This window comes from Bacteroides oleiciplenus YIT 12058, from assembly GCF_000315485.1.
Lineage (GTDB): Bacteria > Bacteroidota > Bacteroidia > Bacteroidales > Bacteroidaceae > Bacteroides > Bacteroides oleiciplenus.
Genome location: NZ_JH992940.1, coordinates 1,152,164 through 1,353,338, shown reverse-complemented (window position 1 = coordinate 1,353,338; position 201,175 = coordinate 1,152,164). Strand labels below are relative to the sequence as shown.

General features: G+C 42.8%; 182 protein-coding genes, 3 tRNA genes and 5 pseudogenes. 74 read left to right on the top strand and 116 right to left on the bottom strand.

All coding sequences use genetic code 11. The annotated features are described in order from the left end of the window. Positions 1 to 316 precede the first annotated feature (316 nt). Entirely contained in the window at positions 317 to 1,999 is a 1,683-nt protein-coding gene (locus tag HMPREF9447_RS05910; RefSeq protein WP_394330284.1) for a hypothetical protein, read from the top strand. A gap of 9 nt (positions 2,000 to 2,008) precedes the next feature. Next, positions 2,009 to 2,425 (top strand): DUF5675 family protein, encoded by a 417-nt coding sequence (locus HMPREF9447_RS05905; RefSeq protein WP_009128787.1) that lies wholly within the window; start codon positions 2,009 to 2,011, stop codon positions 2,423 to 2,425. Between the two features lie 100 nt (positions 2,426 to 2,525). On the opposite strand, the gene HMPREF9447_RS05900 is transcribed toward HMPREF9447_RS05905, so the two are convergent. Both HMPREF9447_RS05900 and mnmE read right to left on the bottom strand, forming a co-directional pair. After that, positions 2,526 to 3,335 (bottom strand): hypothetical protein, encoded by an 810-nt coding sequence (locus tag HMPREF9447_RS05900; protein ID WP_009128786.1) that lies wholly within the window; start codon positions 3,333 to 3,335, stop codon positions 2,526 to 2,528. A gap of 56 nt (positions 3,336 to 3,391) precedes the next feature. Continuing rightward, on the bottom strand, positions 3,392 to 4,777 hold the full coding sequence (mnmE, locus tag HMPREF9447_RS05895; protein WP_009128785.1) for a tRNA uridine-5-carboxymethylaminomethyl(34) synthesis GTPase MnmE: 1,386 nt from the start codon (positions 4,775 to 4,777) through the stop codon (positions 3,392 to 3,394). Positions 4,778 to 4,910: 133 nt separating this feature from the next. Here mnmE and HMPREF9447_RS05890 point away from each other — a divergent pair, with 133 nt between their 5' ends. Next, positions 4,911 to 6,854, top strand: a complete 1,944-nt coding sequence (locus HMPREF9447_RS05890; RefSeq protein ID WP_009128784.1) for a PAS domain-containing hybrid sensor histidine kinase/response regulator — start codon at positions 4,911 to 4,913, stop codon at positions 6,852 to 6,854. Positions 6,855 to 6,936: 82 nt separating this feature from the next. Here HMPREF9447_RS05890 and HMPREF9447_RS05885 read toward each other — a convergent pair whose 3' ends face one another. From HMPREF9447_RS05885 to HMPREF9447_RS05870, 4 genes are read right to left on the bottom strand one after another with little or no spacing between them, the layout of a single operon-like run. Then, positions 6,937 to 7,815, bottom strand: coding sequence for a nucleoside phosphorylase (locus HMPREF9447_RS05885; RefSeq protein ID WP_009128783.1), 879 nt, complete (start codon positions 7,813 to 7,815; stop codon positions 6,937 to 6,939). Between the two features lie 12 nt (positions 7,816 to 7,827). Then, positions 7,828 to 8,829 (bottom strand): flotillin-like protein FloA, encoded by a 1,002-nt coding sequence (gene floA / locus HMPREF9447_RS05880; protein ID WP_009128782.1) that lies wholly within the window; start codon positions 8,827 to 8,829, stop codon positions 7,828 to 7,830. 26 nt (positions 8,830 to 8,855) lie between these two features. After that, entirely contained in the window at positions 8,856 to 9,326 is a 471-nt protein-coding gene (locus HMPREF9447_RS05875) for an NfeD family protein (protein ID WP_009128781.1), read from the bottom strand. A gap of 2 nt (positions 9,327 to 9,328) precedes the next feature. Continuing rightward, positions 9,329 to 10,765, bottom strand: coding sequence for a tetratricopeptide repeat protein (locus tag HMPREF9447_RS05870; protein WP_009128780.1), 1,437 nt, complete (start codon positions 10,763 to 10,765; stop codon positions 9,329 to 9,331). 143 nt (positions 10,766 to 10,908) lie between these two features. On the opposite strand from HMPREF9447_RS05870, the gene HMPREF9447_RS05865 reads away from it, so the two are divergent. Then, a complete protein-coding gene (locus tag HMPREF9447_RS05865; protein WP_009128779.1) occupies positions 10,909 to 11,664 on the top strand; it encodes an ATP-binding protein in 756 nt (251 codons plus the stop codon). A gap of 29 nt (positions 11,665 to 11,693) precedes the next feature. After that, the gene (locus HMPREF9447_RS05860) at positions 11,694 to 12,062 is read left to right on the top strand and encodes a DMT family protein (protein WP_009128778.1); all 369 of its coding nucleotides are present in this window, start codon (positions 11,694 to 11,696) and stop codon (positions 12,060 to 12,062) included. A 120-nt stretch (positions 12,063 to 12,182) separates the two neighbouring features. On the opposite strand, the gene HMPREF9447_RS05855 is transcribed toward HMPREF9447_RS05860, so the two are convergent. From HMPREF9447_RS05855 to HMPREF9447_RS05830, 6 genes are all read right to left on the bottom strand, one after another. Continuing rightward, positions 12,183 to 13,199: an FAD:protein FMN transferase gene (locus HMPREF9447_RS05855; protein WP_009128777.1), complete on the bottom strand. Its 1,017-nt coding sequence runs from the start codon at positions 13,197 to 13,199 to the stop codon at positions 12,183 to 12,185. Positions 13,200 to 13,208: 9 nt separating this feature from the next. Beyond that, positions 13,209 to 13,790: a manganese efflux pump MntP gene (locus HMPREF9447_RS05850; RefSeq protein ID WP_009128776.1), complete on the bottom strand. Its 582-nt coding sequence runs from the start codon at positions 13,788 to 13,790 to the stop codon at positions 13,209 to 13,211. A 4-nt stretch (positions 13,791 to 13,794) separates the two neighbouring features. Further along, on the bottom strand, positions 13,795 to 14,559 hold the full coding sequence (locus HMPREF9447_RS05845; RefSeq protein WP_009128775.1) for a DUF6048 family protein: 765 nt from the start codon (positions 14,557 to 14,559) through the stop codon (positions 13,795 to 13,797). Continuing rightward, positions 14,522 to 15,025 (bottom strand): DUF6452 family protein, encoded by a 504-nt coding sequence (locus HMPREF9447_RS05840; RefSeq protein WP_009128774.1) that lies wholly within the window; start codon positions 15,023 to 15,025, stop codon positions 14,522 to 14,524. Before HMPREF9447_RS05840 ends, HMPREF9447_RS05845 begins: the two co-directional genes overlap by 38 nt. Positions 15,026 to 15,030: 5 nt before the next feature. After that, a complete protein-coding gene (locus HMPREF9447_RS05835; protein WP_009128773.1) occupies positions 15,031 to 15,984 on the bottom strand; it encodes a glycosyltransferase family 2 protein in 954 nt (317 codons plus the stop codon). A 63-nt stretch (positions 15,985 to 16,047) separates the two neighbouring features. Beyond that, positions 16,048 to 16,596, bottom strand: a complete 549-nt coding sequence (locus tag HMPREF9447_RS05830) for a DUF4199 domain-containing protein (protein ID WP_009128772.1) — start codon at positions 16,594 to 16,596, stop codon at positions 16,048 to 16,050. Between the two features lie 240 nt (positions 16,597 to 16,836). Here HMPREF9447_RS05830 and HMPREF9447_RS05825 point away from each other — a divergent pair. Both HMPREF9447_RS05825 and HMPREF9447_RS05820 read left to right on the top strand, forming a co-directional pair. After that, positions 16,837 to 16,910, top strand: a tRNA-Thr gene (locus HMPREF9447_RS05825). A 95-nt stretch (positions 16,911 to 17,005) separates the two neighbouring features. Continuing rightward, the gene (locus HMPREF9447_RS05820) at positions 17,006 to 19,906 is read left to right on the top strand and encodes a triple tyrosine motif-containing protein (RefSeq protein WP_009128771.1); all 2,901 of its coding nucleotides are present in this window, start codon (positions 17,006 to 17,008) and stop codon (positions 19,904 to 19,906) included. A gap of 162 nt (positions 19,907 to 20,068) precedes the next feature. Here HMPREF9447_RS05820 and HMPREF9447_RS05815 read toward each other — a convergent pair whose 3' ends face one another. After that, the gene (locus HMPREF9447_RS05815) at positions 20,069 to 20,527 is read right to left on the bottom strand and encodes a thioredoxin family protein (RefSeq protein WP_367998049.1); all 459 of its coding nucleotides are present in this window, start codon (positions 20,525 to 20,527) and stop codon (positions 20,069 to 20,071) included. Here HMPREF9447_RS05815 and HMPREF9447_RS05810 point away from each other — a divergent pair. After that, on the top strand, positions 20,521 to 22,791 hold the full coding sequence (locus tag HMPREF9447_RS05810; protein ID WP_009128769.1) for a cation:proton antiporter: 2,271 nt from the start codon (positions 20,521 to 20,523) through the stop codon (positions 22,789 to 22,791). The genes HMPREF9447_RS05815 and HMPREF9447_RS05810 overlap by 7 nt on opposite strands. A gap of 53 nt (positions 22,792 to 22,844) precedes the next feature. Next, on the top strand, positions 22,845 to 23,270 hold the full coding sequence (locus tag HMPREF9447_RS05805) for an HIT family protein (RefSeq protein ID WP_009128768.1): 426 nt from the start codon (positions 22,845 to 22,847) through the stop codon (positions 23,268 to 23,270). Between the two features lie 94 nt (positions 23,271 to 23,364). On the opposite strand, the gene HMPREF9447_RS05800 is transcribed toward HMPREF9447_RS05805, so the two are convergent. From HMPREF9447_RS05800 to HMPREF9447_RS05780, 5 genes are all read right to left on the bottom strand, one after another. Further along, positions 23,365 to 24,351 (bottom strand): Gfo/Idh/MocA family protein, encoded by a 987-nt coding sequence (locus HMPREF9447_RS05800; RefSeq protein WP_009128767.1) that lies wholly within the window; start codon positions 24,349 to 24,351, stop codon positions 23,365 to 23,367. 69 nt (positions 24,352 to 24,420) lie between these two features. Continuing rightward, positions 24,421 to 24,840 (bottom strand): RNA-binding S4 domain-containing protein, encoded by a 420-nt coding sequence (locus HMPREF9447_RS05795; protein WP_009128766.1) that lies wholly within the window; start codon positions 24,838 to 24,840, stop codon positions 24,421 to 24,423. A gap of 17 nt (positions 24,841 to 24,857) precedes the next feature. Further along, the gene (pth, locus tag HMPREF9447_RS05790; RefSeq protein ID WP_009128765.1) at positions 24,858 to 25,421 is read right to left on the bottom strand and encodes an aminoacyl-tRNA hydrolase; all 564 of its coding nucleotides are present in this window, start codon (positions 25,419 to 25,421) and stop codon (positions 24,858 to 24,860) included. A 141-nt stretch (positions 25,422 to 25,562) separates the two neighbouring features. Continuing rightward, on the bottom strand, positions 25,563 to 26,153 hold the full coding sequence (locus tag HMPREF9447_RS05785; RefSeq protein WP_009128764.1) for a 50S ribosomal protein L25/general stress protein Ctc: 591 nt from the start codon (positions 26,151 to 26,153) through the stop codon (positions 25,563 to 25,565). A 125-nt stretch (positions 26,154 to 26,278) separates the two neighbouring features. Further along, positions 26,279 to 26,701: a PUR family DNA/RNA-binding protein gene (locus tag HMPREF9447_RS05780; RefSeq protein WP_009128763.1), complete on the bottom strand. Its 423-nt coding sequence runs from the start codon at positions 26,699 to 26,701 to the stop codon at positions 26,279 to 26,281. Between the two features lie 173 nt (positions 26,702 to 26,874). On the opposite strand from HMPREF9447_RS05780, the gene nusB reads away from it, so the two are divergent. From nusB to HMPREF9447_RS05750, 6 genes are all read left to right on the top strand, one after another. Continuing rightward, positions 26,875 to 27,801: a transcription antitermination factor NusB gene (gene nusB / locus HMPREF9447_RS05775; RefSeq protein ID WP_009128761.1), complete on the top strand. Its 927-nt coding sequence runs from the start codon at positions 26,875 to 26,877 to the stop codon at positions 27,799 to 27,801. 39 nt (positions 27,802 to 27,840) lie between these two features. Beyond that, positions 27,841 to 28,170 carry a preprotein translocase subunit YajC gene (gene yajC, locus HMPREF9447_RS05770; RefSeq protein ID WP_007213184.1) on the top strand — a complete coding sequence of 110 codons (330 nt, stop codon included), beginning with the start codon at positions 27,841 to 27,843 and terminating at the stop codon, positions 28,168 to 28,170. An 18-nt stretch (positions 28,171 to 28,188) separates the two neighbouring features. Next, positions 28,189 to 29,208 carry a CdaR family protein gene (locus tag HMPREF9447_RS05765; protein WP_009128760.1) on the top strand — a complete coding sequence of 340 codons (1,020 nt, stop codon included), beginning with the start codon at positions 28,189 to 28,191 and terminating at the stop codon, positions 29,206 to 29,208. Continuing rightward, complete coding sequence (gene coaE / locus HMPREF9447_RS05760) at positions 29,198 to 29,812, top strand: dephospho-CoA kinase (protein WP_009128759.1); 615 nt, start codon at positions 29,198 to 29,200, stop codon at positions 29,810 to 29,812. The genes HMPREF9447_RS05765 and coaE overlap by 11 nt, the downstream gene beginning before the upstream one ends. A gap of 29 nt (positions 29,813 to 29,841) precedes the next feature. Continuing rightward, positions 29,842 to 30,276: a DUF5606 family protein gene (locus HMPREF9447_RS05755; protein WP_009128758.1), complete on the top strand. Its 435-nt coding sequence runs from the start codon at positions 29,842 to 29,844 to the stop codon at positions 30,274 to 30,276. Positions 30,277 to 30,701: 425 nt separating this feature from the next. Then, positions 30,702 to 30,938: a hypothetical protein gene (locus tag HMPREF9447_RS05750; protein ID WP_009128757.1), complete on the top strand. Its 237-nt coding sequence runs from the start codon at positions 30,702 to 30,704 to the stop codon at positions 30,936 to 30,938. Between the two features lie 66 nt (positions 30,939 to 31,004). On the opposite strand, the gene clpB is transcribed toward HMPREF9447_RS05750, so the two are convergent. After that, entirely contained in the window at positions 31,005 to 33,593 is a 2,589-nt protein-coding gene (clpB, locus tag HMPREF9447_RS05745; RefSeq protein WP_009128756.1) for an ATP-dependent chaperone ClpB, read from the bottom strand. 277 nt (positions 33,594 to 33,870) lie between these two features. Here clpB and HMPREF9447_RS05740 point away from each other — a divergent pair, with 277 nt between their 5' ends. The 6 genes from HMPREF9447_RS05740 (at position 33,871) to HMPREF9447_RS05715 (ending at position 38,533) form a co-directional block, all read left to right on the top strand. Further along, complete coding sequence (locus HMPREF9447_RS05740) at positions 33,871 to 34,473, top strand: DUF6621 family protein (protein ID WP_009128755.1); 603 nt, start codon at positions 33,871 to 33,873, stop codon at positions 34,471 to 34,473. Between the two features lie 44 nt (positions 34,474 to 34,517). Further along, positions 34,518 to 35,414, top strand: coding sequence for a LysR family transcriptional regulator (locus tag HMPREF9447_RS05735; RefSeq protein WP_009128754.1), 897 nt, complete (start codon positions 34,518 to 34,520; stop codon positions 35,412 to 35,414). A 155-nt stretch (positions 35,415 to 35,569) separates the two neighbouring features. Then, positions 35,570 to 36,592 carry a YeiH family protein gene (locus HMPREF9447_RS05730; RefSeq protein ID WP_009128753.1) on the top strand — a complete coding sequence of 341 codons (1,023 nt, stop codon included), beginning with the start codon at positions 35,570 to 35,572 and terminating at the stop codon, positions 36,590 to 36,592. Between the two features lie 158 nt (positions 36,593 to 36,750). Continuing rightward, positions 36,751 to 37,266 (top strand): RNA polymerase sigma factor, encoded by a 516-nt coding sequence (locus HMPREF9447_RS05725; protein WP_009128752.1) that lies wholly within the window; start codon positions 36,751 to 36,753, stop codon positions 37,264 to 37,266. Then, on the top strand, positions 37,247 to 37,774 hold the full coding sequence (locus HMPREF9447_RS05720; protein ID WP_009128751.1) for a hypothetical protein: 528 nt from the start codon (positions 37,247 to 37,249) through the stop codon (positions 37,772 to 37,774). The genes HMPREF9447_RS05725 and HMPREF9447_RS05720 overlap by 20 nt, the downstream gene beginning before the upstream one ends. 6 nt (positions 37,775 to 37,780) lie before the next feature. Then, complete coding sequence (locus HMPREF9447_RS05715) at positions 37,781 to 38,533, top strand: DUF4252 domain-containing protein (RefSeq protein WP_009128750.1); 753 nt, start codon at positions 37,781 to 37,783, stop codon at positions 38,531 to 38,533. Between the two features lie 74 nt (positions 38,534 to 38,607). On the opposite strand, the gene recA is transcribed toward HMPREF9447_RS05715, so the two are convergent. The 3 genes from recA to HMPREF9447_RS05700 are packed head-to-tail and all read right to left on the bottom strand — an operon-like array spanning position 38,608 to position 41,343. Continuing rightward, positions 38,608 to 39,651 carry a recombinase RecA gene (recA, locus tag HMPREF9447_RS05710; protein ID WP_009128749.1) on the bottom strand — a complete coding sequence of 348 codons (1,044 nt, stop codon included), beginning with the start codon at positions 39,649 to 39,651 and terminating at the stop codon, positions 38,608 to 38,610. 25 nt (positions 39,652 to 39,676) lie between these two features. After that, positions 39,677 to 40,123, bottom strand: a complete 447-nt coding sequence (gene bcp / locus HMPREF9447_RS05705; RefSeq protein ID WP_009128748.1) for a thioredoxin-dependent thiol peroxidase — start codon at positions 40,121 to 40,123, stop codon at positions 39,677 to 39,679. A 26-nt stretch (positions 40,124 to 40,149) separates the two neighbouring features. Then, on the bottom strand, positions 40,150 to 41,343 hold the full coding sequence (locus HMPREF9447_RS05700; RefSeq protein WP_009128747.1) for a saccharopine dehydrogenase family protein: 1,194 nt from the start codon (positions 41,341 to 41,343) through the stop codon (positions 40,150 to 40,152). 335 nt (positions 41,344 to 41,678) lie between these two features. Between HMPREF9447_RS05700 and HMPREF9447_RS05695 the strand changes: the two genes are divergently transcribed. Further along, on the top strand, positions 41,679 to 42,470 hold the full coding sequence (locus tag HMPREF9447_RS05695) for an META domain-containing protein (protein WP_009128746.1): 792 nt from the start codon (positions 41,679 to 41,681) through the stop codon (positions 42,468 to 42,470). Between the two features lie 62 nt (positions 42,471 to 42,532). Here HMPREF9447_RS05695 and HMPREF9447_RS05690 read toward each other — a convergent pair whose 3' ends face one another. The 4 genes from HMPREF9447_RS05690 to HMPREF9447_RS05675 form a co-directional block, all read right to left on the bottom strand. Then, the gene (locus HMPREF9447_RS05690) at positions 42,533 to 42,859 is read right to left on the bottom strand and encodes a DMT family transporter (protein WP_009128745.1); all 327 of its coding nucleotides are present in this window, start codon (positions 42,857 to 42,859) and stop codon (positions 42,533 to 42,535) included. A gap of 71 nt (positions 42,860 to 42,930) precedes the next feature. Further along, complete coding sequence (locus HMPREF9447_RS05685; RefSeq protein ID WP_009128744.1) at positions 42,931 to 43,494, bottom strand: Crp/Fnr family transcriptional regulator; 564 nt, start codon at positions 43,492 to 43,494, stop codon at positions 42,931 to 42,933. 197 nt (positions 43,495 to 43,691) lie between these two features. Beyond that, positions 43,692 to 44,267 carry a Crp/Fnr family transcriptional regulator gene (locus HMPREF9447_RS05680; RefSeq protein WP_009128743.1) on the bottom strand — a complete coding sequence of 192 codons (576 nt, stop codon included), beginning with the start codon at positions 44,265 to 44,267 and terminating at the stop codon, positions 43,692 to 43,694. Beyond that, the gene (locus HMPREF9447_RS05675; RefSeq protein ID WP_044137779.1) at positions 44,206 to 45,639 is read right to left on the bottom strand and encodes an MATE family efflux transporter; all 1,434 of its coding nucleotides are present in this window, start codon (positions 45,637 to 45,639) and stop codon (positions 44,206 to 44,208) included. The genes HMPREF9447_RS05680 and HMPREF9447_RS05675 overlap by 62 nt, the downstream gene beginning before the upstream one ends. Before the next feature lie 292 nt (positions 45,640 to 45,931). On the opposite strand from HMPREF9447_RS05675, the gene dnaK reads away from it, so the two are divergent. Together dnaK and HMPREF9447_RS05665 are read left to right on the top strand one after the other, a co-directional pair. Next, on the top strand, positions 45,932 to 47,854 hold the full coding sequence (gene dnaK, locus HMPREF9447_RS05670) for a molecular chaperone DnaK (protein ID WP_009128741.1): 1,923 nt from the start codon (positions 45,932 to 45,934) through the stop codon (positions 47,852 to 47,854). Positions 47,855 to 48,053: 199 nt separating this feature from the next. Beyond that, positions 48,054 to 51,908, top strand: a complete 3,855-nt coding sequence (locus HMPREF9447_RS05665) for a TIM-barrel domain-containing protein (RefSeq protein ID WP_009128739.1) — start codon at positions 48,054 to 48,056, stop codon at positions 51,906 to 51,908. An 88-nt stretch (positions 51,909 to 51,996) separates the two neighbouring features. On the opposite strand, the gene HMPREF9447_RS05660 is transcribed toward HMPREF9447_RS05665, so the two are convergent. After that, positions 51,997 to 52,461 carry an N-acetylmuramoyl-L-alanine amidase gene (locus HMPREF9447_RS05660; protein ID WP_009128738.1) on the bottom strand — a complete coding sequence of 155 codons (465 nt, stop codon included), beginning with the start codon at positions 52,459 to 52,461 and terminating at the stop codon, positions 51,997 to 51,999. 265 nt (positions 52,462 to 52,726) lie between these two features. On the opposite strand from HMPREF9447_RS05660, the gene HMPREF9447_RS05655 reads away from it, so the two are divergent. Genes HMPREF9447_RS05655 through HMPREF9447_RS05635 form a run of 5 tightly spaced genes read left to right on the top strand, consistent with a single transcriptional unit; the run spans position 52,727 to position 57,251 of the window. Beyond that, positions 52,727 to 53,989 carry a carboxypeptidase-like regulatory domain-containing protein gene (locus tag HMPREF9447_RS05655; RefSeq protein WP_009128737.1) on the top strand — a complete coding sequence of 421 codons (1,263 nt, stop codon included), beginning with the start codon at positions 52,727 to 52,729 and terminating at the stop codon, positions 53,987 to 53,989. A gap of 49 nt (positions 53,990 to 54,038) precedes the next feature. Next, positions 54,039 to 54,590: an RNA polymerase sigma-70 factor gene (locus HMPREF9447_RS05650; protein WP_009128736.1), complete on the top strand. Its 552-nt coding sequence runs from the start codon at positions 54,039 to 54,041 to the stop codon at positions 54,588 to 54,590. Next, a complete protein-coding gene (locus tag HMPREF9447_RS05645) occupies positions 54,587 to 55,444 on the top strand; it encodes a FecR family protein (protein ID WP_009128735.1) in 858 nt (285 codons plus the stop codon). Before HMPREF9447_RS05650 ends, HMPREF9447_RS05645 begins: the two co-directional genes overlap by 4 nt. 21 nt (positions 55,445 to 55,465) lie before the next feature. Next, the gene (locus tag HMPREF9447_RS05640; protein WP_009128734.1) at positions 55,466 to 57,019 is read left to right on the top strand and encodes a carboxypeptidase-like regulatory domain-containing protein; all 1,554 of its coding nucleotides are present in this window, start codon (positions 55,466 to 55,468) and stop codon (positions 57,017 to 57,019) included. Between the two features lie 55 nt (positions 57,020 to 57,074). Continuing rightward, positions 57,075 to 57,251 (top strand): DUF4250 domain-containing protein, encoded by a 177-nt coding sequence (locus HMPREF9447_RS05635; protein WP_007213229.1) that lies wholly within the window; start codon positions 57,075 to 57,077, stop codon positions 57,249 to 57,251. 10 nt (positions 57,252 to 57,261) lie between these two features. On the opposite strand, the gene HMPREF9447_RS05630 is transcribed toward HMPREF9447_RS05635, so the two are convergent. The 5 genes and pseudogenes from HMPREF9447_RS05630 to HMPREF9447_RS05610 all read right to left on the bottom strand — a co-directional run bounded on the left by HMPREF9447_RS05630 (position 57,262) and on the right by HMPREF9447_RS05610 (position 60,837). Next, positions 57,262 to 58,353, bottom strand: coding sequence for a DUF4421 domain-containing protein (locus HMPREF9447_RS05630; RefSeq protein WP_009128733.1), 1,092 nt, complete (start codon positions 58,351 to 58,353; stop codon positions 57,262 to 57,264). 833 nt (positions 58,354 to 59,186) lie between these two features. Continuing rightward, complete coding sequence (locus tag HMPREF9447_RS05625) at positions 59,187 to 59,498, bottom strand: helix-turn-helix domain-containing protein (RefSeq protein ID WP_004295270.1); 312 nt, start codon at positions 59,496 to 59,498, stop codon at positions 59,187 to 59,189. 8 nt (positions 59,499 to 59,506) lie between these two features. Continuing rightward, on the bottom strand, positions 59,507 to 59,971 hold the full coding sequence (locus HMPREF9447_RS29405; RefSeq protein ID WP_005650024.1) for an IS5 family transposase: 465 nt from the start codon (positions 59,969 to 59,971) through the stop codon (positions 59,507 to 59,509). After that, on the bottom strand, positions 59,925 to 60,296 hold the full coding sequence (locus HMPREF9447_RS05615) for a helix-turn-helix domain-containing protein (protein WP_005641938.1): 372 nt from the start codon (positions 60,294 to 60,296) through the stop codon (positions 59,925 to 59,927). Before HMPREF9447_RS05615 ends, HMPREF9447_RS29405 begins: the two co-directional genes overlap by 47 nt. Positions 60,297 to 60,520: 224 nt before the next feature. Further along, positions 60,521 to 60,837 (bottom strand): annotated as a pseudogene (locus HMPREF9447_RS05610) (helix-turn-helix domain-containing protein). 73 nt (positions 60,838 to 60,910) lie between these two features. Here HMPREF9447_RS05610 and HMPREF9447_RS28755 point away from each other — a divergent pair. Next, positions 60,911 to 61,087 (top strand): annotated as a pseudogene (locus HMPREF9447_RS28755) (Ppx/GppA family phosphatase); the annotation flags it as partial. A gap of 128 nt (positions 61,088 to 61,215) precedes the next feature. Continuing rightward, positions 61,216 to 61,344, top strand: a pseudogene (locus HMPREF9447_RS27680) (transposase); the annotation flags it as partial. Between the two features lie 210 nt (positions 61,345 to 61,554). Here the strand turns inward: HMPREF9447_RS27680 and HMPREF9447_RS05605 are convergent. The 14 genes and pseudogenes from HMPREF9447_RS05605 to HMPREF9447_RS29315 all read right to left on the bottom strand — a co-directional run bounded on the left by HMPREF9447_RS05605 (position 61,555) and on the right by HMPREF9447_RS29315 (position 73,845). Beyond that, on the bottom strand, positions 61,555 to 62,091 hold the full coding sequence (locus HMPREF9447_RS05605; protein ID WP_004295275.1) for a methylglyoxal synthase: 537 nt from the start codon (positions 62,089 to 62,091) through the stop codon (positions 61,555 to 61,557). Positions 62,092 to 62,145: 54 nt separating this feature from the next. Then, entirely contained in the window at positions 62,146 to 62,955 is an 810-nt protein-coding gene (locus HMPREF9447_RS05600) for an arginase family protein (RefSeq protein ID WP_004295276.1), read from the bottom strand. Between the two features lie 16 nt (positions 62,956 to 62,971). Then, entirely contained in the window at positions 62,972 to 65,530 is a 2,559-nt protein-coding gene (gene glgP, locus HMPREF9447_RS05595) for an alpha-glucan family phosphorylase (protein ID WP_004295277.1), read from the bottom strand. A gap of 21 nt (positions 65,531 to 65,551) precedes the next feature. Further along, entirely contained in the window at positions 65,552 to 67,798 is a 2,247-nt protein-coding gene (locus HMPREF9447_RS05590; RefSeq protein ID WP_004295278.1) for a cation:proton antiporter domain-containing protein, read from the bottom strand. Positions 67,799 to 67,811: 13 nt separating this feature from the next. After that, complete coding sequence (gene pfkA, locus HMPREF9447_RS05585) at positions 67,812 to 68,795, bottom strand: 6-phosphofructokinase (RefSeq protein ID WP_004295279.1); 984 nt, start codon at positions 68,793 to 68,795, stop codon at positions 67,812 to 67,814. 25 nt (positions 68,796 to 68,820) lie between these two features. Then, positions 68,821 to 68,895 (bottom strand): annotated as a pseudogene (locus tag HMPREF9447_RS29015) (RNA polymerase sigma factor); the annotation flags it as partial. After that, complete coding sequence (locus HMPREF9447_RS05580) at positions 68,861 to 69,316, bottom strand: RNA polymerase sigma factor (protein WP_005641942.1); 456 nt, start codon at positions 69,314 to 69,316, stop codon at positions 68,861 to 68,863. The pseudogene HMPREF9447_RS29015 and the gene HMPREF9447_RS05580, both read right to left, overlap by 35 nt. Positions 69,317 to 69,401: 85 nt before the next feature. Beyond that, the gene (locus HMPREF9447_RS05575; RefSeq protein ID WP_004295281.1) at positions 69,402 to 69,830 is read right to left on the bottom strand and encodes an Hsp20/alpha crystallin family protein; all 429 of its coding nucleotides are present in this window, start codon (positions 69,828 to 69,830) and stop codon (positions 69,402 to 69,404) included. Positions 69,831 to 69,897: 67 nt separating this feature from the next. Beyond that, a complete protein-coding gene (gpmA, locus tag HMPREF9447_RS05570) occupies positions 69,898 to 70,647 on the bottom strand; it encodes a 2,3-diphosphoglycerate-dependent phosphoglycerate mutase (protein WP_004295282.1) in 750 nt (249 codons plus the stop codon). A 13-nt stretch (positions 70,648 to 70,660) separates the two neighbouring features. After that, a complete protein-coding gene (locus tag HMPREF9447_RS05565) occupies positions 70,661 to 71,710 on the bottom strand; it encodes a class I fructose-bisphosphate aldolase (RefSeq protein WP_004295283.1) in 1,050 nt (349 codons plus the stop codon). A gap of 28 nt (positions 71,711 to 71,738) precedes the next feature. Beyond that, positions 71,739 to 72,221, bottom strand: a complete 483-nt coding sequence (locus HMPREF9447_RS05560) for a ferritin (RefSeq protein ID WP_004295284.1) — start codon at positions 72,219 to 72,221, stop codon at positions 71,739 to 71,741. Between the two features lie 50 nt (positions 72,222 to 72,271). Continuing rightward, entirely contained in the window at positions 72,272 to 72,919 is a 648-nt protein-coding gene (locus HMPREF9447_RS05555; RefSeq protein WP_005650034.1) for a MarC family protein, read from the bottom strand. A 102-nt stretch (positions 72,920 to 73,021) separates the two neighbouring features. Beyond that, positions 73,022 to 73,474: a ferritin-like domain-containing protein gene (locus HMPREF9447_RS05550; RefSeq protein WP_005641945.1), complete on the bottom strand. Its 453-nt coding sequence runs from the start codon at positions 73,472 to 73,474 to the stop codon at positions 73,022 to 73,024. Between the two features lie 161 nt (positions 73,475 to 73,635). After that, positions 73,636 to 73,845, bottom strand: a complete 210-nt coding sequence (locus HMPREF9447_RS29315; RefSeq protein ID WP_004295287.1) for a hypothetical protein — start codon at positions 73,843 to 73,845, stop codon at positions 73,636 to 73,638. Between the two features lie 1,379 nt (positions 73,846 to 75,224). Between HMPREF9447_RS29315 and HMPREF9447_RS28750 the strand changes: the two are divergent. Continuing rightward, positions 75,225 to 76,247 (top strand): annotated as a pseudogene (locus tag HMPREF9447_RS28750) (site-specific integrase); the annotation flags it as partial. 68 nt (positions 76,248 to 76,315) lie between these two features. On the opposite strand, the gene HMPREF9447_RS05530 reads toward HMPREF9447_RS28750, so the two are convergent. From HMPREF9447_RS05530 to HMPREF9447_RS05490, 9 genes are all read right to left on the bottom strand, one after another. After that, a complete protein-coding gene (locus HMPREF9447_RS05530; RefSeq protein WP_004295290.1) occupies positions 76,316 to 76,855 on the bottom strand; it encodes a flavodoxin in 540 nt (179 codons plus the stop codon). A 42-nt stretch (positions 76,856 to 76,897) separates the two neighbouring features. Next, complete coding sequence (locus HMPREF9447_RS05525; protein ID WP_005641952.1) at positions 76,898 to 77,929, bottom strand: alpha/beta hydrolase; 1,032 nt, start codon at positions 77,927 to 77,929, stop codon at positions 76,898 to 76,900. A gap of 7 nt (positions 77,930 to 77,936) precedes the next feature. Beyond that, positions 77,937 to 79,109: an aldo/keto reductase gene (locus HMPREF9447_RS05520; RefSeq protein ID WP_004295292.1), complete on the bottom strand. Its 1,173-nt coding sequence runs from the start codon at positions 79,107 to 79,109 to the stop codon at positions 77,937 to 77,939. 126 nt (positions 79,110 to 79,235) lie between these two features. Beyond that, entirely contained in the window at positions 79,236 to 79,793 is a 558-nt protein-coding gene (locus HMPREF9447_RS05515) for a PPC domain-containing DNA-binding protein (RefSeq protein WP_005641953.1), read from the bottom strand. Positions 79,794 to 80,135: 342 nt separating this feature from the next. Then, the gene (locus HMPREF9447_RS05510) at positions 80,136 to 80,738 is read right to left on the bottom strand and encodes a Crp/Fnr family transcriptional regulator (RefSeq protein ID WP_004295295.1); all 603 of its coding nucleotides are present in this window, start codon (positions 80,736 to 80,738) and stop codon (positions 80,136 to 80,138) included. Positions 80,739 to 80,747: 9 nt separating this feature from the next. Beyond that, on the bottom strand, positions 80,748 to 82,364 hold the full coding sequence (locus HMPREF9447_RS05505; RefSeq protein ID WP_005641955.1) for a RagB/SusD family nutrient uptake outer membrane protein: 1,617 nt from the start codon (positions 82,362 to 82,364) through the stop codon (positions 80,748 to 80,750). 12 nt (positions 82,365 to 82,376) lie between these two features. Beyond that, positions 82,377 to 85,073 (bottom strand): SusC/RagA family TonB-linked outer membrane protein, encoded by a 2,697-nt coding sequence (locus tag HMPREF9447_RS05500; RefSeq protein ID WP_005641956.1) that lies wholly within the window; start codon positions 85,071 to 85,073, stop codon positions 82,377 to 82,379. A 1,218-nt stretch (positions 85,074 to 86,291) separates the two neighbouring features. Next, entirely contained in the window at positions 86,292 to 87,851 is a 1,560-nt protein-coding gene (locus HMPREF9447_RS05495; RefSeq protein ID WP_004295299.1) for a carboxymuconolactone decarboxylase family protein, read from the bottom strand. Positions 87,852 to 87,875: 24 nt separating this feature from the next. Beyond that, positions 87,876 to 89,030 (bottom strand): lactonase family protein, encoded by a 1,155-nt coding sequence (locus HMPREF9447_RS05490; protein WP_004295300.1) that lies wholly within the window; start codon positions 89,028 to 89,030, stop codon positions 87,876 to 87,878. Positions 89,031 to 89,309: 279 nt separating this feature from the next. On the opposite strand from HMPREF9447_RS05490, the gene HMPREF9447_RS05485 reads away from it, so the two are divergent. After that, the gene (locus tag HMPREF9447_RS05485; RefSeq protein ID WP_004295301.1) at positions 89,310 to 90,230 is read left to right on the top strand and encodes a helix-turn-helix domain-containing protein; all 921 of its coding nucleotides are present in this window, start codon (positions 89,310 to 89,312) and stop codon (positions 90,228 to 90,230) included. A 68-nt stretch (positions 90,231 to 90,298) separates the two neighbouring features. Here HMPREF9447_RS05485 and HMPREF9447_RS05480 read toward each other — a convergent pair whose 3' ends face one another. From HMPREF9447_RS05480 to HMPREF9447_RS05460, 5 genes are all read right to left on the bottom strand, one after another. Beyond that, positions 90,299 to 91,225 carry a site-specific integrase gene (locus HMPREF9447_RS05480; protein ID WP_005641960.1) on the bottom strand — a complete coding sequence of 309 codons (927 nt, stop codon included), beginning with the start codon at positions 91,223 to 91,225 and terminating at the stop codon, positions 90,299 to 90,301. A gap of 7 nt (positions 91,226 to 91,232) precedes the next feature. Beyond that, positions 91,233 to 91,994, bottom strand: coding sequence for a hypothetical protein (locus HMPREF9447_RS05475; RefSeq protein WP_004295303.1), 762 nt, complete (start codon positions 91,992 to 91,994; stop codon positions 91,233 to 91,235). Between the two features lie 29 nt (positions 91,995 to 92,023). Beyond that, on the bottom strand, positions 92,024 to 92,944 hold the full coding sequence (locus tag HMPREF9447_RS05470) for a relaxase/mobilization nuclease domain-containing protein (RefSeq protein ID WP_004295304.1): 921 nt from the start codon (positions 92,942 to 92,944) through the stop codon (positions 92,024 to 92,026). Positions 92,945 to 92,948: 4 nt separating this feature from the next. Beyond that, complete coding sequence (locus tag HMPREF9447_RS05465; protein ID WP_005650044.1) at positions 92,949 to 93,320, bottom strand: plasmid mobilization protein; 372 nt, start codon at positions 93,318 to 93,320, stop codon at positions 92,949 to 92,951. 227 nt (positions 93,321 to 93,547) lie between these two features. Beyond that, positions 93,548 to 94,042: a DUF3408 domain-containing protein gene (locus HMPREF9447_RS05460; protein ID WP_004295306.1), complete on the bottom strand. Its 495-nt coding sequence runs from the start codon at positions 94,040 to 94,042 to the stop codon at positions 93,548 to 93,550. A 477-nt stretch (positions 94,043 to 94,519) separates the two neighbouring features. On the opposite strand from HMPREF9447_RS05460, the gene HMPREF9447_RS05455 reads away from it, so the two are divergent. Together HMPREF9447_RS05455 and HMPREF9447_RS05450 are read left to right on the top strand one after the other, a co-directional pair. Next, a complete protein-coding gene (locus tag HMPREF9447_RS05455) occupies positions 94,520 to 94,831 on the top strand; it encodes a helix-turn-helix domain-containing protein (RefSeq protein WP_004295307.1) in 312 nt (103 codons plus the stop codon). Between the two features lie 43 nt (positions 94,832 to 94,874). Next, positions 94,875 to 95,198 carry a helix-turn-helix domain-containing protein gene (locus HMPREF9447_RS05450; protein ID WP_004295308.1) on the top strand — a complete coding sequence of 108 codons (324 nt, stop codon included), beginning with the start codon at positions 94,875 to 94,877 and terminating at the stop codon, positions 95,196 to 95,198. A gap of 340 nt (positions 95,199 to 95,538) precedes the next feature. Here the strand turns inward: HMPREF9447_RS05450 and HMPREF9447_RS28745 are convergent, their stop codons facing one another. The 3 genes from HMPREF9447_RS28745 to HMPREF9447_RS05435 are packed head-to-tail and all read right to left on the bottom strand — an operon-like array spanning position 95,539 to position 96,707. After that, complete coding sequence (locus HMPREF9447_RS28745) at positions 95,539 to 95,718, bottom strand: hypothetical protein (protein ID WP_004295309.1); 180 nt, start codon at positions 95,716 to 95,718, stop codon at positions 95,539 to 95,541. Between the two features lie 4 nt (positions 95,719 to 95,722). Then, positions 95,723 to 96,115, bottom strand: a complete 393-nt coding sequence (locus HMPREF9447_RS28740; RefSeq protein ID WP_004295310.1) for a hypothetical protein — start codon at positions 96,113 to 96,115, stop codon at positions 95,723 to 95,725. 31 nt (positions 96,116 to 96,146) lie between these two features. Further along, positions 96,147 to 96,707: an RNA polymerase sigma factor gene (locus tag HMPREF9447_RS05435; RefSeq protein ID WP_004295311.1), complete on the bottom strand. Its 561-nt coding sequence runs from the start codon at positions 96,705 to 96,707 to the stop codon at positions 96,147 to 96,149. 323 nt (positions 96,708 to 97,030) lie between these two features. Between HMPREF9447_RS05435 and HMPREF9447_RS28735 the strand changes: the two genes are divergently transcribed. Then, positions 97,031 to 97,282: a hypothetical protein gene (locus HMPREF9447_RS28735; protein WP_224205373.1), complete on the top strand. Its 252-nt coding sequence runs from the start codon at positions 97,031 to 97,033 to the stop codon at positions 97,280 to 97,282. Positions 97,283 to 97,652: 370 nt separating this feature from the next. On the opposite strand, the gene HMPREF9447_RS05425 is transcribed toward HMPREF9447_RS28735, so the two are convergent. Genes HMPREF9447_RS05425 through HMPREF9447_RS05415 form a run of 4 tightly spaced genes read right to left on the bottom strand, consistent with a single transcriptional unit; the run spans position 97,653 to position 100,178 of the window. Beyond that, positions 97,653 to 98,252, bottom strand: a complete 600-nt coding sequence (locus HMPREF9447_RS05425) for a GNAT family N-acetyltransferase (protein WP_004295313.1) — start codon at positions 98,250 to 98,252, stop codon at positions 97,653 to 97,655. A 5-nt stretch (positions 98,253 to 98,257) separates the two neighbouring features. Then, complete coding sequence (locus HMPREF9447_RS28730) at positions 98,258 to 98,425, bottom strand: hypothetical protein (RefSeq protein ID WP_004295314.1); 168 nt, start codon at positions 98,423 to 98,425, stop codon at positions 98,258 to 98,260. Positions 98,426 to 98,458: 33 nt separating this feature from the next. Further along, entirely contained in the window at positions 98,459 to 98,926 is a 468-nt protein-coding gene (locus tag HMPREF9447_RS28390; protein WP_004295315.1) for a hypothetical protein, read from the bottom strand. A gap of 4 nt (positions 98,927 to 98,930) precedes the next feature. Next, positions 98,931 to 100,178, bottom strand: coding sequence for a site-specific integrase (locus HMPREF9447_RS05415; protein ID WP_005637871.1), 1,248 nt, complete (start codon positions 100,176 to 100,178; stop codon positions 98,931 to 98,933). Positions 100,179 to 100,787: 609 nt separating this feature from the next. Between HMPREF9447_RS05415 and HMPREF9447_RS05410 the strand changes: the two genes are divergently transcribed. After that, positions 100,788 to 101,381: a type 1 glutamine amidotransferase family protein gene (locus HMPREF9447_RS05410; protein WP_009128730.1), complete on the top strand. Its 594-nt coding sequence runs from the start codon at positions 100,788 to 100,790 to the stop codon at positions 101,379 to 101,381. Between the two features lie 452 nt (positions 101,382 to 101,833). After that, positions 101,834 to 102,256 (top strand): hypothetical protein, encoded by a 423-nt coding sequence (locus tag HMPREF9447_RS05405; RefSeq protein WP_009128729.1) that lies wholly within the window; start codon positions 101,834 to 101,836, stop codon positions 102,254 to 102,256. Positions 102,257 to 102,363: 107 nt separating this feature from the next. Here HMPREF9447_RS05405 and HMPREF9447_RS05400 read toward each other — a convergent pair whose 3' ends face one another. Then, on the bottom strand, positions 102,364 to 102,864 hold the full coding sequence (locus HMPREF9447_RS05400) for a hypothetical protein (protein ID WP_009128728.1): 501 nt from the start codon (positions 102,862 to 102,864) through the stop codon (positions 102,364 to 102,366). Positions 102,865 to 103,012: 148 nt separating this feature from the next. On the opposite strand from HMPREF9447_RS05400, the gene HMPREF9447_RS05395 reads away from it, so the two are divergent. From HMPREF9447_RS05395 to HMPREF9447_RS05315, 16 genes are all read left to right on the top strand, one after another. Beyond that, positions 103,013 to 104,560 (top strand): right-handed parallel beta-helix repeat-containing protein, encoded by a 1,548-nt coding sequence (locus HMPREF9447_RS05395; RefSeq protein WP_009128726.1) that lies wholly within the window; start codon positions 103,013 to 103,015, stop codon positions 104,558 to 104,560. Positions 104,561 to 104,804: 244 nt separating this feature from the next. Then, positions 104,805 to 105,416: an HU family DNA-binding protein gene (locus HMPREF9447_RS05390; RefSeq protein WP_009128725.1), complete on the top strand. Its 612-nt coding sequence runs from the start codon at positions 104,805 to 104,807 to the stop codon at positions 105,414 to 105,416. A 59-nt stretch (positions 105,417 to 105,475) separates the two neighbouring features. Further along, positions 105,476 to 107,092 carry a hypothetical protein gene (locus HMPREF9447_RS05385; RefSeq protein ID WP_009128724.1) on the top strand — a complete coding sequence of 539 codons (1,617 nt, stop codon included), beginning with the start codon at positions 105,476 to 105,478 and terminating at the stop codon, positions 107,090 to 107,092. Positions 107,093 to 107,236: 144 nt separating this feature from the next. Then, on the top strand, positions 107,237 to 107,599 hold the full coding sequence (locus HMPREF9447_RS05380; protein ID WP_009128723.1) for a hypothetical protein: 363 nt from the start codon (positions 107,237 to 107,239) through the stop codon (positions 107,597 to 107,599). 56 nt (positions 107,600 to 107,655) lie between these two features. Beyond that, positions 107,656 to 108,813: a T9SS type A sorting domain-containing protein gene (locus HMPREF9447_RS05375; RefSeq protein WP_009128722.1), complete on the top strand. Its 1,158-nt coding sequence runs from the start codon at positions 107,656 to 107,658 to the stop codon at positions 108,811 to 108,813. A 35-nt stretch (positions 108,814 to 108,848) separates the two neighbouring features. Next, positions 108,849 to 111,794, top strand: coding sequence for a hypothetical protein (locus tag HMPREF9447_RS05370; RefSeq protein WP_009128721.1), 2,946 nt, complete (start codon positions 108,849 to 108,851; stop codon positions 111,792 to 111,794). Positions 111,795 to 111,871: 77 nt separating this feature from the next. Further along, positions 111,872 to 115,147 (top strand): DUF6443 domain-containing protein, encoded by a 3,276-nt coding sequence (locus tag HMPREF9447_RS05365; RefSeq protein ID WP_009128720.1) that lies wholly within the window; start codon positions 111,872 to 111,874, stop codon positions 115,145 to 115,147. A 627-nt stretch (positions 115,148 to 115,774) separates the two neighbouring features. Beyond that, on the top strand, positions 115,775 to 116,239 hold the full coding sequence (locus HMPREF9447_RS05355) for an HU family DNA-binding protein (RefSeq protein WP_009128718.1): 465 nt from the start codon (positions 115,775 to 115,777) through the stop codon (positions 116,237 to 116,239). An 84-nt stretch (positions 116,240 to 116,323) separates the two neighbouring features. Then, on the top strand, positions 116,324 to 116,551 hold the full coding sequence (locus tag HMPREF9447_RS05350) for a DUF4248 domain-containing protein (protein ID WP_009128717.1): 228 nt from the start codon (positions 116,324 to 116,326) through the stop codon (positions 116,549 to 116,551). Positions 116,552 to 116,665: 114 nt separating this feature from the next. Continuing rightward, the gene (locus HMPREF9447_RS05345) at positions 116,666 to 117,778 is read left to right on the top strand and encodes a metallophosphoesterase (protein WP_009128716.1); all 1,113 of its coding nucleotides are present in this window, start codon (positions 116,666 to 116,668) and stop codon (positions 117,776 to 117,778) included. Positions 117,779 to 118,011: 233 nt separating this feature from the next. Beyond that, positions 118,012 to 119,928, top strand: a complete 1,917-nt coding sequence (locus HMPREF9447_RS05340) for an endonuclease MutS2 (RefSeq protein WP_009128715.1) — start codon at positions 118,012 to 118,014, stop codon at positions 119,926 to 119,928. A gap of 231 nt (positions 119,929 to 120,159) precedes the next feature. After that, positions 120,160 to 120,711 (top strand): DUF4738 domain-containing protein, encoded by a 552-nt coding sequence (locus HMPREF9447_RS05335; RefSeq protein ID WP_009128714.1) that lies wholly within the window; start codon positions 120,160 to 120,162, stop codon positions 120,709 to 120,711. 55 nt (positions 120,712 to 120,766) lie between these two features. After that, complete coding sequence (locus HMPREF9447_RS05330; protein WP_009128713.1) at positions 120,767 to 121,444, top strand: response regulator transcription factor; 678 nt, start codon at positions 120,767 to 120,769, stop codon at positions 121,442 to 121,444. Beyond that, positions 121,441 to 122,730, top strand: a complete 1,290-nt coding sequence (locus tag HMPREF9447_RS05325; protein WP_009128712.1) for a sensor histidine kinase — start codon at positions 121,441 to 121,443, stop codon at positions 122,728 to 122,730. Before HMPREF9447_RS05330 ends, HMPREF9447_RS05325 begins: the two co-directional genes overlap by 4 nt. A gap of 96 nt (positions 122,731 to 122,826) precedes the next feature. After that, positions 122,827 to 123,264, top strand: coding sequence for a PepSY-like domain-containing protein (locus tag HMPREF9447_RS05320; RefSeq protein WP_009128711.1), 438 nt, complete (start codon positions 122,827 to 122,829; stop codon positions 123,262 to 123,264). A gap of 11 nt (positions 123,265 to 123,275) precedes the next feature. Then, positions 123,276 to 123,779, top strand: a complete 504-nt coding sequence (locus HMPREF9447_RS05315) for a PepSY-like domain-containing protein (protein WP_009128710.1) — start codon at positions 123,276 to 123,278, stop codon at positions 123,777 to 123,779. 89 nt (positions 123,780 to 123,868) lie between these two features. Here HMPREF9447_RS05315 and HMPREF9447_RS05310 read toward each other — a convergent pair whose 3' ends face one another. Together HMPREF9447_RS05310 and HMPREF9447_RS05305 are read right to left on the bottom strand one after the other, a co-directional pair. Beyond that, positions 123,869 to 125,086: an L-serine ammonia-lyase gene (locus tag HMPREF9447_RS05310; protein ID WP_009128709.1), complete on the bottom strand. Its 1,218-nt coding sequence runs from the start codon at positions 125,084 to 125,086 to the stop codon at positions 123,869 to 123,871. 10 nt (positions 125,087 to 125,096) lie between these two features. Further along, positions 125,097 to 127,622, bottom strand: a complete 2,526-nt coding sequence (locus HMPREF9447_RS05305; protein WP_009128708.1) for an endonuclease MutS2 — start codon at positions 127,620 to 127,622, stop codon at positions 125,097 to 125,099. A 114-nt stretch (positions 127,623 to 127,736) separates the two neighbouring features. On the opposite strand from HMPREF9447_RS05305, the gene HMPREF9447_RS05300 reads away from it, so the two are divergent. Further along, positions 127,737 to 127,821: transfer RNA gene (locus HMPREF9447_RS05300), tRNA-Ser, on the top strand. Between the two features lie 145 nt (positions 127,822 to 127,966). Here the strand turns inward: HMPREF9447_RS05300 and HMPREF9447_RS05295 are convergent. The 10 genes from HMPREF9447_RS05295 to HMPREF9447_RS05250 all read right to left on the bottom strand — a co-directional run bounded on the left by HMPREF9447_RS05295 (position 127,967) and on the right by HMPREF9447_RS05250 (position 140,211). Beyond that, positions 127,967 to 130,585 carry a UvrD-helicase domain-containing protein gene (locus tag HMPREF9447_RS05295; RefSeq protein WP_009128707.1) on the bottom strand — a complete coding sequence of 873 codons (2,619 nt, stop codon included), beginning with the start codon at positions 130,583 to 130,585 and terminating at the stop codon, positions 127,967 to 127,969. Positions 130,586 to 130,600: 15 nt separating this feature from the next. Next, complete coding sequence (locus HMPREF9447_RS05290) at positions 130,601 to 131,260, bottom strand: hypothetical protein (RefSeq protein ID WP_009128706.1); 660 nt, start codon at positions 131,258 to 131,260, stop codon at positions 130,601 to 130,603. A 31-nt stretch (positions 131,261 to 131,291) separates the two neighbouring features. Beyond that, complete coding sequence (locus HMPREF9447_RS05285) at positions 131,292 to 131,789, bottom strand: hypothetical protein (RefSeq protein WP_009128705.1); 498 nt, start codon at positions 131,787 to 131,789, stop codon at positions 131,292 to 131,294. A gap of 302 nt (positions 131,790 to 132,091) precedes the next feature. After that, positions 132,092 to 133,495 carry a hypothetical protein gene (locus tag HMPREF9447_RS05280; protein ID WP_009128704.1) on the bottom strand — a complete coding sequence of 468 codons (1,404 nt, stop codon included), beginning with the start codon at positions 133,493 to 133,495 and terminating at the stop codon, positions 132,092 to 132,094. Positions 133,496 to 133,712: 217 nt separating this feature from the next. Further along, on the bottom strand, positions 133,713 to 134,669 hold the full coding sequence (locus HMPREF9447_RS05275; RefSeq protein ID WP_008155696.1) for a toprim domain-containing protein: 957 nt from the start codon (positions 134,667 to 134,669) through the stop codon (positions 133,713 to 133,715). 224 nt (positions 134,670 to 134,893) lie between these two features. After that, positions 134,894 to 135,970 (bottom strand): AAA family ATPase, encoded by a 1,077-nt coding sequence (locus HMPREF9447_RS05270; RefSeq protein ID WP_009128703.1) that lies wholly within the window; start codon positions 135,968 to 135,970, stop codon positions 134,894 to 134,896. Between the two features lie 14 nt (positions 135,971 to 135,984). Beyond that, positions 135,985 to 136,293 carry a DUF3853 family protein gene (locus HMPREF9447_RS05265; RefSeq protein WP_080704548.1) on the bottom strand — a complete coding sequence of 103 codons (309 nt, stop codon included), beginning with the start codon at positions 136,291 to 136,293 and terminating at the stop codon, positions 135,985 to 135,987. A 223-nt stretch (positions 136,294 to 136,516) separates the two neighbouring features. Then, complete coding sequence (locus HMPREF9447_RS05260) at positions 136,517 to 137,554, bottom strand: hypothetical protein (RefSeq protein WP_008155691.1); 1,038 nt, start codon at positions 137,552 to 137,554, stop codon at positions 136,517 to 136,519. Positions 137,555 to 137,559: 5 nt separating this feature from the next. Next, entirely contained in the window at positions 137,560 to 138,858 is a 1,299-nt protein-coding gene (locus tag HMPREF9447_RS05255; RefSeq protein WP_008155689.1) for a PDDEXK nuclease domain-containing protein, read from the bottom strand. Between the two features lie 69 nt (positions 138,859 to 138,927). Then, the gene (locus HMPREF9447_RS05250; protein ID WP_032945093.1) at positions 138,928 to 140,211 is read right to left on the bottom strand and encodes a site-specific integrase; all 1,284 of its coding nucleotides are present in this window, start codon (positions 140,209 to 140,211) and stop codon (positions 138,928 to 138,930) included. A gap of 319 nt (positions 140,212 to 140,530) precedes the next feature. Between HMPREF9447_RS05250 and HMPREF9447_RS05245 the strand changes: the two genes are divergently transcribed. Next, positions 140,531 to 141,211: an MIP family channel protein gene (locus tag HMPREF9447_RS05245; RefSeq protein ID WP_044137771.1), complete on the top strand. Its 681-nt coding sequence runs from the start codon at positions 140,531 to 140,533 to the stop codon at positions 141,209 to 141,211. An 84-nt stretch (positions 141,212 to 141,295) separates the two neighbouring features. On the opposite strand, the gene HMPREF9447_RS05240 is transcribed toward HMPREF9447_RS05245, so the two are convergent. Continuing rightward, on the bottom strand, positions 141,296 to 142,000 hold the full coding sequence (locus HMPREF9447_RS05240; protein WP_009128701.1) for a NigD1/NigD2 family lipoprotein: 705 nt from the start codon (positions 141,998 to 142,000) through the stop codon (positions 141,296 to 141,298). Between the two features lie 177 nt (positions 142,001 to 142,177). On the opposite strand from HMPREF9447_RS05240, the gene HMPREF9447_RS05235 reads away from it, so the two are divergent. Then, positions 142,178 to 142,726: an RNA polymerase sigma factor gene (locus HMPREF9447_RS05235; RefSeq protein WP_009128700.1), complete on the top strand. Its 549-nt coding sequence runs from the start codon at positions 142,178 to 142,180 to the stop codon at positions 142,724 to 142,726. 13 nt (positions 142,727 to 142,739) lie between these two features. Beyond that, complete coding sequence (locus tag HMPREF9447_RS05230; protein ID WP_009128699.1) at positions 142,740 to 144,056, top strand: porin family protein; 1,317 nt, start codon at positions 142,740 to 142,742, stop codon at positions 144,054 to 144,056. Positions 144,057 to 144,135: 79 nt separating this feature from the next. Here the strand turns inward: HMPREF9447_RS05230 and pflA are convergent, their stop codons facing one another. Further along, a complete protein-coding gene (gene pflA / locus HMPREF9447_RS05225) occupies positions 144,136 to 144,861 on the bottom strand; it encodes a pyruvate formate-lyase-activating protein (RefSeq protein ID WP_009128698.1) in 726 nt (241 codons plus the stop codon). Between the two features lie 2 nt (positions 144,862 to 144,863). Beyond that, complete coding sequence (pflB, locus tag HMPREF9447_RS05220; RefSeq protein WP_009128697.1) at positions 144,864 to 147,092, bottom strand: formate C-acetyltransferase; 2,229 nt, start codon at positions 147,090 to 147,092, stop codon at positions 144,864 to 144,866. Between the two features lie 421 nt (positions 147,093 to 147,513). On the opposite strand from pflB, the gene HMPREF9447_RS05215 reads away from it, so the two are divergent. The 5 genes from HMPREF9447_RS05215 to HMPREF9447_RS28725 all read left to right on the top strand — a co-directional run bounded on the left by HMPREF9447_RS05215 (position 147,514) and on the right by HMPREF9447_RS28725 (position 150,728). Beyond that, on the top strand, positions 147,514 to 147,951 hold the full coding sequence (locus HMPREF9447_RS05215; RefSeq protein WP_009128696.1) for a DUF6078 family protein: 438 nt from the start codon (positions 147,514 to 147,516) through the stop codon (positions 147,949 to 147,951). A gap of 459 nt (positions 147,952 to 148,410) precedes the next feature. After that, a tRNA-Ser gene (locus HMPREF9447_RS05210) sits at positions 148,411 to 148,495 on the top strand. 327 nt (positions 148,496 to 148,822) lie between these two features. Continuing rightward, positions 148,823 to 150,028 (top strand): macrolide efflux MFS transporter Mef(En2), encoded by a 1,206-nt coding sequence (mef(En2), locus tag HMPREF9447_RS05205; protein ID WP_005786079.1) that lies wholly within the window; start codon positions 148,823 to 148,825, stop codon positions 150,026 to 150,028. A gap of 24 nt (positions 150,029 to 150,052) precedes the next feature. After that, positions 150,053 to 150,565, top strand: a complete 513-nt coding sequence (gene lnu(AN2) / locus HMPREF9447_RS05200; RefSeq protein ID WP_004308783.1) for a lincosamide nucleotidyltransferase Lnu(AN2) — start codon at positions 150,053 to 150,055, stop codon at positions 150,563 to 150,565. A gap of 10 nt (positions 150,566 to 150,575) precedes the next feature. Further along, complete coding sequence (locus HMPREF9447_RS28725) at positions 150,576 to 150,728, top strand: hypothetical protein (protein ID WP_005786088.1); 153 nt, start codon at positions 150,576 to 150,578, stop codon at positions 150,726 to 150,728. Positions 150,729 to 151,012: 284 nt separating this feature from the next. On the opposite strand, the gene HMPREF9447_RS05195 is transcribed toward HMPREF9447_RS28725, so the two are convergent. The 16 genes from HMPREF9447_RS05195 to HMPREF9447_RS05120 all read right to left on the bottom strand — a co-directional run bounded on the left by HMPREF9447_RS05195 (position 151,013) and on the right by HMPREF9447_RS05120 (position 165,565). Next, positions 151,013 to 151,366, bottom strand: a complete 354-nt coding sequence (locus tag HMPREF9447_RS05195; protein WP_004308780.1) for a nuclear transport factor 2 family protein — start codon at positions 151,364 to 151,366, stop codon at positions 151,013 to 151,015. A gap of 88 nt (positions 151,367 to 151,454) precedes the next feature. Further along, positions 151,455 to 152,858 carry a hypothetical protein gene (locus HMPREF9447_RS05190; RefSeq protein ID WP_004308779.1) on the bottom strand — a complete coding sequence of 468 codons (1,404 nt, stop codon included), beginning with the start codon at positions 152,856 to 152,858 and terminating at the stop codon, positions 151,455 to 151,457. A 211-nt stretch (positions 152,859 to 153,069) separates the two neighbouring features. Further along, complete coding sequence (locus tag HMPREF9447_RS05185; protein ID WP_005795604.1) at positions 153,070 to 154,029, bottom strand: toprim domain-containing protein; 960 nt, start codon at positions 154,027 to 154,029, stop codon at positions 153,070 to 153,072. Positions 154,030 to 154,245: 216 nt separating this feature from the next. Further along, complete coding sequence (locus tag HMPREF9447_RS05180; protein ID WP_009319341.1) at positions 154,246 to 155,322, bottom strand: AAA family ATPase; 1,077 nt, start codon at positions 155,320 to 155,322, stop codon at positions 154,246 to 154,248. 14 nt (positions 155,323 to 155,336) lie between these two features. Beyond that, the gene (locus HMPREF9447_RS05175; protein WP_007842330.1) at positions 155,337 to 155,645 is read right to left on the bottom strand and encodes a DUF3853 family protein; all 309 of its coding nucleotides are present in this window, start codon (positions 155,643 to 155,645) and stop codon (positions 155,337 to 155,339) included. A 223-nt stretch (positions 155,646 to 155,868) separates the two neighbouring features. Then, on the bottom strand, positions 155,869 to 156,888 hold the full coding sequence (locus HMPREF9447_RS05170) for a hypothetical protein (RefSeq protein WP_009128695.1): 1,020 nt from the start codon (positions 156,886 to 156,888) through the stop codon (positions 155,869 to 155,871). Between the two features lie 10 nt (positions 156,889 to 156,898). After that, positions 156,899 to 158,191 (bottom strand): PDDEXK nuclease domain-containing protein, encoded by a 1,293-nt coding sequence (locus HMPREF9447_RS05165; RefSeq protein ID WP_005795596.1) that lies wholly within the window; start codon positions 158,189 to 158,191, stop codon positions 156,899 to 156,901. Between the two features lie 66 nt (positions 158,192 to 158,257). Then, positions 158,258 to 159,538: a site-specific integrase gene (locus HMPREF9447_RS05160; RefSeq protein WP_005795594.1), complete on the bottom strand. Its 1,281-nt coding sequence runs from the start codon at positions 159,536 to 159,538 to the stop codon at positions 158,258 to 158,260. A 403-nt stretch (positions 159,539 to 159,941) separates the two neighbouring features. Beyond that, entirely contained in the window at positions 159,942 to 160,988 is a 1,047-nt protein-coding gene (arsB, locus tag HMPREF9447_RS05155) for an ACR3 family arsenite efflux transporter (RefSeq protein WP_009128693.1), read from the bottom strand. A gap of 9 nt (positions 160,989 to 160,997) precedes the next feature. Then, positions 160,998 to 162,707 carry an arsenical pump-driving ATPase gene (gene arsA / locus HMPREF9447_RS05150; RefSeq protein ID WP_009128692.1) on the bottom strand — a complete coding sequence of 570 codons (1,710 nt, stop codon included), beginning with the start codon at positions 162,705 to 162,707 and terminating at the stop codon, positions 160,998 to 161,000. A gap of 25 nt (positions 162,708 to 162,732) precedes the next feature. Continuing rightward, entirely contained in the window at positions 162,733 to 163,059 is a 327-nt protein-coding gene (arsD, locus tag HMPREF9447_RS05145) for an arsenite efflux transporter metallochaperone ArsD (RefSeq protein WP_009128691.1), read from the bottom strand. A gap of 34 nt (positions 163,060 to 163,093) precedes the next feature. Then, positions 163,094 to 163,801 (bottom strand): aromatic aminobenezylarsenical efflux permease ArsG family transporter, encoded by a 708-nt coding sequence (locus HMPREF9447_RS05140; RefSeq protein WP_009128690.1) that lies wholly within the window; start codon positions 163,799 to 163,801, stop codon positions 163,094 to 163,096. A 1-nt stretch (position 163,802) separates the two neighbouring features. Next, positions 163,803 to 164,246 (bottom strand): nitrophenyl compound nitroreductase subunit ArsF family protein, encoded by a 444-nt coding sequence (locus tag HMPREF9447_RS05135; RefSeq protein WP_009128689.1) that lies wholly within the window; start codon positions 164,244 to 164,246, stop codon positions 163,803 to 163,805. A 9-nt stretch (positions 164,247 to 164,255) separates the two neighbouring features. After that, positions 164,256 to 164,489 (bottom strand): thioredoxin family protein, encoded by a 234-nt coding sequence (locus HMPREF9447_RS05130; protein ID WP_009128688.1) that lies wholly within the window; start codon positions 164,487 to 164,489, stop codon positions 164,256 to 164,258. Positions 164,490 to 164,566: 77 nt separating this feature from the next. Then, the gene (locus HMPREF9447_RS05125) at positions 164,567 to 164,893 is read right to left on the bottom strand and encodes an ArsR/SmtB family transcription factor (protein ID WP_009128687.1); all 327 of its coding nucleotides are present in this window, start codon (positions 164,891 to 164,893) and stop codon (positions 164,567 to 164,569) included. Between the two features lie 192 nt (positions 164,894 to 165,085). Continuing rightward, positions 165,086 to 165,565 carry a GNAT family N-acetyltransferase gene (locus HMPREF9447_RS05120; protein WP_009128686.1) on the bottom strand — a complete coding sequence of 160 codons (480 nt, stop codon included), beginning with the start codon at positions 165,563 to 165,565 and terminating at the stop codon, positions 165,086 to 165,088. Between the two features lie 287 nt (positions 165,566 to 165,852). On the opposite strand from HMPREF9447_RS05120, the gene HMPREF9447_RS29235 reads away from it, so the two are divergent. The 6 genes from HMPREF9447_RS29235 to HMPREF9447_RS05100 all read left to right on the top strand — a co-directional run bounded on the left by HMPREF9447_RS29235 (position 165,853) and on the right by HMPREF9447_RS05100 (position 171,606). Then, the gene (locus tag HMPREF9447_RS29235; RefSeq protein ID WP_009128685.1) at positions 165,853 to 165,984 is read left to right on the top strand and encodes a hypothetical protein; all 132 of its coding nucleotides are present in this window, start codon (positions 165,853 to 165,855) and stop codon (positions 165,982 to 165,984) included. Next, complete coding sequence (locus HMPREF9447_RS05115; protein ID WP_009128684.1) at positions 165,984 to 167,015, top strand: glycoside hydrolase family 130 protein; 1,032 nt, start codon at positions 165,984 to 165,986, stop codon at positions 167,013 to 167,015. Before HMPREF9447_RS29235 ends, HMPREF9447_RS05115 begins: the two co-directional genes overlap by 1 nt. Continuing rightward, a complete protein-coding gene (locus HMPREF9447_RS05110) occupies positions 167,012 to 169,240 on the top strand; it encodes a glycosyltransferase (RefSeq protein WP_009128683.1) in 2,229 nt (742 codons plus the stop codon). Before HMPREF9447_RS05115 ends, HMPREF9447_RS05110 begins: the two co-directional genes overlap by 4 nt. A gap of 63 nt (positions 169,241 to 169,303) precedes the next feature. Further along, the gene (locus HMPREF9447_RS05105; RefSeq protein ID WP_009128682.1) at positions 169,304 to 170,356 is read left to right on the top strand and encodes a class I fructose-bisphosphate aldolase; all 1,053 of its coding nucleotides are present in this window, start codon (positions 169,304 to 169,306) and stop codon (positions 170,354 to 170,356) included. A 71-nt stretch (positions 170,357 to 170,427) separates the two neighbouring features. After that, positions 170,428 to 170,583, top strand: a complete 156-nt coding sequence (locus HMPREF9447_RS28385; RefSeq protein WP_009128681.1) for a hypothetical protein — start codon at positions 170,428 to 170,430, stop codon at positions 170,581 to 170,583. Between the two features lie 411 nt (positions 170,584 to 170,994). Beyond that, complete coding sequence (locus HMPREF9447_RS05100) at positions 170,995 to 171,606, top strand: hypothetical protein (protein ID WP_044137770.1); 612 nt, start codon at positions 170,995 to 170,997, stop codon at positions 171,604 to 171,606. On the opposite strand, the gene HMPREF9447_RS05095 is transcribed toward HMPREF9447_RS05100, so the two are convergent. Further along, a complete protein-coding gene (locus tag HMPREF9447_RS05095) occupies positions 171,597 to 172,223 on the bottom strand; it encodes a CatB-related O-acetyltransferase (protein WP_044137768.1) in 627 nt (208 codons plus the stop codon). The two genes, HMPREF9447_RS05100 and HMPREF9447_RS05095, sit on opposite strands and share 10 nt — an antisense overlap. 187 nt (positions 172,224 to 172,410) lie before the next feature. Here HMPREF9447_RS05095 and HMPREF9447_RS05090 point away from each other — a divergent pair, with 187 nt between their 5' ends. Continuing rightward, the gene (locus tag HMPREF9447_RS05090) at positions 172,411 to 173,058 is read left to right on the top strand and encodes a flavin reductase family protein (protein WP_081589750.1); all 648 of its coding nucleotides are present in this window, start codon (positions 172,411 to 172,413) and stop codon (positions 173,056 to 173,058) included. A 162-nt stretch (positions 173,059 to 173,220) separates the two neighbouring features. Beyond that, complete coding sequence (locus HMPREF9447_RS05085; RefSeq protein WP_009128677.1) at positions 173,221 to 174,264, top strand: beta-ketoacyl-ACP synthase III; 1,044 nt, start codon at positions 173,221 to 173,223, stop codon at positions 174,262 to 174,264. On the opposite strand, the gene HMPREF9447_RS27620 is transcribed toward HMPREF9447_RS05085, so the two are convergent. Continuing rightward, a complete protein-coding gene (locus HMPREF9447_RS27620; protein ID WP_009128676.1) occupies positions 174,194 to 174,472 on the bottom strand; it encodes a DUF202 domain-containing protein in 279 nt (92 codons plus the stop codon). The two genes, HMPREF9447_RS05085 and HMPREF9447_RS27620, sit on opposite strands and share 71 nt — an antisense overlap. Before the next feature lie 147 nt (positions 174,473 to 174,619). On the opposite strand from HMPREF9447_RS27620, the gene HMPREF9447_RS05080 reads away from it, so the two are divergent. Continuing rightward, positions 174,620 to 176,122: a glutamine synthetase family protein gene (locus HMPREF9447_RS05080; RefSeq protein ID WP_009128674.1), complete on the top strand. Its 1,503-nt coding sequence runs from the start codon at positions 174,620 to 174,622 to the stop codon at positions 176,120 to 176,122. Between the two features lie 76 nt (positions 176,123 to 176,198). Here the strand turns inward: HMPREF9447_RS05080 and HMPREF9447_RS05075 are convergent, their stop codons facing one another. Continuing rightward, entirely contained in the window at positions 176,199 to 177,812 is a 1,614-nt protein-coding gene (locus tag HMPREF9447_RS05075) for a serine hydrolase (protein WP_009128673.1), read from the bottom strand. 610 nt (positions 177,813 to 178,422) lie between these two features. Between HMPREF9447_RS05075 and HMPREF9447_RS05070 the strand changes: the two genes are divergently transcribed. Together HMPREF9447_RS05070 and HMPREF9447_RS05065 are read left to right on the top strand one after the other, a co-directional pair. Beyond that, positions 178,423 to 179,118 (top strand): isochorismatase family protein, encoded by a 696-nt coding sequence (locus HMPREF9447_RS05070; protein WP_052315177.1) that lies wholly within the window; start codon positions 178,423 to 178,425, stop codon positions 179,116 to 179,118. A 207-nt stretch (positions 179,119 to 179,325) separates the two neighbouring features. Beyond that, positions 179,326 to 180,837, top strand: coding sequence for a MutS-related protein (locus tag HMPREF9447_RS05065; RefSeq protein ID WP_009128671.1), 1,512 nt, complete (start codon positions 179,326 to 179,328; stop codon positions 180,835 to 180,837). 33 nt (positions 180,838 to 180,870) lie between these two features. Here HMPREF9447_RS05065 and HMPREF9447_RS27420 read toward each other — a convergent pair whose 3' ends face one another. The 14 genes from HMPREF9447_RS27420 to HMPREF9447_RS04995 form a co-directional block, all read right to left on the bottom strand. Beyond that, positions 180,871 to 184,251 (bottom strand): family 43 glycosylhydrolase, encoded by a 3,381-nt coding sequence (locus tag HMPREF9447_RS27420; RefSeq protein ID WP_009128670.1) that lies wholly within the window; start codon positions 184,249 to 184,251, stop codon positions 180,871 to 180,873. Positions 184,252 to 184,369: 118 nt separating this feature from the next. Then, positions 184,370 to 187,300: a two-component regulator propeller domain-containing protein gene (locus HMPREF9447_RS05055; RefSeq protein WP_009128669.1), complete on the bottom strand. Its 2,931-nt coding sequence runs from the start codon at positions 187,298 to 187,300 to the stop codon at positions 184,370 to 184,372. Between the two features lie 216 nt (positions 187,301 to 187,516). After that, a complete protein-coding gene (locus HMPREF9447_RS05050; RefSeq protein ID WP_009128668.1) occupies positions 187,517 to 187,813 on the bottom strand; it encodes a YtxH domain-containing protein in 297 nt (98 codons plus the stop codon). Between the two features lie 140 nt (positions 187,814 to 187,953). Next, positions 187,954 to 189,030 (bottom strand): hypothetical protein, encoded by a 1,077-nt coding sequence (locus HMPREF9447_RS05045; RefSeq protein WP_009128667.1) that lies wholly within the window; start codon positions 189,028 to 189,030, stop codon positions 187,954 to 187,956. 12 nt (positions 189,031 to 189,042) lie between these two features. After that, positions 189,043 to 191,694 carry a magnesium-translocating P-type ATPase gene (gene mgtA, locus HMPREF9447_RS05040; RefSeq protein WP_009128666.1) on the bottom strand — a complete coding sequence of 884 codons (2,652 nt, stop codon included), beginning with the start codon at positions 191,692 to 191,694 and terminating at the stop codon, positions 189,043 to 189,045. Positions 191,695 to 191,816: 122 nt separating this feature from the next. Next, on the bottom strand, positions 191,817 to 193,184 hold the full coding sequence (locus tag HMPREF9447_RS05035; protein ID WP_009128665.1) for a HAMP domain-containing sensor histidine kinase: 1,368 nt from the start codon (positions 193,182 to 193,184) through the stop codon (positions 191,817 to 191,819). After that, complete coding sequence (locus HMPREF9447_RS05030; protein WP_009128664.1) at positions 193,181 to 193,870, bottom strand: response regulator transcription factor; 690 nt, start codon at positions 193,868 to 193,870, stop codon at positions 193,181 to 193,183. Before HMPREF9447_RS05030 ends, HMPREF9447_RS05035 begins: the two co-directional genes overlap by 4 nt. 80 nt (positions 193,871 to 193,950) lie before the next feature. Next, positions 193,951 to 194,853 (bottom strand): arginase family protein, encoded by a 903-nt coding sequence (locus HMPREF9447_RS05025; protein WP_044137457.1) that lies wholly within the window; start codon positions 194,851 to 194,853, stop codon positions 193,951 to 193,953. Between the two features lie 172 nt (positions 194,854 to 195,025). Beyond that, positions 195,026 to 195,607 carry a DapH/DapD/GlmU-related protein gene (locus HMPREF9447_RS05020; RefSeq protein ID WP_009128662.1) on the bottom strand — a complete coding sequence of 194 codons (582 nt, stop codon included), beginning with the start codon at positions 195,605 to 195,607 and terminating at the stop codon, positions 195,026 to 195,028. Between the two features lie 502 nt (positions 195,608 to 196,109). Continuing rightward, the gene (locus tag HMPREF9447_RS05015; protein ID WP_009128661.1) at positions 196,110 to 196,928 is read right to left on the bottom strand and encodes a helix-turn-helix domain-containing protein; all 819 of its coding nucleotides are present in this window, start codon (positions 196,926 to 196,928) and stop codon (positions 196,110 to 196,112) included. 195 nt (positions 196,929 to 197,123) lie between these two features. Next, a complete protein-coding gene (locus tag HMPREF9447_RS05010; RefSeq protein ID WP_009128660.1) occupies positions 197,124 to 197,750 on the bottom strand; it encodes an NUDIX hydrolase N-terminal domain-containing protein in 627 nt (208 codons plus the stop codon). Then, a complete protein-coding gene (gene bla / locus HMPREF9447_RS05005) occupies positions 197,747 to 198,655 on the bottom strand; it encodes a class A beta-lactamase, subclass A2 (RefSeq protein ID WP_009128659.1) in 909 nt (302 codons plus the stop codon). The genes HMPREF9447_RS05010 and bla overlap by 4 nt, the downstream gene beginning before the upstream one ends. 133 nt (positions 198,656 to 198,788) lie before the next feature. After that, positions 198,789 to 200,039 carry a phosphatase PAP2 family protein gene (locus HMPREF9447_RS05000; RefSeq protein ID WP_044137454.1) on the bottom strand — a complete coding sequence of 417 codons (1,251 nt, stop codon included), beginning with the start codon at positions 200,037 to 200,039 and terminating at the stop codon, positions 198,789 to 198,791. Positions 200,040 to 200,107: 68 nt separating this feature from the next. Beyond that, on the bottom strand, positions 200,108 to 200,977 hold the full coding sequence (locus HMPREF9447_RS04995) for a sensor histidine kinase (protein ID WP_009128656.1): 870 nt from the start codon (positions 200,975 to 200,977) through the stop codon (positions 200,108 to 200,110). Between the last annotated feature and the right edge of the window lie 198 nt (positions 200,978 to 201,175).

Here is a 201,175-nt window from a genome sequence, read left to right as displayed (position 1 = left end):
GATAAACTGATCGACAAAAACATCAATCAGACGAACAGGGTTCTCACAAGAGATATAAGAATCTAAAGACTCGGGAAGAGTCAGTTGATTGCGATCAAAAGGTTGAATATAGCCCATAAAATTAATCCTATTGTTATCAAAGCAAAGATATAAAATCCTTTTTATACAATATGTCAAAGAACACTTGATTCTTACTTTTTACACAACCTCCCCGGAGGAGGAGAATCGAGTTACTACTACAAAATGTACTCCGAAAGTCGCGGAGACTCCGAAAAAAATAGGGGAGGCTACGAAGACGACAGATGAAAACTTGAAGGTGGCAGATGAAGCCTTGAAGACGACAGATGAAGACTTGAAGATGGCGGATATTTTAAACGCCGACTCCGGGCAGACGAATTCCGGACTGAACTTCAAGGGGATTCCTTATGCGGACATCATTTCCGAGTGGTTCCGCCTCTCGGGTGGCGAACCGGTGCAGGGTGAGCGTAACGATAAACTCCACCGTCTGGCGTCTCATCTGCGTTACATTGCCGACAATGACGAAGTGCTGATGCTCAGCACGATGCCCCGCTACGGGCTATCGGAAGAAGAGATGCGGGGACTGATTCATTCCGCCTGCACCGCCAAGTTCTACTCCATGCCGAAGGTGATGCAAGAGGCGGTGAAGAGGGCGTTACAAGCTATGAGCTACAAGCTACAAGCCATGAGTGGGGCAGCTTCCCTCCCTCCGGCTCTCCCCAAGCGCCTGCCCGCCCTCGTCAAACTCCTCCTGAGCCGCACCCCCGACCTCTATCGCCCTGCCGTGGCGCACGCCGTCTTTCCCGCGCTTGCCGCCCATCTGTGGAGGGTACGCTTCCGCTACATCGACAATGTGGAGCACGAAGCCACCTTGATGAACGTGCTCATGGCAGGCACCGGCGCGGGCAAGGATTGCATCTCCGAACCCATCAACCGCATCATGGCCGACGTGCGCCGCCGCGACGAAGACAACCTGCAACGCGAGCGCGAGTGGAAGAACGAGGTGAACTCGAAAGGTGCCAACAAGGATAAGCGTGCGCGTCCCGAAGGGCTGGTCATCCAAGAGATTGACGCCGACATGACCAACCCCGCTTTCGTGATGCGCACCGCCGAGGCGGACGGCCACTTCCTCTACACAAAGCTGAACGAAATAGACCAGTTCGATGCTTTGCGCGGTTCGGGCCACGGCGGACAACAATTTCAAATCATGTGCCTTGCCTTCGACCCCGGAAACCGCTATGGACAAACCCGTGTAGGGGCGATGAGCGTGACGGAGAAAGTAACCATCCGCTTCAACTGGAACGCCGCCACCACCATCCAGAAGGGGAAGCGCTACTTCTCTCGCGTGCTGACCGACGGCCCTATCTCGCGCATCAACTTCTGCACCATCCCCGAACGTGAGATTGGAGCCGAGATGCCCGTCTATGGTTCGTATGATGCCAATTTCAACGAGGAACTTCGTCCCTACATCGAGAACCTGACGCGTGCCACGGGGCTGGTGGATTGTCCGCAAGCCTATAAATTGGCGGTGAAGTTGAAGGAAGAGAATGCGGAGTTTGCCCGTCTCTCGCAAAACCGGGTGTACGAAAATCTGAGTTTCCGTGCCAACGTCATCGCTTACCTCAAGGCGTGCGTGCTCTACGTGGCGAATGGTTACCGGTGGGACAAGACGATGGAGGAATTCGTTCGCTGGAGTCTCCAGTACGACCTATGGTGTAAGATGGAATTCTTCGGCTCGGCCATCAAGGAGGCGCAGACGATGGGGGCGGAGGTGGGGCGTCGCACGCCGGGACGCCGGAGTTTGTTGGAATTGCTTCCTGAGGAGTTCACCCTGGCCGATGCCGTGCGCGTGCGCCAAGCCGAGGGCATGGATGCGGAAGGCACGGGGGCGATGCTACGCCAATGGGTGCACCGCCGTTACGTGACAATTGTGACAAATGACAAATACAGGAACGTGAAGAAATTGAAAATTAAAAATTAAAAACAACTTATGGAGCTGACATTGACACGCATAGCCAAGCGTAAGACTTATACAATAGGTCATTTGGCCATAGATGATAAACCTTTTTGTGACACTCTGGAACCTACGTGGCGCGACATTGGGTGGGGGCGGAAAGGCCGGAAGGTGGCCGGTCGCACCGCCATCCCCGAAGGGCGTTATCCGGTAGTTGTCACGTTTTCGCCGAAATTCCAGAAGTGGCTTCCGCTACTCATTCACGTGCCCCTGTTCACGGGCATTCGCATCCATGCGGGCAACACGGCGAACGATACCGAAGGGTGTATCCTCGTGGGGCAGAATCTCAAACCGGGTATGGTGCTCAACTCAAATATCTGGACGCACCGGCTCGTGAAGGCCATCACGGAGGCACGAGGAAGGGATGAGGCGATATGGATAAACGTGAGGTGATAAAACTTCTTTCAACCTATCATATAATAAACAAAGTGTATTCTTTTGCATATTATATGATAGGTTGCTACACTACAATTAATATTTTCTTTTTTCGTCCTTATTTAGCTCTTCGTGTATATTCATTCTTGATAGCGGTGAATTTTTCTTTTACCTGATTATATTCGGCTTCTTGCTTCTCTTCCAATTCAAGATCTAATGCATATATTTCGCTTGTTATTTTATTGTCTAATTTTGTCTTTTCGGCTTGGGTCAATACATTGTTGAATCGGGAAAACAATTTCACTTTCAGATCTAATAGTCTTTTTTCGAACCGTTCAAGGTCATATTTTAGGTTGTAATCAAGATAGGTATTGGAAATATGTTTCTTTTCACCTTCTTCATCATACTCAATTACTTTTTCCTTTTTCTTCACCGCATTGAAAAGGGATGAAACGGACTCATCAAAATCCTGAAGGATAAAATCCGTCCATTTGTTATATATATTAATTTTGAAGCGCGATACATTGACATTCTCAGGCAAAGGATAGAATAATAATATGAAATTCATCTGCGTTTGAGGTAAAAGTTGCTGTCCTTTACCTGCGTAGTTTACGGGTAGATTCTCGTAGCACATAAACTCGCCCTCATGGATAAAACCTTCTCCATCCACCAATAAAACTTCATTAGAGGCGAATGTCCAATTCTCATGTCCTCCGATGTTTTTTATGTTTAGGACCAATTTATCAGCAGTAAATTGGGGTTTAGTTTTGCCATTTCCCGTCGTTAACTGGTCTGGACAATCTTGATAGTATTTTCTTTCTTTAATATAACGACAGTTCTTGTTACATTTTATCTCGACGTTTCTCTCGAATGAGAGGATGGTGTAGATAAAACCTTCATTTTCTTTTGGAATATTAATCTCGCTCATAAATAATATATTTTTAGTGTTCTAATTTGTGAATTATTGGTGATTAGCTGGCATGTCTATTTCCCGATGCAAAAATGTTCAAATATGTTTTGTAATACCATGTCATTAGTCACCTCTCCCGCAATATCGCTTAAATGGAAAATGCACTCCCTGATGTCCTGAGACACGAAATCCCCGGATAGATTGCTTGCTAACCCTTCTTGTACACGTTTTATCGCTTTCAAGGCATGCGTAAGAGCCTCGTAATGACGAACATTTGTAACGATTACGTCGTTCTGTGTCACCGATGGAAGATTAGCCGCACTTATCAATATTTGTTGTAATTCATCGATGTTTGTCCTCCGTTTGGCTGATAGAGAAATAGATTGCACATTGTCAGGAAAACCGGCAGGGACGACGCTTGAAGCATCGGTCACTAAATCTGCCTTATTGAATACAAGAATCAAGTGTTTCCCTTCGCAACGCGGAAGTATTTGCTTGGACAATTGGTTGATTTGCGAAGCGGCATCCGTTGCATCTACCATCCAGAGCACAATTTCGGCCTGTTCCAACTTCTGGAACGTGCGTTCTATGCCCAGACTTTCAATGGTGTCATTCGTCTCCCGGATGCCCGCCGTGTCAATAAAACGAAACGTGACTCCACCCATGTTTACGGTGTCCTCAATGACATCTCGCGTGGTGCCGTGAATGTCGCTCACAATGGCCTTGTCTTCGTTCAACAACGCATTGAGCAGGGTAGATTTCCCGGCATTTGTCTCACCGATAATGGCTACGGGAACTCCATTCTTTATTACATTTCCTACGCTGAACGAGTGTACAAGGCGGGAGATGACCGCCTCAATGTTATCCGCCAATTGGCAAAGCTCGGTCCTGTCGGCAAACTCCAACTCTTCATGGTCGCTAAAGTCCAGTTCCAACTCAATAAGCGATGTGAAGTGGAGCAACTGGTTGCGCAAGTCCGCCAACTCTTTGCTGAACCCTCCACGCATCTGGCTCATGGCAAGGCGGTGGGTGGCGACGGATGACGAGGCTATCAAATCCGCCACGGCTTCCGCTTGGCTCAGGTCCATTTTCCCGTTCAGGAAAGCGCGCTGGGTGTATTCGCCGGGCTGGGCCATGCGGCAACCCTGATGGATGAGTAGTTGCATCACCCGTTGCAAGATATAGCTGGAACCGTGGCAAGTGATTTCCGTGCAATCTTCTCCCGTATAAGAGTGCGGGGCGCGAAAGAGGCTGACAAGTACTTCGTCAATAACTTCCTCGCCGTCATATATCCGTCCGAAAGTCAGTGTGTAAGGTTTGCTTTCGGTTAGGGTCTTACCCGATTTTGCCGGAGTAAAGATGCGGCTGGTTATGCTGATGGCATCCGGTCCTGAGACACGTATGCTCCCGATTGCTCCCCCTTGAGCCGTGGCTATGGCACAGATAGTATCTTGGTTCATCATATATTTTCGTTATTTGGATTGCAAAGATAGACTTTTCGGGTAAAAAAATGAGCACGTTTGTATATAACTTACTCTTTTTTATTACATTTGCTCAATTTTATGTGGCCTTCATATAATACATATCGTTAGTATGGCGCAAGACAAAATAAAAATGCATGAATCGCTCTCTGCAACCGTTGGAGAGAACGAAAGTTTAGAACAAATAAAAGAGAATTTCCTGAAAGTCAAATCTGTTTTGGCCGCTCATCAGATTGCTCTTTGGGAGATTAATATCGTAACCCTGGAGTGTACTTTCACCGAAGAGTATTTTGCGAGTTTAGGTCTGGACAAGGTGGGCATCCATTACCGGAATCTGGAAGAGTTTTTCAATTTTGTACATCCTGACGATAAGCATCTGGTGTCATTGGACGGTTTTCAAAAGAAGTTGGATGGCTTTGGAGGAACAACCCTCCTACGAATCAGGTGCGTAGGCGCTCACGGTGAAATAGTCTGGCTGGAGGACCGCCTCTTATCCGTGGAGAAGGACGGCGACGGAAAGCCGGAGCGATTGTTGTGCTATACCGTAAACGTTACTGGGCAATGCGAGAGGGAGGCCCACATCTTGCGCATAGAAGAGCGGAACCGGAAGATTATCGAGGCATTGCCCGAATTCATATTCATCCTTGACGATAATTTCTTCATAACCGATGTGCTGATGTCTTCCGATACGGTTTTGCTTCATCCGGTGAACCAGTTGAAGGGAGCCGACGGGCGTTCCATCTACTCTCCCGAAGTCAGCGATTTGTTTTTGCGCAACATCCACCAATGCCTTGAAGACGGCCAGTTGAAAGAAATAGAGTATCCGCTGGACGTGGATAATTGCGAAAGGCATTACTTCCAAGCGCGCATATCCCCGTTTGAAGACAACAAGGTGATGGCTCTGATACATGACATTGGCGACCGGGTTCAGCGTTCCAATGAATTGATTGAAGCGAAGCAACGGGCGGAAGAGGCGGACCGGATGAAGTCGGTGTTCCTGGCAAACATGAGCCACGAAATCCGTACCCCGTTGAATGCCATTGTCGGTTTTTCGGAAATCATTGCTCTGACGGAAGATGAGAAGGAGAAAGCGGAGTATCTGAATATCATTCAGAAGAATAGCAACTTGTTGTTGCAACTCATCAACGACATCCTCGACCTCTCTCGCATCGAGTCCGGAAAGTCGGAAATGAACATCCAGTTGACCGAGATGACGGGACTGATTGACGAGGTGGAGAAGGTGCACCGCTTGAAGATGAAAACGGGTATCCGCTTTGAGGTGGTGCGTCCGGATGAGGAGGTCTGGATTATGGTGGACCGGAACAGGATTACGCAAGTGTTGTTTAATTTCCTTTCCAATGCCATTAAAAACACGTGTGAGGGTTCCATTACGTTGGGCTTGGCGACGGAAGGGGAGTGGCTGAAGGTGTATGTGACCGACACCGGGTGCGGAATACCCCGAGAGAAATTGCCTTTGATTTTTAACCGTTTTGAGAAGTTGAATGATTTTGTTCAGGGAACGGGATTGGGACTTCCCATTTGCCAGAGCATCGTTGAAAGGTTGGGCGGAAAGATTTCCGTAGAGTCTGAGGCGGGAGTGGGTAGCACGTTTGTGATGACGCTTCCTTATCAGCAATCCTTATTTAACCCGGATGGTGTAACCGTTGGGGCTAACGTGGCCGACATGGGGCTTAGGGTGGATGGCAGGAAGAAAATCCTGATAGCCGAAGATACGGAGTCGAACTTCATGCAGATAAATATCTTGTTGAAAAAAGATTATACCATTTCGTGGGTTACAAATGGGGAGGAAGCCATCAATAGTTTCTTGCGCGAACGTCCCGACCTGATATTGATGGATATCCGAATGCCGGTGATGAACGGTATTCAGGCCACGGAGAAGATACGTGCCATTACGCTCGATTTGCCAATTGTGGCCGTGACGGCTAATGCGTTCCTGATTGAGCAACAACAGGCGTTGGCCGCCGGATGCAATGATATTATTGCGAAACCTTATACTTACGAAAAGTTGAAGGAGACTATCATCAAGTATATTTAGATTTATCGTATAAACGAAAGAAGAGGTTGTGTAATTTTATTTTTTTACGCAACCTCTTCTTTACATTGTGGGGATGTTTCTATCAGATTCTATCCAGTACCGTTTTTATAAGTACATCAATGGTATTCTTATAACCCGTGTTGGCCTCTTTAATCAAGCGGTTGGCAATCACCATGCATACCGTGGTTGCTTTGTGTCCCATCAGGCGGCTCAACCCCGCCAGTGCGGAGCTTTCCATCTCGAAATTGGTGATGCGATAGCCGTTATACTCGAAGTTCTCGATTTTCTCATTCTGTTTCGGGTCGGCCAGCGGAATGCGCAACTCGCGCCCTTGCGGACCAAAGAAACCACCGGCGGCAATGGTTACGCCACGCACCATGTCATCGGCGGCAATGCGTTCAATCAATTCGGCATTGGCATCAATCACGTAAGGAGCGGGGGCACACATGTTTCCCGACCATCCCATGTGGTTGAGGAAGGCGCGTTCAAATTGCAGGTCGCACACTTCATTGCGTCCCGAATAGAAGTTCAGCAAGCCATCAAAGCCGATGGACTTTTGCGAGCAAATGAATGTACCTACGGGGGTATTGGGTTGAAGGCCGCCACAAGTACCTATGCGCACCAGCTCCAGTTGACGGAGTTGGGGCTTCTCTTCCCGCGTGTTGAAATCAATGTTTGCCAGAGCGTCCAACTCATTCATCACGATGTCGATGTTATCGCAACCGATACCCGTGGAAACCACCGTGATGCGCTTACCTTTATAGGTACCGGTAATGGTTTTGAACTCGCGGCTTTCTACTTCACACTCTCTGTTCTCAAGGTGCGAGCCTACTAATGCCACCCGTCCCGGGTCGCCCACCAGGATTACTTTGTCTGCCAGCCATTCCGGCTTTACGTGTAGGTGGAATACGGAACCGTCATCATTGATGATGAGTTCGGAAGATGCAAAATACTTTTTCATATTTTTACCGGGTTATTTACTCAATGGCTGGTTTGAGTTATTACCTGTAGGTTTGGCAATGGTTTCACGCATGGAAGTATCGGCTTCGATGTTCTTCATTCGGTAATAATCCATGATACCCAAATTGCCGCTACGGAATGCTTCTGCCATAGCCTTAGGCACTTCTGCTTCTGCCTCAATCACCTTTGCGCGGGCTTCCTGAGCTTTCGCCTTCATTTCCTGCTCGCTGGCTACGGCCATTGCGCGACGTTCCTCGGCCTTGGCTTGGGCAATGTTCTTATCCGCATTTGCCTGGTCAATCTGCAATGCCGCACCGATGTTCTTACCTATGTCGATATCAGCAATATCAATGGACAGGATTTCGAATGCCGTACCGGCATCCAACCCCTTGCGGAGCACCAATTTAGAGATTGAATCCGGGTTTTCCAATACCGACTTATGATTCTCGGACGAACCGATGGAAGATACGATACCTTCGCCCACACGTGCCAGGATAGTGTCTTCACCGGCACCACCCACCAGCTGGCGGATATTGGCGCGCACCGTCACACGAGCCTTTGCTATCAACTGGATACCATCCTTAGCCACGGCCGTCACGGGAGGAGTGTCAATCACCTTCGGGTTTACCGACATCTGAACCGCTTCGAATACGTCACGTCCGGCAAGGTCGATGGCGGTGGCCATCTGGAAGGACAATTCGATGTTCGCTTTGGAGGCGGACACCAATGCATGAACCACTCTTTCCACGTGTCCGCCGGCAAGGTAGTGAGCCTCCAGCTCGTCGCGGGTGATGTTGCTCAGTCCGGCTTTGTGCGCTTCAATCATGCCCGGCACGATGATGTAGGGGGGCACGTTACGGATACGCATTAGAAACAATTGCACCAATGAAATCCTGACTCCCGAAACTTTGGCGGACAACCATAGGAAGAAAGGAACATAGTGGAAGAACAGTACGATGAAGATAATGCCTCCTATCACAAGAAAGGCAGTTAAGTACATAGAGTCTACGTTCATGATTTATACGATATTAAGTGTGAATACTAATCTTTTTTCTTCTCTACCATAATCACGCCGTCTGTAATGCGGCTTACGATGATAGGGGTTTTTTCGTTCAGAAAACCGTCCATGGACTTCACTTCCACGATGTTCCCGTCAAAATCAGCATTTCCTATCAAGGCCAGACGTGTGAAAGCTACTCCCGTATCACCGACTTTCACTTTGTCTTCGGCCGTACGGTCTACTTTCGACGTGATATTCTTTTTCAGTGCCACCTTGTCCAGCGTTTTGGAACGCATGAATAGTATCAGCGAACCTATGCAAGCTATTGCTGAGATGCCAAGCGTAATGAATCCGCCCATAGTGCCCAGATAGGTGAAGGCATAGTAATTAGCGAAGATGATGCAACCACCCGCCAAAAGTCCGGCTATGCTGATGCCCGGGATAACGAACAGTTCTACCAGGAAGAGGATAACCGCCGCAATGATGAGTACGATGATGATAAGTATGTCCATAGTTATTTGGGTTTTAAAGTTTGTTTTTCGGTATTGCGCACTTCAATGGCGGCGCGTTTCACTTCGTCCGACAATGACCGTACCCGCTTTTCCAGATCAAGTATGGCGGGTGTCAGTTTGGCTTTATCATTTTCATTGGCACGGGAGTACAACGAACGTTGCTCTTCCAATTTATCCAGTTGTTGTCTGAAGTCTTTTTCTTGTTGACGGTATTTGCTGAACAACTCTTTGGCTTGGGGAGATTTAAAATCACTCCATTGATGATAGGTAGTATGGTCATCGATGACAAACTCAAAGTCATATGTCTGTTCTACTTGTGGCTTCTCGTTTATCGCGGTCTGTAAGCGTTGTTGTGCTTCGGATACGGCATTCTGGTCTACCCAAGTATCTTTCAGGGAATGAATCTGGGCAAGCCGGATGGCTTTTTGCTTATCCATTGCTTCATAATTGTACACTCGCTTAGAAGGGTTGGGAATGAATACATAGATGCAGACCTTTCCTTCCGGTTGGTAACGGTCGGAAGCAAACCATCCGAGGTTATTAAATTCATCGATAACGAACATGTAGTCGTTATAGGGAGAGTTGAAAGGCATTCCCATATTTTCCGGCGTCAGATAAGTATTGGTATTCGTGTTATAACGAGTAACGAATATGTCATATCCGCCTATTGAATTTTCGCCATCGGCGGCATAATAGATAGTCACGCCATCCGTCAATACATACGGATAGTTGGCATTGACGGAGTCGTTGATGCTACCGGGCAACAAGCTGCCCTTTCCCCATTCACCCTGCATTTTATTGCGGGAGAGAATACTGAGCTTGCCATCGGGCTGGCGTTCGCCATAATAAATTTTGTTGCTGAGTTCCGTTTCGTATACGGTGGCCTCTACTTCCTCCTTATCTTGGAAAAAGTCATTGTACATGAATAGCTTGCCGGATTCGGGGCTGATTTTATAAACTTCCAGAAAACGCCCCTTATCTACTACGATGCTATCGATGATGCAAACTTCTTCAATACCTTTCAGCATGCGAAAATTACTTTTGCTCTTTTCCAGAAGTTTTTCGGCTTCTTCGGTCGGCTTTTTTCTTTTGCTAAGGTCGCTGATATAGTCTTCGTAGCACTTGATGGCTTCTTCAAAACGGTACAAATCATTATAAGTTCGTGCCAGATGCAACTGGCCGCTGGGTATGCGTCTTTTGACGGCGGTTTCCAGATATTTCAGCGCTACATCGGGTTCTCCTGTCTCCAGGCAACACACACCATACCATAAGTTATAATTTCCGTTTGCCGGTTGTGTCTTAACGAATTTCTGAAAAATGGGTTTGGCTTGCTCGTATTGCCCTTTGTTGTAGAAAGCTTTAGCCTGCTCCAACGTCTGTGCTGATGCACCGACTAATATAAAACAAAATAGAAGGAGTAAAATATATCTCTTTTTCATGCTACTTATCCAACTTACAAATTCCAATGTTCAAAAATACAAATTAATCGGGAATAATGCCGGATTCCGCTATTCTATTTTGTTAATTCTTCTATAAATCATTCTTTTCTCTTACTTTTGCAACGCAAAAAAGCTAAATCATTATGGCGCAATTTACCGAAGAAGAGAAAACCATCCGCCGCATTGAAAAGCGGTTCAGTAGGGGATTGGTGGAATATGGTCTGATAGAGGATGGGGATAAGATACTTATCGGACTTTCGGGTGGCAAAGACTCTTTGGCACTGGTAGAGTTGTTGGCAAAGCGTGCCCGCATCTTTAAGCCTAAGTTTTCGGTGGTTGCCGTTCATGTGGTTATGAAGAATATTCCCTATCAGAGCGATTGGACGTATCTTCGTGAGTATGTGGAGTCGTGGGAGGTGCCCTTTGTGTTGTATGAGACAGAGTTCGATGCAAGTACGGATACTCGCAAGTCCCCTTGTTTCCTTTGTTCATGGAACCGTCGGAAGGCATTGTTTACGGTTGCCAAGGAGCACGGTTGTAATAAGATAGCATTGGGCCACCACATGGATGATATATTGGAAACCCTGTTGATGAATATCACTTTTCAGGGAGCGTTCAGTTCCATGCCGCCACGTTTGGTAATGAAGAAGTTCGACATGACGATTATTCGTCCGATGTGTTTGGTGCACGAGGCCGATTTATTGGAGTTGGCACAAATCAGGGGATATCGCAAACAGGTGAAGAATTGCCCTTATGAGGCGCAATCCCACCGTAGTAACATGAAAGGTATTCTGCATCAGTTGGAAGAGATGAATCCGGAAGCTCGCTATAGCCTTTGGGGAAGTATGACGAATATACAGGAAGAACTTCTGCCTAAGAAATTTGATAATTTAGACTAATATTCACCCTTAAAATATCCATCATTGAAATGAAAGGTCTTTATACTATTTTACTTTTAATAGTCTCTAATATCTTTATGACTTTTGCATGGTATGGCCATCTGAAGTTGCAAGATATGAAAGTGATTACGAACTGGCCGCTTTATGCCATCATTTTATTTTCGTGGAGTATCGCTCTTGCGGAGTATTTTTGTTTGGTTCCCGCCAATCGCATTGGCTTTATTGGTAATGGCGGGCCTTTCTCTTTGATACAACTAAAGATTATTCAAGAGGTGATTACGCTTATCATTTTCACCGTGTTCACTACTGTTCTTTTTAAGGGTGAAGCGTTGCATTGGAATCATTTTGCGGCATTTGTCTGCTTGGTGCTGGCGGTGTATTTCGTGTTCTATAAGTAGTTAGTAGCAAGTAGTAAAGTAGTAAGTAGGAGATAGTCCGGATTATAACCGTTTTTATAAACAGGACTATTCTACTAGCTACTAACTACTAACTACTAGCTACTAACTACTAGCTACTAATTACTCTATAAACCTCTCCATCCCCTTCGTATAATAAATTTGGAGTTCCCCTTTCTCATCCGTATAGATGAAGCAAGCATCAATGTCCGGGTGTGCATTTGCGAAGCGTTCCGCCTCTTCCAGTCCCATTACCATGAATGCGGTGGCATAAGCGTCGGCACTCATGCAATCTTTGGCTACTACGGTGGCGGATAAGATGTTGTGTTGCACAGGATACCCCGTTCTCGGGTCTATGGTATGTGCATATTTCTTTCCGTCCTTGTAATAGAAGTTACGATAATTGCCCGAAGTGGCAATGCCTACATCGCTCACGTTCAGCACCGTTTGCAATTCCTGGTTGATGGACAATGAATCATCTACGGGCTTGTTGATACCGATTCTCCACGAGCTTTTCTTCGGGTTCTCTCCACGTGCCACAATCTCTCCACCTATATCTACCATGAAGTTCTTGATACCTTTTTTTGCAAGGAATTGTGCGATGACATCCACCGCATAGCCTTTGGCAACGGCACTACACGAAAGCATCATGCGTGCATCTTGTTTCATCACTTTCCCTTCTTCGGATAGAGCTACTTTGGTATATCCGGTGATTTCCAACAGGCTATCTATCATGGCCGAGTCGGGGAATGCCCCTTTCTTGAAACCGAAGCCCCAGGCATTTGCCAACGGAGCAACCGTAATATCGAATGCGCCATCCGTCTCTTTGGAAATCTCCATACTACGATTGAATACATTGGTGAAGAAAGTGTCCGGCACTATATCTTCGTTGCGATTAATCCGGGTAATGGTGGCCGTGTCATTGAAAGGTGACAATGAGCCGTCAAAACGCTTCAACTCGTCGTCTATTTCGGCTTTCAGGTCGCCGTCATATTGATAGGTGATTTTATAAACCGTACCGAATATCAGTCCGTTCACGGTGGTGTAGGGCTCTGTGCGGTTGTGGCGCGCAAGTATCCAGATTGTTCCCAGTACGAGCAGGGCAATCCATAAGAAATTTCTCTGTACCTTCTTTTCCATAATTGGGGTTTAACTGAAAAACAAATGTTCTACTAATATTTTGGTTCCGATGATAATCAGGATGATACCTCCCCAGAGTTCTGCCCGTAACCTTCGTGCAATGCCGCAACCGAATCGGATGCCGAACAGGAGTCCTATAAGAGACATGGCGAACGAAACGAAGCCGATGATAGAAACCGGCGGAAGTATTTCCGAAAAGTCCCGTACACCCAGAAATGCGAATGATACCCCGATGGCTAGTGCATCAATGCTGGTTGCTATGGCCAATGCCAACACCACTTTCAGGCTTTTCGGGTCATATTCTTTTTTGCAATCCTCGTCTTTGAAAGACTCCCTGACCATGCGTCCGCCCAGAAAGGCGAGGATGGCAAAAGCAATCCAGTGGTCCAGACTCTCTATCAGATGGCTGAATGTACTGGCGCCTATCCACCCAAGTAGTGGCATGATGGCCTGAAATAATCCAAAGAAAAACGCCATGGTCAGCATAGGCCGCCATAGCGTACGTTTTAGAAGGATACCACTGGCAATAGAAATAGCGAAGCAATCCATCGCGAGTCCCACGGCAAGAAGCCAAATCTCTAATCCGGTCATAAGTTTAGAATGGTAGTTTATAAGTGATTGTATAAGTTACACCCATTGTGTTTGAGCCATATTTACCGAATCCGGGCACATACCACGGATCGCCATACTCTCCCGTAGATGAACTGGTGCGGAATTTGAAACGCAATCCCCACCCCATGTAGAGTTGTTTCCAAATATGTGCACGGATACCTACGCAGAATTCAAACCATTGCATTGATCCTTTCATTCCTTTATGATTGAAAGGTACGCTACCACCCCAGATGTCATCCATCTGGTTGGGATTTCCAATGCCTCCGCCATAAACAGGGTCGTCTATGGAAAGGGCTTCTATGTCGTATTTGAAACTACTCATGGCGTAGCGTAAGCCGACAAACAGGAAATTATCGAATTTCTTCTTATAAAGGGCATTATAATTGATGCCGACACGAAAATAAGGCGCATTGCTTTTGTAGTGTGTACCATTGTCGTTCCATGTATCGGTGCTGCCATATCCGAGCTCCACTATCGGAAAGAAACGGTTCTTAAGGTTGACGTCGACGGCCACTTCCGAACTAAGGAAATCACCCCCAAGCATTTTGCTACCGATGCCCCACAAGTCCACACTCACGGTCACGCCATTGTATAGCGGGAAAAACACCTCGTCTGCCTCTTTTTTTTCTTCCTTTGGCGGATTGGAAGCAGGAGGGCGGTTGTTGTTCTGCGCTCGTACCGGAAGTCCGGCCAGCAAGCAAAACGCCAGACTAATTACGATAAAAGAGTTTAAGATTTTCCGTTCCATTGCTGATTACTTCTGCTTTTTGAATGTATATGGAATCAAGATTGTGGCGACTATAAGCTCTGCCTGTGATACTTTGTTTCATCTGATAGCCGCAATCCATAGAGAGGAAATAGGGGGTGTTCTTCTGGCGGATGACAATTGTATCTTTTTTAATCTTGGGGTCTTTGCTATAATGGAATACCAGTACGGTGGAGTCGGCCGTATAGCGTAATGGCAACGACAATCCATGCACTCGTTTTTGGTTGTTGAGGATGATGGAGTCCGTACCAAAAGCGGTAATGGTCAACGAATCGAGTGTGTCTTTCAGCACCGTATTATTATTTTCCCTGTCTATCGTGTAGAGGAAGCATTCCATCATCGGACGTGCGTTCATGGAGCAATCTTCATCTTCCGAGCAAGAAGAGACGATGGCGGCAATGGGGTAAGCAATCAGACAAAGCAATACTAGTTTTACTAATTTTCTCATAGCCTTTATATTGTTTTTTCGATTTGATATTTGTTTCGTTCGGGGGCGTTACGCGAAATCAGTTCGCCGAGGAAGCCTGCAAGGAACAACTGGGTTCCGATAATCATGGCGGTTAGCGACAAGTAGAAGTAAGGGGAGTCCGTCACCAGGCGATAAGGCATTCCGTAGTGCATGTGATACAACTTCATGACTCCCACAATGACTACCGAGATAAAACCGAAGATGAACATCAGCGAACCCAGAAGCCCGAAGAAGTGCATCGGTTTCACTCCGAAGGCCGACAAGAACCAGAGTGAAATTAAATCCAGGTATCCGTTGAAGAAACGGTTCAGTCCGCCGAACTTTGTTTTTCCGAATTTACGTGCCTGATGTTGAACCACCTTTTCTCCGATTTTATTGAAACCTGCGTTCTTGGCAAGGTAGGGGATATAGCGATGCATTTCGCCGTATACTTCGATGTTCTTTATCACATCTTTCTTATAGGCTTTCAGTCCGCAATTAAAGTCATGCAGGTTCTTGATACCGGATACCTTCCGGGCGGTTGCATTGAACAATTTTGTAGGAATGGTCTTCGAAATCGGGTCATAGCGTTTCATCTTCCAGCCGGACACCAGGTCGTAACCGTCTTCTGTAATCATCCGGTACAATTCGGGTATCTCATCAGGACTATCCTGCAAGTCTGCATCCATTGTGATTACCACATCTCCTTGTGCCTTCTCGAAACCGCAGAACAACGCCGGTGACTTGCCATAGTTGCGGCGGAACTTAATGCCATGCACGGCATCCGATTTCCGGCTCAGTTCTTCGATAATCTGCCAAGAGCGGTCGGTACTTCCGTCATTCACGAAAATCACTTCATATGAAAAGCCGTTGGCCTTCATTACCCGCTCAATCCATGCGTACAGTTCCGGAAGAGACTCTTCTTCATTATACAAAGGAACGACAACTGAAATATCCATCTTTCTTATTTACAATTTAACGATTTACGATTGAAAAATTACTTTTATCACCACTCTATCACTCTATCTTCCCCCTATATGGTCCACCGGTGGCCGTTTCATGACGAACAGAGCAGTAGGAATGGCAAGCAATGATCCATAGAATACATTCTGAGACATCAATTGCATGGTGATTTCTATTGGAGACAATGAACGCATCACGCTCAAAGCATCTTTCAACTGGTCGATATATACATCCATTCCCGGCAATATGTTTGCCTCGAAGTTATTCAGCAAACTTTCATAAGTGTCCAGTACGAAGCCTTGATCGATGAAGCGGAAATAGATATAATGTGCCACGGCCGTAAGCAAAGCGGCGAACATATACATAAATACGGTGAAAATCCATGCATGAAGGAAACTGATGGTGCCGCCACATACATGATTACGGTACATGCGTACATAATAGTATGCCATGAAAGGCACGCATAAAGTCAGTCCCCCGAAAAGGAAAAGTAAGAATGGTACAGTTAACCCCAGAGGGAATAGAATGAACTTCAAAATCCAAAATCCCCCCAGGTAAGTGCCGAATAGCATGGCATATCGTTGTAAGTAACCTCTATTTTCTGTCATCTTTCATTAGGAATATGGCCGCAAAGGTATAAATAATATTGTTTGTAACCTTTGTATTCTTGTTAAAGTTGAAAAAAGTTTGGGCAAAGTATTGCAAGTTTAATAAAAATGTCTACCTTTGCACCCGCAAACAAAAATACGGGTAAGTCCTATACGGCCAGCTCCCTTCGAATCCTCCAGGGCTTGATCGCAGCAAAGGTAGTTGGTTGTAGCGGCGCGATATAGTAAGCTTACCCACCCGCCTCTTTAGCTCAGCTGGCCAGAGCACGTGATTTGTAATCTCGGGGTCGTTGGTTCGAATCCGACAAGAGGCTCAAGAAAAGAGATATGTTCTACTTAAGAATGTATCTCTTTTTTTATTTGTTTTTCGCGAAAAAAGTAATAGCTTTGTTCCGCAAAATCTAATATTATGATACGGATACAACCTCATTCCTCATATCTGACTCTTATACTTCTCCTTCTGATGCCTTTTGGCAGAGCTTTTGCCGGCTGGAATAATTTCATTGTCAACTTTGATAAAAACCTTTATGGGAAAGGTACACAAACTTGGCAGATAGCCCCTTATGATGACCATTGGGTGTACTTTGCCAATAAAAATGGCATGGTGCAATTTGATGGAAATGTCTGGAAGGTATTTCCGATGAATAACTTTTCAGATGTGCGCTCTGTGCTGGCATCCACTATCCAAAAGAGAATATATGCAGGTGGTATCAATGAATTCGGTTACTATGAACCGGCGGCAGATGGAGAATTGGTTTATCATTGCATGTCCGATACACTTGGTGCTGATTCCCGTTTTTTGGGCAATGTATGGGGGATTCATGAAGCGGACAATATCTTGTATGTGCAAGGTGATGACCGTGTGGTGAAATACCTGAATGGAAAATATACCACTATTGAAATGGATGCTAAAATAGATTGTTCTAATATGGTGAATGGCATCCTTTATATAGGTACCGACCGTGGCGTGTGGGTGCTGGTTGGAAACACTTTCTTTCCTTTACAAGGAGCGGAGTCTCTGGCTTCCAACCGTATCCGTGGCATCATTCCCCATAAAGGCGGAGGCGTCATTATTGTTACGGCGTATGACGGGCTGTTTTATAGCAATGGACGCACTACCGTACCTTTCATTACCGGCGCCGAAGACTTCATGCGTGAAAATGAGGTGTTTTGCGTGGCTTCCCAGGATGATAAAATAGCTTTGGGAACCATTCATAAAGGTGTGTTGCTGATAGATTGTGCCACGATGAATGTGAAATACTTCAATGAGAATAACGGATTGCGCAACAATACCGTGCTTTCGGTTGCTTTCGATAGTCAGGGCAATCTGTGGGCGGGATTAGATAGTGGGGTTGACTACATTTCCCTTAGTTCCTCTTTTACTAACCTGTATTCATATCCCTATTCTTATGGTACGGGCTATACGGCCGCCGTAGAAGATGGGTATCTCTATCTGGGCACTAATCGCGGGCTTTATTATACCTCTTATCCGGTAAAGTTGAATGGCGATTTGCCTGATATTCATCCCATTCCTCAATCCAGTGGTCAGGTTTGGAACCTTTGTAAGATTGGCGACGATCTCTTTTGCCTTCACGATCGTGGCATTTTTCAGATAAAAGGCACCAGTGTGCGCCGCATAACGGATATAACGGGTGCCTGGTATTGTCAGGAGGTTGTAGGGCAACCTGACCGGATGTTTGTCGGGGTTTATAACGGCATTTATCTTTTGGAGAAGAAAGCGGGAGAGTGGAGTGTACTTTGCAAAGTCGATGGATTTATGGATTCGTGCCGTTTGTTCGAGCAGGAATCTGCCAGGGTTTTATGGGTTTATAATTCCGGTACTCTTATGCGTATTGAGTTGAGTGAAGATTTAACCCGGCAAATTAATATGAAGTTTTATGGCGTGGCAGAAGGGCTTCCGGTGGAGCGTGATATACATGTTGCCAAGATAGAAGGGCGTGTTTATTTCGCTACTCCGCAAGGGATCTATAAATATAATATTCATAAGGATATGATGGAACCTTGTAGCGACTTGAATAATCTGTTGAATGGAGCCGTACCTTATACCCGCTTGTTGGAATATCATGATCGTCTCATTAGTCTGAGCCCTCATGAAATCTGTATAGCTAATCTGGGGACTTATAAACGAGGGGCCAATACCAGTATAAATCCCATCCGCCAGTCTTTGCTGGAGCTTGTGCCGCCTTATGAAGCGCTCATTCCTTTGTCGGACTCACTTATAGTGATTCCGAGCGAAGAAGGCTTTGCTTTATTTACCATTCCGGCGGTGAAGCATCGGCAAGATCTGACTCATTCCGTATATATCCGGAACATGCATCTCACTTATCCCAAAGATTCACTGGTATTTACGGCCAATTTTCTCGGGAAGAAGCCATCTCTCACTATTGATTATACGTCCAATTCTGTCCGCTTTGATTATAGTCTTTCCTTTATTGCTTTGGGGAGCGATGATGTCCGTTTTCAGTATCGCCTGAATGGAGGGGACTGGTCGGATTATACTACCGTGCGAACCAAGGAATATAGTAATCTTTCTGAGGGCGACTATACTTTCGAGGTAAAAGTGATTTATCCGGATGGAACAACTTCGGCGGATGATATTTCTTTCCGTGTTCTTCCGCCCTGGTATCGTAGTGCTCCTGCTTATGTCTGCTACTTTATTCTGGCGCTATTGGGTTTCTGGTATGTATATCGCTGGGATGATATTCGCGTGAAACGAAAGAAACAACAGGCTGTTGTGGAGAAAGATAAAGAATTGCATGAAATGGAAAAAGAGTTCGAAGCCGAAAAAGCCCTCCGTGAGAAACAGATCATGCAACTTGAAAAAGAAAAGCTGGAATATGATCTTCAGCATAAGAGCCAGGAGATGGCAAACCTCATGATAAACTTCGTTCGCAAAAACGAGATGCTTACAGAAATTAAATCGGAAATTTTCAAAGTGGCTTCCTCCCTGAAAGGTGAAGGCGCCCGCGAAGGCAAGCAGCTTCTTGTGGTGATAAACAGTAAAATAGACTCCAATATCCAGAGCGATGAGGTGTTGAAGCGAATCGAAGATCAGTTCGATTTGATTCACAATAACTTCATGAAGCGTCTTCATGCCCGGCATCCCGACCTCTCCAATAATGAGCGTATGATGTGTGCTTATCTCAAGATGAATCTTTCCACCAAAGAAATTGCACCTCTGTTGAACATTTCTGTTCGTGGGGTAGAGACCATTCGTTATCGCTTGCGCAAGAAGTTTGGGCTGGAACGTGAAGATAGCCTGACGGATTATCTGAGTAATAAATTGTAGGTATATCCGATATTTAGACCATTTTCGGGTCTTCTACCTACCCGGTCCGTACCTGGCTCGTACCTGCTTCGTACCTACTCCCTCCCTAAGGACACGGAGAAAATACGGAGCAGGTACGGTTTTGGTACGGTTTGAATATGAAGAAGAGGAAAAACAGACCAATCAAGACTTAAATTCTTTCACCGCCTTTTCCAGTCTTTCCAGAGGCAACTCTCCCGATTGCCTCCAAAGCTGTTCGCCTTTCCTTAATAATATAAATGTAGGATACATTTCGATGGTATAAAAATCAGCAAGTGCACTTTCCTGGTCAATATCCACTTGTACCACTTCGAGAGTTCCTTCCATTGATTTCTTGAATTCTTCTACAATAGGCTGCATGCGCTTGCAATGAGGACACCAAGTTGCATAAAACTCTGCCATGATCCAATCGGCATTAGCCAACTTTTCTCTGTTCCGTTCTTCACGCGCTTCTTTCTTTTCTTCCATAATAATATGTTTTAAATGATTGATTGTCATCTCAACAATATCGGAAGGAAAAAAGTTTGTGAGATTGTGATTCTTTGTGCTGTAAAAATTACTATTTTTGTCAGCAAAAACACGAAAGGACCAATAATATGTCACATTTGGCTACTTTGATAAACGATTTGGCTCTGATACTGATTTGCGCTGGAGTCATGACACTATTGTTCAAGAAACTAAAACAACCGTTAGTGTTGGGATATGTTGTGGCAGGTTTTCTGGCCAGCCCGCACATGCCATACACGCCCTCCGTGATGGATACGGCAAATATACAGACATGGGCGGACATCGGCGTGATTTTCCTCTTGTTTGCATTAGGGCTAGAATTTAGTTTCAAGAAGATAGTTAAAGTAGGTGGGGCAGCTATCATCGCCGCCTGCACCATCATATTCTGTATGATTCTTCTGGGAATTGCCGTCGGTACAGGTTTCGGCTGGCAACGCATGGATAGTATCTTTTTGGGTGGTATGATTGCTATGTCTTCCACTACCATTATTTATAAGGCATTCGATGATTTGGGAATGCGCAAGAAGCAGTTTACCGGATTGGTTCTCAGTGTGCTGATACTGGAAGACATTCTCGCCATTGTTTTGATGGTGATGTTGTCTACTATGGCAGTGAGGCATAATTTTGAAGGGACGGAAATGCTTGAGAGCATTGGTAAACTACTCTTTTTTCTGATACTTTGGTTTGTGGTCGGCATTTATCTGATACCTGAATTGTTGAAGCGTTGCCGCAAGTTGATGAGCGAGGAAACTTTGCTCATAGTTTCGCTTGGCTTATGTTTCGGTATGGTTGTTATGGCAGCTCGTACAGGCTTTTCCGCGGCTTTTGGTGCGTTTATCATGGGGTCCATTCTTGCCGAAACGGTGGAGGCGGAGAGTATTGAGCGGCTGGTGAAGCCGGTAAAGGATTTGTTTGGTGCTGTATTCTTTGTGTCGGTTGGTATGATGGTGGATCCTTCTATGATTGTGGAGTATGCACTCCCGATTATCGTGATTACGTTGGCGGTCATTCTGGGGCAATCTTTATTCGGTACGCTGGGGGTGTTGTTGTCGGGGCAGCCTTTGAAGACGGCTATGCAATGTGGTTTTAGTTTGACGCAGATTGGCGAGTTTGCTTTTATCATTGCATCGCTGGGTGTATCCCTCCATGTGACGAGCGATTTCCTGTATCCTATTGTGGTGGCGGTTTCGGTTATTACCACTTTCCTTACTCCTTATATGATTCGTTTGGCTGAGCCGGCTTCCGGTTTTGTAGATAAACATCTGCCAGCCCGGTGGGTGGATTTCCTGACACGATATGCTTCTGGTTCGCAGACCATGAATCATGAAAGCTTATGGAAGAAGTTTATCTTTGCTCTGACAAGGATTACGATTGTCTACTCCATCGTTAGTATAGCGGTCATTGCATTGTCTTTCCGCTTTCTGGTTCCTCTATTTCTGGAAAATTTGCCCGGTATTTGGGGAAAGTTGCTGGCCGCATTAGTTATCATCTTATTTATAGCTCCTTTCTTGCGGGCCATCATGATTAAAAAGAATCATTCAGTGGAATTCGTAACTCTGTGGAATGATAGTCGTGGCAATCGTGCACCATTGGTTGCGACTATCGTCATACGCATATTGATAGCAGTTTCATTCGTAATGTTTGTGATAGCGGGCTTGTTCGAAATATCTGTTGGACTATTGCTCGGGGTGGCAGTTTTGCTGGTTACAATGATGATTTTGTCGCGTCAACTGAAGAAACAATCTATCATGATAGAGCGGAAATTTTTTCAGAATCTGCGCTATCGTGATATGCGTGCCGAATATATGGGTGAAAAGAAACCGGAATATGCCGGGCGTTTGTTGTCCCGTGATTTACACTTAACAGATTTTGTAGTACCCGGTGAGTCGGTATGGGCGGGGCAGACGCTTGCAGAACTTAATCTGGGTAAACAATATGGTGTGCACGTCGTGTCTATTCTTCGGGGTAGGAAGAGGATTAATATACCGGGTGCTTCTGTGCGGCTTTTCCCGGAAGATAAGATACAAGTCATAGCCACGGATGAAGAACTGAACCTGTTTGGTGCAGAGATGGAAAAGGCTGCCGCTTTAGAAACAGATGTAGTTGAAAAAAGTGAGATGATTTTGCGTCAATTCCGTGTAGATTCCCATTCTGCATTTTTGGGGAAGACGATACGCGAGTCCGGCATCCGCGAACAATATCATTGCCTGATTGTAGGTGTGGAGAGAGGAGAAGAAGCTTTGCATGCACCCGATTCGCACGAGCCGTTTATGGAAGATGATGTTGTCTGGGTAGTAGGAGAAAATGCTGATGTGTATAAATTAGTCGGACAAAAGAATGAGAATGTCGACATGGAATAAGGATAGAAAGTTTATCTTTGCTCCGTAAACATAAATAATAAACCAAGAATATCATGAAAAGTGATCCGAAAGAATGTCTGTACTGTCAGAATAATGAGACGCTGCACAATCTGATGATTGAGTTTGCAGAGCTGAGTGTATCTCGCGTGTTTTTATTCAAAGAACAAACGTACAGAGGACGTTGTCTTGTAGCTTACAAAGACCACGCCAATGATTTGAATGAATTGAGTGATGAAGACCGCAATGCTTTTATGGAAGATGTTACCCGCGTGACTCGTGCCATGCAGAAAGCGTTTAATCCCGAAAAAATCAATTATGGTGCATACTCCGATAAATTGTCGCACTTGCATTTCCATCTTGCTCCGAAGTATGTAGATGGTCCTGACTACGGTGGTACGTTCCAGATGAACCCGGGAAAGGTGTACCTGACGGATGCTGAATATCAGGAATTGATTGAGGCGGTGAAGAAGGAACTTTGATAGTTATTAGTTGTTAGTTCTTAGTTATTTGCTTGTCATGGGATTGTGCTATCACAACGTGGAAATCACAAGCAAATAACTAATAACTAATAACTTATAATTTATTAAGTATTTTGTCCATCGCCCAGTTTGTCAGCGTTGCGCTTGCTCCGTCACAGGTGCAGATGGACTTACCTAAAAGATGGTCGACAACGGCTTGAATGAGCGGTTGTTGTACATGTTCAGGGTTTGCTACTGGAATTTCTTCTCTTCCTTTTTCTGTATGCAATGCGATGGGATCGTAAGTAAATACAGAGAAACAGATCATCCCCTTATCCCCGATAACTTCAATGCGGTCTTCGCGAGCAGAATCGTGTGCAACGAAGCACCAGGAACCACTACCTACCAATCCGCTATCGAATTGGAAACATGCACTTAGGGTGTCTTCGGCTTGATAGAGTCCGCCGCGATTACTCTTGTATCCACTGGCTTCAAGAATACAGCCGAACATATCTTGTAATAAATCAATTTGGTGAGGGGCTAAATCATAGAAATAGCCACCACCGGCAATATCCGGTTGCACGCGCCACGGAAGATTTTCCTTATTATAATCCAGATTTCGGGGAGGCTGGGCAAAGCGGATTTGCACATTGATAACATTACCAATCATTCCGCTCTCTATCAGTTCTTTTACTTTCAGGAAATAGGGTAGATAGCGGCGGTAATAAGCCACAAAACACGGAATCCCTGTTTCATTTGAAATGCGGTTGATACGGCAACACTCTTCATAAGTTACCGCCATAGGCTTTTCTATATAAACAGGCTTACCGGCTTTCATAGCCATAATAGCATAAGTGGCGTGCGAAGAAGGCGGTGTGGCGATATAGATAGCATTTACTTCTTCATCGTCAACCAGTTCCTGGGCATCGTCATACCATTTCGGGATACCTCTCTCTTCAGCGTAAGCTTTGGCTTTGGCACCGTCACGACTCATGACAGCAATCACTTCCGAACCTTCCACTTTTTGAAAGGCAGGACCACTTTTATACTTGGTTACTTCTCCGCAACCAATGAATCCCCATTTTATCTTCTTTTCGCTCATAATAGTATAATGTGATAATGTATAAGGCGGTAATATAATTAAGGTGTTAGATCACTTTGTCACTCCTTTTTATTCTTCTTCAAAATCGAATTCAAAATCAAAGTCATCCATGAATTCGGGAGTTGTAAACTCTTCTAAAGTTCGTCGGTCCTTCTTGGTGGGACGACCGGCACCTTTGGCGCGGTCTACGAAACCGCTGATACGGCTCATTTCCAACAATTCATATTGGTCGGGAGTTGTTACATTCTCCATCATTTCCGAAACAAGCTTTGCACCAACACGCTTTTCAATGGCCTGCAGTACCTTGAAAGAGTAGGTGACAGGCGGTTTACGCACTTGTATCACGTCTCCCGGCTTCACTGTGCGGGCAGCTTTTGCTAAGGCCCCGTTTATACTGATACGGCTTTTTTTGCATGCTTCGGCAGCGATGGTACGCGTTTTGAAAATACGTACGGCCCACATCCATTTATCTATTCTTGCTTCACTCATATTGTTTTAAGTAGCTGCTATTTCTTATTAAATTGGTTCATGGTAATATCAATGCCTGCCAGGCAGAAGCTCCTGATGATTTCTCCTGCTGTTTTCAGACGTTCGTCCATGGTCTTCCAGTCCTCTTCGGTGAAGTGTCCCAACACATAGTCTATCTGTCCGCCTCGTGGAAATTCGTTACCAATGCCGAAACGGAGTCGCGCATAGTTCTGTGTACCCAGAATGGCGGCAATATGTTTCAGTCCATTATGCCCGGCGTCGCTACCTTTACTTTTCAGGCGCAGAGTGCCGAATGGTAGAGCAAGGTCGTCTACTATTATTAACACATTTTCCAAGGGAATGTTCTCTTTTTGCATCCAGTAACGCACAGCATTTCCGCTGAGGTTCATGAATGTAGAAGGTTTTAATAGTAGTAGTTGGCGCCCTTTGACGGATAGTGTAGTGGTAAAGCCGTAACGTCCGTCGGTAAAGGTGGCACCTGCTTCTTTTGCCAATGCATCCACCACCATGAAACCTATATTATGGCGGGTTTCGTGATATTCAGGACCTATGTTTCCTAATCCAACAATTAAATATTTCATTTCTTTGAGAAATTGTATCTTTTAACCCTATTATTATAAAGAAGAACGCGGATTATCGCAGTTTTCCGCGGATTAGTGAAATCTGCGTCATCTGCGTTAATCCGCGTTCCGGAATATACTGTTTTCTTACGAAAAGACTGATTAGTTGCCAGCAGTAGCAGCAGCACCTCTTGCAGCACGAGTCAGCTTAACGGCGCATACAACAGCTTCTTTAGCATTCATCAATTCCAGACCCTCATAGCTCAATTCGCCAACCTTAACAGTTTTACCCAGTCCCAGATGAGCAACGTTTACAATTAGTTTTTCCGGAATAACGTTATATAAAGCTTTCACTTTCAGCTTACGTGTCTGCAATACCAGCTTACCACCGGCTTTCACACCTTCTGCCAAACCTTCCATCTGTACCGGAACTTCCATAACGATAGGTTTAGCCTCATCGATCTGGTAGAAGTCAACGTGCAGGATGGTATCCTTTACCGGGTGGAATTGAATATCTTTCATGATAGCATTTACTTTCTTGCCATCAATAATCAGGTCAACTACATAGATGTGCGGAGTGTAAACCAAGTTACGCAGACCGTCAGCGGGTACAGTGAAGTGAACGTTTTCACCTGCTCCGTAGAGTACGCAGGGTACGCCATTGTCTTTACGAATAGCTTTCAAAGCTCTTGCTTGTTCCGAAGAACGCTCTGCAATAGTTCTTGCAGTACCTTTTACTTCAATTGATTTCATTTTTTGATTTTTTTGTGTTACTCTAAATTAAGTTACTTGTTGCTTAATTCACCATCGCACGATGTGGGGTTAGCCACACAATGTTGCAAAAAAGCGGTGCAAAAGTACAGCTTCTTTTTGAATTATCAAAGAGTTGGCTCTTCAAAATCAATATCAATCTTGATTTCCCCTTCCAAATCCATTCCTTTTTCATTTATTTCGGCTATCGCATTGAGTTCGGTTTCTCTATTTGCTTTTGCGTTCATATCACTTATGACTTCCAGCATTTCTTTCTGATTAATGAAATTGATAGCTTCATTCAGACCGTTCATAAACTTGTCAAAATCTTCTCTATACAAGAAAATCTTATGTTTCTCAAAACTCACCTGCGCATCTTCACCCTCACCGGTCACCACTTTCTTACTTTCGGTGATAGCGAGAAACATTTCATCCTTCCTATTCTTTTTTACATCCAGATAGTAGATTCGCTTACCTGCTTTAATGGATTTGGAGAATACAATCTCCTTATCGTTCATGTCCGCTCCGTTTTTCTTCTTTAAGTCTTCCATATTATAGGTCTCTTGTTATTAGTGGCTCCAAAATTGACGATTTTTTTTAAACTGTCAAAAGAAAATGCCCGGATAATGAACTTCTGCATTAAAAAATGTGATTTATTTGCGTAAACTCATTAAAAATGTCTACTTTTGCATCTCGTTAAAACAGTATTGATTTAAATAGACTTATGATTAACAGAGTTCTTATTCGTCTTAAGATTATACAGATTGTATATGCTTATTATCAGAATGGCAGTAAAAATTTAGACTCAGCGGAGAAAGAATTATTCTTTAGTCTTTCAAAAGCGTATGACCTTTATAATTATCTGCTAATGCTGATGGTAGCTCTGACGACTTACGCACAAAAACGCATTGATGTGGCAAAGGCCAAGTTAGCTCCGACTGCAGAGGAGTTGTATCCCAACATGAAATTTGTAGAAAACAAGTTCGTTTCGCAATTGGAAGTGAATAAGCAGTTGATGGACTTTGCCGCCAACCAGAAGCGTTCGTGGGCAAATGACGAAGACTTTGTAAAGGGGTTGTATGACAAGATTATAGTTTCCGATATATATAAGGAATATATGGCTTCGTCTGATAAATCTTATGAAGCTGACCGCGAACTGTGGAGAAAGCTCTATAAAGCTTTCATTTTCAATAATGAGGAGTTGGATATTTTGTTGGAAGATCAGAGTCTTTATTGGAATGACGACAAGGAAATAGTAGATACCTTCGTTTTGAAGACAATTAAACGTTTTGAAGAAAAGAATGGTGCTAATCAAACTTTGTTGCCTGAGTTCAAGGATGAGGAAGACCAGGAATTTGCCCGTCGTCTGTTCCGCCGCGCTATATTGAATTGTGACTACTACCGTCACCTTATCAGTGAGAATACGCGTAACTGGGATTTGGAACGTGTAGCCTTTATGGATGTAGTGATAATGCAATGTGCATTGGCAGAAATTCTGAGTTTCCCGAACATTCCGGTAAGTGTTTCGTTAAATGAGTATGTTGAAATAGCTAAGGTCTACAGTACGATAAAGAGCGGAAGTTTCGTGAACGGTACTTTGGATGGAATAGTTAATCAATTAAAAAAAGAAGGTAAGTTAGCGAAAAACTGATACCTTTGTTGAGTATTAAAAACTAAAAACGAATAATTTATGAATTTAATGACCGTATTCTTGCAAGCTCCTGCCGCAGCACCTGGTGGTGGTAGCATGATGTGGATTCTTCTGATTGCCATGTTTGCTATCATGTATTTCTTCATGATTCGCCCACAAAACAAAAAGCAGAAAGAAATTGCAAACTTTCGTAAATCACTTCAAGTGAACCAGAAGGTGATTACTGCCGGTGGTATTCATGGCGTTATCAAAGAAATTAATGATAATGATATCGTGCTTGAAATCGCTTCTAATGTTAAAATTAGAATTGATAAGAATTCTATATTCGCCGCAGCTGCTGATGCTAACAGCAATCAGGCTGCTAAATAATTTTGAATAAGTGAGCCTATGATTAATCGTAGGAACATAAAACGCATATATCTGATAACAGCGAGGAAAGTTAAGGACTTTCTGCTCAGTGATAAGAGCAGAGAGTTCTTAATTTTTTTATTCTTCTTTCTTATTGCCAGTGGATTCTGGCTACTTCAGACGTTGAATAACGATTATGAAACGGAATTCTCCATTCCTGTGCGTTTGAAAGGGGTACCGAACAATGTTGTGATAACTTCCGAACCATCTTCCGAACTGCATATCCGGGTAAAGGATAAAGGTACGGTGTTGCTTAACTACATGCTTGGGAAGAGTTTTTTTCCTATTACTCTGGATTTTTCTGATTATAAAGGAAATGACGATAATCACGTACGTATTTATTCTTCACAGTTTGAAAAGCGATTACTCAGTCAGTTGAATGTATCTACAAAGTTGCTTTCCATGAAACCCGATACATTGGAGTATATCTATTCTACAGGCGCCTCTAAATTAGTTCCGGTAAAGTTCCAGGGAACAGTGAGCGCAGGCCGTCAATATTATATCTCAGATACAATCTGCAAACCGGACTCGGTGTTGGCTTACGCACCAGAGGGAGTATTGGATACCATAACTGCCGCTTATACGCAAAAAGTGAAGTTTGAGGATGTTTCCGATACATTGAAGCGGCAAATTCCTCTGCTCGGCCGGAAAGGAGTTAAGTTTGTGCCGGCTTCAGTAGAGATGATCTTCCCGGTGGATATCTATACCGAGAAGACGGTGGAGGTTCCTTTGCGAGGTGTTAACTTCCCGGCTGGTAAAGTGTTGCGTGCATTCCCATCCAAAGTAAATGTTACTTTTCAGGTTGGTTTGAGCCATTTTCGGCAGATAACAGAGAGCGATTTTCATATCAATGTCTCTTATGAAGAGCTCCTGAGACTTGGTTCGGATAAGTATACCGTGAAACTTAAGTCGGTGCCGAAAGGTGTGAATCAGGTGCGCATCAATCCCGAACAAGTAGACTTCCTTATTGAGCAGGTAACTCCCGAATATGACAATTAAAATAGGTATAACCGGCGGTATCGGTAGTGGGAAAAGTGTAGTTTCCCGTCTGTTAGAAGCGATGGGTGTTCCCGTTTATATCTCGGACATCGAATCAAAGCGGCTGACGGCTTCAGATACTCTGATTCGCCGGGAGTTGATCGCTTTGTTGGGAGAAGAAGTTTACGCTGGTGGTGAATTGAATAAATCTTTGCTCGCTTCCTATATATTTAGTAATCCCGAACATATTCGTACAGTGAACGGTATCATTCATCCGCGGGTGCGGGATGATTTCCGTCAGTGGGTGGAGTGTCATGCCATTTATCCGATAGTGGGGATGGAGTCTGCAATTCTGATTGAAGCAGGTTTTGCAGGTGAAGTAGACACTGTGGTGATGGTTTATGCACCCGAGGAAGTCCGCATAGCACGTGCCATGCAACGCGATGCTGCTCCGCGGGAACTGGTAGAACGCCGTGTCCGTAGCCAGATGAGTGATGAGGAGAAGCGCACCAAGGCTAATTTTGTAATTGTAAACGACGGTGAAACTCCGTTAATTCCGCAGGTTTTAGAAGTTATAACTTCTCTATCTAAAAATATTGCTTACCTTTGCCCACCGAAAAAATAAAATATTACTAATAAAAAATAGAACATACTATGTTGAAGACTATTTTGTCTATCTCCGGTAAACCGGGATTGTATAAACTCATTTCACAAGGTAGAAATATGTTGATTGTAGAGTCCCTCACGGACAAGAAACGTTTCCCCGCTTATGGTAACGAAAAAATAATCTCTCTGGGTGATATCGCCATGTATACAGATACGGACGATGTACCTTTGAAAGAAGTATTGGCTGCAATGAAAGAAAAGGAAAACGGTGCTTCTGTCGTAATGGATTTGAAGAAAGCTAGCGCTGACGAACTTCGTGCTTATTTGGGCGAAGTTTTACCGGCTTTTGATCGTGACCGTGTATACCTGGCGGATATCAAGAAACTTATTTCCTGGTATAATCTGTTAGTTTCTTGTGGAATGACCGATTTTGAGGATGCTACTGAGGCTGAAGAAGTAATAGAGGAAAAGGCGGAAGAATAAATTTTAAATAAACAGTTCTTTTGATAGAATATGCGGATAATTCTGGGCAGTCCCGGATTATCCGCATTTTTTTTATGCGGTAGTTTCAGTTTTGACTACTTTTTTCTTACCTTTGTTGCCATCCTGAAATGCAGAGTGGGTAGTGACCTCTCTCACAAAGATTGAAGGATAATCATGGATAAAAGCGTTTAATATTATCTTGTACTTGAAATCTGGACAATTTCACGCTATTCAAGGATAATAGACAACAAACGCTCATGCTCTGTTGTATATGCATATTCAAATGTATAGTACGGAGCGTGGGCTGTTGTATATTATTTGAATAGTGGCAGTCCAGAGCCCCAGGTACAATAATAACAGCAGTTCCCACGCTTTATATATGAATTTACTGCCTTTAGGGGGACTTGAGGCTGCGTATTAATAAGATGGAAGAGCATAAGAGCGTAACAGTGAAGGTGGATAAAGCCGCCGGAAAGATATATGTGGACGGAGTGTTGCCGAATGCTACACTTTGTTTGTACCATATTCGGGGAAAGGTGGTTGAGGTGAAGCAGACGCAAGAGGAGAGTGCCTCGTTTGATTTGCCATGTGCAGGAGAATATGTGTTGGTTGTGACACATGCCCTGTCTGCACCAGTTGTTAAGCAGCTCGTTATAGAATAATGAAAAGGCTGTCTTGCTCCATTAATATGGCAAGACAGCCTTTTTTAAACTCATTAATTTTTCAGCTTAATTTCTGAATATTAGCCCTTCGCCACTGGCATCTACTATAATAGGCCTGCTGCGGTCTACTTCCTGCGCCAATAACTTCTTCGACAAATCATTCAGTAAGTAGTGTTGGATAGCCCGTTTCACAGGACGAGCACCGAATTCCGGATCATACCCAACTTTTGTAAGGAACTCGATAGCTCCCTCCGTCAGTACCAGTTCCACCCCATTTTGAGCCAACATTTTTTGTACACCTTTTATCTGGAGTACTACAATCTGCTTAATCTCGCTTTCGTTCAGCGGCAGGAACATGATGGTTTCATCAATACGGTTTAAAAATTCCGGACGAATCGTTTTCTTCAACATATTCATCACTTCTTTCTTTGTTTCCTCTATCACGTGCTCTTTGTTGGCACTGTTCAGTTTCTCCATCTGACTCTGGATGTAGGCACTGCCCATATTTGAGGTCATGATGATGATGGTATTCTTAAAGTTTACCACACGTCCTTTGTTGTCCGTCAATCGTCCGTCGTCCAATACTTGCAGTAGGATATTGAATACATCCGGGTGTGCTTTCTCTATTTCGTCGAATAATACCACAGAGTACGGTTTGCGCCGGATGGCTTCGGTCAATTGACCACCTTCATCATAACCCACGTATCCCGGAGGTGCTCCAACCAGACGTGATACACTATGCTTCTCTTGATATTCACTCATATCGATACGCGTCATCATGGTCTCGTCATCAAAGAGAAACTCCGCAAGTGCTTTGGCAAGTTCTGTCTTACCTACACCGGTAGTACCGAGGAAGATGAACGAACCAATCGGACGCTTGGGATCCTGTAAACCGGCACGGCTACGGCGCACGGCGTCAGCAACTGCCTGGATAGCTTCATCTTGTCCGATGACGCGTTGGTGAAGCTCGTCTTCCAGATGCAGCAGTTTATCCTTTTCGCTTTGCAGCATCTTGCTCACGGGGATACCCGTCCAACGGGATACTACGTCTGCAATGTCCTCAGCGTCTACTTCTTCCTTAATCATGGCTTTGTCGCCCTGCATGGCATGAAGCTCTTTTTGAGTATCTTCGATTTCCTGATTTAAAGCCTGTAACTTGCCATAGCGGATTTCGGCTACTTTGCCGTAGTCACCTTCGCGTTCCGCTTTGTCAGCTTCAAACTTCAGATTCTCGATTTCAACTTTGTTCTGCTGTATCCTGTTGACCAGCGTTTTCTCACTTTGCCATTTCGCCTTGTATGATTTTTCTTGTTCTTTCAACTCGGCAAGTTCTTTGCCGATATGTTCCAGTTTCGGTTTGTCATTCTCACGCTTGATAGCTTCGCGTTCAATCTCCAATTGTTTGATTTTTCGTGAAATCTCATCCAGCTCTTCCGGAACGGAATCTACCTCCATACGCAATTTGGCGGCAGCTTCATCCATCAGGTCGATAGCCTTGTCCGGCAAGAAACGATCCGTGATGTATCGGTTGCTCAACTCTACGGCGGCAATGATGGCGTCATCTTTAATTCGTACGTGGTGATGGTTTTCGTAACGTTCCTTCAGTCCACGCAGGATGGAGATGGTGCTTAGCGTATCGGGTTCGTTTACATATACAATCTGGAAACGACGTTCCAATGCTTTGTCTTTTTCGAAATATTTCTGATACTCGTCGAGAGTAGTGGCACCGATACTTCTCAGTTCGCCACGCGCCAGCGCAGGTTTTAGGATGTTGGCAGCATCCATGGCTCCTTCGCCCTTCCCGGCACCAACCAATGTGTGAATTTCATCAATGAAGAGGATAATGTCTCCTTCCGATTTCTTCACCTCGTTGATAACAGCTTTCAGACGTTCCTCGAATTCACCTTTGTATTTTGCACCGGCCACCAGTGCACCCATGTCCAGTGAGTACACTTGCTTGTTTTTCAGGTTTTCCGGTACGTCACCACGCAGGATACGGTGGGCAAGTCCTTCCACAATGGCAGTCTTACCGGTACCCGGTTCACCTATTAATATAGGATTATTTTTGGTACGGCGGCTTAGGATTTGCAGTACGCGGCGTATCTCCTCGTCACGACCGATAACCGGGTCGAGCTTACCGCTTCGGGCAGCTTCGTTCAGGTTAATGGCGTACTTTTCCAGTGACTGATAAGTATCTTCACTGGATTGTGAGGTCACCTTTTCGCCTTTGCGCAGTTCGGTGATGGCATTGCGAAGCTCATGTTCCGTCATTCCCGCATCTTTCAGGATGGTGGAGACGGTGCTTTTTACGGTCAGCAATGCCAGCAACAGATGTTCCAGTGAAACGAACTCGTCACCCATTTCTTTGGAATATTGGGTGGCTTTCTGAAAGACATCGTTCGTTTCACGGCTCAAGTAGGGTTCTCCACCCGAAACTTTGGGCAAGGAATCTGTTTGTTTGTCGAGCACGAGTGCAACCTGTTGGCCGTTCATGCCCAGCTTCTGGAAGATGAAGTTGGTGACGTTTTCGCCCACTTTCATCACTCCTTGCATCACATGAACCGGCTCGATGGCTTGCTGTCCACGGCTCTTGGCCAGATTCAGTGCTTCTTGCACCGCCTCTTGCGATTTAATGGTAAAATTGTTAAAGTTCATATCTTATATCTCCTTTCTATTTTTCATTTTCAATAACAACTAATGGGGCGCAAAAGATTTGCCAATGACTTATTTATGACAAAATAACAGTTGTTGTGTGGCGATTTGTGACAAAATGTCTTTATTTGTGGTTGCAATGTTTGTGTGGAATTAGTTATTGTATTTGTATAACTTCCCTTCATTAATATATAGTAATGTGTAAATTCTGTTTAAATCATGTGTGTAGCTAAAAGGATTATTGTATCTTTATCCCTTAAAATATAGAATATAGTATATTATGGCGGAAAATGTAAAGTTCGCAGAGAATGTGATATTGGTGGATGTAGCATACTTCAATGACGTGGTTAAGGATTTGAAGAGATACTTTGAATTGCAGTTAGGACGTTCCTTACAGAATATTTATGTAGAGGAGTGGGCTTCTTATCTGGCGCTTGATTCCGGTGTTCGTGATAAGAACAATAATATAGGAGTGCTTTTTGTGCATGATGGGCAGACAAATGAACTGCTTCACTGCGACCCTGCTAACTTGACTGAAGAATTGAATGGGGTGGGATACACTAATCAGTTGGGAGAACTTACGTTCACTTCGGTATCTTCCGAGGGACTTGTTCCGAGGGCGAATCTCTATCTTGACTTGTTGAATATAGCTTTGGATTCTGCTGATGTAAAGCGCCTCATGCTGGTTCCGTTTCTTGAAGACTATGGTGTCAAACTTATGGAAGTTCTGGATGGACATTTGAAAGATGCTGACCCGGAAAAATCAAAAGAAGTTTTTCTTTTTAATATGGATGAGCCTGCGCGTCCTCTTGCTTGCAAATGGGATTTGTTGGGTTACTCCATGATGCGTGCTTTAGGCATTAAAGCCGAAGAATTGCAATAAGCCTGTTGTTAACCATTTATCACTAACCCTTAATCACTAATTACGTGTCTGATTTTCGTTTAAAAGTTTTCCGATCCGTGGCAAAGAACCTGAGTTTCACAAAGGCTTCTCAAGAGTTGTTTGTCAGCCAGCCTGCCATTACAAAGCATATACAGGAACTGGAGAGTACTTATCAGGCACGTTTGTTTGACAGGCAGGGTAGTAAAATAAGCTTGACGGAAGCTGGGAAGCTATTGTTGGAACACTGTGATCGGATTCTGGAGGATTATAAGCAACTGGAATATGAGATGCATCTGTTGCATAATGAATATACAGGAGAGTTGAAACTTGGCGCCAGTACTACAATTGCGCAATATGTGCTGCCTCCCTTGTTGGGCAGTTTTATCCGTAAATTCTCTCAAGTCAACCTTTCTCTGCTGAACGGAAACTCCCGTGGCATAGAGACAGCCTTGCAGGAGCATCGCATAGATTTAGGTTTGGTTGAAGGTATTTACCGTCTGCCTAATTTGAAGTATACCACTTTTCTGGAAGACGAACTGGTGGCTGTGGTACATACTAAAAGCAAATTATCGCTTCCCGAAGAAATTACCCCTGAAGATTTACAGAAAATTCCTCTTGTACTCCGCGAACGCGGTTCTGGCACGCTTGATGTAATAGAACGTTCTTTGTCGGGACATAATATAAAACTTTCCAATCTCAATGTCTTGATGTACCTCGGCAGTACCGAGAGCATCAAACTCTTTCTTGAAAATGCTGATTGCATGGGCATTGTCTCCATCCGTTCCATTTTTAAGGAACTGACTGCAGGAACTTTCCGGGTGGTAGAAATCAAAGATATGTCCATGCTTCGTGAGCTTTGCTTTGTCCAACTGCAAGGGCAGGAGGGAGGCCTGTCGCAAGCTTTTATGCAGTTTGCCATGCACTATGACAGAAAGTTGTAGTTCTCTATCGTTAAACCCATATCTTTCTGGAAAGTAAATTAGTGAATAACCAAAAGTTATAATACATAAGTATAAACAATTAGTCTGTTTGAAAAAAGGAGCCTACCTTTGCACCCGAAAAATAAAGGATGTATAAATTGTAAAACAATAAAAGTATGGCTTCAAATCAAGTGTTGGCGAAGAGTATCAGTATGGCATCTCTTCAACGTAACAACAAAACTATTTACGTTTCTCTTCTCATTATTCTTTCCTTTTTCTTATTCTTAGACTATGTTCCCGGTATGCAAGCCTATTCTGCATGGGTCACTCCGCCGGTAGCTTTGTTTCTGGGGTTGGCATTCGCTTTGTCGTGCGGACAAGCACACCCGAAGTTTAATAAGAAAACATCTAAATATCTTTTGCAATATTCAGTAGTAGGTCTGGGATTTGGCATGAACTTGCAGGCATCTCTGGCTTCTGGTAAAGAAGGTATGGAATTTACGATTATTTCTGTAGTGGGTACACTGCTCATTGGCTGGCTCATCGGTCGTAAGTTCTTGAAAGTAGACCGCGATACATCCTATCTTATCAGCTCCGGTACGGCAATTTGTGGTGGTAGTGCTATTGCAGCAGTAGGCCCCGTACTGAAAGCTAAGGATAGTGAAATGTCTGTGGCTCTGGGCACTATCTTTATTCTGAATGCTATTGCGCTGTTTATCTTTCCGGCTATTGGCCATGCGCTCAATATGAGCCAGCAAGAGTTTGGTACATGGGCTGCCATTGCCATCCATGATACAAGTTCCGTGGTAGGTGCAGGTGCGGCTTATGGCGAAGAAGCCCTGAAGATAGCCACTACTATCAAGCTGACGCGCGCTCTTTGGATTATTCCTTTGGCATTTGTCACCTCTTTCATCTTTAAAAGCAAGGGGCAGAAAATCAGTATCCCCTGGTTCATCTTCTTCTTTGTATTGGCCATGGTCTTCAATACTTATGTGCTGGATACTACAGAAACAGGAGCTCTTATCGGAGCCGGTATCAATTCCTTTGCCCGTAAGACTTTAACCATTACACTGTTTTTTATCGGCGCTTCCCTTTCGCGCGATGTATTGAAAGCAGTAGGTATTAAGCCTCTCATTCAGGGAGTGTTGTTATGGGTTGTAATTAGCATAAGCACATTAGTATATATATATTGGTTCTGAAAAGAATCGCTCCCTAAGAAAAGAATGCGGCAGAAGAGATTTCTCTATTGCCGCATTTTCTTTTTCAAAAAAATAAGTTTCTTTGTAACAATATTCCGTCCCCTTACGTCTAACCGATAGATACAACAAGTAAACAGGATTGAGATACATGAAAGCCCATGGATGCTGAGAGTTTTAAAAATGAGTTTCTGCCCTATCACCGCAAACTGTACTGCGTAGCCTATCGGCTACTGGAGAATGCGGCCGATGCGGAAGACTTGGTGCAGGAAGCTTATCTGAAGCTATGGGATAAGCGGGAAGGACTGACGGTTATCAGCAATCCGGAAGCGTTCAGTGTCACTTTGGTAAAGAATATGTGTTTTGATTTGCTTCGTTCAGGAAAGTACGTCTTGTCTAAACAATCGGTAGAACTGACTGCGGTGCAGGACGTCTCTCAGACAGATAATCTGGAGATACGTGATGAAGTGCGACAAGTGAAAGATATCATTGCCCACTTGCCCGAACAGCAACAACGGATTGTGAATTTGCGCGACGTCAAAGGCTGTTCTTACGAAGAGATAGAACAAGTGACCGGATTGAACTCTACGAACGTCCGTGTACTGCTGTCCCGGGCAAGGAAAAAGATACGAGAGGAATTTAATAAATGGAATAACTATGAAAGTCGAGGAAATTGAAAGGCTGCTCGCCGAGTTTTATGAGGGGAACACTACCGAGAGCCAGGAAGAGGCGTTGAGAGATTATTTCAGAACAACGGAAGTACCTGAACATCTGTTGAAGGATAAAGAGTTTTTTCTCAGCCTTTATCAAGCTGCGGATAGAGATGTGGAAGTTCCTGCGGGCCTGGGGGATAAACTAAGTCTGCTGATTGATGAAAAGGCCGAAGAAGAACAACGATTCTTCCGCCCTAACAAGTCTAAGCGCAACTGGCGTTGGATTGGAAGTATTGCTGCTACTGTATTGCTGCTGATAGGCATCGGATATGGTGTTGATAAGTTGGGAAATGATGTATGTCCGCCTACGCCACAGGACACATTCTCCGATCCGGAAGAAGCCTATCGTGTGTTGCAGGCAACATTATTAGAAGTTTCCACTAATCTGAATCAAGGCATTGCTCAGGTAAAGGAGACGCAGGTAGACATGAAAAAAGTGAATCAGGAAGTAAAAAAAGAAATACAAAGATAAACGATTATGAAACTCAGTAAGATTTTATTAGCAGGTGCGTTGCTGCTGTTACCCCTGCTCTGCCAGGCGCAGAAAAATATATTCAATACTTATAATGATATGAAAGGGGTATCTTCGGTCTATATTTCGAAGGCAATGATTGAGATGAACCCTAATCTTTTCACGAAAGATGTCTATATCGGAAAGGTATCCGGTAAGTTGGATTGCGTGCAGATTCTCTCTACGATGGACAGTAATATCAAGAAAGATATGCGCAAAGACCTGCGTTCGTTGGTGCAGTCATCCAAGTATGAATTGCTGATGAAACAGAAAGGAACCGTATCCAGTTCTGAGTTCTATATTAACAGGAAGGGAGATAAGGTAAAGGAGTTGATTATGATAATTGACGGTGCTGCTACCTTGAAGTTCGTCTATCTGGAAGGAGAGATGACTCTGAAAGATATTCAGAATATCATGATGTATCAGAATACCGGTATGAACGAAGGAGGCAATGTTTATCGTATTGATGGTAATATTGATTTGGCGAATGCTGATATTTGGGATAGCTTGAAAGGGCTGGAGGGCTTGCAAGGGTTAGAAGGACTGAAGAGTCTGGAAAATTTGAAGAACTTGGAAAGCCTGAAAGGATTGAAAAGTCTGAAAGATTTAGGAAAACTAAAGGATAGTGAATTTCTGAAGAAACAGATGGATGCCGATACCTGGAAACGTTTTGAAAAGAGCATGGAGATGCTGGAAGAACGTTTAGAAAACCTGGAATAAGGCCATCCTGCTGATAGGTGTAAATAGTTTGTTGAAAAAGGGGAACCGATTCCGGTTCCCCTTTATTGTAGAGACTACTTGTCTTTCTTTAATGCTTCAAAAATCAATCCTTCCAGTTCCTCTGCCAATTCCGGATTATCAAGGATGACCTGTTTAGCTGCATCACGTCCCTGGGCAATCTTAGTGTCGTTGTAGCTGAACCAAGAGCCGCTTTTTTTGATGATACCCAAGTCTGCACCCAAATCGATGATTTCACCGGCACGTGAGATGCCTTCACCGAACATGATGTCGAATTCAGCACGACGGAAAGGAGGAGCCACTTTATTCTTTACAACCTTTACTTTAGTTTGCTTGCCAAGAACTTCCTCACCATTTTTTATGGCTTGGCTTCCGCGAATATCGATACGTACGGATGCATAGAATTTCAGTGCATTACCACCGGTCGTTGTTTCGGGATTGCCGAACATGACACCAATCTTTTCACGCAATTGGTTGATGAAGATGCAAGTGGTGCGTGTCTTGCTGACAGTACCGGTCAGTTTACGCAACGCCTGTGACATAAGCCGGGCTTGCAGACCTACCTTGTTCTCGCCCATATCGCCTTCTATTTCTGCTTTTGGAGTTAAGGCGGCTACGGAGTCGATGACGATGATGTCGATAGCTGAGGAGCGAATTAACTGTTCTGCAATTTCCAATGCTTGTTCACCATTGTCCGGCTGGGAAATGAAGAGATTATCTACATCTACACCCAGTTTGGCAGCGTAGAAACGGTCGAAAGCATGTTCTGCATCAATGAATGCAGCTATACCACCAGCCTTTTGTGCTTCAGCAATGGCGTGGATGGCCAGAGTCGTTTTACCAGATGACTCCGGACCGTAAATCTCGATGATACGTCCACGCGGATAACCGCCAACACCAAGTGCTACGTTCAGTCCGATAGAGCCAGTGGGGATTACTTCTACTTGTTCGACGATGCCGTCGCCCATTTTCATGATAGAACCCTTGCCAAAGCTCTTTTCTATCTTGTCCATGGCAGCTTGCAGGGCTTTCAACTTCTCGCTGGATGCCATCTTGCTGCCATTTTCGTTTTCAAAAATAAGTTCGTCTTTCTTTGCCATATTGCTTTTTACTATTTAGAGTTTTCTATAATATTTGTGCGGCGTGATCCTTGGTTTTCACTTCCTTGGGCGTAATGATACGCTCTATCACCCCTTCTTCATTAATAATGAAGGTAGTGCGGAAAGTTCCCATATACTTGCGTCCGTACATGCTTTTCTCTCCCCATACTCCGAATTGTTCCACGAGCTTCTTATCCGTGTCTGCAATGAGAGTGAAGGGTAGTTCGTTTTTCTCTATAAACTTCTGATGCGACTTTTCGTTATCCACGCTTACACCGACAACTTCGTAACCGGCTTTGCGCAGTTCCGAATAGTTATCGCGTAGGTTGCAGGCTTGCGCCGTGCAGCCTGAAGTCATATCTTTGGGATAGAAATAAAGAACTATCTTTTTCCCTTTATAGTCACTGAGGCGGATTTCTTTGCCTTTTTCGTTGATGCCCAATACTTCGGGCGCTTTATCTCCGACTTGCATAATCTATTAAATTAAGAATGAAGAATTTATACTTCCAGTTCTCCGTCAAACACTTCATGCCAAGGCAATCCCTGTTTGTTCAATTGTTCCATGAACGGGTCCGGATTAAACTCTTCCACATTCCATACGCCCGGTTTCTTCCACAAGCCTTTCATGAACATCATGGCGCCTATCATGGCAGGAACGCCTGTTGTGTAGCTTACGCCCTGCATGCCTGTTTCTTTATAAGCTTCCTGATGACTACAATTATTGTAAACGTAGTAAGTACGTTCTTTTCCATCTTTCAGACCACGGATGCGGCAACCGATGGAAGTTTCTCCTTCGTAGTTCTCGCCCAAGTCTTGCGGATTAGGCAACACGGCTTTCAGGAATTGCAGCGGAACAATCTTCACTCCGTTATAATCCACTTCATCGATACGTGCCATGCCTATATTTTGGATTACGCGTAAGTGAGTCAGATATTCCTGACCAAACGTCATCCAGAAACGTGCACGCTTAATGGTGGGGAAGTTTTTCACCAAAGATTCCAGTTCTTCGTGATATAACAAATAAGAATCGCGCGGTCCGATGTTCGGATACGTCAGATCTTTGTGAATTTCCAGTGGTTTGGTAGTTACCCATTCGCCATTCTCATAGAAACGACCGTTCTGGGTAATTTCGCGGATGTTGATTTCCGGATTAAAGTTAGTGGCAAATGCTTTGTGATGATTACCGGCATTACAGTCTACGATGTCCAGATATTGCATTTCGTCGAAATAATGTTTGGCGGCGTAGGCGGTATAGATACCACTTACACCCGGATCGAAACCACAACCGAGGATGGCTGTCAGTCCGGCATCTTCGAAACGTTTCTTGTATGCCCACTGCCAACTGTACTCAAAATGAGCCACATCTTTCGGCTCATAGTTGGCTGTATCCAGATAGTTGACTCCACTTTTCAGACAAGCTTCCATGATGGTGAGGTCTTGATAGGGGAGTGCTACGTTTATGACGATTTCGGGCTTGAAGGTATTAAAAAGAGCTACCAGTTCGTCCACATTGTCGGCATCCACCTGTGCGGTCCGGATGTTTGGGTTACCGATTGCTTTAACGATAGCGTCGCATTTGGACTTTGTGCGGCTGGCAATCATGATATCAGTGAATACATCAGGATTTTGAGCCACTTTGTGCGCAACAACGGTACCTACACCGCCTGCACCGATAATAAGAACTTTACCCATTTCTTTTGATTACAAATTTACGAGTTACAAATTATAAACTAAAGGATGGCATTATGCCGTCTCCATAATATACTAAGTGGGTTTCCGCTTAGGATAACCTCTTTTTTATTGGTGAGCAAATATAGGATTTAATTCGCAGATAAACATTAAAATCCTGCTAAATACTTTTTAGAAATAGCATCTATTTTCAAACAAACTGCTTGCATTTGGGTTATTTTACATATATAGGCTTTGCGAATATAGGCTGCACCTCAGCATAATACAAATAAATTTGCTTATGCGCTCGTTTTGTACTATATTTGTCCCGCGAAAATTAACTTAAACAACGAATAACAATGAAGAAAGTATTTGTTTCTCTCTGTATGGCAGGGGCTTTGGTAGCTTTGTCATCTTGTCGCTCGTCCAAAGATGCTGCGACGCTGTCTTCCATCAGTGGCGAATGGAATATCATAGAAATCAACGGCACTGCCGTAGTTCCCGCTCCTAATCAGGAATTTCCCTTTATAGGCTTTGACACATCTACCGGAAAAGTATTCGGTAACAGTGGTTGTAATCGTATGATGGGTTCATTCGACGTGAATGCTAAACCCGGTACGATTGACCTTGGAGCCATGGCAAGCACACGTATGGCTTGTCCGGACATGACGTTGGAACAAAACGTTTTGTCTGCTTTAGGACAGGTGAAGAAGTATAAAAAATTGGGCAAAGAGAACATGGCTTTGTGCGGTTCATCCAATCGTCCTATTATTGTATTACAAAAGAAAGCTCCTACAGTGAAACTATCAGATTTAAGTGGTAAGTGGATGATTTCCGAAGCTGGCGGTCAGGCTATTCCCGAAGGAATGGAAAAGCAACCGTTTATAGAATTCAACCTTGCTGAAAAAAGAGTACATGGCAATGCCGGTTGTAATCTTATCAATGGCGGATTTGTTGCAGATAATGAAAATTCATCTGCCATCTCTTTTCCGCAACTTGTAAGCACTATGATGGCCTGCCCGGATATGGAAGTGGAAGGCCGTGTGATGAAAGCGCTGAATGAAGTGAAGTCTTTTGGCAAACTGGCAGGCGGAGGCATCGGACTTTACGATGCAAGCAATACGCTGGTGATGGTGCTGGTGAAGAAGTGATTCAGATAATCAGAAGATAAAAAAACAGGGTGTCAATGTTCGATTGGCACCCTGTTTTTGTTTTAATGTGATACAACTTTCAGTCCGATAATCGAGCCGATCAGTGTTACAATAAAAAACATTCTCCATACAGTGGCAGGCTCTTTGGATATCAATATACCCGCCAATACGGTTCCCACTGCGCCTATTCCCGTCCATACTGCGTAAGCCGTACCGATAGGTAGGATTTGCGTTGCTTTTATCAACAAATACATGCTGATACTCATAGAAATCAGGAAACCGGTCAGCCACCAGTACATCTCGCTCCCGGTTGTTTCTTTCACTTTGCCTATGCACGATGTAAATGCCACTTCAAACAGTCCGGCAATAACTAAATATATCCAACTCATAATTTTTGTATTTGAGTACAAAGGTTATGAATTGCTTTGACTTCCCGTTTAACAAATGATAAAAAGTGATTTTACCGGAACTTCGCCCGGATGCGGCTCAGGCTGACCTGAGTGATGCCCAGATATGAAGCAATATATCCTAACTGTACTCTTTGTAGCAGATCAGGGTTGTTATTCATCAGTTCCCTGTAACGTTCCGTGGATGTTTTGAATTGCCTGCTGATGAACCGCTCTTCGGTTTTGAGCAATTCTTGTTCTGCAAATTCCCTTCCCCAGTTGGCTATGTGTATGTCTTTGCGGAAGAGTTCGTGCAAGGCTTGTTTCTTCACCTCATACAATTCGCATTCTTCCAGAAGTTCTATATTCTCATAACCTTTCCGGCCGTTCACATAGCTTTTCATCGAAACTACTGTATCTCCTTCACGTCCGAACCAAAATGTGATTTCGTTATCCTCCATCTCAGTGTAAGCACGCACAATCCCCCGCTTGATGAAATATACTTTTGTCTCTACTTTATCCGCTCTGAACAGTATATGTCCCTTGGGGTAAGTAGCCTCAGTAATAATCTCCTTCAACGCATTTCTCGATGATTCCGGGAGGATGCCTATGTTATCGATAATCTGGTTTATATCCATATGGGTGCAATTTAATGTCTTTTTTTAAGATATCCGGTTCGTACCCGGATCGTATCTGAGTCTTACTTGCTCCGTACATTCTCCACTTAGAAGTACCTCTACACGGAGCAAGTAAGGAGAATGTACGGAGCAAGTAAGGACCGGGTATAGTCAGGAAGGGGTAAAGAGACTATTAATCCTATAAAAGTTCTGCAGAATTATTTCCTTCTTTTCAGACCTGCCCGTATTCTGCTCAAAGATTGTGGTGTGATATATAGGTACGATGCAAGATGCTTCAGCGGAACATCTTGCAATAGTTCCGGGTTCTCTTCCATTAAAGTCAGATAGCGTTCCTTGGCACTGGGGGTGCCGTATGCCACTGTGTAACCATCAATGAGCAGGACTTCCTGTTCAAAAACCTTTCTGCCGAAATTGGCTAATTTAATGGATTGATTGAAGAGTTCCTCCAGAGCGGATTTAGCGATGCAGTAGGCAGTGCTCTCATTCACAGATTCAATATTGACCAAAGAAATTTCATTGTTGACGTATCCCCAGGAGCAAAAGGCTATCTCGCCTGTTCCGGCAAACCAGAGGGAACTTTCGGTTCCATCCATCATATAATAAGAACGCCAGATACCTTTCTTTAAAATGTAGAAATTAGTATTGCGTTCCCCTTCTTTTACGATTGTTTCCCCTTTGCCGAAATGATATTCTGTCATGTGTGACAAAAGTTCACGCAGGCTTTCTTCCGGGAGTCTGTATCTTTGGCAGAATTTCTTTATCATCGTTTCCATGTGGCAAAGATACTATATTTTTTTTGCGCTTCCTTTTCGCTCTTATATAAATAATGAGTATGAAGAGGGTGGTAAGTAACTCTGCTAACGGGGTTGCCAGCCAGATGCCCGGATTGCCAAGGAGCAGGGGAAGACCGAAAAAACAGGTTGTCAACAGGACAAAGCCACGCAGTAGGGTGATGACAGTGGCATATCGTGCACGTTCCACACTTTGGAAATATCCGATGGAAACAATGTTGACGGCGAAGAATACAAAGCCGGTAGCATAAAAAGGAAGTCCTTTACTGGCTATTTCGTAAGCCGGATAACTGCGGTCTATGAACATGGAGACAATCTCCGGGCTGAATAATGCTGTTATCAGCGCAAAGGCTGCACCGCAACTGATGGCTGTTTTTAGTGCCAACAGGTAGGCTCGGCGGACGCGGGTTTCTTCGTGAAGTCCGTGGTTGTAACTGATGATGGGTTGTGCCGACTGGGCAATGGCATTGTACACCATAAATATAATAGGGAAGAAGTAGCAGGCAATGCTGAATGCTGCCACACCTTCTTCTTTCAGATAGTGTATGAATACGATATTGCCAACAAACATCATACAGGCAATAGCGACTTCGCACAGGAATGCGGAGGAACCTAAACGGCACATGTAGCCTATGTTGCGGCGGGTCAGTTGCATACTTTTGCGGCTTAGTTTCACCGGGTAGAAGCGTAAGGCACATTGGCGACGGGAGAGGTAGACGATTATCATCAGTGCGCCAACCGTAGTACCGATGGCACTGGCAATGGCCGCACCAAACATTCCCCAGCCAAAATGGAAGATGAACAGGTAATCAAGAATGATGTTCAGGACGGCAGCCACTACGTTGCATATCATAGCAAAGTTGGGCGAACCATTCAGGCGCAGGAAGAACATGCCAGAGTTGAGCAGGGCGGTAAACGCCGAAAACGGGACAAACCACACCATATATTCTATTGCTAATGGAGCCAGCCGTTCCGAACCGCCCAATAGCTGCACTACCTGCGGAGCAAAGCAGCAGAATAGGGTAGAGGTTGTTAGTAATAATAGTGAAGATACGACTATAGACTGTGTGATATTGATGCGGGCGGCTTTCACCTTTCCATGAGATAGGTGGATGGATGCCACAACAGAGGCTCCTACACCAAACATCAACCCGACACCGGTGGAGAATAACCATAATGGTGACACAATGTTTACTGCTGCAAGTGCGTCACTGCCAATGCCTTTTCCTACGAATATCCCGTCTGTAATTACAAATAAGGCGGAAAATATCATGCCCAGTACAGTAGGGAGTAATAATTTGCGGAACAATGCCGCAATGTTCATGTTTTTAAAATCAATGTTATCTCTTTCCATAATTAAATTACAAGTTGTTTCGCTGTGTTTACGGACGAAAATATCCATCGTTGGTAGCTCATCTTGTTTTCAGTCTGCAAAAGTAGCGCATTTATATAGGACAACGATTAACAAATGGTAATTTTCGACAGAAAAGTGAAGAGAAATTCTGCCAAACTGACAGCATTCCTGCCAAGCGATAAAATTACAATCCCTCTGAACATTTTGGCACGACGTTTGTCTTTCTATTGGCGTCTGCTGCTGAGGCAGGCGAGATGAAACTTGAATAATAACAAATAAAATAGTAACGATCATGGGAAAAATTATTGGTATTGACTTAGGAACTACAAACTCTTGCGTTTCTGTATTTGAAGGAAACGAGCCTGTAGTAATTGCAAACAGTGAAGGAAAACGCACTACTCCGTCTATCGTAGCATTCGTAGATGGTGGCGAGCGTAAAGTGGGTGACCCTGCAAAACGTCAGGCTATCACGAACCCGACGAGAACCGTGTTCTCAATCAAACGTTTCATGGGTGAATCATGGGACCAGGTACAAAAAGAAATAGCCCGCATGCCTTACAAGGTGGTGAAGGGTGACAACAATATGCCGCGTGTAGATATAGATGGTCGTCTGTATACTCCGCAGGAAATTTCAGCCATGATTCTTCAGAAAATGAAGAAGACTGCTGAGGACTATTTGGGACAAGAAGTGACGGAAGCTGTTATTACCGTTCCGGCTTACTTCTCCGATTCTCAGCGTCAGGCTACCAAAGAAGCCGGTCAGATTGCCGGTCTGGAAGTGAAGCGTATCGTGAACGAACCGACAGCTGCTGCCTTGGCTTACGGTATCGATAAAGCGAACAAAGATATGAAGGTTGCCGTATTCGACCTTGGTGGTGGTACATTTGATATCTCTGTCCTTGAATTCGGTGGCGGTGTGTTTGAAGTTTTGTCAACGAATGGTGATACTCACCTTGGGGGGGATGACTTTGACCATGTAATCATCAATTGGTTGGTAGAAGAATTCAAGAACGACGAAGGTGCTGACCTGACTCAGGACCCGATGGCTATGCAACGTTTGAAAGAGGCTGCTGAAAAGGCTAAGATTGAATTGTCTTCTTCTACAAGCACCGAAATCAACTTGCCGTATATCATGCCGGTAGGTGGTGTGCCCAAGCACTTGGTTAAGACTTTGACCCGTGCTAAGTTTGAAGCTCTGGCTCACAATTTGATTCAGGCTTGTTTGGAACCCTGTAAGAAGGCTATGTCTGACGCTGGTTTGAACAATGCTGATATTGACGAAGTAATCCTTGTAGGTGGTTCTTCTCGTATTCCGGCTGTACAGAAGTTGGTTGAAGACTTCTTCGGAAAGGCTCCTTCCAAAGGTGTGAACCCAGATGAAGTAGTAGCTGTGGGTGCTGCTGTGCAGGGTGCTGTATTGACGGATGAGATTAAAGGTGTGGTATTGCTGGATGTTACTCCGCTGTCTATGGGTATCGAAACTCTGGGTGGTGTAATGACGAAGCTGATTGATGCTAATACCACTATTCCGTGTAAGAAGAGCGAAACCTTCTCTACGGCTGCCGACAACCAGACGGAAGTTACCATCCATGTATTGCAGGGTGAACGTCCGATGGCTGCACAAAACAAATCTATCGGTCAGTTCAACCTGACAGGTATTGCTCCGGCACGTCGTGGTGTTCCTCAGATTGAGGTAACGTTCGATATCGATGCTAACGGTATCTTGAAGGTATCTGCCAAAGATAAGGCTACCGGTAAGGAACAAGCTATCCGTATCGAGGCTTCCAGTGGTTTGAGCAAGGAAGAAATTGAAAAGATGAAAGCTGAGGCAGAAGCTAACGCAGAAGCTGACAAGAAAGAACGTGAAAAGATTGACAAGCTGAATCAGGCTGACTCAATGATTTTCACTACTGAAAATCAGTTGAAAGAGCTGGGTGATAAATTACCGGCTGATAAGAAAGCTCCGATTGAAGCTGCTTTGCAGAAACTGAAAGATGCTCACAAGGCACAGGATTTAGCTGCAGTGGATACCGCCATGGCAGAATTGAATACTGCATTTCAGGCTGCAAGCGCTGAGATGTATGCACAGAGCGGTGCCCAAGGTGGTGCTCAGGCTGGTCCGGATATGAATGGCGGACAACAAGCTGGCGGTGCTCAGGATAATAGTAAGCACGGTGACAATGTGCAGGATGCGGACTTCGAAGAGGTGAAGTAAGATTAGTTAGATAAACTAAGTATATTAAAGGGAAAAGCTGTAAATCTATGATTTATGGCTTTTCCCTTTTTTTGATACCTTTTTCCTTTTGCAAAAAGAAATCTATTATTTTTATATCTGATATTTTGCCTTACATGATAATTTATTTACCTTTGATTGAAGAAGACATTCATAACCTTAATATATTAAAGAAAAAGACATGAACAAATCAATTAACTACTGTAGGAAATTCAAGGCATTATCGTTTACTTTTCTACTCTCTTGTACGCTATCCTGCCTGCCTGCGTATGCGGTAGAAGAAAGTAATATCGGAACAACGCAACAAGAAACTAAAATTGTCAATGTAGTAAAAATCAACCCGGCTGCGGTTGACATCTTATTTTCTAACCATCAACGCATGACACTCGATTTCTACGGAGAGAATATTTTCAGAATGTTTCAGGATAATTCGGGCGGAATGCTTAGGGATCCGGAAGCAAAGCCGGAAGCTAAAATTCTCGTAAGCCAACCACGTAGAGATGTGTCGCAATTGGATCTTAAAAACAATGCCGATTCCATCTCCATCATTACTGGAAAGATTAAAGTAGAGTTCGATAAAAACACTACATTGATGAAAGTCACTAACCTTGAAACAGGAACTACTGTGCTGGAACAGGCTGAACCCGTTCTTTTTGACAAAGAAAGGGTCACCCTGAAACTGAAAGAAACCTCGCAGGAATATTTCTATGGTGGTGGTGTGCAGAATGGACGTTTCTCGCACAAGGGCAAAGCGATCTCTATTGAAAATCAAAATAGCTGGACGGATGGTGGCGTAGCATCGCCTAATCCATTTTATTGGTCGACAGGTGGTTACGGTTTGATGTGGTATACTTTCAAAAGAGGAGTCTACGACTTCGGAAGAGAAGAGAAGGGCATTGTGAAGCTGTTTCACCAAACGACCTATCTTGACCTCTTTATCATGGTCAATGATGGTGCTACTTCTTTGTTAAACGACTATTACCAACTGACTGGACATCCTGTACTGATACCGAAGTTCGGTTTCTACCAAGGACATCTGAATGCTTACAACCGTGACTACTGGAAAGAAGACGAAAATGGCATCTTGTTTGAAGACGGGAAACGCTACAAAGAAAGCCAGAAAGATAATGGCGGTATCAAAGAATCATTGAATGGGGAAAAGGATAATTACCAATTCTCGGCACGCGCTGTGATAGATCGTTACAAGAACCATGACATGCCACTGGGTTGGCTGTTACCTAATGATGGCTACGGAGCTGGTTACGGTCAGACGGAAACATTGGACGGTAATATTCGGAACTTGAAGAATTTGACAGGTTATGCCCGTAAGAATGGTGTGGAAATAGGTCTGTGGACACAGTCCGACCTCCATCCTAAAGAGGGTATCAGCGCTTTGTTGCAACGTGATATTGTAAAAGAGGTGCGTGATGCAGGTGTACGTGTACTGAAAACCGACGTTGCCTGGGTAGGTGCCGGATATTCCTTTGGACTGAACGGCATCACGGACGTAGCACAGATTATGTCTTACTATGGCAATGATGCCCGTCCCTTCATTATCTCCCTCGATGGTTGGGCCGGTACACAACGCTATGCCGGTATCTGGTCGGGCGACCAGACCGGAGGTGTTTGGGAGTACATCCGCTTCCACATCCCGACTTATATCGGTTCGGGGCTGTCGGGTAACCCCAATATCTGTTCTGATATGGACGGTATTTTCGGTGGAAAGAATCCGGTAATCAACACCAGGGATTTTCAGTGGAAAACCTTCACACCGATGCAGTTGAATATGGACGGATGGGGAGCCAATGAAAAGTATCCTCATGCTTTGGGCGAACCAGCCACTTCTATCAATCGCTGGTATCTGAAACTGAAATCGGAAATCATGCCTTATGCTTACAGCATTGCCAGAGAATCAGTGGACGGTCTGCCTATGATACGGGCTATGTTTCTGGAATATCCCAATGCTTACACACTGGGTAGAGCCACTCAATATCAGTTCCTCTATGGTCCGTATTTTCTGGTAGCGCCTGTTTACCAGGCTACCAAGGCAGATGGGCAAGGTAACGACATCCGCAACGGTATTTATCTTCCCGAAGGTGAATGGGTCGATTATTTTTCCGGTGAAGTATATCAGGGCGGACGCATCATCAATAACTATGCTGCACCACTCTGGAAATTACCCGTATTCGTGAAGAAAGGAGCCATTATTCCTATGACATCCCCCCATAACAATGTTAACGAAATAGACAAAAAACTGCGGATATACGAACTCTATCCTTGCGGACAGAGCACATTTACCGAGTATGATGATGATGGAACGACCGAAGAATACCGTTCAGGTAAGGGCGTAAGTACAGTGATTGAATCCGACGTCAACGCTAAAGGGAATGTTACAGTTACTATTCATCCGGCTCAGGGTGATTTTGACGGTTTCGTAAAAGAGAAAGCTACCGAGTTTAGAATTAATGTAACTGAAAAGCCTAAGAAGATTTCGGCAACTATCGGCAAGAATAAGATTAAACTTACAGAAGCAGGCAGCATGGACGAATTCCTTCGGAAAGAGGATGTTTACTTCTACGCTGCCCAGCCAAACCTGAATAAATTTGCCACCAAAGGCAGTGAGTTCGAAAAAGAGGTTATTACCAAGAACCCTCAACTTCTTGTCCGATTGGCTGTTGCCGATATTACGGCAGCCCCGACAGTATTGAAGATAGACGGATTTATATTTGCTCCGGCGGACAATTATCTGGTAGCCTCGGGCTCACTGGTTGCCCCTCAGGCGCAGGTGACCGAAGAAAATGCTGCAGCCTATACTCTGAAACCGACTTGGAACAAGGTGGACAATGCAGATTATTATGAAATCGAATTTGATGGCATGATTTATAGCACCATAAAAGATACAGAATTATTGTTTGATGGTCTGAGCGTGGAGACAAATTATTGTTTCAAAATACGTTCTGTAAACAAAGACGGACAGTCTGACTGGTCATCTTTCAGCGCCACTACCAAGAAAGATCCGCTGGAATTTGCCATACATGGTATTGTGGGGGAAACTACTGCTGCTAATCAGGGCCGTTCGCTTCGCCGTCTGTTCGATTTTGAAGAAGGCGAATTGTGGCACACCAAGTATAATGAAAAAGCTGTTCCCTTCGATTTGATTATGGACTTGAAGTCCATCAACCAGGTTGAGAAGTTCCACTACCTGCCCCGTGAGAATGCCGGAAACGGAACGCTGCTGAAAGGTAATGTGTACTACAGTATGGATAAAGAAAACTGGACCGATGTGGGATCTTTCGACTGGAAGCGCGATAATGAAGTGAAGATATTCACCTTTGCCCAAGCTCCTACCGCCCGTTATATTAAGATGAGTATCACTGAGGCTGTGGGTAATTATGGTTCGGGACAGGAGATCTACGTCTTTCGGGTGCCTGAAACGGAAAGTTATCTGCCGGGTGACATCAACAACGACAAGTTGGTTGACGAAAATGATCTGACCTCCTATATCAATTACACAGGACTGAGACGTGGTGATGCCGACTTTGAAGGATACATCAGTAACGGCGATTTGAACCGTAACGGTTTGATAGATGCCTACGACATCTCTGTGGTTGCCACGCAACTGGATGGCGGTGCCGATGCCGTAAGAGGTGAGAAGGTGGAAGGAAGCCTCAGCATCAGCACGCCCAAACAAGCTTATGCCAAAGATGAAATCGTTGAAGTACTTGTGAAGGGAACCGATCTGCATTTTGTGAATGCCCTCAGCTTTGCGTTACCTTACGATCCTGCTGATTATGAATTTGTAGGTATACAGTCGCTGGGTATGAAGGAGATGGAGAACCTGACCAATGACAGGCTCCATACCAATGGTACCAAGTCATTGTATCCTACGTTCGTAAACATAGGAGAGCGCGATACGCTTGAGGGAGACGGTGACCTCTTCATCATCAAGCTCAAAGCCAAGCGGAAAATAACCTTCAACTTGAAGGCGATAGACGGATACTTGGTAGACAAACTATTGAATGTGCATACGTTCTAAAAAGAAACGAGATTTTATTATAGAAAAAGGTGCATCAGAAACCAATCTGACGCACCTTCTTCTGTTTTAAGCGCTACTTTCGGAAGATTTAGAATCGGCCTTCCTGCAAATAACCATATTCTCTGGCTGTGTCAAAACAGGGACATTCTTCCAGCCATGATTCCGGCTCTACCTGTAAGTTGTCATCTGCCATTTGAGGTAAATCACGATGTCCGCAGATGTGGCATTTGGGGAAATCGATGAGAAGTGTTTTGAGCAGGACTATCATAGAATGTTTTTGCCATTCGGTACGTGTATCTTTGGGTACTCCGTGGCGGTTGAGGCCACCTTCATAGCATATAGCAATGCTACTAATATTATGTCCTCTGGCATGCGCTCCCGGCTTTCGGATAGGACGTGTGTTCTTTATATCTCCGTTCTTCCGGATATAATAATGGTAGCCGGTACCATTTAACCCACGTTGCCGGTGCGATTTTTCTAACTCCATTTCCGTTAATGTATCATTTTCCTTTGTTGCGGAACAATGAATGACTATCAGATGAATTGTTCTCATAGGTGTTAAATGTTTTGTAAGGTGAATACTTTGTCTATTCATCGCAAGAGAACAATAAGTTTAAATCAATGTTCACATTTGCAAAGGCTTATTTGCTGTTTTTACATTCTTTTGCTTATTAGGTGTCTGAGTGATGATTGTTGGAAATATTTCCTATAGGAAACTTTTTCCTTGTTTTTTTCTTCGCAAATCGATAGGGTTTTTCTGTTCTGAACGATCTTATAAGTAGAAAACAAGAATTGTTCACCTTTAAAATCATATGAAGATGAAAAAGTTAGTTGGAATTACAGTCGGGTGGTTGATGGCATTTTTGCTGTTGGGCGTTTCACCTCTATGGGCACAGGACGAAGTTGAAAGCTATTTCACTATCACAGGGGTAGTGAAGAATAAGGATAACAAGCGGAAGCTGGAAAACGTGAATGTGTCTGTTCCCGGTACGAATATCGGAACCGTTACAAATGCTGACGGTGTGTTCTCTCTGAAGATTAAGGATGCGGAAGTTGTTCATGGATTGGAAGTTTCCCATATCGGATATCTTAATACTCAAATCTCCCTGAAGGAAAATAAAGATGTATCCAACCTGACAATCTGGATGCTGCCTGCCCCTAATCTGCTGAGTGAAATTGTCATTTTCGGCAATAATGGCCGGGCTCTTGTGGAAGAGGCTATTAAGAAAATCCCGGTGAACTATGCTGCAGATAAAAACCTGCTGACTGCATTCTATCGGGAAACTGTGCAGAAGAGGCGCCGTTACATCAGTGTGTCGGAAGCTGTTATAGATGTGTCTAAAACAGCCTACAGTGACCGTGACCCGGCGGGTGACAAAGTGCAGTTGCAGAGGGGGCGCCGCCTGTTGAGCCAAAAGACGAGCGATACGCTGGCGGTCAAGGTAGTGGGAGGCCCTAATCTGTCCATCTATCTGGATATTGTGAAGAACGGGGATGCATTGCTGAGTATGGAAAATCTGAATTACTATGATTTTCACATCGAGGAACCTGTGAACCTGGACAACCGTATGCAGTATGTGGTAAGTTTCCGTCCCAGAGTCAGCCTGATGTATGCGTTGTTCTACGGAAAGCTTTATATCGACTTCGAGAAACTGGCATTTACCCGTGCGGAATTCTCACTGGACATGCAGAACAGGGTGAAAGCTGTGGAAGCTATTCTCCACAAGAAGCCTCTCGGACTGCGCTTCAGACCGCAGGAAGTTTCCTATCTGGTGACGTATAAAGAAAAGAATGGAAAGACGTACCTGAACTATATCCGGAATGAAATCCGCTTCAAATGCGACTGGAAAAAGCGTTTGTTCTCTTCAAGCTACACGGCATTTTCTGAAATGGTGGTGACGGACAGAAAGGAGAATAACTTCGCGGCTATTCCCAGCAAGAAGGCTTTTAAGGAAAAACAAGTGTTCTATGATATGGTAGATGTATATTGGAATGAAGACTTCTGGAATGCATACAATATTATTGAACCTACAGAGTCTCTGGAGCATGCAGTGAGCAAATTGAAAAAGCAATCGCGTTAGATTTCAGATAGTTTTGCTTATATTTGGAGACCAACAATAATTCCGGGATATGCTGAATGAACTGTTCATACTGACTAAAATAAAAGAGGGCGATATAAAGGCGTTTGAGGAAATCTTCCGTCGTTACTATTCCCCTCTTTGCTGGTATGCCGCAGGTATTACGGGAGAGATGGAGGTTGCCGAGGAAATAGTGGAAGAATTGTTCTACGTCTTTTGGAAAGACCGGGAACACTTGCAGATTTTCCAGTCTGTAAAGAGCTATCTATACAAATCAGTGCGTAATGAGGCTCTCCAATATTGCCAGCACAAAGAGGTCAAAGAACGGTATCGTGAGTATGTATTGGCAGGCAATGCCACGGAACCGGTTTCCGATCCTCATCGGCAAATGGAGTACGAAGAGTTGCAGGGGCTGATTCGCCACACGCTTGATAAACTGCCCGGGCGCAGGCTCCGGATTTTTGAAATGCATCGCATGGAAGGAAAGAAATATGCGGAGATTGCCTCGCAACTCTCTCTGTCCGTTAAGACGGTAGAGGCTGAGATGACGAAAGCACTCCGAACCTTACGAAATGAAATTGATAATTATATTCTTACGAAATGATTGAAGTGAATAAAAATAGGACAAAGACGGATGAGGCATGGGAACGTTTGTATGCCCGTTTGGATGAAGACCACCTGCTGACAGAAGCAGGGAGGGGACGGGCAGTGCGCCGCAAACTTCTTCTGCAATGGGGAACGCTGGCGGCTGCCGTGATTGCGGGCTTTGTCTGGCTGGCGTCCACCCTGTGGTTGGTGCCGGGAAGTGAAAACATAGACCTTAACCTGGTGACACAAGAGAACAAGGAAGCATCTACACTGGTCACTACCCTTGAAGATGGTTCTGTAGTTTATCTGGCACAAGAAAGCACTTTGCAGTATCCCGAACATTTTGCTACGGATAAAAGAATGGTGAACCTACAGGGAGAAGCCTTCTTCGACGTGGCGAAAAAGCAAGAACAAACCTTCCTGATTGAGACGGAAAAGGTGCGGATAGAGGTGCTGGGCACGGCTTTCAATGTCCGCAGCCATGAAGATGGTCTTTTCAAACTGTCTGTAAGGCGGGGCAAGGTAAGGGTATCTATGAAGCAAGGCGGGCAAAGCGTGCTTGTGAACGCAGGAGAAACCGTTACGCTGCAGGCGCAACAGTTGCAACTGAGCGAGACGACGGATTTCGACGCATTCGGACGCTACACTAGGAATATACGTTTCAAGGACGAGTGTCTGGAAGACGTCTTGCGGGTAGTGAATGCGGAAGCCTCTGACTTGCAGATAAAGACCGGTTCATCCGTTTTAGGCAAACGGAAGCTGACTATTGAGTTTGAAGACAGTTCGCCCGAAGCGATGGCTGAACTGATTTGCTGGGCACTCGCTTTGAAGTGTTCCCGCGAAGGGGATAAGTTGATTCTGTCCGAATGATAACCTCAAATATATAAAGTAATGAAGCCGCATCGTTTCCTCATCATCCTTTTAGGACTGCTCCTCGTTATCGGTAGCATGAAAGCGGAGGGGGGAGATGTGCTGGACCGTATCATCAGGTTGCCCCGGGCGAAGGGGACGGTATATGCGTTGTTGGGGAAAGTCTCGGAGCAATCCGGATACCTTTTTGTTTATGACAGTAAGGTAGTGGACAATGATGCGGTAGTGAAGACGAAAGGGAAAAAGTGCACTGTCCGGCAGGCTATTTACGAAATAATAGGTAATAAGAGATTAGAACTTAAAGTTATAGGGCAGCATATCCTGATTCTGCCTCCTGTGGAAAAGATTGTAAGAACAGAAAAGGTGGCAAAAATACCTCAATCGGTTTTCTTTACTATCACCGGCACTTTGAGGGATAAGGAAACGGGCGAACCCGTATCCAATGCATCCGTCATAGTTCAAGGAACTTCAATAGGTAATATTTCAAATAAAGATGGGGAGTTCCGGCTTCACTTGCCGGACTCCCTGAAAAACAGCACTCTCTCGTTTTCGCATTTAGGCTATATGGCACAGACTATTGAAGCGGCTACGTTGGTTGGTCGTGACAATGTGCTGAATCTGGAACCTAAAGTAGTCCCTTTGCAGGAAGTATTGATAAGGCTGGTGGAACCAAAGAAATTACTACGGGAAATGCTTGAACGCCGGGAGGAAAACTATTCATTGGAACCCATCTATCTGACTACATTCTATCGTGAGGGGGTTCAGTTGAAGAATAAATTCCAAAGCCTGACGGAAGCTGTCTTCAAGGTATATAAGACTTCTTTGAAAGAAAAGAATGCGTTCGACCAAGTGAAGCTGTTAAAGATGAGCCGGATTGACAACCGGGAAAGTACCGACAGCCTGGTGGCTAAGATAAGAGCCGGCATCCAGGCCTGCCTGCAACTGGACATAATGAAAGACCTGCCGGATTTTTTCTCTGTTGATGAATTGAATAATCCGTATGTATATACCTCCGGCGACATCACATTCATAGACGACCGTTGTGTTAATGTGGTCTATTTTGAGCAAAGGCACGATGTTAAGGAACCGCTTTATTGTGGAGCACTGTATATTGACTCGGAAAACGGGGCTTTGGTGCAGGCCCGTATTGAGATGCAGCCCAAATACATCAAGAAAGCCACGCGGATTTTTGTAGTCCGGCAGGCGCCGAAAGTGAATCTGACAGCCCAGAAAATAGTATATACCATCTCCTATAAGCCCTGGAACGGGACTTATTATATTCATCATATTCGTGGCGACCAGTATTTCAGGATGAAGCGGAAACGTGCTTTCTCAAGCAATCCCATTCTGCACACATGGTTTGAGATGGTGACATGCAGGGTAGACAATGAGAATGTAACTCGTTTCCCACGTGCCGAAAGGCTGCCGACACGTACAGTTCTTGCCGAGGAAGACTTCAAGTATGACAAAAACTTCTGGGAGGATTTCAATGTCATTCCACTGGAAGAGGAACTCAGTAAGATTATAGAGAAAGTAGCGTTAAAGATAGAAAAAATAGGTCCGCAGGAAGAATAAGATTATCCGGATAGTTGTAATTTTGCAGCCGGAATCAATAAGTATTAGTATAAAAATGGAATTGCCTAAAGATCCGATGATGCTTTTCAGCTTCATCAATACAAAATTGCGTGATTGTTATTCTTCACTGGATGAGCTCTGCGATGATATGAATGTGAACAAAGAAACGATTGTAGGGCTGTTGCAGTCTGCCGGATTTGAGTATAGTGCAGAGCATAACAAGTTCTGGTGATTCGCATTGATTATTTCTTCTTCCGGTGTTCCTTCTTCAGGTAGAAGTTGAATCCGGCATATATTTGCAGCGTACCAAATCCGTTGTTCAGGGAAAAATTATCCCGGTAGTAATCGTACGTTCTGCCCAGGAATGAGGTGCCTACAAAGTATTTACTGTTATTATATACTACGCCTGCCCGCAATATAAAGTCTATATTGAAGTTTTTATACCATTCACTTGGCTCTTCCGCCGCCTTTTCAATCCGCGAAGTCTTATAAGCAACTGCCGGGCAGAGCGACAGACAGGCAAGGCAGTTACGTGCAAACACCCAGTTGTAGGCATAGCCGAAGTTGAGGCTGATGTTTGTGTATTTTATGTGCCTTACTTTCATGCCGGGGTTCATCGTTTCCTGAATCACTTCGGGCAGTTTTGTATAATCGAACTTCAGATTGTGTGTAGACACGGAAAGCCCGGCTATGAGCGAACCTGCATTTCGGCGCTGGTTGGTGGACTGGCTGAAAGCTGCCGGATAAGAAAAGTGCCGGTTATTGAAGATGTAGTATAGGTTCAACCCTTTCATGTTCACTTTCAAACCGTTGAAGTCCTCGGAGTAATTAGAAGGAATGCGGTCTGAGAAACCTGTCACATTGTGTATCTTATAATCGTTTCCTGTGCGGCGATAGAATATATCCACACCTAACTTTGAACTATAAAGGCTGAGGTCAAATTCTGTTCCCCTGTTTTTTCCGCTTTTCTTTCCGATGAGTCCGTCTGTATCCACAGACCACCCTAAGAATATCCAGCGCCAACCAAAATAAGCGCCTATCTTATTATGAGGGTTGGGGGTGAAGCGCAGCCGTTGGGGTTCGGGGGCAGAAGTACCTACGGAGTAATACTCGTAATTTGTGAAATGATCCAGCATTAAGGCGTAGTTGTAGCGATTGGGACTTATGTAGGTGGTATCAAAGTCATTGAAGTTGAGGAACTTCTTTATTACTTTCATGAAGCCTCCCTGTTGTTTTTTGATGCTGTCGTATACAATAGAGTCGTTCCCTCTGTTTTGAGCAAACAAAGCGAGCGGCAATAACATACATAACCAGACGACAAAGCCTTTCAACATCAACCTTATTTTAAATTCTTATCAATTTGATGGATTAATTTGAAAGACAAACGCTTATGGAAGTTCTGAAAAGTCTAAGGTAACGATTTGGAGATTGTGCTAATTTCAGTACTTTACAGTCTCATACTTATGAACAACTTTTATAGGACAAAGATACTATTTTTTTTGAATAAGAGAATAATTTCACAGGAAAAATAGAAATTTTATGGGGAAGTGTTCTGATAGCATGTCGTTGTAGATTGTAGGGAGGGGATGTAAAACGGCAGGCACATAGAATTTCCGATATTCAGAAAGCCGTATTCCCAAAATAGAGATTATTTTTGAAAGAATCACATAATCCGCTAAGAATAAAAGTTTATGCGGATCATCAAAAAACGAGGTAACGAGTTGGCAACCGTTCTGGTTTCTACATACTTGCATCAATTGCGTTGATGTGCAACTCACTTTATGTAAAGGTACGATTTTTTACGGAACATGCAAAACACCTTTGATTTTTCTTTTTTAGCAACCGTCAAAAACAATCTTTCGGTTTCATATCCCGGTCACAAAGGCGGTACAGTCTCTTTATGAAAAGTAAACAAAGGTCAGGCAGGATTGAAACAGACTGTTACGAGAACAGTCAGAAAAGGATTGCATACAGGAATTACAGTCTGATACCGGGCAGGGGACGACTTTGTGCCAAAGTCCAAAAAGAGGTTCTTTTTCCAGACGGCAAACTCCCTCACCTCTAAAAAACAGTCTGTGGCTGGCGCACGCAAACGTCCAGCCTTTATGCGGACAGTCTTAATGCCCGCAGCCTGTACAAGTGCGTAAAAAACAGGTAAATGGAATCTTCATCCGCTTCCCCGCGCCTTGCCGACACTCCTATATTCCCGTTCCAACACCTGCTCGATCTCGCTCCTCTTGTACAAGACCTTGCCACCAAGTACATAGTAAGGCAGCGTGCCGTTGCTCCGATACTCGCCCAATGTCCTGCGGCTGACTTTCAGCATACACGCCACCTCACTGTCGCACAGGTACACGTCTTCTTTTGGCGGAACCGCGCCATCTCCGAAAATGCCGTCAATCATCGCCGACAGCCGGTCGATACGCTCGTGGATGGACTGCATCCACGCATCGTCTTTCGTTTTCAATTCATTAAACATTATATAGATTAATTTGTTATATGACTCATTTTGTGACTGATTCTGAAGTTGTGTAATCCACAAGCAATAAGAATCACCATATCTTCGAAACCGAATTTATGGCATCTGAATCGTTCTTTGACAATACGGCATTTTTTCATACCACCTATGGCATGCTCCACTTTAATCCTAACTCCGGAAATCCGCTTGTTCTCTTGTTTTTCAACACAAGTAAGCTCTTTCCCTTTAGGTTTCTTTTTGGGCATGCATATTTCAACTCCATCCGGTTTGTGTCCGATGAAACCTGTATCCTGCCAGAGCCTAATACCTTTGGGAAGTAGAAGAGGTTCTTCATCACAAATCTTTTTGTCATGGACATGACCTTTGTATGTGGAGCTCAACCATACAATCCGAAGATTGTTAGTACATAACAGGTTATTCTTTATGCTATGAGTTTTTTTTACCACTATAGCATGCAGACTGCCAGTCTTCATCCAAAGGACGCTGAATAGGTCGCTCGGTTCCGTCCAACAAGACTTCTTCGCACCCTTGAAGAATGTGTATCAGACGTTTGGAGTTACGGTCAGGCAATTCACCAAGCGTTTTCAATGTACGCCGGAGAATCTCAGAAAGAAGGTGAATCCATCTATTGGCCTGGGGCTGGGTCATCTCAAACTGAATAGCATGGAGTTCCTGAAGGGGATTGGTCTTCAGATATACCAATATGAAGAACATTTTGTCCTGAATCAGAGACAACACTGTTGTAAGATATACGTTGGCGCACTTTACCTTCCAAGGTAAAATGGCTGTAATATTCATCCCAATGGTACTTGAAAGTTATTAGCAAAGCGTCAAACTCTGCAGGAGTTAATCCTGTCGCAGCAAGCACTTGGCTATGACGGTGGCGAATCTTGTCGTAATACATCAATTGAACTTTTTAGATCACAAAGATAAATCAAAGAACGCTTTAATCAATTATTCGATATAAACTCTATTATACATACTGCTCATTTGTCTTTTGTTGATACTTCAGTTCAATTCCTTCAAATGGTGTGCCCCCTGTAGCGTGCATCCTTGCGTCTGTCCTCCACTTTCGTGACGATACGCTCCACGTCTTCCGGCAGGTAATAGGTACGGTTGCCTATCTTGGTATAGGCGAGCGTGCCGTTATCCCGCAAGGTCTGCAAGGTGCGCTTGCTGATTTTCAGCTTCAGGCAGACATCCTGGTGGTCGAGCCAGCCAGCCGTCCTCTTCACGCCTTTCAAATCCAGATGGGGATTCCCTCCACCCTATGTATGAACCGTTCGATTTTCATGGCAAATTCCTCGAACGCCTTCCTTTCAAAACATACGGTTTCCATAACAATCCGATTTTATGTTGATACTTCAAATTCATACCATCCGGAGAAACGGTCACTCGTGGTGCCGGTATAACAGCGCATGGAAGAATTTAATCTGAAAACTGACCGTGCAGATGTTATTGTTCCCGCCGCTGAGATATTTCTGATAATTGCAGGTATTGTCAAAGCTGAGTATATCCATGTTCCGGTCATTGGCTTAGCAGATGGTATTATTGACAATTTGTATGCCATATACCTGAAAACGGAATAAAAGGAATTGTGCATAGCTGTTTTAACTAGGGGATATTCAGTAAATCCTATAAAATTAGCCAACTAATTCATACTAAAAGTATTGCGAATTAGTTGGCTTTTTGTATCTTTAGGTATTTCCCCTAAAATTTTGAAGAACGATTGACAAATGCTTCAGCGGAGTCGTTCAATGCTAAAATCAAAGCTCTTCGAAGCCAGTTTAGAGGGGTGGCTGATCTGAAATTCTTCATGTTCAGACTGGCTAGGCTATACGCTTAAAGGAAAGCTTGCCAACCGGAAAAATCCGCTGCCCCTGGAAAAAGCAGCATAGCCAAAAGAAAATATAGCAGAACTGTAAAATATAAAAGAGTTTGTGCCAACGTTTTGACACAAACTTAGCAGATTACTATTCAGCTGATACCTATTCTGAAAGATGTAAACAACTTGTTTCTTAGATAGCCTTATAAATATTCTACTACTTATTACAGTTCATTTAGAAATGTTATTCTCACTTTTATTCCTCCGCTTTTTCACTTGCTCCACTGCTTCAGATATGATTCCCTTGTTTTCAAAACGCTGCGTGTAATTGGTGTAATCCGGGTGAATACGTTCGTAAGTTGGGTCAGTGAATAAGGGACTCGTAATAATGTGGTCCGCAGTCGAACGGTTACAGCAGAAAACAATATTTTCAACTCCAGCCAGTCTGGTCAATGCTTTCACATCCGTATCATGCGGCTGTAGTGTCATCGGATCTGTAAAAAAGAACAGATAGTCTATTTCTCCTTCTACGATCCGCGAACCAATTTGCTGGTCACCTCCTAAAGGACCAGATTTCAGGATTGTGATATCCCATTTGATTTCAGGATGTTTTTCTTCAAGGGCTTTTTTAATTAGTGTACCGGTTGTACCCGTACAATAGAATTTATGTCCTATCAGACGTTCCGAGTTCCAGAGAACCCACTCTATCATGTCTTTTTTCATTGCATCGTGTGCAACAAGTCCAATTCTACGAACAATTGTTTCCATAAAGCTAAATTATTTTATTTTTATATGATAATTATAATAACAAAAAAACTAATTCTATTGAAGGCCGGAGGATGACCGGATAAATCTGAGCAATTCTTTGTTTGCCTGGCTATCCATGACGGTTTCCCGTTTTTCTTCAAAAAGATTGAGTGTTGTGGAGCATTCCCCACAGATGTCAATGCCTACTACCTGTTCTTTCTGAAGAATAACAGCCAGCAGTTTCTCCAATTCCCATAAGCTGAGAGAACCTTGATCCCAGTTTGTTGCTGCCGAAGCCGGATTCAAGACATCCTTGTCTATGGAAATGTAAACCGGTCCGTTGATATGTCCGGAAGAAAAGTTCTGCCAACCCTCTTCGTGCATGAGCGTAGTTTCACTGTAAAACCGAACTTGTCTTTCATATCCTTTCGGCACAGCCTGTATCAGTTTGTCTGAAGAACCTACGATAATTACTTTCTTGCAGTTGTTGTTATGGTCCAATATATCCTTTACCCAACTTCCGCAAGAAAGTATGTTGTCAAACAACGGTGGCTGCATATCGGGATGGTGGTCGAACACAATCAGCGAAAACGGAGTTTCAAGTTTGTCTGTCCAGAATTTAGTCAAATAATGATAATTGCCTGAATCGATGAAATGGACTCCCTCCGCCGGATAATCAGCAATCATCCCCTTCAAAGCCAAAGCCCCCTCCCTGTCACAGTAGCCATCTGTACCATAAAGATGACGACAATCCAGCCATATAAATTTATTGTTCCGGGCAAACGCCTCGTAGTCATACACTCCCGTGAAGTTCATGATGATGATCGGCCATGCTATCCGTTTATCTGTTTTTTGATTTTGCCCGCTCATACGTTGTTTTTGCATATCCTTTTACTGTTCATTAAAACCATCGTACATAACAGAAATCTTGTCGGTGAGGTAACAAAGCATTCTTGGGATACATACGGAAGGCCTGCTTGAAGCTTCCAGCGTTGAAAATGCCGGATGTCGCCTTAAAGGTATATAAATTCCCATTCTTGGAAACCGGCAAAAGGGGAATAACCTCATATATGTGATCCTGACCGTCTTCACGCCTGATAATGACCGATTCTATTCCGATTGCGTCATCCAGGCCTTTCTCATCAACGACAACCGTCACCTCATATTCCTTTCCGGCTTCAACCGTGGCATTCAGCCCATTCCCTGCCTCTATGGATTTGATTTCTATGGCATCCCATCTGCTTCGGACGTTTGCTTTCCAGTCAGCCATCATTTTCGCCTTCGCAAAGTTGTCGGCTGCCAGAATGTGGAAATGCTCTGACAGTTTGTTATAGAACCTGTCATAGTAGTCGTCCAACTGTCTTTTCATGGTAAAATGGGGAGCGATTTGTGCGATTGAGTTCTTGATATACTTGACCCAGTCTTCCGAATAGTTCTTCCCCCCATGCTCGTAATACAGTGGCAGGATGTCATGCTCCAACAAATAATAGATGGCTTCGGCATCCAGCTGGTTTTGGTACTGTTCATTCTGATAAGTCCTTTTATCAGTCAGTGCCCATCCAGCATCCTTACGGTATCCTTCATACCACCAACCGTCCAGCACGGAGAAATTAAGCACACCGTTCATCAATGCCTTCTCGCCCGACGTACCCGAAGCTTCTGCCAACCGCGTAGGGGTGTTCATCCAAATATCCACCCCCGAGATAAGATGGCGTGCCAGGTCCATGTCGTAATTCTCCAAGAATATGATTTTACCTAAAAATTCCGGACGCCGGGATATTTCCACGATTTGCTTGATCAGCCCCTGCCCGGCACCGTCATTGGGATGGGCTTTGCCTGCAAAGATGAACTGTACCGGATATTTCGGATTATTCACAATCCTGGCAAGTCGGTCTATATCCGTGAACAGAAGATGAGCCCTCTTATATGTAGCAAAACGGCGTCCGAAGCCTATTAGAAGAGCATCGGGATTGAATCTCTCAAAAATGGAAACGCTCAATGCCGGATCAATCTGACTCCTGAGCCAGTCCTTGCTGCATTTGCTTTTGATATAGTCCAGCAATTTTGCTTTCTGTTTTAACCGGGTATTCCATATCTCTTCATCCGGGATGCCATAGACGGCCTCCCAGATTTTCTGATTGGACTGGTCGCAGAAAAAATTCTCATCAAAATTGTCCTTGAAAAGCTTTTTCCATTCTGCCGCACACCAGGTAGGCAGATGTACCCCGTTGGTTACATAACCCACATGGTTCTCTTCCGGGAAGTATCCCTTCCAGATCGGCGCAAACATTTGCTGGGATACCGATTTATGCAACTTGCTGACACCGTTTACCTCCTGGCAGGTCTTGCAGGCGAAGACAGACATGCAGAAACGTTCCTCCTTGTCTCCCGGATTGTGACGCCCGAGATCCATCAGGTTATCCCAGGTTATACCCAACTTGCCAGGATATCCCTTCATATATTTATTGAAAAGCCCTTCGTCAAAATAATCATGACCAGCGGGTACGGGAGTATGTACGGTATAAAGTGAGGAAGCACGTACCAGCTCCATGGCCTGCCCGAAATTCAAGCCGCCATTTATGTAATCACAAAGCCGCTGGATATTGATCAGTGCGGCATGCCCCTCATTACAGTGATATACATCTTTCGTTATACCTAAAGCTCTCAGCGTTATCATCCCGCCTATGCCAAGCAGTATTTCCTGTTTTAGCCGATTCTCCCAGTCGCCTCCATACAGATGGTGAGTGATAGGGCGGTCAAACTCGCTGTTGAGTTCATTGTCCGTATCCAGCAGATAAAGGGGAATACGCCCCACACTGGCTTTCCAGACATTGGCATGTACCACAAAACTGTCGGCATAGGGGACGTGGATTACCAGTTGTTTCCCATCCGGTTGCATTACCTTTTCAATCGGGAGCTGCCCGAAATTCTGCGCTTTATAATTGACTGTCTGCTGGCCGTCCATGGAAAGCGACTGGTCAAAATAACCGTAACGGTACAAAAGTCCTATGGCACAAAGGTCCACATTGCTGTCCGACGCCTCTTTCAGGTAATCCCCCGCCAACATTCCCAAACCGCCGGAATATATCTTAAGGACTTCATCCAAGCCGTATTCCATGCTGAAATAAGCTATTGACGGGCGCTGGTGATCCGGTTCCACATCTACGTATTTTTTGAAGGCGGAATAGACGGCATCCATTTTATAGACAAAGTTCTCATCATGTGCCAGCGCTACAAGCTTCTCATAATTTATCCGCTCCAGAAACAATACCGGATTCTGTTCCACCTCTTTCCAAAGTTCCGAATCCAAATCACAATACAGTTTCTTTGCGTCATCATTCCATGTCCACCAGAGATTATGTGCGATTTCTGCAAGTTTTCGCAGTTCTGCAGGAAGATGTGAACCTACTGTAATCTCCCTCCACTGAGGGGTATTTACATTATAACTTGAATATTCCATGACATTTTAATTAAATAAGTCCTAATCTTTATTCAGTCCTTTTATTATTTTTCGTTTACCGACAATCCATACCGTATCATTCTCCTTGAAAATTGTATCAGGGTCTGGATTCATAATATTCACGGTACTCCTCTCTATTCCGATAATGATGCTATCCGATATGTCTGCCTCCCGGATCGTCTTTCCGATCAATGGTGAACCTCCTTCGACAGGAAATTGCCCTATTTCCATCTCATCCTGCGAGGATGTTCCGTTCCCGTTCCTTTCTACCTTCTTTTGCTCCATGGATGTCCGGAAGCTTTCCAACTGTCGGTCCGTACCTACGACCGTAACCTTGTCATATGGATAGAGATGTTCTTCCCCTTGTGGTATATCTAGGCGTTTTTCTCCACGGGTGATTGAAATCACATTTATCTGAAACAAGGTGCGCAAGCTGCTTTCTTTTAATGTTCTGCCCACATATATGGAATCAGGGGATACTGTGAAATCCGCCAAATGTAATTCCTTGAACGGGATATTGCTGCCAAGGGTGGAGCCTGTATCACTTTCTGTAGAAAGTCCATTCCCGTCCGTCCCCTGAAAGTTTGCCATAAATTGTCTCTCTATAGTCAGCGACCGTTTCTTGATCCGCTTGGAAAAATAAATGACGGCAATGATAATGGAAGAGACTACCAACCCGGCTCCCAAGGCAACATTGAAAAGATGGGTAATGATACTCATCATGATAATCGTGCAGATCAGTATTTTGACAAGTACTATTGATACCAAAGGCCCTCTGTTGAACTTGTTGTCCGTCCAGAGTTTACGGAACTCGGTTGAATTGTTCCTTTTCATGATGATGGCCCATAGAAACGGGGATATGACAAGAAAGATGATGATGAAGCCCAACAAGTTCCCTTCCATTCCCGGCAGACTTTTCCTAATCAAAGGATGCACATAGGAAAAATATAAAGTGATGAAAAAAACGCATACGACCAGATAGAGTGTGACAGACACCAGCATAGACCGGATCAGTTTATGCCAAGTACCCTGGTGTTTTACAGTCATTGCCCCGGACGTATAGTGTACGAGATAATCTTTCAGGGATTCAGGCATGTGGATGTCTATAAACCGGTATGCTGGTTCCGAAAGCCGTATCATATAGGGGGTAAGAAAAGTCGTTATGACAGATACTGCCACTATGACCGGATAGAGATACTTGTCCGTAACATTCAGACTGACGCCTAAAGATGCGATGATGAATGCGAATTCACCGACCTGTGTCAGTGAAAAGCCGGACTGTATGGCAATTTTCAACGGCTGGCCGGAAAGCAAGACACCAAAGCTCCCGAACAGTACCTGACCGGACAGTACCAGCAATGTCAGGATGAGAATAGGGACGGCATATTCCCACATCATGGCAGGATCGATCATCATTCCTACCGACACGAAAAATATGGAAGCGAACAGGTCTTTTACCGGCTGTACGATATGTACGATTTTTTCCGCTTCAACGGTCTCTGCCAGCAGGGACCCCATGACAAAGGCTCCCAATGCGGCAGAAAATCCCGCTTTTGTCGCAATCATCACCATTCCCAGGCAAAGTCCCAGAGAGGTTATCAATAAAATCTCGTTGCTGGTGAAACGGCGTATCTTCTTCAGCAGGGTAGGTATCAGATAGATACCCAATGCCGACCAGAAAATCAGGAAAGCGGCCAGCTTCAATATACTTTCCAGCATCTCCTTCCCTTCAAAATGTTTGCCTACCGCCAACGTGGAAAGAACAACCATCATCACTACAGCCACCAGATCTTCGATAACAAGAATCCCCAAGACAATGCCAGTGAATTTCTGTTGGAGAAGTCCCATGTCATTGAAGGCCTTGAATACGATGGCCGTGGACGACATGGACAACATTCCACCCAGAAAAATACTGCTCATGTGGGAGAACCCCATTGCATTCCCCGCTGTATAACCTATGAACATCATGCCACATACAATAGTGACAGTGGCAACGATAGCCGTAATGCCCACATTTATCAATTTCTTGAACGAAAAGTCCAGTCCCATCGCGAACAGCAGAAAAATGACACCGATGTCCGCCCATATTTTGATATTGGCAGGATCGGAAACAGTCGGGACCAAAGAAACGGAAGGACCCGCCATAATACCGGCTACAATGTAGCCCAATATGACCGGTTGCTTCAGCCACTTGAAAATGACGGTTACAATACCGGCAATAATCAGAATTATGGCAAGATCCGATATTAAGGGAGCAACTTCTGACATATTAACGGTTATTTTAGATCGATAATTCGTTAAGGACCCGGATCAGGCTTTTGTCAATAGGCTTGTCCTTTTTGATTGCCTGGACAAAAGGAACATAAACAATCTCGTTGTTCCGTATGCCTATCATAACATTTCGCTGGCCTTCCATTAAGGCCTGGATTGCGGCTTCACCCAGCCGGCTTGCCAGTATACGGTCATTGGCACTCGGAGCACCACCCCGTTGCAGATGGCCCAGGATAGAAACCCTGACATCATACCCGGGATATTCCTTCTTTACCCGGTCGGCGTAATATATGGCACCTCCATTCTTGTTTTCAGGACTTTCGGTCACAATTACGATGCTGCTGTTTTTCGTCTTTCTGAATCCGCGCCCGATGAATGTTTCCAACTGGTCCACGTCCGTCCTGTCCTCCGGGATGATGGCCGCTTCAGCACCGGAAGCTATTGCGCTGTTTTGTGCCAGGAAGCCCGCATCACGCCCCATCACTTCGACAAAGAAGATACGGTCATGGGAGGTTGCCGTGTCCCTGATTTTATCCACGCATTCCACAATGGTGTTCAATGCCGTATCATATCCTATGGTAAAATCGGTACCATATAGGTCATTGTCAATGGTGCCGGGCAATCCTATGCACGTCACATCATACTCCTCCGCAAAGATACGGGCTCCCGTCAGGGAACCGTCTCCACCGATAATTATCAAAGCATTGATGTTCTCTTTCTGTATGACCTTATAAGCTTTCTTGCGTCCTTCGGGAGTGGTGAAAGTCTCGGAGCGAGCTGTTTTCAGTATGGTGCCTCCCCTCTGGATAATGCTACTTACATCTTCCGTCGTGAGTTCTTTCACTTCACCGGCAATCAGCCCCTCGTAACCTCTATAAATTCCTTTCACTTTAAATCCGTTAAAAATGGCGGCGCGGGTCACGGCACGGATAGCCGCGTTCATTCCTGAAGCATCCCCTCCGGAAGTCAGAATTCCAATATACTTGTTATCCATAATTTGTTTTTTATATTTTAATTAATCAGGCAAAATTAGAAAGCAACTGTTTTAGCCTTTTTCTGCTATAAAAGATACGGCTTTTTATCGTACTCAGTGACACTCCTATCTTTGCGGCTATTTCCCGATATTTGACTCCGGTACAACATAAAAACGACATAATGTGCTTTAGGCAATGTTTTAAGGGCTTCCCTTATCTCTTTTGCATCATGCCCGTTATCCACGAAAATGAAAGAGTCATCCCTTAACAGGAAATGATATTCAGGTTCTGATAATACATATAAATTCCCTCGTATTTTCTTTGTCCGGCAATTATTGATAAATGCATTGCGCATGATGGTATACATCCAGCCTTTAAAATTCGTACCGGAATCAAACTTATCCTTATTATCCAACGTCCTCAACATTGTTTCCTGCAACAAGTTTTCTGCTTCATCCTTGTCAGCAGTCAGTTTATATGCAAAACAATGCAGTTCATTCTGAAGGGCTACCAGCGCTTTATCGAAATCAAATCCTCTCATTATATTTATTTTGGAATTCAAATATCCGGGTGAAGGCATTCCCTGATAATAAGAAATGCCTTCTGTAGAGTCTCATCAAGATATCTTATTTGACATCAATAGTTTTGGTGGTTTCCTGAACCTTCTTATCTACGACTTTGGGAATATCGATAAACAGGACCCCGTGTTCCACTTTGGCCGAAATTTTATCTTTTTCCACATTATCCGGCAGCAGGATACTCTGCTGGAATCGGGAATAGGAGAATTCACGGCGCAAGTATTTTCCGTCTTTCTTCTCCTCCTTTTTCTCGTCCTTTTTTTCCATGCAGATTACCAGATTGTTGCTTTCATCCACACTTACCTTAAAATCATTCTTGGTCATTCCCGGAGCTGCCAGTTCTACCTTGTAGTCCTTTTCATTCTCAATCACATTGATGGCTGGAGCCGTAGCGTTTGCTCTTGCCATCCATTCATTGTCAAAGAAATCGTTAAAAATACTCGGTAACCAATTCTGGTTTGTTTTTACAGGTACCATTTTTACCTCCTCTTTAAAAGTTAATAATTAAAACTTAAAAAAAAGCATCTGCTTGATAGACAGATTTTTATTTTTTAGCCATCCCTTGTTTGGCCACAGCTTCTGCCCGTTTCCGTATCTCTTCCGGGTTTCCAAGGTAGTAGTCCTTGACAAGAACCAGCCTGTCGTCAAATTCAAAGACATAAGGAACTGCCGTAGGCAGGTTCAGGTTGGAAATATCCGTATCGGAAATTCCTTTGAGATGCTTGATGATTCCGCGCAGGCTGTTACCATGGGCGACTACCAGCAGGCTGTCCTTATACATCAATGCGGGAAAGATGATGCATTTCCAGTAAGGCATGACACGCCCAATAGTATCTTTCAGGGATTCCGTACGGGGAAGTTCGCTATCTGGTACACCGGCATAGCGGATATCCATGCCCGGATTACGGGGATCATCTTTGCCTACCGGAGCGGGAGCCACGTCATAGCTTCTTCGCCAGATGTGTACTTGTTCTTCACCATATTGGACCGCTGTTTCACTCTTATTCAGTCCCTGAAGCATGCCGTAATGCTTCTCGTTCAGCCGCCAGGTCTTTTCAACCGGAATCCAGTCTTTATCCAGCCGGTCCAAGACACAGTTCAACGTTTTTACGGCACGTTTCAAGTAAGAAGTGTAAGCTGCCTCAAAAGAAAATCCAGCCTCCCGTAATGCATCGCCTGCCTTGCAGGCTTCTTCAACTCCTTTCTCGCTTAAATCCACGTCCGTCCATCCAGTAAAACGGTTTTCTTTGTTCCATAGACTTTCGCCATGACGTAATAACACTATTCTTTTCATGGATACTTCTTCTTTATGCAATGGTTATTGAAGAATCCAGATATACGTCCTGAATGGTGTTCAGAAGTTGAATTCCGTCTTTCATCGGTTTCTGGAAAGCCTTACGACCGCTGATCAGCCCCATACCACCTGCACGCTTATTTACTACTGCCGTTACGACAGCATCATGCAGGTCGGATTCCCCATGGGATTCACCGCCCGAGTTAATCAATCCGACACGTCCCATATAGCCATTCGCCACCTGATAACGGCAAAGGTCTATCGGATGGTCAGTGGTCAGTTCCGAATACATACACTCGTTTGTCTTTCCGAATCCGATAGCCTTGAAACCGCCGTTATTGGATGGGAGCTTCTGCTTCACGATATCGGCTTTAATGGTAACCCCGATATGGTTGGCTTGTCCTGTCAAGTCGGCAGCGGCATGATAGTCGGTACCATCCTTTTTGAAGCTGCTGTTTCTCAAATAGCACCACAGAATAGTAGCCATTCCCAGTTCGTGGGCATATTCAAAAGCCTGTGACACTTCCACTATCTGGCGGCGGCTTTGTTCCGAACCGAAATAAATGGTAGCACCGACAGCTACGGCTCCCATGTTCCATGCCTCTTTCACCGTACCGAACATTACCTGGTCGTAGCTGTTCGGATAAGTCAGCAACTCATTATGGTTCAGCTTGACGATAAAAGGTATCTTGTGTGCATATTTGCGTGCCACGGCGCCCAACACACCGAATGTGGATGCCACGGCATTACACCCTCCTTCAATGGCCAGCTTTATGATGTTTTCGGGATCGAAATAAAGCGGATTGGGGGCGAAAGACGCTCCTGCAGAATGTTCTATGCCCTGGTCTACAGGCAGAATGGATACATAGCCCGTATTGGCCAGACGTCCATGTCCGTATAAAGCCTGCAAACTTTCCAATGTACGGATATTCCTGTCGGAATTCATCCATACCTTATCTATCATATCCGGTCCCGGAATATGGATAAGTTGTTTGTCTATCGTCTTACATGTATGGTTCAGGTAGTACTCAGCCTTTCCTCCCAATAAATCTACTATTTTCATTTTATTTATTTTTATTGATTATTCTGGTTTATGACTCCCGTTCACCCAGTTTTGCATCCATAAAAAGGATAGCACAGTCTCCGGCTTTCCTCAGATGACTAACAATATTGAGTACATTCGCTTCATCTTCTACTTGCTCACGAACAAATTGCCACAAGAAGTCCTGAGTGGCATTGTCTTTCTCTTCGGATGCTACCTGTACCAACTCATCAATCAGTTTGGAAACATGTTTTTCATGCTCCAAAGCATGCTCGAATACTTCAACAGGGTTACCCCAACCTTGTGGAACCACATCGACCTTGTCTACTTTCGGGGTTGCCTCACGCTTAATCATGTACCCGGCAATGGCATATGCATGCCCGGTCTCTTCTGCAGACTGTTTCTGCATCCAGCGAGCCATTCCGGAAAAGCCCTCTCTTTCCAGATAAAAAGACATTGATAAATACAGGTTGGCAGACCATAATTCTGCTGTGATTTGCTCATTCAGAGCATTTTGCAATTTTTCAGTCATGATGAATCAAACTTTTAATGTTAATAATAAATCCAAATTATCTCTCTTCTTTAAGAACAAGCATGGGCTTGTTTCAAGATTTCAATTAATACCGGACGTATCCCGCTGATAAAACATTCCACGGCGATCACCATTAGAATAAGTCCCATCAGTCTCATCATCACATTGTTTCCCGTCTCTCCCAAGATTTTTAAAAGCTGGGTGGACGCGCACAGAATAAAGAAGGAAAGAATGCAGACCAAAGCGATTACGCCAAGCAATACTATTTTGAAAGTATATTCCGAAGCATCTTCCATCAATGTTATTCCACTGGAAATCGCTCCCGGACCGCATAACATCGGAATGGCAAGAGGTGTGATGGTTATATCTTTGGAATATTCTTTTCGTTCAGTTTCATTCAGTTTCACATGGGTAAAATGTGCCTGCAACATATCATATCCGATTTTAAAGATGATGATACCTCCCACAATCCGGAATCCGTTTGTTGAGATGCCGAAAAAATGAAACAGAAACCTGCCCGATAATGTAAAAAGGACTAATATGATAAATGCAATGGTACATGCTTTCAAGGCGATATATCTGCGTTCTTTCGTATCCATTCCATCAGTCATTTGCAGGAATACCGGCATTACTCCAAGAGGGTCCATCAAGGTGAATAGCGAAGTGAAACACAATGTTAAATATACAAATATATCCATGATGACATATAGTTTATTATCGATTATTATATCGCAAAAAACATACCAGATAGCATTCTGCAATATTAAATTTTGCATAACATCAATCTTAAATCCATACCGTCAAAAATAAGGTAGTTTCCGTTCGTTTTCCTTGGCGAGGATACGTAACAATTCCATAAATGCCGTACTTACATATATACGGTCTGCATACAGCCCGCTGATGAAAGAATGGAAGGACATGCTTACATTCCAGCATAATATGAGAAATGTGTTTACCTGACGTGATATGTACTGCTCATGTTCAAGCAATTCATTCAAGGCATTCAATGGCGTTGTCCATTCATGTGTATCCCGTTTCATTTCATTGATTACAACACATCCTCCATCATGGCATATCCGATTCATCATCTGATAAACCTTGTTCATATTGTCCTGTGCTTGGGAGTTCAGCCAGGAGCTAAGTATTGGAAGCCGTTCATCTTCAAAATAAACCTGCAATGACAGGTATAAACCGGTTGACCATATTTCTGTATTGATCAACTCATTCATGGCGTTTTCTATTCGTTTATCCATTATCACTCTGAATATTGAAAATCCATTACTAATATCATGTGTTATTCTCAGTATATAAAAATTCCATTCGATTGTGGGTAACCCATAAAACGGAATTCTTAAACGAGGCTTAAATAATAGGATAACTTATCGGCGTAGACAAATTGTCATAAAAAATAGCACTATGATGTCTTTTTGTCTTGCCTCCCTTGCAGAATATCCAATAAGACATCCAGTTCTCTTTCTATTCCTTCAATCTTATCGGAAATACAGTCCAAAGTATTATGGTGCAGACTAGCTTTACACTCCTGCAACTCTCTTGACAGAGAAAGTATCTGTAACCAAAGTTCTTCCTCTATGTGATAGGGGGAGTTACTATTATCTAGTACCATAGCAGGAGAAGGCAGAAAAGTGCTTTGGCATGTAATTTGTATGATAATGAACGGTATGTTCCGAAAGAGACAGGAATGGAAATGAAAGGATAGAATATTCCACAAAAGACAGTAACAAACAAAGGGGGAAAGTCGTTGGAGACAGTTGTCTCGCTTTTAAAACAAGTTGCTTTCATAATGTTTATTATAAGCCAACCCTGTTCCCTGGAGTTGTGTTTATATAAAGTTAAGCGTGGGAACTTTGGTATTACCGTTCAGAAGTATCCCCATACTCAACAACATATAATACACAAAGCCCCACGCCTATATATAACAAAAATCTATATAGATAGAACGTGGAGCGTCCAATGTATTATCCAATTGTTGTTTCGAAATTGGGGATTTCCTGAACTTGGATAATGCCTTAACGCTTTACTATAAATCTTCTATTTTCAAAAGACTAATACAAATGTAATAAAAGAAATGAATTCTTTGAAAGGAAATATCTCTTTTTTTTAAGGGGTGGCTTAATTTTTCTTTATTTAAAGTCTTAGAATTACTGCCCACCAAAGCCCGTCACGAATGTTTTGAAATCCTCAAGCTGTACATTAAGCTCTATATAGTATAGCAGAATAGCAGAAAAACAGATCATGATACCGCAGGTATATAGGTCATAACCCACTCTTCCGTAAGTATCTTATCTATTTGACAATAATAAAAATGTAAAGGAGGATAATGACATGGACAATATTCGTATCCCAATACATATAGGTTAACATATAAGGGAGAATGGTCACGGAGTCCACAAACCATAGAATGAAAAAATATATTTCCATCGTGTACGGTTTATGTCTCTATCCGGATATTTGACCGGTGCCGCAAATGCGCAATGCATACTCCACAAAAAAACACCAGGGAGGAAAAATAAGTCATACTGAATAACGCCTGTCTGTAATGGGCCATGGATACAAATGAACTACAGATAATAGCTGCAATAGATATAACGATACAAGCACAAAATAATGTACGAACGTGTCCATCAGTTGCATTTGGATGAAACAGTACCACTTTATGCAATGTTTGGTTAGATTGAGTCTGAACATAGGACCTTAAAAATTAGACGGATATAAATTTACTAAAAATCTGTGGAAAAGAGGAATAGAAAGGCGGAAATGTTTTTAAAACGGCTATGAATAAAGCGTTTGTGAGGACAAATGAGGACAAAGGCATAAAACGAGGTAACGCAAAAAAAAGTAAATTTATGAAGTAGAAAGGTTGCTAAATCATTACCCCGTGAAAGGTGGTTTTTGATACTCCGTGCTGAATTTTTCTCCGTATGGCTTCGGTTGGTTTACAAGGCATAACTCATTGATACTTAATTTTAAACTTAAAAAACGAGTATGGCAAGAAGTACATTCAAAGTGCTGTTCTACGTGAACGGCAACAAGGAGAAAAACGATATTGTCCGCATCATAGGACGGGTAACGATTAACGGGATTGTGACGCAGTTCAGCTATAAGTAGAGTATCCCGAAAACGCTTTGGGACGTGAAAGGGAACAGGGCGAAAGGCAAGAGTGCGGAAGTACGTGATATCAACCTTGCCCTTGACAACATCAAGGCTCAAATCATCAAGCACTACCTGCGTATATTCGACCGTGAAGCGTTCGTGACGGCTGAAATGGTGAGCAATGCTTATCAGGGTATCGGCAGTGAGTATGAGACACTGCTCAAAGCGTCCGGACGTGAGAACGAAGTATTCAAGAAGCGTGTCGGAAAAGACAGGGTAATGGCAACCACCGTTCACGGGTGGTGGCAAGAAACCATGTGGCAGCGTTCATCAAGTCTTTTTACAGACGGACGGATATGTTCATGCTGGAGATTAAGCCCGACTTCATCAAGGGGTTTGCAGCCTACCTATCAACGAAAGCGGGACTTCACAACGGGACGATATGGGAAAAATGCATGTGGCTGAAAGGCGTTGTCATGTGTGTGCACTTTAACGGACTAATACCGAAAAAAACGTTTGCCCAATTCCACATCAGCCCTAATGTGACGGAACGTGAGTTCCTGACGGAAGATGAACTGAAAACGTTGATGACGCACGAGTTGGGGATGTCCAACTGTTCTATATTCGTGACATTTTTGTTTTCGCCAGCTTCACTGCCCTCTCTTTCGTGGACATCAAGGAACTAACCAATAGCAACATCGTAGAAGTGAATGGTGAGAAGTGGATATTGTCCAAACGGTACAAGACAAAAGTGCCGTTCCAAGTGAAACTGTTGGATACTCCTTTGCAGATTATCGAGCGTTACCGACCCTGTCAGGAAGACAATCTCATATTCCCTAATCTCAACTACTGGTCTATCTGCAAATCTCTGAAAAAGGGGATGAAAGAGTGCGGATAACAAAGGATATTTCATTTCAGTATTAAAACTATTGAACGGGCGTAATTTAATTCGACAGAAAATCCGGCTTCTGACAGCCATTTTTTCACTTCATTCCGAGAGTTTGCAGTTTGACTGCCATAAACAGCAATATTTCAGCATGGGGACATAGTTTGCGGATATTATCCACACTTTGTGCTGTTCCGCTTCCTCCATGTGTACAGAATGGGAGTATCTTTTTCCCGGACAAATCATAACCGGACAGGAAACTTTTTACAGGAGAAGACAGAAGACCACCCCAAATAGGACTACCGATAATCAATGTATCATAATCATCCATATTCTCTACTTTTGTACGCAGAGCTGGAAGAATATGATTGTCTCTTTCATTTTTGAAACGGTCAACCACTTCATTATATTCATCAGAATAGGGTTCTTCCGGTTCAATCTCCACCATGTCGCATCCAATAAGTTCATGGATAATGTTGGCTACAGTTTGCGTATGTCCGCTCCATGAGAAATAGACTATCAATGTTTTCCCCGGCTCTGAGTGAGGCAACGAATCTATCTTATCTTCAACAGCCGGAGTGTTGCTGCACGAAAGGAAGGTTAAGAGCAGCATTGCCAATAAGCACTTCAGTTTCATAACTATTTTTATTTAGGTTTTGGGGTTATCCTCTGTTAATTTCTATCTGTCCAGCTGTTTCTCATACAGCCACTTCGACAGCAGGTCAGCTACTTCCACATTGTTCAAATCCGACATCGGGAAGTGCGTATTCCCATGCAGACCGACATCGGGCAGATGAATGACCGTCACGTCACCGCCCAGCTTATTGAGCATTTCGGCCCACTTGCGCATGAGATGCAGACGGCGTGTCCATTCGTAAAGTTCCGGATGTTCGTCTGTTTCGGGCAGGTTATCCCCATAGTAAATGATGATGGGAATTTCCATGTATCTCTTGAAAACTGCCATAGGGACTTCTATTCCTTCTGTTTTTTTAGACCGTGTCAAGACTTTGCCTTCTTCGGGAACTTGACCGGTTGGGAAGGGTACACTTCCACCGGGTTCGTATGCTACAATGGCTTTGATGTTCTTCGTTTTGAGCAAAGTAAACCAACCCACCGGACCGCCTTGTGAATGAGTGACAAATATGGCCGGACCGATTTTGTCAAAAAGAGCAGCATAGGCATCGGAATAGACATCGAAGTCCAAAGGTCCGATGGTCGGCGTCATCTGCCGGAAGTACTGGTTTAAGGCTTCCCGGTCGCGACTGAACTGTACACCCTCGAAATAATCAGGATAGATTCCCACACGGAAACGGTTGAACCATTCTTCTTCATCGAATACCGGTTCCAGTGTGACAGCTTCCGTACTCCGTCCGGCATTTCCCCGGCGAGGCTGGTCGACAAGATAGGTGGAGAAACCTTTGCGAAGAAATATATTCTGAAACCCTTCGCGTCCGTCAGGAGTGGTCTCCCATGTTTTGGAAAACTGGCCGACACCATGTGCAAAAACAAGCGGATATTTCCGTGCATCAACCGGTTTCTGATAAAATACATAAGCATGGTCGCCGTGGTATTTGTGTCCCAATGAATCGGTCAGTACGGTGCCACCTACGGCAAAACTGCCTTGTTCCTCTATTTGCAGAATATTCCCTTTGTAACAATTACAGCCCGACAGTAAAGCGATGAACGTCATGTAAAATATCTGTTTCTTCATACACGGATTATTTTGGGATTTTAGACTCCTGCAAGGCATCGTAGCGGCTACCCACCACAGGAATGGCAGCTACGGCTGTTTCCAGTTCTTCTATCTCTTCTGCCGTGAAACGGATGTCGCAGGCACGAAGGTTCTCTTCCAGATGAGAGAGTTTGGTGGTGCCCGGAATAGGCACGATAAAAGGCTTCTTGTTCATCAGCCAGGCCAAAGCTATCTGTGCCGGGGTAATGCCTCTTGTACGGCCGAAAGCGTTAAGAACTTCCACAATACGATAGTTGGCGCGTATGGCTTCGGGCTGGAAGCGTGGCAAGGTCTGCCGGTTGTCGTTGGTAACATCAAACTTGGTATATTCATTGATCATACCGCCCAAAAAACCACGGTTCAGCGGACTGTATGGAACGAAACCGATGCCCAAATCCTCGCACAGCTCCAACACTCCGTTCGTCTCTACCATGCGGTGCATCAAGTGATATTCGCTTTGGATTGCCGTAACCGGACATATCTTGTGCGCACGGCGGATGGTATCAACGTTTACTTCACACATGCCCCAATGCAGGATTTTACCTTCCTTGATGAGTTTGCTGCATGTTTCAGCCACCGCTTCAATCGGTGTGTTCGGGTCTATGCGGTGCTGGTAGAACATGCCCAATGTTTCAACTCCGAGATTGCGCAACGAGTTTTCACAAACCCGGCGGATGTTGGCCGGAGTGCTGTCCTCTTCGGTTTTAATCTGCACACCGTTTACAAACTTATGTCCGAACTTCGATGACACAAATACCCGGTCGGTATATCCTTTCAAGGCTTCGCCGACCAATTTTTCATTGATGTGGTAGCCGTAGCTTTCGGCTGTATCGAAAAGGGTCACCCCACGTTCAACAGCTTCATGCACCAGGGCGATTTCTTTTTCCCTGCTCGGGTACTGGCTGCGGTTATGGTTCAAGCCCATACAGCCATATCCCATTGCAGAAACAGTGAATGCCGTATTTCCGTGTCCCAATGTTCGCCGAGTGCGCACCGCCGCCATGCCTGCAGGGATGTTGTTTGCAACTTGTTGTTTCCCCATCCATACCCGTTCTGCTGCCGTTACCTTGTTCAAGGTAGGCCCGACACACATGGCAGCTCCTGTCAATGCCGCCATTTTAAGGAATCTCCGGCGGCTCATATCCTTGTCTTTATCCATATTTGATAGTCTTTAAATTATTTCTGTTGCAAAGTTAACGTGACAGAATTGATAAACTTTTTTTGATATATATCATCTAAGCTGAATGATGTATTATCCTGTATTCCAAGCGATATTTATAGGCAACTATCTTTCAAAATCGTATATATTCAGTCCTAAATCCGGATTATATGTGCGACTTATCCGCTCGCTATAATCTTCCACCACGAACTCCCCTGCACCATTCTGTATTGCGGAAAGTAGATGTCCGGCTAAAGCGGAATAGTCGCTCCTGCCGACGGTTATATGCAAATGAAGATATACCTGCTCATTCATAGATGATATATTCCCTGTAAGGTTGGATATTTCCATTTGCTCCCGGAATGTCTTATCATCATATGCTTTTGTCTTGGGATTGAAGAAACGGAGGGTCAGCTCTCCGATAGCACCAATCCCGTTGATAGAACCCGACAGAATTCCTTTCTCCTTGCAGAAAGCATTCAGGGCTTTCACAATTTCAGTATGATTGTTAATGCTGACAATATACTTGTTGCCAATTTTCTTGTACGAATACATATTCTTTTCGTTTTGTGCGTTTGCCGGAGCAATCAGTACCCCGACAAACAGCAAGATAAACAATAATTTCTTTATAAAATGCCCCATCAGTACACTTATGACTGTCTCTGTTTTGATTAATCTTACCATAATAGATAAAATTATCCCACATCAGTGCTTTCCACTTTTGTTTTTAATCTGCACACCGTTTACGAACGTTACCTTGTTCAAAGTTGGCTCTTCCTTCTTATTTTCCATATTCTAACAATAAAAAGAACTATCATTTTGATTTAACAGGAGCTTTTAGTAACATTATTGAAGAAAGTGAAGCAATAGAATATGATGATGACGACGATGAGGATGAATTCGATGATGATGACGATGACTAACATCTCATTAATCCATAGCTTTTAAGTTTATTAAAGAAACAGGTCAGGACGCTATATCCTGACCTGTTTTTGATGTTAGTTAAGTCCTAATAGTTAGTTTGCTTTATTTGCTCTCAGCATTAGCTATTGATACACGTACTCTGCTTAATGTTTCCAATGTCATCTGAAGATATGAAGCAATCATTGTCAAAGGTGCTCTTCTAGTTATTTCAGGAAAATGTTGCTGTAATCTAGCGTATCTGTCATTTGCTGATTCGAAACGTAAAATGTCAGCCTTTAATTGTGATAACATTAAGGAATTTTCAAAAAAACTCCGATATAGATAAGCTATATCACCATTAGCATCAGAAAGTTCTTCCATTATATCACGCGGAATTTCCCATAAAACACTGTTTTCTACAGCATCCATCATAAGATGTGTTGGCTCTCGGTTAAAATAGCTGTCAATACACCAGACAACATCTTTTTCACATGCTAAATGTTCTATCACATCCTTATCATGCTTTAGGTAGTGCTGTCTAATAAATCCCTTTTCTATATAAAATAGGCAATTACAGATATCACCTTCATTTAGAATTATATCACCTTTTTGATATTTCTTAGGCTGAATAATATCTGCAAAAAGGCGAATATTCTCCAACTTAAGTTTGCGATTAGGGCATGTTTCAGCTATAATCTGTTTTGCAATGTCAAATTGAATACTCATAGGCTAAAGTTATTTATATCCAACATTTTGTTTCAATTTTGGGTTCAAGTCTATACTTTTTTGTGGAATAGGAAAAACTGTGGTATACCCATTTTTCTCATCAGCCAGTTGGACTCGCTGATCGTATGATTTGTGATAAACTCCAAAACGCACCATATCTTGTCGTCGCCAGCCTTCCCATACTAACTCCAACAAACGCTCTTTCAATATGTTCTCAAGCGTAGCTTCTCGATATGGCATACCAACACGACCTCGGACTTCGTTCAACTCCAACGAGCCATCCTCACCATTACGTACCTTTGCCTCGGACTTCATCAGGAGAGCATCGGCATAGCGGAATAGCACGATGTCGTTATCCGGTTGTCTACCGTCGGAATGTGAGGTCCTATCAACCTCATATTTTGCCATACGAGCACCAGCTGTCTTGACATAGGAGCTTCCCGTAAGATTCAACTTTAGCTCCAATGGGAAATACTCCAACTGCTGTCCATTGTCCATCATTACAGGCTTTCCATCAACCTCTACGATGCCGGCATAGAAGTTCTTTTCAAAGCGAGCATCTACATCATCTGTGCCGTATCCGTTGGCTAAGACTGTTGAGATATTGGCACTGGTACCATTTTCCGATGAGCCACCCAACGCACCGCCATGGTTGTAGTGTCGTGATCGGAAGAGATACCAGAACTGCGCAGCATAGAGGTTCTTATCCAACGGAATGGTGAATATGTTTTCGTTGGAGTTCTCGTTATGCACAGAGAAATTATAGCTATAATCGTCCTCCAACCGATAACCTACCTCGGCAAGTTTATTGCAATATTTGATACAGGTCTGCCAAGCGTTGAGTTTCTCACCATCGACGGTGAAAAATATCTCTTTACCGTTCCGTGGAACGCCATCAGTCCAATTATCATCACAATATATCTCGGCATTAAGAGCCAACTTAGCCAAAAGGAAATTAGCTACAGGTGTTGTTATACGACCATAGTAGTTACCCATCTTATTACTACGCTCATTTGGCAACAACTCGGCAACCTCCTGCAACTCATTCACGATAAAACGGAAAACCTCGCTACGCTCGCTCTGCACAACTTCATCCTGCGGTTGTTCATAGGATGTTACGATGGGCACTCTGCCATACATATCCATAATGTAGTAGTAGAAAAGTGCTCTCAGAGCTCGCACCTCAGCTTCGTAGGCCACTCTCTGCTCCTCAGATAGGTTATGGCTATACTTATCGATGATATGCAGAGATTTGTTCGATAACACAACAACCTTGTAGAGGTATTTCCAAGTATTGTAGAGTGGTAAATCATTAGGACTCCACTTATGCTGATACATATTCGTCCACAAACCTCCATCGTACCAGTCGCCACCACGAATAGGTATCATGGCTTCGTCTGTAGTAAGTGTGTTATAGTCATAAATCCCACGACAGGTCCCCTGTAAACCCTCACTGTCTGCACTGCCACCAATGTAATTGTAGAGCACAGCCACTGCATTAATATATATGTTGTTGGCATTGTTGTAAATGTCTTCTTCATAAAGTTGATCTCTAGGGTCTTCAGTAAGACAAGAGGTCATCATCGTTGCCAAAGCAACCATCAATATGTTTATATATCTTTTCATAACTGTAAGCGGTTAGAATTGAATACTAAGACCTAACGAATAGGTACGATATAAAGGATAGGTGCGTTTGTCGTCAATGCCCAAAGTGTTGCTTACTACATAACTGTTTATCATTGGAGTAAGACCGCTATAGCCTGTGATTGTTGCAAGGTTGCTAATGCCTGCCGAAAGACGCAATGACTTCACAGCCTTGGATTTCATTGGAATATTGTAGCCTATGGTAATATGTTCAATATTTACATAGTCACCTTTTTCCAACCAATAGTCTGAAACATTCTGATCAATAATATTTTTTTCAGGAGCACCCTTCAATACATTGTAGTCAGGGAATATAGACATATTGGTATAAGCCAAGCCCGTGCCATTGAATATCTTATGACCGAAAGCACCATTTATCTGCATGGCAATATCAAAGGACTTGTAACGGAAACTGATGTTTGATCCAATAGTTACCTTGGGGGTTGCCTGACCTGCTATATACCTGTCTCCGCCATCGCTAAAATCAATCTCGCCATCATCATTCAAATCTTCAATATCGTAACTGTAGCCACCAAGTTCATTTTCTTTAAGCCCTTTGCAGTGAGGTAGATAGAATACCCCCAATGGCTGACCTACAATCTGATATACTACATTATTGTCTCCACCGTTCTGACCTGCACCATAAAGCGAGCCAATCGGAGTAATATCTGAAGCTGTCATATGCATACCATTATACTCTCCACTAAGCGAAAGTAACTTATTCTTCTGGTAGGACATATTGAAGTTGATATTCATCTCCATATCCTTTCGTTGAATGGGAACTACCGAGATTCCTAGTTCGACACCCTGGTTAGACATCGAGCCGATATTTGCCATCAGTTTATCGAACGCAAAGGTCGGAACGGGAACATCATACTCATAGAGCATATCAGTTGTCTTTGAGTAATATAATTCCGAGGTAAGCATCAACCGATTATCCCATATACCTAAGTCAAAACCGATATTAAATGTTGAACGAGTCTCCCACTTAAGGTCCGGATTCGTGTTGCGTATACTTCCCATTGTTACGGTAGGTGCACCGTTGATGGATACGATACCATTCTCCTTTACGGTATTAAGTGTTGTATAGGATGTTATACCTCCAAGATTTCCTGACCGACCATATCCGGTTCTTAGTTTCAACATTGTTATAAAGTCAGTATCAGAGAGGAAGCCTTCTTTTTTTACATCCCAACCCAGTGATACTGATGGGAAGAATCCGAAAGTATTGTTATCGCTTACCATTGAAGAGCCATCTCCACGGAGTGCTGCCGCAATAGAATATCTATCCTTGTAACTATATGTGACACTACCCATTATTGAAGCAAGTGACGGGTCTTCATAGCTACTGCTCGTACCACCGAAAGGACGCGATGATGTTGCTCCGATGTTATTATAGGAGAAATCATTTGTTGTTATTCCTTTTGCCTGCACCCATAAACCAGTCCTTACCTGTTTAAGATATTCTGCGCCAACAACAGCATCAAGGTGTGAGTCTCCCCAAGCATTGTTATATGAGAGGGACACATTTGTAAAGTAGTCTTCACCCTTGAACTCTCCACGATAAACATTGCCTTGCGCCCACACCCATGTAGGACAAAATTGAGCATTTCCCGTAGATGAATATGAATAAGAGCCGAAAGCCGACAATATCAAATTGTCAAGGATATTAAATTTCAGCCCCAAATGTGTATTGAAATTCCGTTCTTCGGAGTCATTTTTCTCATAGAGGAGTGCTCCGGGGTGGTTGATGTGTGATGCAGCCGAGTTCTTCACCCAGTTGCCATTAACATCAGTTCCTGCTGGATATGTAGGATTCTGTGCAGCTGTCGAGTAAAACAGCATTCGTGTATCGAAAATGTCGTGTATCTTTGAAGAGTAGCCATATACACCAAAATCGCCAACTAAGCGACCATCGAAAGCCTTTTGTGTAGCATCAAGTTTTACCACTAAATTTCGGTAATCGTTAACTTTGACAATTGTATTATGATCCATAAAACCGAACGATGCTCGATAGTTTGAGTTTTCCGAACCACCGCTAAAAGCCAAGTGATGCTGATGTATCAAGCCCGTACGAGTAATTACATCGTGAAAATTGGTGTTGTAGCCACCATTATTGTAATCTAATCCAAGTGCCTCTGCTGTAGCTATATACTCCGGGCCGTTGAGCATTTGCAGATGTTTATACATTGACTCGAATCCGTAGTTGCCATCATATGATATTTCGAAACCTCGCCCCGTTCCTTTCTTGGTCTTAATCTCAATTACACCTGAAGCACCACGGGAACCGTACATTGCCGTTTCGGTAGCATTCTTCAAAATAGTGAAACTCTCGATGTCTGCGGGATATATGGTAGATAGCGTAGCGATGTCAGATGTCACTCCGTCAATAATTACTAACGGGTCATTGCCACCCATAATGGATGTGGTACCACGCACACGGATACTATTCAGCATAGCGAGCCTGTCAGTCCCATTAGTGGTGACGTTCACACCGGCAGACTGACCACTCAATACATCCAAAGCATTATTCAATGGTCCCTTCTTGATATTCTCGGGCCTGATATGCTCTAATGATTTAGTCGCCGAAATGGTATCTTGTTTCTCTCTGATATTCTGTACTTGTGCATCAATTTTTTGAGCACTACAGATGAAGAACATTATGACAAGACAAAGACTGACTCTTCCCATCTTGATTCGTTAAATCTCTGTAGATTCCCCAGACCAGACAGTTAATAAATCTTATACGCAATGTATTATAAAGAGGGGGATTGGGAATCTGTACTATTTCCCTGCCTGTCCGTCCGCTTAGCCATTGTATATTTTTTTTTGTTATTTCATATCAGTGATGCTGATAATCCAAGCAAGAACAGAGTAAACATCTACCTCTTTTATACATAAATCCTTTCCAAGGACTTTATAAGCGCAACCATTAACTACATTACATTACAAAGGTAACAATAATTTGTCATTTGAAGAAATTTAGAAAAAAGAAAAAGTCATTATGCGTGATATTTTTTATTTAATTACGACATTTATCAAATACAAAAAATCATAGAAGGACAAAAATCTTTAAATGATTTGATTATAAACAAACTTTAAATAGTTAAATTGCAATAATACTATACCATGGTTGTTCTTTACCTTAATGTAATACTACTGTTATATATCTGGTCATTTATCTCCTTTTGTCGGATGCAAAGGTTGCCAAACCTCTTTTAGAAAACGAAAAGTTCAAGCGGTAAACCATTTGGAGCAGTTTCGTCCTCCGTTGGAGAGTAAACAGCTCCAAAACCTTTTCTTATTCATCGGCTTGGCTGAAAACTGCATCCGGCAACGGAGATAAACGACTGACGAAATAATAGCATAAAACAGCATAGCCCCCCCTTAATAAGGCAATTTTATCAATGCTGTTTTCATTCTTTTCAGAGGACTATTATTTTCGACAGAGAGAAATTTGGCAAGCGGCAGATTTCACTCCCTCAAAAATAATAGATTTGAATTGCTGTCCTCTTGCCTTTATTGGAAATTGTAGTACCTTTGTAGTGGCTTGTGCGAACGAGCCAAGCAATGTGGAAAGATGGGAACATCGAACCATCAATAAAGTACCGAAAAGAGGGAAAATACCCTCTACCACCGCTCTTTGAGTGTTAAGAAATAATAAAAAGGTTAAATCTTCACCTTTTAGAATGTACCCCTAAAGGTTATGCCCATATTTCTGACTTATAACTCACAAAATATTGAGTAATAACTGGTTGCAAATACTATAATCTTTAAATTGTTTCTGTTGCAAAGTTACCCTCCTGCGTATTCGCTTTGCTGTATCATAATCACGGATAGCATTACCATTTTCATCTGAATTACCGCAAAGCATACCAGAAGAATTCCGAAATTTTTTCGAACGGTATCTTATCCATCCGGGTCATACAAGTCTACATGATTGGCTCCGGGAACGATATACAGTTCTTTCGGTTCGCTGGCTTCTTGATAGGCATCCTCACTGAAATAGCGCGAATGTGCATGCTCGCCTGCAATGAATAGCACGGGGCGTGGTGAAATCTCTTTAATCATGGCAAACGGATAGAAGTTCATCAATGCCGCCTGACTGGTAAAGCGTATACCTTGATAGCGCGGATGATAGCCACGCAAGGGGTTGCGATAGTAATCGAAAAACTCCTTCTGCACGGCATTGGCATTTCCCAGCAGTTTCTCCGGTGTGCCAAAGCGGATACGTGCTTCTCCCGTTTCTGCTTCCTTCCAACGTTGTTCGGCAACTTCATCCAACAGTTTGCGTCTTTGTTCATCCGTCATCGAATCCCCCAAACCGTTACGGGTGGCACGCCCCATATCATACATGCTCACGGTTGCCAATGCCTTGATGCGGGGGTCGAGAGAAGCCGCACAGACAGAGAACCCGCCGCTTCCGCAGATGCCAATCACACCGATACGGTTGCGGTCAATAAACGGTTGTAGTCCGAGCCAGTCTACAGAAGCACTGAAGTCTTCCACCAATGCGTCGGGCGATACCGTGTGACGCGGTTCTCCTCCACTTTCGCCTTGATAGGAAGCATCAAAAGCCAGAGTCACGTAGCCTCGCCGTGCCATTTCCTGTGCATAGAGTCCGCTACACTGTTCTTTCACAGCCCCGAACGGGTGTCCGATGATGAGGGCTGCATAGTGTTGCGCTTCATTGAAATCCTTCGGGAGGTACATTTCGGCGCAAAGCATGATATCATACCTGTTTTTATAAAAGACCTTACGGACAGTAATTGTCGGATCTGTTTGAAAAGTCTTTGCCGGTTCATCGGATTCAGAAAGCACCATTCCGTTCCGACAGCGTGCCGCCATGATAAGTACTTCGTCTATCTGAGCCTGTGTCACGCCGTTGTGCTTGGCATGGGCAATGTGAGTATTCAACTCATTCTTCACGCCGTCCAACACCGACAAGGCAGCCACAGTAGACAGTTCACGGGTACGCCAGTCGAGATTGTCACGGCTGAATATGTCACCGAACAGATGAGCTTTCAGAAATTGGTCCAATGCCGGAGCAAATGTCAGCACTTCTCCTAGTGCCGGACGACCGAACAGTTTCAGCTGGTTTTGTCCACCGACAACAAACATATCCGAACTCTTTACCGGAGAAGGCTCCCGTCCGGCTTCATCCTTTATGCCTTGTGCTGCACGCTCTTTGGTGAGATTCATCAGCGTAACCAATGCACCCATGCTGCGTGGAAAGCCGCAATAGGCATAGAGCTGGGTAAGTACTTCTTTTTCTTCGCTCACGGTCAGCCCACAGTCAAGTCCTCTGGCAAGGATCACTTTGAGGCTGTCCTGATTGCCACGTGCGGCATACATACTGATGGCGGCAATACTTTGTTCTTTCTTGCTTAACATATTGTCCTTGTTTTGTGCCTGCGTATAAACGATACAGCATATCAGGCAGGCGATGGTTGTAATTAACTTGTTCATATTGCTTTCTGTTTAGTGATGAATTTATAAGAACTTGACAAACGCCGGTCTTTCCAGTCGGATATTTTTTCCCGTATTCTTCAGTAACCCCGTATTTCGGTTTCTTTCGAATATCTGTATGCAGTTGGCATCCCTGCAAACCACTGCCAAATAGCAACCATCCGGAGAGATGGCAAAACTTCGCGGATAAAGACCTGTTGGCTGAAATCCTATTTGAACCAATGTTCCTTTTTGGGAATCAATGGAATAAACAATTATGCCATCTTCTTTCAAGTGCTTGGAAGCATAGAGGAATTTGCCATCGGATGAAACATGGATATCTGCATTTCCCTCTGCAACGAAAGGGTCGCAGACAATTGTTTGTAAACGTTCCAACTTGCCTTCATTATAGGAGAATACAGTTATTTTACCCGAGAGTTCACTGATGAGATAAGCAAATCTGCCATTCGGGTGAAAACATATATGTCGAGGTCCTGAGCCGGAATCCATCTGTATGCGGACTACTCTTGATTCATCCAACAGAGAATGAGCCTTACCTGCTTCCGGTCGTTTGCCTATCGGAAACAGATAGATACAATCTGTTCCCAAATCGGTAGCAAGAAGGAATTTGCCATCAGGTGTAAAGGTCACGCAATGCAGATGCGATTGTTCCTGCCTTTTTTTATTCGGCCCATTTCCAGCAAAACGAATTATTTTTGTATCACGTTGCAACTTTCCTTTCTTATCCTGTGAGAATACCGTGATGCTGCCACCCTTATAATTTGCTGTCAGAACAAAGTATTCCTTTGGACTGAGAGTAATATAAATAGGAAGTTCACCGTCTGTAGATTGCGAGTTAAGCAGAGACAGCAGACCACTTTCCTTATCAAAAAGCAAAGCATTGGCAGTCGAACTTTTCCCTTCATCATCGCCTATGGCATAAATTCGATTACCAGTGCTATCAGATGTAAGGAAAGCAGGATTTGAAATCCCTCTCAGCCCACACGGATAGTCGACATCGGCAGTTTGTCCGTCAAACCGGTACATTCTGACACCTTCTTCGTCTGGCTTCATATAACATCCTACCAACAGAAATTTTGCATAAGTTCCCTTATCCGGGACATCTTCGGTTGACCGCGCTTGAATCGTAGTGAAGCTAAGCCATAAGATTAACATGACAAATAAAGCTTTTGGTTTCATCTTATTTACCTTTTTGGTTTCACTTGCAAAATTACAGCATTCACATACTGAAGATTAGACCTCAATCACTGATAAAATTACCACTTTCATCGGGCTTGGACCGGGTTAAATGTTATCTGTGAAAATGGTAAGACAGTCTGTGATTAGGGTTATATGTTCGTTGATTGAATGAACTAACTTTGTCGTCATGGAATAAAATAAATAAGGGATAGAAAAGAAACAGCTGTTCCTCAGACAGCAATGTCAATATAAATACTTATTTTTGTAAAAAACAAAAGGATGGTTATGGGAGATATAACAAGAATAGATACAGTTCAGCAGTACTGCGACCTTTTCGAAGTCGAAGCTCTGCACCCGTTGGTCAGCGTTGTGAATTGTTACGAGGTGCAGCCCATCAGACACTCAAAGAAACTGTACAACATTTATGCTGTGTTGCTGAAAGATACTGACTGCGGTACGATGAATTATGGACGGAGCCTCTATGACTATGAAAAAGGCTCCATGCTGTTTATCGCTCCGGGGCAGGTAATGGGTTCTGACGATGATGGCAGTCTGCACCAGCCGGCCGGATGGGCCCTGATGTTCCATCCCGAACTATTGCGCGGTACTTCCCTTGCACATATAATAAAAGAGTATTCTTATTTCTCATATAATGCCAACGAAGCACTGCACCTGTCAGAACAGGAGCGCAAAGTAGTCATTGAATGTATAAACAATGTAGCAGAAGAATTGAGGCATCCTATTGACAAGCACAGCCGTTCTTTGATTATTGATACCATGAAGCTTCTCCTTGACCGCTGCATCCGCTTTTATGACCGCCAGTTCATTACAAGGGAAAATGCCAACAACGATTTGTTGGCGCGTTTTGAATTGTTGCTCAATAATTACTATCATTCTGCCTTGCCAACGAGTAAAGGTATTCCGACGGTACAGTATTGCGCTGACCAACTGTGTCTTTCCACCAATTATTTCAGTGACCTGGTAAAAAAGGAAACCGGTATGTCAGCAATCAAGCATATCCAGCAAAAAATTATGGATATAGCCAAAGAGCGCATCATGAACACGCAAAAAAGTATCAGTCAAATCTCAGATGAAATGGGTTTCCAATACCCGCAACATTTCACACGTTGGTTCAAGAAGATGGAAGGTTGCACACCGAACGAATATCGCAATGAAATTATAAAACAAGCGATAAACTAACTGGTCTTATCATCATTTATTCGTAGAGTCTCTTACAAATAATACTCTGGATATAACCAACAAAGCAATTAATGAACAACTTTGAAATCTTGAACCGATAAACAAAAAAGTTTGATGATCTCCTGCATACACTTTTCCCATCGGATGAACAGCTGTTGTCCGGTCTTTTTCCTGCGGTAAGTCAGGATTCCGTTCGCAATGTCTCCCTTTTTCAGATAAGCCATGTCCACAAAGGACATCCCCCGTGTGTAAAAGCAGAACAGGAACATGTCACGTGCGAAATCAAGGTGGGGTTTCAGGGACAAGTCCAGTCTTTTGATACGCCTGATATCATTTAAATGAATGGCCCGTTTCAAGGTCTTTTCCACACCTGTATAAACAGACTTGAACAGGTTCCGCTGTCCGGTCAGTCCGTTCTCCACCGCACGGTTGTAGACCGCTTTCAGAATGCGCATGTAGAACGAGATTGTATTGGGTGAGTTCCCCCTGTTTTTCAGATAAGCCTCGTATTCCATGAGCAAGTCAGAGCTAAGTTCGCCAAACAGTATATCGCTACCTTTCATAAAACTGCTGAAACTTTTGAGCGCGGCTGTATAGGTTTCAGAGGTCCGTATCTTTCCCAAACGTTTCAGCCTTACTATCTGTTGCCGGATATAGTCGTTAAACGAAGGTTCTTGTCCGCTGTCATGGAAACGTATGACGATATCATCCGCTGTAAACGGACCGGATTGGCTTAATGTCCTGATAGCCTTTTCCAGTCGGATTTTGTCCCGTCTTATCCGTTCCCCTACCGATAGAAGATAATTGTCCCGTTCCATCCCTGCAGGGTGTTGACAGGGAATGACCGCTTCGGAACGTTGGTCCCATTCCGAAGCGAAAAGTTTGTATCCGGTACTGATCTGCCTGACCACACGGTTATGAATCACCTGATAATACAGTGCGCCCTCCCTGCCTTCCGCGGACGAGGACCTGAATTTGGTTCTGATTGTTGCCATAGTGCAGTCATTTTGAATTGGGATTGTCCAGTTGCTTCCTGATTTCCTGTGCCTCCCTGAACAGCCGGTGCGCCAGACTGTCCTTGTAGGCTGCCATTTCATGGTTACGGATGCGGTTCCTGACCGAGTCCTCAAAAGCGGTCACCAGCCTTTCCACACGCCGGATCTTTTCCTCGTCCCGCTTGATGGTGAAATGCTTCTCAAGGAAGGCGATGTCGGGATCATCCCCCGGCAGGCAGATCCTGATGGCTCGGTATTTCAAATCGGCATCTTTCAAAAGCCGGTTCGTGCGGTACTGGTTGCAGTTGGTCCAGACGGAAATGATCAGTGCCAGGATCAGTGCTGAAGCTGTCGTTACCACTGCCTTGGATGCGCTTTCCAGACGGTAGGTCACCAGTCTGCGCTCCGGTTCCTTTTTCAGCAGGACCATTCTCTCATCCAGCCGTCTCACTGTCTCCTTTACAGCTTGGCAGTCTTGACTCAGGCAGTATCTAATCTTTTCCATCTCCCCGGCAAACGTTTCGGCAGACAACGGCCAGCCTTCCGACAACCGGACGGTATGGTTACGTACCGCTGCTATTTCCAAGCCGTTTTTCTCCACCGCGGATTGCAGGCGTTCCAGACGGATTTTCAGTTCCGCAATCCCTTCCGGGGAACTGGTCCGGTTTCCAACTGCGGGGCTTGTGCCTTCCACGGGCAGCGTCTCCACTTTCTTCTCGATCCTTTCAAGGCATCCGTAGATGCCTTCCAGATAATTTTCCTCTTTCATCTTTCAAAGTTTTTTGTTATACATATGGTTCACAAACTCCTTCCTTTCCTGCGCTTCTTCTTTCTCCGCAGGCGTTCCGCCTCTTTCTCGTCCTCCGTCGGTGCCACCGACGGCATGAACACGCCACCCGTACCGGTGACTTCGACCAGGTTATCAATAACAGAACCATGACTTTGTTCATGGTACGGTTGCTTTTGGGAAACGTCATTTTCCAGGGACGTGACATGGTTATGGTCCAATGCCGCATCCAGCCTTGACCAGCTGAAACTGCGGTCAATCCCACTTCCCTTGAATGACAGACCGTTCTTTATAAAGCGGATGCCCTGCACTTCATTAGTGTTTCCCTTGTACTTGAATTCCATTTCCACGCCCATTTTTAAGAGCTTATTTTGAAATTCTTTCCATGTATCTGCACTCCTCAAAGCTTCCTTGACCGCACGGTATATTTCGTATTTCACCTTTTCGGAAGCATGCAGCTTTTCCGTTTTAACGGACTGTTTGCCTTCGGAATAGGTGAGCGAATACTTGTCCTTAAGCATTTTTGTCACTTTCTCGTTGCGCCTGAAATCGTTGCTGTCGGAAATCACCTTCCCGTCGAAGTCCACCCGGTTGAAGACGATGTGGCAGTGCGGGTTGTCCGTCCCGTGATGCCTCACCACGATGAACTGCGTGTTCCGTATCCCCATCAGTTCCAGGTATTCCCCCGCCAGCCTTGCCATAAACGCGTCGGTCAGCCTCGGTGCGTCCTCCGGCTTGAAGCTGAGCGCGATGTGTCCCACCGGTTTCGCCACGTCCGGATTCAGCAGGCATTGCCACCGGAAACTTCGCGCCATCTCTTCTGCCGTTCCCAGCAGCACGCCTTCCGAGGCGATGATTTCCGCGTCGTCCTTCTGCGTCACGTAGCGTATGCAGCCGCCGAACGAGCGGCCTTTCCTGATCTTCCCTATCATGAGGCTATCCTCCTTTCGGTCTGTAATCATCCATGATCCGCTTCAGCTTTCCCAGCAGCCCCTCTATCAGCAGCCTTGTCCTGTAAAAGCCGGTCTGGTGCGAGAGCTTTGTCAGCTGGTTCAGGTTGTTAGCCATTCCCGCCAGGCTGCGCAACAGTGCGTTCTCCTCCGGTGTATGCCTTGCCGTAACGGTGGCCGCCAGTGCTGCCTCCCTGATATAGACCGCCAGACTCCGGCCGGACTTCCCTGCCCTGAACCTGAGAGCCTCGTAGCTGACGGGGGAGAACTTCACCGTCACGCCTCTGGTCAATTTACGCGTCCTGCCCAGTGCCGGACGGCCACATTTTTTCTTCATCCCATTCACATCGTTTGTCATATGTTTTTTCTTTTTCGTCCGTACTTCTTTCATTCCAAAATCTGCGACCGGCGGGAGCGGATTTGCCCTCCCAGCAACCGCCGGGCGCGGGGAGCAAGGGTTTTCGGGAATCCGGAAACATACCCTTGCTCCCCCCACAGAAAAATCCCCCCGCATTTTCCACATTGAAGCGGGTACACAGGGGACTGTGCATACATCGGGTATACTCCACGCCCGGTAACAGGCTGTCAGATTTTTCTCCACTGCTCGATGTCCTCACGGTAGGCGGCAAGATGCTCCCTGGCAAGGTTCTCCAGCAGTCCGGAAACGCTCATGCCACGCCCACCGAGCCTGCGGACGATGGCGTCCAGTTCGTCCCTCACATCCTCACTGACGAACACCGTCTTGCGCTTCCTAATCTTCGGGACGGTGAGGTATGTTTCTCGGTACTCCTCCAGCGAGGCCCTACGCTGCCTGCCGCTCGTCCTTCTTCTCACGGGGTCTTCCGGTTCCGGCGGGGTGTCCTTTCTTCCCGCTTCCCCGGACACCTCTTCCGCAACGGCCCCGGATGGAATCACCGGTTCCGCATCCGTACCGGCGGATTCTCCCGAACCGGGTTCCATCATGAGTCTTTCCCACCACTCGTCGTGGCCGGCTCCGGGACTACGGCCGTTCTTTCTGTCTGCGGTTTCGGATACCGCCATTTTCTTCCCTTTCGTTTTTTCAGTCGGTTCACTTTTCATTGTACATGGATTTTAGATGGTTGATACTGTGGGCACAGTCTACCCGTTTGCCCGATTGTCGGAAGCAAATAAAACGATAATAACAAGTGCTGTGAAACGGACGGGTCCGATTGGCGGGGTTTGCCGTGTTATTCATATTGTTGGATCAGTCTGACGGTGATGACTTCACAAATATACGCACCGGAAATTTCCCACTCTTCGGGAACGGATCTGAACGTCTGTTTACTAAAAGCAAATGAATATTAAAATCCGATTTCCATGACATCTGATGACATATAATGACATCTGATGAAGGGGCGGAACCATATCCGGGAACAATCATTTACTTTGCAGATGAAACAAGTACGCATATGGTGTCAAAGGTAGTCATCCTGTCTTGAAATTCAGGACGTTCCGCCGGGATTCACTAAATTGCGGAACGGAATCCGGATCCGAAAAGAGAATGAAACAGATGTCAAACCTGAAATTACAGTGATTATGGAAATAGTGAACATTGAGGCAAGGACCTTCGAGGCGATGCTCTCGGCCTTCCGGACGTTTGCGGACCGGCTGGACACCCTCTGCCGGCTGTACGGCGACATGGAGGAGAAGAAATGGCTGGACAACCAGGAGGTGTGCCTGCTGCTGAAGGTCAGCCCGAGAACCCTGCAGACCCTCCGTGACAACGGCACGCTGGCATACACACAGATCTGCCACAAGACATATTACAAGCCCGGGGACGTGGAAAGTATCATCCGGATAGTGGAGGAGCGCCGCAAGCGGGCTGAAAGTATGGGAAGGTCGATCTGAAAGGCCATGAAAAACGAATGTCGAACAAAAAAAAGATCAAGTCATGATGAATACCGATAACCGTCTGCTCACCCGTGAGAGCAGCGAGCATATAAGAGAGTTCTTCTCCACCGTCGAACGTCTCTCCGTTTCCATGGAGCGTCTCTTTGCCGGCAGGTCACCGGCGATGGCGGGCGAGAACTTCTATACGGACCGCGAACTGGCTGAAAAGCTGAAAGTGAGCCGCCGCAGCCTGCAACAGTACCGTGACAGCGGTCTGCTTGCCTTCACCCGGCTGGGCGGCAAGATACTGTACCGTTCTTCCGACATCGAGAAGCTGCTTGACGGCTGCTACCGGGAGGCGAGAACCAGGCCGGAGGAACTTTAGAAAAGTTCCGTACGGGATCGTGAATGAAGGGGCGGTCGGTTGTCATACCGGTCGCTCCTTCATTTTCTTTCCACCGGATGAACGACTTTAATTTGCTCGTAAAATACTTATACACAGAGTGTTTTTTTCTTTATGAATTATGATCCGGTGACAACATTGGCATAACATGGCGGGACATGGAAACATTTTTCCGATATGGCAATAAGATACGGGGATTCCATTATAAAAAAAGACTCTTATTTTATTATGTCATTATGTTATTCTGAAATTGGGGCGGGCCGTTCGTGTACCGGTGGGACGATCCGTTTCCGTAATGGCGGCACATTCCGTACTGGTATCATTATCCTCCGGCAATGCCGTTTCCCGGTCTTTTCGGAGTGACCTTATGCCGGCCGGTGACAACCGCATGTCCGTGTGTAAACATGGCGGCGCATAAAAACAGGCACATCCTCCGGGCTCCTGTCCCGTCGGATGCACCTGTCTCCGTCATGTCATATACAGCCGGACTCCTCCGGCCCATGCCTCTATCTGAGTATCGGATTCGAGAGCAGTATCTTGTAATAGGCCACTCCGCCAATCTCTACCGGCATCCTCGCCATCATGAACTGCACGCTCTTCCTCTCCACCTTCGCCTGCCGCATGAGTCTCTGCACGATAAACCCCGCCGAGAACCTTGCGCATCTTTTATCCTTCCAGACAATGAACCCCTCGCTATCATCGGCCCGGCAGATGTACCAGTCATCCGTCTCGTCGTCGTGGGCGAAGTTCACCCGTCCGCCACCGAGGATTCCCAATTCGATTGACATCGTCTTTGACAGATAGACGGTCCCCCTGCTGTCAAGGTTGATGGTCCGCTTTCCCTTGTATGTGACTTCCTGCGGACGGGAGTTTTCCCTGTTGTATACTATCAGTGCCATAACTTTCTTACTTTTCCGTTAAACAATTTTTTCAATACATGAAGCTTTCCACCGCCAGCATCTGACTTCTCCATGCGAAACCGCTGTGGGTACGTACCGCGTCCACTATCCTGCATACTTTCTGCGATATGGCCGATGCCGAGATACCCATGCATTCCGCCAGTGCCTTGAACGAGAACTGCGCCTCATAGAACCTGAGCATGAACATCCGGTACTCCTCGTAGGAGAACTTCTGCCTTACGAAACGCAGTATGTCTCTTACCAGCCGCTCGCACCCGTTCAGGTCGTCCTCGGAAAGGAATTTTGCCTCTTCGCCACATCGGAGGAAGAAATCATCTTCAGGGTGTGCATACCGATTCTCCCTTTTAATCTTTACCAGGGCCGCCTTTTTGTAGCATCCGATGAAATACGCGTCATAGTCCGTTATGTCCTTTCCGGGAACCAGCACCTGCCTTCTTACAAAAAGGTAGGTGTCATGGAAATTGTCCTCGTCCAGCATTCCGTACCGGCGTAACGTCCCTCTCAACCTGTCATAGGATGCAGTGAACCACTCGTTGAACAGTCTTTCCTTTTCTGCGCTCTTGTCTGCCATAGCTTTATATTTTTTTGAGTTATACATGGCCTACACGGGTAGGCATTCTTATTTCTTGTGCTTCCTCCAGTTTGTTTTTCGGCGGTCTCCGGCAAGGCTTGCCGTGAAAAAATACGCTCACGCGAAGCGTGAGGAAGATTTTTTCACGTGCAACCAGCCCGAAGGGCCGCCTTGCGGGACCGGCCTGAAAAACAACTATTTTTGCCGCAAGAAATGAGGATGATGGATTCCTTCCTTCTATCTATTGTCTGTCCGGTGAGAATTTAGATTCCATGCAGCTTTTCTGTCTTTGGTATGTTTGGAGAAATATTCAAGGATATGAAATGAGAACGGCAATACGTGATGTTGCGGAAGGAGCAGATATGGGATTGGAAACAGGAAGCGTGCCCGGGCTTTCATGCAGTTTATACGGCGGTGTTGATTTTGGGGAGGATTACAGGGAAGTGACAGGAAAGTCGGCCGTTCCGGAGAAATTGTATGTGTACGTTGTTCCTTCCGAAATACGGAGTCTTTTAAAATCATGGAAGACCTCATTCGGGAGTGTGTCTCGATATTTGCCTGAGACAAAATTATAAGTCGCCTATTCATGGATAAGTATTTGGAATATATCAACGACATGCTACGATGCAATAAAGAGAATCGGAACGGCAGACTGAAACTCGCAATCTGCTGATAATGCGGACTATTCTAAAACAAGTGTGGAAAACTTGAAGACATCCGACGGAAAACCTTGGAAAAAGAAGAACCGGACAAAGTCTCCGCCTTCAAAATAATGCTCTATTATGCCACAGGTGCGGCATTACTTGTCATTCCGGATTGGCTTCCCATGAAATCCACCGCCCGCCATCAAGAAAACGGCCGGTGCCATATGGCAGGTAATCGTAGCGACAGCCTGTCTTTGGAACCCGTTGTCACCCTAAAGGATTTTACTGATATATTATTATGTCAGTCCTTTTTCAAATCAAAATACAGCAAACGGGTTTTCAAAGGTTCATCTTGCGGAATATCATAATATTGCTTTTCTATCACGTCTGTTTTATAGAGTGGAACGAAACCGTTTCTTTCATAATACCTGAGAATCTTTTCCTCATTGTATGCATCCACCACGATAAAACGGCATCCTGTCTTGTTGTCCTCATGACGGAACCAGTCTTTTATGAAAGCCATCAGTTGCCGTCCTACGTGGCTTGATGTACCCTGATATTCCAGGTTGACCCCCAGTCTTCCTATCAGCACGGCCGGATAGCTGCGTCCACGTTTAGGATTTACAATATTGCGTTGCAGCCTGTTTTTATCATTGGGGGATATTAATCTGGTCTTGATACTGTCATTGGACAAGGTAAACAAGGCCACAATACGATGCGGGATTTCAGTCGTCACCCAACAATATGTTTTCCCAAGGAGTTCATCCGCATACAGATCGGCATCATTGAGAAAAAAATCATCAAGGTCATTCTCGCCACAAGTGAAAGGAAGGCAATTCCTCCGTACTTCCTTGTTATAGGCAAGCATGACACAATCATCATATAAAGAAATACCGTCCATTGCTGTTAATTGAACCGGAATGAACGGGATTTCTCCAATACTTTTCGCAACCGTTTCTTTGCCTCCACTGATAACCGGGGTGTTACCTTTGCGGCGTTCTTGTCTGCACTGCGTACGAAATCTTCCGCCGTAACGCCCTCCAAAACCGGAATGTTCTTGATAGTTATAGCCATAATATTATTTTTTGCAAAAATACAACTTTGTTGTTATACAGCCAAATAATAGCCCGTCTTCCACTCTTTTTTCCGGAATGTTCCTCCATATCCGGAAAAGTCTGTGTCACGCCACCCGTTGCGGTAAGCCGTTTTTCTCAAGGAAAGGGCAGGCAATACCGGCGGACGTGGATATGGGCAAAACAACCCGCATATGCAATGCAGAGGGAGCAGGAGAGCCTTCACCACAGCCGGAGAGAAAAGTGGTTTCATGCCGGGGTACGGCATGAAAAGGGGCTCCCGGACAGTTCTTTTCCTTGTCGCACATGCACTACGTCGGTCGCAGTTTTCGCCTTCTGAATCCCTCTTACGTCCGTCCCTGCGCTTTCGGAGCGTTTTTCCGGCAGAAAATTTCGCCGTACGGAAATTTTCTGCCGGAAACCGAAGGGAAAACGCGGAGTCCCGCAGGGACGGACGAACTTTGATGAGGAAGGGGAAAATCATCCGTTTCATAAATACCATTTCCTCAGATGGCATCGCATATTTCCTTCTCCATCTTTTCCAGCTTATGGGACAGGATTTCCATGTCGCTGCTGATCTTCTGGTTGGTTATCCGGGCATATATCTGGGTGGTTTTCAAATCCGTATGCCCCAAAAGACGGCTTACGGTCTCGATGGGTACACCGTGCGAGAGCAGCACGGTGGTGGCGTTCGTATGCCGGGCCACATGATAGGTCAGCCGTATCTTGAAACCGCACTGCCTGCCAAGTTCCTTCAATATGGTGTTGCATCTGCCGTTGCTCGGTACCGGAAATACATGACCGTCCTTGGACAGTCCCTTATACTTCTCTATGATGCGCTTGGGCACGTCCAGCAGGCGGATGTTGGACTCGGTGTTTGTCTTGCGACGGCGGGTGATGATCCAGAGGTTGCCGTCGAAGAAGGTCTGGAGCCGGTCGGTCGTCAGTGCCTTCACGTCCGCGTATGCCAGTCCGGTGAACACAGAGAAGATGAAGAGGTCGCGTACCAGTTCGCAGGTCCCGCTTTTCACCGGGGTCTCCATCAACGTCTGTATCTCACACTCCGTCAGGTAGCCTCGGTCAACGCTCTCGGGGGAATTGATGTACCCGGCGAAGGGGTTGAAGGGAAGCGCACCGCTGTTGCGGGCGATGGAGATGACGTGCTTGAGCCCGATCATGTAACCCCATACGGTATTGGTGCGGCATTTCTTCTCCGTACGCAGGAAATACTCGAAGTTGTTGATGAAGGTCAGGTTGAGTTCCTTCAGGGGGATGTCGTCACGGCGGTATACTTTCGGGACGAACTCGCAAAGGTGCCTGTATATGGTACGGTAGCGGTTGTATGTTCCCTGCACGCGGCTGTGTCCCACTTTCTTGATGAACTCCTCGTTGTGCTGCTCGAAGAGCTTCAGCAGCGTCTCGCGTTTCACGCCCAGCCCGAGGCAGGCGTCCCTCAGCCTGGCGGCGGTGACATAGCCGTCGGACTGCATCAGTTCCTGGTAACGGCGGTTCACGTCCACGCGTATCCGGTCAACCGCCGCATTGATTTTCTGCGCCTCGGCGCTCTTGCCCGTGGCACGTGCCGTTTTCACGTCCCAAAGTTTCGGGGGCACGTCCAGCTTGCAGCTGAACTGCTTGATTTCGCCGTCTACCGTAAGACGGCACATCAGGGGGAGATAGCCGTTGGCTCTCTCGCTGCCCTTCTTCACGTAGAAGAGGATTTTGAAGGTCGATCTGCTCATACTCGTTTTCATACTTTTTTGATCGTTACAAAGTTAATATCAAGCGAGTTGTCCTCAGGTATGAAAAACTGTGCAAATTACTGAAATAGAATCTGTTGTGCCGTTTCTTGTTCCTGTTATATCAGTAACGATATGGGAACTGAAGTCTTTCGCAGCTTTTATCGGACCTCCTTTTTCAGCTTATGCAGTATTATGAGTTAAACACCTAACCACTTAATAGACTGCATTTTTGCTGTATTATCATCAACCTTGCTTTTTCTTTCTGCGTTTATTTTAAATTAATACTTCATACTCCTATGCTATAAACAAAGTAAAAGAGAAAAAGTGCAATCATTCTATTTGCGAATTTAACGGTTCTTTTGCATATATCCAATAATCTCGCAAGTTTGTTTCATTCTAGTTTTTGCTGTGTTAATTTTTAACACAAGGTGCTTGGGTAGTTAACAAGATTGTCATGTCTATTAAACCATGTTATAAAAGTGCCTGTTCGGGCCTGAAAATTTGGAGTTATCCCCAAAGTCCGTATCTTTGCAATGTGTTTTTCATAGTATTAGATTTAAGGTTAACAAAAAGATTGGCTGTCTGGGATAGATAGCCTTTTTTTATTTAAAACAAAAAACAATGAAACAAGAAGTCTTATTCCTTCTACTGAATGGTTATGCCGACTGGGAAGGCGCATTCCTCTCTATCTCTTTAAATGCCGGAGTAATACCGGGTAGTGAAGTGAAATATATCCCCAAAACAGTGGCTCCAACACTGAACGAAGTGCGCTCCATAGGTGGTTTCCGTACTTTACCCGATTATAGCTTTCAAACCATTCCTGCTGATTATGCTGCATTGATATTGATAGGTGGCATGCAATGGCAATCTCCCGAAGCGGAGCAGGTTGTCCCCATTGTGCAAGAGGCTTTGCAGCGTGGAAAAATTGTCGGAGCTATTTGTAATGCTTCTGCATTTATGGGCGCACACGGCTTTCTGAACAATGTGAAACATACCAGCAACACGCTTCCATATCTGAAACAATTTGCGGGTGAGCAATACACCAACGAAGCTGGGTATCAGGAAGTGCAAGCCGTCAGCGATCAGAATATTGTGACTGCCAACGGCACGGGACACTTGGAATTTACCCGAGAATTACTGCTTCTTTTAGAGGCCGATAGTCCAGAAAATATTGAAGCTTCTTACAACTTTTATAAAAATGGCTTTGTGAGGTAACTTGTAAAGTTATACTTTTTATAATAACATGACTACACTTTTTGAGATAAAATGTGCAGTTCAATGATGAGAATAAAGAGGGGCTTATTTTAATGAGAAAAATAGTGCAATATTCAGATTCTTAATTAATAAATGCAATGTTGCATTCATTAATAGATTTACAATGAATGTTTTTTAATTATTCATTAATTATGCATATTGTGCCATGATAATTATTATATTTGCAAATATAATTAAATACGAATTCTTTTTCAGCTTTGAAAAATAAATATGGTTATATAACAGCTAAATTAGCTGATTATAATTATGATAAAGTTAGAAATGAAGTACTGAATGCTAAAAGCTCTGTTATATTATCAGATGAATCTAAAGGATTTCTTTCATCCAACAGGGAATGAACATTCGTACAATTATAAAACCAAAATGATCACCTCATTAATACCTACATTGTAATGAAAAAAAATATAATACTTATTTTGTTGTGTGCACTAATATTTACAGCTTGTGAAAAAAGTGTTTCAAAATACTACTCGTTAAATGTTTATGCTGCATTAGTTGATAAGGATGGAAATAATCTTTTGCAAGATTTAAATACTAAAGTATACGAAGTAGATTTGTATTATGACAGCAATAGAGAAAAACTTTTTCGTCATCTGGAGGTGTCTGATGGTTTGATAGATATCGGACCAATGGTTAAAGATGTGAATGATAATAAAACTGAAGCATATTTATTTTGGTCTGAAAAATTGATAGCTCATATAGATTGGATCGTGGAGGAAAAGTTAGGTGGTATTATTTGTACTAAAATTCGCATTAATGAACAAGAATTTTCTATAAAAGATAATTCAGAAATTATCTTGATAACAGTAGAATAAATATCAAAGAAAAAGATGAATTTATATTTTAGTCTAATAATCAATACCATTTCGTTATTGTTTGAACTAAGCAATTGTTTTTTGTAAAAGCAGTGATACCAGCACTCTTAGGATTCTAAAAGTACTTTAAACCAGTAGTCATACAGCGATTTGTCACGTACCATCCCTCGCTGTATGACATTGTGTACTGTAGGAATATTAATGTCTACAGAACCATCACTGTATAATTCGTCTTCGTAAATGGTGAGTCTTACTTCCGTCTCTCCTGTCGGACACTCAATCAGCAGGAAACTTAAATGCCGATTGTATCTTCTGTATTTTTCAATTCCTATAAATTCAGCTGTGATGACTCCTGATGCTTTATCGCTGCTTGAAATATAACATCCTTTCGCTTGCAGGCGTTCCAAAAGGTAGGGATAAAGTGTGTTGAAGTGATCTGAGTAGACACGTTTTGTCAAAAGTGCAATTTCTTCTTCTGACAGTGGTTCTGTGTTTTTTTTAGAAGAAGTTACGGATGCAGCGGTAACGCCTCCTATCATAGCGGCGCCGCAAGATGAGAAAACACATAGTGCAATGACGGCACCTGCTAATAATGTTTTAGTTTTCATGTAGTTGCTGTTTTAAAAGTTTCTGGTCTTATGCTACAAATATATAAATATTTTCTGTCTTTTCCTGTTTTCGAATCATTGATTTTTTAGTATTTTTGGAACGAAATAGAAATAGCATGTAGGCATACATTATCCAAAATATAAATTTATGAATAGACAAATTGTTTTTCTTTTTATCGTTGTTGCAACATTCTTGTTGTGTGGTTGTGGCAATTCGCAAACTCTAAAAGAGGGCGTGAATTATTACTTTGATTCGGAGAATGGGAATGATGCTAATAATGGATTGTCAGAGGGACAAGCCTGGAAAAACATAGATAAAATAAAGAATATCAGGTTGGCAGCAGGTGATAGTTTATTATTTTGCCGTGGTTCTGTTTTTTTCGGCATTCTTGAGATAAGTGTACAAGGTCGTTCTGATTGCAGAATTGTTATCGATGCTTACGGCACGGGCAAGAAACCTTGCATCACCGCTCCCGACAGTTCGTTGTACGCAGTCTGCATTAAGAATTCAGACTATGTGACGTTGCAGAACCTTGAAATCATCAATAAAGGGACTGAACGGCTGGCTCATCGTACGGGAGTAAAAGTGGTATGTGAGAATTATGGAACATCGCATAATGTGATTCTTAATGCCCTGGATATTCATGATGTGAACGGAAGCCTGGTTAAGAATGAAGGTGGAGGCTCGGGCATTCTGATTCATAATAAATGGAATAAGGATAGCATTGTTTCTGTCTTTGATAGTCTGACTATTGAAAATTGTGCCATACGTCGATGTGAGCGCAACGCTATTATCTGGAGTGCTCCCTGGAGTCGGAAGAACTGGCATCTGAGTACGAATACCGTTGTGCGGAAGAATCTTATAGAAGAAGTCCCCGGTGATGGAATCGTTCCTATCGGCTGCGATGGAGTTTTAGTGGAATATAATCTGATGCGCAATTGCACAGACCTTTTGCCTGCTGACCAAGCGGCAGCCGGCATATGGCCGTGGAGTTGTGATAATACGGTAATCCAGTTCAATGAAGTGAGCGACCATAAAGCGCCTTGGGATGCACAAGGGTTCGACTCGGACTATAATTGTACGAACACTACTATCCAGTACAATTACAGCCACCATAATGAAGGGGGCTTCATCCTGATTTGTAATGCCGGAAAAGGAGAAACTGATCCTGAGGATAACATAGGAAATAAAGGGACTATAGTTCGATATAACATAAGCATAAACGATGCTGTGCGTACACGTAAGACGCGTGTAGGAATTTTCTCACCTACTATACATATCGCCGGTCCCTGTGAAATCACCCGCATTCATAATAATATTTTGCACGCCAATGTAAAGCCTGCCAGTCACATTGACCGGAAAATGGTTACAGCCGATTCATGGGGCGGTTATGCTGACAATACTACTTTTACGGAGAATGTTTTTTATGCTCCCGAAACTTCGGCATTTAATCTTACGAAATCGACCCGTAACACTTTTAATGGAAATTATTATCTGGGTTCTTTTGCCGGAAAGCCAGAAGATAATCAGGGACATGATGCATCAGTTTATTATAGTTCACTTCTTGAGAAAGATCCGGAAGGCTTCGGTGCTCTTTCCCATTTGTTTGAAGAGGTGGAAGTGGGAGATGGAGCAGCGAGCATTAAAGCTGTTAAGAAAGCGGCTGTTCATGAATTCTTTGAAAAGATGCAGTGATTTTATTAGGCATGGTTTCGTAGGACAATAGAAGAATTTAGTACCTTTGTCTGCGAATACTAATGCGTTCCACCATAGGGAACATTTCGTCCCTCCACAAGGTACTTTTCGTCCCTCCATAAGGGAACGCAAAGTTCCTTATGAAGGGACGAATAAGCTTTCGTTATCTTCGTCTTTAGTCCTTACGAAAAAGCGCCTTAGCCTTCACAGGTAACTTGATTAATCAATTAAAGAAAAGAAGACTATGAGCGCTTATTACGACCTTTTTGAAAGTCCCGACGTACAACACACCGGCGAACCTCAACCTTTGTATGCCCGTTTTGTCCCTAAAGGCACTATGGGGCAGGAAGAATTTATCGACCGTGTCCATCGTTTCACGGGCATTAGTCATAGTTTGCTTCAAGGAGCAATGAAAGCTTTTACGGACGAACTTCGTGATTCCCTCGCCAATGGCTGGACTGTGGAGTTTGGCGAACTCGGATATTTCACTCCCTCTCTGAATAGTCGCCGGGTGATGGATAAGAAAGAACTTCGCTCGACATCTGTATCTCTGCGTGGATTGAACTTCCGTCTTAGCAAGCAGTTCTTTCGGGAACTGAACGGAAAGATTTCTTTTGAACGCCGACCTGCTCAGGAAGCATCTTCTAATGCTTCCCGCGTTTTGTCCAAAGCAGAATGTTTGAGACTCTTACAGGAATATTTGCAGAAGTATCCCTGCATTAATCGTGCGCAATATTCACAGTTGACCGGACGCAGTCGCAAACAGGCGATTGTGGAACTGAATGATTTCATTCTGGAAGGAGTGCTGGCGAAGCATGGGATGGGGAAGACGGTGGTATATGTAATTTGCAGGTAATAGTTGTAATTTATAAGACGAACACTACTATTTAATTTTTATTTTCTAGCCTTTTTAATATGTCAAACCGTTTGTTTTTTATTCTTTGTCTCTTCGTAGGTTTCTTGATATTTACTTCTTGCAGTAGAGGAGAACAGGTAAATCAACGATTACTTCGTGCTAAAACTCTGATGAATTCCTTCCCGGATAGTAGTTATTCTGTTTTGCAAGAAGTGCCTTTAAATCAGTTGTCTAAAGCTGAACAAATGTATTATGGATTGCTTCTGGCTGAGGCATCAGATAAAAATAATTTTTCTCTCCTGCCTTGCGATTCTTTAATCAATGAAGCTGTTAATTATTATGATAGTGAGATAAATCATGCAAAAGCATTAATGTATAAAGAACGTATCCAACGTCAGATGGGTATGAGTAAAGAAGCTATTGGTTGTTGTTGTGCAGCATTAAAAGAGTTGGGTAATACTAATAAGGAAGAATTACTGATAAAGGGTATGATTTATGAGGATTTGGGGAATCTTTATGTCTCACAATTATTTATAGAAAAGGCAATGAAAATGTTTGTGCAAGCAAAGGAATGCTTTACACATTGCGGTTATAAAGCTGGAATATCTTCTGTAATAAGTAATATGGGTTGGAACTATTTACTTGAAGGTGATACATTATGTGCCCGTGATTATATGAAACAAGATTTAAAGTATGTATCAGCACAGCAAGATTCTGTAGCGATATCTGCGGCATATCATAATTTGAGCTGTACTTATGAGGAAACAGATTCCATTCTTTTTTATGCCAAACTTTCTTTGGCTTATGATGATAGATTATCATTGAAAGCAGCGATTATGGTGGGATATTCATTTATAAATAAGGAGAAGTTAGACTCTGCTCTATATTATTTTCAATGGGCACTGGCTGATACAACAATAGAGACTAAGGCCTTGGCTCTTTATGGCTTAAAAGATGTAATGGAGGAAAGCGGGCAATTTCAAAAAGCAACAGAGTATTGGAACGACTATTCTGTTATAATGGATTCTATCTATTTTCTGAAAACAGATTCGGAAGTAAAACAGAAAGTTTATGAGTATGAAGCGGAAATGAAGGTTTATAAGGAAAGGATAAGAATGGAGATATGGCATTGTTCTCTTATAGTTTGTTGCGTGCTGGTTGTACTCTTTGCTGTATTGGGAATTTTGTGGATGAAGCGTCGAAAAGATATGCTTCAATTAGGGTATGAGCGTGATATGGCAACGCTTCAATACCACATAGCTTCGTTGCGGAGTGAACAGGAAAAAGGTAGAGAAACGCTTTCCAAAAAAGAATGTGAAATTAGAAAAATGGCTGATGAAAAAGCCAAGCTATGTAATCTTATTTTTGAAAAATCGACTATTTATAAAAAAATAGCTGAACTCAGTCTTCAAAAGAAAGGCAGAAAGAAGCAAGAAATACGCGTTTTGGTTGAAGAAGAACAAAATATTCTTCGTACTACCATTGCAAATATTTATAGGGACTATATAATATATTTGAAAGAGGTTTATCCTAAATACACGGAAGATGACTGCTTATTTTCCTGTTTGTCACTATGTGGCTGGGATGACTTTACAATTGCCTTATGTTTTGGAAATTCGGATAAAAGAATTGTGATTCAAAGACGCTATAGAATGAAAATGAAGTCTTCCGATTAAAATTTATAGTAGATTGTTACTGGGTAATATGTAATTGATTGATAATTAGTACTGTATATAAATGTGTTGTTACCGTTTTTATTATGTTTTTTGCTTTCATGTTGCTAACTTTGAGACATTGTTAATCTTTAAATACATGAAAATATGAAAACTCTATTCTTTATTTTATTGGGCAGTTTGTTTTTATTACATCCTACCTTTATGTACGCTTCGGCTACTGCGAACAAAAGTAAGAGTATCGCTGAAACTAGTAATAAAAAGCCTAGAAAGCCAGCCAGTATTCATTTGTTAAAAAGAGATCGTGTAACTCGTTCTGTTTTAATGGTTCCTGGTTATATTGAAGATAATAAACTTTATGTTTGTTTTGATAAACCTGTGGAAAGCGAATATGTAGTTGTGACAGATATTGAGTCTGGTAAACAGGTTTATTCTGGAACTTTTACGGGAAGTGTTCTGGTTATATCTTTAATTGAATTGAGCGAATCTTACGTAGTAGAGATTGTGTAGGAAGGCTTTTGTCTATTTGTTATATAAGTATAGTTAATCTAACGATACATGAAGATATGAGAATTTTATTGTTTTTGTTAGGGAGTTTATTCTCTCTGACAGGCTATGCACAATCTCTAAATTCAACTTGCAGCCAACCCCGAGGTGGAGACTGGCTTGTAAAACGAATGATTGCAGCCTGCGAGCCAGGAAAAAGTGGTGTTGGACAAGTATGGGATTTCAGTGATTTGGAATTTCAGGAGGTTAAGTATGAATTAAAATACATGGCACAAGGTGTTGATACGGTGATTGGTACTGAACATCGTACCATGTATTACTATCGTACTTCCGGCGACTCTCTTTTTTGTTTGGGTTATGAAAATCCTACTACTTTCATTACTTATCAGAAACCGGAATTACTTTTAACTTTTCCAGTTTTTCAGGGGCGTGCAGTGACTGATTATTTTGATGGAAAGGGGCGTTATTGTGAGAAATTGGATGTTCATTTACGAGGTAAAAGTATGATTACAGCTGACGCCTCCGGGATGCTGATCTTGCCGGAAGGTGATACTTTGCGTAAAGTTCTACGTGTTTATACGCATAGATTCATTCATCAGAGAATGACTCCAATATTGACTACAGTGGACACTTTGCAATTAGATTCTCTTGCTTTCATTTTGAATCATGATAGTATTGAATATCTATTATCCAATGATTCCACTCATTTGGAAACAGAAACTTGGCGGTGGTATGCGGACGGTTACCGTTATCCGGTATTTGAAACGGTAAAAAGTACTACCTATAGATTTGGAAATGCTCACAAGTATTTCACGACCTCTTTTGTTTATCTGCCTGAAGAACAATATTATGATTTATCATATGATACGGATAATCAAAAACGGCGTGATGAGGTAAGTAATGAGAAAAGAGAACGAGAATGGTGGAATACTGACGAAGGTGGTGTAAATGGAAGGAGGAACGATGTTGTTAGTTATTCCTTCGGTATCGGCGATGATGGTAATCTACAAATTAACTATACGTTGAAACAGTCAGGGGATGTTTCATTGATAATTTTTGATTTACAAGGTAGACAATTATCAAATATCTCAAAGAGGTCGGAAGGTTTAGGTAAATGCCGGGAGATAATCTCACTAAGTGGTTATTCGAAAGGAGAATATATATTGCAAATAGTTGCTGGTGAGAAAGTGTATGGGGAGAAATTCTTCAAACCATGAGACTCTTAAAATATGAATACTAAAAAACACATTCTATGAGACGATTCATTTTTTTATTTTTTGTTATAAGTTCATCCGTATATTCTCAAGAAAGTTTAAAGAGGGAAGACGGGCAGAAAAGTAATGCTGATTCTATTATGGCTCTTTCTGCTAGTTATCCTGAATATCCTCGTATTATACCTCCTTCTCCGGAAGTGGCTTCTATTTTTAAGTTCGTTGATTATGCAGTGAATCATTCTACGGGATTAACTCAAATCAGCATTCCTTTATATACAGTAACATGCGGTGATTTAACTTTGCCCATAAGTATTGATTATCATGCCAGCGGGCGCAGATACAATGACGTTACGGGACCTGTCGGTTTAGGCTGGATTTTGAATGCCGGTGGAACAATAGCGAGAACCGTTTATGGTTTTCCGGATGAAATAAAGCCAGTTTCACCTTTATTGAAAGAGGCAGGAGAATTATCTATTAAAAAAGACTTTAGGTATTTGGCAGGGATTTATTACGATCGTAATGAGTCTTTAGGCCAAGGTCTGGATGGAGAATATGATTTGTATTCTTATTCTTTACCTGGACTTTCCGGTAATTTTGTTTTCTATGATGGTTATCCAAGGTCATTATCTTTAAATGTTGTTAGTATAATAAAATTAGCAGGTTCATATTATACGGATTTTGGTTTTAGCATAACTGCAGAAAATGGGACGGAATATATTTTTGGAGATGGTGGGAGTACTAGCGTATTTTCTCCTTATGGTAATACCAGTAGTTCAGCTAATACTTCCTGGTATTTAAAAGAAATCCGGTCAGCTGATGGAAAGCATACTATACGGTTGACATATACAAATGTAGATCTTGTTCCCGGTGGCACTATTACGCATACAATAGTAAATGAAAACATGATAGTGAATGATATGATAACTCAAAGTTATCAAGGTCAAGTTAGTGGTGCACCTGATTATAAGACTTCTTCAATGGGGATGACCTTCAGACCGAAAAGATTGAAAGAGATAGATTTTGGTACAGGGAAGGTCACTTTTGATATAGAGCAGACTGGGGGTAAGATAAATAAGATAGAAATAAAGGATATGGATGGATCAGTAGTGAAAACATTTGTTTTTTTATATTCCTTGCTTGACCGGACGATGGTTGATAACTATAAATTGGAGCAAGTGAGTTGTGTGTCTGGGGCAAATAAATCTGATGTTTATCGTTTTGAGTATTACCCGACATCGGTTTCTTTAAGTTCCAAGCAATGTGATTATTGGGGGTATGTCAATAGTAATTCTTCTTCGTTTTTTATTCCTGGATTTCAGGCTAATGTTAATCAACATCTGACAACCATAGGACATTCGGATGTCAATAGAGAACCTGATGAGACTAAAAAAAAGAGTGGAGTATTAAAAAAAATAATTTATCCAACCGGGAATAGTACCGAATATATTTATGAAACCAACAAATATTATTCGGGTAATACTGCTAAAGCAGGTCCTGGGTTGCGGATTAAACAGATAAAGACAACAGACGATTTTGGAAAAAAACAACTTCGTACTTTTGAGTATGGTAATAATGGAGTTGGTAGTTTAGTGATGCCGCCTGCAATACAATATTGGGGGTTTGAAAGTATTTATCTGGATGTAGCAGGAAGTATTTCCAACCCAAGTGCCAGTAGCTATTATGGCCATTATCGCCAACGCATATACTCTTCCGAAGCACCTCAGGATGCTGCTTATTATGCAGGACAACCGATCTTTTATTCAACCGTAACAGAATATAGGGGAGATCAAAATAGTAATACGGGTAAAACGGTTTATAATTATATGGATCCCAATACAGATTCTTACGTTTATAATATTCCAAGGGCAACTTATCCTAGTTTGTATCCCGCTTACTATCCTCCTACGATGCCGAAAACATTCAACTTTGATAGCTCTTCCGATTACTATCGATATACGTATCAGTTTGGTAGCCTCTGGAAAGAACGGAACTTGACATCTCAAATAGAATATGAAAATGTTAATGGAAGCTATGATATGATTAAATCGGTTAACTATCAATATGAAAAGAGGACCGCATCAGCATTGCATGGCTTGAAAGTATTCAAATATCTTCAGGTTAGGAACGATTATGATCACCAAACGGAAGAATTTATTGCCGCAGACTTTGGACTTCCGGTTTTTTTGTTTGCCACTTATTACATTACACGGGGGAGAGAGTTGCTAACGTCAGTAACAGAAAATGAAATTAGGCAAGGTCATACAGTCTCTACCACTCGGTCATTGACCTATGATTCTAATTGTATGCTTAAAAATAATACTATAAAGAATAGCTCAGGAATCAATCAAGTTGAGGAAATATACTATCCCACGTTTGATGAATATAAAGATTTGGATATATGTAAAAAAATGATTTCGTTAAAAATGCGGAATCTTCCATTGAAGAGAAGTATAATCCAAAATGGCAAGAGTAACAGTGTATTGACTACTTATAAAGACTTTGGTGCTAATTTTATCAAGCCTTCGCAATTTTTGATCCAAAAGGATGACAATACGCCAACGGTACAAATGACATTTCATCGCTATGATAGTTATGGAAATCCAGTGTATGTAACCATGGACAATATGATGAATACAGTGTATTTATGGGGATATAAAGGGATGTATCCTGTTGCGAAAATAGAGAATGCTACCGCTGATCAAGTAGAAGCTGTTTTGGGCACTTCTCTGGAGTCATTATCGTCATCGTCAACATACGATACTCGCATAGATAATCTATGCACGGATATTCGTTTGGTAAATGCGCATGTTACTGTGTATAAGTACAAACCATTGGTTGGTATTTCATCCATTACTTCTCCTACCAGATTGGTGACAATTTATATGTATGATTCATTCAATCGTTTGCGGCAGATCTCAATTAAATATCCGGATGGTACCGAAAAAGTTATTGAGACCTACAATTATAATTATAGATCTAATTAATGCTTCGGCATAAAGAAGAAAGATGCTGAATTTAATATTTGAGTCAGATGTGTAATTACCGTTTAAATTAGTTAGATATGAAATATTTATATTTATTGATAGCACTTAGTCTTTCGAGTATAGTAATAGCGCAAGTGGGTAATCAAAATTATATTTGCACTCGCACTATGCTGAATACATCAGGTAAATCATATATTGAGCAGATTGTCTACTATGATGGTTTGGGACGTCCATTTCAAACTGTACATAAACCGGTTGAAAATGATAAGGTACCGGCAAATAGCATTTTGGTAACTTTACAGGAATATGACGATGTGGGACGGGCGGATAAAACCTGGTTGCCTATAGTTGCCAGCTCTGATTACCTTGCGCCTTCTTCGTTTAAAAGTGCTGCACCGGGTAATCATGATAATGATTCTCGTCCTTATAGCCAGCCCATTTATGAGCCCTCCCCTTTGAACCGTATTGTACAGCAGTATGATCCCGGTGCGGCTTGGTATAGCGGGCATCCGGTAGCTGTGGAATATTTGACAAATACTTCCACTCCTCCGCTCCATTGTATTAACTATTCAGTGAATACTTCAGGGACGTTGGTTGATAACGGGAACTATGCTGCTACCCAGCTCAAGGTGACTAAAACAACAGATGAAGATGGCAATGTGAGCTATTCTTTCGCCGATAAACTGGATCGTGTCATACTGATCCGTCGGATGGAAGGGAATCTGACGAATGATACCTATTATGTTTTTGATGATTACGGCAATCAATGTTTTGTTCTTCAGCCCATGTATCAGGAAAACGCAAATTTGGCTTTATATGCTTTCCAATACAAGTACGATGGACGTAATCGGTGTATCGAAAAGAAACTACCCAGCGTACAGGCCATCACGTATGTTTATGACATGGCAGACAACCTTATATTCTCCCAGGATGGCAACCAGCGAACGACTAAGCAATGGACATTCTATTTGTATGATAAATTTCGTCGTTTGGTGGTGCAGGGCGTGTGTGAAAATACCAATACTGATTCAGCATCTTCGGAGGTTGTTAGTTGTATACGATTAAGTACTAATTCAGGATTGGGGAATAGTGGATATTCTTCCAGTTTTACATTGACGTCTGCCACTCTGCATATGGTAAATTACTATGATGGATATGATTTTTTAGCATTGACAGGTTTCGTTGGTGATAACCATTTTCCTGCTGTAAATGCCAGTGTCAGCGCTACTAGTAAAGGTTTTCTCACTGGCAGTGTTATTACTTTGATTGAAAATGGTGCAAAACTCTATTCGGCAAATTATTATGATAATGAAGGACGTGTAGTAAAGTCGGTTTCCAGTAATCATATGGGCGGGTATGAGACGGTTAGCACGACCTATACTTTTACAGGAAAACCCCTGACTGTACAACATGTTCATTCTGCGGCAGGCAAGGATACTCAAACAGAAGTTTATACCTATGGTTATGACCATGCGGAACGTGTGATCAAGGTACAGTACAGCCTAAACAACAAGACGGTTACAATGGCTGACAATACGTATGATAACTTTGGACGTTTACATACAAAGTCACTACATGGTTCTGGGCATATGCTTACTTATACTTATAATATCCGCGATTGGCTCATAAAAATAGATGGTTTAAAGTTTACTCAAAACCTTTATTATAATACGGGTACCAGCACTGCTTACTATAACGGAAATATCAGTAGTATGACTTGGGTAAGTGGAGATGAGGATGTAACTCGTGGCTATAAATTTACTTACGACAATTTAAATCGTATGAAGAATGCTGCATACGGTGAAAGTTCTACTATATCTGCCAATGCTGGGCGTTTTTCCGAGAATGTTACAGGTTATGATAAGAATGGAAATATCAGATATCTTCAACGTTATGGCAAAACGAGTAGTACTATTTATGGTATGATTGATAATTTAACTATTGTTTATGATGGGAATCAACTGAAATATGCCAATGATGCTGCTACTGACCCTCTTTATAGTGGTGCCTTTAACTTTGTAGATGGTTCAAATAGTACGGGGATAGAGTATAAATATGATGCTAATGGAAATTTAGAACAAGATTACGATAAGAAAATATCGAAGGTTCAATATAATAGTTTAAATTTGCCAAGTACATTGCAATTTACGAATGGCAACTGTGCCGATTATTTTTACGGTGCTGATGGCGTGAAGCGGCGGGTTGTCCATAAGACGGCAATAGCTAATGTTTCTGTTCCAATGGGGCAGATAGTAGATTTAGCTGATAATCAGGTTTCTCATACTGATAAAACTGATTATTGCGGTAATGTGATCTATGAAAATGAAAGCCTTAGCAAGATTCTTACTGAAGAAGGTTATGTGACGGTTAGTGGTGGTGTCCATACTTACCATTATTACCTGAAAGATCATCAGGAAAATAATCGTGTTGTCATAAATCAAACGGGTACGGTTGAGCAGATTAATCATTATTATCCTTTTGGTGGTCTATTTGAAGTTAATACTGCTACCTCGGGTATTCAATCTTATAAGTATAATGGAAAGGAATTGGATAGAATGCATGGACTGGATTGGTATGATTATGGGGCGAGGATGTATGATGCGACGCTGGGGAGATGGCATGTTGTGGATCCAATGGGCGAAAAGTATTACTCTACAAGCCCGTATACTTATTGCTTGAATAGTCCAGTTAATGCAGTGGATAAACAGGGAAAACTTGTACTTTTTATAAATGGATTTCACAATGGAAGTGGAGGTACTAGTAAATATTGGGGGGGCTTTGATATCATGGCTATGAAAATACTAAATGATGATAAATTTTTGTATAAAGATGGAGCTTTAGGAGGTTTTAAAGCGTTAAAGGAAGATAATAAAATATTGAATGCCAACTATAGAAAAGATTATGGGTATAAAGAAGGTAAGATGGATGCTATGAAAATAGTAAATATGATTAGTGACGAAAGGGGCAATATAAAGGAAACTATTAAAATTTTAACTCATAGTATGGGTGCAGCATATGCCAAGGGATATATTCAAGCATTGAAAGAATACTTTGTAGAAAATAATATTCCATTAAATTCTATTGCCTTTGAAATGGATTTTGCTCCTTTTCAACCTACAAAGCAGACTGCTGTTGAAGGTGTAGCTACGTATCAAGTGACTAATACAAACGATATGATAGCGAATAATCGTTTGTTGGGTAGCCCTAGCGGTTCCATCAAGGGGGCAACAGTTTATTTTAATAACGATGAACATAAGGGACATAGCATAACGGATTTTATAGATCAATTATGGAGACTTCCTACCGGTACGTATCGAGTTGATGAAAAAGGTAATATAATAAGAGAAAAATAATATGGATATACTGTCTGTTTTATTGATTTTATTTCCTGCCCTAATATTGATGGGTATAGACCTTAAAAAGAATTTTGGAGATATAAACCCTTTATTTCTTTTTATAGGAGCTTTTGTCGTATTTATTGTCTTTTTTGTTGTTGTATGGTTTGTTGTCGATTGTATATATGGAGAACAAATATCGTGGATAATATATGCTTATTCTCTTATTAGCTTGTCTCCATTTATTGTTATATTACTTTTTCGCTGTTTAAGGCTAAAAGTTCTGTGGACAAAGAAAAATTGGTATTGGATTTTAAGCATTGCCATTCTGATAGAAATATATTGTCTAAGGTTTATTTATAATATGTATCATTAGCTGTCCTTTAATTGCTTTGTTAAGCTAAAAGCGTGTTAAAGCTGTCGAAAAATAGGAATAATTGATATTGTACAAAATGATATACTTTTTTTATAGTATTCTTATACTGTTATATTTCAGAGACTTACTAGCTATAATATATCCAGCTTTTTTCTACTAATATATACCTAAGTCACCGTTAAAGCACCACCCCGCTTTCACGGCATAGTATCTTTGCAACGTGATCACAAACAAAGAACAATTTATTAACCATTTAAACTTTAAGAATTATGTCTTTACGTTATGTTGTAAGAAAAAGAGTGTTTGGCTTTGACAAAACAAAAGCTGAAAAGTTTGTAGCTGAATCGCGTACACTTGGGTTGATTGACTTTAAAGAACTGTGTGAGGAGGTGACAAAAGTCGGTCTGGTGCCGAGTGGTGCTGTGAAATTCGTGTTGGATGCACTGATTGATACTTTGAAGTTGAATATTAACAAAGGCTTTTCCGTACAATTGGGAGATTTCGGCTGTTTCCGCCCCGGTATTAATGCGAAGAGCCAGGATAAACTGGAAGATGTGACAACAAGTACGATTCGTCGTAGAAAAATCATTTTCAGCCCGGGAACCGTTTTTCAGGATATGCTGCGGAATGCCAGCCTGACGCGTATGGTTGGAGAGGTAGCGGTTTCTGGTGGCACAACTCCTGATCCTGATGAAGGTGGTGAGGGAGATCTTGGTGACAATCCATTGGGATAAACAAAATCAATTTATTCCCTCTGAAAACTTGATTTCGCCTTTTGAATGTTGTATCTTTACAAAATAAATCTAAGCTTTATAATCATGGAAGATGAACCTGTGTTTCGCATCCGGACATATAGAAAAAAGGAATTAGCTCATCTGTATTGTCCTGACATAACTGAGCGTTGTGCTATTCGTACACTTACTCACTGGATAAAATTGAATAAAGAACTTTATGCAGCTTTGCTTCACACAGGCTATACGCCCAGAGCGCGAACCTTTGTTCCTAAGCAAGTCTCGATAATTGTTCGTTATCTGGATGAACCCTAAACTTTATAGTTAGGTATGTTATTAATTCATAATTAAGAATAAAGCCAACTGAGTCAATGGAACTTAGTTGGCTTTTTGACGATATTTTTGAGCCTATTTAAATTGATAACGATTATGAGAATATTTTTCTTGGTATTTATACTTGGCTATATAGGTGGTAACGTGTACATCTTTATTCGTGCTTTGCAGATGCTTTCCGGAGTATCGTTGCCTTTGAGGATTCTGTTGTCTGTCTTTTTCTGGTTGGCGGCATTTTCGTTGGTAATCGCTCTATTGACCCGCCACATAGAGATACCTGTCTCCTTGTCGAAAACAATGTTTTGTGTCGGCTCGGTATGGTTGGTATTTACGCTGTATATGATATTGTCTCTGTTGCTGACGGATGTGGTGAGGCTGTTTGTGCCGACAATGAAGTATGGCTTTTGCTACGCTTTAAGTTTTACCTGCTGCCTGCTCCTGTACGGTTACTATAATTATCTCCATCCGCAGATAAAAAATATAAATATTCCTATCGACAAACCCATAGAAGGTGAAGGAGTGAAGATTGTTGCCGTAAGCGACCTCCATTTAGGCAATGGAACGGGAAAAGCTATGCTGAAGCGGTATGTGGATATGATAAATGCCCAGACTCCCGATTTAATACTTATCGGTGGTGATTTGATAGACAATAGCCTCATCCCGTTGTACCATGAAAATATGGCGGAAGAATTGGCGGAACTGAAAGCTCCGATGGGTATTTACATGGTTCCGGGCAATCATGAATATATCAGTGGCATTGATGAATGTGTCCGCTTCTTGAAAACGACCCCCATAAAACTATTGCGTGATTCCGTGGTGACACTACCTAATGGTATGCAGATAATAGGGCGTGACGACCGTTCCAACCGTTCGCGCCACTCCTTGCCTGAGTTGTTAAAGCGAACAGACAATAGTAAACCTACGGTTGTTTTGGATCATCAACCTTATAATTTGAAGAAAACAGATTCTTTAGGAATAGATTTGCAGTTCAGTGGGCACACACACCACGGACAGGTATGGCCTATCAGCTGGTTGACCGACAGACTGTATGAACAAAGTCATGGTTACCGCAAGTGGAATAAATCACACATCTATGTGTCCAGTGGATTGTCTCTTTGGGGGCCTCCTTTCCGAATCGGAACAAATAGTGATATGGCGGTGTTGTATCTTTCAAATATAATGCCTACCTTCGCGTCCGATAATCATTAAAATTCACGATTTTATGTGTTGTGCATCCGTGTAAATACCATATTGCGAGTTCTTATCTCTAACCTGTGAGATATCAATGGTACTAAATAGGCAGCTCTTGTCTATCAGAAGTTTAGTGCATTGTCGGAATATGGGAAATCTCAGTTTTATTTAGTTATACTATTTATCAACTGTATATTGGGCTATCGGTTTACTGATGGCTGGTAGCTGATATCGTAATAATATTTGAGATTATGATTTACCCGGATAATTTTGAACAAAGAATAGGAATCGACACAGTTCGTCAATACATTATAGAAAAATGTTTGTGTCAGCTCGGAGAAGAAAAAGTGGCAGATATGAGTTTCTCGGCAGACTTTGCTACCCTCGAAAAATGGTTGGAACAAACAGGTGAGTTTGCACAAATTGTGCAAAACAAAGAAGATTTTCCCTCTGATAATTTTTTAGATGTTCGTGATTCTCTGCGGAAAGTGGAGAAAGATATCACTGCATGGCTCTCAGAAGAAGAGATTTTCAGCTTAATGAACTCACTTCAGACAATCAGCAACATAGTAGACTTTCTGCATGCCGCAAAAACTAATACGGGAGGCATTAAATATCCTGCTTTGACTTCAATGGCAGATGAAATAAAAGTGTTCCCTAAAATAATCGAAAAGGCTAATTCCATATTGGATAAATCGTTGTGCCAGCTCAAAGATAATGCTTCACGTCGTCTTGCAGATATCCGTAGGGATAAAGTGGAAGTTGCTAAAGCTGTTACACGTAATATGCAGAGTGCCATACGTGATGCACAGAAGGCGGGGCTGATAGGAAAAGATGCGAATATTAGTATGCGTGATGGACATATGGTAATTCCTGTTGATGCTGCTAATAAACGGAAAATCAAAGGGCGTGTACATGACGGTTCTGGAAGTGGAAAAACAGTTTTTATTGAACCGGAAGCTGTTGCAGAAGCAAATAACCGCCTTAAGGAGCTGGAAGCTGATGAACGCCGTGAAGTCGTGAAGATTCTTGTTGAATTTACAGGGCAGGTTCGTTTATGTTTGCCGGACATTTTCCATTCGTATAACTTTATGGGAGAAATGGACTTTATTCGTGCAAAAGCATCATTTGGAGTGCGAATAAATGGACTAAAACCTGTGTTTGAGAATAAACAACAAATTGAATGGGTGCAAGCCGTACATCCGCTTCTGCACATTCAATTGCTCCGGCAGAATAAACAGGCATATCCTCTGGATATTGTTCTTAATCAGGAAAATAGATTGCTAATTGTTTCAGGCGCAAACGCAGGAGGAAAATCTCTTTGTCTGAAAACAGTGGCATTACTGCAATATATGTTACAATGCGGCTTACTTATTCCTGTAAGTGAAAACTCACGGACCGGAATATTTGAACATATTTTTGTAGATATTGGTGACGGCCAAAGTATTGAAAATAGCCTGAGTACTTATACTTCACATCTTACAAATATGAAGTATTTCATAGAGCATTGCAATCGTAAAGCGCTTATTTTGATTGACGAGTTCGGAAGCGGAACAGAGCCCCAGATAGGGGGCGCTATTGCCGAAACTTTACTCGACAGATTTAATCAAAAGGGTAGCTTTGGGATAATTACAACACACTTCCAGAATCTGAAGCACTTCGCTTATGAAACAGATGGAATTGTTAACGGTGCAATGCTTTATGATGTCGAACGTATGCAACCGCTTTATCGGCTTTCAATCGGTAATCCGGGTAGTTCTTTTGCTATTGAAGTTGCAACCCGGATTGGGCTTCCAAAGGATATTATTGTTGAGTCATCTGCAAAATTGGGAGAGGATTTTATCAATATGGATAACTTGTTGCAGTCTATCGCCCGTGATAAAATCTTTTGGGAAGATAAGCGAAAAGAAATAGTAGAGAATTCGGCTGTTATCAATGAAGCATCTCAATCTGTGAAAGCCAAAGTGAATAAAGCTATTGAAGGAAAATCTCTCCAAAATGGCATAATAGAAAAAGGCGATAGCGTTAGACTGAACGGACAAATTACTATCGGGAATGTTTTGGAAATACAGGGTAAGCAGGCTGCGGTTGCTTTTGGAATGATTAGAAGTACCGTTGCTTTAAATAGATTGGAATTAGTCAGTAAAAAAAACATAAGTAAACGATGATTTTGTTTTTAAATCTTGTTTTATGTTAAAGTGAAGAGCTTAATTAAACTTTTCTCTTTTCCTATTGTCTTATAAGCATTGTAATTCAATAGGTATGATAAAAGATATGCAGGTATTAGTTTAGAGCGGGCGGATGATGATTCGCCCGTTTTTTATTTATTTTGGCTTTCCCTTGTATTTTTGCCTCTCTTTTTGTTCCTTTGTTCCCGTTAATTGTAAACAAATGGTAGAATGAAAAACGTATTTTACTTCTGGATATGTATAGCGATATGGTTATTGTCCGCTTGTTCTTCACAGAAAAAAGGGGATGGGGCAGACATACACGTACTGATGAAAGACAGTGTGGATGCCAGCGGTTTGCAGCGTATGCAGGTGTCTGATACAAAGACGACTTTTACTTATAAAGGTAAGGATTATCAGTCGAATGTGGTTCGCAGACCCGATGACGGCTTGCCTGTCGTGATAAATGAACAGGGAGAGAAGTTCGTAGATAACAGAATCACATTGCGTATTACTTCTGGTGGTAAGTCTGTTGTAGACAAGGCGTTCACGAAGGAGAGTTTTGCTTCATTGGTGGATGCAAGATTTCTGAAACACTCCATTCTTGAAGGGTTGGTGTATGATAAGACCACACCGAAAGGTATTGTATATGCGGCAAGCATTTGTTATCCGCAGACTGATCTCTATATTCCGTTGTCTCTGACAGTTACGCCGGACGGAAAAATATCTATGGCGAAAGAAGAATTGCTGGAAGATTTGTACGAAACAGACAGCATTAATTAAGTTGCGAGTGAAGAATTCCAGAATGTTTCCTAATTTATGAGTTTCCTTTGTCGGTATGAAAATCTTGATTGTAGAAGACGAACCGGATTTGCGGGAAACTATCCGTATCTCCCTTTTGAAAGAGAACTTTGTAGTGGAAGCTGCCGCTGACTATTTTTCGGCGCTGGAGAAAGTGAATGACTACGATTATGACTGTATCTTGCTGGATATTATGTTACCCGGCGGAAGTGGTCTGGATTTGTTGCGCGAACTCAAGCGTCTGCATCGCAGCGACAGCGTACTAATCATTTCAGCCAAAGATTCTCTTGACGATAAAGTGGAGGGATTGGAACTGGGAGCTGATGACTATCTTACGAAACCTTTCCATTTGGCGGAACTCAATGCGCGTGTTAAATCCGTAATCCGTCGCCGACAGGCAAAAGGAGATGTCTCTATTACAGTGGGTAATTTACTGCTGTATCCTGATAAGCGACAGGTGGAAGTTGGGGGAATCCCCTTGCAACTGAATCGGAAAGAGTTTGATTTACTCTATTACTTTGTGGTCAATCCTAATCGTGTCATCAATAAGATGAGTCTTGCAGAATCTGTGTGGGGTGATAATATCGATCAGGCAGATTCATTAGATTTCATTTACTCACAAGTGAAAAATCTCCGCCGGAAACTGAAACAGGCCGAAGCTACCGTAGAGCTAAAAGCAGTGTATGGCTTTGGATATAAACTCTCTGAGGTATGAAACTACTTCACTATACTTACGGAAAGCTTTCGTTGCTGCTATTTTTGCTAATGGCGGCATGGGGGGTATTGTTTTATTATGCCATCGTTGATGAGGTGGTGGATGAAACGGATGATACACTTGAAAACTATGGTAAAATATTGATTAGTAATGCCCTGATGGACCCTTCCATCCTTGATACAGAAGGAACGCTGATGTCTTTTTACAAATTCCGTCCTATATCCGAGGAAGAAGCGGAAGATTATGATGAAGTATATTATGACTCCACTGTCTATATAGAGAGTGAGGATGAGGATGAGCCGGTGCGGGTTATGAAAACAGCTTTTTGTATGCCGGACGGGCAATATTACGAACTGGAACTGATGATTTCCATTCTGGAACGTGATGACATGGTAGAAGCTATTCTGTGGTACTTGGGAGCGTTGTTCCTGCTGTTCTTGATTTGTACATCTATTGGAACGCGACTGATATTGCAAAGTGTGTTCCGTCCGTTACATCGTCTGCTGGACTGGCTGAAGCTGATTCAACCGGGAAAAGAAATTCCGGCGTTAGATAATCCTACAAAGATCCGGGAGTTTCGTCAGTTGGGGGAGGCAGCTGTTGATATGGGAAACCGTAGTTACAAGGCATACGAAGAACAGAAACAGTTTATTGAGAATGCTTCACATGAGTTGCAGACACCACTTGCCATTGTGCGCGGTAAGGTGGAGTTACTTGCCGAAAATGAGTCGATGACGGAAGAACAGTTGAAAGAACTGGATGAGATATATGCTACGTTGGGTAGGGCGGTGAGGCTGAATAAGTCTTTGTTGTTACTGTCCCGTATTGAGAACGGACAATATACCGAGACAGAAGATGTATCTGTAGATGATGTGTTGGATGAACTGTTGCCTGACCTGATGGACATATATGAGGGGAAACATATCCAATTGATACGTACAAAAGGAGAGATGCCTTTTATAATTCGTTGTAACCTTTCTCTGGCGCAGATTCTAGTTTCCAATCTGGTGAAGAACTCTCTGCTACACAACCGTGCAGGTGGTGAATTGCATATTGTAACTACTCCTTCCTCACTGAGTATAAAGAATAGTGGTGACCAGCCTTTGGATGGAGAAAAACTCTTCCGGCGCTTCTATCGTGGCATTGACGGGAAGAAAGATTCCACCGGGTTAGGGCTTGCGATTGCTCGTTCCATTGCCACATCTGCATCTCTCCACCTGACTTATAAGTGGGAGGAAGGAATGCATGTATTCTTGCTTGTTAAAGAACTTAAAAAGAAAAGCTAAAGGCGGATATTCCCAAATCTTTCCCAGTTCTATGTCGTTATTTGCAGTGTGAATAAAAACAGGAAATAATTAGTAACACTTTAAAAAATAACGATTATGAAAAAGATTTTATCTATTCTCGTATTGGCTATCGTAGCCGTTCAATTCGCTTTTGCAGGTGATGTCATCACTAAGGATGCGAAGGAACTTCCATTGACTGCGCGTAACTTTATTAATCAGTATTTCAGTAAACCGCAGATTTCGTATATCAAGATAGACAGTGATTTATTATCTAAAAAGTATGAAGTGCTTCTGACTGACCGCACGGAAATCGAGTTCGATAAAAAAGGTAACTGGACAGAAATAGACTGCAAGAAGAATGCCGTACCTGCTGCCTTAATCCCCGTTTCTATTAAGGATTATGTAAAGGCTAATTTTCCTAATGAGATTATCACTAAGATAGAGCGTAAAGGTGTGGGTATAGAAGTGGAACTTGCGAATGATTTCTCTTTGAAGTTTAACAAGAAGGGACAATTTGTCAGCATGGATGATTAATGGAGGAAGAAATGATGAAAACAAGATTTTTGATGTTAGCGATGATGATGTGCATAGCTGCTATGACATTCAGTGCGTGTAGTGATGATGACGATGATGATAAAGGCATTAATGTGCCGGCATCTGTGGAACAGGCTCTGAAACAGAGGTATCCGAGTGCAACAGGTGTAGAATGGAAACAGAAAAAGTCGTATTACGTTGCCGACTGCTGGCTGGATGGAAAGGAATCGAATATATGGTTTGATACTAATGCTAATTGGCTGATGACGGAATCAGAATTATATTGGAATGATGTTCCAGCTGCTGTACAGACAGCATTTAGTAATGGTACCTATGCCAACTGGGTACAAGATGATTATTATTTTTTGTTCTATCCATTACAGCCTATGCAGTATGTTATTGAAGTAGAACAAGGAAAACTGAAATATCAGTTGTTCTATTCTGAAGATGGAGGACTGATGAATACGGTAGATATATCGGGTAAGGATGATACGATTTATCCGCCGGTAAATTAGTTGATTAGTGATTAGTGATTAGTGATTAGTGGACTGCGCTGTGATGCCGCAGGTACTAATCACTAATCACTAACCCTTAACCACTATCTTCACTCTCCCATTGGGCGATAATCTTTTGCAAGTCCGCCTTCGCTGGTTTCTTTGTAGAGCGACGGCAGGTCATTTCCGGTTTCTTTCATCACTTCTACCACTTTATCAAAAGATACACGGTGCATACCATCAGTGAAAGAAGAATAGAGATTGGCATCTAATGCGCGGGCAGCAGCATATGCATTTCGTTCGATACAAGGAATTTGTACCAATCCGCATACTGGGTCGCACGTCATACCCAGATGATGTTCCAATCCCATTTCAGCAGCATATTCTATCTGGGCCGGACTACCTCCGAATAGCTGGTTGGCGGCGGCTGAGGCCATAGCACAAGCTACACCTACTTCTCCCTGGCATCCAACTTCCGCTCCTGAAATAGAAGCATTGGTCTTCACGATATTTCCTACAAGTCCTGCTGTGGCAAGAGCACGGAGAATACGGATTTCACTGAAGTCACGGCTTTTGGCAAGATGATACAGTACAGCCGGCATCACACCGCAGGAACCGCAGGTAGGTGCAGTAACTATCGTTCCGCCCGAAGCATTTTCTTCGCTTACGGCAAGGGCATAGGCAAATACCAATCCACGTGATTGCAGAGACTGTTTGTATCCGCTGGCACGTATATAATAGGTGGAGGCTTTACGGCGCAGGTTCAGTGGTCCGGGCAATACACCTTCTTGTTCCAGTCCACGACGAACGGCTGCCTGCATGGTTTTCCATACCTCACTCAGATAATCCCAAATATCTTCTTCTTCGCATTCCTTGACGTATTCCCAATAACTTCTTCCGGTTTTCTCGCACCATTGTAGAATTTCGGTCATGTGGTTCATGGTGTAGATGTCTGAAGTGTTGACAGAAGATGCACCATCATTTTCTTCGGCCAGAGCGCCGCCGCCAACACTGAATACCGTCCATGAATCCGTCTCTTTTCCTGTTGCATCCAAAGATACGAACTTCATTCCATTAGGGTGGAAGGGGAGGAATATTTTCGGTTCCCAGATAATTTCTACCGGAGCAGCAGGTTGCAGCGTATCGGTAATGGCTATATTGGTCATATGTCCTTTACCCGTAGCGGCAAGGCTACCGTATAAAGTCACTTTAAAAGAAGAAGCTTCCGGATGTTTTTCCAGAAAAAGTTCGGCAGCCTTGCGTGGTCCCATTGTATGGCTGCTTGAGGGACCTGTACCGATACGGTAGAGTTCTTTGATTGATTTCATGGTATATTGTTTATAGGTCAACGACTGTGATTCCAGAACCGCCAAACTGTACATGTTCGTCAGCAAACTGCCTTATGCCGGGAACTGTTTGCAGGTATTGACGGATAAGTGTACGCAAAATACCCGTACCTGTTCCATGAAGGATACGTACACGGGCCATACCCACGAGGATGGCATCATCAATAAAGTAAGTCACTGCCTGCAAGGCTTCGTCGCCACGCATACCGCGTACGTCGATGTCTTGTTTGAAGTGCAGCTTCTTCTCATACATGCTGTCCTGCGTTTGGTTGCTGACGAATGTGCTCTTGGTAGAACTGTCCACTTTTTGCGGGGTAATGTTCGTGCGTTCCAGGCGCTCCACTTTTACGGTGGTTTTGATACTTCCGAAAGCAATGATGGCATTTTTACCGTTCACTTCCATTACTTCGCCCACTGCACTCTGGCCTTTAATTTTCACCATAGCGCCGGGAACAATACTTGCCAAACGTTCTGCTTCCTGTTTAGCTTTTTGTGCCGCTTGCTCTTGTGCCGAAAGACCGCTTCCAAGCTCTTTTGCTTTCTTGCCTTTTTTTCGATTTTGCTTTTCCTGCAATTTCTGCATCTTAAGAGCTATCTTCTCTTCTTGTTCTTTGGAGGCAAGGGTTTCCATTGATTCGCGGAATTCTGTCAGTTCCTGACGTGCCTGGCGGGTCTTTTCTTTTTCCGCCTGCGCTTCCTTGATGGTACGTATGGTATTCTCAATTCGTGCATTAGCTTCCTGCATCAACTGCTCTGCTTCCTCCTTAGCTTTCCGGATGATTTCTTTTCGGGACTTCTGCAAGTCCTCCATTTCCGTCTGGTAGCGGGAGATGGTTTCTTCCATGTGTTTTTCGCGCTGGCGGATGGTCTGGCGTTTTCCTTCCCAATATCGCTTATCGCGTACAATGTCTTGGAGGTACTTATCGGCGTTAATGTACTCACTGCCTACAATTTCAGATGCATCAGCAATGACATCTTCCGGAAGACCAATCTTCCGGGCAATCTCTACGGCAAACGAACTTCCGGGATTACCTATCTGAAGTTGAAAGAGCGCTTGCATCAAGTGGCGATCGTACAACATAGCTCCGTTCACTACTCCTTCATGATCTTCGGCAAAATGCTTCAGATTCTGGTAGTGTGTAGTGATAACACCGAACGTCAGCTTTTGGTTGAAGCGCTTCAGTACGGCTTCGGCTATGGCGCCGCCAATCTGCGGTTCTGTGCCACCACCGAATTCATCGATGAGGATGAGGCTGCGTTCATTGCAACTCTTCATCATTATTTTCATATTGGTCAGATGTGAAGAATAGGTGCTCAAGTCATCCTCGATGGATTGTTCGTCACCTATATCTATAAAGATACTGCTGAAAATCCCCGCATGGCTACGTTCGTGCATGGGGATGAGCATGCCACATTGCAACATATACTGCAATAAACCTACTGTTTTGAGACAAACGGATTTACCACCGGCATTCGGACCTGAGATTATAAGGATGCGTTGCTGTCTGTTCAACTCAATATCGAGAGGAACTACCTTCTTGCCATGTTTGGCAAGAGAGAGTTGCAATAACGGATGCACAGCCATCGTCCAGTCTAATAGCTGCGTATTCTCTAGTGCAGGCTTTATGCCTGATATTTGCAGGGAAAACAAACTCTTGGCGCGAATAAAATCTATCTCGGCAAGAAATTCGTAAGACTGTAGCACATCGGGGATGGAAGGACGCAATAAGTTGGAGAATTCTACCAGGATACGGATAATTTCTCTGCGTTCTTCGCCTTCGAGTTCACGGATGCGGTTGTTGGCTTCCACCACTTCGGCCGGTTCAATGAATACGGTTTTTCCACTTGCCGATTCGTCATGTACGATTCCCTTTATCTTCCGTTTCAGCCCTGGTGCAACAGGAATTACCAGACGACCATCACGCATGGTGGGAGTGACATCTTTATCAACCACACCTTCCGATTGGGCATTGCGTAGGATGCTATTCAGCGAACGAGAAATGCCACTCATTGTGCTTGCCAGTTCACGGCGGATGCGTGCTAATTCGGAAGAGGCATTATCTTTGATCTTTCCATAGGGTGAAAGAATGTTGTTTATCTTCTGGATAAGCTGCGGAAATGCCAATATATCTTTGGCAAGATGCCGGAGGCAAGGGTAGGGGGAGTCTTCTTCCTCTGTATCTTCTTTTTCAAGAAAGCGTACGATATCACGTATCGTTTCCAGTGAACGACGCAGGTCGAATAGCTCCTGTTCGTCCAGGTACATTCCTTCTACGCGTATTCGTTTTAGTGACGGGCGTACGTCGAAAAAGTATTGGGCAGGGAAATTATCTTCCTCTTCTATAATACGGATAAATTCGGTGACGAGGTTCAGACGCTCTTCCACTTCCTCAAAGTGGTCGGAGAATGCCATGTCAGTCACTCGCTCTACTCCTAATGTGCTAAGGCATTTTTCGCTTAGCAGCTGGCGTATCTGGTCGAAACCTATCTTATGTTCAAAGTTCTGTGGATATATCATGGTGCAAAAGTAGTATTTATTCGCGAAAAAAATGGCAGGAAGTTTGTAGAATTAAAAATGATTTGTACCTTTGCACCGCTTTAGGAGAAAAGCACTTCTTGAAAGAGAAGTTTTGGAGAGGTGGCAGAGTGGTCGATTGCGGCGGTCTTGAAAACCGTTGTACTGCGAGGTACCCGGGGTTCGAATCCCTGTCTCTCCGCAATAAACGCTGAAAATCAGCAGATTGTAAAACAAGCACCCAATTTTACACCCAAGAGTGTAAAATTGGGTGCTTTTGTATTATTTAAGATTTATACTTGAAAATAGGGACACAACCAATGTTATTGGGTAAAAATAGAGCATTATTATTGATTAAGTTTATTCAATCGCATAACAATTGACGTTTGACTTCTGCCCATTTTGTTTGCAATATATTTGACGCTCTTACCCTCATTATGCAGTTTCAATAGAAATTGGTCTGCACTTCTTGTCCATCTTTTATTGGCATTGGGGTGCTTCACATAACTCTCTTCTGAAACCTTTTCAGGATGCAAAAATTCATCCACAAATACAGAGGGGAAACGCTTGTCATATAGCACAAGAGTTTTCATCTTTGCCCTTGTTATTGCTACATAAAACAATCTACGTTCTTCTCCATATGGGAATTGGTCGCTTTTAGTTAGTACATAGTTAAGCACAGGGTCGTCACTCACAAGAGATGGGAAGCCATAAGTGTCTTTATTGCATTGCAAGAGTATTACGTAATCTGCTTCAAGACCTTTCGATTTATGTACAGTCAAAAACTCGATTTTTCGTCCTCCTATCACATAAAAGAACCTATTGCCCTCTTTGATGGATTGGTACATAAAAGAGAGATAATAATCATCAAAGGAATAACGTCCCAACAAAAATATTGATTTGTCTGATGGAATAGAAGCTACAAGTTGCCCTATCGTATTGCAATAATCACGTCTGTCATAAGAATAAAACTCCAATTCTGTTTTCATTTCAGAACTGAACGAGTGTATATCTTTCTGAATTTGTGATTTATTGCGTTGTATGAAATGAGAGGACAACGAAACCAAAGGTTCTCCAAATCTGTATGTGGTTTCAATCTTATTTATTTCTGTTGCTCCAAAGTATTCGGAGAATTGATTGAAAAGAGCCATATCACTTCCCGAAAAACGATATATGGACTGCCAGTCATCGCCTACGCAATACAACTTTGCTGGTGGATTTCCCTCACGCAACACTTTTAAAAAGTTATAACGGTCAACAGATATGTCTTGAAACTCGTCCACGATGATATAATCATACTCAACAGGACGTGAAACACGACATATTTCTGTGGCTTGAAGAATCGCATCAGTAAAATCAATTTGGTTATTATCTCTTAATGCGCTTATATAGCGTTCATATACAGGCTGGAATATATTCTTGATAATAAAAACACTCCGTTCATCCTCTGCATACTTCGCTCGTTTAAGAACGTCCTTAACTGATTTACAGCTTGATTTCACTAATGTCACAAAAGTAACAACAAGTCGTATAAATGCCTTTTCCTGCTTACTTCCTTTGGGTAAAACTAAATCATATAACTCTTCATCCGTTTTCTCTTGAATTGGTACACCTGCATCATCTAATAGTTTACGGAGTTTATCCCTAATATCAGAATAATGGAAATCAGCACTTGATGTTACTAAAAGTTGAGTGCCAAATTTCTCATGAGCTGCTTTCTTCCAAGTTATACCATCATTATATTTTTGATTGGCTTCTTCGTATGTTATATTTTTATCCTTTGCAAACCAAGCTGGAACAAGACCATGTTCATCAACCCCGAAATGCTCCAGATAGATTCGTTTGGTTACTCCATTTTGCTCGAAATATATGGAAAAATCGGGGCGATATTGAGAGTGCATTTCATCTGCCAATTGATGTTCGTATGCCTCTTCATATCTGAATCTTACTCCAAGTGAAGACAAGACAAAGCATATCTTTTGCTCTTGCTCACTTCTCACATATATGGCTCGACCATCCATATCGGGACACATTGCTTTTAACTGAACATTTTTTTGTTCCGATAACTTTTCTCGCCTTTCATTCTTGCGTTGCTCCCAATCCGCTTCATTGGATTGATAATCAATAAAATATTCTACTATACTATTCTTAAAATCCTTATTCCCTAATAAAGTGTGATAAATATCTACGAATAAAGAATCAGTATTATCGCAAATAGATGGTTTTGTGCCTGTTGCTCTTCCAATAATATCAATGGCTAATTTATGAAAAGTATAACCTTTCAAGCCGTTAGTAGCCATTCTTTCCGTAAGTTCGGCTGCTGCTTTGTTCGTGTAACTAATGAGTAAGATTCTATGAGGTACAATGCCTTTTATTTCTGTTAGATACTTGACTTTTCCAACAATAGAAGAGGTCTTTCCACTACCTGCGCTACTAACAACCAAGCAATTATCTTCTTCTGAAACGATTGAGCGTCTTTGCTGCTTGTCCAATGGATATTTCAAACAATGGTCGAAAAATTCTTTATGTGTATCAAGTAAAGAATTTATAACCGCATCATTATGTTGCTTGACAATCTTATTGATATTCCCAAAGTCACGAATTAGGTTTGAGATTGCTACAGATGGAGTGATATTGAAGGCTTCAAGTCTCTTGACTAATGAATGCGCCTCTTGAAAATATGGTATATAATGATTTGTGAAATCCTTTTCTTGCGTTGCAGAGATTATCTTACATGAAAAAACATTATTAAGGTCGGTCGGAATATCAATAAATGCTTCGTTGTTTAATGCCGACAATCTCTCTTTTGCTTGCTCATAATTGGATTTATTGCTATAAGAAGATATGTGGTTTAACTTTTCTGAAAGTTCCTTGGACTTGTTTTTTAGGCGTATTCGTATTGTGGCTACTGCAATAACAGAAATAGCAACAAGAGAAACCACAACTATAAGTAAAACCAACTGCATATCAGAGGATGATGACTATTTAAATTTTTCAATCCACCTATAATCATCCCCCTTGGTACTCCATTGGAATTTCCACATGTCACCTGTCCTATCATTTATAAGATAGTATTGATACATGCTTGTCAATGGTTGAATAGAGAATATACATTTTTCGTTATCGGATCCTAATTCGTCTTTGTTTATAGGTATGCAAAATAGATTATCTAAATCTTGTGTGCTATATTGGACTTGCCATAGTCGTCCATTATACGAATCTAATAATATGAAAGTCCACATGTTTTGGGTGGCAAACATCTGAAACCTATTAGTCCAATTTGAAGTTGCTTCGGGATATGCAAGAGAGAAGATGTTGATTGGGGCAGCAAACATATAATCTTCACCTTTTACACTAAATTGAACTTGCCAATTTTTCCCTGTATATGTATCAAGCATTATGAAAGTCCACATGTTTTGTGTTTCATAAAGGCAAAACCTACTTTCCTTATCTCCAGATATTTCTCTTGCACTACAAATAATCCAAGACTGACCATCATCTTGTATTTGCTGCACTTCACCTGTCATCGTATTTAAACGAAGCTGGTTATGATAGTTTCGCGTACTATACATTTTATAAACTTGGGCATACGATGCCAACGTAATAACCATCAATGCAAATGATACAATAAGCTTCTTCATAATTTATTATATTATTGGCTATTAATTGATTTTATTTTTCAGGGAATAAACTTGACAATGCTCGTCTAATGGCTTGGCGAATATCATCAGCTTCTGTTTCTCCTTGCCCCTCTGCCGTACAAGAGCATATCATTTCATTGGTTTTTGCAGAACTAAATTGTATGGTTACTTCTATTGTATAGCCTAAACCTCTGTTACGCCTACCACTCTCGCCATAATTGACAATTAAGGTTTCATTCGCTAATTCGGATTTGAGTTCAGGCAATATAATATACCCCTGTTTTATCAATATTCCTGCTATCACATCACTCGGATTAACACTTTTGGTAGTTGAAGAGCCATAGATACCATATTGACCTCCATATGTACCTCCTGTGCTTGATGTCAATTCCTTTGTCGGAGAAATGTATGCGTATTTATACATTTCAATAGGAGCATTCCTTACTATTACAGGTGTTCGAAGTGGTGCACACCCATTTGCTAATAGAATGGTGCAAAAAACTAATAGCCAATTTTTAATTGCGTTCATACACTACACATTTATCCTCCAGCTTCCACAAAGGATGGGTTAAATCACGAAGCGTGGAACTGTATGCCACACTCTTACTTGAAGGTCGTAGGAAACCTTGGATACGGATGTAACAATAGCAGCCCACGCTATAGCGTGAGAACCACTATGCTATCCTTGTATCCAATTTGAAAATTTCCTACGTTTTCAAGTACAAGATAAGCATAACGCTTCTTCTTTTTTCTTATGTCTTGGAAAGAGTTGCCTCAATCCGCTTACAAAGATATTTAATTTTATTGAGATACAATCAAATACTATCAAAATTACATTCTGAACCCTCTACTTTTTCTTGGCTCTTCCGCAGACTGTCGCAAACCTTGCCTTAATTTCTTCCATTGTTCCTTGAACCATTCACCTATCGGTTGTCGGTTTATGGTCAGCACCAATTTGTTATCATCGACCGGACTTTTCTCCACTTTGAAAACATCATTCTTGATTTCAAATCTTCGTCTATGCTCTTCGGAATAAATTTTACCATTACACCTGATAGATTCTTTTTTGGTCAAAAGACTGTTTACCATGTCTTTGGTAAATCCGATAGCATAACATAGTTTTTCCATTCTCAACATCTCTTTGAGCAATGGGAACCAGTTGAATGCTTTTTCAAGAATGGTGTTCAATCGTGATATTTCCTTGTCTTTGGTTTCAAGCTCTTGATTATGTATTCCTTGCAGGTTACGAATCTGCTTGCCGTGCTGTTCCTGCATTTGTTGCATCTTGGCTTTTAATTCATCAATACCCTTGTCACGTTTGGCTATTTCATGACGTAAATTCTCGTTAGATTGTTCCAAATCTTTCAATTTACCGCTGCCGAAAAGAGAACCGACACCACTTGCTATGGCGGTGGCTGCATCAGTGGCTACACTTTTGAGCTTGTCGGTGCGTATCTCCGATTTTACCTGTTTCAGCTCCTGTTCGGCAAAGCTTATTTGTTGCTCCTTGTGTCGTTTGGTTTCCTCTATACGTTGCAGTTCAGCTTTCTGTTTTTCAATGATAAAGTCGTTTCGCTCTAAATGCTCTTTGCCAGTGACGGCCTTTGACTGCCCACGTTCCATTATTAGAATGTCGGATGCCAAGCTCTGCATTTCGGTCATATCTTCATCATTAAGTTTTCGGCTTTTTCCGGTTTCGTGGTTCATCCAGTCGAAAACGATATGGGCATGATAATTCGGTTTGAACCATCTTTCGCCTATTTGGAAACTCTCCCTATCTTCGGCTTCGGGGTGTCCGCTCAGCCAATGCCCCTCGTCCTTGTGCAGGAAGATTTGAAGCGGTGTGATGCCCCAACGCCTTTGGCACTCCTCGCCGAATTTACGCACGTCAGCCAGTGTGGTGTCCGGTCTGACGAGTAACACTCCCTCACGGATGGGGGAACATCCCGCCACCTTGATAGTCTTTCCATTCTTTCCCTTGCGTTCCCTTTCTTTTTCCTGCATGGCACGTCCGGTCTTTTCCTTGACCATTCGTTTGACGTTGTCATAGTGCGTCCGCAGTTCGGGAGTGCCGAAGTCGGGATTTATCCACTGTTCGTTATCGGTGGAAAGTTCGGGAACGACATAGATTCTGGACTCCCCGATATTACGCATATACTCGGCAGCCCTTCGGTTGTGCGCCTCGCTCGATGCGATGTTGCAAGGCTTGATATGTATGCTTGATTTTGTTGCCATAACTATTCTGTTTTTATTGTTTACAATTGATTGCTTTGCTCGCTTCCGCAGAGGGGTTCTTAGGGGGTGTAACCCATAAGCGGAGATTGCAAAGAGAGGGTCACTCTTTGCTCGGGGTTCTCAGGGGTGAAACGCCCTGAGTGGGTCATTAGGGCAAAGCCCTAATCCCCTCGGGAGAGCCCACAACTACGAAAGCGGAGCGTGTAGTTATAGTGGGCTATAACTGAAAGCCGTTCTTCTTTTTCGGTGACTGGCTGCGCGTCTCTTTGACAGACCGGACTTGCCTTTTTCTTTCAACCTGTTTCTGCAAGTATTCATTCAAGTCCTTGCATCCGTTGTAAGTCTGTGAAGCGTCACGGATGTACAGGTCTCTGCCGTATTCCTTGCGGATTTGTCGGAGAGCTTCCATGCCTGCATGGTCGTTGTCAAAAAAGCAGTGGATGCGTTCGTAGCTGCCCAACGGATAGAGAGCCTTGTTTACATTCGATACGGAGTTCAATACAATGTAGTCCTGTCCGTCCAACTCCGGATAATTCGGGCAGCTCTCCTGTCTCAATGTCAGAAAGGAGAGGTAGTCCATGAATCCCTCGAACACATAACAGGTATTCCTTGCTTTCCCCGACTGCCTGATGTGGGAGATTTCCTTGGGTGCGATGCAACCCTTGAAATAGCGGTTGCGAACCTCAAATCCACCCGAACCATTGGGAAAGGCGATGGCAAAGTACCGTTTGCCATTGTGGGTGAAACGGGCTTCACTACATTCTCTTTTTGCCAGTTCCATATTTATTCCTCTTCCCTGCAAGTAGGCAAGCAGGGCAGGGGACGATAACGGAACAATCTCCAACTGTTGGAAACTCGGTTCGGAAGAGTTTTGCTTGCCAAAAGAGAAAGATACCGGGCGCACATGCGGTGTCTGTTCCGCTATCCGTTTTAAAATGTAAGGTACATGGTCGGTAGCATACAGGTGTGCAGCCAGTTCAATGATACCGCCACCTTTGCCCAAACCGAAGTCATACCATTGGTTACGTTCGGTATTTATCTTGAACGAAGCTTCTGCTTCTTCCCTTAACGGTGATTTATACCACAGGTTGATACCTTGTTGCTTGACGGGAGAATATCCCAAACTGTGCAGAAAATCTGCTATCCTGATTTGCTTGGCTGTCTGTATATCCATAAAATGATTGTTTTAGTAGTTGGTAAATTGGTTGCTAAATTGATTCGTTTTTCTTTTCGCCCGTACCATTTTAAGAAGTACGGTCTGTATAACCACTTCACTTTATTTTCGTATATATAGGATACGGTAGTAAAGTGAAGTGGTTTTGTACTTCCTGCAACCGCTTCGCTTTATTCCTAATATATAGACCCACAGAATAAAGTGAAGCGATTACAAACAACAGGCTAATAGTGGAAGTCGGGCATGAACGTGTATTTCCTGCCGTTCTCCTGCACTATCATCCGTTTGTTGCGAAGCATGGTGATGAGCGGTACCGCCTTTTGATGGTTCAGCTTTACACCTATTGACGTATAGCTTTTGATTAAGGCATTTTCCAGCTCCTTGTAGCCATATTCCTCTTTCAGTCCGAAAACCGCTTCCAGTGCGATGCGGTGCTGTTGTTCGGTGATGTGCCTGTAAGGGTCAAACTTTTCCTCTTCCGGCCTTCCCGGTTTCTTGGCTTCGGGCTTGTAACCCTCCATGAGTTCGGGCAGGGCATTGTCGTTGATACGGAATGCGAAAGGCTCGAAGTCCATTGCCCTTATGTGCATGGCTGATACTTTACTTATATCCCCGTTGTTCTTGTCCTTTTCCACAAGGAGTACGGTTTCTGCCTTGTTGTTCAGTTCAGTACCGATATGCCCTCTCGCATTTTCATCCCCTTTGTTCTGATGCAGTATCGTATGGATATGTATCTGCCTGTCGTCCGTCCACTGCATCAGTTTGGATATGATGCGTGTGGATTCGCCGGGGCTGTTGATGTCATATACCATATCACGAATACCGTCTATGATTACAAGGGCTATGTTGGAGGTATTGTAGATAGCCTGCTCTGCAATCCTGATACGCTGTTCGGGCGTGTATTTCCTCAAAGCAAGAAATTCAAGATTTTCATTGTCCCTGTCATCGGGAAGCCCGGCCATCCGCAAAATACGTTTCATGACTTTCAGGCAATGATAAGGGCTTTGTTCCGTGTCCACATAAAGGATTTTCCGTTTGTCTTCCGGAAGTTCAGCCACATATCGCAGCACTGTGCCGTTCTTCAATGCGGCGGCTACGATAGCCGACACATTGAACGTCTTTTTGCTCTTGGCTTTGCCGATGGATGCACTGAAATTCCCCAATGTCCCTATGACGGAACCATGTACTTTGAGAATCTCCGGTGCTTTTTCATAACTTTTCGACAGGCTCAAACGTGAGGCTTGCCAAAGGATTACGGCTTCTTCTGCCGATATTTCCTTGTTGTCTTTCATATAATCCATAAGTACACCTCCCGTTATTTTCGTCCTCCGGTTTTCTTTCCGGCCAGTTCAAGGGCAAGTTCCGCATCAACGATAATCTTGCGCCCTATTTGCGTAATGGCTTTGTCAATCTTTCCGCTTTTCTTTATACGGTTGGCGGTGGGCAGGCTGCACCCGAACAGTTTGGCAATGCCCGGTATTCCGTACACATACTTCCTTTCCATGTCCGTGATGGGCTGCGGTTGCGCTTCCGTTTGGTTGGAAGCGTGCTTGCTTAGGAATATGAACTCTTCGCCTGTCATCTGCCAGACGGGTTTTAATAATAACTCTTGAAGATTTGTCATCGTCCAATCTATTTAGTCGTTAAACAATCAGCCCTGCGCACTGGCTGTTATCTATGTTCTCGAACGATGCAAAATTAGGTAGGGTTATAAGTGGTAAGGATGTGGTTAATGTAAATGGAATGTCTTATTATTCATCTGAATATCAGAGAATAAAAATACCACTCAAAAATTAATTTGAGTGGTAAAAGTGGTAATTTCATGGAATGTCAGGATGTATCACGAATTATCTGAATATGCTTTCCATTTCTTTGGCGAATTTCTGGTTGCTATCACTTGGAAAATCGGAAACGGGTTCTTTGTACTTCGATCTGTAATAGCTCTCGTCAATATCCAGTAGTTTCAATATCTTGTCTCGCCATTCGTCCCTGTATTGCTTGGATAGTTTTTCACTCATCAGGAATATCAGGTAACACACCCGTATCTTTTCCCTTGCCTTGATTTTTAATCTGTTCTTGCAGGGGTACAGATTTATATTGGCATAGAAGTCCGCTATGGTAATGGCTTCGAACTGTTCCCCGACACAGGTTTCATAAATAGGCGAAAGCGGCTTCATGTCAAAATATTCATGCTGTTCCTCCGGTGTATTCTGTACTTCTTCTTGCGCATTTTGCTCGACTGATTCCTCCGGTCGTTTTTCTTCCACATCATCAGGAAGGTATTTTTTCAGGACTTCCATGAAAAGAAGGCTTAGGCGGTAAACATCACTGGAAAGGTTTTCGATATATTGAAAAGCCTCTTTCTGGTCTTGCTTTTGCAGTTCATAGAGTTTATCCAATTCCTTCTTTTCCTTGTCGTATTCAGCCTTGCAGCGTTCATATTCCTTTTCTGCCTGTATTTCTTCTTCGTCCGTATGCTCCCGAAAACCAATGAAATCATATCTGTGGTATGCGTCATTCAAAGGCTCGTGCAACTTGGTGGTAATCTCCAACTGGTCTCTAATTGCAGAATTACGTCTGTCTGCGTAGTGAAAACACACACGCTTTATGATGTCATCATTCAGCGGTTTTGTTTCATAAGCCCGTATATTCTTTTCTATTTCGATTTTTAAACTATTGAGAATCAATGTGTATTGTTCTTTATGCTTGTCAAGTACCAGTTCAAGGATAGCGGATTCAAAAGCCTTTGTATCATTGTGCTGCCTGTAAAAATCGGTGATGAATTTTTGCTTGTCAAAAGAAAAAGCATAATTGGTCACCCAATCATTATATATCCTGTTGAGTTCTCCGTATAGGGGAATCAGTTTGTTAATCTCTCCTGCCATAGACCTCAATTTTGGGGATTATTGTCCTTGTCAAGGAAAGATGCCAGTTCTTCTTCCACCTCTTCCACACTTGGCAAAGCTGATTTCAAATTTTCGGGTATAGCCTTGCTCAACTGGTAATCACTGATACCTATCGGCTGGTCGTAGCCTGTCAAAGCGTATTGTGCCACAACTTCATCTTTTCCCTTGCACAGCAACAGCCCGATAGTCTTGTTGTCATTTTCTCCCCTCAGTTTGTCATCCACCACATTGATGTAGAAGTTCAGTTGTCCTGCATACTCCGGCTTGAATGGAGTAGCCTTTAATTCCACTACAATGTATGCGTGTAGCGGAATGGAATATAGAATCAAGTCGGCAAAGAAATCGCTGTTGCCAATTTGAAAATGCTTCTGCCGGGCGACAAAGGCAAAACCGTTGCCCATTTCCAACAAATAACGGGTAACGTGTTTTACCAGTTGTTCCTCTATGTCCCTTTCGTCTGCCTTTTCTTTCGCTCCTGCCAAATCGAAGATATACGGGTCTTTCAACAGGTAATTGGCAAGGTCGCTTTGTGGTGCTGGAAGTGTGGCTGTAAAATTGTTTACCTTGTTGTTACTGATTTGTCTGTTATATAGGTTGGTTTCAATTTGTATTTTAAGAACATTGCTGCTCCAACCCATTTCTACCGATTGTTTCATGTACCAATATTTTACACCTAATGGAAGCGAATTATTGAGCATAATTACATGACTTGCCCAATTTATTCTGGCAACAGGGGATGCCAAAAATAATTTTTCTATATCCTCAATCGTTATCCGGTAAATGGCAGATACAGTTTTGGCAACATTCTGAATTTGCGCAAGAGGTTCTTGCGTAAATTCTAACAACTGACTATCAGTGGATTGTATTTGCGCAGTAAGTTCTTGCGTAAATTGTCCGTTGTTTAGTTTCAAGACTTCATCTGCGACCTTCTGTATGCTTGGAACAGATAGCCTTGCATCCGTATCAATGAAACTTCGTAGCACGTTCAGCGGATATGACCGTGCGAATTGGCACATATAAGTAAGGTTACGTTCCGAATAGCCTTTCTTTTCAGGGTAATTGAGCCGGATAGCCTTTGCCAGTTGCTTGATGATTTTGCTTCCCCAGCCTTGTAAGTTCTGATGATACAGGATATAGTTTCCTATTTTCCAATAATGGAACAGCATTTGCGCATTGGCTGCGGTAATCAGCCTGACTTGCGCCTGTTCTATTTCCGAACCGACAGCATGAACAAATGCGTCAAAGTTCGTTCTTTCTATATGATGTTCTTTGTTGTTTTCCATGTTCCAATGTCTATTGTTGTCGCAAATATAATTCAAATAGCGGATAATCCATGAAACTGATTGATACTTTTATAGTTGGTTAAACTTGTTCATGGCATTTGCCTTAATATCATCCGCTATGTCAATGTAGGGTTTCATGGCTTTATAGTCACTGTGTCCCGTCCATTTCATTACGACCTGTGCCGGAATACCGAGAGCCAGCGCATTGCAAATGAATGTTCTTCTTCCTGCATGGGTGCTTAGCAATGCGTATTTTGGGGTGACTTCATCTATACGCTCATTCCCTTTGTAGTAGGTTTCCCTTACAGGCTCGTTGATTTCAGCGAGTTCCCCCAACTCTTTCAAATAATCGTTCATCTTTTGGTTGCTGATGACAGGCAATGCCATGTGGTTTTCAAAATGGACTTCCTTGTATTTTTCAAGTATGGCTTTACTGTATTTGTTCAGTTCAATATTCAGACTGTCTGCCGTTTTGACTGTGGTAACTTCAATGTGGTCGGGTTTCACATCGCTTCTTTTCAGATTACGAACATCCGAGTATCGCAGACTTGTGAAGCAACAGAATAGAAAGACATCCCTGACACGTTCCAAATATTGCTTGTCTTTCGGTATCTGGTAATCTTTCAGTCTGTTCAATTCGTCCCAAGTCAGGAATATTACCTTTTTAGAGGTGGTTTTTAATTTGGGTTTGAATGTATCGTATGCAATGTTCTGATGATGTCCTTTTTTGAAACTCCAGCGCAGGAACCATTTGAGAAATCCCATTTGTTTGCCGATGGTGCTGTTCCTCATGTCTTTCTTATCACGCAAGAAATTGACATATTCGTTTAACCCGAACTCGTTGAAGTATTCAAAGGTTACATCTTCCTTGAACTCTTTGAGGTGGTTTCTCACTGCTGCAAATTTCTCATAGGTGGATGCCGTCCAATTATTCTGGTTGCCACACTCTTTTACAAACTCATCGAACACTTCCCAAAAACTTATCTGCGCTTCTTCCTGCTGTTCTTCACTGTTGTCTTTCATCCGCAGATTGAACGCATCCTTTAGCTGTTGGGTGGTCGGCATGGTTTCCTGTACCTCAAACTCCTTAAACACGTTTTGAATCTCGGCATAGTATTTCAGCAAGTCCGCATTGATTTCGGATGCGCTTTGTTTCAGCTTGTTGGTGCATCCGTTCTTTACCCGTTGTTTGTCGGCATCCCATTTGGCTACGTCAATCCGGTAGCCTGTTGTAAATTCGATGCGTTGGCTTGCGTATATGACACGCATACGGATAGGTACGTTCTCTACGATTGGTACACCGTTCTTCTTCCGGCTCTCCAATGCAAAAATGATGTTGCGTTTGATATTCATAATTGGGTGCGTTTGAAATTCTACACCCAAATATACACCCAAAAATTGAAATAACAAAAGGCATTTAGAAAGATTTAGATTTACTCTGCATTGTATATAATATGTGATTATCAATGATTTGCAATTTTATGATATTTTCTGAAAGCGTAGGTTCGGGAGCCCGTCTCTCCGCAATAATAAGAAAGTCTCACAAATCATTGAATTTGTGAGACTTTTATGTTTTTTTGTCTTTCCAATACCTTTCTTTTTTTGGTTACTTTTTGTTTATTTATAATAGATAATCAATATTGTTTAATTTAGAAAAAATCAATTGATGCTTATGAAAAAGTATATTGCAGAAATGGTAGGAACAATGGTTCTGGTTTTGATGGGCTGCGGTAGTGCAGTGTTTGCCGGAAGTGCTGCAGGAGTTGTGAGCGCCGGCGTAGGAACGCTTGGTGTTGCGTTTGCGTTTGGTTTGTCTGTTGTGGCTATGGCCTACACCATAGGAGGCATCTCGGGATGCCACATTAATCCTGCCATTACGTTGGGAGTGTTTATGTCGGGGCGCATGAGTGGAAAAGATGCTGCCTTGTATATGATATTTCAGGTAATTGGTGCAATTATCGGTTCTGCCATACTCTTCGCATTGGTTTCTACCGGAGGGCATGATGGTCCTACGGCAACCGGTTCCAATGGTTTCGGTGACGGAGAAATGTTGCAAGCCTTTATTGCGGAAGTGGTATTTACATTTATTTTTGTATTGGTCGTATTAGGTACTACCGACTCAAAGAAAGGTGCAGGCAATTTTGCCGGTTTGGCCATCGGTTTGTCTTTGGTATTGGTACATATTGTATGTATCCCTATCACGGGCACTTCAGTGAATCCTGCCAGAAGCATCGGCCCGGCTTTGTTCGAAGGTGGTGCGGCTCTTAGCCAGTTGTGGCTTTTCATTGTGGCTCCGTTTATAGGTGCTGTGGGTAGTGCTATTGTATGGAAAATAATTGGTAGCAACAAATAGCAAGTTAAATTTCCATGAAAAGTAAAAGAGGATGCATTCGTTTGAGCGATATGCACCCTCTTTTTTCAATCGGTCAGTTTAGGTTTATTTCTTCTTGTTTAATTCTACTGTATAAGTACGTTTTCCATCATAAATGCTATTGACGAGTATTTTCAATCCCTTTTTTCCTTCCAGTTGGTCGGCTATTTCATCCAGTCTGAATGATGCTACTCCCCAGCTAGGTTCACGTTGCTCGTCGTTAAAGGCATTATGGCGGAACTCCAGGTTAATGTAATCATCTTCCGGAGCCGGTGCTTCGGAAGTTTTGTTAATCACCAGATTCAACATATGTTTCTTATCCGGATTATTGCTGTGATAGAATTGGTGTTCGATGTTCAGGAATTTTCCTGCAATCCATAAATTACCAACATTAATACGGTCATTGCCAATACTATCGACGGTTTCTTCAGTGAGTGGAATGATGTCTTTCGTCAGTATATTCTGAAGCTGTATAAGTTTTACATTATACTCATATCCCGGTTTGTCTTCTTCCAACGGAAGAAACTGAACAAAGACACGCTGTCCGTCCACCAGTTCGTAATTATGGATATAGGTTGTGTCACTTGGATACATCTTATCACCGTCATCCAGATTAAAAAAGTATTCCCTGCCTTCAATTATCTCCAGAGTGCCGATAGCGAGAAGGGAATCGGGATAACTGCTGTCACTACTATCCAAGCAAGACTGTAATATTGGCATCGTTAAAAACGCAAGCATAAATGCTACCAAATAAAATCTCAACTTCTTCATCAATTGTGGGGTTTTGGTGTTAATCTTAAAAATTTCCATGTATTGAGAAAATGCTAGAGTCCGGGAAATACTGCATAAATGACTGTTAAAGAAACAAAAGAACTATTTTCTTGCCCGCTCCGCGCAGTATTTTTATCTTTGCTGCATTTATAGGGTAAACGCGTGTCAAAAGAAAGAATGGAAGAACAGGAACTGGCAGGACGGTGCAGGCAAGGAGACAATCTTGCCAGAAAGGAGCTGTACGAGCGCTATGCGGGGCGGATGCTTAGCGTATGCCTCCGTTATACGGGCGACCGTGAAACGGCAGAAGACCTGATGCATGATGGTTTCCTGAAACTCTTCGATTCTTTTGATAAATTCACTTGGCGGGGTGATGGTTCCTTGCGGGCGTGGATGGAGCGTGTTATGGTGAATACGGCGTTGCAATACTTGCGCAAGAATGATGTAATAAACCAGTCGGAGGCGCTGGACAACATACCTGAGACGTATGAAGAGCCTGATGCTTCGACAGTGGAAACTATTCCTCAGAAGGTGCTGATGCAGTTTATCAGTGAATTGCCTGTCGGTTATCGCACCGTATTCAATTTATATATATTTGAAGAAAAATCTCATAAGGAGATTGCCCAGATGCTGGGCATTAATGAGAAGTCATCAGCTTCACAGCTGACACGTGCCAAGGCTACTTTGGCTACGAAAGTGAGGGAGTGGATGAGAAACAATGCTTAAAGGAAAGGAACGTATGATGAAAGATGATGAATTGTGGTTGAAAAAGATAAAGGAACGGTTGGATGATTATTCCGAACCGTTGCCCGATACCGGCTGGGAACGGCTGGAGAAGGCTTTGCCGACTTCTCCGCCCATGTCGGTTGGAACGAAGAAGAATATTTTGTTCCGCCGTTGGGCGATGACGGCTGCGGCGGTCGCGTTGGTGGCGGTGTCATCGGTTAGCTTGTGGTTGATGCAGAGTCCGGTGATGGATGATGTGCGTCGTTCGGCTGAACCGGCTTTGGCAGTAATACCTGATGCTTTGCCGGAACAAGCAAAGCCGGCTATTCAGGGGGAACAACCGGAACCTGTAATCAGACGGGTGGTAGAACAAGAAGAGGCTTCTCATCATCAACCTCTTGTAGCACAACATCTGGAGACGGAAAGAAACAAAACGGGTGAAGACATAGGGACACGCATAGCGGATACAAACGAGGAACTTCCTGTTTCAGATGGGGCAGAGAAAGTGGCAGAAGTAACTGTGGCTTCCGATCAGGTAGTGGAGAGTGCTCCTTCGACTCAGGAAAAGGATAACCGGAGAATCTCTCGTCCTTCCGGAAAAGATAAATTGCATTTACCAACTGAAAAGAAATCTTCAAAAGGAGAGAAAGGTTGGGCAGTGGGATTGTCTGTTGGAAACACAGGCGGACTTGTTTCACTGGATAATGCGGGAGGTGGTGATATGCAACAAAGTGCGGGTCCGATGTTCAGTGATAAACTGGACATGACGAATGTTTCCAATGGGGTGCTGAGTATTCCTGAGGGGCAGGAACTGGTATTTGCCGGTGGAGTACCTTATCTGCGGAAGAGTACACGTGCAGTTCGGGATATCAAGCATAAGCAACCTATTAGTTTTGGTGTTTCTGTGAGAAAATCATTACCTAAGAACTTTTCAGTGGAAACCGGAGTGACTTATACGATGTTGGCATCGGAAATAACGTATGAAGGAAATGCGGAGAAGGTAGACCAAAAATTGCATTATATCGGTATTCCGGTACGTGCAAACTGGAACTTCGTCAATAACAAGAACTTTACAATGTATGTATCTGCCGGTGGAGCAATAGAGAAATGTGTTTATGGCAAGATAGCAAGCGAAAAGGAAACTGTGAAGCCCGTGCAACTTTCGGTGATGGGAGCGGTAGGTGCTCAGTATAATATAAGTAATAGAGTAGGTATATACGTGGAACCGGGTGTTTCTTATTTCTTCGATGATGGTTCTGCTATAGAGACGATACGCAAGGAAAATCCTACGAACTTTACGTTGCAGGCAGGTATTCGTTTGACATACTAGGAGAAATTGAGAATTAAAAATTGAAAAATACTATGCAGCACGGTAGAGCAATCATTTTTCAATTTTTAATTCTCAATTCTTAATTTATTATGACAGTCTCAAAGTATTGTTTGAACAGTTTTTCAGCACATTCCAGTTGTTCGGGGGTATTCTCCTTTACTTCTTTCAGTTTGTATTTCCATCCCATAGCTTCGTACTTATGCACGCCCAGTCGATGATAGGGAAGTATTTCTACCCGCTGTATACCTTTATATTTGCCGAGATGTTCACCTAGGCTGCGGATGTCTTCTTCAAAGTCGCTGTATCCCGGCACTAACACATAGCGCAACCAGAAAGGGCGTTCGTGTTCTTCCAGCCAGGCGGCTGTCTGCAAGGTTCTGATATTGTTGCATCCGGTCAGCTTCTTGTGGCGTTCAGGGTTGAATTCTTTGATATCCAGTAATACTAAATCCGTCAGTCCCAAGAGTTCTTCCACTTTTTCATTCCAAATGCCCCCGTTGGTATCCAGGCATATATGGATGTCGTTAGCTTTCAATTCCTTGAACAGAGGAATAAGTGCTTCTGCCTGCAACGTTGGTTCACCGCCGGAAAAAGTGATGCCTCCTTTTTTCCCGAAGAATGCTTTCTGACTGATTGCCATTTGCAGGATTTCTTCCGGTGGAGTGGGAGTGCCGCCTTTCACGTCTATGGTATCCGGGTTGGCACAATACAGACAGCGGAACGGACAACCTTGCAGGAATACGACGAGCCGCAAACCGGGCCCGTCGAAAGTTCCCATAGATTCATAAGAGTGAACGTTAATCATTATTACATTCTCTCGTGGAAGCTGCGATTAATAACCTCTAACTGGTGTTCGCGACTCAACTTCACAAAATTCACAGCATAGCCGGAAACACGAATCGTCAGTTGCGGATACTTCTCCGGGTGCTCCATGGCATCTTCCAGCATTTCACGGTTCAATACATTCACGTTCAGGTGGTGTGCACCTTTGGTGAAGTAACCGTCCATCATTGTCACCAGATTTTCCACACGATCTTCTGCAGTGGGACCGAGAGATTTCGGAACAATGGAGAATGTGTTACTGATGCCATCCTGTGAATCACGGTATCGTAACTTGGCTACAGAACTCAGTGATGCGATTGCACCATTCTTGTCGCGTCCGTGCATCGGGTTCGCACCCGGAGCGAAAGCCACACCTTTAGCACGTCCGTCAGGAGTAGCTCCTGTTTTCTTACCATACATCACATTAGAGGTGATGGTCAGCAATGAAAGGGTGGGACGGGCGTTCTTGTAAACGGGCAATTTCTTCAGTTCTTCGCTGAAGTAGTACACCAGGTCCACACCGAGGTGGTCCACGCGGTCGTCATTATTACCAAAGCAAGGGAATGTTCCTTCAATATCGAAGCCTTCCGTCAGGCCGATTTCGTTGCGGCGGGCAGTAACCTTTGTATTCTTGATGGCGGACAGTGAGTCGATGGCAATAGAAAGACCTGCCACGCCATAAGCCAGATTAATGCGCGGATTCGTATCGATAAACGCCATCTGCGCTTTTTCGTAATAATACTTATCGTGCATGTAGTGGATGATGTTCATCGCTTCGTTGTAAACGCGGGCAATTTCCGTCAGCACTTTCTTATAGTTCGCCATCACTTCTTCGAACTTCAACACATCGCTTGTCAGCACAGGGATGCCCTTTACCATGACAGTACCTGTGTTTTCACAACGTCCGCCGTTGATGGCAAGCAACAAGGCTTTTGCCAGGTTGGCACGTGCGCCGAAGAATTGAATTTGCTTGCCGATAGCCTGATAAGATACGCAGCACGCAATGCCGTAATCATCGCAGTTGCGCACTTCGCGCATCAGATTATCGTTTTCATATTGGATAGAGCTGGTATCTACAGATACTTTAGCACAGAATTCTTTGAAACCTTCGGGCAATTCCGGTCCCCACAATATCGTCAGGTTCGGTTCGGGAGAAGGGCCGAGGTTATAGAGCGTTTGCAGGAAGCGGAAAGAAGTCTTTGTCACTTTCACGCGTCCATCGTTGAAACGTCCGCCTATAGCTTCCGTCACCCAGGTCGGGTCGCCTGCAAAGATGTCGTTGTACGACTGCATACGCAGGTGGCGTACCATACGGAGTTTGATAACGAACTGGTCAATCAGCTCCTGGGCAAATGTTTCGTTGATGTTTCCGTGTGCCAGATCATATTCAATGAAGATGTCGAGGAACGAGGAAACATTACCCAGTGACATGGCAGCACCGTCTTGTTCTTTCACGGCAGCCAGATAGGCCATGTACACCCATTGCACGGCTTCCTGTGCCGAAGTTGCCGGGCGGCTGAGGTCGAGACCGTAGTATTCGCCCATTATCTTGATGTCCTTCAAAGCCTTGATTTGCTCTGCCACTTCTTCGCGCAGGCGGATGCGGTCGTCAGTCATCGGACCGGTCAGGTTGTGCAAATCTTCTTGTTTCGCTTCGATGAGGCGGTCGATGCCGTAGAGGGCCAGACGGCGATAGTCGCCAATGATGCGTCCGCGGGCATAATTATCGGGCAGTCCGGTGAGGAAACCCAGTGAACGGAATGAGCGAATTTCTTCGGTATATACGTCGAACACACCATCGTTGTGCGTCTTGCGGTAATGGGTAAAGATTTCTTTTACTTTATCATCTATTTCTATGCCGTTTTCGCGGCAAGCCTTCATCACTACGTTGATGCCGCCAAAGGGTTTGATGGCGCGTTTCAGCAATTCATCCGTCTGCAAGCCGACGATAAGTTCGTTTTCCTTATCTATATAGCCTGCCTGGTGTGAAGTGATGGTAGATACGGTATGGGGGTCGAGAGAACGGACACCGTTGTTGGCTCTTTCTTCTTCAAGTGCTTTCAGGCAAAGTTCCCAGATTTTCTTTGTACGTTCAGTGGGTCCTTGCAGGAAGGATGCGTCGCCGGTATAGGGCGCGATGTTTTTACTAACGAAATCACTGACATTGATTTCTTTGCTCCAAAGCCCGTCAATAAAGGTTTTGTTCAATTCCATAATATTCATTTTGTTAGTGGGTAAATGTAATGTTATCCTTTTGGGGCTGCAAAATTACGGAAATATTTCCGTAATAGTATGGATATATATGCCTTTTTTATGTTGAACAGCATAAAATAACCATTATTAGGTATGCATGCCACTGCTATTATCTCTGTGAAGTTTGTTTTTATCGTGATTGTCGTCACTTTTATGCTATCTTACTGGTAGATAGTATGTTATTAGTGCTGACAAGATGTTTTATCGTCACTCTTGTCTCGTATCTATTTGATTATTAGCTGTATCGTTAGTGTTGACAAAAGTGACGGTAAATTGCTTGTCGTCACTTTCGGCTTTTTCTCTTCTTAAACTTTCTCAATCTTTTTCTCTTCTTTCCGACTTATTCTGTTTACCTTTGCCGTCAATTATTAATAAACACGATATGGAAACATTTGATTATTCGCAGGTGCCTTATGGCTTTGGTTTATGTGCATCTGCCGATTGCTCTAAAACTTCGACCTGTCTGCGCCACATAGCTTTGGAACATGCTCCCGTAAAATATCCGTTTCTACCTACCTTGACTCCCCAAAAGCTGCAAGCCATGAAGGGTAAATGCGAATATTATCGTCCGAACAAGACGATGCGTTATGCTAAAGGATTCACACAACTACTGAATTCACTGACAGTTAGCGTCTCCGATACCTTCAGGTGGCAGCTTATTTCACACTTCGGACGCAAAAACTATTATCTCGCCCGTAAAGGTGACTGGCTGATAAAGCCTGCCGACCAGCAGTATATCATTCGTTTGGCTAAGGAGTGCGGACTCCAGTTGGACGACTACTTTGATGATTACGTGGATGGCTATAATTGGGGAGATTAAAAAGTGTATTTCTGACTTCGTATAAGCTTTTGTATCTTATTGAAATATAATGTGCTGGAGTTTCCTATAGGTAGGAAACTCCAGTTTCTTCACTTGGGAACTCTCGTTTCCTTAGCTTGGGAACTCCAGTTTCTCCTAATGGGAACTGTCGTTTCCCTTAATGGGAACGCTCGTTTCTCTTAATGGGAACGCTCGTTTCTCTTTGTGGAAACGCGTGTGTCCTTTCATAGAAATGGCGACAACTAAATGGATGGCTGATTTTTAATGTTATTTCTGATTTGCTTTACAGTGACTTTGTTTACTTATATAGTATGGGGCTTGCTATATGGCTAATCTTCCTGTATATGTACTAATTTTGTTCTGGAAGATCTTTTTTGTGCAGAAATGTTTGTGATATCAAAAAAGAATAGTAAATTTGCACCGCTTTAGGAGAAAAGCACTTCTTGAAAGAGAAGTTTTGGAGAGGTGGCAGAGTGGTCGATTGCGGCGGTCTTGAAAACCGTTGTACTGCGAGGTACCCGGGGTTCGAATCCCTGTCTCTCCGCAACAAACGCTGAAAATCAGCAGATTGCAAAACAAACACCCAGTTTTGCACCCAAGAATGTAAAGTCGGGTGTTTTTGTTTTATTTAAGATAATACAACCACTACATAATAAAAGAGTAGCGATATTAAAAGAATCCGATGAGAAAAGACTAATATTTATCTATCCATTCACTTTGATTTTTCAGGACTTTACATCGTCCTGAAAGTATTTGTTATTGTATTCCAACGTCAGGAGTGGATTATAATACAAGTTTTTTGTGTGGATAGAATTTCGTTTTGCTTAATGTACGAAAGTACTTATCTATAAACGCATGAAATATTAGCACAATGAATCATTGGAAATCAACTTTGGCCGTGATAGGAATAGGCCAACTCATATCTATTTTAACAAGTACGATTGTTGGCTTCTCCATTATTTTTTGGATTAGCAACGAATTTAAATCCCCGACAGCTTTATCTCTGGCTATTTTAGCTGGATTTTTACCACAATTTGTATTAGGCTTGTTTGCCGGGGTCTATGTTGACAGATGGAATCGAAAGAAAACGATGTTTTATTCGGACTTGTTCATCGCGTTCTGTACCCTATGTCTTTTTATTGTGATAACCAAGGGTTATAAAGACCTTTCTTTTTTTTATCTATTGACTGCTTGTCGTTCAATAGGCAGTACGTTTCATGCACCTGCTTTACAGGCAAGCATCCCTCTACTGGTTCCCAAGCACCATCTTGTCAGGGTATCAGGTTTGTACCATTCCATTCAATCCTTCAGTGAGGTGATAGCTCCCGTTGTAGGGGCAAGCCTCGTTGTTTGGCTTCCCATACAGTATATTCTGCTCATAGATGTGATCGGAGCTGTTGCTGCTTGTCTGACCTTACTTTGTGTCCAGATTCCTTCTCTTCAAAAAACGAAAGTTCTTCCAGATTTCAAAAAAGAACTGACGGAATGTTGGCATACCTTGCGGCGTACAATGGGCATTTTGCCTTTATTCGTATGCTTTACGCTGGTGACTTTTGTCCTTATGCCTGTTTTTACGTTATTTCCTTTTATGACGCTTCTGCATTTCAACGGAAACATTTTGCAAATGGGAGTTGTGGAAATGGGTTGGGGCTCAGGGGCATTGTTGGGCGGTTTAGTACTTGCCTGTAAGGCTTTGAAAAGCAAGCAAACATTAGTGATGCATACGGCTTATGTGATATTGGGATTGTATCTGATTAGCGCCAGTTATTTACCATCAAGCGCATTTATAGGTTTTGTTTGCCTAACATTTACAGGAGGCATAGCCTATTCCATTTACCATGCGCTTTTCATCGCTATTATTCAGCAGAACTTGGCTTCGGACATGCTTGGACGGACTTTTTCTCTCATCTTTAGTTTGAGTACCTTTCCATCAATGCTGGGTATCGTAGCTTCAGGATATTGGGTGGAAGCATGGGGTATCACATCCGTCTTTATGATCAGCGGATGGGTTATCTTTCTGATTGGAGTGGGTGCAAATTTTATTTCTTCAATCAAGCAGTTGGATAATTACGCATAGTATTATTTATTAAAGAATTATTATATGACAAAGAAAGAACACACTACGATTACAGAGTTATTTCAAGTTTTGGACTTGTTGGAAAGCCTGGACATGCAGTTTTGGTTGGATGGAGGCTGGGGAGTGGATGTCTTGTACGGACAGCAAACCCGCTTGCATAGAGATATTGACATTGATTTTGATGCCAATTATACAGACCAACTCCTTGATCTTTTGCAGGAGAGAGGATATCAAATTGAAACAAATTGGTTGCCCACCCGTGTGGAACTGTATAGCAAAGAATTAGGCTATATTGATATCCATCCTTTTGTCTTGAATGCGGACGGCACTTCCAAACAAGCCGACTTGGATGGAGGCTGGTATGAATTTCAACCGGACTATTTTGGAACAGCAGTCTTTGAAGGCAGAAGCATCCCTTGCATTTCTGCAAAAGGGCAACAAGTATTCCATTCGGGCTACGATTTAAGAGAGAAGGATATTCACGATTTATCTATAATTAAACAATGTATAACAACAATGAGCCTAACAATTAGATAAGAACAAGAAAATGACAGAAAAACAAATTGTCTGGTATATCTTACTTACAGAAGTAAAGATAGATAGTGACACCCAGTCTGTCACATCCCTGAGTGTAGCTCCATTGGCAGTCTTGCCGGAATTCCAGCGTAAGGGAATTGGGGGGGGGATGTTGATTCAGTAAGCCCATCAGAGGGCAGCACTTTTGGGTTACGGCACAGCAGTCGTATTGGGGCATAAAGAGTATTATCCTCGATTTGGCTATCGCAAGGCTATCGATTTAGGAATTGAATTTCCTTTCGAAGTCTCTCATGAATATTGCATGGTGGCTGAATTAATACCTGGAGCTACTGAGAATGTGAAAGGTATGGTTTGTTATCCAACTGACTTTAAATAGTTTAACAAGTAAAATTCATTATATAACTCGGACTGGGTATTTCAATTTCCCAGTCCGTATTCTGATAGTACTTATTCAATTGGAAGATTGTGTTGCTTCAAGAATGAAAGTTTATCCCAATACCCTCTTTGAAAGACGATTTTGTTATCTTTTACATGAAAAAATCCGCATCCACGAAGTCCAAGAGAGTCTTTCCATTCCATGATAGCCCATTCGCCATCTTCAAAAATATTTTCCACCATACAAACCATTTTAGCAGTGGCAAATTCATTCACAAACATTTTGTAGATTGATTCTTTACCAATTATTGGTTCGTTTGCGACTTGATGATTTACTGCATTAGTAGCATACAGCTCTGCTATATGATAAGCATCTGCTTTGTTAAAGCAATCTATCCATTTTTCCAAAACTTCTTTAGGCTTCATTTTTTATAAATTCTTAGGATTTTGATTCTGTAATAAAAACAATCTGTTTGGATGCATAGATACTTGATTTTATTAATAATAGGCTATTCTATATTCTAAATCCTCTGGATTTTTGCTCTCTCTGCACCGAGTTACGTAGATTCTGCTGTAACTTTTCCCATTGTTCCTTAAACCATTGTACTATGGGTTGTCGGTTTATGGTCAGCATAAGCTTACCACTATCCATCGGATGTTTCTCAACCCTAAAAATATCATTCTTGATGTCAAATTTCCACCTGTGTTCTTCGGAATAAATTTTGCCACTACATTGTATGGATTCTTTCTTTGTCAAGAGGTTTTCTATCATGTCTTTGGTAAACCCGATAACAGCGCATAATTTTTCCATTCTCAACATCTCTTTGAACATGGGAAACCATTTGTGGGCTTTTTCAAGCAAGGTGCTCAATCGTGATATTTCCTTGTCTTTGGCTTCAAGTTCTTGATTATGTATTCTTTGAAGATTACGAATTTGTCTGCTATGCTGTTCCTGTATTTGTTGTATCTGAATTTTTAATTCATCAGTAGCTTTGTCCCGTTTGGTAATTTCCTGATGTAGCTGCTCGATGTGATGTTCCAGTTCTTTCAGCTTACCGCTTCCGAAAAGAGAACCTACACCGCTTGCTATGGCGGTAGCAGCATTGGTGGCTGTTTTCTTTAGTTTGTCCGTGCGTATCTCTGCTTTTACCTGTTTGAGTTCCTGTTCGGCAAGGCTTACTTGTTGTTCCTTGTGTCGCTTGGTTTCCTCTATACGTTGCAGTTCGGCTTTCTGCTTCTCAATGATGAAATCATTTCGTTCCAGATGCTCTTTACCTGTGACAGCTTTTGCCTGTCCACGTTCCATCAGGAGAATATCGGAAGCAAGGGTCTGCATGGTTGCCATATCCTCGTCATTGAGCTTTCGGCTCTTTCCAGTTTCATGGTTCATCCAGTCGAATACGACATGAGCATGATAATTTGGTTTGAACCATCTGTTACCGACTTGGAAGCTCTCCTTGTCTTCTGCTTCCGGCTGACCGTTCAGCCAATGCCCTTCGTCTTTATGCAGGAAAATCTGTAGCGGAGTGATGCCCCAGCGTCTTTGGCACTCTTCACCGAATTTGCGTACATCAGCCAGTGTGGTGTCCGGTCTGATAAGCAATACTCCTTCACGGATGGGTGAGCATCCCGCCACCTTGATAATCTTTCCATTCTTTCCCTTGCGTTCCCTTTCCTTTTCCTGCATGGCACGTCCGGTCTTTTCCTTGACCATTTGCTTGATATTGTCATAATGAGTTCGCAGTTCGGGAGTGCCGAAGTCGGGATTTATCCACTGTTCGTTATCGGTGGAAAGTTCGGGAACGACATAGATTCTGGACTCCCCGATATTACGCATATACTCGGCAGTCCTTCGGTTGTGTGCCTCGCTCGATGCGATGTTGCAAGGCTTGATATGTATGCTTGATTTTGTTGCCATAGCTTCTTTCCTTTGTTTACAATTGATTTACTTTGCTCGCTTTCGCAGAGGGGTTCTTAGGGGTAACCCATAAGCGGAGATTGCAAAGAGAGGGTCACTCTTTGCTCGGGGTTCTCAGGGGTGAAACGCCCTGAGTGGGTCATTAGGGCAAAGCCCTAATCCCCTCGGGAGAGCCCACAACTACGAAAGCGAAGCGTGTAGTTATAGTGGGCTATAACCGGAAGCCTTTCGGTTTCTTGGATAGTGTATCATTCCTCTTTTTGACAGATTGCGCTTGCTCTTTCCTATCGGCTATTCGTTTCTGTAAATATTCGTTCAGATCTTTACATCCACTGTAGATTTGCGAGGCGTCACGTATATACCGGGTAGCATCATACTCCTTTCTGATTTGCTGTATTGCTTCCATTCCTGCACGGTCATTGTCAAAGAAACAGTGGATGCGCTCATAGCTTCCCAACGGATAGAGTGCCTTGGGAACATTGGCTACGGAATTAAGAACTATGTAATCCTGTCTGTCGAAGTCGGGTGATTGCGGACAGCTTTCCAGTCTTAAGGTCAGAAAGGAAAGGTAATCCATAAATCCCTCAAAAACGTAACATGCACTCCTTGGCTTTCCTGACTGTCTGATATGGGATATTTCTTTTGGTGCGATACATCCCTTGAAATATCGGTTGCGGATTTCATATCCACCCGATATGTTCGGAAAAGCAATGGCGAAATAACGTTTGCCGTTGTGGGTGAAACGGGCTTCCTTACATTCTCTTTTCGCCAGTGCCGTGTTTATCCCTCTTTCCTGTAGATAGGCAAGCAGGGCAGGAGAAGTCAGCTGTACAATGTCCAACTCCTGAAAACTCGGTTCGGAAAATGACTGCTTGCCAAAAGAGAAAGATACGGGACGGATGTGCGGAGTCTGTTCCTCGATTTTCTGTAGAAGATAAGGTACATAGTCGGAATAGTAGAGTTCCTGTGCCAGTGCAATGATATTTCCACCTTTACCAATTGCAAAATCATACCATTGGTTGCGTTCGGTATTTATTTTGAACGAGGGCTCTGTCTCTTCCCGTAACGGGGATTTATACCACAGGTTGATACCTTGCTGCTTGACGGGAGAATGTCCCAAACTGTACAGAAAATCCGCTATCCTGATTTGTTTTGCTGTTTGTATATCCATAATAAGATGAGTGTTTGAATAATGGTTGGAATATTTATTTCTCTTTTCGCCCGTACCTTTTTATGAAGTACGGTCTGTATAATCACTTCACTTTATTTTCGTATATATAGGATACGGTAATAAAGTGAAGCGGTTTTACATTCTCTGCAATCGCTTCGCTTTATCCTTAATATATAGACCTGCCGAATAAAGTGAAGTGATTACAGGTTAGACGGTCTAATAGTGAAAGTCTGGCTTGAACGTGTATTTCCTGCCGTTCTCCTGTACTATCATCCGTTTGTTCCGGAGCATGGTGATAAGTGATACCGCCTTTTGATGGTTCAGTTTTACACCTACTGACATATAAGACTTGATTAAGGCGGTTTCCAGATCCTTGTAGCCGTATTCCTCTTTCAGTCCGAAAGCCGCTTCTAGTGCTATGCGGTGCTGTTGTTCGGTAATATGCCTGTAAGGGTCGAACTTTTCCTCTTCCGGTCTTCCGGGTTTCTTCGCTTCGGGTCTGTACCCCTCTATGAGTTCAGGCAATGCATTGTCGTTGATACGGAAAGCGAAAGGCTCGAAATCCATTGCACGTATGTGCATGGCCGAAACATTGCTTATATCCCCGTTGCTCTTGTCCTTTTCCACGAGAAGAACGGTTTCCGCCTTGTTGTTCAGCTCCGTACCGATATGCCCTCTTGCGTTTTCATCGCCTTTGTTCTGGTGGAGTATCGTATGGATGTGTATTTGCCTGTCATCCGTCCACTGCATCAACTTGGATATGATGCGTGTCGATTCTCCCGGACTGTTGATGTCATATACCATATCACGGATGCCGTCTATGATTACAAGCCCTATGTCCGGTGTATTATAGATAGCCTGTTCGACAATCCTGATGCGCTGTTCGGGCGTGTATTTCCTCAAAGCGAGAAACTCCAGATGTTCATTGTCCCTGTCATCAGGAAGACCGGCCAGCCGTAAAATACGTTTCATGACTTTCAGGCAGTGATAATGGCTTTGTTCCGTGTCCACATAAAGGACTTTCCTTTTGTTCTCCGGAAGTTCTGCCACATACCGTAGTACCGTACCGTTTTTCAATGAGGCGGCTACAATAGCCGACACATTGAAAGTCTTTTTACTTTTGGCTTTGCCTATGGATGCACTGAAATTGCCCAGTGTGCCAATGACCGAACCTTGCACTTTTAAAATCTCAGGTGCTTTCTCATAGATTTTCGATAGGCTCAGACGTGAGGCTTGCCAAAGGATTATCGCCTGTTCTGCAGATATTTCCTTTATTTCTCTCATATAGTCCATAAGCATACCTCCCATTATTTCCGTCCTCCTGTTTTCTTTCCGGCAAGTTCAAGAGCCAGTTCTGCATCAACTATAATCTTGCGCCCTATCTGGGTAATCGCCTTGTCTATCTTACCGCTTTTCTTTATGCGGTTGGCAGTGGGCAGACTGCACCCGAACAGTTTGGCTATACCGAGTATTCCGTACACATACTTCTTTTCCGTGTCTGTAACGGGTTGCGGCAATGCTTCGGCCTGACCTGAAGCGTGCTTACTCAGGAATATGAATTCTTCGCCTGTCATTTGCCAGACGGGTTTTGATAATAATTCTTGGATATTTGTCATCGTCCAATCTATTTAGTCGTTAAACAATCAGCCCTGCGCACTGGCTGTTATTTCTGTTCTCGAACGATGCAAAATTAGGTAGGGTTATGAGTGGTAAGGATGGGGACGGTACAAACTGAATATCATTGTATCTTATTGAATATCAGAAAACAAAAATACCACTCAAAAATTATTTTGAGTGGTAAAAGTGGAACTTTCGTAAAGTATCAGGATATATCACGGATTATCTGAATATATGTTCCATTTCCTTGGCGAAATTTTGGTTGCTGTCACTGGGGAAATCTGAAACAGGCTCCTTGTACTTGGATTTGTAGTAGCTGTCGTCAATATCCAGCAGTTTCAGTATTCTGTCTTTCCATTTGTCCCTGTCCTGTTTGGAGAGTTTCTCGCTCATCAGGAATATCAGATAGCATACACGTATTTTCTCTCTCGGTTTTATTTTCAGCTTACAGTTGCAGGGGTGAAGATTCATATTGGCATAGAAATCTGGTGCGGAAATTTCTTCGAACTGTTCTCCTTTGCACACCTCATGAATGAGCGAAAGTAATTTCATGCTGAAATATTCCTGTTGTTCTTCTGTCGTTTCCTGCTGACTGATTGGCTCGCTTGATTTATTCTCTTGCTTTCCGTCAGGAATGTATTTCTTCAATATATCCAGAAAAAGGCAGCTTTGACGGTATATGTCCGCACAACAGTTCTTCATATATTGGAATGCCTCTGTTCTTGTAGCCTTTTGCTGGTCATAGAGTTTGTTCAGTTTGGCTTTTTCCCTGTCATATTCAGCCTTGCAGCGTTCATATTCTTTCTCTGCCTGTTTTTCCTCTTCGGCTGTATGCTCCCTGTAACCAATGGAATCATACCTGTTGTTGGCTTCATTCAGCGGCTTGCTCAGACTTCTTGTAACATCCAGCTGGGCTTCAATTTCCTGAGAATACCTTTCCATGTGCTGATAGCAAGCACGTTCTATGGCTCTGTCACTTAACGGGCGTATCTCATAAGCCTGTATGCTCTTTTCTATTTCAGTTTTCAGACTGTTGAATATCAAGGTGTATTGCTCTTTTTGCTTGTCAAGCACCAGTTCAAGGATAGCGGCTTCAAAGGATTTCATGTCATTATACTCCTGATAGAAATCCGATATGAATTTCTGCCTGTCAAAAGAAAAAGCGTAATTATCTATATAGTCTCTGTATATTCTGTTAAGTTCTCCATATTGGGGAATCATCGTCTGTATCTTTCCTGCCATATACTTTATATTATGGGTTCTTGTCCTTGTCAAGGAATAAGGTCAGTTCTTCTTCCACTTCTTCTATACTCGGTAGGGCAGATTTCAGATTTTCGGGTACTGCCTTGCTCAATTGATAGTCGCTGATACCTATCGGCTGGTCATATCCAGCCAAGGCATATTGTGCCACGACCTCATCCTTACCCCTGCACAGCAAAAGACCGATGGTCTTGTTATCATTTTCTCCCCTCAGTTTATCATCTACAACATTGATATAGAAATTTAACTGCCCTGCATATTCCGGTTTGAATGGCGTTGCTTTCAATTCCACGACGACATAGGCGTGGAGCTTGATATTATATAGAATCAGGTCGGCGAAAAAGTCACTGTCCCCAATCTGGAAATGTTTTTGTCTGGCAACAAAAGCAAAGCCGTTACCCATTTCCAGCAAGTAATGGGTTACATGCTTTACCAACTGTTCTTCTATATCCCTTTCGTCAGCCTTTTCCTTTGCTCCTGCCAAGTCAAAGATATACGGGTCTTTTAACAGATAATTGGCAAGATCGCTTTGAGGTGCCGGAAGTGTGGCAGTGAAGTTGTTTACCTTGTTACTCTTGATTTGTCTGTCATACAGATTACTTTCAATCTGCATTTTCAGCACATTACTGCTCCAACCCATTTCTACAGATTGTTTCATATACCAATACCTTACACCTAATGGTAGCGGATTATTGAGTATGACCATATGGCTTGCCCAATTTATTCTTGCAATCGGTGACGCCAAGAATAAATCTTCTATATCCTCTATTTTTATTTTATAGATGGTTGCTACTGTTTTTTCTACATTCTGAAATTGCGCAGGAACCTCCTGCGTAATTTCTAAAGATTGATTATCAGCTGATTGTATTTGCGCAGTAAGCTCCTGCGTAAATTGCCCGCTGTTGAGTTTAAGGACTTCATTAGTAATGTTTTGAATATTAGGGACTGACAGTATTGAATCTGTTTCAATAAAACTACGAAGTACATTTAACGGATATAAACGGGCAAACTGGCACATATAAGTAAGATTACGCTCCGAATATCCCTTCTTTTCAGGATAATTGAATCTGATTGCCTGTGCCAACTTCTTGATAATTTTACCACCCCAGCCATGCAGGTTTTGGTGGTACAGTATATAATTGCCCATTTTCCAGTAATGGAACAACATCTGGGCATTGGCTGCGGTAATGAGCCGGACTTGTGCCTGTTCTATTTCCGAACCGACAGCATGGACAAAGGCATCAAAATGACCTTTCTTTATATTATGTTCGTTGTTATTTTCCATATTACTAACTATTACTTAACAAAGATAACTCTAATAATGGATAATCTGTGAAACAGACTGATACTTTTATAGTTGGTTAAACTTGTTCATTGCATTAGCCTTAATATCATCGGCTATGTCAATGTAGGGCTTCATGGCTTTATAATCACTGTGTCCTGTCCATTTCATTACAACCTGTGCCGGAATACCTAGAGCCAGCGCATTACAGATGAATGTTCTTCTTCCTGCATGAGTACTGAGCAATGCGTATTTCGGGGTAACTTCATCTATGCGCTCATTCCCTTTATAGTAGGTTTCACGTATAGGTTCGTTAATTTCTGCCAGTTCTCCCAGTTCTTTCAGATAATCATTCATTTTCTGATTGCTGATAACAGGCAATACCATGTGGTTTTCAAAATGGATGTCCTTGTATTTTTCAAGTATGGCTTTACTGTACTTGTTCAGTTCAATACTCAGACTATCTGCCGTTTTAACGGTGGTGACTTCTATATGGTCGGACTTGACATCACTTCTCTTTAGGTTGCGAACATCTGAATAACGCAGACTGGTAAAGCAACAGAACAGGAAAACATCCCGGACACGTTCCAGATACTGTTTGTCTTTGGGTATCTGATAGTCTTTAAGTCTGTTCAGTTCTTCCCATGTCAGGAAGATTACCTTCTTGGGGGTGGTTTTCAATTTCGGTTTGAACGTATCGTATGCTATATTCTGGTGATAGTCTTTCTTGAAGCTCCACCGCAGGAACCATTTGAGGAATCCCATTTGTTTACCGATGGTACTGTTCCTCATATCCTTTTTGTCGCGCAGGAAATTGACATATTCGTTCAGTCCGAATTCATTGAAATATTCAAAGGTTAAATCTTCCTTGAACTCCTTGAGGTGATTTTTAACGGCTGCAAACTTTTCGTATGTGGATTCAGTCCAGTTATTCTGGTTGCCGCATTCTTTTACAAATTCATCGAATACCTCCCAAAAACTTATCTTTACGTCTTCCTGGTCTTCACTTGTATCTTTCATCCGCAGGTTGAATGCGTCCTTTAGCTGTTGGGTAGTGGGCATGGCTTCCTGTACCTCAAATTCCTTGAACACGTTTTGAATTTCGGTATAGTATTTCAGCAGATCGGCATTGATTTCAGATGCACTTTGCTTTAGTTTGTTGGTACACCCGTTCTTCACTCGCTGCTTGTCAGCATCCCACTTGGCTACATCAATGCGGTAACCCGTTGTAAACTCAATGCGCTGACTTGCGTATATGACACGCATACGGATAGGCACGTTCTCCACGATTGGCACACCGTTCTTCTTCCGGCTTTCCAATGCAAAAATGATGTTTCGTTTGATATTCATAATTGGGTGTGTTTGAAATTCTACACCCAAATATACACCCAATATTTGGAATAGCAAAAGATATTCAGAAAGATTTAGATTTACTATGTACTCCAAATAGTGCTTGATTATTAATGATTTGCAATTTTATGATATTTCTTGAATATGTAGGTTCGAGAGCCTCTCTCTCCGCAAACCTACCGGATAAAACCGAATTAAGGATTGGACAAAAACCTACAAATCAGCGATTTGTAGGTTTTTTTATGCCTGTAAGTCTTGTTCTCAAGACAGCAAAGGATTTGAAATGTAAGAAAGACCGACTTTTTGCAATGATTACTTGCTTATCAACACTATGTAGCTTTTTATTCAGAGAAATACAAAGCCTATCATTCACTAATGTTAGATTAGAACTTTTGCCCTATAATTATTTTGAAGCCGGAAACCAGTTTCGTGTATTATTTGCAATCCTTACTAACATCAACATTACCGGAACTTCGACCAGTACACCCACCACCGTAGCCAGTGCAGCTCCGGATTGTAAACCAAAAAGAGAAATAGCTACAGCAACCGCCAATTCAAAGAAATTACTTGCTCCAATCATTCCGGCAGGTGCAGCAACATCATGGGGTAATTTCCACCATTTCGCCCAACCGTAAGCAACGAAGAATATCAGAACCGTTTGCAACACGAGCGGAACGGCAATCAATGCAATATGCAGAGGGTTGTTCAGTATTGTTTCTCCCTGAAATGAAAACAGGATAATAAGCGTTAATAGCAGTCCGCTGGTTGTATAATTATCAAATTTCTTAATAAATACATTATTGAAATATTCCACCCCTTTGCGGCGAATAACCATTATACGGGTAATGACCCCGGCAGCAAGTGGTATCACAACAAACAAGCCCACAGACAACAGTAACGTGTCCCACGGGATAGATACGCCGCCAACTCCCAACAAGAAAGCTACGATAGGGGCAAATGCTGCCAATATGATTAAATCGTTCACTGCCACTTGTACCAGCGTATATGCGGCATCCCCTTTGGTAAGGTAGCTCCACACAAACACCATAGCCGTGCAAGGTGCAGCCCCTAATAATACCGCTCCGGCTAAATATTCTTCGGCTACCCCGACAGGTATATAGGTCTTGAAAATCACATAGAAAAATAAATAAGCTATTCCGAACATGGTAAACGGCTTTATCAGCCAATTTGTAACACAGGTAACTATTATTCCTTTCGGACGTTTGCCTACATTCTTAACACTTTGAAAATCTACTTTTAGCATCATTGGGTAAATCATTAACCATATCAGGATAGCTACGGGTATGGACACATTGGCATATTCAAACTTGCTTAATGTTTGCGGAATTGTCGGAAACCATTGCCCCACAGCAATTCCGATAATGATGCACAAGGCAACCCAGACAGTCAGGTATTTTTCAAAAAATCCAATTCCTTGTTTCTTTTCCATATATTCTTATTAGTTTTTCCAGGCTATCAGGGCAGTGTTTCCCTTTGACAATTCTTCTACTTTCTTAATCCAAATCAATTCATTTTGCGCCTTTGCCCGCAAGAACGAATTTCCGGTGTCAGTTAATGACAAACAAGCATTCACGACCCACCATTGATTATTAATTCCCGCACGCTGTAAATCCATTTGCAAGCGTTCGGCTTCAAATACGGGTGTTGCTTCGGGCAAGGTTACAATAACGACTTCTGTTTCTTGTCGGTTCCTTAAACGTGGCAATAATTTTCTTACCGAAGCAGGAGTATCACCATGTGTGCGTTGTACTTCTTTGTGATAGCTTTCCGTTGCATCCAACAGTAACAAGGTGTGTCCGGTAGGGGCGGTATCAATCACAACGATTTCGTTTTCCGCTTTATCTACGATTTCAGCGAAGGCCCGGAATACTGCGATTTCCTGTGTACACGGTGAACGCAAATCTTCCTCTATATATTCCATATCTTCAGCAGTCATTGTTTCTGCTGCTTTACTACGAACTTCGTTTTTATAGGCTTCCAATACTTCCGTTTCATCAATACGGCTAACCGTAATGCCAGACTGAACAGCAAGGTTATAATTCAGATGGTTTGCCGGGTCAGTGGTGGTAAGATGTACCTTTGCTCCCAGTTTTGTTAATTTCAGGGCTATTTCAGTGGCTAAAGTGGTTTTTCCCACGCCACCTTTTCCCATAGTAAAAATAACTCTCTTTCCTGACTGATAGAGATCATTAACCAGTTCATCTATACCTTTTGCATCAGTAATCCGCTGATAATTTGCATTATCTGTTAAGTTATCGTTGTGCAGCATCCGGCGGATATTCGCAATATTAGATAAATTGTAAGACCGTAAAGGAACATAATAGGATGTATATTCCAGCAGTTCCGCTGGGGTTTGTTTTAGGGCGGTTTGCTGTCTGTCATATATTTGTTTCGATACGCTGTCGGCTTCATCCAATTGCAACAAAAGTCCGTTGATTATCAATAGCTGGTTTTTAATTCCCAGTAATTGTAATTCATGTGAGGAACGGGCAGCTTCCTTCAACGGTGCGATTTCGGGACGGCTAACCAAGACCAAGCGAGTTATACTTGCATCCGAAAGCGTTTCAACTGCCTGCTTATAGATACCTTTCCGTTCCTCCAAACCGGATAATTGCCCTAAGCAAGATGCGCCGTGTGTACTCTCACTGATAAACGTACTCCATGCTGATGGCAGTTGTAGCATTCGCAACGTATGTCCTGTAGGAGCTGTATCAAAGATAATATGGTCGTATTCCTTTGCGTTATCAGCATCCGTGATAAAATCGGAAAACTGATTGAAAGCCGCAATTTCTACCGTACAAGAGCCCGAAAGCTGTTCTTCCATATTCTGAATAACGCTTTCAGGCAGTTGTCCCCGGAAAGGAGCAATAACGCTTTCCCTGTATTCGGCGGCGGCTTGTTCCGGGTCGAGATTAACAACGGTTAATCCGGGTACTTCTTGAATATCCGTGCCGTGTCCGTTCAATGTTTGATTAAAGACATCTTGCAGGTTTGAAGCCGGGTCTGTGCTGATAAGAAGTATTTTCTTTCCATTATCTGCCAAGCCTACTGCAGTAGCACAGGCAATCGAAGTTTTTCCTACACCGCCCTTTCCGGTGAAGAAAAGGTATTTAGTCAAATCTATATCTGATAAATTGAATGTTCTCATTTTTATATAATTAATTGGTAAATACTTATTTAACTGGCATGAAATTCAAATTGATACCTGTCCATTCGCTCATTTGTTTGGTGGTAGGATAGGTTTGTGAAATAGCGACTTCGCCGTCCACTAAAGTAATAGGCAGTGCATCCGCTCCATATTTCTGGAGATACTCGTTTACTGTCTTGTTATTTACATACACTTGCGGTTCGTCGCGTAAATTGTGGCGGGTAACGATGATACCCTGTTTCTTCAATGTTTCAATAACGACCGCAATACGCATTAATTCAGGGTCGATATTTGTTCCACAAAGACCCGTAGGGCAACACATTGCCGGGTCGAAAATTTCTATCTTTTTCATACTGTTTTTATTTAAAATGATACTCTATGTTTATTTATAGATAAAAGACTGCCGCATAATAAATTCCTACCGCAATAAAGAGGATAGCAACTATTTTACGAAACCATTTCTCAAATATTTGCATCCGGTTATAAAACTTACCCAGTCCGGCAACACTGTAAGCTAAAACCCATGCAACGAGGATTACGGGTAATCCCGTAGCAATAGCGTAGATTATAGGCAAAAGATACCCGCCTGTTTCTGCGGCTGATAAGGGCATAAGCATACCAAAATAAAATACTCCACTGGTAGGACAAAAAGCAAGGGCGAATAAAATGCCCAATAGCATAGCCCCAAAACCACCTTTAGTTCTCTTTTTCAAGTTTTCACCGCCGATGTTGATTTTCGGCAGATTGAGTTTTATTGTATCGAGCATACATATTCCAATGATGATTAACACCGGAGCAATCAGCATTTCCCCGTATTTGCTTACAGCTTTTTGAACCATAAACATACTTGTTCCCTCACGGAGAATAGGAATAAGGATAAAGCCAAGAACCGTATAGGTTACTATTCTGCCGAGAGTATAAAGCAACCCGTTTATAAATATCCGATGATGGTTTTCTATGTTTTTACTTATAAATCCTATTGCCGTTATGTTGGTAGCCAACGGACACGGGCTAACCGCCGTTAAAATCCCCAATATAAAAGCTGTAATAGCAGGAATAGAACTATTATCTAATAGTGATTGAAGAAAATCCATCTTACAACTGTTTTAGCAATTCGTCAATCTTGCTTTTAATTCCCTCTTTAAACTTGTCTGGTGCATTTTTCGCATTGGAAAAACTAAACTCGGTCATGTTGTTTACATTCTCTTTACCGTCCTTCCAGCCATTCACAAACAAAGACGACCATGTCACTTCGTACTTGTCTGCAATCGCTTCATTTTCTTTCTTTGAAATGTCTATTACTTTATAGATAATTTTACCATCTGCTTTTTCGTTGGAATAAAGGCTGTCTAAAAGGGCTACCGTATTGGTTTCTATCGCCCGGCACGTGATACACCGCTGTGCCCCATGGAAATAAAGAACCTCTATGCGGTTAGACTGAATTTCTTCTGCTTTGTATTCTCCGGTCTTTTTCTTTGAACCATTTCCGCAGGAAATAAAGACCAGCGTTGCAATCAGTAGACAAAATAACTTTCTCATAGTTCATTCTTATTTGCTTATCAACTCTTTTACTTCTGTAAGAGATAACTTTTTTCCGGCTGATACGACTTTCTCGTCAACTACCAAAGCCGGAAGCCCTAAAATGTTATACTCCATGATTTTCAATAAATCTTCCTCTTTGATAAGTGTTGCATCGTAGCCTAAGTCTGAAATGGCCTGCTTGGTAATTTCATACAATGCTTTACAACTTGAACACCCAGTTCCTAATACTTTAATTTCCATCTTTCATTCTACTTTAAAGTTAATATTATAATCGTAATTCGTAGAACTACGAACAATGATTTCAAAAAAAGGTGCTGCTATTCACAGCACGATGCATCTTTACATTTGCAGTCCCCTAAGAAAGTAGCAAATAGTTTTCGAGCAAGTTCCCAGTTTTCCCGGTTTATACAATACCGGACTTTTGGTGTTTCTATTTCTCCCTGAATTAAACCAGCTTCTTTCAGTTCTTTCAAATGTTGCGAAACGGTGGCTTTGGCGATAGGCAGTTCTTCATGAATATCACCAAAGAAGCAACTTTCTTGTTTTGCCAAAAAAGCAAGAATAGCCATTCGTGCCGGATGCCCCATTGCTTTGGCAATACGAGCAATCTGTTCCTGCTCTATTGTGTACTGTTTCTCTTTCACTTCAATTCTCCTTTCTTATTTATTGTTCGCAAAACTACGAACAATGTTTTGAATAGCAAAATTATACGGTATATTTTTTGGGGGGAGGTGGAAATATTAGCCTATCCACTACTTTCCAGCCGAAAAAACAGTTTCGGGTTGCCACATGTAATGTACAGCCACAAGTACGACCAATCAAGAGACTTAGTATGATTACAGCTCTTTTTTCATCCAATAATTTGTGAGAAATAATATATTTGCTTTTCTTTTTTGCTCACGCATTACCTTATAGTCTTTACTTTCAAAGAATGGTTTTGCCGTGATACAGACTTCAGAGGTTATTATGGGGATTTGGTGTTTTATTGCATACTCTTCGGCCATTGATAAAAGAAAACTTGCAACTCCTCTGTGTTGATAGTCTTTATGCACAAACATGGATTGCAGATAACCGTCTTTTTGTATAGATGTAAATCCGATAATCAGGTCTTCTTCATTTAGGGCAACAATGAAATATAGATTGGTAATTAAATCAGCCAGATGTTGTATATCATCTCCACATGAAGCCCAATCTTCTATTTCCTCTGGCGTGTAGTCTGCTTTGTTGATAGTGCGCAAAGTCGCTTTGTACATTTCCTTTAGCTCCGGAATATCAGCGAGAGTTGCTTTCCTGAATTTGTAGTTTCTATTTTCCATAATAAATATGTTTTCTTTTCGCAAAGATAAAAAAAGAATAACTCGGTTTGTAATTGGATTGCTTTTTTTGAGAAAATGCTGACACAAAATCAAGACGTTTTTTGAGATAGATTGGCGATACTGCGAACGAATTGCCTCATTCACTGCTATAATTGTATTAATCTGTTATAAAAGGACAATAATCAGCGCTTTATCATATTGCCGCGGATTAATATCGTAACTTGCAGAAAAGAAAAATCCCACCTATTTTATCCCCGAGTATAAACTATCCTAAAAAGAAATGAATTATGAAAGGTAAAGAGAGAAAGAAAGAAGCAAAGAAAGAAAAGTCAGAGAATAAAATAAAAGTACTGACTGAGTATCAGAGAGAAAGAGAAAGCAAGAGTAATAAAGGAATGAGCATAATACCCAAGGTATAATGGTGTCTGTAAAAAGAGAAGGAGTTATACTGGAAGGCACTTCGCTTGATTTTGAGAATGAGGGAGTGATGAATCCGGCAGTAATAGCCGAAGGAAATTCAGTGCACATGTTCTATCGTGCTGTAAGAGAAGGGAATCATTCTTCCATTGGATATTGTCGGCTTGAGGGACCTTTGAAGGTTGTGGAAAGAGACACGGTTCCTTTATTGGTTCCTGAATTTAGTTATGAAAGTCAGGGTACGGAAGATCCCCGAATCGTGAAAATCGATGGTCTTTACTACCTTACTTATACTGCTTATGATGGTTATAGTGCCGTAGGAGCTTTGGCACTCTCTTCTGATTTGAGGCATTTTGAGAAGCAAGGCATTATTACCTCCCAGATTACTTATCCACAGTTCCGGGAACTACTTCGTACCCAGCAAGCCATTATCAGTAAGTATTTTCGTTCGGGCAATAAACGCGAAGCGACTAATGAGAAAGGGCATCCACTCTATATGATGGATAAGAATGTGGTTTTCTTCCCTCGTAAAATCAATGGGAAGTTTTATTTCATGCATCGTATCCGTCCCGATATCCAGTATGTGGCAGTGGAGCGCCTGGATATGTTGACGAAAGAATTCTGGAAAAGGTATTACCAGAATTTTGCGAAACGTATTCTGCTGGCGCCTTATCACGACCATGAGTCGAGCTACATCGGAGCTGGTTGTCCGCCGATAGAGACAAGCGCCGGTTGGCTGTTGATTTATCATAGTGTCTATGATACTCCTTCCGGTTATGTTTATTCCGCTTGTGCGGCTTTACTGGATATTGACAATCCGGCCATTGAAATAGCTCGTTTGCCTTATCCGTTATTTACTCCCACGACAGAATATGAACTGTCTGGTGTAGTCAATAGAGTTTGTTTCCCCACAGGCGCTGCCTTGTTTGGTGATACACTCTATATATATTATGGGGCGGCCGACAAACACGTCGCTTGCGTGTCAGTGAAACTGACAGAGTTGCTGGATGAATTAATAAAACAATTTAAATGAGAAAAATAGTATGTATCACTACTTATCCTCCTCGTGAATGTGGCATAGCCACCTTTGCCCAGGATTTGGTCCGGGCTATTCAGTCAAAGTTTGGAGATTCTTACTCCATCAGAATATGTGCAGTAGAGGCCTCCGATATGGAGAAGCATGCCTACACCCGGAAGCAGGCTGTAGAGTATGTTCTCAATACTTCGGATGCGTCGGCTTTTGGCACCTTGGCCCGACAGTTGAATGAAGATCCTGAAGTCGAGGTCGTGCTTGTGCAGCATGAATTCGGATTGTATGCTGAGCAGGAAGAAGCTTTCCTTGAAATGTTGGAGCAATTATCCAAACCTGTGATTCTTACCTTTCACACAGTTCTTTCGCAACCTTCTCTTGCCATGTACGGAAGTGTGAGGAGAATGATAGCTGTTTGCAAGTATCTGGTAGTCATGACGCAAAATTCCCGGCGTATCTTACAGCGGGTGTATCATGCGGATGACGATAAAATCAGGGTGATTCCTCACGGCACTCATTTGGTGTCATTTAAGGATAAGAATCTACTGAAGAGTTTTTATAAACTTTCGGGTAGGCGAGTCCTTTCTACTTTCGGTTTGCTCAGTCCCGGGAAAAGTATAGAGACCACGTTGGATGCTTTGCCGGATATTGTGAAAGAGAATCCTGCTGTAATTTTCCTCATCATCGGAAAGACACATCCGGGAGTGCTGAAAGTGGAGGGAGAGAGTTACCGCAATCTGCTGAAAGCGAAAATAAAAGAATTGCATCTGGAAGAACATGTACTTTTTATTAATCAATATCTTGAATTGCCCGTTCTATTGGAATATTTACAGTTGACAGATGTGTATCTTTTCACTTCAAGTGATCCGAATCAGGCTGTCAGCGGAACATTTGTTTATGCTATTAGTTGTGGCTGTCCGATTATAGCTACTCCTATTCCGCATGCGTTGGAATTGCTGAATGATGACTCCGGTATCATCTTTAACTTTAAAGACTCGGTTCAATTGGCCATAGCTGCCAATCGTTTGCTTGCCGATGAAAGTCTGCGGACTGAGATGAAGCTGGTGGGGTTGCAGAAGACGGCAGCCACAGCCTGGGAAAATGTAGCAATTGCCTATACGCTGCTTTTTCAGGAAACCGGCAAGCCGGAGGAAGAGTTGATTTACTCTTTACCTCCCGTGAATACTTCTCATATCCGGCGTATGAGTCGGCAATGGGGAATAATTCAGTTTGCGAAAGGGAATCGGCCGGATAGTTCCACGGGATATACGCTGGATGATACGGCACGTGCACTGATAGCAATGTGTCAGGTTGTTGCCATTGGAGAGGGCAAGGTGAAAGAGCGCTATATAAGAACTTATCTGAACTTTATCCGCTACTGTCAGCAGCCTGATGGTTCTTTTCTGAATTATACAGACCGGGATGGATTATTCACCCCACAAAATCAGGAAGTTGGACTGGATGATAGTAACGGGCGGGCTATTTGTGCCTTAGGCTATTTTATCTCTTGTTCTGCACATTTCCCAGCTTTATGGAAAGAGGAGGCAGTGGCTGTTTTCAAACGGACATTCCAGCAGTTCAGTCGGATAGAGTCTCCCCGCAGTATAGCTTTTATGCTCGAAGGGCTTTATTACTATACCCGCGTATGTACGTCGGCACAGGCAGATGCCTATATCGGGTTATTGGCCAATAAACTCGTTCAATGCTATCGCCGGACGGCAGGTGGAGAGTGGTTATGGTTTGAGACATATCTCACTTATGATAACGGTATTTTGCCGGAATCAATGTTGTTGGCTTATCTGGCCATTGGGCGGGAAGAGTATAAGCAGATAGCCTTGGAAGCTTTTGAATTTTTATTGAAGAAGCTGTTTGTGGGAAATCGTCTTCAGGTGGTTTCCAATCAAGGATGGATGCATAAAGGAAACACTCATCATGGATTTGGTGAGCAACCGGTAGACGTGGCGGGAACGGTGATTGCTCTAGGTACGTTTTATCAGGTATTTAAAGAGGAAAAATACCTTCGTATGCAAACTGATGCCTTCAACTGGTTTCTAGGAAATAACCATTTGCATCAGATTATTTACAATCCGGCCACCGGGGGCTGTTATGATGGATTGGAGGAGAATAACATAAATTTGAATCAGGGAGCCGAATCAACTGTGTGTTATCTAATGGCAAGGTTGGCTCTAGTAGTTCTTCGCCAAGAGAAGCAATTGTTTATTCTGTGAAACGGCGAAACAATAGACAAAGGAAAACTGTTTCTTATCATATAACTTAAAACGGATATAATTATGAATAAAACAGTTGATTTGTTGGGACAACAGGCAGAATATTACCTGAACCATACGTGTAAGACAATAGATAAGAAACTAATTCATGTTCCGGGCCCTGATATGATTGATAAGGTCTGGTTGGACTCTGATAGGAATGTCCGTACACTTAATAGCTTGCAAGCCCTCTACGGACATGGACGCCTCGCAAATACCGGATATGTATCCATTCTACCGGTCGACCAGGATATAGAGCATACAGCTGGAGCATCATTTGCTCCGAATCCAATCTATTTCGATCCTGAAAATATTGTAAAATTGGCTATCGAAGGGGGGTGTAATGCAGTTGCATCCACTTTCGGGGTATTGGGAGCTGTGGCTCGCAAATATGCCCACAAAATACCTTTTGTTGTGAAATTGAACCATAATGAACTGCTGACTTATCCGAATTCTTACGACCAAGTAATGTTTGGAACAGTAAAAGAGGCATGGAATATGGGTGCGGTAGCGGTCGGGGCCACTATTTATTTCGGATCTGAACAGAGCCGCCGTCAGATTATTGAAATATCGCAAGCTTTTGAGTATGCGCATGAGTTAGGTATGGCGACTATTTTATGGTGTTATCTGAGAAACAATGATTTTAAGAAAGATGGCACAGATTATCATGCAGCTGCTGATCTCACCGGACAAGCTAACCACATCGGAGTGACAATCAAGGCTGATATTGTAAAACAGAAACTTCCTTCCAATAATGGAGGGTTTACAGCTATCCATTTTGGCAAAACGGATGAAAGAATGTATTCTGAACTTACAACTTCACATCCTATTGACCTTTGCCGCTACCAGGTTGCTAATGGCTATATGGGACGTGTAGGCCTGATTAATTCGGGTGGTGAATCTCATGGAGAATCGGATTTGCGTGATGCTGTCGTTACGGCAGTAGTCAACAAACGTGCCGGTGGAATGGGACTGATTAGCGGAAGAAAAGCGTTCCAAAAACCGATAGGAGAGGGTGTTCAGTTGTTGAATGCGATTCAGGATGTTTATTTGGATTCTTCGATAACTATTGCATAAATAAGTAAAGTTTATCATGGGGCGGAAAAAATGCTATCTTTGCAGTACTTAACAAGGAACATATTAATTTTATGGAGTTAAAACGAATAACGGACAGCAAATGTCCGGGAGTAGATACACTTGTGGCACTGCATAGCGAGGAATTTTCTGAATATGAACCTTTTCAGGGAAGCCGCCTCATGTATAACCTCATTGACGGAGTGCATAACATGTACTTCCATCCCTAATTCGATTCATTTGTAACGTATTTGCAGAAGTTGCCAACGATCTGTACATGCTGTCGAGTGTGTGGAAGGGTGAACATCCGCTTTGGTTGGTGGGTACCCAGAATGTGGAGCAACTTGATAATTATCTTTTGAAAATCAGGGATATTGTCTATTATGGGATGGGCGAATAACTTTCGAAAGATATGACGGAGAAAATCCTGATTATGTTTTTTTATAGCCTTTTTGTTGGAGAAAAAGGGTAGTTCGTCTATATTTGTTTTTTCTTTTTTCCTTCTGACATATCTTTGCGTAATGAATATCCTAAAAAAGATACTTCCTGTTTTGGTTGGAATATATTTATGTATTCTTTTTATAGGTGCACGGGATATAGGTTACTATCCGGATAAGATTTGGCTTCATCGTTGCAATTCAATGGAAAAGTTGCTTGAGAAACATAAGAAATATCCGAATATAGAGGTTGACCTTGTTTTTCGTGCGGACAGGACATTTGATGTAACGCATGATACTGATACTAGCTTCAATTTGAGTTTAGATTCCTACTTCTCGTATATGAGACGTAACGAAGGAAAGATGTGGTTGGATATTAAAAATCTGACTTATAGGAATTGTGTGGCAGCACTTGTCAGATTGAATAAACTGACAAAGTATTTTCAGATTAAAAAAGATCGCCTGATAATAGAGAGCCAGGATTGGAAAGCTTTAAAAGCTTTCACCAAAGCCGGTTATTATACTTCATATTATGTGGCTTACGATGAGCCGTCCGGTTTGAGTACTGAAGAAATGAGCAATTGCATTGAAGAGTTGCAGGAGATTGCAGATAAGCATGTGGTTTGTGCATTATCATTTCCTGGAGACTGGTATACTGCCATTAAAGAGAAACTGAACCGTTCCATCGATTTACTGACTTGGGAACATCGGAGCAGCCAGTTACAATTTTTATTATCCTCTGCCGGACGTGAGATGTTGTCCGATCCACAGTTGAAAGTGGTATTGGTAAAAGACAAAGGGAAATATCATCGATGATTGAGTTTATCAATCTCCCCATTCATTATTAACGGTAAATTACTGCGTATTTTTTCAATAGGCCAGTTCCACCATTGTAATTTTTGTAATTGGGCAATCGTGTCCGCATCAAAACGCAATCGTATTTCTTTAGCTGGGGTTCCACCTACTATAGTGTAGGGAGGAACATCTTTAGTTACTACCGCCCGTGACGCTATAATTGCTCCATCGCCTATATGTACTCCACTCATAATTACAGCCTCATAACCTATCCATACATCATTACCAATAGTAATATCACCTTTGTTGTCCCATGCTGAGGCTACATCTTTTTTATCTAACCCCCATTCTTCGAAGAATAATGGAAATGTATAGTTTGCCAAGGACTTCAGAGTATGATTTGCGCTATTGAAAAGAAATTTGGAACCGCAGGCGATAGAGCAGAACTTCCCGATTATCAGCCGGTCTTTATTGATGGGATAATGATATAATACATTGTTCTTTTCAAACAGTGTGGGGTCGTTTACAAAATCATTGTATATCGTGTAGTCACCTACAATAATATTGGGGCTTTTAATAACTGTATTCAGGTAAATAGTCTGAAAATCATTTGTACGGGGATATGTTTGAGCATTCATGATGATTAATCTTTTTTGATTGCAATCGGTTTTTGGTTGTTGCAATATGCAAATATAGAAAGATATTATTTCTAAAACCGTAGTGTAGGCCTCATTTTTATTTCTCTTTCTCATTAACATCGGAGTTATGAGCAATTTGATTATCTTTGAGCATTGTTTAGTAATTCATAATTTATATCCTATACCCATGAAAGCAAAAATTTTATTACCAGTAATCAGTTTTTTCTTATTAGTTGCATCTTGTACAAACAGTAGTGATAAAAAAGCTACTGATCAAAGTTCTGAGAGTAATGTTACTTCTACTGATTGGCAATCCCGGTATGATAAGATTGAGGCATCTGATTTGCCCGACAATGTGATTCAGCTTATCGGTAAAGAATGGATGCTTGTAACAGCAGGGACTAAAAATTCCTACAATACGATGACTGCCAGTTGGGGAGGTATTGGATATATCTGGGAACGCCCTTCTACTTTCATCTTCATTCGCGATACCCGCTATACCTATCAATTCCTGCAACGAGAGGAAAGTTTCACCCTCAGCTTTTTTGACGAGAAATATCGCAACGCCCTGCGTATATGCGGAACCAGATCGGGAAGAGATACAAACAAGATAGAGGAAGCCGGACTTAGCCCTCTGGAAACACCATCCGGATTAATGAGTTTTGGAGAAGCCAGAATGATTATTGAATGTAAGAAGATGTTTGTTCAGGAATTGGACTATGCCAATCTGACTGAGCCCTACAAAACTAAGGTCATGGAGGAATCATATAAAAACGAATCCTCCAAGCATCAAATGTTCATTTCCGAAATAACCAATATTTGGGTTAAGAAATAATTTTCAACTAAATTTTGGTCAAAATTTCCTTTTCATTGGTAAAAGGACAACTGTTTTCCGGTCAATTCTTGGAATTCATCCTCTTTTCTGTATATTTGCGCCCGCATTTTATCAGATTCACTATTAACCACCTAATTCAGAATGTACTAAACTATAACACTAATGGAGCAAATAAATGCGGTAATTACAGGAGTCGGAGGATATGTACCCGATTATATCCTGACCAATGATGAGATTTCTAAAATGGTCGATACCACTGACGAATGGATTATGGGGCGTATAGGCATAAAGGAAAGACGTATTCTGAACGAGGAGGGACGTGGAACTTCATATATGGCTCGCAAAGCTGCGAAACAATTGATGCAACGTACGAAATCTGATCCGGAAGATATTGACCTGGTGATTGTAGCTACTACCACTCCTGATTACCGTTTACCTTCAACCGCTTCCATCCTCTGCGAAAGACTGGGCTTAAAGCGTGCTTTTGCTTTTGATATGCAAGCAGTTTGCAGCGGCTTTCTGTATGCGTTGGAGACAGGAGCGAATTTTATCCGTTCAGGAAACTATAAGAAGATTATCGTGGTGGGAGCCGATAAAATGTCATCAATAATAGATTATACCGACCGTGCCACATGTCCGATTTTTGGTGATGGGGCAGCCGCTTTCATGCTGGAACCTACCACGGAGGATTATGGTGTGATGGATGCCGTTTTAAGAACGGACGGTAAGGGATTGCCTTTCCTGCATATCAAAGCCGGTGGTTCTGTATGCGCTCCTTCCTATTATACAATGGATAATCACATGCACTATATTTATCAGGAGGGTCGCACAGTATTCAAGTATGCCGTAGCCAACATGTCGTCGGCTTGCGAGTCTATTATTGAGAGAAACCACTTGAGTAAAGACGAACTTGCTTGGGTGATTCCTCATCAGGCTAACCAGCGCATAATCAGTGCTGTGACACAACGTCTGGAAGTGCCAAGCGAAAAGGTGATGGTTAACATCGAGCGTTATGGCAATACAAGTGCCGCCACTCTTCCACTTTGCATCTGGGATTTTGAAAATAAGTTGAAGAAGGGCGATAAGTTGATTTTCACGGCCTTCGGAGCGGGATTCGCTTGGGGAGCTGTTTACGTCAAGTGGGGATATGATTCAGATACTTCTTCATCCGCCAAAAGCGGACAAAACCTCCAAAAAACAGAATAATTCCGGAGGCTATGCATATCCATGCAAGCCTGTCCAGACGTGAGATGCTTTCAATCTGTAATATTCCAATCCCTGCGGTGAGGAGGTAAAGCGATGTGCGGATATACGAGAACAAAGTTCTTTCGTTGGCAAGTTTGGTACGTTCGAGTGCCAGATGGTCACGGAGTATCAATTCATTGTCCTCGGGTTTGTCGGTAACTTTTTGCATAACATTGTTTTTTATTGTAACTCTTCTTATTATAAACAGTACGGAAACGCAAATAGTTTGTTATATATATATTATCTTTGTGGGGAATCATTACATGACAATATTTTGTTGACCATAACAATAAACTTAAAAAACAACCAACGTATTATGAACCAAGAACTATCAATGAGCGCCAACCAATTGGTGGCGGCCCTTCAAAAACCAGCTTCCGAATTTACGAAAGCAGACATTATCTCCTATATCAAAGAGAATGACATCCGTATGGTGAACTTCATGTATCCTGCTGCGGACGGACGATTGAAAACACTGAATTTTGTTATTAACGATGCTGCCTATCTCGATGCAATACTCACTTGCGGAGAACGTGTAGATGGATCGAGCCTGTTCTCGTTCATCGAGGCGGGCAGCAGTGACTTGTATGTGGTGCCTCGTTTCAGTACCGCTTTCATTGATCCTTTTGCTGAGACAACTACGCTTTCCATGCTTTGCTCTTACTTCAATAAAGACGGCGAATTGTTGGAAAGTTCTCCGGAATACACGTTGCGGAAAGCCTGCCAGGCATTTACCGATGTGACGGGGATGGAATTTCAGGCTATGGGCGAATTGGAATATTATGTAATATCAGAGGATGACGAACTCTTCCCGGCTACCGACCAGCGTGGTTATCATGAATCGGCTCCTTATGCCAAGTTCAATGATTTCCGTACGGACTGCATGTTGCATATCGCGCAAGCCGGCGGACAAATCAAGTACGGCCATTCCGAAGTGGGTAACTTCACGCTCGATGGCAAAATCTATGAGCAGAATGAAATCGAATTTCTGCCGGTACGTGCCGACCATGCTGCCGACCAACTGATGATAGCTAAATGGGTTATCCGTAACCTGGCTTATCAGTACGGATACGACATAACCTTTGCGCCCAAAATCACAACAGGAAAAGCTGGCTCCGGTCTGCATATACATATGCGTATCATGAAGGACGGGCAGAATCAGATGTTGAAAGACGGTGTACTTTCCGAGACAGCCCGCAAAGCCATTGCCGGAATGATGGAACTGGCACCCTCTATTACTGCTTTCGGCAATACCAATCCTACTTCTTATTTCCGCCTTGTTCCGCACCAGGAGGCGCCGACAAATATCTGTTGGGGCGATCGCAACCGTTCCGTATTGGTACGTGTACCGTTGGGCTGGTCGGCAAAGACGGATATGTGTATGTTGGCTAATCCGCTGGAAGCCCCGAGTCACTATGACACTACGCAAAAACAGACTGTAGAAATGCGTTCTCCCGACGGTTCGGCAGATTTATATCAATTGATAGCCGGATTGGCGGTGGCTTGCCGTCATGGTTTTGAGATGGAAAATGCTTTGGATATTGCAGAAAAGACGTATGTAAATGTGAATATCCATAAGAAAGAGAATGAAGACAAGTTGAAGCAACTGGCGCAACTGCCCGATAGCTGTGCCGCTTCTGCTGATTGTCTGGAAAAACAACGTGCTTCTTTTGAACAGTACGGAGTGTTCAGCCCTGCAATGATTGACGGAATTATTAGTAAACTGCGCTCTTATAATGACAAGACATTGCGTAGTGATATACAGAACAATCCGGATGCAATGTTGGCATTGGTGAAGAAGTACTTCCATTGCGGATAAATGATTGAGTTAAGATAAACAGAGGCTGCACAACGTGTGAAGTGCAGCCTCTTATCTTGATTTTTGTGTTTCTGTCTTAATATATATTCGCCGATTGAATAACTATCTTTTCTAACAACTCCTGCATCTTTCCAATTACCGGCTCTCCTGTAAGCCCATATTCTGCTGCCATCATTTTCATTTGCGGGAATGTGGCCCATACGCTTCCGTTTTTATCTTCCCATACCGATATCTTTAACGGTAATTCAATGGAAATACTTGGATTATCCTGCATCAGTTTAGTCCCCACTTTGGGTGAACCGAAAACAATCACTTGGTTCGGACGGAGTTCAAGACCTACCTCTTCGGCATTCTTTCCGTGGTCGAATTTGGCAAATACAGGGATACCCATTGTTTTCAATGTCTGCTCGATGCGTGTCATGGTTTCGGCTACGCTGAACTGGCTTTCGTAAGTATAAAGCAGATTGTCATTAGCGCCTGTGCCCATTTTGTTGCTATCAAAGGCGGCAGCAATTTTGCGTCCCAGATTGGTCAGGTCGACACCTTCCTTATTGGCAAGAAGGGTGACGCATACCAACTCCGAAGCATCTGTGAAGCGACTCAGGAAAACTGAATGTCCCGATACATTTCCCTTGATGTCCATCAATCCTTTGTGATTGTAGAACTGCCAGCCTGCCACGGCGGGAACCACTTTCCCATTGGCAAGTTTGGTAGGTTTATAGATGACGTCCCGGTTTTCCGGTTTGGCAATCAGTACACCTCCGGCAAGGCCGATATCCCAATGGCTGACGTTTTCGGCTGATGCCCATATATCGGAGAAGCCTTTCATGGCTGTCGGGCTGACGGCAGGGGCGGCTACCAGTTTACCATCCTTTTCTATATATCCTATGGTCGTTTCCGATGGATTGATATAATCTTTATCTTTCTTGAAAGTCTGGTGCACATTGGCGGTAGTGGTTACGTCCTCTTGCTTTACTTTCGCAAGGTCTTCTCCGAAGTAAGTCTGTTGTAAGCCAAGATAATCTATCTGATACTTTTTAACGAAATCGTGGTAGGGCATCTTGCCTGCCTTTTCGATAATGGATGTCAGTAATAGGAAGTTCGTGGCGCTTTGTTTCACATCCGTACCCGGTTCAAAAGCCAGCGGAATAGCTTTTACGGTTTCTATCAATTGTGCGGGCTGATAATCGGCGGATACGTCGAAACCCTTTTGTGAACGATAATCGGCAATACCCGAACTATGTTGCATCAGTTGGAGTATGTGGATGTTCTTCCAGCTTTTCGGAATATCTTTTAAGTATTTTCCGATAGGCTCGTTCAGGTCCAATTTCCCCTTTTCGTATAATTGCATGATTGCTACGGCTGCAAATCCCTGAGAGATCGGACCGATAGGCCAAAGGGTTTTAGCGGCTGCTAAATTTCCTTTTTCAAAATCCGTTACTCCGTAACCTACTACACGGGGGATGTAAGGAGCCTGCACGATGGCGAGCGTCATGCCCGGTATTCCCTGTTCTTCCATGAATTCATAAATCATCTGGTCGATAGCTTTTCCCTGATAAGCTACGTGTACATTTCCTCTGCCTTCTTGTGGCAACTGATTTTCATACTTCCTCATAATTGTTCCTCCGTCTTGTGCCAAAATCGTTCCCGATATCAGCAAACTTGCTAATGTTAATAGTTTCTTTTTCATACTATTTTTATCAGAGTTTTATTTTTGATTTCCGATGTTGCAAAGGTAGGCGGTTTGGGTCTGCGGGAAAATGACGATACAACATATAAACTATGCAATTGTTCCCGATTGAACTAAAAAGGGCTTTTGCTATACTAATTATTTATAGAACTTATATATTAATAGGTACTATAGCTGTTATAGGAATTTATTTATGACGGTTCAGAAATGAACTATAAGCATCGCAGTGCGCGACTTACTGTCATAACTTCGTCATCTTACTACCTTTGTTTTTTATGATGCCTACCAAGACTGTACGAGTTGTACAACTCGTACCGCTCCAGTTGTACAACTCAGGCTGCTCCAGTTGTACAACTCGTACAATCTTAGTAAGGAACTAAAAAAAGAAGAGTAGTAAGGTGGCAGAAACGTAGTAGTACACCTTTCCACTTCGGGCAGAATAGCCTATCATTCGGGGAAAATCGTCATCTCATATGTATTGGGAATACCCGACCTTTGCAAAGTCAAAAGCAAATGCTTATTTGGAGTAATAATCAGGCTTTGAAAAAGCATTTGCATGAGTATTAACTAAAAAAAATAGATGACAATGAAGACAGATGAATTTATGGGAATGGCTCCGAATAAACAAGTTCGGGAAAAGAAAGCTAAAGATGACTTTATCATTGATGAACATACGGCAATTGTTATGACTGATCCTCAGAATGATTTTTTGAGTGAAGCAGGCAAAGGTTGGGGACTTTTCGGTGAAAATATCACAAAGAATGGCACTGTAGAGCATTTGCGTCAAATCTTTGAAGTTGCGGCAAAGAGCAATATGTTGGTATTCATTTCACCGCATTATTATTATAAGCACGACCATCAATGGGTATTTGAAGGACCGGTAGAGAAAATGATGCACGAAAATGGAATGTTCGAAAGAAAAGGGCAACTTACCGGAGAAGAGTTTGAAGGTTCGGGAGCGGACTGGCTGGACATATATAAACCTTATATCAATGATGGAGAAAATGTGATAGTGACTGCTCCGCATAAACTTTTCGGTCCGGAAAACAATGACCTTATTTTGCAGTTGCGGAAAAGGGGAATCAATAAAGTAATTATCTGTGGAATGTCCGGCAATTTATGTGCAGAATCTCACTTGCGTGAATTGCAGGAAAGAGGGTTTGAGGCGGCTGTTGTCTTTGATGCCACAGCTTCGGCCATCATTGGAGACATGAATGCTGATGACGCTTCATGGATTAATTTTAATCTTTTAGGAGAGAGAGTTTACACAACAGCCGAACTGGTGAACGAAATAGAAACACGATAAATTTTTCTCTGATTTTTTAGTTTGAATGGGGGAGAAATTCTTAGACGTTCTGCGTCTAAAGAATTTCTCCCTTTTTTCTTTTCCATTTGCAATTGAAAAAGAGATGGATTATGATTGCTTTTTCACTTGATTTTCATAGATTTGTTGTTTCCTTTCTGTCTTGACACGGAAGAAGGCGAATAAAATTCTATCAAAAAGCTATTGTTTATGTCAGAAATCGCTAATTATTTCCTTTATAGAACCGAAGAGAGTGAAACGGGATTGCCCGCTAATTGTGTTGATGATTTAAATCTGGATGATCTGTTTGCAGAAATAGATTATTGTAATTCATCCATCGGTCGGCAATACCTGTATTATCTTTTGTTGTCGGACAAAGTTTCAGGCATTGGAAAGCAGGAGGCTTTGCTCAGTTCACTGTCCGCAAATACGGAATTGCGCGATTTCCTGTCTAAGACATTGAAGAAACTGAATAAGCCGGACGCTTACTCCATTGTATCTATTATTGAGGGGAACAATGTGGAGATTTCCCGTAAGGAGATGAAAGGTATCAGCATTTGCCGTTTCCTGCCGTTCTTGTTTCTTGCTTTGACTCTGATTACCCATTCGGGATATTTCCTGACTCTGTTTGTCATTGCTTTCATCACTAATGGCGTGTTGCACTATCGTTGCAAACCAAAGATACAAGGGTACTTTTTTTCAATTCCCCAATTGATTAAAATGATAAGGCAGGCTGAACGGTTGGCGCAGAAACGGGAGTTTGCGTCTGTGGCCCCGCATATAGCTGATGATCTGAAGGAGGTGGAAGGGCTGAAAAAGTATATTTCCTACTTCCGTTTCAATATGACACTGGATAATGATATGGCTATTCTGTTCTATATTGTAGCCGAACTTGCCCGAATATTCTTTCTTCATGAGGCTTATGCAGTGGGGAAAACTTTCAAACTATTCAAAGAGAAGTCTGCTGCCATTCACGGTATCTACCAGTTTATTGGCTTTTTGGATACCCTCTTTTCAGTCTCCATATTGAGGGAAAATTTACCTTATTATTGTCTGCCGGGAGAGAACAAGGTGGGCGAGAGGCTGCGTATCCGGTCTGTTTATCATCCTCTGATAGAGAATTGTGTTTCGAACGACCTAGTCCTGCACGGTAAGTCGGCATTGATAACCGGCTCGAATATGGCCGGGAAAACCTGCTTTATGCGGACAATAGGAGTGAACCTGTTGGCTGCAAAGGCACTCCATACCTGTTTTGCAGAAACTTTTGAAGCGGACCTGCAAATGTCATTGTTGTCTTCCATTCACCAGGGAGATAACCTGATGGAAAATAAGAGCTATTTTATGCAGGAAGTGACGACCATCAAAGAGTTTATCGATGAAAGTGACAATGGCAACCATTTGTTCCTGCTCGATGAACTGTTTCGTGGAACAAACACTAAGGAACGGATAGCCATAGCCAAGTCTGTACTGTCCTGGCTGGTGAAAAACGGGAATTTAGTCTTTGTTTCCACGCACGACCTTGAACTGGCGGATATGCTGGAACAAGAGTATGAATTGTATTATTTCAGTGAGTCTGTGAAGGAGGGTGTCTTATCTTTCGACTATAAACTGAAAGAAGGAATTGCAACTGAACATAATGCGATCAGGATATTGGAAATTTGTGAATATCCCGCCCCATTGATAGGGGAAGCCTATTCACTCGTCTCTAAACAAATATCCTAATCGCATCTGGATAGTAACCGTAAATGGAATGTATTACAATAGGGGAGTTATAGGCACTATACTACCATCTTCATTAAACTCCATCTTATCTATACATACTTCTCTATTGTATCCGGCGTCCCGTCCCATCTTTATTCCATTCGGGCGATTGAAACGATGATATACTATATACCATTCATCTGTTCCCGGCATTTGCAGTACCGAATTATGTCCCGTTCCATAAATACCTTTTTCGGGAACCTTTGAAAGTATCAGGTTGTTTTCGGGAATACTTATAGGTCCGGTTGGAGATTTAGAAGTGCCATAACGAACCTGATAGTCTTCACTTCTTGTATCATTCTTAGACCAGAGAAAGTAGTAGAGACCTTTCCGGTAGAAAACGTAGGTACCTTCACTGTATTGAGGAGGCGTCAAGAGTTTCAGTGTCTTTTTTTTAATAGAAATCATATCTTTGTTCAACTCTGCAACAGCTAAAAAGCCGTTTCCCCAATATAAATAATCTTTTCCGGAAACAGGATCATGGAATACATCAGGGTCAATTACAGCTCCTCTATTGGTGCCTTCAGGCCTTTGGTCGAGCAAAGGAGCACCTGAATCCACAAAAGGGCCGGTTGGTTCATTGGCTACGGCTACTCCAATTTTTCCGGCTCCGGTATAATAGAAATAGTATTTATATTCTCCCTTCTTCCGTCCTTTCTTTTCTATGATACAAGGTGCCCATGCTCGTCCGCCGGCCCATGGAACATCTTTCTTTAAATCTAAAATGACACCCTCATCTTTCCAGTCCTTTAAATTATCCGATGAAAAGGTTTTGAAGTACCAACCTTCCCAGTTCTTATATCCGTCACTGGTAGGATAAATATAGTATTTTTTGTCTTTTTGTGAGTATAGAATCTCAGGGTCGGCATAAAGGCCTTTCAGAACCGGATTTTTTTTGTTAGTGAGAGGAGTGTAACGGAAGTCATTGAAAGCTACCGTCGCATCACCGGTTGCTATTAACCCTGCTTTTAGTGAATAGAAGCCCCGGTAGTTGTTATGATGAAATCCGGATACGTCTATATCCTTCTTTATGGTTTCCCACAGTGTGCCGTCCCGGCTTACTTGTAAAGTGCAGTTATGCTTTTCATTGATAATTCTGACGAAGAAGTGTTTGCCAAAAGTGTTGGGTACTTTTTCCTGTTCGTTTGCATTTTTATAAACAATGAATTGCTTCCCGTCGGACACGATTCCGGCAAATGCTTTTTCGTTGTAATATAGAACCAATCCGCCTGTGCCGGAATTCATTAAATCAACTTGGGTCTCTATCTGATACGACTTATCAGGAACCGTGACCAGCAGCAAGCGGCTATCTTTAGGTGATGTACCTTTTCCCTGTATATACAACTTGCCATCTTTTAACTCAAAATCCTGTCGGTTATACTTTCCCCAGGTTGTCCACTGGATACTTAATTCTTCTGAATTGAAATCATCAGAAAGTTCCATGCTTGGTTCTGCCGGAATCTCTGTCGGATGAACCGGTTTGTGTGTTTGCATAGAGCGGAACCACCCGTCGTTGAGCCATTCTACAGGCTCTATAAGAGTCTGGCGCCCCAACGTATATGCTCCGTTCTCATAGGCATGATAAACCATCCACCAATTGCCTTCTGCATCATCAATCAATGTCCCATGCCCTTTTGACCACCATTGTTCGCTGGCTGAATAGGTATGTACGATTGGATTATAAGGCGAGTTCTCCCAAGGACCTTTTACGCTTTTCGACCGGGCTGAGACTACCATGTGACTGGTTGCAGGTCCGGCCGTGCCGCCTTCTGCACTAGTTAGATAGTAATAACCGTCTTTGTAAGTCAGTTTAGGTGATTCAAGACAGAAGCATTCCACATCCCAATCTTCCGGGTATTGCCAGCCACTGTATGTGTGGAATACTTCTCCGACAGTAGCCAGGCCATCATCGGTGAGCTGTATCATATCACCTCTGTTGAGATGTAGATAACGCTTTCCGTCTTCACCCACAATGTGTCCCGGATCGATATAGCGATGCAGTTTCAAATCAACAGGCTTGCTCCAGGGACCTTTAATATCTTTTGCCCAAATCACATAATTAGTTCCGTTAGATGGATAATAAATATAATAAGTGTCACCATGCTTTACCAGGTCGGGTGCGTAAGCAGAACCTGTGATGTCAGTCATTGTTCGCACAAGAGGCTGCCAGTTTATGAGGTCGGTAGAGTGCCAAATCAGAAATCCTGGTGCGTAAACAAAGGCGGAATGAGTCATATAGAAATCTTTTCCGTCTCGGAGAATGGTAGGATCGGCATAGTCTCCCCGTAAGATAACTTTGGGATACTCTTGTGCTGGAAGTGTTTCTCCGAAGCTTATAGGACAGTTCCAATATTTGCACAGGTCGTTTGCTTCTTTCTCCGTCAACTGTATCACAGCTCCGTGCTTGGGCATATTGAAATTGGTGGCTTTCATTACTCCTTCATTAAAACGTCCTAAGTCTGTGAAATGCTTGAAATCAGAAGTTTCTCTAAAACCGAAGTTGTTGGGCTTGATTCCGAAGATGTCATACATCAGTACCCATTTATCTTCGCCGATTCGCTTCCATACATTGGGGGCTTCACATGATTTCTCTTCCGAATCATAAAATGTCGGGTCAAATTGATAATCGCCGGTCAGCTTGTCAGATACAGCTTTCATGATTCCTTTGTTGCATGCGTAGAACAGATGGTATTTATTCCCGATTTTGGTAATATCACCGTCTATGGCCGAAATATCTTTTTGAGGATGGTCGAACAATAAGGTAGGCAGAGATTCTATCTTGTTGAAATCTTCATTGGTATATACATAGTACATTTTAGCTTCTTCATTTCTGAATCTCATAGTGAAATAAATCATCATTTTCCCTTTTTCTTCATCATAGATAGTTTCTGGAGCCCATGCACAGCCTATCTCACCCAATTCGGGTGACAATTGATCGATGCGGATGTTGGTACGTGTCCAGTGAATCAGGTCGTGCGATTTCATTAATACTAATGCTCGGTTATTCCCCCAGCCATATTCGTCTTTCGGACGCATCCACTCTTCTTCACGTAAACCTTCTTTTTGAGCGTAGATATGCAGATCCGTCATCGTCAGATAGAAGGCACCGTCTGGACCACGATAAATATGAGGGTCGCGTATACCTTTTTGCAGGGCGATGGTGTCTCCCAGCATGACAGGATTTCCGTTGTTTATATCGGTGAAAGTATATCCATCAGGACTGATAGCCATGTGAAGGTCATGATCAGTATCTTTGAAATATACCAGAAGATAGGCTTTCATCTCTTTTTCTTGCGGAGTGCGGGCACGTAAAGGGTGCAAGTTACCTATTATGAATAATAGAAATAAGGATAGAAATAGATTTTTTGTTTTCATGTTTTTAATTGTTAGATTATTACTGTTCTGATGCCTGTGAAGACGGTGCAAAATTAGAAACGCCCTGTTGTTACAGGGCGTTCAAATGTTGAAAAATAGGTGATGGAGGTTGAAAGTCTTATTTTTCAGCTTTATTTTTAGATTGTTTGAGTGACGCGATGTATTCTGACGGTTTCATTCCGAATTCCTTTTGGAAACGCTTGCTCAGGTAGCTGGCAGTGCCGAAGCCTACACGGTCGGCTGCCTCGGAAACAGAATATCCTTCCTCTAAAAGTAACGCTGCACGTTTCAAACGGATTGAGCGGATGAAATCTGTTGGCGTTTTGCCGATGATGGATACTAACTTCCGGTAGAGCCCTGTCCGTTCCATACCCAAGTCTTTACTTAGCAGCTCTACTGAATAGTTGGAGTTGTCTATGTTTTGCTCTATATAATCGAGTGCTTTTTGGACAAACCTTTCATCAGAAACGGATAGTATATTTTCGTTATCACTGATTTCATCATTGCTTGATGTAACTTCTACCTTAGTTTGCTTCTGTTGCAAAAGGATTTTTTGGATACTGACCAGAAGTGACTTCATGTCAAGACCATCAGTTGGTGCGGGAGTCAGAATATCTTCTGATAATTGGCAAACGAGACCTTGTAAGTCTTTCGCGCTATTTTGGATTTGTTCATCGAGTAATTTTTGTTTTTTGTGTTCCATATAGTAGCGAAGTGCAAAGCAGGCGATTATAATTAAAGTAAGTATATATAAGGTATAAGCCCATTTTGTTTCGTACCATGCTGGTAGACGCTGTATTCTAATCTCCATACTGTTACTACCCCAATGTCCGTTGTTATCTGTTGCCTTTATCTCCAAGGTGTGGAAACCTTTAGATAATCCGGCGAGATAGATATTGTTTTGCCCTTCCGGCAGATAATTCCAGGAGTCATTTGTACCATACCTGAAGGCATAGCGTATTTTCTTTGCATGGAGGTGGTCGAGTGTGGAGAAAAATAGGTCTATACTTTGTTCGCTGGGCTGCAATATAAATTCTTCTTCTGCATATCCTGGCAGTCTGAGGCAATCATCTATTTTTATGGCTGATAGCTTGACCGGAACATTTCGTGTAGTGGCATTCAGGCCTTCATAAGGCAGAAATGAGCAAAAGCCTCCTGTGCCACCGACGAAAATAGTTCCGTCTTTGTCTTTATTTAGGGAGAGGAAACTGTTCATTGCAACAGATGGGTCGGAACTATAAATGGCATTCGTTGATTGGTCGGATGGATTATATATGATGATACGTTGGTCTGTCAACATCCAGATGCTTCCTTTATTATCAGCTTTGATAGTGGTTACTGCATCACCGTTCATGCCACATTCCTCTGTAACAGATGTCAGAGCGTGTTTGCCGGAATGAAAGGAATAGATATTTCCTCGGGTAGTACTTGTCCAAATAGTTTGGTCGGGTGCTATGTCGACTGACATGAAATTTTCATCTTTATTATAGCTTTGCATCTCTGAATCGGGACGGAATATACACAAACCCTGTTTCTCTGTTGCTAAAATGACTGTACCATCGGACTGGATGGCAATGTCATTAATGACTCCCATATCTTTCAGCAGTTGATCCAACTGTCGCAATAACAGGTTATATCGGAAAAGACCATTGCTCGTACCTATCCATAAACAAGATTGTGCATCCTCACGCAATGTATGAATCCGCTCATGAAAAGGTAGACAAACAGCCTTCTCCATTATCGGTAGTTTGTTAGTTTCACAGTTTACGCGTACAACATTGGTGTCATTTAGTACCGTATAGATACTTTTGTTATCTCTTGCTTTTATTAATAGGGGAGATATTTTGTCGCCATTATGTTGGAGGGATGTGGAAACAGGTAGGAGTTTGTTATTTTCAGGAGTATACAGATATAATCCGGAACGTCTTTGACAGAACCAATATCGCCCTTTGTCGCATATAAAAGATGCCGGAAGAGCCGGTTGTCCCGTTTCTGCTTCCAATAACGGAACAGAATGACGGATAAGCTGGTTTTTGGGAAAAGATAATATAAATGTATGTGGATGGAAAGAGGGTACCCAGATATTTCCATTGTAATCACTAATGAGTTGATTGAGTATCATTGGGGTGGAAGAATATCCTTCATACTCTCCCCAAGAAAGTAATTCGTGTGTCTCGGAGGTCCGATACGTGTATAGGTTATCGGCTGTTATTGTCCAGATACATTGCCGGACAGTGTCTTGCAACATTCCGAGAATCTGTTTTCTTGAGTTAGTTGACTTACTGAATATGGGTTGGGTGGAGAACATCCCTTTTGAGGTTTCCGCTTTCGGATTAAAATAGACGATGCCTTCACCCCATGTTGAAATCCAATAGCCTGGAGATGCGATGTCTTGCATAAAATAGGTGGGAGTTGAATCCAACGTCCAGGGATATGGAGTGAAGTCGTTTTTTTCGGAATCAAATTTGAAAACGCCCCCTTTTTGTTGTATCATCCATATCTCTGAACTTCTATCTTCATAAATTTGTGATACCGGGCGCGACTTACCTTTCCATTCCGTGGAATAGGTACCCAACCGCTTTCTGCCTGTGGCATCATAGTGTAATATCAGATGATTGGCAGATATCCAGATAGTACCGTCGGTGGCTATTAATATTGCGTCTATGCTCCAGTGTTCTATTTCTTTATCACCGAAAAGGCGGATTTGATAGTCTTTTTTATCCAGTAGATATAGGCCACGTTTAGTTCCAAACCAAATTCTATATTGGTTATCTCCTGTAATGCAGGTTATCCAGTTACTTTCTAACAAATCAGGAGTTTTGAAATCCGAACGGAATATTTTAATGGAATATCCGTCATCGCGGCAAAGACCACCACCTCCGGTTCCATACCACATATAGCCTTCCTTATCCTGAAAAGCCCGATATATTGGGGCGGTAGGTAATTGGTCTTGGGTAGGCAATTCTGTATAAAGTATATGTTGGGCTATGGCTGGAAAGATTGTGGCCAGTATGGATATAAATATGAGGTATACTCTTTTTGCTATCATAATTATTAGATTTATTATCTAATCGCAAATATAGTATAATTTTGTGTATTCAATACTTCCTGATTTCATTTTGGTATATATCCATTCTTATCAGTTGTTTCTTTTCATCTATATTGTGTTGTTTTTTTAGTAAAATGCGCGCAAAGATAGAAAAAAGGCAGAGAAAAGCGGATATTTATCCGTCTTTCTCTGCCTTTGTGGTCAGAATTGGTTAGTTTACTTCTTTGCTTCGTCGGCCAGCGAGTGTACTTTGCCTTTGAGATCATTTGCTTTTCCGGCAATGGCAGAAGTTTCGTCTGCTACTTTGTCCGCTACTCTTTCTCCGGCATACAATGCCTTTTCTTTAGCTGTTTCCAGCAAGTCTTCGGTATGTCCTTCAATTCTGTGCAGGGCATCGCATACTTCCGCTTTCATTTTTTTAGCTCTTGAACTGCGGGCAAAACCGTATGCCAGCGCTCCTAAGATTGAACCTACTCCCAGTCCAATCAGAAAATGAGAATCTTTACAAGTCATAATTTAAAAGGTTTAATGGTTAAAAACTAAATTACTTTCTATTTTGCTTTGAGAACACGCAGTATAGGCATTAGTTCAACAGAGACGAAAAGAATTACTACTATTTCACAAATTATAAATGAAAACTTTTATTAATCACCTTATTCTCTCGGTGAAAAGTTAATCATGCAGGATAGACGTACAGATAACGTAGAATGCCAACCGTATTTGTTCCTTGCCAGATGGAAAGCAGGTTGTATGAAAAAAGCAGTACCGAAGTGTTTGCGGTAAGTCATTTCTGTCGAAACTTCTGTCCCGTAGGTGTAACCGGCATATTGGACCGACACTCCTAAGTGGTATGCTTTCTCTGGATTGTCATATTGTTTGTAGGTAGAACCTATTTCCATATACCTTGTACATCCGTCTGTGATGTGATAGCTTTGTGAATATTGTGCCAATAGATTTATTTCCCGTTTTTTTATTCTCCACAGTGTTTGCTCAAGGTAGGCCCACCATGCGAAACTTACTTTTTTTTCTTCTTTCTCCAATACTTTCTGTTTTGCATCTTCATAACATAAATGCATCCTGTTGTGTAAAGCAAAACCCATAAAATATCTGCCATAATCTGTGCCATAATTACTTTCTGTAATACTGAAAATTCCGTTATCCCGTAGGTTAATGATGAATGGATTGTTATGTCTGTTCCATCCGTTGTACGCTTTTCCGCCATATATGCTACTTTGAATGAGCCAATGGTTGAGATGAATTTTATAATCAATGCAGATGCCGGATAAAGGATAATTGGCGATCGGATAGTTGGCGGATATTGTAGGAAAAATTCCACAAGAACTGTTGCTGAACAGTGACATGCCCGGAGCAATGAAGTAATCTTCATTCAGATTGCGTATCCCCAAAAAGAGTTGGGTATTTCCAATCCGTTGCGTATATCCCAATACGGCTATGCCAGCATACAGATTATCTTCTTCGATGTTTGAAAACACTTGCCAATCTCCGGTAATGCGTTCAGTTTTTGTTTTGTATAGGTGAATGGTTGCTGCATTTACTTCTCCACCTTTCAGCGCAGGAATATTGGCATCAAGTCGAAGCAGGTTACATACATTCATTTTCTTTTGGAAATTGAGTTGCCATTCTGCGGTGTATATCATGTTGATTTCTTGTGCGGGCATGCAGGGGAGATTCCCTGCGAGCACCGCATATAACATTACTATTCTTTTCATGATTCTTTCTGTTTATAGCCAGCGTGTAAATCTCTTAATGTACCAATTCTTCATGAGCTGCGTCAGAATACAGTAGGAGAGCAGTATCCCTATTAACCACGGGAAATAACTTAGCGGTAATGCCTGCAAACCGATGGATGCCCCGAAAGAGGTAAACGGTATGATAATGCCTATTACCATGATTAAAGACGTCATTCCTATAACAGGCCATGTGGCGCGGCTTTGGATGAACGGAATCTTCCGCGTACGTATCATGTGTACAATCAAAGTCTGCGAAAGCAATCCTTCGATGAACCATCCCGACTGGAACAACGATTGATGTTCAGGACTGTTACAGCCGAATACATGCCACATCACCAGATAAGTGACAATATCGAATATAGAACTGATCGGTCCGATATAAATCATGAAACGACTCAGGTCCGATGCATCCCATTTTCTCGGTTTCCTCAGGAATTCCGGGTCCATGCGGTCGAAAGGGATAGTGGTCTGGGAAATATCGTACAACAGATTTTGGATGAGCAGATGAATAGGCATCATCGGCAGGAAAGGCAGGAATGCACTGGCAAACATAACACTGAACATATTCCCGAAATTTGAACTTGCCGTCATCTTGATGTACTTGATGATATTTCCGAATGTTTTTCTTCCTTCTATCACGCCGTCTTCCAGTACCATCAGATCTTTTTCCAGCAGAATGATATCGGCACTTTCCTTGGCAATATCCACGGCCGAGTCTACAGAAATACCTATGTCCGACTGGCGCAGTGCGGCCGCATCATTGATGCCATCACCCAGGAAACCCACCGTGTTGTCCTGTTCTTGTAAAATGGAGATTATTTGCGTTTTCTGCAAGGGCGTCAGTTTGGAAAATACGGTGGTCGTCTTTACCTGCTCTTTCAGGGCGGTTTCGTCCATCATTTCTATTTCAGGACCAGTCAGCGAATGACCAGTGTCGATACCTACCTGCAAGGCGATTGCTTTTACTACAATGTCATTGTCCCCCGACAGCACTTTAACTTCCACGCCGTGCTCGTGCAGCTGCTTGATAGCTTCTGCTGCGGAAGGCTTTGGGGGATCGAGAAAAGCCAGATAGCCGATCAATACCATTTCTTTTTCATCACCTACAGAGAAATTGCCATTTTTTTCGACATAGCTTTTTTGCGAGACGGCTAACACTCTCATACCTTTACGGTTCATCTCATCACTAATTTGTTTGGCTTTTGCTTTTAGCTCATCTGTTAGCTGATATACTTTTCCATTGAATTCTGTGTGCGAGCAGATGGCAAGTATTTCCTCTACCGCACCTTTAGTGATGATCTGTCGTTTTTCCTGTCTGTCTTTTATTACTACGGACATTCTTCTGCGTATGAAGTCGAAGGGGATTTCATCGACTTTGGTATAGTCGTCTTTCAGGTGTTCTAAATTCAGTTCTTTCACATGAGATAGGATTGCTTTATCCATCAGGTTTTTCAGCCCTGTCTGGAAATAACTGTTGAAGTAAGCATGACGCAGAATACGCTTGCTCTCGTCAGCGCTTCCGTCGGCATTGATATATTTCTCCAATACAATCTTATCGCAGGTGAGTGTACCTGTCTTGTCCGTACATAGTATATTCATGGCACCAAAGTTTTGAATTGCATTCAGATTCTTGACAATTGTTTTTTTTCGGGACATGGATAAAGCTCCTTTGGACAGGTTAGCGGTGACAATCATCGGAAGCATTTCGGGAGTTAATCCCACAGCTACCGAGATGGCAAAAATGAAAGCCTCGAACCAATCACCTTTTGTGAATCCGTTGATAAAAAAAACGAATGGAACCATAACCAGCATAAACCGGATAAGCAGGAGGCTGACTTTACTGATACCTTTGTCGAAGGCGGTTATTGCCCGGTGTCCATTCAGGTTTCTGGCAATGGTTCCGAGGTAAGTTCTGTTTCCGGTTGCAAAAACAATACCTTTGGCGGCTCCACTGATGACGGTGGAACCCATGTAGCAGATGTTATCCAATTCCACGATGCTGCCTTTTCTGTATTGCTTCTCTTTGATTTCCGGGAACTTTTCTATCGGTTCCGATTCTCCGGTCAGGGAAGCCTGACTGATAAACAAATCTTTTGATTCGATAATTCGTAAATCAGCGGGAATCATATCTCCTGCAGCCAGGTAGATTATGTCTCCCGGCACAAGTTCCGTGATGTCCAGTTCTTCTTCACAGCCACCGGCACGTTTCACTAGACAAGTGTTTTTTACCATTTTCATTAATGATTCTGTGGCTTCATTGGCTTTCCATTCCTGCCAGAAGCGCAGGATAACACTGCATATCACCATGACGGCGATGATAATGACTCCTGTCCATTCTTGTTCTCCCGGTGCGGCCATGAGCACATCAATAACGAGAGATATAACAGCTAACCCGGTAAGTACACCTATAAACGGATTGATAAAAGTCTTGATAAAGACGACAAAGGGATTCTTCTTTGGTTCATGGGTCACTTCGTTTTTTCCGTACGTGTTTTGCCTGTTTTCTACTTCAGCTTTGGTCAAGCCGAGCCTGGTTGTTTGCAGGTAGGAGTAAACAGACTTGGTAGCTTGTGTGGCTGCCAGGAAAACCTTCTCTGAATTAAATGCATACTGCGGCTGGCGTAACTTTTTCTTCCACATCATAATCTCTAATTTTTTTTAAGTTACTAATTGCGTTTATTCTTTCACGGCGCAAAAGTAAGTAAGGCTTTTCAGGGAAGCCGTTAGAGATTTATTAGAGTGGTATTAGAAAACTATTAGAGAAATTAGATATGCGGTAGTTTTACTACATAAGTAGTACCTTCTCCTTGGTGTGAAAAGACGGAAATCTCACCTTTGTGAAGGCTTAGTATCTTGTGAGCCAGAGTCATGCCGATGCCATATCCGGATGCGATCTCTTTGTTTTCTCCGCGATAGAACAGTTGGAAAAGGTTTTCTTTATCTTTCTCGGACATGCCTACACCATCATCGGACAGGCGTATGATGGACCATTGTTCCCAGAATGCAATTTGGATGAAGGAGGTCCGGTTCTGAGAATACTTACAGTTATTTTCTATCAGGTTGACGAATGCCGTTGTGAGCAGATAACTATTTCCGATTACAGTAAGTACTTTGTCATCATCCGCTTCTTGTTCAAATACAAGCTCGATATGATAATCGGGGTGGGCTCTTAACACGAGTTCCCTTGCATCAAGCAAGAGTTCATCCAGACGGACTTCTTCTCTTTTAATTTGTTCCGGTGCATAGTCGGCTTTGGCTAGGTTCAGTAAGCCGTCTATCAGTTTTATTACTCTTTGGGAATCTTGTAAGGCATTGTGGATGGCATTCTGGTATTGCTCAGGAGTTCTTTCTTTTTGAAGTGCCAAGTCCAATTCGGCAGATAGGGCTGCCATAGGGGTGCGTAGTTCATGGGAGACATTACTGATGAACATCTTTTGCGAATTGAATGACTTTTCCAATCTGTCGAGTAAAGCATTGAAAGTAAGGCTCAACTCGCCTAATTCGTCTTTTTCGTTCTTTACAGGTAAACGTTTGTCTATTTGTGAGGCTGTGATACTTTCGGTTTCCTTTACTATTCCCCGTATGGGAGCTAAGGAACTGCGTGCAAAGATATAACCTACGATGATCAGGATGGAGAGCCCGCTAACCAGCAATAAAACAAGGGTTTCTTCCAGGATTTCGCGTTTGGCATATCCGTAACCATCATAGGCTGCGGCTGTGACGATATATTCTTTTCCCTCAAAAGTGTAGATGATGCCTACTCCCTGATATTTGCCTATATAGAAATCAATTTCTTTCTTCTGGATGATACGCCTAATCATTTCCGGTGTTTCCTTTATGATATCGTTTTGCAGTGCATCATGATATAGCATGTGAAAGTTGGTGTCGTAGACGGCGACTTCCACTTCATCTATGAATTTCTTATTATTCAGGTAAATGGATTGCATGGTTGCCGCATCTACCTGATTATTCAGAAACAGATGTGCTTTGGTGATAGCCTCGCTTTTCAGGTTTCTGAAAAAGGCACTGCTGCGCGAATGTTCGTTGACGCAGTAGATGGCCGTAATAAATACAAGGAATACGGCGGCTGTGATGCAGGTGTATCGCAGGGTTAGTGCAGTTCTGATTTTCATAGCTTGTCGGTCAGGATAAAACCCATGCCGGCTTTGGTATGGATTAGTTTGGTTTCGAAGTCCCGGTCAATCTTCTTGCGGAGATAGTTGATATACACATCAATGAAGTTTGTTCCGGTATCAAAGTGGGTGTTCCATACTTTATCAGCAATCTCCACACGACTGAGAACCCGTTCGGCATTGTCAGCCATATATACCAGAAGGTTATATTCTTTTGGGGAGAGCTTGATAGGCGTATCGTTCCGTTTTACGTTTTTGCCTTGTAGGTCAATATACAGGTCGGCATACCTTATTTCTTTGGGCTGCGGGGAGGCGTTATTTTCATGATGCCGTTTCAGCAGCACTTTGATTCTTGCATAGAGTTCCCTGAAATCGAAAGGTTTCACCATATAGTCGTCCGCTCCGGCATCAAATCCATCCAGTTTATCGTCTGTAGAGCCTAAGGCTGTGAGCATCAGGATGGGGACACTGGGATTTGCTTTGCGGATTTCTTTGCACAACTCAAAACCATCCATCTTGGGTAGAATGATGTCGGAGATTACCAGGTCGAAAGTATGGGCACGGAAGAGACGCAGTCCCATGACGCCATCGTAAGCTACCATGGTTCGATAACCATTCTCTTCCAGTCCATTCTTGAGCAGGCTGGCTACTCTTGATTCGTCTTCAATAATCAATATCGTATGCATGGTCCGTATTTTTTATAGATTCCAGTTGTTTTTATTTGAGACCATACAAATATAGAGATTATTTGTGAGTTTCTCTTTTCTTACTCTTTTAATAAAGGCAACCGGTTCAGCATATTTCTGATTTTAATAGCGATACGTGGCATCGGTTCGGCTACGGTCAGTCCTACCAGGTCATATTCGGAAGCAATGTCGTTAATCACGCGGACTACTTCCTCGGTTTTCATGCCATCCGGTTCCACACCGACGCCTGCAATCATGTCGGCAGGGTCTATCACGTCCAGATCAAAGTGGATGACGACTTTGGAAACTCCTGTTCCTTTCAGCCACTCCATGATGGCGGTACTATTCTCTGCTATGTCTTTGGGTGCTAGTCCTTTTATTCCTAATTTCTTTTGCCTCTCCTGCATACCTTTATCCCACGAACGTAAGCCTACAATCAATGCTTTGGAAATGTCGAATTTGCCGGGTAGCATATTGACAATTTCTTCGTCCCCCATGCCTAAACATGCTGTGAGGGCCATTGCATGGTACCCTTTGTATTCATCATAAGGCAGGTTGATGTCCGGATGCGCATCTATCCAGACTACGGCTACATCATCCGGATATTTGGCTGCCAGATAAGTGAACGGGACAACGCTCACTGAACATTCTCCACCGAGGGTGAGGATTCTATCCGGATTATTTTCATTAAGTATATTGAGTGCCGCCTTGCTTTGTTTTACAATGACATTGCGAGCACTGATGCCTTTTTCTATTGCCCGGTCGTTTATCTCCAGTGAAACCGGAACTTCCACCGTTTTCTGGTTGCTTTCGGGAGCCAGCAGGTTTAAGAGTTGGGCACCTAAATAATAGCCTTTGGAAGAGTCTTCTGCCGGAATATCCGGCATCCAGTGATCTACAATTCCGCCTTGCCATTGCGGGTAAATCAGGCGGAGAGGAGTTGTTTCATTCTTCATATCTTTACTATTTTTTTGTGCATACATTGAAGTAGCTCCAATGATTAATGCGATGGACACTAAAAAGGTTTCTCATTCTTTTTAGGTACAAAAATAGGAAACTCTTCGGTTTTATACAAGTACGGCTAAATTATTCATATACTGATAAATTTATCCCTATGGATTCTGCAAAATGTGCTGTTATGGTTTTTATCTTTCTTCATATGTCTTTATTTTTAGTTGTTTTTATATTCTTGATGATTCGTGCTGGATTTCCTGCCACAATCGTCATGGGCGGAACTTCTTTTGTAACCACACTTCCTGCACCGATAACAGCACCATAGCCTATTTTTATACCAGGCAGAATGGTTGCGCCGATGCCAATCCATACCTTATCTTCTATCACAATGGGGCGTCCGTAAGTTGCACTGCGGTTGTCGGGGTCGAGATCGTGATTAATGGTAATCAGATTTACTTTGGGGCCGATGAATACATCATTCCCAATGGTGATGCCTCCTCGTCCGAAGAACGTACAACACTGTTGGATAAAGCAACGTTTGCCGATGTTCACCGGTTTGCCATAGTCTATATAGAGAGGAGGTAATACCGTGGTGCTTTTATCCAACGGCTTTCCAAGTATCTGCCCCATATAATTGTGTACCTCTTCCGGAGTACGATAACCCGTGTTCATCTCTGTGGCGGTTTTCATCGTGGCAAAGATGTCGGCAATTAGTTCATTATATCCTTCGTCGTTGGGCGATACCATTTCGCCGTTAATGTCTCTTGTGAAAATATCGTTCATAATTGTATCTTTTGTTTTGATTTGAAATTCCTTACTTAACCCATTGGCGGAATTGATTTATTTGCGTGCAGAAAGAAATCAAACCGCGTTATTTTGTATGCAATATTCATTTCTGTTTCTACCCTGTCTTGTTACTTTTTCCACCCCCTCTCAGACGCCCTCTGAATGGGGGTACAATGAGTCAGGGACTGAAAGGCATTCAGTCAGGGAGTCAAAGGCATTCAGTCCCTGACTGAATCAGGTTCACTCAATGAGTCGGAAGAAAAGCCGAAAGAAAGGAATCGGTTTACTGCTCTTTTTGTAAAAGAATACTCCGACCATTTATGGAATATTTCGATTGTACCTTAATGTTCTGATACAAAGATACGGGGTATTTATCGCAAGGGCTTTGTTGTAGAGCTCAAAGGGCTTTGTTGTAAGGTTCAAATGGATTATTAAACAGCTTCGCATTATCTATTTGCGGAGCTGCTTGTGGAAGGCAGGTTTCTGTAGGTTTGATTTGTTATATACTGTTGACCGGTGAAATACCATACATTTCTTTATATATTTTGGAGAAATGCGACAAATTCTTGAATCCGACATCAAAGCATACTTCTGTAACTTTCTTCCGGCCTGTTGTAATCAGTTCGTGTGCCGTTTCCAACCTACGTTTTATCAGCCATTTCTGCGGTGGCAAGTCACTGAGTTTCTTGAAATCACGTTTGAAAGTAGCTAAACTACGCCCCGTATAGTTTGCCATTTCTTCTAAAGAAAGATCGAACATGTAATTGTTGTTCATGTACTCCAATAAGTCAATTTTCCACGGGTCGGTAAAATCGAAGAGTGAAGCGTAGAGATCCTTGCTCGTGTTCAACAGTATGTATACCCCTTCTATCATTTTCAGTTTCAACAAATCCTCAGAAGGTTTTATGTCGGAATCAAAATAAGGTAGAATGGATTCGAACAAGCTCTTGATATCAGGACGTCCGTTAGGCAACAGACATAGGCTTTTCTTATCCCGTTTGGCATATTCGGGCAGTGCGGACTTATCCAGATTTTGATAAAATTCGCGTAAGAATTTACGGGAAAACTTCAAAACAACAGAACGATAGGGCTTCCCAGTTTTGACGCGCTTTTGTAACAGCATCTGATTGTCACGTCGCATAAAAGCACAGTCACCCTTATGCAGAATAGTCTTTTTCCCTTTTTCTTCGATTTCCAGTTCTCCGGAACAAAGGTAAATCAGAGTATGTTCGCGGTTAGAATGCGAACACTGGCGATCATCCGTAAAATAACTTGCAATGAACACATTCGAATAATCAAGTACTTTGAGTGTTTCCATATTTTCTTATCTTTTTCATCTGCTAAAATAGTAATTTCTCTATATATAGAGAAATTACAGTGTTTATATCTAAAAAAAATCTTGTGGAAGGTATAATAAACTCAATCTTTCTTATATTCTTTAGGTGATAGTCCGTATTGATTATGGATTCGGAAAAGATACGGCAGGATTTGTGTTTCAGTTCGCAGAAGCATTCTAATCAAACTGTACCTCCCAGTTCTTGTCCTGATAGGCAGCAAAGCACATGGCTATCTGTTCTTTGCTGTTCTTTTCTTCCGCTAACGCAGGTATTTCATCCAGAGAGAAATATCTGCTTTCAGTCGTTTCTATGTTACTCTGAAAGCTTCCGCCTGTTACTTCGCACAGCACAAAAGCCTTGCAAACATTGTATGCATAGGGTGGTACGTTGTGCAGATTCCTGTCCTGCACGGCAATCAGGCGAACAGCTTTCACATCTAACCCCGCTTCTTCCTTTACCTCTTTTTCCGTATTGGTCTTGATGGTTTGATTCACGTCTACCCAGCCACCCGGCAAAGACCATACACCGGCTTTCTCTTTTACCAGGAGAATTTTATCATCTTTGAAGATAGCAGCCCGTGTGTCTAGTTTGGGTGTCTGAAAGCCTGTTTCATTGCAGAACAAGCCTTTCACTTTTTCTAATGGCAGGTCGCTCTGGTGGCTCATTATCTCTGCTGATATTTCGCGGATACGTTCGAAACGTTCAAGGTCGAAAGGGTCTTTGGTATAGGTCAGTCCTGCCTGTGCTATGAATTGGAGTTCTTTGGCCCATTCGAGCCAGCGGGGATCGGTATTCTCTTTCATTGGATATTGGGATTTAAAGAATCATATACTATCTTGGATATGCGGGCGATGATGGCTGCATTTTCCTGATCATTTTCCTGTGATTCCATGACGAGGACCGTGATGTAATATTCTCGTCCGTCTGGAAGGATGATGAAGCCTGCGTCATTGTCGGCGGTTTTTACGCCTGCGGGTGTTCTGTCGGAAGAACCGGTTTTGTGTCCGACAATGACATCAGGGGGTAATTGCCCCTTCAGTTTGTCCGTACCTGTGGAAGTCTCTTTCAGGATTTGCCATAAGAAATCTTTGTATTCGGTGGCAAATAAGGTTTGCTTGTCAGCTATATCCAGCAGTCTGACCACTGCCTCCGGGGTGCTCCAGTTTTGATATTGGGTTGCCACATCCCGGTGCATGAGGTCTTCATTAGCTGCCAGATTAAAGTCTTTCAAACCTAATGATTTTATGTAGCTATTAACTTTTTCTATACCATCGGTATAGTCAATGAGTACGTCGCAAGCATTGTTATCGCTCAATGATATGCTATACTCTAACAGCTCTCTCAAAGATATACTGAAATCCTGGTCAGGGAATTTCTGTCTCAATGGGCTGTATGTATTGGGTAACATTTGGGCCGCTTTTATTTCCATGATGCTGTCTAAGCTTACATGCTCCTTATCCATTTTGTCTAAAACAGCCAGTGCTACATGGAGTTTGAAGACACTGAACAGAGGGAAATGAATTTGATTGTTATGGAGTGCAATGATTGTATCATTAGCTAATACGGCAACGCCGACAGTTGCCTTTTTATCTTTCAGAACTTGCTCGATTTGCTGTTCCAGTCCTTTCTGTTGATTACGTTTGTTGATATTGCAAGCACTGAATAAAGAGGTCAGTAACATGCAGACTAAAAAGATACTCACTTTCATGGTTAATATAAATCTTAAATTGTAATTATCTTCTCGTTAGTTTTTAGGTATTGGGTAAGAGGTTCTCCCATATATCGCTCAAAGATACAATAATTCTGAGACTTTCTGATAGCAAATAACTAATTTTGTTAGCCTACAATGTGACGGCGACCATGCCTCCTAATGTCAAAGTATGCATATACTCTTTGGTGTTTACACTATGTGGAGGAATCAGATTATAGTCAAATAAGAACCGGAAGTTTAACTTCGGTTTCACCTTAATGAGTAAGGACAAGCCGCTTCCCAAACAAAGACCACCATTCGCCTTTATTGTTGAATAGGGCAATTGCAATGTATTATAGTGGGTATATCCGGCTAGTAGCTTACTGCCGACAGCTAAACGTGAAGATAGGGGATATGAAAAGTAGCCTCCGGTATAAAAAGATGTAAAACTGAATGTTTGGTTTTGGGCTTCGTTATCATTAAGTAGAAATGATAAATTGGAAATGGTGAATCGTCCCCCAAATCCTAAATAAGGATTGAAGAAATAGGCCCCTTCAATGCCGCTCGTGCTGCCGGAAGATGTTTTCAATGTGGTGTGTTCATCCAGGTCATATTTACTCAGAGGAATATTAAATCCTATATAAAGCCCGAGAAATGATGGCGGCATCTTCTTATCAAGACAGAAATCTGATTGGGAACTTTTCAATAGCCCCTTGTCTTTGAAAATCAGGTCTGTAATGAAATAGCCCAACTCGGTTGAGAGGATTCCAATTCCGGCTCCTGCCATGATATCACTTAACCAGTGTTTGTTATTTGCCATACGCATGAGCCCGGTGGCGGTAGCTGCGGAATATGCTCCTATACTAATCCATGGGCTTATATCGCCATATTCTTTATGGAGCATAGTGGCGGTCATAAAGGCGGTAGCTGTGTGTCCCGAAGGAAAGGAATGATTGTTGGAACCGTCGGGACGCATCACTTTTGTTTTTACTTTCAGTTGACTTACTACTGTAGACATAATTGCAACTGTGAAAGCATCCGATGCCAGCATCCGTCCCCATGAACTCCGTCCTTCAACTCCTCCTATCTTCATACCGAGCATTGCGGCTGCCGGCAGATATTGCAGGTAATCGTCATAATGCTGTCGGAAGGAAGGCATATAGTCGTTTCGTAACTGTCGGAAATGGTCGTCTTCACTTTTTACAATCATTCCTCCGATGACGAGAGGAACTCCGATATAAGTCATCTGATAAGCATGTGATGAAATGATTTTATCGAGTTTTCTCTCATATGAATGTGCGGTTTGCCGGGGGGAAAATGGGATACTGTCTTTTATGGTTGCATGAATTAAATAATTGCATGTGCAAATAAGAATAAGTAATACACTCGTTGCTTTTCTCATCGTTTTCTACTTTGGGGGTTAAGAATAAGCACAAAAGTAGAAGACGATTTTGTGGAAAGTTTGAAGATTCAGAATTGGATGCTGAAATAATGCCGGTTACTTTCATAGTGATAAGTAATTATCCAATTATGATAGTCGCAAATAGCCTTGGCAATGGCCAGCCCTAATCCGTTTCCTTTGTTTTTTTCAGATGGGCGGTAAAAGCGGTTGAATATGAGTTGGCTGTCCAGGGCTTTTTCTTCGGATGTGTTGGAGATAATCAATTGTTGGTTTTTAATGGAGAGGGTGATATCTCCGTTTGCCATATTATGACGGACAGAATTCACAATCAGGTTATTGATTAGACTTTCTAATAAAGTTCTGTTTGCCCGGATTTCCATTCTTTGTGTATGGAAATCCTTGCGAATATTGATTCCCTCTGCCAGATTCTCCAAGGAGGGGAGAAGCTTATCCAGTACGGTTATTAAGTCGATGGTATCCATTTGGCCGTACTGTTTGTTTTCTATTTTGGCAAGCAATAATAAGTTCCGGTTCAAGCGTGACAGGCGGTTGGAAACCTGATATAAATCCTGTATGGCGGCTGCCTGCTGTTCCGTCAAGTCTGCTTGTTGAAGCAGCAGGTCGAGTTTGCTTTGGAAGACGGCTAACGGAGTTTGTAGTTCGTGCGAGGCATTTTCTGTGAACTCTTTCTGTGTCCGGTAGCTTTTCAGACTGTTTCCCATCAGGCGATCCAGTGTATGGTTCAGCCTGTCAAATTCTTTGATACCGCTTTCGGGTAGTTGTGGGATCGTACCGCTTTCAAGCCGGAAATTTTCAATCTGCCTCAATGTCTCGTCAAAAGGTTTCCACAACCGGCGTGATATGAAACGCATCATGAATACAATTGCTATTCCTAATACAACACTAATCAAGGCGAATTGTATCATGACGCCGTGCATGATATCACGCTCCAGGTCCAGTTGAGGTTGTGTAAAAAGTAAGAATCAAGTGTTCTTTGACATTTTGTATTAAAAAGGAAATGCTCTTTATCTCTTTATTTTGGAATTTCTATTGTTGTCCTTTGGCAAATGACCGCTATTAGGTATACTTAATACCCCAATAGTGGACTTGTTGCAATAGTACCTGTATGCTTTGAA

Bases quoted from the DNA above. Each gene is read 5' to 3' on its own strand.
- HMPREF9447_RS05905 (WP_009128787.1), top strand. From the start codon at position 2,009: ATGGAGCTGACATTGACACGCATAGCCAAGCGTAAGACTTATACAATA.
- HMPREF9447_RS05900 (WP_009128786.1), bottom strand. From the start codon at position 3,335: ATGAGCGAGATTAATATTCCAAAAGAAAATGAAGGTTTTATCTACACC.
- mnmE (WP_009128785.1), bottom strand. From the start codon at position 4,777: ATGAACCAAGATACTATCTGTGCCATAGCCACGGCTCAAGGGGGAGCA.
- HMPREF9447_RS05890 (WP_009128784.1), top strand. From the start codon at position 4,911: ATGGCGCAAGACAAAATAAAAATGCATGAATCGCTCTCTGCAACCGTT.
- HMPREF9447_RS05885 (WP_009128783.1), bottom strand. From the start codon at position 7,815: ATGAAAAAGTATTTTGCATCTTCCGAACTCATCATCAATGATGACGGT.
- floA (WP_009128782.1), bottom strand. From the start codon at position 8,829: ATGAACGTAGACTCTATGTACTTAACTGCCTTTCTTGTGATAGGAGGC.
- HMPREF9447_RS05875 (WP_009128781.1), bottom strand. From the start codon at position 9,326: ATGGACATACTTATCATCATCGTACTCATCATTGCGGCGGTTATCCTC.
- HMPREF9447_RS05870 (WP_009128780.1), bottom strand. From the start codon at position 10,765: ATGAAAAAGAGATATATTTTACTCCTTCTATTTTGTTTTATATTAGTC.
- HMPREF9447_RS05865 (WP_009128779.1), top strand. From the start codon at position 10,909: ATGGCGCAATTTACCGAAGAAGAGAAAACCATCCGCCGCATTGAAAAG.
- HMPREF9447_RS05860 (WP_009128778.1), top strand. From the start codon at position 11,694: ATGAAAGGTCTTTATACTATTTTACTTTTAATAGTCTCTAATATCTTT.
- HMPREF9447_RS05855 (WP_009128777.1), bottom strand. From the start codon at position 13,199: ATGGAAAAGAAGGTACAGAGAAATTTCTTATGGATTGCCCTGCTCGTA.
- HMPREF9447_RS05850 (WP_009128776.1), bottom strand. From the start codon at position 13,790: ATGACCGGATTAGAGATTTGGCTTCTTGCCGTGGGACTCGCGATGGAT.
- HMPREF9447_RS05845 (WP_009128775.1), bottom strand. From the start codon at position 14,559: ATGGAACGGAAAATCTTAAACTCTTTTATCGTAATTAGTCTGGCGTTT.
- HMPREF9447_RS05840 (WP_009128774.1), bottom strand. From the start codon at position 15,025: ATGAGAAAATTAGTAAAACTAGTATTGCTTTGTCTGATTGCTTACCCC.
- HMPREF9447_RS05835 (WP_009128773.1), bottom strand. From the start codon at position 15,984: ATGGATATTTCAGTTGTCGTTCCTTTGTATAATGAAGAAGAGTCTCTT.
- HMPREF9447_RS05830 (WP_009128772.1), bottom strand. From the start codon at position 16,596: ATGACAGAAAATAGAGGTTACTTACAACGATATGCCATGCTATTCGGC.
- HMPREF9447_RS05820 (WP_009128771.1), top strand. From the start codon at position 17,006: ATGATACGGATACAACCTCATTCCTCATATCTGACTCTTATACTTCTC.
- HMPREF9447_RS05810 (WP_009128769.1), top strand. From the start codon at position 20,521: ATGTCACATTTGGCTACTTTGATAAACGATTTGGCTCTGATACTGATT.
- HMPREF9447_RS05805 (WP_009128768.1), top strand. From the start codon at position 22,845: ATGAAAAGTGATCCGAAAGAATGTCTGTACTGTCAGAATAATGAGACG.
- HMPREF9447_RS05800 (WP_009128767.1), bottom strand. From the start codon at position 24,351: ATGAGCGAAAAGAAGATAAAATGGGGATTCATTGGTTGCGGAGAAGTA.
- HMPREF9447_RS05795 (WP_009128766.1), bottom strand. From the start codon at position 24,840: ATGAGTGAAGCAAGAATAGATAAATGGATGTGGGCCGTACGTATTTTC.
- pth (WP_009128765.1), bottom strand. From the start codon at position 25,421: ATGAAATATTTAATTGTTGGATTAGGAAACATAGGTCCTGAATATCAC.
- HMPREF9447_RS05785 (WP_009128764.1), bottom strand. From the start codon at position 26,153: ATGAAATCAATTGAAGTAAAAGGTACTGCAAGAACTATTGCAGAGCGT.
- HMPREF9447_RS05780 (WP_009128763.1), bottom strand. From the start codon at position 26,701: ATGGAAGACTTAAAGAAGAAAAACGGAGCGGACATGAACGATAAGGAG.
- nusB (WP_009128761.1), top strand. From the start codon at position 26,875: ATGATTAACAGAGTTCTTATTCGTCTTAAGATTATACAGATTGTATAT.
- yajC (WP_007213184.1), top strand. From the start codon at position 27,841: ATGAATTTAATGACCGTATTCTTGCAAGCTCCTGCCGCAGCACCTGGT.
- HMPREF9447_RS05765 (WP_009128760.1), top strand. From the start codon at position 28,189: ATGATTAATCGTAGGAACATAAAACGCATATATCTGATAACAGCGAGG.
- coaE (WP_009128759.1), top strand. From the start codon at position 29,198: ATGACAATTAAAATAGGTATAACCGGCGGTATCGGTAGTGGGAAAAGT.
- HMPREF9447_RS05755 (WP_009128758.1), top strand. From the start codon at position 29,842: ATGTTGAAGACTATTTTGTCTATCTCCGGTAAACCGGGATTGTATAAA.
- HMPREF9447_RS05750 (WP_009128757.1), top strand. From the start codon at position 30,702: ATGGAAGAGCATAAGAGCGTAACAGTGAAGGTGGATAAAGCCGCCGGA.
- clpB (WP_009128756.1), bottom strand. From the start codon at position 33,593: ATGAACTTTAACAATTTTACCATTAAATCGCAAGAGGCGGTGCAAGAA.
- HMPREF9447_RS05740 (WP_009128755.1), top strand. From the start codon at position 33,871: ATGGCGGAAAATGTAAAGTTCGCAGAGAATGTGATATTGGTGGATGTA.
- HMPREF9447_RS05730 (WP_009128753.1), top strand. From the start codon at position 35,570: ATGGCTTCAAATCAAGTGTTGGCGAAGAGTATCAGTATGGCATCTCTT.
- HMPREF9447_RS05725 (WP_009128752.1), top strand. From the start codon at position 36,751: ATGGATGCTGAGAGTTTTAAAAATGAGTTTCTGCCCTATCACCGCAAA.
- HMPREF9447_RS05720 (WP_009128751.1), top strand. From the start codon at position 37,247: ATGAAAGTCGAGGAAATTGAAAGGCTGCTCGCCGAGTTTTATGAGGGG.
- HMPREF9447_RS05715 (WP_009128750.1), top strand. From the start codon at position 37,781: ATGAAACTCAGTAAGATTTTATTAGCAGGTGCGTTGCTGCTGTTACCC.
- recA (WP_009128749.1), bottom strand. From the start codon at position 39,651: ATGGCAAAGAAAGACGAACTTATTTTTGAAAACGAAAATGGCAGCAAG.
- bcp (WP_009128748.1), bottom strand. From the start codon at position 40,123: ATGCAAGTCGGAGATAAAGCGCCCGAAGTATTGGGCATCAACGAAAAA.
- HMPREF9447_RS05700 (WP_009128747.1), bottom strand. From the start codon at position 41,343: ATGGGTAAAGTTCTTATTATCGGTGCAGGCGGTGTAGGTACCGTTGTT.
- HMPREF9447_RS05695 (WP_009128746.1), top strand. From the start codon at position 41,679: ATGAAGAAAGTATTTGTTTCTCTCTGTATGGCAGGGGCTTTGGTAGCT.
- HMPREF9447_RS05690 (WP_009128745.1), bottom strand. From the start codon at position 42,859: ATGAGTTGGATATATTTAGTTATTGCCGGACTGTTTGAAGTGGCATTT.
- HMPREF9447_RS05685 (WP_009128744.1), bottom strand. From the start codon at position 43,494: ATGGATATAAACCAGATTATCGATAACATAGGCATCCTCCCGGAATCA.
- HMPREF9447_RS05680 (WP_009128743.1), bottom strand. From the start codon at position 44,267: ATGGAAACGATGATAAAGAAATTCTGCCAAAGATACAGACTCCCGGAA.
- HMPREF9447_RS05675 (WP_044137779.1), bottom strand. From the start codon at position 45,639: ATGGAAAGAGATAACATTGATTTTAAAAACATGAACATTGCGGCATTG.
- dnaK (WP_009128741.1), top strand. From the start codon at position 45,932: ATGGGAAAAATTATTGGTATTGACTTAGGAACTACAAACTCTTGCGTT.
- HMPREF9447_RS05665 (WP_009128739.1), top strand. From the start codon at position 48,054: ATGAACAAATCAATTAACTACTGTAGGAAATTCAAGGCATTATCGTTT.
- HMPREF9447_RS05660 (WP_009128738.1), bottom strand. From the start codon at position 52,461: ATGAGAACAATTCATCTGATAGTCATTCATTGTTCCGCAACAAAGGAA.
- HMPREF9447_RS05655 (WP_009128737.1), top strand. From the start codon at position 52,727: ATGAAAAAGTTAGTTGGAATTACAGTCGGGTGGTTGATGGCATTTTTG.
- HMPREF9447_RS05650 (WP_009128736.1), top strand. From the start codon at position 54,039: ATGCTGAATGAACTGTTCATACTGACTAAAATAAAAGAGGGCGATATA.
- HMPREF9447_RS05645 (WP_009128735.1), top strand. From the start codon at position 54,587: ATGATTGAAGTGAATAAAAATAGGACAAAGACGGATGAGGCATGGGAA.
- HMPREF9447_RS05640 (WP_009128734.1), top strand. From the start codon at position 55,466: ATGAAGCCGCATCGTTTCCTCATCATCCTTTTAGGACTGCTCCTCGTT.
- HMPREF9447_RS05635 (WP_007213229.1), top strand. From the start codon at position 57,075: ATGGAATTGCCTAAAGATCCGATGATGCTTTTCAGCTTCATCAATACA.
- HMPREF9447_RS05630 (WP_009128733.1), bottom strand. From the start codon at position 58,353: ATGTTGAAAGGCTTTGTCGTCTGGTTATGTATGTTATTGCCGCTCGCT.
- HMPREF9447_RS05625 (WP_004295270.1), bottom strand. From the start codon at position 59,498: ATGTTTAATGAATTGAAAACGAAAGACGATGCGTGGATGCAGTCCATC.
- HMPREF9447_RS29405 (WP_005650024.1), bottom strand. From the start codon at position 59,971: ATGAAGACTGGCAGTCTGCATGCTATAGTGGTAAAAAAAACTCATAGC.
- HMPREF9447_RS05615 (WP_005641938.1), bottom strand. From the start codon at position 60,296: ATGAATATTACAGCCATTTTACCTTGGAAGGTAAAGTGCGCCAACGTA.
- HMPREF9447_RS05605 (WP_004295275.1), bottom strand. From the start codon at position 62,091: ATGGAAACAATTGTTCGTAGAATTGGACTTGTTGCACACGATGCAATG.
- HMPREF9447_RS05600 (WP_004295276.1), bottom strand. From the start codon at position 62,955: ATGCAAAAACAACGTATGAGCGGGCAAAATCAAAAAACAGATAAACGG.
- glgP (WP_004295277.1), bottom strand. From the start codon at position 65,530: ATGGAATATTCAAGTTATAATGTAAATACCCCTCAGTGGAGGGAGATT.
- HMPREF9447_RS05590 (WP_004295278.1), bottom strand. From the start codon at position 67,798: ATGTCAGAAGTTGCTCCCTTAATATCGGATCTTGCCATAATTCTGATT.
- pfkA (WP_004295279.1), bottom strand. From the start codon at position 68,795: ATGGATAACAAGTATATTGGAATTCTGACTTCCGGAGGGGATGCTTCA.
- HMPREF9447_RS05580 (WP_005641942.1), bottom strand. From the start codon at position 69,316: ATGAGAGGATTTGATTTCGATAAAGCGCTGGTAGCCCTTCAGAATGAA.
- HMPREF9447_RS05575 (WP_004295281.1), bottom strand. From the start codon at position 69,830: ATGGTACCTGTAAAAACAAACCAGAATTGGTTACCGAGTATTTTTAAC.
- gpmA (WP_004295282.1), bottom strand. From the start codon at position 70,647: ATGAAAAGAATAGTGTTATTACGTCATGGCGAAAGTCTATGGAACAAA.
- HMPREF9447_RS05565 (WP_004295283.1), bottom strand. From the start codon at position 71,710: ATGAAAATAGTAGATTTATTGGGAGGAAAGGCTGAGTACTACCTGAAC.
- HMPREF9447_RS05560 (WP_004295284.1), bottom strand. From the start codon at position 72,221: ATGACTGAAAAATTGCAAAATGCTCTGAATGAGCAAATCACAGCAGAA.
- HMPREF9447_RS05555 (WP_005650034.1), bottom strand. From the start codon at position 72,919: ATGGATATATTTGTATATTTAACATTGTGTTTCACTTCGCTATTCACC.
- HMPREF9447_RS05550 (WP_005641945.1), bottom strand. From the start codon at position 73,474: ATGGATAAACGAATAGAAAACGCCATGAATGAGTTGATCAATACAGAA.
- HMPREF9447_RS29315 (WP_004295287.1), bottom strand. From the start codon at position 73,845: ATGGTACTAGATAATAGTAACTCCCCCTATCACATAGAGGAAGAACTT.
- HMPREF9447_RS05530 (WP_004295290.1), bottom strand. From the start codon at position 76,855: ATGAAACTGAAGTGCTTATTGGCAATGCTGCTCTTAACCTTCCTTTCG.
- HMPREF9447_RS05525 (WP_005641952.1), bottom strand. From the start codon at position 77,929: ATGAAGAAACAGATATTTTACATGACGTTCATCGCTTTACTGTCGGGC.
- HMPREF9447_RS05520 (WP_004295292.1), bottom strand. From the start codon at position 79,109: ATGGATAAAGACAAGGATATGAGCCGCCGGAGATTCCTTAAAATGGCG.
- HMPREF9447_RS05515 (WP_005641953.1), bottom strand. From the start codon at position 79,793: ATGGTAAGATTAATCAAAACAGAGACAGTCATAAGTGTACTGATGGGG.
- HMPREF9447_RS05510 (WP_004295295.1), bottom strand. From the start codon at position 80,738: ATGAGTATTCAATTTGACATTGCAAAACAGATTATAGCTGAAACATGC.
- HMPREF9447_RS05505 (WP_005641955.1), bottom strand. From the start codon at position 82,364: ATGAAAAGATATATAAACATATTGATGGTTGCTTTGGCAACGATGATG.
- HMPREF9447_RS05500 (WP_005641956.1), bottom strand. From the start codon at position 85,073: ATGGGAAGAGTCAGTCTTTGTCTTGTCATAATGTTCTTCATCTGTAGT.
- HMPREF9447_RS05495 (WP_004295299.1), bottom strand. From the start codon at position 87,851: ATGAACAAGTTAATTACAACCATCGCCTGCCTGATATGCTGTATCGTT.
- HMPREF9447_RS05490 (WP_004295300.1), bottom strand. From the start codon at position 89,030: ATGAAACCAAAAGCTTTATTTGTCATGTTAATCTTATGGCTTAGCTTC.
- HMPREF9447_RS05485 (WP_004295301.1), top strand. From the start codon at position 89,310: ATGGTTATGGGAGATATAACAAGAATAGATACAGTTCAGCAGTACTGC.
- HMPREF9447_RS05480 (WP_005641960.1), bottom strand. From the start codon at position 91,225: ATGGCAACAATCAGAACCAAATTCAGGTCCTCGTCCGCGGAAGGCAGG.
- HMPREF9447_RS05475 (WP_004295303.1), bottom strand. From the start codon at position 91,994: ATGAAAGAGGAAAATTATCTGGAAGGCATCTACGGATGCCTTGAAAGG.
- HMPREF9447_RS05470 (WP_004295304.1), bottom strand. From the start codon at position 92,944: ATGATAGGGAAGATCAGGAAAGGCCGCTCGTTCGGCGGCTGCATACGC.
- HMPREF9447_RS05465 (WP_005650044.1), bottom strand. From the start codon at position 93,320: ATGACAAACGATGTGAATGGGATGAAGAAAAAATGTGGCCGTCCGGCA.
- HMPREF9447_RS05460 (WP_004295306.1), bottom strand. From the start codon at position 94,042: ATGAAAAGTGAACCGACTGAAAAAACGAAAGGGAAGAAAATGGCGGTA.
- HMPREF9447_RS05455 (WP_004295307.1), top strand. From the start codon at position 94,520: ATGGAAATAGTGAACATTGAGGCAAGGACCTTCGAGGCGATGCTCTCG.
- HMPREF9447_RS05450 (WP_004295308.1), top strand. From the start codon at position 94,875: ATGATGAATACCGATAACCGTCTGCTCACCCGTGAGAGCAGCGAGCAT.
- HMPREF9447_RS28745 (WP_004295309.1), bottom strand. From the start codon at position 95,718: ATGGGCCGGAGGAGTCCGGCTGTATATGACATGACGGAGACAGGTGCA.
- HMPREF9447_RS28740 (WP_004295310.1), bottom strand. From the start codon at position 96,115: ATGGCACTGATAGTATACAACAGGGAAAACTCCCGTCCGCAGGAAGTC.
- HMPREF9447_RS05435 (WP_004295311.1), bottom strand. From the start codon at position 96,707: ATGGCAGACAAGAGCGCAGAAAAGGAAAGACTGTTCAACGAGTGGTTC.
- HMPREF9447_RS28735 (WP_224205373.1), top strand. From the start codon at position 97,031: ATGAGAACGGCAATACGTGATGTTGCGGAAGGAGCAGATATGGGATTG.
- HMPREF9447_RS05425 (WP_004295313.1), bottom strand. From the start codon at position 98,252: ATGGACGGTATTTCTTTATATGATGATTGTGTCATGCTTGCCTATAAC.
- HMPREF9447_RS28730 (WP_004295314.1), bottom strand. From the start codon at position 98,425: ATGGCTATAACTATCAAGAACATTCCGGTTTTGGAGGGCGTTACGGCG.
- HMPREF9447_RS28390 (WP_004295315.1), bottom strand. From the start codon at position 98,926: ATGGTATTTATGAAACGGATGATTTTCCCCTTCCTCATCAAAGTTCGT.
- HMPREF9447_RS05415 (WP_005637871.1), bottom strand. From the start codon at position 100,178: ATGAAAACGAGTATGAGCAGATCGACCTTCAAAATCCTCTTCTACGTG.
- HMPREF9447_RS05410 (WP_009128730.1), top strand. From the start codon at position 100,788: ATGAAACAAGAAGTCTTATTCCTTCTACTGAATGGTTATGCCGACTGG.
- HMPREF9447_RS05405 (WP_009128729.1), top strand. From the start codon at position 101,834: ATGAAAAAAAATATAATACTTATTTTGTTGTGTGCACTAATATTTACA.
- HMPREF9447_RS05400 (WP_009128728.1), bottom strand. From the start codon at position 102,864: ATGAAAACTAAAACATTATTAGCAGGTGCCGTCATTGCACTATGTGTT.
- HMPREF9447_RS05395 (WP_009128726.1), top strand. From the start codon at position 103,013: ATGAATAGACAAATTGTTTTTCTTTTTATCGTTGTTGCAACATTCTTG.
- HMPREF9447_RS05390 (WP_009128725.1), top strand. From the start codon at position 104,805: ATGAGCGCTTATTACGACCTTTTTGAAAGTCCCGACGTACAACACACC.
- HMPREF9447_RS05385 (WP_009128724.1), top strand. From the start codon at position 105,476: ATGTCAAACCGTTTGTTTTTTATTCTTTGTCTCTTCGTAGGTTTCTTG.
- HMPREF9447_RS05380 (WP_009128723.1), top strand. From the start codon at position 107,237: ATGAAAACTCTATTCTTTATTTTATTGGGCAGTTTGTTTTTATTACAT.
- HMPREF9447_RS05375 (WP_009128722.1), top strand. From the start codon at position 107,656: ATGAGAATTTTATTGTTTTTGTTAGGGAGTTTATTCTCTCTGACAGGC.
- HMPREF9447_RS05370 (WP_009128721.1), top strand. From the start codon at position 108,849: ATGAGACGATTCATTTTTTTATTTTTTGTTATAAGTTCATCCGTATAT.
- HMPREF9447_RS05365 (WP_009128720.1), top strand. From the start codon at position 111,872: ATGAAATATTTATATTTATTGATAGCACTTAGTCTTTCGAGTATAGTA.
- HMPREF9447_RS05355 (WP_009128718.1), top strand. From the start codon at position 115,775: ATGTCTTTACGTTATGTTGTAAGAAAAAGAGTGTTTGGCTTTGACAAA.
- HMPREF9447_RS05350 (WP_009128717.1), top strand. From the start codon at position 116,324: ATGGAAGATGAACCTGTGTTTCGCATCCGGACATATAGAAAAAAGGAA.
- HMPREF9447_RS05345 (WP_009128716.1), top strand. From the start codon at position 116,666: ATGAGAATATTTTTCTTGGTATTTATACTTGGCTATATAGGTGGTAAC.
- HMPREF9447_RS05340 (WP_009128715.1), top strand. From the start codon at position 118,012: ATGATTTACCCGGATAATTTTGAACAAAGAATAGGAATCGACACAGTT.
- HMPREF9447_RS05335 (WP_009128714.1), top strand. From the start codon at position 120,160: ATGAAAAACGTATTTTACTTCTGGATATGTATAGCGATATGGTTATTG.
- HMPREF9447_RS05330 (WP_009128713.1), top strand. From the start codon at position 120,767: ATGAAAATCTTGATTGTAGAAGACGAACCGGATTTGCGGGAAACTATC.
- HMPREF9447_RS05325 (WP_009128712.1), top strand. From the start codon at position 121,441: ATGAAACTACTTCACTATACTTACGGAAAGCTTTCGTTGCTGCTATTT.
- HMPREF9447_RS05320 (WP_009128711.1), top strand. From the start codon at position 122,827: ATGAAAAAGATTTTATCTATTCTCGTATTGGCTATCGTAGCCGTTCAA.
- HMPREF9447_RS05315 (WP_009128710.1), top strand. From the start codon at position 123,276: ATGATGAAAACAAGATTTTTGATGTTAGCGATGATGATGTGCATAGCT.
- HMPREF9447_RS05310 (WP_009128709.1), bottom strand. From the start codon at position 125,086: ATGAAATCAATCAAAGAACTCTACCGTATCGGTACAGGTCCCTCAAGC.
- HMPREF9447_RS05305 (WP_009128708.1), bottom strand. From the start codon at position 127,622: ATGATATATCCACAGAACTTTGAACATAAGATAGGTTTCGACCAGATA.
- HMPREF9447_RS05295 (WP_009128707.1), bottom strand. From the start codon at position 130,585: ATGCAGTTGGTTTTACTTATAGTTGTGGTTTCTCTTGTTGCTATTTCT.
- HMPREF9447_RS05290 (WP_009128706.1), bottom strand. From the start codon at position 131,260: ATGAAGAAGCTTATTGTATCATTTGCATTGATGGTTATTACGTTGGCA.
- HMPREF9447_RS05285 (WP_009128705.1), bottom strand. From the start codon at position 131,789: ATGAACGCAATTAAAAATTGGCTATTAGTTTTTTGCACCATTCTATTA.
- HMPREF9447_RS05280 (WP_009128704.1), bottom strand. From the start codon at position 133,495: ATGGCAACAAAATCAAGCATACATATCAAGCCTTGCAACATCGCATCG.
- HMPREF9447_RS05275 (WP_008155696.1), bottom strand. From the start codon at position 134,669: ATGGATATACAGACAGCCAAGCAAATCAGGATAGCAGATTTTCTGCAC.
- HMPREF9447_RS05270 (WP_009128703.1), bottom strand. From the start codon at position 135,970: ATGGATTATATGAAAGACAACAAGGAAATATCGGCAGAAGAAGCCGTA.
- HMPREF9447_RS05265 (WP_080704548.1), bottom strand. From the start codon at position 136,293: ATGACAAATCTTCAAGAGTTATTATTAAAACCCGTCTGGCAGATGACA.
- HMPREF9447_RS05260 (WP_008155691.1), bottom strand. From the start codon at position 137,554: ATGGCAGGAGAGATTAACAAACTGATTCCCCTATACGGAGAACTCAAC.
- HMPREF9447_RS05255 (WP_008155689.1), bottom strand. From the start codon at position 138,858: ATGGAAAACAACAAAGAACATCATATAGAAAGAACGAACTTTGACGCA.
- HMPREF9447_RS05250 (WP_032945093.1), bottom strand. From the start codon at position 140,211: ATGAATATCAAACGCAACATCATTTTTGCATTGGAGAGCCGGAAGAAG.
- HMPREF9447_RS05245 (WP_044137771.1), top strand. From the start codon at position 140,531: ATGAAAAAGTATATTGCAGAAATGGTAGGAACAATGGTTCTGGTTTTG.
- HMPREF9447_RS05240 (WP_009128701.1), bottom strand. From the start codon at position 142,000: ATGAAGAAGTTGAGATTTTATTTGGTAGCATTTATGCTTGCGTTTTTA.
- HMPREF9447_RS05235 (WP_009128700.1), top strand. From the start codon at position 142,178: ATGGAAGAACAGGAACTGGCAGGACGGTGCAGGCAAGGAGACAATCTT.
- HMPREF9447_RS05230 (WP_009128699.1), top strand. From the start codon at position 142,740: ATGATGAAAGATGATGAATTGTGGTTGAAAAAGATAAAGGAACGGTTG.
- pflA (WP_009128698.1), bottom strand. From the start codon at position 144,861: ATGATTAACGTTCACTCTTATGAATCTATGGGAACTTTCGACGGGCCC.
- pflB (WP_009128697.1), bottom strand. From the start codon at position 147,092: ATGGAATTGAACAAAACCTTTATTGACGGGCTTTGGAGCAAAGAAATC.
- HMPREF9447_RS05215 (WP_009128696.1), top strand. From the start codon at position 147,514: ATGGAAACATTTGATTATTCGCAGGTGCCTTATGGCTTTGGTTTATGT.
- HMPREF9447_RS28725 (WP_005786088.1), top strand. From the start codon at position 150,576: ATGACAGAAAAACAAATTGTCTGGTATATCTTACTTACAGAAGTAAAG.
- HMPREF9447_RS05195 (WP_004308780.1), bottom strand. From the start codon at position 151,366: ATGAAGCCTAAAGAAGTTTTGGAAAAATGGATAGATTGCTTTAACAAA.
- HMPREF9447_RS05190 (WP_004308779.1), bottom strand. From the start codon at position 152,858: ATGGCAACAAAATCAAGCATACATATCAAGCCTTGCAACATCGCATCG.
- HMPREF9447_RS05185 (WP_005795604.1), bottom strand. From the start codon at position 154,029: ATGGATATACAAACAGCAAAACAAATCAGGATAGCGGATTTTCTGTAC.
- HMPREF9447_RS05180 (WP_009319341.1), bottom strand. From the start codon at position 155,322: ATGGACTATATGAGAGAAATAAAGGAAATATCTGCAGAACAGGCGATA.
- HMPREF9447_RS05175 (WP_007842330.1), bottom strand. From the start codon at position 155,645: ATGACAAATATCCAAGAATTATTATCAAAACCCGTCTGGCAAATGACA.
- HMPREF9447_RS05170 (WP_009128695.1), bottom strand. From the start codon at position 156,888: ATGGCAGGAAAGATACAGACGATGATTCCCCAATATGGAGAACTTAAC.
- HMPREF9447_RS05165 (WP_005795596.1), bottom strand. From the start codon at position 158,191: ATGGAAAATAACAACGAACATAATATAAAGAAAGGTCATTTTGATGCC.
- HMPREF9447_RS05160 (WP_005795594.1), bottom strand. From the start codon at position 159,538: ATGAATATCAAACGAAACATCATTTTTGCATTGGAAAGCCGGAAGAAG.
- arsB (WP_009128693.1), bottom strand. From the start codon at position 160,988: ATGGAAAAGAAACAAGGAATTGGATTTTTTGAAAAATACCTGACTGTC.
- arsA (WP_009128692.1), bottom strand. From the start codon at position 162,707: ATGAGAACATTCAATTTATCAGATATAGATTTGACTAAATACCTTTTC.
- arsD (WP_009128691.1), bottom strand. From the start codon at position 163,059: ATGAAAAAGATAGAAATTTTCGACCCGGCAATGTGTTGCCCTACGGGT.
- HMPREF9447_RS05140 (WP_009128690.1), bottom strand. From the start codon at position 163,801: ATGGATTTTCTTCAATCACTATTAGATAATAGTTCTATTCCTGCTATT.
- HMPREF9447_RS05135 (WP_009128689.1), bottom strand. From the start codon at position 164,246: ATGAGAAAGTTATTTTGTCTACTGATTGCAACGCTGGTCTTTATTTCC.
- HMPREF9447_RS05130 (WP_009128688.1), bottom strand. From the start codon at position 164,489: ATGGAAATTAAAGTATTAGGAACTGGGTGTTCAAGTTGTAAAGCATTG.
- HMPREF9447_RS05120 (WP_009128686.1), bottom strand. From the start codon at position 165,565: ATGGAAAATAGAAACTACAAATTCAGGAAAGCAACTCTCGCTGATATT.
- HMPREF9447_RS29235 (WP_009128685.1), top strand. From the start codon at position 165,853: ATGAAAGGTAAAGAGAGAAAGAAAGAAGCAAAGAAAGAAAAGTCAGAG.
- HMPREF9447_RS05115 (WP_009128684.1), top strand. From the start codon at position 165,984: ATGGTGTCTGTAAAAAGAGAAGGAGTTATACTGGAAGGCACTTCGCTT.
- HMPREF9447_RS05110 (WP_009128683.1), top strand. From the start codon at position 167,012: ATGAGAAAAATAGTATGTATCACTACTTATCCTCCTCGTGAATGTGGC.
- HMPREF9447_RS05105 (WP_009128682.1), top strand. From the start codon at position 169,304: ATGAATAAAACAGTTGATTTGTTGGGACAACAGGCAGAATATTACCTG.
- HMPREF9447_RS28385 (WP_009128681.1), top strand. From the start codon at position 170,428: ATGGAGTTAAAACGAATAACGGACAGCAAATGTCCGGGAGTAGATACA.
- HMPREF9447_RS05100 (WP_044137770.1), top strand. From the start codon at position 170,995: ATGGAAAAGTTGCTTGAGAAACATAAGAAATATCCGAATATAGAGGTT.
- HMPREF9447_RS05095 (WP_044137768.1), bottom strand. From the start codon at position 172,223: ATGAATGCTCAAACATATCCCCGTACAAATGATTTTCAGACTATTTAC.
- HMPREF9447_RS05090 (WP_081589750.1), top strand. From the start codon at position 172,411: ATGAAAGCAAAAATTTTATTACCAGTAATCAGTTTTTTCTTATTAGTT.
- HMPREF9447_RS05085 (WP_009128677.1), top strand. From the start codon at position 173,221: ATGGAGCAAATAAATGCGGTAATTACAGGAGTCGGAGGATATGTACCC.
- HMPREF9447_RS27620 (WP_009128676.1), bottom strand. From the start codon at position 174,472: ATGCAAAAAGTTACCGACAAACCCGAGGACAATGAATTGATACTCCGT.
- HMPREF9447_RS05080 (WP_009128674.1), top strand. From the start codon at position 174,620: ATGAACCAAGAACTATCAATGAGCGCCAACCAATTGGTGGCGGCCCTT.
- HMPREF9447_RS05075 (WP_009128673.1), bottom strand. From the start codon at position 177,812: ATGAAAAAGAAACTATTAACATTAGCAAGTTTGCTGATATCGGGAACG.
- HMPREF9447_RS05070 (WP_052315177.1), top strand. From the start codon at position 178,423: ATGGCTCCGAATAAACAAGTTCGGGAAAAGAAAGCTAAAGATGACTTT.
- HMPREF9447_RS05065 (WP_009128671.1), top strand. From the start codon at position 179,326: ATGTCAGAAATCGCTAATTATTTCCTTTATAGAACCGAAGAGAGTGAA.
- HMPREF9447_RS27420 (WP_009128670.1), bottom strand. From the start codon at position 184,251: ATGAAAACAAAAAATCTATTTCTATCCTTATTTCTATTATTCATAATA.
- HMPREF9447_RS05055 (WP_009128669.1), bottom strand. From the start codon at position 187,300: ATGATAGCAAAAAGAGTATACCTCATATTTATATCCATACTGGCCACA.
- HMPREF9447_RS05050 (WP_009128668.1), bottom strand. From the start codon at position 187,813: ATGACTTGTAAAGATTCTCATTTTCTGATTGGACTGGGAGTAGGTTCA.
- HMPREF9447_RS05045 (WP_009128667.1), bottom strand. From the start codon at position 189,030: ATGAAAAGAATAGTAATGTTATATGCGGTGCTCGCAGGGAATCTCCCC.
- mgtA (WP_009128666.1), bottom strand. From the start codon at position 191,694: ATGATGTGGAAGAAAAAGTTACGCCAGCCGCAGTATGCATTTAATTCA.
- HMPREF9447_RS05035 (WP_009128665.1), bottom strand. From the start codon at position 193,184: ATGAAAATCAGAACTGCACTAACCCTGCGATACACCTGCATCACAGCC.
- HMPREF9447_RS05030 (WP_009128664.1), bottom strand. From the start codon at position 193,870: ATGCATACGATATTGATTATTGAAGACGAATCAAGAGTAGCCAGCCTG.
- HMPREF9447_RS05025 (WP_044137457.1), bottom strand. From the start codon at position 194,853: ATGTATGCACAAAAAAATAGTAAAGATATGAAGAATGAAACAACTCCT.
- HMPREF9447_RS05020 (WP_009128662.1), bottom strand. From the start codon at position 195,607: ATGAACGATATTTTCACAAGAGACATTAACGGCGAAATGGTATCGCCC.
- HMPREF9447_RS05015 (WP_009128661.1), bottom strand. From the start codon at position 196,928: ATGGAAACACTCAAAGTACTTGATTATTCGAATGTGTTCATTGCAAGT.
- HMPREF9447_RS05010 (WP_009128660.1), bottom strand. From the start codon at position 197,750: ATGAAAGAGAATACCGATCCCCGCTGGCTCGAATGGGCCAAAGAACTC.
- bla (WP_009128659.1), bottom strand. From the start codon at position 198,655: ATGAAAGTGAGTATCTTTTTAGTCTGCATGTTACTGACCTCTTTATTC.
- HMPREF9447_RS05000 (WP_044137454.1), bottom strand. From the start codon at position 200,039: ATGAGAAAAGCAACGAGTGTATTACTTATTCTTATTTGCACATGCAAT.
- HMPREF9447_RS04995 (WP_009128656.1), bottom strand. From the start codon at position 200,977: ATGCACGGCGTCATGATACAATTCGCCTTGATTAGTGTTGTATTAGGA.